The organism is Marmoricola sp. URHA0025 HA25 (assembly GCF_054059435.1).
Genome location: NZ_JBSSCD010000001.1, coordinates 1183446 through 1405566, shown reverse-complemented (window position 1 = coordinate 1405566; position 222121 = coordinate 1183446). Strand labels below are relative to the sequence as shown.

226 protein-coding genes, 6 tRNA genes, 1 other RNA gene and 3 pseudogenes (2 of these 236 only partly in view) are annotated in these 222121 nt (G+C 71.0%); 84 read left to right on the top strand and 152 right to left on the bottom strand.

Annotated features, from left to right (window positions below):
* Positions 1-1289: the 5' portion of a trigger factor gene (gene tig, locus ACVW00_RS06910; protein WP_457110163.1), read on the bottom strand. It extends 121 nt beyond the left edge of the window; only the first 1289 of its 1410 coding nucleotides appear in the window; it begins with the start codon at positions 1287-1289; the stop codon falls past the left edge of the window.
* A gap of 67 nt (positions 1290-1356) precedes the next feature.
* Positions 1357-1429 (bottom strand) — tRNA-Pro (locus ACVW00_RS06905).
* 136 nt (positions 1430-1565) lie between these two features.
* Here ACVW00_RS06905 and ACVW00_RS06900 point away from each other — a divergent pair.
* Positions 1566-1639: transfer RNA gene (locus ACVW00_RS06900), tRNA-Gly, on the top strand.
* Between the two features lie 3 nt (positions 1640-1642).
* Here ACVW00_RS06900 and ACVW00_RS06895 read toward each other — a convergent pair.
* From ACVW00_RS06895 to ACVW00_RS06875, 5 genes are read right to left on the bottom strand one after another with little or no spacing between them, the layout of a single operon-like run.
* On the bottom strand, positions 1643-2764 hold the full coding sequence (locus ACVW00_RS06895; RefSeq protein WP_457110162.1) for a PP2C family protein-serine/threonine phosphatase: 1122 nt from the start codon (positions 2762-2764) through the stop codon (positions 1643-1645).
* Between the two features lie 43 nt (positions 2765-2807).
* Positions 2808-3668 carry an Fpg/Nei family DNA glycosylase gene (locus ACVW00_RS06890; protein ID WP_457110161.1) on the bottom strand — a complete coding sequence of 287 codons (861 nt, stop codon included), beginning with the start codon at positions 3666-3668 and terminating at the stop codon, positions 2808-2810.
* Positions 3661-4158 carry a ribose-5-phosphate isomerase gene (locus ACVW00_RS06885; protein WP_457110160.1) on the bottom strand — a complete coding sequence of 166 codons (498 nt, stop codon included), beginning with the start codon at positions 4156-4158 and terminating at the stop codon, positions 3661-3663. Before ACVW00_RS06885 ends, ACVW00_RS06890 begins: the two co-directional genes overlap by 8 nt.
* 34 nt (positions 4159-4192) lie before the next feature.
* Positions 4193-5077, bottom strand: a complete 885-nt coding sequence (locus ACVW00_RS06880) for an alpha/beta hydrolase (protein WP_457110159.1) — start codon at positions 5075-5077, stop codon at positions 4193-4195.
* Between the two features lie 7 nt (positions 5078-5084).
* On the bottom strand, positions 5085-5651 hold the full coding sequence (locus ACVW00_RS06875) for a hypothetical protein (protein WP_457110158.1): 567 nt from the start codon (positions 5649-5651) through the stop codon (positions 5085-5087).
* A 37-nt stretch (positions 5652-5688) separates the two neighbouring features.
* On the opposite strand from ACVW00_RS06875, the gene ACVW00_RS06870 reads away from it, so the two are divergent.
* Positions 5689-6027, top strand: coding sequence for a DUF2568 domain-containing protein (locus tag ACVW00_RS06870; protein ID WP_457110157.1), 339 nt, complete (start codon positions 5689-5691; stop codon positions 6025-6027).
* A gap of 108 nt (positions 6028-6135) precedes the next feature.
* Here the strand turns inward: ACVW00_RS06870 and ACVW00_RS06865 are convergent, their stop codons facing one another.
* Positions 6136-7101 (bottom strand): hypothetical protein, encoded by a 966-nt coding sequence (locus ACVW00_RS06865; protein ID WP_457110156.1) that lies wholly within the window; start codon positions 7099-7101, stop codon positions 6136-6138.
* 222 nt (positions 7102-7323) lie between these two features.
* Entirely contained in the window at positions 7324-9117 is a 1794-nt protein-coding gene (gene metG / locus ACVW00_RS06860) for a methionine--tRNA ligase (protein ID WP_457110155.1), read from the bottom strand.
* Between the two features lie 87 nt (positions 9118-9204).
* Between metG and ACVW00_RS06855 the strand changes: the two genes are divergently transcribed.
* Entirely contained in the window at positions 9205-10602 is a 1398-nt protein-coding gene (locus tag ACVW00_RS06855) for an endonuclease/exonuclease/phosphatase family protein (RefSeq protein WP_457110154.1), read from the top strand.
* Between the two features lie 21 nt (positions 10603-10623).
* On the opposite strand, the gene ACVW00_RS06850 is transcribed toward ACVW00_RS06855, so the two are convergent.
* Together ACVW00_RS06850 and ACVW00_RS06845 are read right to left on the bottom strand one after the other, a co-directional pair.
* Complete coding sequence (locus ACVW00_RS06850; protein ID WP_457110153.1) at positions 10624-11250, bottom strand: mycothiol-dependent nitroreductase Rv2466c family protein; 627 nt, start codon at positions 11248-11250, stop codon at positions 10624-10626.
* Positions 11251-11327: 77 nt separating this feature from the next.
* Positions 11328-12881 carry a CHAP domain-containing protein gene (locus ACVW00_RS06845; RefSeq protein WP_457110152.1) on the bottom strand — a complete coding sequence of 518 codons (1554 nt, stop codon included), beginning with the start codon at positions 12879-12881 and terminating at the stop codon, positions 11328-11330.
* A gap of 189 nt (positions 12882-13070) precedes the next feature.
* Between ACVW00_RS06845 and pepN the strand changes: the two genes are divergently transcribed.
* Entirely contained in the window at positions 13071-15632 is a 2562-nt protein-coding gene (gene pepN, locus ACVW00_RS06840; RefSeq protein ID WP_457110151.1) for an aminopeptidase N, read from the top strand.
* A 23-nt stretch (positions 15633-15655) separates the two neighbouring features.
* On the opposite strand, the gene ACVW00_RS06835 is transcribed toward pepN, so the two are convergent.
* Together ACVW00_RS06835 and ACVW00_RS06830 are read right to left on the bottom strand one after the other, a co-directional pair.
* A complete protein-coding gene (locus ACVW00_RS06835) occupies positions 15656-16042 on the bottom strand; it encodes a DUF5130 family protein (RefSeq protein WP_457110150.1) in 387 nt (128 codons plus the stop codon).
* Positions 16029-16418 (bottom strand): hypothetical protein, encoded by a 390-nt coding sequence (locus tag ACVW00_RS06830; RefSeq protein WP_457110149.1) that lies wholly within the window; start codon positions 16416-16418, stop codon positions 16029-16031. The genes ACVW00_RS06835 and ACVW00_RS06830 overlap by 14 nt, the downstream gene beginning before the upstream one ends.
* A 60-nt stretch (positions 16419-16478) precedes the next feature.
* Between ACVW00_RS06830 and ACVW00_RS06825 the strand changes: the two genes are divergently transcribed.
* The 3 genes from ACVW00_RS06825 to ACVW00_RS06815 all read left to right on the top strand — a co-directional run bounded on the left by ACVW00_RS06825 (position 16479) and on the right by ACVW00_RS06815 (position 20442).
* Complete coding sequence (locus tag ACVW00_RS06825) at positions 16479-17465, top strand: mechanosensitive ion channel family protein (RefSeq protein WP_457110148.1); 987 nt, start codon at positions 16479-16481, stop codon at positions 17463-17465.
* Between the two features lie 74 nt (positions 17466-17539).
* A complete protein-coding gene (locus ACVW00_RS06820; RefSeq protein ID WP_457110147.1) occupies positions 17540-20041 on the top strand; it encodes an SCO7613 C-terminal domain-containing membrane protein in 2502 nt (833 codons plus the stop codon).
* A 23-nt stretch (positions 20042-20064) separates the two neighbouring features.
* Positions 20065-20442: a globin gene (locus ACVW00_RS06815; RefSeq protein ID WP_457110146.1), complete on the top strand. Its 378-nt coding sequence runs from the start codon at positions 20065-20067 to the stop codon at positions 20440-20442.
* A gap of 1 nt (position 20443) precedes the next feature.
* Here ACVW00_RS06815 and ACVW00_RS06810 read toward each other — a convergent pair whose 3' ends face one another.
* Positions 20444-21301 (bottom strand): acyl-CoA thioesterase, encoded by an 858-nt coding sequence (locus ACVW00_RS06810; protein ID WP_457110145.1) that lies wholly within the window; start codon positions 21299-21301, stop codon positions 20444-20446.
* 77 nt (positions 21302-21378) lie between these two features.
* On the opposite strand from ACVW00_RS06810, the gene ACVW00_RS06805 reads away from it, so the two are divergent.
* A complete protein-coding gene (locus tag ACVW00_RS06805) occupies positions 21379-22593 on the top strand; it encodes an acetyl-CoA C-acetyltransferase (RefSeq protein WP_457110144.1) in 1215 nt (404 codons plus the stop codon).
* Positions 22594-22755: 162 nt separating this feature from the next.
* On the opposite strand, the gene ACVW00_RS06800 is transcribed toward ACVW00_RS06805, so the two are convergent.
* Positions 22756-23301, bottom strand: a complete 546-nt coding sequence (locus ACVW00_RS06800) for a YceI family protein (protein ID WP_457110143.1) — start codon at positions 23299-23301, stop codon at positions 22756-22758.
* Positions 23302-23456: 155 nt separating this feature from the next.
* On the opposite strand from ACVW00_RS06800, the gene ACVW00_RS06795 reads away from it, so the two are divergent.
* A complete protein-coding gene (locus tag ACVW00_RS06795) occupies positions 23457-23957 on the top strand; it encodes a MarR family winged helix-turn-helix transcriptional regulator (protein ID WP_457110142.1) in 501 nt (166 codons plus the stop codon).
* 35 nt (positions 23958-23992) lie between these two features.
* On the opposite strand, the gene ettA is transcribed toward ACVW00_RS06795, so the two are convergent.
* The 5 genes from ettA to ACVW00_RS06770 all read right to left on the bottom strand — a co-directional run bounded on the left by ettA (position 23993) and on the right by ACVW00_RS06770 (position 31021).
* A complete protein-coding gene (gene ettA, locus ACVW00_RS06790; protein WP_457110141.1) occupies positions 23993-25675 on the bottom strand; it encodes an energy-dependent translational throttle protein EttA in 1683 nt (560 codons plus the stop codon).
* 32 nt (positions 25676-25707) lie between these two features.
* Positions 25708-26175: a single-stranded DNA-binding protein gene (locus ACVW00_RS06785; protein WP_457110140.1), complete on the bottom strand. Its 468-nt coding sequence runs from the start codon at positions 26173-26175 to the stop codon at positions 25708-25710.
* A gap of 125 nt (positions 26176-26300) precedes the next feature.
* Complete coding sequence (locus ACVW00_RS06780) at positions 26301-27956, bottom strand: GTPase (RefSeq protein ID WP_457110139.1); 1656 nt, start codon at positions 27954-27956, stop codon at positions 26301-26303.
* Between the two features lie 117 nt (positions 27957-28073).
* Entirely contained in the window at positions 28074-29900 is a 1827-nt protein-coding gene (locus tag ACVW00_RS06775) for a dynamin family protein (protein WP_457110138.1), read from the bottom strand.
* Positions 29897-31021, bottom strand: a complete 1125-nt coding sequence (locus ACVW00_RS06770; protein ID WP_457110137.1) for a PrsW family intramembrane metalloprotease — start codon at positions 31019-31021, stop codon at positions 29897-29899. Before ACVW00_RS06770 ends, ACVW00_RS06775 begins: the two co-directional genes overlap by 4 nt.
* Before the next feature lie 50 nt (positions 31022-31071).
* Between ACVW00_RS06770 and ACVW00_RS06765 the strand changes: the two genes are divergently transcribed.
* Positions 31072-32502 (top strand): aminopeptidase P family protein, encoded by a 1431-nt coding sequence (locus ACVW00_RS06765; RefSeq protein WP_457110136.1) that lies wholly within the window; start codon positions 31072-31074, stop codon positions 32500-32502.
* 3 nt (positions 32503-32505) lie between these two features.
* Here ACVW00_RS06765 and ACVW00_RS06760 read toward each other — a convergent pair whose 3' ends face one another.
* The 5 genes from ACVW00_RS06760 to ACVW00_RS06740 form a co-directional block, all read right to left on the bottom strand.
* A complete protein-coding gene (locus ACVW00_RS06760; protein WP_457110135.1) occupies positions 32506-33564 on the bottom strand; it encodes a hypothetical protein in 1059 nt (352 codons plus the stop codon).
* 94 nt (positions 33565-33658) lie between these two features.
* A complete protein-coding gene (locus tag ACVW00_RS06755; protein ID WP_457110134.1) occupies positions 33659-34066 on the bottom strand; it encodes a sigma factor-like helix-turn-helix DNA-binding protein in 408 nt (135 codons plus the stop codon).
* Positions 34067-34282: 216 nt separating this feature from the next.
* A complete protein-coding gene (locus ACVW00_RS06750) occupies positions 34283-35557 on the bottom strand; it encodes an MCE family protein (RefSeq protein ID WP_457110133.1) in 1275 nt (424 codons plus the stop codon).
* 445 nt (positions 35558-36002) lie between these two features.
* On the bottom strand, positions 36003-36206 hold the full coding sequence (locus tag ACVW00_RS06745) for a hypothetical protein (RefSeq protein ID WP_457110132.1): 204 nt from the start codon (positions 36204-36206) through the stop codon (positions 36003-36005).
* A gap of 57 nt (positions 36207-36263) precedes the next feature.
* The gene (locus ACVW00_RS06740; protein ID WP_457110131.1) at positions 36264-36521 is read right to left on the bottom strand and encodes a hypothetical protein; all 258 of its coding nucleotides are present in this window, start codon (positions 36519-36521) and stop codon (positions 36264-36266) included.
* A 116-nt stretch (positions 36522-36637) separates the two neighbouring features.
* Here ACVW00_RS06740 and ACVW00_RS06735 point away from each other — a divergent pair, with 116 nt between their 5' ends.
* The 3 genes from ACVW00_RS06735 to ACVW00_RS06725 all read left to right on the top strand — a co-directional run bounded on the left by ACVW00_RS06735 (position 36638) and on the right by ACVW00_RS06725 (position 37528).
* Positions 36638-36922 carry a hypothetical protein gene (locus tag ACVW00_RS06735; protein ID WP_457110130.1) on the top strand — a complete coding sequence of 95 codons (285 nt, stop codon included), beginning with the start codon at positions 36638-36640 and terminating at the stop codon, positions 36920-36922.
* 77 nt (positions 36923-36999) lie between these two features.
* Positions 37000-37073 (top strand) — tRNA-Arg (locus ACVW00_RS06730).
* A 128-nt stretch (positions 37074-37201) separates the two neighbouring features.
* A complete protein-coding gene (locus ACVW00_RS06725) occupies positions 37202-37528 on the top strand; it encodes a hypothetical protein (protein ID WP_457110129.1) in 327 nt (108 codons plus the stop codon).
* A 10-nt stretch (positions 37529-37538) separates the two neighbouring features.
* Here the strand turns inward: ACVW00_RS06725 and ACVW00_RS06720 are convergent, their stop codons facing one another.
* Complete coding sequence (locus ACVW00_RS06720) at positions 37539-37793, bottom strand: WhiB family transcriptional regulator (RefSeq protein WP_457110128.1); 255 nt, start codon at positions 37791-37793, stop codon at positions 37539-37541.
* Positions 37794-37925: 132 nt separating this feature from the next.
* On the opposite strand from ACVW00_RS06720, the gene ACVW00_RS06715 reads away from it, so the two are divergent.
* On the top strand, positions 37926-38174 hold the full coding sequence (locus ACVW00_RS06715; RefSeq protein WP_457110127.1) for a DUF3263 domain-containing protein: 249 nt from the start codon (positions 37926-37928) through the stop codon (positions 38172-38174).
* A 21-nt stretch (positions 38175-38195) separates the two neighbouring features.
* Here ACVW00_RS06715 and ACVW00_RS06710 read toward each other — a convergent pair whose 3' ends face one another.
* From ACVW00_RS06710 to ACVW00_RS06690, 5 genes are all read right to left on the bottom strand, one after another.
* A complete protein-coding gene (locus tag ACVW00_RS06710; protein ID WP_457110126.1) occupies positions 38196-38447 on the bottom strand; it encodes a DUF6458 family protein in 252 nt (83 codons plus the stop codon).
* A gap of 386 nt (positions 38448-38833) precedes the next feature.
* Positions 38834-39901, bottom strand: a complete 1068-nt coding sequence (locus ACVW00_RS06705; protein WP_457110125.1) for an adenosine deaminase — start codon at positions 39899-39901, stop codon at positions 38834-38836.
* Between the two features lies 1 nt (position 39902).
* Complete coding sequence (locus tag ACVW00_RS06700) at positions 39903-40166, bottom strand: hypothetical protein (protein ID WP_457110124.1); 264 nt, start codon at positions 40164-40166, stop codon at positions 39903-39905.
* Between the two features lie 44 nt (positions 40167-40210).
* Complete coding sequence (locus ACVW00_RS06695) at positions 40211-40951, bottom strand: DsbA family protein (protein WP_457110123.1); 741 nt, start codon at positions 40949-40951, stop codon at positions 40211-40213.
* Positions 40932-41450, bottom strand: a complete 519-nt coding sequence (locus tag ACVW00_RS06690; protein WP_457110122.1) for a MauE/DoxX family redox-associated membrane protein — start codon at positions 41448-41450, stop codon at positions 40932-40934. Before ACVW00_RS06690 ends, ACVW00_RS06695 begins: the two co-directional genes overlap by 20 nt.
* 128 nt (positions 41451-41578) lie before the next feature.
* On the opposite strand from ACVW00_RS06690, the gene orn reads away from it, so the two are divergent.
* Complete coding sequence (orn, locus tag ACVW00_RS06685; RefSeq protein WP_457110121.1) at positions 41579-42232, top strand: oligoribonuclease; 654 nt, start codon at positions 41579-41581, stop codon at positions 42230-42232.
* Positions 42233-42260: 28 nt separating this feature from the next.
* Positions 42261-42336: transfer RNA gene (locus tag ACVW00_RS06680), tRNA-His, on the top strand.
* 60 nt (positions 42337-42396) lie between these two features.
* Here the strand turns inward: ACVW00_RS06680 and ACVW00_RS06675 are convergent.
* Complete coding sequence (locus tag ACVW00_RS06675) at positions 42397-43377, bottom strand: pirin family protein (RefSeq protein ID WP_457110120.1); 981 nt, start codon at positions 43375-43377, stop codon at positions 42397-42399.
* Between the two features lie 72 nt (positions 43378-43449).
* A complete protein-coding gene (locus ACVW00_RS06670) occupies positions 43450-43824 on the bottom strand; it encodes a hypothetical protein (protein ID WP_457110119.1) in 375 nt (124 codons plus the stop codon).
* Positions 43825-43934: 110 nt separating this feature from the next.
* On the opposite strand from ACVW00_RS06670, the gene ACVW00_RS06665 reads away from it, so the two are divergent.
* Together ACVW00_RS06665 and ACVW00_RS06660 are read left to right on the top strand one after the other, a co-directional pair.
* Positions 43935-45509 carry a phytoene desaturase family protein gene (locus ACVW00_RS06665; protein ID WP_457110118.1) on the top strand — a complete coding sequence of 525 codons (1575 nt, stop codon included), beginning with the start codon at positions 43935-43937 and terminating at the stop codon, positions 45507-45509.
* Between the two features lie 49 nt (positions 45510-45558).
* Positions 45559-45634: transfer RNA gene (locus ACVW00_RS06660), tRNA-Lys, on the top strand.
* A 72-nt stretch (positions 45635-45706) separates the two neighbouring features.
* Here the strand turns inward: ACVW00_RS06660 and ACVW00_RS06655 are convergent.
* The 6 genes from ACVW00_RS06655 to ACVW00_RS06630 form a co-directional block, all read right to left on the bottom strand.
* Positions 45707-49228: an adenylate/guanylate cyclase domain-containing protein gene (locus tag ACVW00_RS06655; RefSeq protein WP_457110117.1), complete on the bottom strand. Its 3522-nt coding sequence runs from the start codon at positions 49226-49228 to the stop codon at positions 45707-45709.
* A gap of 180 nt (positions 49229-49408) precedes the next feature.
* Complete coding sequence (locus ACVW00_RS06650; RefSeq protein ID WP_457110116.1) at positions 49409-50188, bottom strand: hypothetical protein; 780 nt, start codon at positions 50186-50188, stop codon at positions 49409-49411.
* A gap of 2 nt (positions 50189-50190) precedes the next feature.
* Positions 50191-51072 (bottom strand): ABC transporter permease, encoded by an 882-nt coding sequence (locus ACVW00_RS06645; protein WP_457110115.1) that lies wholly within the window; start codon positions 51070-51072, stop codon positions 50191-50193.
* Positions 51069-52034: an ABC transporter ATP-binding protein gene (locus tag ACVW00_RS06640; RefSeq protein ID WP_457110114.1), complete on the bottom strand. Its 966-nt coding sequence runs from the start codon at positions 52032-52034 to the stop codon at positions 51069-51071. The genes ACVW00_RS06645 and ACVW00_RS06640 overlap by 4 nt, the downstream gene beginning before the upstream one ends.
* A gap of 71 nt (positions 52035-52105) precedes the next feature.
* Positions 52106-52621 carry an AAA family ATPase gene (locus ACVW00_RS06635; protein WP_457110113.1) on the bottom strand — a complete coding sequence of 172 codons (516 nt, stop codon included), beginning with the start codon at positions 52619-52621 and terminating at the stop codon, positions 52106-52108.
* A 56-nt stretch (positions 52622-52677) separates the two neighbouring features.
* Positions 52678-53199: a hypothetical protein gene (locus ACVW00_RS06630; protein ID WP_457110112.1), complete on the bottom strand. Its 522-nt coding sequence runs from the start codon at positions 53197-53199 to the stop codon at positions 52678-52680.
* Between the two features lie 280 nt (positions 53200-53479).
* Here ACVW00_RS06630 and ACVW00_RS06625 point away from each other — a divergent pair, with 280 nt between their 5' ends.
* Together ACVW00_RS06625 and ACVW00_RS06620 are read left to right on the top strand one after the other, a co-directional pair.
* A complete protein-coding gene (locus ACVW00_RS06625) occupies positions 53480-53734 on the top strand; it encodes a hypothetical protein (protein WP_457110111.1) in 255 nt (84 codons plus the stop codon).
* A 675-nt stretch (positions 53735-54409) separates the two neighbouring features.
* On the top strand, positions 54410-55675 hold the full coding sequence (locus ACVW00_RS06620; RefSeq protein WP_457110110.1) for a hypothetical protein: 1266 nt from the start codon (positions 54410-54412) through the stop codon (positions 55673-55675).
* On the opposite strand, the gene ACVW00_RS06615 is transcribed toward ACVW00_RS06620, so the two are convergent.
* Positions 55589-56446, bottom strand: a complete 858-nt coding sequence (locus ACVW00_RS06615; RefSeq protein ID WP_457110109.1) for a YwaF family protein — start codon at positions 56444-56446, stop codon at positions 55589-55591. The genes ACVW00_RS06620 and ACVW00_RS06615 overlap by 87 nt on opposite strands.
* A 35-nt stretch (positions 56447-56481) precedes the next feature.
* Between ACVW00_RS06615 and ACVW00_RS06610 the strand changes: the two genes are divergently transcribed.
* Positions 56482-58587, top strand: coding sequence for an ATP-binding protein (locus tag ACVW00_RS06610; protein ID WP_457110108.1), 2106 nt, complete (start codon positions 56482-56484; stop codon positions 58585-58587).
* On the opposite strand, the gene ACVW00_RS06605 is transcribed toward ACVW00_RS06610, so the two are convergent.
* On the bottom strand, positions 58578-58877 hold the full coding sequence (locus ACVW00_RS06605; protein ID WP_457113080.1) for a GroES family chaperonin: 300 nt from the start codon (positions 58875-58877) through the stop codon (positions 58578-58580). The two genes, ACVW00_RS06610 and ACVW00_RS06605, sit on opposite strands and share 10 nt — an antisense overlap.
* 65 nt (positions 58878-58942) lie before the next feature.
* Positions 58943-59191 carry a DUF3618 domain-containing protein gene (locus tag ACVW00_RS06600; protein WP_457110107.1) on the bottom strand — a complete coding sequence of 83 codons (249 nt, stop codon included), beginning with the start codon at positions 59189-59191 and terminating at the stop codon, positions 58943-58945.
* A gap of 48 nt (positions 59192-59239) precedes the next feature.
* Between ACVW00_RS06600 and bcp the strand changes: the two genes are divergently transcribed.
* The gene (bcp, locus tag ACVW00_RS06595; protein WP_457110106.1) at positions 59240-59713 is read left to right on the top strand and encodes a thioredoxin-dependent thiol peroxidase; all 474 of its coding nucleotides are present in this window, start codon (positions 59240-59242) and stop codon (positions 59711-59713) included.
* Between the two features lie 11 nt (positions 59714-59724).
* Positions 59725-59798 (top strand) — tRNA-Leu (locus ACVW00_RS06590).
* 15 nt (positions 59799-59813) lie between these two features.
* On the opposite strand, the gene ACVW00_RS06585 is transcribed toward ACVW00_RS06590, so the two are convergent.
* A complete protein-coding gene (locus ACVW00_RS06585) occupies positions 59814-60497 on the bottom strand; it encodes a non-canonical purine NTP pyrophosphatase (protein ID WP_457110105.1) in 684 nt (227 codons plus the stop codon).
* The gene (rph, locus tag ACVW00_RS06580; protein ID WP_457110104.1) at positions 60490-61215 is read right to left on the bottom strand and encodes a ribonuclease PH; all 726 of its coding nucleotides are present in this window, start codon (positions 61213-61215) and stop codon (positions 60490-60492) included. Before rph ends, ACVW00_RS06585 begins: the two co-directional genes overlap by 8 nt.
* Positions 61216-61341: 126 nt before the next feature.
* On the opposite strand from rph, the gene ACVW00_RS06575 reads away from it, so the two are divergent.
* Positions 61342-62346: a DUF5995 family protein gene (locus ACVW00_RS06575; protein ID WP_457110103.1), complete on the top strand. Its 1005-nt coding sequence runs from the start codon at positions 61342-61344 to the stop codon at positions 62344-62346.
* Between the two features lie 160 nt (positions 62347-62506).
* Here the strand turns inward: ACVW00_RS06575 and ACVW00_RS06570 are convergent, their stop codons facing one another.
* Together ACVW00_RS06570 and ACVW00_RS06565 are read right to left on the bottom strand one after the other, a co-directional pair.
* Complete coding sequence (locus tag ACVW00_RS06570) at positions 62507-63286, bottom strand: ABC transporter permease (protein ID WP_457110102.1); 780 nt, start codon at positions 63284-63286, stop codon at positions 62507-62509.
* Positions 63283-64197: an ABC transporter ATP-binding protein gene (locus ACVW00_RS06565; RefSeq protein ID WP_457110101.1), complete on the bottom strand. Its 915-nt coding sequence runs from the start codon at positions 64195-64197 to the stop codon at positions 63283-63285. The genes ACVW00_RS06570 and ACVW00_RS06565 overlap by 4 nt, the downstream gene beginning before the upstream one ends.
* A 129-nt stretch (positions 64198-64326) precedes the next feature.
* On the opposite strand from ACVW00_RS06565, the gene ACVW00_RS06560 reads away from it, so the two are divergent.
* Positions 64327-65484, top strand: coding sequence for a sensor histidine kinase (locus tag ACVW00_RS06560; protein WP_457110100.1), 1158 nt, complete (start codon positions 64327-64329; stop codon positions 65482-65484).
* Positions 65481-66131, top strand: a complete 651-nt coding sequence (locus ACVW00_RS06555) for a response regulator (RefSeq protein ID WP_457113079.1) — start codon at positions 65481-65483, stop codon at positions 66129-66131. The genes ACVW00_RS06560 and ACVW00_RS06555 overlap by 4 nt, the downstream gene beginning before the upstream one ends.
* A 22-nt stretch (positions 66132-66153) precedes the next feature.
* Here the strand turns inward: ACVW00_RS06555 and ACVW00_RS06550 are convergent, their stop codons facing one another.
* The 3 genes from ACVW00_RS06550 to ACVW00_RS06540 are packed head-to-tail and all read right to left on the bottom strand — an operon-like array spanning position 66154 to position 69034.
* Complete coding sequence (locus ACVW00_RS06550; protein ID WP_457110099.1) at positions 66154-66909, bottom strand: MBL fold metallo-hydrolase; 756 nt, start codon at positions 66907-66909, stop codon at positions 66154-66156.
* Complete coding sequence (gene murI, locus ACVW00_RS06545; protein ID WP_457110098.1) at positions 66906-67745, bottom strand: glutamate racemase; 840 nt, start codon at positions 67743-67745, stop codon at positions 66906-66908. Before murI ends, ACVW00_RS06550 begins: the two co-directional genes overlap by 4 nt.
* 50 nt (positions 67746-67795) lie before the next feature.
* Positions 67796-69034 (bottom strand): MFS transporter, encoded by a 1239-nt coding sequence (locus tag ACVW00_RS06540; protein ID WP_457110097.1) that lies wholly within the window; start codon positions 69032-69034, stop codon positions 67796-67798.
* Between the two features lie 142 nt (positions 69035-69176).
* On the opposite strand from ACVW00_RS06540, the gene ACVW00_RS06535 reads away from it, so the two are divergent.
* Entirely contained in the window at positions 69177-71480 is a 2304-nt protein-coding gene (locus ACVW00_RS06535) for a peptidase M6 (protein ID WP_457110096.1), read from the top strand.
* Between the two features lie 70 nt (positions 71481-71550).
* Here the strand turns inward: ACVW00_RS06535 and ACVW00_RS06530 are convergent, their stop codons facing one another.
* The 7 genes from ACVW00_RS06530 to clpS all read right to left on the bottom strand — a co-directional run bounded on the left by ACVW00_RS06530 (position 71551) and on the right by clpS (position 74993).
* Complete coding sequence (locus ACVW00_RS06530) at positions 71551-71949, bottom strand: hypothetical protein (RefSeq protein WP_457110095.1); 399 nt, start codon at positions 71947-71949, stop codon at positions 71551-71553.
* Positions 71942-72301, bottom strand: a complete 360-nt coding sequence (locus ACVW00_RS06525) for a hypothetical protein (RefSeq protein WP_457110094.1) — start codon at positions 72299-72301, stop codon at positions 71942-71944. Before ACVW00_RS06525 ends, ACVW00_RS06530 begins: the two co-directional genes overlap by 8 nt.
* 10 nt (positions 72302-72311) lie before the next feature.
* Positions 72312-73259, bottom strand: coding sequence for a PLP-dependent cysteine synthase family protein (locus tag ACVW00_RS06520; protein ID WP_457110093.1), 948 nt, complete (start codon positions 73257-73259; stop codon positions 72312-72314).
* Positions 73259-73567 carry a MoaD family protein gene (locus ACVW00_RS06515; RefSeq protein ID WP_457110092.1) on the bottom strand — a complete coding sequence of 103 codons (309 nt, stop codon included), beginning with the start codon at positions 73565-73567 and terminating at the stop codon, positions 73259-73261. The genes ACVW00_RS06520 and ACVW00_RS06515 overlap by 1 nt, the downstream gene beginning before the upstream one ends.
* A 7-nt stretch (positions 73568-73574) precedes the next feature.
* Complete coding sequence (locus ACVW00_RS06510) at positions 73575-74027, bottom strand: Mov34/MPN/PAD-1 family protein (protein WP_457110091.1); 453 nt, start codon at positions 74025-74027, stop codon at positions 73575-73577.
* An 88-nt stretch (positions 74028-74115) separates the two neighbouring features.
* Complete coding sequence (locus ACVW00_RS06505) at positions 74116-74697, bottom strand: DUF2017 domain-containing protein (protein WP_457110090.1); 582 nt, start codon at positions 74695-74697, stop codon at positions 74116-74118.
* Entirely contained in the window at positions 74694-74993 is a 300-nt protein-coding gene (clpS, locus tag ACVW00_RS06500; protein WP_457110089.1) for an ATP-dependent Clp protease adapter ClpS, read from the bottom strand. Before clpS ends, ACVW00_RS06505 begins: the two co-directional genes overlap by 4 nt.
* 75 nt (positions 74994-75068) lie before the next feature.
* Between clpS and ACVW00_RS06495 the strand changes: the two genes are divergently transcribed.
* Positions 75069-76313, top strand: a complete 1245-nt coding sequence (locus ACVW00_RS06495) for a nicotinate phosphoribosyltransferase (RefSeq protein WP_457113078.1) — start codon at positions 75069-75071, stop codon at positions 76311-76313.
* A gap of 9 nt (positions 76314-76322) precedes the next feature.
* Here ACVW00_RS06495 and ACVW00_RS06490 read toward each other — a convergent pair whose 3' ends face one another.
* Positions 76323-76676, bottom strand: a complete 354-nt coding sequence (locus ACVW00_RS06490; RefSeq protein ID WP_457110088.1) for a nuclear transport factor 2 family protein — start codon at positions 76674-76676, stop codon at positions 76323-76325.
* A gap of 45 nt (positions 76677-76721) precedes the next feature.
* Here ACVW00_RS06490 and ACVW00_RS06485 point away from each other — a divergent pair, with 45 nt between their 5' ends.
* Positions 76722-77297 carry an isochorismatase family protein gene (locus ACVW00_RS06485; RefSeq protein ID WP_457110087.1) on the top strand — a complete coding sequence of 192 codons (576 nt, stop codon included), beginning with the start codon at positions 76722-76724 and terminating at the stop codon, positions 77295-77297.
* A gap of 61 nt (positions 77298-77358) precedes the next feature.
* On the opposite strand, the gene ACVW00_RS06480 is transcribed toward ACVW00_RS06485, so the two are convergent.
* A complete protein-coding gene (locus tag ACVW00_RS06480; protein WP_457110086.1) occupies positions 77359-78144 on the bottom strand; it encodes an enoyl-CoA hydratase-related protein in 786 nt (261 codons plus the stop codon).
* Positions 78145-78182: 38 nt separating this feature from the next.
* On the opposite strand from ACVW00_RS06480, the gene ACVW00_RS06475 reads away from it, so the two are divergent.
* The gene (locus tag ACVW00_RS06475; RefSeq protein WP_457110085.1) at positions 78183-78713 is read left to right on the top strand and encodes a DUF1697 domain-containing protein; all 531 of its coding nucleotides are present in this window, start codon (positions 78183-78185) and stop codon (positions 78711-78713) included.
* Here the strand turns inward: ACVW00_RS06475 and ACVW00_RS06470 are convergent.
* Positions 78710-79948 (bottom strand): homogentisate 1,2-dioxygenase domain-containing protein, encoded by a 1239-nt coding sequence (locus ACVW00_RS06470; protein ID WP_457110084.1) that lies wholly within the window; start codon positions 79946-79948, stop codon positions 78710-78712. The two genes, ACVW00_RS06475 and ACVW00_RS06470, sit on opposite strands and share 4 nt — an antisense overlap.
* 23 nt (positions 79949-79971) lie before the next feature.
* Here ACVW00_RS06470 and ACVW00_RS06465 point away from each other — a divergent pair, with 23 nt between their 5' ends.
* The 5 genes from ACVW00_RS06465 (at position 79972) to ACVW00_RS06445 (ending at position 84544) form a co-directional block, all read left to right on the top strand.
* A complete protein-coding gene (locus ACVW00_RS06465; protein WP_457110083.1) occupies positions 79972-80850 on the top strand; it encodes a hypothetical protein in 879 nt (292 codons plus the stop codon).
* A complete protein-coding gene (fahA, locus tag ACVW00_RS06460) occupies positions 80847-82076 on the top strand; it encodes a fumarylacetoacetase (protein ID WP_457110082.1) in 1230 nt (409 codons plus the stop codon). Before ACVW00_RS06465 ends, fahA begins: the two co-directional genes overlap by 4 nt.
* 74 nt (positions 82077-82150) lie before the next feature.
* Positions 82151-82966 (top strand): ABC transporter substrate-binding protein, encoded by an 816-nt coding sequence (locus ACVW00_RS06455; protein ID WP_457110081.1) that lies wholly within the window; start codon positions 82151-82153, stop codon positions 82964-82966.
* Between the two features lie 31 nt (positions 82967-82997).
* The gene (locus ACVW00_RS06450) at positions 82998-83789 is read left to right on the top strand and encodes an amino acid ABC transporter permease (protein ID WP_457110080.1); all 792 of its coding nucleotides are present in this window, start codon (positions 82998-83000) and stop codon (positions 83787-83789) included.
* A 5-nt stretch (positions 83790-83794) separates the two neighbouring features.
* Positions 83795-84544 (top strand): amino acid ABC transporter ATP-binding protein, encoded by a 750-nt coding sequence (locus tag ACVW00_RS06445; protein WP_457110079.1) that lies wholly within the window; start codon positions 83795-83797, stop codon positions 84542-84544.
* A gap of 1 nt (position 84545) precedes the next feature.
* Here the strand turns inward: ACVW00_RS06445 and ACVW00_RS06440 are convergent, their stop codons facing one another.
* Together ACVW00_RS06440 and ACVW00_RS06435 are read right to left on the bottom strand one after the other, a co-directional pair.
* Positions 84546-85931: an HNH endonuclease gene (locus ACVW00_RS06440; protein WP_457110078.1), complete on the bottom strand. Its 1386-nt coding sequence runs from the start codon at positions 85929-85931 to the stop codon at positions 84546-84548.
* Positions 85932-86100: 169 nt separating this feature from the next.
* Positions 86101-87015 carry an AurF N-oxygenase family protein gene (locus tag ACVW00_RS06435; protein WP_457110077.1) on the bottom strand — a complete coding sequence of 305 codons (915 nt, stop codon included), beginning with the start codon at positions 87013-87015 and terminating at the stop codon, positions 86101-86103.
* Between the two features lie 59 nt (positions 87016-87074).
* Between ACVW00_RS06435 and ACVW00_RS06430 the strand changes: the two genes are divergently transcribed.
* The 4 genes from ACVW00_RS06430 (at position 87075) to ACVW00_RS06415 (ending at position 89096) form a co-directional block, all read left to right on the top strand.
* Positions 87075-87797: a TetR/AcrR family transcriptional regulator gene (locus ACVW00_RS06430; RefSeq protein ID WP_457110076.1), complete on the top strand. Its 723-nt coding sequence runs from the start codon at positions 87075-87077 to the stop codon at positions 87795-87797.
* A complete protein-coding gene (locus tag ACVW00_RS06425; RefSeq protein WP_457110075.1) occupies positions 87797-88090 on the top strand; it encodes a DUF4873 domain-containing protein in 294 nt (97 codons plus the stop codon). The genes ACVW00_RS06430 and ACVW00_RS06425 overlap by 1 nt, the downstream gene beginning before the upstream one ends.
* Positions 88091-88176: 86 nt before the next feature.
* Entirely contained in the window at positions 88177-88314 is a 138-nt protein-coding gene (locus tag ACVW00_RS06420; protein WP_457110074.1) for a hypothetical protein, read from the top strand.
* A 173-nt stretch (positions 88315-88487) separates the two neighbouring features.
* Positions 88488-89096 carry a hypothetical protein gene (locus ACVW00_RS06415; protein ID WP_457110073.1) on the top strand — a complete coding sequence of 203 codons (609 nt, stop codon included), beginning with the start codon at positions 88488-88490 and terminating at the stop codon, positions 89094-89096.
* 74 nt (positions 89097-89170) lie between these two features.
* Here ACVW00_RS06415 and ACVW00_RS06410 read toward each other — a convergent pair whose 3' ends face one another.
* The gene (locus ACVW00_RS06410) at positions 89171-89998 is read right to left on the bottom strand and encodes an ABC transporter permease (RefSeq protein ID WP_457110072.1); all 828 of its coding nucleotides are present in this window, start codon (positions 89996-89998) and stop codon (positions 89171-89173) included.
* A complete protein-coding gene (locus ACVW00_RS06405) occupies positions 89995-91017 on the bottom strand; it encodes an ATP-binding cassette domain-containing protein (RefSeq protein ID WP_457110071.1) in 1023 nt (340 codons plus the stop codon). The genes ACVW00_RS06410 and ACVW00_RS06405 overlap by 4 nt, the downstream gene beginning before the upstream one ends.
* Positions 91018-91079: 62 nt before the next feature.
* Here ACVW00_RS06405 and ACVW00_RS06400 point away from each other — a divergent pair, with 62 nt between their 5' ends.
* The gene (locus ACVW00_RS06400; RefSeq protein ID WP_457110070.1) at positions 91080-92060 is read left to right on the top strand and encodes a helix-turn-helix transcriptional regulator; all 981 of its coding nucleotides are present in this window, start codon (positions 91080-91082) and stop codon (positions 92058-92060) included.
* On the opposite strand, the gene hppD is transcribed toward ACVW00_RS06400, so the two are convergent.
* Positions 92005-93246: a 4-hydroxyphenylpyruvate dioxygenase gene (gene hppD, locus ACVW00_RS06395; RefSeq protein ID WP_457110069.1), complete on the bottom strand. Its 1242-nt coding sequence runs from the start codon at positions 93244-93246 to the stop codon at positions 92005-92007. The two genes, ACVW00_RS06400 and hppD, sit on opposite strands and share 56 nt — an antisense overlap.
* An 81-nt stretch (positions 93247-93327) precedes the next feature.
* Between hppD and ACVW00_RS06390 the strand changes: the two genes are divergently transcribed.
* A complete protein-coding gene (locus ACVW00_RS06390; RefSeq protein WP_457110068.1) occupies positions 93328-93789 on the top strand; it encodes an Lrp/AsnC family transcriptional regulator in 462 nt (153 codons plus the stop codon).
* Between the two features lie 137 nt (positions 93790-93926).
* Here the strand turns inward: ACVW00_RS06390 and ACVW00_RS06385 are convergent, their stop codons facing one another.
* From ACVW00_RS06385 to ACVW00_RS06365, 5 genes are all read right to left on the bottom strand, one after another.
* Positions 93927-95726 carry a DEAD/DEAH box helicase gene (locus ACVW00_RS06385; RefSeq protein WP_457110067.1) on the bottom strand — a complete coding sequence of 600 codons (1800 nt, stop codon included), beginning with the start codon at positions 95724-95726 and terminating at the stop codon, positions 93927-93929.
* Positions 95723-96745: a zinc metalloprotease gene (locus tag ACVW00_RS06380; protein ID WP_457110066.1), complete on the bottom strand. Its 1023-nt coding sequence runs from the start codon at positions 96743-96745 to the stop codon at positions 95723-95725. Before ACVW00_RS06380 ends, ACVW00_RS06385 begins: the two co-directional genes overlap by 4 nt.
* Positions 96746-96759: 14 nt before the next feature.
* Positions 96760-97029, bottom strand: a complete 270-nt coding sequence (locus tag ACVW00_RS06375) for a DUF3039 domain-containing protein (RefSeq protein ID WP_457110065.1) — start codon at positions 97027-97029, stop codon at positions 96760-96762.
* Between the two features lie 37 nt (positions 97030-97066).
* Entirely contained in the window at positions 97067-97618 is a 552-nt protein-coding gene (locus ACVW00_RS06370) for a YqgE/AlgH family protein (protein WP_457110064.1), read from the bottom strand.
* 90 nt (positions 97619-97708) lie between these two features.
* Positions 97709-98266 carry a hypothetical protein gene (locus ACVW00_RS06365; RefSeq protein ID WP_457110063.1) on the bottom strand — a complete coding sequence of 186 codons (558 nt, stop codon included), beginning with the start codon at positions 98264-98266 and terminating at the stop codon, positions 97709-97711.
* A 129-nt stretch (positions 98267-98395) separates the two neighbouring features.
* Here ACVW00_RS06365 and ACVW00_RS06360 point away from each other — a divergent pair, with 129 nt between their 5' ends.
* On the top strand, positions 98396-99121 hold the full coding sequence (locus ACVW00_RS06360) for a TetR/AcrR family transcriptional regulator (RefSeq protein WP_457110062.1): 726 nt from the start codon (positions 98396-98398) through the stop codon (positions 99119-99121).
* Between the two features lie 31 nt (positions 99122-99152).
* On the opposite strand, the gene ACVW00_RS06355 is transcribed toward ACVW00_RS06360, so the two are convergent.
* Together ACVW00_RS06355 and ACVW00_RS06350 are read right to left on the bottom strand one after the other, a co-directional pair.
* The gene (locus ACVW00_RS06355) at positions 99153-100214 is read right to left on the bottom strand and encodes a DUF3048 domain-containing protein (protein WP_457110061.1); all 1062 of its coding nucleotides are present in this window, start codon (positions 100212-100214) and stop codon (positions 99153-99155) included.
* A 60-nt stretch (positions 100215-100274) separates the two neighbouring features.
* Positions 100275-101030, bottom strand: coding sequence for an SDR family NAD(P)-dependent oxidoreductase (locus tag ACVW00_RS06350; RefSeq protein WP_457110060.1), 756 nt, complete (start codon positions 101028-101030; stop codon positions 100275-100277).
* 132 nt (positions 101031-101162) lie between these two features.
* Between ACVW00_RS06350 and ACVW00_RS06345 the strand changes: the two genes are divergently transcribed.
* Positions 101163-102233, top strand: a complete 1071-nt coding sequence (locus tag ACVW00_RS06345; RefSeq protein ID WP_457110059.1) for a phosphatase PAP2 family protein — start codon at positions 101163-101165, stop codon at positions 102231-102233.
* Here the strand turns inward: ACVW00_RS06345 and ACVW00_RS06340 are convergent.
* From ACVW00_RS06340 to ACVW00_RS06325, 4 genes are read right to left on the bottom strand one after another with little or no spacing between them, the layout of a single operon-like run.
* Positions 102200-102610: an HIT family protein gene (locus tag ACVW00_RS06340; RefSeq protein ID WP_457110058.1), complete on the bottom strand. Its 411-nt coding sequence runs from the start codon at positions 102608-102610 to the stop codon at positions 102200-102202. The genes ACVW00_RS06345 and ACVW00_RS06340 overlap by 34 nt on opposite strands.
* Positions 102610-102870 carry a hypothetical protein gene (locus tag ACVW00_RS06335; protein WP_457110057.1) on the bottom strand — a complete coding sequence of 87 codons (261 nt, stop codon included), beginning with the start codon at positions 102868-102870 and terminating at the stop codon, positions 102610-102612. The genes ACVW00_RS06340 and ACVW00_RS06335 overlap by 1 nt, the downstream gene beginning before the upstream one ends.
* Before the next feature lie 28 nt (positions 102871-102898).
* Entirely contained in the window at positions 102899-103669 is a 771-nt protein-coding gene (locus tag ACVW00_RS06330; protein ID WP_457110056.1) for a GNAT family N-acetyltransferase, read from the bottom strand.
* A gap of 24 nt (positions 103670-103693) precedes the next feature.
* Entirely contained in the window at positions 103694-103942 is a 249-nt protein-coding gene (locus ACVW00_RS06325) for a hypothetical protein (protein ID WP_457110055.1), read from the bottom strand.
* Positions 103943-104012: 70 nt separating this feature from the next.
* Between ACVW00_RS06325 and ACVW00_RS06320 the strand changes: the two genes are divergently transcribed.
* The 5 genes from ACVW00_RS06320 to ACVW00_RS06300 all read left to right on the top strand — a co-directional run bounded on the left by ACVW00_RS06320 (position 104013) and on the right by ACVW00_RS06300 (position 108100).
* Complete coding sequence (locus tag ACVW00_RS06320; RefSeq protein WP_457110054.1) at positions 104013-104918, top strand: LysR family transcriptional regulator; 906 nt, start codon at positions 104013-104015, stop codon at positions 104916-104918.
* 93 nt (positions 104919-105011) lie between these two features.
* Positions 105012-105434, top strand: a complete 423-nt coding sequence (locus tag ACVW00_RS06315) for a hypothetical protein (RefSeq protein WP_457110053.1) — start codon at positions 105012-105014, stop codon at positions 105432-105434.
* Complete coding sequence (locus tag ACVW00_RS06310; RefSeq protein ID WP_457110052.1) at positions 105431-106831, top strand: ferredoxin reductase family protein; 1401 nt, start codon at positions 105431-105433, stop codon at positions 106829-106831. The genes ACVW00_RS06315 and ACVW00_RS06310 overlap by 4 nt, the downstream gene beginning before the upstream one ends.
* Before the next feature lie 4 nt (positions 106832-106835).
* Entirely contained in the window at positions 106836-107282 is a 447-nt protein-coding gene (locus tag ACVW00_RS06305) for an FMN-binding protein (RefSeq protein ID WP_457110051.1), read from the top strand.
* Positions 107283-107287: 5 nt separating this feature from the next.
* Positions 107288-108100 carry an FAD:protein FMN transferase gene (locus tag ACVW00_RS06300; protein WP_457110050.1) on the top strand — a complete coding sequence of 271 codons (813 nt, stop codon included), beginning with the start codon at positions 107288-107290 and terminating at the stop codon, positions 108098-108100.
* A 109-nt stretch (positions 108101-108209) separates the two neighbouring features.
* Here the strand turns inward: ACVW00_RS06300 and ACVW00_RS06295 are convergent, their stop codons facing one another.
* Entirely contained in the window at positions 108210-109892 is a 1683-nt protein-coding gene (locus ACVW00_RS06295) for an alpha-amylase family protein (RefSeq protein WP_457110049.1), read from the bottom strand.
* A 402-nt stretch (positions 109893-110294) separates the two neighbouring features.
* Here ACVW00_RS06295 and ACVW00_RS06290 point away from each other — a divergent pair, with 402 nt between their 5' ends.
* Positions 110295-110885, top strand: a complete 591-nt coding sequence (locus ACVW00_RS06290) for a C40 family peptidase (protein ID WP_457110048.1) — start codon at positions 110295-110297, stop codon at positions 110883-110885.
* A gap of 63 nt (positions 110886-110948) precedes the next feature.
* Here the strand turns inward: ACVW00_RS06290 and ssrA are convergent.
* From ssrA to ftsE, 7 genes are all read right to left on the bottom strand, one after another.
* Positions 110949-111319, bottom strand: a transfer-messenger RNA (tmRNA) gene (gene ssrA / locus ACVW00_RS06285).
* A gap of 21 nt (positions 111320-111340) precedes the next feature.
* Positions 111341-112390, bottom strand: a complete 1050-nt coding sequence (locus ACVW00_RS06280; protein WP_457110047.1) for a nitroreductase/quinone reductase family protein — start codon at positions 112388-112390, stop codon at positions 111341-111343.
* 40 nt (positions 112391-112430) lie between these two features.
* The gene (locus tag ACVW00_RS06275) at positions 112431-113339 is read right to left on the bottom strand and encodes an amidohydrolase family protein (RefSeq protein ID WP_457110046.1); all 909 of its coding nucleotides are present in this window, start codon (positions 113337-113339) and stop codon (positions 112431-112433) included.
* The gene (gene smpB, locus ACVW00_RS06270) at positions 113336-113812 is read right to left on the bottom strand and encodes an SsrA-binding protein SmpB (RefSeq protein ID WP_457110045.1); all 477 of its coding nucleotides are present in this window, start codon (positions 113810-113812) and stop codon (positions 113336-113338) included. Before smpB ends, ACVW00_RS06275 begins: the two co-directional genes overlap by 4 nt.
* A 73-nt stretch (positions 113813-113885) precedes the next feature.
* Positions 113886-115091, bottom strand: a complete 1206-nt coding sequence (locus ACVW00_RS06265; protein WP_457110044.1) for a M23 family metallopeptidase — start codon at positions 115089-115091, stop codon at positions 113886-113888.
* 120 nt (positions 115092-115211) lie between these two features.
* Positions 115212-116132, bottom strand: coding sequence for a permease-like cell division protein FtsX (gene ftsX, locus ACVW00_RS06260; RefSeq protein WP_457110043.1), 921 nt, complete (start codon positions 116130-116132; stop codon positions 115212-115214).
* A 10-nt stretch (positions 116133-116142) separates the two neighbouring features.
* A complete protein-coding gene (ftsE, locus tag ACVW00_RS06255; RefSeq protein WP_457110042.1) occupies positions 116143-116832 on the bottom strand; it encodes a cell division ATP-binding protein FtsE in 690 nt (229 codons plus the stop codon).
* 148 nt (positions 116833-116980) lie between these two features.
* Here ftsE and ACVW00_RS06250 point away from each other — a divergent pair, with 148 nt between their 5' ends.
* Positions 116981-117583 (top strand): hypothetical protein, encoded by a 603-nt coding sequence (locus tag ACVW00_RS06250; protein ID WP_457110041.1) that lies wholly within the window; start codon positions 116981-116983, stop codon positions 117581-117583.
* Between the two features lie 297 nt (positions 117584-117880).
* Here the strand turns inward: ACVW00_RS06250 and prfB are convergent, their stop codons facing one another.
* A complete protein-coding gene (gene prfB, locus ACVW00_RS06245) occupies positions 117881-118999 on the bottom strand; it encodes a peptide chain release factor 2 (protein WP_457110040.1) in 1119 nt (372 codons plus the stop codon).
* Between the two features lie 55 nt (positions 119000-119054).
* Between prfB and ACVW00_RS06240 the strand changes: the two genes are divergently transcribed.
* Positions 119055-119795, top strand: coding sequence for an ANTAR domain-containing protein (locus ACVW00_RS06240; protein WP_457110039.1), 741 nt, complete (start codon positions 119055-119057; stop codon positions 119793-119795).
* A gap of 55 nt (positions 119796-119850) precedes the next feature.
* Here the strand turns inward: ACVW00_RS06240 and ACVW00_RS06235 are convergent, their stop codons facing one another.
* Positions 119851-120768, bottom strand: a complete 918-nt coding sequence (locus ACVW00_RS06235; protein WP_457110038.1) for an NAD-dependent epimerase/dehydratase family protein — start codon at positions 120766-120768, stop codon at positions 119851-119853.
* Between the two features lie 138 nt (positions 120769-120906).
* Here ACVW00_RS06235 and ACVW00_RS06230 point away from each other — a divergent pair, with 138 nt between their 5' ends.
* The gene (locus ACVW00_RS06230; protein ID WP_457110037.1) at positions 120907-121614 is read left to right on the top strand and encodes a TetR/AcrR family transcriptional regulator; all 708 of its coding nucleotides are present in this window, start codon (positions 120907-120909) and stop codon (positions 121612-121614) included.
* A gap of 97 nt (positions 121615-121711) precedes the next feature.
* Here the strand turns inward: ACVW00_RS06230 and ACVW00_RS06225 are convergent, their stop codons facing one another.
* From ACVW00_RS06225 to ACVW00_RS06190, 8 genes are all read right to left on the bottom strand, one after another.
* A complete protein-coding gene (locus ACVW00_RS06225; protein WP_457110036.1) occupies positions 121712-122143 on the bottom strand; it encodes a pilus assembly protein TadG-related protein in 432 nt (143 codons plus the stop codon).
* A complete protein-coding gene (locus ACVW00_RS06220) occupies positions 122140-122589 on the bottom strand; it encodes a hypothetical protein (RefSeq protein WP_457110035.1) in 450 nt (149 codons plus the stop codon). Before ACVW00_RS06220 ends, ACVW00_RS06225 begins: the two co-directional genes overlap by 4 nt.
* Entirely contained in the window at positions 122586-122981 is a 396-nt protein-coding gene (locus ACVW00_RS06215; RefSeq protein ID WP_457110034.1) for a TadE/TadG family type IV pilus assembly protein, read from the bottom strand. The genes ACVW00_RS06220 and ACVW00_RS06215 overlap by 4 nt, the downstream gene beginning before the upstream one ends.
* Positions 122953-123120 carry a hypothetical protein gene (locus ACVW00_RS06210; protein ID WP_457110033.1) on the bottom strand — a complete coding sequence of 56 codons (168 nt, stop codon included), beginning with the start codon at positions 123118-123120 and terminating at the stop codon, positions 122953-122955. The genes ACVW00_RS06215 and ACVW00_RS06210 overlap by 29 nt, the downstream gene beginning before the upstream one ends.
* Before the next feature lie 22 nt (positions 123121-123142).
* Complete coding sequence (locus ACVW00_RS06205; RefSeq protein ID WP_457110032.1) at positions 123143-124072, bottom strand: type II secretion system F family protein; 930 nt, start codon at positions 124070-124072, stop codon at positions 123143-123145.
* Positions 124069-124917: a type II secretion system F family protein gene (locus tag ACVW00_RS06200; RefSeq protein WP_457110031.1), complete on the bottom strand. Its 849-nt coding sequence runs from the start codon at positions 124915-124917 to the stop codon at positions 124069-124071. The genes ACVW00_RS06205 and ACVW00_RS06200 overlap by 4 nt, the downstream gene beginning before the upstream one ends.
* Positions 124917-126179, bottom strand: coding sequence for a CpaF family protein (locus ACVW00_RS06195; protein ID WP_457110030.1), 1263 nt, complete (start codon positions 126177-126179; stop codon positions 124917-124919). The genes ACVW00_RS06200 and ACVW00_RS06195 overlap by 1 nt, the downstream gene beginning before the upstream one ends.
* A gap of 120 nt (positions 126180-126299) precedes the next feature.
* Positions 126300-127100 carry an HAD-IIA family hydrolase gene (locus tag ACVW00_RS06190; RefSeq protein WP_457110029.1) on the bottom strand — a complete coding sequence of 267 codons (801 nt, stop codon included), beginning with the start codon at positions 127098-127100 and terminating at the stop codon, positions 126300-126302.
* A gap of 171 nt (positions 127101-127271) precedes the next feature.
* Here ACVW00_RS06190 and ACVW00_RS06185 point away from each other — a divergent pair.
* Positions 127272-127457: pseudogene (locus ACVW00_RS06185) on the top strand (response regulator transcription factor); the annotation flags it as partial.
* 77 nt (positions 127458-127534) lie between these two features.
* Here ACVW00_RS06185 and ACVW00_RS06180 read toward each other — a convergent pair.
* Together ACVW00_RS06180 and ACVW00_RS06175 are read right to left on the bottom strand one after the other, a co-directional pair.
* Positions 127535-128110, bottom strand: coding sequence for an anti-sigma factor (locus ACVW00_RS06180; RefSeq protein WP_457110028.1), 576 nt, complete (start codon positions 128108-128110; stop codon positions 127535-127537).
* Positions 128097-128741 carry an RNA polymerase sigma factor gene (locus ACVW00_RS06175; RefSeq protein ID WP_457110027.1) on the bottom strand — a complete coding sequence of 215 codons (645 nt, stop codon included), beginning with the start codon at positions 128739-128741 and terminating at the stop codon, positions 128097-128099. The genes ACVW00_RS06180 and ACVW00_RS06175 overlap by 14 nt, the downstream gene beginning before the upstream one ends.
* A 158-nt stretch (positions 128742-128899) precedes the next feature.
* Between ACVW00_RS06175 and ACVW00_RS06170 the strand changes: the two genes are divergently transcribed.
* Entirely contained in the window at positions 128900-129886 is a 987-nt protein-coding gene (locus tag ACVW00_RS06170) for a hypothetical protein (protein ID WP_457110026.1), read from the top strand.
* 47 nt (positions 129887-129933) lie between these two features.
* On the top strand, positions 129934-130332 hold the full coding sequence (locus ACVW00_RS06165) for a VOC family protein (protein ID WP_457110025.1): 399 nt from the start codon (positions 129934-129936) through the stop codon (positions 130330-130332).
* 78 nt (positions 130333-130410) lie between these two features.
* On the opposite strand, the gene ACVW00_RS06160 is transcribed toward ACVW00_RS06165, so the two are convergent.
* From ACVW00_RS06160 to ACVW00_RS06150, 3 genes are all read right to left on the bottom strand, one after another.
* Entirely contained in the window at positions 130411-131595 is a 1185-nt protein-coding gene (locus tag ACVW00_RS06160) for a S53 family peptidase (protein ID WP_457110024.1), read from the bottom strand.
* Between the two features lie 187 nt (positions 131596-131782).
* Entirely contained in the window at positions 131783-132451 is a 669-nt protein-coding gene (locus ACVW00_RS06155; protein WP_457110023.1) for a hypothetical protein, read from the bottom strand.
* Entirely contained in the window at positions 132451-132804 is a 354-nt protein-coding gene (locus tag ACVW00_RS06150) for a hypothetical protein (RefSeq protein ID WP_457110022.1), read from the bottom strand. The genes ACVW00_RS06155 and ACVW00_RS06150 overlap by 1 nt, the downstream gene beginning before the upstream one ends.
* A 173-nt stretch (positions 132805-132977) precedes the next feature.
* Between ACVW00_RS06150 and ACVW00_RS06145 the strand changes: the two genes are divergently transcribed.
* Positions 132978-134900 carry a sensor histidine kinase gene (locus tag ACVW00_RS06145; RefSeq protein WP_457110021.1) on the top strand — a complete coding sequence of 641 codons (1923 nt, stop codon included), beginning with the start codon at positions 132978-132980 and terminating at the stop codon, positions 134898-134900.
* The gene (locus ACVW00_RS06140; RefSeq protein WP_457110020.1) at positions 134897-135565 is read left to right on the top strand and encodes a response regulator; all 669 of its coding nucleotides are present in this window, start codon (positions 134897-134899) and stop codon (positions 135563-135565) included. The genes ACVW00_RS06145 and ACVW00_RS06140 overlap by 4 nt, the downstream gene beginning before the upstream one ends.
* A gap of 2 nt (positions 135566-135567) precedes the next feature.
* On the opposite strand, the gene ACVW00_RS06135 is transcribed toward ACVW00_RS06140, so the two are convergent.
* The 10 genes from ACVW00_RS06135 to ACVW00_RS06090 form a co-directional block, all read right to left on the bottom strand.
* Entirely contained in the window at positions 135568-136902 is a 1335-nt protein-coding gene (locus ACVW00_RS06135; protein WP_457110019.1) for a cytochrome P450, read from the bottom strand.
* Entirely contained in the window at positions 136899-138698 is a 1800-nt protein-coding gene (locus ACVW00_RS06130) for a peroxidase family protein (protein WP_457110018.1), read from the bottom strand. The genes ACVW00_RS06135 and ACVW00_RS06130 overlap by 4 nt, the downstream gene beginning before the upstream one ends.
* An 86-nt stretch (positions 138699-138784) precedes the next feature.
* Complete coding sequence (ligD, locus tag ACVW00_RS06125) at positions 138785-139672, bottom strand: non-homologous end-joining DNA ligase (protein WP_457110017.1); 888 nt, start codon at positions 139670-139672, stop codon at positions 138785-138787.
* A 7-nt stretch (positions 139673-139679) separates the two neighbouring features.
* The gene (locus ACVW00_RS06120) at positions 139680-140429 is read right to left on the bottom strand and encodes a L,D-transpeptidase family protein (RefSeq protein WP_457110016.1); all 750 of its coding nucleotides are present in this window, start codon (positions 140427-140429) and stop codon (positions 139680-139682) included.
* Positions 140426-141379 (bottom strand): non-homologous end-joining DNA ligase, encoded by a 954-nt coding sequence (ligD, locus tag ACVW00_RS06115; protein WP_457110015.1) that lies wholly within the window; start codon positions 141377-141379, stop codon positions 140426-140428. The genes ACVW00_RS06120 and ligD (ACVW00_RS06115) overlap by 4 nt, the downstream gene beginning before the upstream one ends.
* Positions 141380-141425: 46 nt before the next feature.
* Entirely contained in the window at positions 141426-143072 is a 1647-nt protein-coding gene (locus ACVW00_RS06110) for an HlyD family efflux transporter periplasmic adaptor subunit (RefSeq protein ID WP_457110014.1), read from the bottom strand.
* A gap of 1 nt (position 143073) precedes the next feature.
* On the bottom strand, positions 143074-143928 hold the full coding sequence (locus ACVW00_RS06105) for a hypothetical protein (protein WP_457110013.1): 855 nt from the start codon (positions 143926-143928) through the stop codon (positions 143074-143076).
* Positions 143929-143947: 19 nt separating this feature from the next.
* The gene (locus ACVW00_RS06100) at positions 143948-145174 is read right to left on the bottom strand and encodes an ABC transporter permease (RefSeq protein WP_457110012.1); all 1227 of its coding nucleotides are present in this window, start codon (positions 145172-145174) and stop codon (positions 143948-143950) included.
* The gene (locus ACVW00_RS06095) at positions 145171-145878 is read right to left on the bottom strand and encodes an ABC transporter ATP-binding protein (RefSeq protein ID WP_457110011.1); all 708 of its coding nucleotides are present in this window, start codon (positions 145876-145878) and stop codon (positions 145171-145173) included. The genes ACVW00_RS06100 and ACVW00_RS06095 overlap by 4 nt, the downstream gene beginning before the upstream one ends.
* 1 nt (position 145879) lies before the next feature.
* Complete coding sequence (locus tag ACVW00_RS06090; protein WP_457110010.1) at positions 145880-147028, bottom strand: efflux RND transporter periplasmic adaptor subunit; 1149 nt, start codon at positions 147026-147028, stop codon at positions 145880-145882.
* Positions 147029-147126: 98 nt separating this feature from the next.
* Here ACVW00_RS06090 and ku point away from each other — a divergent pair, with 98 nt between their 5' ends.
* From ku to ACVW00_RS06075, 3 genes are all read left to right on the top strand, one after another.
* A complete protein-coding gene (gene ku, locus ACVW00_RS06085; RefSeq protein ID WP_457110009.1) occupies positions 147127-148053 on the top strand; it encodes a non-homologous end joining protein Ku in 927 nt (308 codons plus the stop codon).
* Between the two features lie 259 nt (positions 148054-148312).
* Entirely contained in the window at positions 148313-149608 is a 1296-nt protein-coding gene (locus ACVW00_RS06080; protein ID WP_457110008.1) for a hypothetical protein, read from the top strand.
* Positions 149609-149621: 13 nt separating this feature from the next.
* Positions 149622-150251, top strand: a complete 630-nt coding sequence (locus tag ACVW00_RS06075) for a class F sortase (protein WP_457110007.1) — start codon at positions 149622-149624, stop codon at positions 150249-150251.
* A 1-nt stretch (position 150252) separates the two neighbouring features.
* Here ACVW00_RS06075 and ACVW00_RS06070 read toward each other — a convergent pair whose 3' ends face one another.
* The 3 genes from ACVW00_RS06070 to ACVW00_RS06060 all read right to left on the bottom strand — a co-directional run bounded on the left by ACVW00_RS06070 (position 150253) and on the right by ACVW00_RS06060 (position 157501).
* A complete protein-coding gene (locus ACVW00_RS06070; protein ID WP_457110006.1) occupies positions 150253-151662 on the bottom strand; it encodes an amidase in 1410 nt (469 codons plus the stop codon).
* Positions 151663-151680: 18 nt separating this feature from the next.
* Positions 151681-156552, bottom strand: coding sequence for an NAD-glutamate dehydrogenase (locus tag ACVW00_RS06065; protein ID WP_457110005.1), 4872 nt, complete (start codon positions 156550-156552; stop codon positions 151681-151683).
* A gap of 121 nt (positions 156553-156673) precedes the next feature.
* Entirely contained in the window at positions 156674-157501 is an 828-nt protein-coding gene (locus ACVW00_RS06060) for a tryptophan 2,3-dioxygenase family protein (RefSeq protein WP_457110004.1), read from the bottom strand.
* Positions 157502-157532: 31 nt separating this feature from the next.
* Here ACVW00_RS06060 and ACVW00_RS06055 point away from each other — a divergent pair, with 31 nt between their 5' ends.
* Together ACVW00_RS06055 and ACVW00_RS06050 are read left to right on the top strand one after the other, a co-directional pair.
* Positions 157533-158015, top strand: a complete 483-nt coding sequence (locus ACVW00_RS06055; RefSeq protein WP_457110003.1) for a DUF2505 domain-containing protein — start codon at positions 157533-157535, stop codon at positions 158013-158015.
* Complete coding sequence (locus ACVW00_RS06050; protein WP_457110002.1) at positions 158012-158500, top strand: DUF2505 domain-containing protein; 489 nt, start codon at positions 158012-158014, stop codon at positions 158498-158500. The genes ACVW00_RS06055 and ACVW00_RS06050 overlap by 4 nt, the downstream gene beginning before the upstream one ends.
* 4 nt (positions 158501-158504) lie before the next feature.
* On the opposite strand, the gene ACVW00_RS06045 is transcribed toward ACVW00_RS06050, so the two are convergent.
* The 4 genes from ACVW00_RS06045 to ACVW00_RS06030 all read right to left on the bottom strand — a co-directional run bounded on the left by ACVW00_RS06045 (position 158505) and on the right by ACVW00_RS06030 (position 162108).
* Positions 158505-158639: a hypothetical protein gene (locus ACVW00_RS06045; RefSeq protein ID WP_457110001.1), complete on the bottom strand. Its 135-nt coding sequence runs from the start codon at positions 158637-158639 to the stop codon at positions 158505-158507.
* 1 nt (position 158640) lies between these two features.
* Positions 158641-160275 (bottom strand): L-glutamate gamma-semialdehyde dehydrogenase, encoded by a 1635-nt coding sequence (pruA, locus tag ACVW00_RS06040; protein ID WP_457110000.1) that lies wholly within the window; start codon positions 160273-160275, stop codon positions 158641-158643.
* Positions 160276-160351: 76 nt separating this feature from the next.
* The gene (locus ACVW00_RS06035; RefSeq protein ID WP_457109999.1) at positions 160352-160687 is read right to left on the bottom strand and encodes a DUF6912 family protein; all 336 of its coding nucleotides are present in this window, start codon (positions 160685-160687) and stop codon (positions 160352-160354) included.
* A complete protein-coding gene (locus ACVW00_RS06030; RefSeq protein WP_457109998.1) occupies positions 160684-162108 on the bottom strand; it encodes a WS/DGAT/MGAT family O-acyltransferase in 1425 nt (474 codons plus the stop codon). The genes ACVW00_RS06035 and ACVW00_RS06030 overlap by 4 nt, the downstream gene beginning before the upstream one ends.
* A 133-nt stretch (positions 162109-162241) precedes the next feature.
* On the opposite strand from ACVW00_RS06030, the gene ACVW00_RS06025 reads away from it, so the two are divergent.
* Positions 162242-162661 carry a hypothetical protein gene (locus ACVW00_RS06025; protein WP_457109997.1) on the top strand — a complete coding sequence of 140 codons (420 nt, stop codon included), beginning with the start codon at positions 162242-162244 and terminating at the stop codon, positions 162659-162661.
* A complete protein-coding gene (locus tag ACVW00_RS06020; protein WP_457109996.1) occupies positions 162662-164014 on the top strand; it encodes a hypothetical protein in 1353 nt (450 codons plus the stop codon). It begins immediately after the preceding gene.
* Here the strand turns inward: ACVW00_RS06020 and ACVW00_RS06015 are convergent.
* Positions 163977-165221 carry an AAA family ATPase gene (locus ACVW00_RS06015; protein WP_457109995.1) on the bottom strand — a complete coding sequence of 415 codons (1245 nt, stop codon included), beginning with the start codon at positions 165219-165221 and terminating at the stop codon, positions 163977-163979. The genes ACVW00_RS06020 and ACVW00_RS06015 overlap by 38 nt on opposite strands.
* Entirely contained in the window at positions 165218-165910 is a 693-nt protein-coding gene (locus ACVW00_RS06010; RefSeq protein ID WP_457109994.1) for a hypothetical protein, read from the bottom strand. Before ACVW00_RS06010 ends, ACVW00_RS06015 begins: the two co-directional genes overlap by 4 nt.
* Positions 165911-166025: 115 nt before the next feature.
* Here ACVW00_RS06010 and ACVW00_RS06005 point away from each other — a divergent pair, with 115 nt between their 5' ends.
* Positions 166026-166247, top strand: a complete 222-nt coding sequence (locus ACVW00_RS06005; RefSeq protein ID WP_457109993.1) for a helix-turn-helix domain-containing protein — start codon at positions 166026-166028, stop codon at positions 166245-166247.
* Between the two features lie 2 nt (positions 166248-166249).
* Here ACVW00_RS06005 and ACVW00_RS06000 read toward each other — a convergent pair whose 3' ends face one another.
* The gene (locus ACVW00_RS06000; RefSeq protein ID WP_457109992.1) at positions 166250-166795 is read right to left on the bottom strand and encodes a hypothetical protein; all 546 of its coding nucleotides are present in this window, start codon (positions 166793-166795) and stop codon (positions 166250-166252) included.
* Between the two features lie 112 nt (positions 166796-166907).
* On the opposite strand from ACVW00_RS06000, the gene ACVW00_RS05995 reads away from it, so the two are divergent.
* Positions 166908-167447, top strand: a complete 540-nt coding sequence (locus ACVW00_RS05995) for a LysM peptidoglycan-binding domain-containing protein (protein ID WP_457109991.1) — start codon at positions 166908-166910, stop codon at positions 167445-167447.
* Positions 167444-167932, top strand: a complete 489-nt coding sequence (locus tag ACVW00_RS05990) for an Rv3235 family protein (RefSeq protein WP_457109990.1) — start codon at positions 167444-167446, stop codon at positions 167930-167932. The genes ACVW00_RS05995 and ACVW00_RS05990 overlap by 4 nt, the downstream gene beginning before the upstream one ends.
* Here ACVW00_RS05990 and secA read toward each other — a convergent pair whose 3' ends face one another.
* Entirely contained in the window at positions 167933-170803 is a 2871-nt protein-coding gene (secA, locus tag ACVW00_RS05985; protein WP_457109989.1) for a preprotein translocase subunit SecA, read from the bottom strand.
* 168 nt (positions 170804-170971) lie between these two features.
* Between secA and ACVW00_RS05980 the strand changes: the two genes are divergently transcribed.
* Together ACVW00_RS05980 and ACVW00_RS05975 are read left to right on the top strand one after the other, a co-directional pair.
* Positions 170972-171574, top strand: a complete 603-nt coding sequence (locus tag ACVW00_RS05980; RefSeq protein ID WP_457109988.1) for a TetR/AcrR family transcriptional regulator — start codon at positions 170972-170974, stop codon at positions 171572-171574.
* Between the two features lies 1 nt (position 171575).
* Positions 171576-172694, top strand: coding sequence for a glycosyltransferase (locus ACVW00_RS05975; protein WP_457109987.1), 1119 nt, complete (start codon positions 171576-171578; stop codon positions 172692-172694).
* Here ACVW00_RS05975 and ACVW00_RS05970 read toward each other — a convergent pair.
* The 15 genes from ACVW00_RS05970 to ACVW00_RS05900 all read right to left on the bottom strand — a co-directional run bounded on the left by ACVW00_RS05970 (position 172691) and on the right by ACVW00_RS05900 (position 187039).
* Positions 172691-173068 carry a PLD nuclease N-terminal domain-containing protein gene (locus tag ACVW00_RS05970; protein WP_457109986.1) on the bottom strand — a complete coding sequence of 126 codons (378 nt, stop codon included), beginning with the start codon at positions 173066-173068 and terminating at the stop codon, positions 172691-172693. The genes ACVW00_RS05975 and ACVW00_RS05970 overlap by 4 nt on opposite strands.
* 15 nt (positions 173069-173083) lie before the next feature.
* On the bottom strand, positions 173084-174280 hold the full coding sequence (locus tag ACVW00_RS05965) for a winged helix-turn-helix domain-containing protein (RefSeq protein ID WP_457109985.1): 1197 nt from the start codon (positions 174278-174280) through the stop codon (positions 173084-173086).
* A gap of 145 nt (positions 174281-174425) precedes the next feature.
* The gene (locus ACVW00_RS05960; RefSeq protein ID WP_457113077.1) at positions 174426-175094 is read right to left on the bottom strand and encodes a response regulator; all 669 of its coding nucleotides are present in this window, start codon (positions 175092-175094) and stop codon (positions 174426-174428) included.
* Between the two features lie 77 nt (positions 175095-175171).
* Positions 175172-175633, bottom strand: a complete 462-nt coding sequence (locus ACVW00_RS05955; RefSeq protein ID WP_457109984.1) for a DUF1360 domain-containing protein — start codon at positions 175631-175633, stop codon at positions 175172-175174.
* 33 nt (positions 175634-175666) lie between these two features.
* The gene (gene hpf, locus ACVW00_RS05950) at positions 175667-176296 is read right to left on the bottom strand and encodes a ribosome hibernation-promoting factor, HPF/YfiA family (protein ID WP_457109983.1); all 630 of its coding nucleotides are present in this window, start codon (positions 176294-176296) and stop codon (positions 175667-175669) included.
* 383 nt (positions 176297-176679) lie between these two features.
* Positions 176680-177375 carry a ComF family protein gene (locus ACVW00_RS05945; RefSeq protein WP_457109982.1) on the bottom strand — a complete coding sequence of 232 codons (696 nt, stop codon included), beginning with the start codon at positions 177373-177375 and terminating at the stop codon, positions 176680-176682.
* Positions 177376-177440: 65 nt separating this feature from the next.
* Positions 177441-179192 carry an LpqB family beta-propeller domain-containing protein gene (locus ACVW00_RS05940; protein ID WP_457109981.1) on the bottom strand — a complete coding sequence of 584 codons (1752 nt, stop codon included), beginning with the start codon at positions 179190-179192 and terminating at the stop codon, positions 177441-177443.
* Positions 179189-180781, bottom strand: coding sequence for an MtrAB system histidine kinase MtrB (gene mtrB, locus ACVW00_RS05935; RefSeq protein ID WP_457109980.1), 1593 nt, complete (start codon positions 180779-180781; stop codon positions 179189-179191). Before mtrB ends, ACVW00_RS05940 begins: the two co-directional genes overlap by 4 nt.
* A 52-nt stretch (positions 180782-180833) precedes the next feature.
* On the bottom strand, positions 180834-181574 hold the full coding sequence (gene mtrA / locus ACVW00_RS05930; RefSeq protein ID WP_457109979.1) for an MtrAB system response regulator MtrA: 741 nt from the start codon (positions 181572-181574) through the stop codon (positions 180834-180836).
* 7 nt (positions 181575-181581) lie between these two features.
* Entirely contained in the window at positions 181582-183033 is a 1452-nt protein-coding gene (ahcY, locus tag ACVW00_RS05925; RefSeq protein ID WP_457109978.1) for an adenosylhomocysteinase, read from the bottom strand.
* Positions 183034-183141: 108 nt separating this feature from the next.
* A complete protein-coding gene (locus ACVW00_RS05920; RefSeq protein WP_457109977.1) occupies positions 183142-184074 on the bottom strand; it encodes a cation diffusion facilitator family transporter in 933 nt (310 codons plus the stop codon).
* Positions 184074-185105 (bottom strand): SIS domain-containing protein, encoded by a 1032-nt coding sequence (locus tag ACVW00_RS05915; RefSeq protein ID WP_457109976.1) that lies wholly within the window; start codon positions 185103-185105, stop codon positions 184074-184076. Before ACVW00_RS05915 ends, ACVW00_RS05920 begins: the two co-directional genes overlap by 1 nt.
* Before the next feature lie 4 nt (positions 185106-185109).
* Positions 185110-185280 (bottom strand): Trm112 family protein, encoded by a 171-nt coding sequence (locus ACVW00_RS05910; RefSeq protein WP_457109975.1) that lies wholly within the window; start codon positions 185278-185280, stop codon positions 185110-185112.
* Positions 185277-186650, bottom strand: a complete 1374-nt coding sequence (locus ACVW00_RS05905; protein ID WP_457109974.1) for a phosphomannomutase/phosphoglucomutase — start codon at positions 186648-186650, stop codon at positions 185277-185279. The genes ACVW00_RS05910 and ACVW00_RS05905 overlap by 4 nt, the downstream gene beginning before the upstream one ends.
* 17 nt (positions 186651-186667) lie before the next feature.
* Positions 186668-187039, bottom strand: coding sequence for a DUF3499 domain-containing protein (locus ACVW00_RS05900; protein ID WP_457109973.1), 372 nt, complete (start codon positions 187037-187039; stop codon positions 186668-186670).
* Positions 187040-187087: 48 nt separating this feature from the next.
* Between ACVW00_RS05900 and ACVW00_RS05895 the strand changes: the two genes are divergently transcribed.
* The gene (locus ACVW00_RS05895; protein ID WP_457109972.1) at positions 187088-187525 is read left to right on the top strand and encodes a metallopeptidase family protein; all 438 of its coding nucleotides are present in this window, start codon (positions 187088-187090) and stop codon (positions 187523-187525) included.
* 12 nt (positions 187526-187537) lie between these two features.
* Here the strand turns inward: ACVW00_RS05895 and ACVW00_RS05890 are convergent, their stop codons facing one another.
* Genes ACVW00_RS05890 through ACVW00_RS05880 form a run of 3 tightly spaced genes read right to left on the bottom strand, consistent with a single transcriptional unit; the run spans position 187538 to position 191890 of the window.
* A complete protein-coding gene (locus ACVW00_RS05890) occupies positions 187538-188821 on the bottom strand; it encodes a DUF5719 family protein (RefSeq protein WP_457109971.1) in 1284 nt (427 codons plus the stop codon).
* Positions 188818-191592 (bottom strand): glycosyltransferase family 2 protein, encoded by a 2775-nt coding sequence (locus ACVW00_RS05885; RefSeq protein ID WP_457109970.1) that lies wholly within the window; start codon positions 191590-191592, stop codon positions 188818-188820. The genes ACVW00_RS05890 and ACVW00_RS05885 overlap by 4 nt, the downstream gene beginning before the upstream one ends.
* A 43-nt stretch (positions 191593-191635) precedes the next feature.
* Entirely contained in the window at positions 191636-191890 is a 255-nt protein-coding gene (locus tag ACVW00_RS05880; RefSeq protein ID WP_457109969.1) for a WhiB family transcriptional regulator, read from the bottom strand.
* Between the two features lie 170 nt (positions 191891-192060).
* On the opposite strand from ACVW00_RS05880, the gene cofD reads away from it, so the two are divergent.
* From cofD to ACVW00_RS05865, 3 genes are read left to right on the top strand one after another with little or no spacing between them, the layout of a single operon-like run.
* Positions 192061-193080: a 2-phospho-L-lactate transferase gene (gene cofD / locus ACVW00_RS05875; protein ID WP_457109968.1), complete on the top strand. Its 1020-nt coding sequence runs from the start codon at positions 192061-192063 to the stop codon at positions 193078-193080.
* A gap of 8 nt (positions 193081-193088) precedes the next feature.
* Positions 193089-194018, top strand: coding sequence for a coenzyme F420-0:L-glutamate ligase (gene cofE / locus ACVW00_RS05870; protein ID WP_457109967.1), 930 nt, complete (start codon positions 193089-193091; stop codon positions 194016-194018).
* Between the two features lie 47 nt (positions 194019-194065).
* A complete protein-coding gene (locus ACVW00_RS05865) occupies positions 194066-194809 on the top strand; it encodes a DUF3105 domain-containing protein (RefSeq protein ID WP_457109966.1) in 744 nt (247 codons plus the stop codon).
* Here ACVW00_RS05865 and ACVW00_RS05860 read toward each other — a convergent pair whose 3' ends face one another.
* The gene (locus ACVW00_RS05860; RefSeq protein WP_457109965.1) at positions 194810-195895 is read right to left on the bottom strand and encodes a mannose-1-phosphate guanylyltransferase; all 1086 of its coding nucleotides are present in this window, start codon (positions 195893-195895) and stop codon (positions 194810-194812) included.
* A 19-nt stretch (positions 195896-195914) separates the two neighbouring features.
* Here ACVW00_RS05860 and ACVW00_RS05855 point away from each other — a divergent pair, with 19 nt between their 5' ends.
* Positions 195915-196571 (top strand): TIGR03089 family protein, encoded by a 657-nt coding sequence (locus tag ACVW00_RS05855; RefSeq protein ID WP_457109964.1) that lies wholly within the window; start codon positions 195915-195917, stop codon positions 196569-196571.
* Here the strand turns inward: ACVW00_RS05855 and ACVW00_RS05850 are convergent.
* The 10 genes and pseudogenes from ACVW00_RS05850 to ACVW00_RS05805 form a co-directional block, all read right to left on the bottom strand.
* Entirely contained in the window at positions 196553-199525 is a 2973-nt protein-coding gene (locus ACVW00_RS05850; RefSeq protein ID WP_457109963.1) for an FG-GAP-like repeat-containing protein, read from the bottom strand. The two genes, ACVW00_RS05855 and ACVW00_RS05850, sit on opposite strands and share 19 nt — an antisense overlap.
* Before the next feature lie 163 nt (positions 199526-199688).
* Positions 199689-200468, bottom strand: a complete 780-nt coding sequence (locus ACVW00_RS05845) for an ABC transporter ATP-binding protein (protein WP_457109962.1) — start codon at positions 200466-200468, stop codon at positions 199689-199691.
* Positions 200468-201499: an ABC transporter permease gene (locus ACVW00_RS05840; RefSeq protein WP_457109961.1), complete on the bottom strand. Its 1032-nt coding sequence runs from the start codon at positions 201497-201499 to the stop codon at positions 200468-200470. The genes ACVW00_RS05845 and ACVW00_RS05840 overlap by 1 nt, the downstream gene beginning before the upstream one ends.
* Entirely contained in the window at positions 201496-203511 is a 2016-nt protein-coding gene (locus tag ACVW00_RS05835; protein ID WP_457109960.1) for a glycosyltransferase, read from the bottom strand. The genes ACVW00_RS05840 and ACVW00_RS05835 overlap by 4 nt, the downstream gene beginning before the upstream one ends.
* On the bottom strand, positions 203504-204682 hold the full coding sequence (gene glf, locus ACVW00_RS05830; RefSeq protein ID WP_457109959.1) for a UDP-galactopyranose mutase: 1179 nt from the start codon (positions 204680-204682) through the stop codon (positions 203504-203506). The genes ACVW00_RS05835 and glf overlap by 8 nt, the downstream gene beginning before the upstream one ends.
* A 35-nt stretch (positions 204683-204717) precedes the next feature.
* Positions 204718-206487, bottom strand: a complete 1770-nt coding sequence (locus ACVW00_RS05825; protein WP_457109958.1) for a glycosyltransferase — start codon at positions 206485-206487, stop codon at positions 204718-204720.
* A gap of 36 nt (positions 206488-206523) precedes the next feature.
* Positions 206524-206820: a hypothetical protein gene (locus tag ACVW00_RS05820; protein ID WP_457109957.1), complete on the bottom strand. Its 297-nt coding sequence runs from the start codon at positions 206818-206820 to the stop codon at positions 206524-206526.
* Between the two features lie 156 nt (positions 206821-206976).
* Positions 206977-207045, bottom strand: a pseudogene (locus ACVW00_RS05815) (hypothetical protein); the annotation flags it as partial.
* 100 nt (positions 207046-207145) lie between these two features.
* Positions 207146-207628: pseudogene (locus ACVW00_RS05810) on the bottom strand (LCP family protein); the annotation flags it as partial.
* Between the two features lie 382 nt (positions 207629-208010).
* On the bottom strand, positions 208011-208505 hold the full coding sequence (locus ACVW00_RS05805; protein WP_457109956.1) for an acyl-CoA thioesterase: 495 nt from the start codon (positions 208503-208505) through the stop codon (positions 208011-208013).
* Between the two features lie 46 nt (positions 208506-208551).
* Here ACVW00_RS05805 and ACVW00_RS05800 point away from each other — a divergent pair, with 46 nt between their 5' ends.
* The gene (locus tag ACVW00_RS05800) at positions 208552-209709 is read left to right on the top strand and encodes an LCP family protein (protein WP_457109955.1); all 1158 of its coding nucleotides are present in this window, start codon (positions 208552-208554) and stop codon (positions 209707-209709) included.
* On the top strand, positions 209706-210578 hold the full coding sequence (locus ACVW00_RS05795) for a crotonase/enoyl-CoA hydratase family protein (protein ID WP_457109954.1): 873 nt from the start codon (positions 209706-209708) through the stop codon (positions 210576-210578). The genes ACVW00_RS05800 and ACVW00_RS05795 overlap by 4 nt, the downstream gene beginning before the upstream one ends.
* Here ACVW00_RS05795 and ACVW00_RS05790 read toward each other — a convergent pair.
* Positions 210541-211302, bottom strand: coding sequence for a dienelactone hydrolase family protein (locus tag ACVW00_RS05790; RefSeq protein WP_457109953.1), 762 nt, complete (start codon positions 211300-211302; stop codon positions 210541-210543). The two genes, ACVW00_RS05795 and ACVW00_RS05790, sit on opposite strands and share 38 nt — an antisense overlap.
* A 7-nt stretch (positions 211303-211309) precedes the next feature.
* Positions 211310-211795: a DUF5709 domain-containing protein gene (locus ACVW00_RS05785; RefSeq protein WP_457109952.1), complete on the bottom strand. Its 486-nt coding sequence runs from the start codon at positions 211793-211795 to the stop codon at positions 211310-211312.
* A gap of 85 nt (positions 211796-211880) precedes the next feature.
* Between ACVW00_RS05785 and ACVW00_RS05780 the strand changes: the two genes are divergently transcribed.
* From ACVW00_RS05780 to ACVW00_RS05760, 5 genes are all read left to right on the top strand, one after another.
* On the top strand, positions 211881-212420 hold the full coding sequence (locus tag ACVW00_RS05780) for a type 1 glutamine amidotransferase domain-containing protein (protein WP_457109951.1): 540 nt from the start codon (positions 211881-211883) through the stop codon (positions 212418-212420).
* 86 nt (positions 212421-212506) lie between these two features.
* Positions 212507-213103, top strand: a complete 597-nt coding sequence (locus ACVW00_RS05775; RefSeq protein ID WP_457109950.1) for an RNA polymerase sigma factor — start codon at positions 212507-212509, stop codon at positions 213101-213103.
* Positions 213103-213615: a hypothetical protein gene (locus ACVW00_RS05770; protein WP_457109949.1), complete on the top strand. Its 513-nt coding sequence runs from the start codon at positions 213103-213105 to the stop codon at positions 213613-213615. Before ACVW00_RS05775 ends, ACVW00_RS05770 begins: the two co-directional genes overlap by 1 nt.
* Before the next feature lie 178 nt (positions 213616-213793).
* Positions 213794-215278, top strand: a complete 1485-nt coding sequence (locus tag ACVW00_RS05765) for a S8 family peptidase (protein WP_457109948.1) — start codon at positions 213794-213796, stop codon at positions 215276-215278.
* Between the two features lie 40 nt (positions 215279-215318).
* Positions 215319-217727 carry a CHAT domain-containing protein gene (locus tag ACVW00_RS05760; RefSeq protein WP_457109947.1) on the top strand — a complete coding sequence of 803 codons (2409 nt, stop codon included), beginning with the start codon at positions 215319-215321 and terminating at the stop codon, positions 217725-217727.
* A gap of 1 nt (position 217728) precedes the next feature.
* Here the strand turns inward: ACVW00_RS05760 and ACVW00_RS05755 are convergent, their stop codons facing one another.
* Complete coding sequence (locus ACVW00_RS05755; RefSeq protein WP_457109946.1) at positions 217729-219021, bottom strand: hypothetical protein; 1293 nt, start codon at positions 219019-219021, stop codon at positions 217729-217731.
* 306 nt (positions 219022-219327) lie between these two features.
* Here ACVW00_RS05755 and ACVW00_RS05750 point away from each other — a divergent pair, with 306 nt between their 5' ends.
* From ACVW00_RS05750 to ACVW00_RS05740, 3 genes are all read left to right on the top strand, one after another.
* Positions 219328-219642: an STAS domain-containing protein gene (locus ACVW00_RS05750; RefSeq protein WP_457109945.1), complete on the top strand. Its 315-nt coding sequence runs from the start codon at positions 219328-219330 to the stop codon at positions 219640-219642.
* Positions 219643-219797: 155 nt separating this feature from the next.
* Positions 219798-221234 (top strand): PP2C family protein-serine/threonine phosphatase, encoded by a 1437-nt coding sequence (locus ACVW00_RS05745; RefSeq protein WP_457109944.1) that lies wholly within the window; start codon positions 219798-219800, stop codon positions 221232-221234.
* Positions 221231-221602, top strand: a complete 372-nt coding sequence (locus ACVW00_RS05740; protein WP_457109943.1) for an ATP-binding protein — start codon at positions 221231-221233, stop codon at positions 221600-221602. The genes ACVW00_RS05745 and ACVW00_RS05740 overlap by 4 nt, the downstream gene beginning before the upstream one ends.
* 5 nt (positions 221603-221607) lie before the next feature.
* Here the strand turns inward: ACVW00_RS05740 and ACVW00_RS05735 are convergent, their stop codons facing one another.
* Positions 221608-222121, bottom strand: partial view of an acyl-CoA dehydrogenase family protein gene (locus ACVW00_RS05735; RefSeq protein ID WP_457109942.1) — the end only. It continues 659 nt past the right edge of the window; the window shows 514 of its 1173 coding nt (coding positions 660-1173); its start codon lies beyond the right edge, outside the window; the stop codon is at positions 221608-221610.

The window sequence follows — 222121 nt, the reverse complement described above, 5'->3', positions numbered from 1 at the left end:
GCGTTGCCCGAGGCGTCCTTGACGTCAGCGGACTCCACGATCAGGGCCAGCGCCTTGCCGCGGACGACCTCGGCGACCATCTCGGGGATGTGGTTGTGCTCGACCATGTGCTTGACGAAGTCGTCGGGGTTCTCCCCCGACTCCTGGGCGCGCCTCATCAGGTGCTGGGAGAGCTCGGCCTGGTCGACGCCGATCTGCTCCTTCTTCGCGACCTCGTCGAGCAGGAACTGCGCGGCCATCGCGTCGCGGACCCTCTTCTCGAGGTCCGCCTCGAACTCGTCGACGGTCTGCTTCTCCTTGTCGAGGTACTCCTCCATGCTGAGGCCCGCGTAGGCGAGCTGCTGCTCGACCTGCTGGCGGCGACCGGTGATCTCCGCCGCGACGCTCGCCTCGGGCAGCGGGATCTCGGCGCTGTCGAGCAGCTTCTCGAGCACGGCGTCGCGCGCGGCGGTCGCCTGCTCGAGGCGGCCCCGGTTCTCCAGGCGGGTGCGCAGGTCGGCGCGCAGCTCCTCGGCCGTGTCGAACTCGGACGCCGTCTGGGCGAACTCGTCGTCGAACTCCGGCAGCTCCTGCTCCTTGACGGCCGCCACCCGGACCAGCACGTCGACGTCCTCGCCGGCGGCGTCACCACCGAGCAGCTGGCTCTGGAAGGTGCTCTCCTCGCCTGCCTTGAGCCCGGTCAGGGCGTCGTCGACTCCCTCGATCAGCTCGCCGGACCCGACCTTGTAGGAGAAGCCGCTGACCTCGCCGCCGTCGACGGTCTCGCCGTCCTTGCTCGCGACCAGGTCGATGGTGACCACGTCACCCTCCTGCACCGCGCGGTCCACGTCGTTGAGCGTGGCGAACCGCTCGCGCAGGCCCTGCGCCTGCTCCTCGACGTCGTCGTCGGAGACCGCGACGTCGTCGACCTGCACCGCGATGCCGGCGTACTCGGGCACCTCGATCGTGGGGCGGATGTCGACCTCGGCGGTGAACTCCAGGGACTGGTTGTCCTCGAACCGGGTGATGTCGATCTCGGGCTGGGCGAGCGGCTGGAGGTCGTTGTCCTCCAGGGCCTGCACGTACAGCTTGGGGAGGGCGTCGTTGATGGCCTCGTCGAGCACGGCACCACGGCCGACCTGGCGGTCGATCACCGGGGGCGGCACCTTGCCCTTGCGGAAGCCGGGGATGTTGACCTGCTTCGCGATGCGCTGGTACGCCGCGTCCAGGCTCGGCTTGAGCTCCTCGAACTCCACCTCGATGGTCAGCTTGGCGCGGGTGGGGTTCAGCGTCTCGACGGCGCTCTTCACAGGTGTTCTCCTCAGTGCGGCATTCTCTGTCGCGGGGCGTGCCCGCTCGTGCGATGACCTCGTGCTGTCGGGGCGACAGGACTCGAACCTGCGATCTCCTGCTCCCAAAGCAGGCGCGCTAGCCACTACGCTACGCCCCGGCGACGGCCCGTTAGGACCAGCCCGGAGAGTCTAGAGGAACCCCCGGGCGCTGCCCGAATCGTGTCGGTGGCCGGGCCTGTGGCACCATGGTCCGCGGCCTGCGGAGCCCGCCTCCGGGCACGCTTCACGGGCCACGCGGATGTAGCTCAATGGTAGAGCCCCAGTCTTCCAAACTGGCTACGCGGGTTCGATTCCCGTCATCCGCTCCACGGTCAGCGGTGCGCCAGGATCGGCGGGCGCCGGTGCACGAGGAGCAGCGCCGCGTCGTCGTTGCGCGTGGCCAGCTCGCCGAGCAGCTTCTGGGCCGCCCGGTCGTAGCCGGTCGGGAACAACAGCTGGACCTTGCCGGCCAGCTTGTCGATGCCACTGCCGATGTCCCTGCTGACGGTCTCCACCACGCCGTCGGTGTACATCACCAGGGCGTCGTCGGGCAGCAGCCGACCACGGACCACCTCGAAGCTCGTCTCGGGGATCAGCCCGAGCATCGGTCCGTCGGAGTCCAGCACGGACCAGCGTCCGGAGCCGGCGTGCATCCAGATCGCCGGCGGGTGACCGGCCTTGCGCAGCTCGAAGTCCCCGGTGCGCAGGTCGAGGTGCAGGTGGATGGCGGTGGCGAAGCCCTCGTCCCACTCCTGGCGCAGGAGGTACTCGTTCGCGTCCACGAGGAAGCGGTCCGGGCTGACCGCGGAGGCCAGCCCGCCGAACGCACCCGAGAGCAGCAGCGACCGGGTGCCGGCCTCGATCCCCTTCCCCGAGACGTCGACGACGATCAGCTCGACGGTGGAGCCGTCGGTGGCGCGGCTGGCGACCGTGAAGTCCCCGCCGAAGGAGGTGCCCCCCGCCGAGCGCGTCGACGCCTCGACATGCCACTCGTGCGGAAGCTGCGGGATCACTCCCTGGTTCGCGATCCGGTCGCGGAGGTCGACGAACATCGACTCGCCGCGCGGACCGGCCACCCCGAGCCGGGTGCGCCGGAACGAGGTGATGATCGTCAGGAGGGCGATGGTGAACACCACCGCGACCCGGCTCACCGTCAGGCTGGTGATCGAGGACTGTGCCGACAGGAGCACGACCACCCCGCCGAGCACGAACACCACGAACCACGGCAGGGTGCGCGGGCCGAGCCACAGGCTCGCCAGGAAGATCGGCAGCAGCACGGTGGTCTGGGGCACCACGTCGCCGGCGACGATGCCCCCGACGACGATCGCGACGGTCATCGCGACCAGGAAGAGGAGTGCGGGACGGTCCGAATCCACCACCTGGCGCCGGATGCGCATCTGCCAGTCCCGGAACCGGTCCCGAGGACCGGAGACGACCCGGTCGAGGCCGGTCAACTGTGCACGTCGGATCGGCGGGACACAGGAGGAAGCACGTCGCTCACCCTACGGCCCGGGAACGGAACACGGGCTGACACCGCGAACACCAGAACAGGTTGCGGCCGACGAGGACGTCGGTGCGCACCTTCGTGCCGCAGACCAGGCAGGGCTGCCCGTGCCGGCGGTAGACGTACACCTCGCCGCCGTGGTCGTCCTGACGCGGCGGCCGGCCCATCGCCTCGGGCGTGTGCTCGGGGCGCACCGTGTCGATCCGCCCGGTGCGCACGCCGTACTCCATCAGCTCGACGAGGTCGGCCCAGAGGGCGAGGAACTGTCCGCGCCGCAGCGTCTTGCCCGGGCGCAGCGGATGCAGGCGGTGCCGGAAGAGGATCTCGGCGCGGTAGACGTTGCCGACCCCGGCCACCACGGCCTGGTCCATCAGCAGGTCGCCGATCGGGCGGGCGCTGCGGGAGATCCGCGACCAGGCGTGCTCCGGGTCCGCATCGGGTCGGAGCGGGTCGTCGCCGAGCTGCCCGATGATGTGGGCGCGTCGTTCGGCACCGATCAGGTCGCACTGCGTCGCACCTCTCAGGTCCGCGTACGCCGTACCGCCGGCCGTCGAGGCCGCCGAGACCAGCCGCAGCCGGACCTGGCCGACGGGCAGCGGCACCGGCTGCCCGGGCGGCACGACCAGCACGTCGAGCTTGCCGATCAGGCCGAGGTGGATGTGCACGAACCGGTCTCCGGCGAGCTCGACGAACAGGTGCTTTCCCGCGGACTCCGCGCCGAGGCAGAGTGCCCCGTCGATCTGGGCCGCGTCAGCCGCGAACCGCCCCTGCGGGCTGCCCACCCGGACCGGACGACCGGCGAACGCCGAGTCGAGCTCGCGGGCAAGACGCAGGAGGGTGTGCCCCTCAGGCATCCGGGCCGTGACCGCGGGCGGACTCGGGCAGCGGCGGCGGAGTCCCGGTGGACTCGTAGTCGGCGATCATCGAGATCCTGCGGGCGTGCCGCTCGTCACCGCTGAACGGGGTGCGGATGAACACGTCGATGAAGTGGGTCATGTCCTCGACGGAGTGCATCCGGCCGCCGACGGAGATCACGTTGGCGTCGTTGTGCTCGCGCGCCAGCACGGCGATGTCGGCGTTCCACACCAGGGCCGCACGGACGCCCTTCACCTTGTTGGCCGCGATCTGCTCGCCGTTGCCGGACCCGCCGATCACCACACCGAGGCTGCCCGGATCGCGCGCGACTCCCTCGGCCGCCCGGATGCAGAACACCGGGTAGTCGTCGACGGCGTCGTAGACGAACGGACCGTGGTCGACGGGCTCGTGGCCGTTGTCGCGGAGCCAGTTGACCAGGTGCTCCTTCAGCTCGAGGCCGGCGTGGTCGGATCCCAGGTGCACGCGCATGGGGAGCAGGTTATCGGCGTGGAGTGGGACTCCGTCAGCCACCGTGCTGGCGGAAGAAGCCGGCCACCTGGCGGGTGAGCGGTTCGGCGGCCTCGAAGACCGCCGACTGCCGCCAGAAGCCGTGCACCTGACCGAGGTAGCGGGTCCCGACGACGGCCACGCCCTGCTCGGCGAGGCGCCGCGCCAGCTCCTCGCCCTCGTCGCGCAGCGGGTCGTGCTCGGCGGTCACGACCAGGGTCGGGGGCAGCGTGCCCAGCCGGTCGCTGAGCAGCGGCGCGAGATCGGGGTCGGTGCGATCGGCCGGATCGGCGTACTGCTGCCAGTACCAGGCGGCCTCGGCCGCGTCGAAGCCGTCGGCGGCGGTCAGGTAGGAGTCGAAGCCGCCGGTCGGATCCAGGAAGGGGTAGAGCAGGGCGACCGCCGCGAACCGGCCCGGGTTGCGCAGCGCGGCGACCAGGGCGAGGTTGCCGCCGGCGCTGTCGCCGTGCACGTACGCCGGGACGTCGAGCCCGAGCCCGGTGGCCTCACGGGCCAGCCAGCCCAGCACCGTGTCGACGTCGTCGGGCGCCGCGGGGAACCGGTGCTCCGGCGGGACCCGGTAGTCGACGGCGAGCACCGCCATGCCGGTGCGGTTGGCGAGCCGCCGCGCCGCCGCGTCGTGGACGTCGATGTCGTGGAAGACGAACCCGCCGCCGTGCAGGTGCAGGACGAGCCCGTCGGCCCCCGCCGGGCGGTAGAGCCGGCAGCGGACCCCGTCGGCGTCGACGTCGGTGACCTCGTCGACCGGCTCGCGCGGCTCCAGAGCCGCCGCCTCCCGCGCAGCAGCGCGAGAGGCGGCGATGTCGAACGCGGGGTCGGCGACGTGCAGCTCGTCGGCGTACGCGTCGACCGCTGCCCGCGCAGCCGGGTAGAGGGCCATCAGCCCGTCAGCGGGACATCAGCGCGTCGAGGCCGACCGCCATCGCGGCGGCGAGCCGGAAGTCGAGCCGGGGATCGGGCACCGTGACCGTGTAGCGGTCGCGCATGGAGAACTGGCGCTCGACACTCATCACCAGCTGCCCCTGGTCGTCGTGGAAGTCGAAGTGGAACGCGAACGGGAGGTCGACCAGCCGGCGCGCGATCGCGACCAGCTGGTTGCGCTCCTGGCCGGTCGCCTCGAGACCCGGGCCACTGAGGTGGAAGGTCGAGCGCAGCAGGCTCTTGCCGAAGTCCTTGCGGAAGAACCCGAGCGGCGCCCCCGCCTCGTCGGTCACGTCGTAGCCCGACCCGAGGTCGATCGTCTTGCGGGCCTTGAAGGAGAAGACCGCACGCGTGCGCTGCTCGTCGGCGTAGAAGGTGACCTGCTCCTTGAACGCCATCCGCTTCTGCTGGGCCATCGCCATCAGCTGGCCCGGCGTGCCGTCGGGTCCCGAGGCGCGGATCTCGTAGCGGTTCACCATCAGGGTGAGCTTCTGGCCCACGAAGAAGGCCGGCAGGTGCATCGGTGCGTTCACCCGCCCAGCCTAGGGGTGTGGGCCCTAGAGTCCGGCCATGGCGATCTTGGGGTGGACCGTGCTGTTCTTCGTGTTCGTCGACGAGCTGCTCGCGATCGGCGCGGCGGCGGTCTGGGGCAACCACGCCGGCAACGGGTGGCTCGCAATCGTGATGGCGCTGGTCACCGTGCTCGTCTGGTTCCTGTTCGCGTCCCCCAAGGCCCGGTACGGCGGACGGGTGGTCCGGCCGGTCACCAAGGTCCTGGTGTTCTCGCTTGCCACGGTCGGCCTGTGGGCGAGTGGCCACCACGCGCTCGCGGTGGCGTTCTTCGTGTTCTCAGCGGTCGTGAACGCGTCGGCCCAGCTGCCGTCGGTCAAGGTGCTGGTGCGGGACTGACACGTCGACCTTCTCAACGACGGGACGTTCGGTTCTGTCGAAAGCTTCAGTTGGCACATTCTGCGCTTGGCAATGAGCGCCGAATGGCGTCTGTTGTGCCAAGGCCGGTCACAGGGGGCCCGGATCCGCCGCAAGCAGCCAGCGGCGAGGCCGGGCAGTCTCACCGGCGCGGGCCACGGCCGCCCGCATGCGGCGCAGCACCACGTCGGGGCGCGCGAGGTCCCGGCCGGTCACACGAAACAGCTCGAACCCGGCGTCCCGGTAGTCCGACTCCTTGCCCGCATCCGTCGACCGAGCCGAAGCACCGCTGTGGTCGAACCCGTCGAACTCGCCGATGACCGCCAGCTGCTCGCAGAGAAGATCGGGCCGACCGATCCGGCGACCGGTGAGGTCGGCGACCGGCCAATTGCACCGCGGAGCGGGAAAGCGCCCATCAATCTGCCAGATCAGCCGCATCCGGGACTCGTTCGGAGATCGGCTCCGGTTCACCGCAAGGCGCACTGATCGTCGCAGAAGTGCTGCGCCGGGCAGCTGACCGAGCAGGTCCGCGTACGACGCCAACGTGCTCGACGTACTGAGTCCTGCGGCGAGGGCGATGTCGACCACCACCACCGCTTCCCGTATGTCGGGCGCCCAGCGGGCGGCGTCGAGGAGCGCGCGCTCGACGACGGTGCACGGCACGCCGTACCGGATCACGATCTCGGACTCGTCCAACAGCTGGCGGTGGCGCGTGCAGTCGGGTCCCGTGCGGAAATTGGATTCAGGTGGTCCGACGAGCGGGACTGGCAGCAGCGAGATCCCGTCGGACGCCAGGCCGTCGCAGAAGTTCGCGCCGGCGAGTCGGAGCGCTGCCCATCCGGAGACCGCGCCGCCGTCAGGGAGACGTTGGGCGGCCTCGAGGATCCGCTGCTCCACCGTGCGGTCGACAGATGCCGGGACGTAGCGACCGGGTGACGAGCGCCGCCAGCGAGAGCCGCGAGTCTGCGACCGCGTCGGCCCACCCTCCGTGCCGACGGCGACCGGCACGAACAGGCGCGTCGGCGGTGGGCACCTGAGATCCCATCTGTGTGCCATCGGAGCAGGATGACGACCTCCGACCTGTCCGTCGCCTCAGTCTGGAGCCCGGTGGATTTCGTCAGCCAATGGCACTCCGTGCACGTCGCCGGGCTTGCCGAGGGATCGCCACGTGCCAATCGTGCGGGTCACCATTGTCACCCGGCCCGGGCGCGCACGACGTGCACGGCGCGGCACCGTACGCCGTACGACTGGGCTCCCCGGGACGGATATCCGTGCAGGTCAGCCCTCGAGCCGGGCCAGCTCGTCGTCGACCACGGACGGGTCCAGCTTGGTGAAGATCGGTCTCGGCTGGGCGACCGGCGTACCGGCGACGACCGGACGCCGCTCCCAGCGCGCCGCACCGGAGTACTCGCCCGTGATCACCGGGTAGGGCGCTCCCCCGTCGAGGTCCTCGACCTCGTCGATCCGGGGCATCGGCTGGAGCTCACCTGATCCGCCGAGGACGCGGTCGACCGCGTTGGCCGAGAACGGCAGGAAGGGCGACAGCACCAGGTTGAGGTCGGCCACGCACTGCGCCATCACGTGCAGGATCGTGCCCAGCCGCTCCCGCTGGTCGTCGCCTTTCAGCTTCCACGGCTCGGAGTCCGACACGTACTTGTTCACCTCGGCGACCGCGCGCATCGCCTCGCCGATCGCCTGCTTCTGCCGGTGCCGTGCGATCAGGCCGCCGACCGTCTCGAACGCCGCCTCGGCAACCCCGAGCACCCGCTCGTCGTCCGCGCTGAGCGGCCCCGCAGCGGGGATCTCCCCGAAGTTCTTGTGCACCAGGGTGGCCGTGCGGTTGACCAGGTTGCCCCAGCCCGCGACCAGCTCGTCGTTGGTACGGCGCACGAACTCCGCCCAGGTGAAGTCGGAGTCCTGGTTCTCCGGGCCGGCCGCCGCGACGAAGTAGCGGAACGCGTCGGGCTGGTAGCGGCTGAGCAGGTCGCGGACGTAGATCACGACCTTCTTCGAGGACGAGAACTTCTTGCCCTCCATGGTGAGGTACTCCGAGCTCACCACCTCGGTCGGCAGGTTGAGCCGGCTGTAGTCGTGCGGCGCGCCGCCCTTGCTCCCGCGGCCGTCGTAGGCGAGCAGCTCGGCCGGCCAGATCTGGCTGTGGAAGGTGATGTTGTCCTTGCCCATGAAGTAGTAGGACAGGGCGTCGGGGTCGTTCCACCACTGCCGCCAGCGGTCGGGATCGCCCTGACGACGGGCCCACTCGATCGACGCCGACAGGTATCCGATCACCGCGTCGAACCACACGTAGAACTTCTTGGTCGGGTTCTCGCGCCAGCCGTCGAGCGGGATGGCGATGCCCCAGTCGATGTCACGGGTGATCGACCGCGGCCGGATCTCCTCGAGGATGTTCTTGCTGAACCGGATCACGTTCGGCCGCCAGAGCCCGCTCTTCTCCCGCTCGTCGAGCCACTCCCCGAGGGCGTCGGCGAGCGCGGGCAGGTCGAGGAAGAAGTGCTGGGTCTCGATGAACTCCGGCACCTCGCCGTTGATCTTCGAGCGTGGGTTGATCAGGTCCTGCGGGTCGAGCTGGTTGCCGCAGTTGTCGCACTGGTCGCCACGAGCGCCGTCGTACCCGCAGATCGGGCAGGTGCCCTCGATGTAGCGGTCCGGCAGGGTGCGCCCGGTGGACGGCGAGATCGCCCCGTGCGTCTTCTGCTCGACGACGTAGCCGTTCTCGTTGACCCCGCGGAACATCTCCTGCACAACCGCGTGGTGGTTGCGCGTGGTGGTGCGGGTGTAGAGGTCGTAGCTGATGCCGAGTGCGGTGAAGTCCTCGACGATCAGCCGGTGGTTCTGGTCTGCGAGCTCCTGCGGGGTGAGTCCGGCCTCGTCGGCCGCGATCAGGATCGGGGTGCCGTGCTCGTCGGACCCGGACGCCATCACCACGTCGTGCCCCGCCATCCGGGCGTGCCGGCTGAAGATGTCGGCAGGCACGTACACACCGGCCACGTGGCCGATGTGGCGCGGGCCGTTGGCGTACGGCCAGGCGGTGAAGGAGAGCACTCGGGTCATGGGCCCGATCCTATTCAGCCCGATGTCACCCACCCGACCCGTCGTCCGGGGTAGCGTCGGCCGCCCAACTGTCCTCGGGGGATCCAGATGCTGCGTACGCCGGTGCCGCGACCGCGCTCGGTCGTCCTGCTGGGCCTCGTCCTGCTGCTCGGGAGTGCCCTCGTCGCGGTCGCCGGACCGGTCGAGGCCGCCCGGCGACCGACTCCCACCGGGCTCAGGGCCACGGCACACGAGACGTCGTTGTCCGTCCGCTGGCGCGCCGTGCGCAAGGCGCCCGGCTACCGGGTGCGCTGGAGCACGCTCCGCTCGATGGCCGGCTCACACCGCCTCGCGGCCGCCACCCACCGGGTGACGATCGCCAACCTGACGCCGGACACCCGCTACTTCGTGCAGGTCGCCGTCGCCCGGCACAAGGGCCGCGGACACCGGCTGAGCCACTGGAGCACCAAGCTGGTACGGCGTACCGCGCCACCACCGTGCCCGACCGTCGGGAACCTCGGTGATCCCACCCCGGTCGTGCCCACCGGCCGGCCCACCGACGTGCGGGTCGCGACCTTCAACATCCGCACGATCAACCTGGACTCCGCCCTCCACCCCGAGGAGCGGTGGCTCAACCGCGCCGACCGGGTTGCCACCCTCCTGCTCGGCGCCGGAACGACCAGCAACACGGCGACTGCGGCTCCGGACGTGATCGCCGTGCAGGAGGCCAACCAGTCCTACGCGGAGTTCCCGGCAACCCGATGCACCAACCAGCTCATCGACCTGCGCAACCGCCTCAACGCCGGCGGGCTGCACCACTACGAGGCGACCAGCCTGAACCCGACGGTGTCCGTCGGCACCCGGATCCTCTTCGACACGGCGCGGCTCCGCCTGGAGAGTGCGGGATCGACCCTGCTGGCGTCGCCGTCGACCACCCACCCGCACCTGGCGTGGGCGATCTTCCAGTCACGCGACGGCGGCCAGGAGTTCTTCTTCGGCAGCGTGCACCTGGTGCCGAGCGAGGCCGCCGACAGCAACGTGGTCCGCGACGCGGAGTGGGACCGCCTGCTCGCCCTGCTCGCCGACCCGGCCCTGACCCGCGGTCTGCCGGTCGTGCTCGGCGGCGACTTCAACTCGTTCCGCTACAGCTCCAACGCCAACACCACGGCGCGGACACACCTGCCCAGGATGGCCACGGCGGGGATCCCGGACATGCTCCTCGGCGACCTGGACCCGGCCGACCCGAACCTCGAGGTCGCCGATGCCCGGCCCGCGGCGACGCCCGTGAACGCGCACTGCATGAGCTTCAACGGGTTCAAGGCCGAACGTTGCGGGGAGGACCCGACGGTGATCGGACAGCAGATCGACTACCTCTTCGCGAGCACCGACGTGGTCGTCAAGACCTGGGAGATGGTGCTCGACCTCGACCCGCTGGGCAGCGGCAACTGGCTCGGGACGATTCCGTCGGACCACAACGAGCTCCGGGCGACGGTGACCCTGCCGTGACCGGGTGGACGACAACCGGTCTCAGCTGAAGTCGAGCTCGCCGGTCCGGGTGCGCTTGAGCTCGAAGAAGTACGGGTAGGACGCGAGCGCCACCGCACCGTCCCAGATCCGGCCGGCGTCCTCCCCGCGCGGGATGCGGCTGAGCACCGGGCCGAAGAACGCGGCCCCGTTGACCGAGATCGTCGGCGTACCGACGTCGTCACCGACCTGGTCCATGCCCTCGTGGTGGGAGCGGGCGACCGCCTCGTCGTACGACGGGTCGTCCATCGCCTCGACCAGGTCCGGCTCGAGGCCGACCTCCGCGATCGACGCGGCGATCATCGCGCGATCGATCTGCTGCTTCTCGAGGTGGATCCGGTTGCCCATGGCGGTGTACAGCGGGAACAGCACCTCGTCACCGTGGCGCTGCGCGGCCGCGATCAGCACACGGACCGGTCCCCACGCGGGTGCCAGCAGCTCGCGGTAGCTGTCCGGGATGTCCTTGTCCTGGTTGAGATAGGCCAGGCTCATCACGTGCCAGCGCACGTCGACGTCACGCACCTCCTGGACCTCCAGGATCCAGCGTGAGGTGATCCAGGCGAACGGGCAGAGCGGATCGAACCAGAAGTCCGCCGTCCCACCGGAGGCCGGGACGCGCTGGTCGGACACGTCAGCAGCAGGGTTCCCCGAGAGTGTGGTCATACCTGCGGCAGCGCGGTTGAGCCGTCAACTATTCCCGTGCAGGCTCACTTGACCACGAAGGTCCGGGTGACGGTCAGGGAGCTCACCTTGGCGGAGCCCTCGTAGACCACGGTCACGGTGCGCCGGCCCGAGCGCATCCAGTTCGACCCGAAGGTCGCCCGGCCGTGGTCGAGCACGTGGGTCCGGCGCTCGCCCTCGGCGTTGACCACGGTCACCTTCCCACGCACCACGACCGACCTCATGCCGGCAGCGCGGACGAGCACGGTGATCCGCCGGTGGGCGTCGGAGGTCGCCCTGACCCGGGCGGTCGCCCGCACCGGATCCGGCACGCTGAGCGTGCGGACGATCGAGTTGTAGCCCGCCTTCGCGTACCGGACCTTGACGCTGAGCCGGTGGCCCAGGTCGTCGGCGGTCGGCACGTAGCGGGCGTTGTCGGCCTTGGGGATCCGGACACCGTCGCGGAACCAGTGGTAGTAGGTGCCCACACCGGCCGGCCCCACGACCCCCGGCGCCACGGCGAGCGCCTGGCCCAGGCGCGCGTTCCCGGCGCCGAGCGCCGGCTCCTGCGTGACGGTGAGGTTCTCCGGGCCGATCGGCGCGGTCGGGGCGGAACCGGCCGCGGCGTCGGTGTAGCCCGCGCGATGGCCGGTCACGACCGCGGTGACGGCGTGGTTGAGCTGGTCGGGCCCGAGGGTCAGCGTCGGCTGCGTGGCTCCGGGGATCGGGACGCCGTCGGCCAGCCAGGCGATGCTCGTCGACGTGGCGGCCGGCGTGAAGGAGCCGCCCGAGACGGTGAGCACCCCGCTCACCTTGGGCGTGCCGGTCACGGCCGGAGCCGAGGCGACGTTCATCGTGCCCGGCGCGGTCGGGGCGGTAGCTCCAGACGAGCTGTACCCGGTGGCGTAGCCGGCCTGCGAGGCCGCGACCCGCACGGAGAAGGCGACGCCCACCTGGCCGGCGTTCGGCGTGTACGTCGGACCGGTGGCACCCGGGATCGCCGCCCCGTTGCCGAACCACTGGTAGGAGAACGACGCGCCGGCACGGTTCCACGTGCCGTTCGTCGCGGACAACGGCACGTCGACCTTCGCGGTGCCGGCGATGCCCGCCGGCGCGGTCGCGGCCAGTGCCTCGTCGTTGAGGTGGATGAAGCCGGTCGGCCAGCCGCCGCCGCTGCGCACGATCTTGCGCCAGTCGAAGGTGCCGCCGTAGTGGTCCTCGGAGATCACGATGGTGTTCGCGTCGATGATCTGCTCGACGTAGGCGACGTGGTTGCTGCTCCACCAGGCGACCGAGCCCACCATCGGCGTCTGGTTGGTCTTCGAGGCGAAGACGACGCCCCAGTTGCGCGCGTCGCCGCTGCCGCTCCAGGGCCTGGTCGCCGACATGCCCCGGGTGATCATCCGGTAGGCGACGTAGTTGGTGCAGTTGTGGCCGGCGTACATCCGCCACCACATCTTCGTGTAGTTCGCGCTGTAGCCGTAGTTGAAGAAACCGGCCCGCGTGCACGGGGCGAAGTTCTGGCACAGCAGCGTCGAGGTGGCGTCCGCGCGCGGGGTCCCGACGAGCAGGCCGGCGAGCACCGCGAGGAGCACGACCACGGTTGCAGGCAAGGACGAACGGCGGATGGACACACCCGCACGCTAGAGCAACTTCTGTCACTCTGACTACCACTTGCATCAGAAAAGACAAAAACGACACGCCGTTACAACGATGTAGTTTTCAGCGAGTTCGCGGCAGGGCCGCCACCGGAACTCAGGCCCTCCACGGCGGGTGGCATGATGCCCGGCATGCCAGGAACGAACCTCACTCGGGAAGAGGCGCAGACCCGCGCCGGGCTCCTCGACGTCGCCTCGTACACCATCGAGCTCGACCTCACCACGGGCGAGAAGACCTTCGCCTCGACGACCACGCTCGCCTTCCACTGCACCCAGCCCGGGGCGAGCACCTTCGCCGACCTGGTCGGCGCCACCGTGCACGAGATCACCCTGAACGGGGTCTCTCTCGACCCCGGGCAGGTGTACGCCGACAGCCGGATCCAGCTCGACGGCCTCGCCGAGGACAACGTGCTGGTCGTGCGCGCTGACTGCACCTACAGCCACAGCGGCGAGGGCCTGCACCGGTTCGTCGACCCCGCCGACGACCGGGTCTACCTCTACACGCAGTTCGAGGTCCCCGACGCACGCCGCGTCTACACGACGTTCGAGCAGCCCGACCTCAAGAGCGTCTTCACCTTCCGGGTCACCGCGCCGGAGCAGTGGAAGGTCGTCTCGAACGCACCGACGCCCAGTCCGGAGCCCGTCGGCGAGGGCAAGGCGGTCTGGAGCTTCCCGCCGACGAAGAAGATGTCGACCTACGTCACCGCCCTGGTCGCCGGTGAGTACCACGAGGTCCAGGACGTCTACGAGGGCAAGAACGGCCAGATCCCGCTGGGTCACTACTGCCGCCAGTCACTGGTCGAGTTCCTCGACCGCGACGAGGTGGTGAAGCTGACCAAGCAGGGCTTCGAGTTCTTCGAGGAGGCGTTCGACTACCCCTACCCCTTCGAGAAGTACGACCAGCTCTACGTGCCGGAGTACAACATGGGCGCGATGGAGAACGCCGGCTGCATCACGCTGCGCGACGAGTACCTCCCCCGCAGCCGCCAGCCGCGCTCCTTCTACGAGTTCCGCTGCAGCGTGATCCTGCACGAGATGGCGCACATGTGGTTCGGCGACCTGGTCACCATGAAGTGGTGGGACGACCTCTGGCTCAACGAGTCGTTCGCCGAGTGGGCCTGCTACCACGCGGAGGCGGAGGCCACCGAGTTCATCGAGGCGTGGACCGGCTTCACCAACGCGCGCAAGCAGACCGGCTACCGCCAGGACCAGATGCCCAGCACGCACCCGATCGCGGCGGACAACTACGACCTGCAGGCCGTCGAGGTCAACTTCGACATGATCACCTACGCCAAGGGCGCCGCGGTGCTCAAGCAGCTGGTGGCCTGGGTCGGTCTCGATCCGTTCCTGGCCGGCCTGCGCCAGTACTTCAAGGACTTCGCCTACGGCAACTCCGAGTTCACCGACCTCCTGCTGGCCCTGGAGAAGTCCTCCGGCCGGGAGCTGCAGGGCTGGGCGCAGGAGTGGCTGCAGACGGCCGGGGTCAACACGCTCAGGCCCGAGTTCGAGGTCGATGCCGACGGCCGGTTCAGCTCCTTTGCCGTGGTGCAGACCGCCGACCCTGACTGGCCGACGATCCGTCGCCACCGCATCGGGATCGGCCTGTACGACGAGCTCGCCGACGAGGACATGCGCGCGCACGTCGTCCGTCACACCGCGATCGAGATCGACGTGACCGGGGAGCGCACGGAGGTCCCCGAGCTGGTCGGCACTCCGCAGCCCGAGCTGCTCCTGCTCAACGACGCCGACCTCACCTACGCGAAGATCAGGCTCGACGAGCGGTCGCTCAAGGCGGCGATCACGGACTTGTCCCGCGTCGACGACTCCCTCACCCGTGCGCTGATCTGGGGCGCGGCCTGGGACATGACCCGCGACGCCGAGATGACCGCGACCGACTTCGTCCGCCTCGTCCTGGCCAACATCGGCCAGGAGACCGACGCCTGGGGCATCAGCCGGATCCCCGTGTACGCCGCCCAGTCGGTCAACTCGCTGTCCGCCCCGGCCAACCGGCGTTCCCTGGAGGCCGAGTGGGAGCAGGGCCTGCGAGGCCTCGTGGAGGACGCCGCTCCGGGGAGCGACTCGCAGCTCACCTTCGTGCGGTCCTACGCGAGTGCCGCGCGCAGTGAAGCGGCGATCGCGGACCTGGAGGCGCTCCTCGACGGCCGCCTGACCTTCGAGGGCCTGGCGATCGACCAGGACCTGCGCTGGACGCTGATCGGAGGACTCGCCCGCCTCGGGCGCGCGGGCGACCGCATCGAGATCGAGCTGGCCCGCGACAACACGATCTCGGGCAAGGAGCACGCAGCGGCGGCGCGCGCCAGCCGCCCGACCCCCGAGGCCAAGGCCGAGGCCTGGGAGGCCGCGATCGTGCGCGCGGACACGCCCAACGAGACCCAGCGGTCGATCGTGACGGCGTTCCAGGCCCCCGGTCAGGACGACGTGCTCGCGCCGTACGTGGACAAGTACCTCGAGGCCGCCGAGACGCTCTGGGAGCACCTCGGGACGCACAAGGCCTCCACCGCGCTCACCGCCATGTTCCCGCGGCCGCTCGCGTCACCGGAGCTGCTGAGCCGGGTCGACGCCTGGCTCGAGACGACGACCGCGAACCCCGCGGCCGTGCGCTTCGTCCGGGAGGGCCGGGCGGACGTCGAGCGCTACCTGGCGGCTCAGGCGAAGGACGCACTCGGGCGCTGAGCGCGTCCAGCCCCGGCTCTGGTTCAGCTGGACGCGTGCAGGGTGGCTGGCTGGCGAGCGGCGTCGGCCAGCTGCGCCAGCCCACGCTTGATCCCGCCGACCAGGTCGCCCTCGGCGAACGCAGACTCCATCGCGACCGCGGCGAGGCGGACGGCCTCGTCGGAGAGGTCGCGCCGGACCACGGACCCGGTGACGACCTCGAGCAGGCGCGCCGCCGGGTCGACCATGATCAGCACGCTGCGGGAGGGCGCGATCAGCGACGCGTGCAGCCGCTGGGCGAACGGACCGGCCTCGCCCTCGGCGGCGCCGACGTAGACGGAGAACTCGTAGCGGCAGACGGTCTCGGCCGCCCGGATCGCCCGGTCGATGTCGTAGCGCTGGTCGGAGGAGAAGCCCTCACCACTGGCCACTGGTGCCGCCTCGACCGCTCTCGGCGGCCTCGATCTGCTCGGGGGCGAGGTCCTCGCTGGCCTCCACGCCCTTGCGCGGGCCGCCGAACCACTCGGGCTGCGCACGCCACGACTGGCCGGGCTCGTAGCCGCGGTCGCTGATCATCGACGGGAGCGATGCGAGGAAGGCGATCACCAGGGCAACGCCTCCGGGGATCAGCACGAGCACCAGGAGGTAGTCCAGCCCGGAGACGTGCGGCGCCTTGTCCCAGGCTGCGGGTGTGTCGGCCGAGGCCACCGCGGGCAGCGCCACGATGCTCACCAGCACGGTCGTGGCCGTCAGGACGGCTCGCCGGGCAAGGGTCCGGAGGTGCTGCGGCGCCTTGTGGTTCATCACACGGGAAGGATAGCCAGTCACGGCTTGGTCGGGCACGCCACCACCCGTAGCCTCCGTCACATGCCAGTCCCGATGAGCCTTCTCGAGATGCCGGCCACCTGCAGGGCGACCAGCGGCGACAGCTGGAGCTGCGCGGCGGTCTACCACTGGACCGGCAACGAGGACCTCGCGCACGCAGCCGGCTGGGTGATCGGCAAGCCGCTCTCCATCCTCTGGCTCGTCCTCCTCGCGCTGGCCGGGCGGTGGCTGCTGCACCGGCTCGTCGACCGCCTGGTCAGAGGCGCGCAGATCGGCGTACTCCCCGAGGCGCTGGCGCGCGGACCGTTCGCGGAGCCCGAGGGCGAGACGGCGATGAACCGCCGCGCCCAGCGGGCGCGCACCATCGGCAGCCTGCTCAAGAGCATCGTCTCGGGCGTGATCTTCGGCGTCGTGCTGGTGATGGCGATCGCCGAGCTCGGCTACGACATCGCCCCGCTGATCACCAGCGCCGGCATCCTCGGCGTCGCGCTCGGCTTCGGCGCCCAGAGCCTGGTCAAGGACTTCCTGTCGGGCATCTTCATGATCTTCGAGGACCAGTACGGCGTCGGCGACACGATCAACCTCGGCGAGGTGGCCGGCACCGTCGAGGCGGTCAGCATGAGGGTGACCCGGCTGCGGGACGTCGACGGCACCGTCTGGTACGTCCGCAACGGCGAGATCCTGCGCGTGGGCAACCAGAGCCAGAACTGGGCGCGGTCGGTGGTCGACATCGCGGTCGGCTACAAGGAGGACGTCGCCCGGGTGCGCCGCATCCTCCAGCAGGTCGCCCACGACCTGTGGGAGGACGAGAAGTTCCGCGACCTGGTCATCGAGGAGCCCGAGGTGTGGGGCGTGCAGTCGCTCGGCCCCGATTCGGTGGTCGTCCGGGTGACCCTGAAGACCATGCCGCAGCAGCAGTGGCGGGTCTCGCGCGAGATGCGCGAGCGGGTCAAGGCCAGGTTCGACGCGGAGGGGATCCAGATGCCGCTGCCGTACTGGCGAGACGTCCAGCCGCCTCCACGCACCTAGAGCGCAGCCGATCGGCGGACAACATGGGCCCTCGTACTCATGCGACGGGGGCGTCGGCAGTCGACGATGGACCCATGAGCACCTTGGTCGATCCGCACATCTGTCCTGACTGCCGCGCGCCGCTCGACGCGGCGTCGACCTGCACGGGCTGCGGCCTGCGGCTCGTCGGCCCGGCTGCGAGCGAGCTCTGGCAGCGGATGCAGGAGGCGGACCGGCTGATCGCCCAGCTGCGCGCTGCCCACGCCGTGATCTCGGCGAGCACGCTGCCGACGGCCCCACGGTCGGCACCACCGGCCCGTCCGACCTCCGCGTCCGCAGCCTCGGCAGCGCAGCGACCCGCGAGCACCGGGTCCTCGGTGCCGGTCGTGCTGCTCGCTCTCGGCGGCCTCTGCCTGCTGGTCGCCGCGGTGGTGTTCGTCGCCGTCGCCTGGGGCTCGCTCGGCCTCGCCGCGAAGACCGCGATCCTCCTTGCGGTCACGGGACTCTTCGGCGCCGGCGCGGTTGCGGTCACGCGCCGCGACCTCCGGCTGGCGGCGGAGACGCTCTGGCTGGTGGTCGCCGGGCTGGTCGGGCTCGACCTCGCCGCGGCGTACGGCGCCGACCTGCTCGGTCTGGGCCGTCTGTCCGATCGCGATGCCGTCGGGATGGTCGGAGCAGCGCTCCTCGGCCTCGCCGTCGGCGTCGGGGCCTGGGCCACGACGACGCCGCTGCGCCGGCTGCACGGGCTCGTCGGTGTCGCCGCGGTCGGCACGCTGCTCCTCGCCGGGGCCGAGGCGTGGGCCTCGGACCACAACCCGCTGGCCGTGGCGCTGTCGGTGCCCCTCCTCGCGGGGCTGGCCTGGTGCATCGACCGGGTGACCGAACGCCACCTCCGGCCCACGGCACTGGTCGTCGCCGGAGCCGCTCTCCTCTCCTGGCTCGCGCTGGTCGGGTACGGCGTCGACCGCATGTCCACGACCGCCACGGATCGCGCGTGGTGGACCGACCTCGCCGGCTGGCCGCTGCTCGCCGCGGCGGTCGCGGCCGCCGTACCGGCCCTCGCGCCGCGGGCCGCGGACTGGCTCCGGATGGTCGCCGCGGGAGGGTCGCTGGTGACCCTCGGGCTGTTCGCGGTCGGTCCGAGCGACGGACCCACGGCCGATCTGCTCGCGTGGGCCGGCATCAGCGCAATTGTCGCCGCGGTCTCTGCACTCGCTCCCCCGATCTGGGCCCGGCCCGCAGCTGCGCTGACGGCGCTCGCGCTCGTCATCTGGGCCACGATCACGCTGAGCCGCCCCTATGAGATGATCTCGCGGCTTCCCGCGACGGCGCCCGCGGATCGGCAGCAGCTCGGGGCGCACCTGCCGGCCGCGACCTCCGGACCCGCTCCGTGGACCGCGATCGTCGCGGCGGTCGTCGTCGGGATCGCTGCCGGCGGGCTGATCCGCCACCTGCGCGCCGGCGAGGCTCGGGAGGCATTCGGGCGCGCGGTGATCGCGCTGGGCCCGGCGGCCGTCGCGCTCGGCGTGACGACGGGAATCCTCGAGACCGAACCGACCCTGCTGGTCGCCGTGCTCGCCTGGACGGCAGCGCTCGCGGTGGCCGCTGCGATGGCGGTGACCGTGCGGCACCACTCCGCACCGCTGGCTGCTTCGCTCCTCTTCGTGGGCTACCTCGCCGTCACCGGGCTCCGGATCGCCGTCGACTCGCACCTGTTGGCCGCCGTGCTCGCGACCATGTTGGCGCTCGCGCTCGCGCTGGCCTACTCGCGTGCGTCTCGCGATCTCCTGCACGAGCTGCTGCTGCCGGTCCTGGCCTCGGCGACGGTCCTGACGGCCGGCTTCGCCGCGATCCACTGGCCCTACCTTGCCGGGGGGCGCGGCAACGCCGCCGGGCTCTGCCTGGCTGCCGTGGCCGCAGTGGCGCTGGTCGTCGCCAGGCCCGCCGGACGCGGCCGGCTCGCCCGTCCCGCGATCGAGCTGACCGGGCTCCTCATCGGGCTGGCAACGACCGCCCTTCCTGTCGACGACACCGTCGTCGCGATGGCGCTGACCGTCGTCGGGTCGGCCGTCGCGGTGGTCGCGGTCCTGAACCACGACCGCGACGACGCCGCCTGGGTCGGCATCGCGCTCCTCGGCGCCGCGACGGTCATCCGTCTCGTCGAGGACGTCCGCGCGCCCGAGGTGTACACCTTGCCGGCCGCCGTGCTGCTGCTCGGCGCCGGCTGGTGGCGCCTCGATGCCGACCGCCGGGTGGGAAGCGTTCGCGCCCTCTCCAGCGGCCTGACCCTCGCCCTGCTCCCCAGCCTGCTGCTCGCCCTCGACGAACCAGTCTCCCTGCGGGGCGTGCTCGTGGCGGCCGGCGGCCTGGCCGCGCTGACCGTCGGCCTGGTGCGGCACTGGGCGGCCCCGTTCGTCGCGGGCGCCGGGACGACGGGGGTCCTCGCCGTACGCCATCTGGGACCCGTCGTCGACGCCGTCCCGCGGTGGATCGGACTCGGGTCCGTGGGACTGGTCCTGCTGCTGGTCGGCCTCACGTGGGAGCAGCGTCGGCGGGATGTCGACGCGACCAGCCGCTACCTGGCGGCACTGCGCTGAGGGCGGGTCGGCACAATGGCCGGGTGACGACCTTCTACGACGAGATCGGCGGGCTCGCGACGATCCGGGCGATCGTCACCAGGTTCTACGAAGGGGTCGCCGGCGACGAGGTGCTGCGTCCGCTCTACCCCGAGGAGGATCTCGGCCCTGCGGCGGAGCGGTTCACGCTGTTCCTCGCGCAGTACTGGGGCGGCCCGACCACCTACTCCGACGAGCGCGGCCATCCACGGCTCCGGATGCGGCACGCGCCGTTCGCGGTCACGCCGCTGGCCAGGGACCACTGGCTCACGCACTTCCGGGCCGGGCTGGACAGCGTCGGCCTCACCCCGGAGCAGGACGCGGAGTTCTGGGACTACGTGACCCACGCGGCGCAGTTCATGGTGAACACGCTCACCGAGTGACTCAGGCTCCGTCCAGCTCGCGCAGCAGCCGTGCCCGCTGGTCGGTCGTCAGCTCGGCTGCGCGCTGGGTGGAGCTGTCGAAGCCGACGAGGACCACCTGGCTGCTCGCGAGCAGCTCGTCGCCGTCGCGGATCTCCCCTGCGACGGTGAACGACGTGCGACCCACGTGGCTGACCCACGAGTGCACGTCGTACGGCGTCATCCGGAAGAAGATCGGGCGCCGGTAGTCGACATCGGCTCGGGCCACGGCGATCGGCCCGAACTGGTCACCGTCCTCGCGCAGCTGCATGAGGTAGCGGATCCGGGCCTCCTGGAAGTACTCGATGTACTTCACGTTGTTGACGTGGCGGTAGGCGTCCACGTCGGACCAGCGCACCCGCAGCGGAAAGACGTGCCGCGACGCCCCCTCGACGGCGAGGTCGGGCCGGGGATCGGCGGGATCGAGGTAGCGGCCGAGGACCTCGCGCTCCACGTCACTGAGCCGGCGCGGCCGCTCCGTGGCGAACACGAACGGTGCCAGCACCGAGGAGGCCCGCAGGTAGACCCTCCGCTCCCCCGAACCCGGCTCCGGTTCGTCGTACACCTCGTAGTCCATCGTGAACGACGCGGCCCGGATCCTGCTGATCCACGAGTCGATCAGGACAGGGCGGCTGCGAAAGGTCAGCGGCGCCCGGAACTCCAGCTCGTGGCGTACGACGACCACGCCCTCGCCCAGGTCCTCGCCGCCCCGGAACTCCGGGTGCGAGGTGAACATGTCGATCCGGGCTTCCTGCAGGTAGTCGACGTAGGTCACGTTGTTGACGTGCCGGAGCATGTCCATGTCGCCCCAGCGGATCGGACATTCCGTCGTGTGACGCACGCCCTGATCCAACCAGAACCATCGGGACTAGGCTGACCGCGGTTCACCCCTTGTCCATGCAGAGATCGGAGACACCCATGCCCGAGGCAGTGATCGTTTCGGCGGCCAGGACGCCCATCGGCCGCGCGAACAAGGGCTCGCTCAAGGAGTTCCGGCCCGACGACCTCACCGCCTTCATCGTCAAGGCGGCGCTCGACAAGGTGCCCGACCTGGACCCCAACGACGTCAACGACCTGATGCTCGGCTGCGGCCTCCCCGGTGGCGAGGCCGGCAACAACATGGCGCGCGTGGTGACGACGCTCCTCGGCTACGAGATCCCCGGCACGACGCTGACCCGGTACTGCGCGTCCTCGATCCAGACCTCCCGGATGGCGTTCCACGCGATCAAGGCCGGTGAGGGCGACGTCTACGTCTCGGCCGGTGTGGAGACCGTGTCCCGCTACCAGTTCGGCACCTCCGACCACATCCCGAACACCCGGAACGAGAAGTTCGACGAGGCCGCTGCCCGGACCGAGCAGCTCGCCAAGGGCGGCCAGGACTGGCACGACCCCCGCGAGGACGGCGACCTCCCCGACGTCTACATCGCGATGGGCCAGACGGCCGAGAACGTCGCCCGCCTGCGCGGCCTGGACCGCAAGGAGCTCGACGAGTTCGGGGTCCGCAGCCAGAACCTGGCCGAGAAGGCGATCAACGAGGGCTTCTGGGAGCGCGAGATCACGCCGGTGACCCTGGCCGACGGCACGGTCGTCTCCAAGGACGACGGCCCGCGCGCAGGCGTGACCTACGAGGCCGTCTCGCAGCTCGACCCGGTGTTCCGGCCCGACGGCGTGGTCACTGCCGGCAACTGCTGCCCGCTGAACGACGGCGCGGCGGCGGTCGTGGTCATGTCCGACACCAAGGCGGCCGAGCTGGGTGTCACGCCGCTGGCGCGGATCGTCGCCACCGGCGTCAGCGGCCTCTCGCCCGAGATCATGGGTCTTGGGCCGGTCGAGGCGACCAGGCAGGCGCTCAAGCACGCCAACATGACCATCGACGACATCGACCTGGTCGAGATCAACGAGGCCTTCGCGGCCCAGGTGGTCCCGTCGTACCAGGACCTCGGGATCGACCTGGACAAGCTCAACGTCAACGGCGGAGCGATCGCGATCGGCCACCCCTTCGGCATGACCGGCGCGCGGCTGCAGAACACGATGCTCAACTCGCTGCAGTGGCACGACAAGACCACCGGCCTGATCACCCTGTGCGTCGGCGGCGGCCAGGGCATGGCACTGATCCTCGAGCGCCTCTCCTGACCCCACGAACGCCGAAGCGGCGCAGATGAAAGCCCCATGTACGCCGAGGCGGCGCAGATGAAAGAGCGACCTCTTTCATCCGCGCCGCCTCGACACGTTTCAGGCTTTCAGTTGCGCCGCCTCGGCACGTTTCAGGCTTTCAGTTGCGCCGTCTCGACGTGGTCAGGCCTGGCTGTCGAGAACCGCCTGCACGGAGAGCTCGATGTTGACCTTGTGGCCGACCAGGAGCTTGCCGCCGTCCAGCGGGATGTCGAAGTCCACACCGAAGTCCTTGCGGTTGATCTCGGTGCTCGCCTCGAAGCCGACCCGGGTGTTGCCGTAGGCGTCCTTGTCGACGCCCAGGAAGGTGACGTCGAGCTCGACCGGGTTGGTCACGCCCTTGATGGTCAGCTCGCCCTTGGCGGTCGAACCGTCGAACGACGTGGACACGAAGGTCATCGGGCCGCTGTTCTCGACGTCGAAGAAGTCGGCGGAGCGCAGGTGGCCGTCGCGCTGGGCGTCGCGGGTGTTCACCGAGTTCAGGTCGATGGTCGCCTCGGCCCTGGTGTCGGCCAGTGCCCCACCGGTGGTCACGGTGCCCTCGAACTTCTCGAACTGGCCGCGCACCTTGGTCATCAGGTGGCGCACCGTGAAGCCGACCTCGGAGTGGCTCGGGTCGATGGTCCAGGTGCCGGCGATCAGGTTGGTGTCGGCTGCGGTGATGGTCATGGGGTTTCCCGTCCTTGTAGTTGAATGTTCAACTTGATTGAAGACTAGCTCAAGTTCGTTGACATTTCAACTACCTGACGGCTCGATCCATTCCCGGACACGCAGGAGGGCCCTCGAGGCCTCCCCGTCGCGCTGCGTTGCCTAGACTCCGGCGCATGAGTGCATCGGAGACCCGCTGGCTGTCGAGTGAGCAACAGCGGGCCTGGCGTGCCTTCATCATCGGCAGCACGTTGCTGACCGACACCCTCGACCGGGAGCTGCGGCAGGAGCACGGCCTGTCCCTGGGCGAGTACGAGATCCTGGTCCGGCTCTCGGAGAGCCCGGACCGGTCGCTCAGGATGGCCCAGATCGCCGAGTCGATGCAGCACTCCCGGAGTCGCGTCACCCACACGGTGTCCCGGATGGAGAAGGCGGGGCTGATCTCGCGGTGCGCCGCGGAGGGAGACCGCCGCGGAGTCGAGGCGCGGATGACGGACAAGGGCTGGGACCTGTTGGTCCAGGCGGCGCCGACGCACGTGAAGGGCGTCCGCGAGCACTTCGTCGATCTCGCCGCCGACGAGGAGTTCGCCACCATGGGCAAGCTGATGAACGCCGTTGCCGACCACCTGCTGGCGGTGAACCCGGCGTTCGAGGACATCAGGACCAACGCGACCTGATCCGACCGGCCCCGATCGCGCTGGTCAGTCGATGGTCAGTCGCGGGTGAGCCGCCGGTGCGTCACGCGGTGGGGACGCGCGGCCTCGACACCGAGCCGCTCGACCTTGTTGTCCTCGTACGACGCGTAGTTGCCCTCGAACCAGAACCACTTGGCGTCGTCGTCGTCGTCGCCCTCCCAGGCGAGGATGTGCGTGACCACGCGGTCGAGGAACCAGCGGTCGTGCGAGGTGACCACCGCGCAGCCGGGGTAGTCGAGCAGGGCGTCCTCGAGCGAGGAGAGCGTCTCCACGTCGAGGTCGTTGGTCGGCTCGTCGAGCAGCAGCAGGTTGCCGCCCATCTTCAGCGTGAGCGCGAGGTTGAGGCGGTTGCGCTCGCCACCCGACAGCACGCCGGCCTTCTTCTGCTGGTCGGGGCCCTTGAAGCCGAAGGACGCCACGTAGGCACGCGAGTTCATCTCGAAGTTCGCGACCTTGATGAAGTCCAGGCCGTCGGAGACGACCTCCCAGACGTTCTTGTTCGGGTCGATGCCGCCGCGGCTCTGGTCGACGTAGGAGATCTTCACCGTCGTCCCGACCTTGAGCTCGCCCTCGTCGGGCTTCTCCTGCCCGGTGATCATCCGGAACAGCGTGGTCTTGCCGACGCCGTTGGGGCCGATCACCCCGACGATGCCGGCGCGCGGCAGGGTGAAGGACAGGTCGTGCATCAGCGTGCGGCCCTCGAAGCCCTTCGCCAGGTCGTGGGCCTCCAGGACGATGTCGCCCAGCCTCGGCCCGGCGGGGATGTTGATCTCCGAGGTGTCGATCTTGCGCATCCGGTCGGCCTCGGCGGCCAGCTCCTCGTAGCGCGCCAGCCGGGACCGGCTCTTGGTCTGCCGTGCCTTCGCGTTCGAGCGGACCCACTCGAGCTCGCGCTCGAGCATCTTGGCGCGCTTGGCGTCCTTCTGGCCCTCGATCTTGAGCCGGTCCTTCTTGGTCTCCAGGTAGGTGGAGTAGTTGCCCTCGTAGGGGTGGGTCTTGCCGCGGTCGAGCTCGAGGATCCACTCGGCGACGTTGTCGAGGAAGTACCGGTCGTGGGTCACCGCGAGCACGGCGCCCGGGTAGGAGGCGAGGTGGCCCTCCAGCCACTGGACCGACTCGGCGTCGAGGTGGTTGGTGGGCTCGTCGAGGAGCAGCAACGTAGGCTGCTGGAGCAGCAGCTTGCACAGCGCGACGCGGCGGCGCTCTCCACCGGACAGGTTGTCGACCAGCGCGTCCGGAGGCGGGCAGCGAAGAGCATCCATGGCCTGGTCGAGGCGGCTGTCGAGGTCCCAGGCGCTGGCGTGGTCGAGATCGGTCTGCAGGTCACCCATCTCGGCGAGCAGCGTGTCGTAGTCCGCCTCCGGGTCGGCGAGCAGCTCGGAGATCTCGTTGTAGCGGTCGAGCTTGCCCTTGATCTCGGCGACGGCCTCCTCGACGTTCTCGAGCACCGTCCGTCCCTCGGTGAGGGGCGGCTCCTGCTGGAGCATGCCGACGGTGGCACCCGGGTCGAGGATCGCGTCGCCGTTGTTCGCCCGCTCCAGGCCGGCCATGATCTTGAGCAGCGTCGACTTGCCGGTGCCGTTGGGGCCGACCACGCCGATCTTCGCGCCGTGCAGGAAGGACAAGGTGACGTTGTCGAGGACCACCTTGTCGCCGTGGGCCTTGCGGACGTTGCGCAGCGTGTAGACGTACTCAGCCATGGCTCGCAAGCCTACGGCGCACGCAAGCCCGCTCAGGCGGCGGGTTCGACCTCGTCGCCCTCGGAGTTCAGCCGCGGCCCGTCCGGGGCGTAGCCGTGCAGCACCTCCTTGACCGACTCGTCCTGGATCGGGTCGGCGACGCCTCCGCGCGGCGTCTTCGCGAACGTCGCGGTGCCGCGGTTGAGGTCGTGACCGACGAAGGTCGCGTCGACGATCCAGGTGACCGACGGCGGGTGGCCCTCACGCTCCCAGACGTCGACCCGGACCCGGCCGTGGACGACCACGGCGTCGCCTCGCTTCACCGACTCCGCGACGTTGCGCCCCAGCGAGCGCCAGCAATTCACGGTGAACCACGACGTGTGCCCGTCGACCCAGTTGTCGCCCTTGCGCCACCGCGGCGTGCAGCCCAGCCGGAACGACGCACACGTGGTCTCGCCGACGTCGCGGGTGTCGACGTCGTTGCCGACCCAGCCCTGCAGTGTCACGTACGACTCGTTCATCTCTCCTCCTGAGGATCGCGTTGGAGAGAGGCTGGACCGAGCCACCGATCACTGCCACCGGGACGCTCAGGTGCCGTGGAGAACCCGTGCGCACCGACGGCTGTGGAGACGAACGGGCGCGCCGGTCACCTCGCTGCAGCAGCGAGCCCGTCGGTCGTCACCTGGTACGCCGCGATCTCGGCGACCAGCGGCGCGACCACCAGGTCGTCGGTGACCTCGTCGACGGCAGCACGCAGCCGGTGCTCCGCCTTCCTGGCGCGCCTGCGCGCGCTGCGCCCGACCAGCACCCGGCAGAGGACGGCGAGGAGCAGCCCGAGGCCGATCCCGCCGAGCAGCAGCGCCGTGGGTACGGGCACCCCGCCCACGTCAGGCGTGGCCGGCTCGTCCAGCTTGAGGTACGACGTCACGGCGAGCGCAGCGAGCCACAGGCCACCGGCGAGCGCGGCGAGGAGGAGCAACCACTGCACCGCGCGCACCAACCGCGTCCACAGGGGCGTCTTCGCGACGCCCAGGTCGACGCCGCCCACGGCTCTGTCGAGGCGGTCGTGCAGCTCGGGCAGACCGGACGTCGAGGCGCGCCGCAGCGCGTTGGCCCACGGCCGGCTGAGACCGTCGGACACCTTGTCCGACAGCACGCGCACGGCCGACTCGATCCGGGCGTTCTGAATCTGGTTCGCGTCGGGGATCGATGAGCGAGCGCTCCTGACCAGGTCGCGGCCGCTCGCGCCGAGGTCGAGGTGCAGCCGTTTCAGCGGGTCGGGGCGGAGCCTGGAGAGCCACGCGGTCACCGGCCAGCCGGTCGCTCGTCGTGCGCGGATCCTCGCTGCCTTCTCGACGGCGTCCACCACGATCGGCACGCCGGCGGCGTCCGCGACCGCAGCGCGGAGCTCCTGCTGATCGCGGTCGCTCACCTTCGGCGCCCGTGCGTGGCCGCTGACCGCGGCGACCTCTGCCGCCGCGTGCGCCACGTCGGTCGCGATCCGGGCGCGGGTCGAGGCCTTGTCCTTCACGCGCGCCACGATGGCGCTGCGCAGCTCGTCGATGCCGGTGCCGTCCTTCGCCGACGTCGCGACCAGGGTGACGCCGTGCAGGCCGTCGGCGTCGAGGAGGCGGCGCAGGTCGGCGATCATGCTCGGCCGGCGCTCCTCCGCGACCTCGTCGATGTGGTTCAGCACGATCAGCATCACGTCCTTGTGCGCCGCCATCGGGCGCAGGAACCGGTCGTGGATCGCCGCATCGGCGTACTTCTGCGGGTCGACGACCCACACCAGGAGGTCTGCGAGCCGGACCAGGCGCTCGACCTCGAGGTGGTGGGACACCTCGGTCGAGTCGTGGTCGGGCAGGTCGAGCAGCACCAGGCCCTCGAGGTCCTTGACCTCACGCCCGGTGTCGAGCATGGAGTCGCGCACGACCTGGTGGCGGGGCGGGATGCCGAGCCACTCGAGCAGCTCCTCGGCACCGCTGGCGCCCCAGGTGCACGCGGTCGCCCAGGACGTCGTCGGGCGGCGTACGCCGGTCGACGCCAGCTCGAGACCGACCAGCGCGTTGAACGTCGAGGATTTGCCGGACCCGGTCGCACCACCGAGGGCGACGACCGTGTGGTCGGCGGAGAGCCGCAGCCTCTCGGTGGCGCGGTCGACCACCTCTTCGGCCCGGTCCAGCAGCGCGTCGTCGAGCCGCCCACGGGCAGCAACAACCGCCTCGTCGAGCGACTTGACGCGGGCTCCGATGTCCGACCCCCGAGTGACCAGCCTCTTCGCACCCTCGAGCACGGACGTCATGAGCCCCCTCGTCTGGTCACCGGCAGGCTGCGACCGTACAAGGGCGAGGACGTCATGGGCTCTCTCAGGAAGTGTGGGCAGGGCGGGCCGGACTGGCGGAGCCCAGCCTATCGACCATCAGCGCGCGCCGGACGCGAACCTCAGGTCGTCCACCTTGCGGGCTCCCGCGCGCAATGACTCCTCGCTCGCCGTGCTGATCTCCAGCTGGTCCAGGAGCGCGGAGTAGCGCCGCTGCTCGGCGTCCAGGAGCGCCTGCATCCGACGGTTGAGGTCGTTGCGGGCGTTGGCCGCGAGGCGCCGGACCGCCTGGTCGCCGAACACCGCCTCGAGGATCTTCTGGCCGAGTACGGCGGACCCGCCGGCGATCCCGACCTCGGCGCCGGTCACGCCGCCGGTGGAGGCGAACACCACCACCATGAGTGCCACCGACAGCCCGTTGACCCCGTAGGCGAGGAACCGGGCGGTCGAGCGCTTGTCGGCGCCCTCGGTGCGGACCATGTCCAGCACTCCCTGCTGCCAGTCGCGCACCATCCGCTCGGCGCGCTGGCGCAGGTCGCGCGAGGCCCGGGAGAGGTCGTCATCGGCGCCGTCGAGCAGGATCCGGCCCGCCTCGGTCGACCGCCACGCGGCATCGGTGCGCTCGGCTGCTGCCTCGGCGTGCTCGAGGATCAGGGTCTGGAGCCCGGACTCGACCGCCACCGTCACGCGGGTGGCCTGCTGCGGCTGGCCCTTGACCGCGTTGCTGACCCGGTCGCGCAGCCAGCTGACCTTCGACTCGAGCGTCTTCAGCAGCTCGCCGGTGCCGACGAACTCCTGCCAGCGGGCGAGCACCTCGCCGCGCAGGAGGGTGCCGTCGGCTGATGCCTCGTCGACCGCGGCGAGCGCGGCGTCGTAGGCCGTGGTGACCTCACCGCGGAGCCGGACCTGCATCGCGGCCTGGTCGCGGCTCGCGTCGGCGACGAGGTAGGCGCGCTTGGAGACGCTGCGGATGGCGCCTTCGAGCGTCTGCCGCACGATGCCGGTGCGCGCCTCCGAGTCGGCCGCGAGCGAGCCGAGCCACGCTCGGATCTCCCGCACCGTGCTCGACGGCAGCAGACCGTGCTCGTCGACGTCGCCCTCGGGCACGATGAACAGCGGCGAGTCGCGCAGCCCGCGTGCGGTCAGCATCCGGGCGAGGTGCGCGCTGACCTCGGCGATGGCCCCGGGCGCCGTGCGGTCGAGCACGATCGCGACGGCGGCACTCCGGTCGGCTGCCTGCTTCAGGAAGTCCCAGGGCACCTGGTCGGCGTACCGGGCCGCCGAGGTGACGAACAGCCACAGGTCCGCTGCGCCGAGCAGCTGGGCGGCAAGCGTCCGGTTCTGCTCCTCGACCGAGTCGATGTCGGGGGCGTCGAGGACGGCCAGGCCGGGCGGGATGGCCTCCGACGCCACCAGCTGGAGCGCACCGGGATCCGCGGTCGCGCGGGTCGTGCGCTCGAGGTCCGGCAGGATCCGGGCCTTGTCGAACCAGTCGGAGTCGCTGGGGTTGTGCACCAGGACCGGTGAGCGGGTCGTCGGTCGCAGTACGCCGGTCTCGGTGACCCGCTCCCCGACGAGCGAGTTGACCAGGGTCGACTTGCCGGCTCCGGTCGATCCGCCGACCACGGTCAGGAGCGGCGCGTCGATCTGGATGAGCCGCGGCAGCACGTAGTCCTCGAGCTGGTCGATGGTCTCGGCGCGTGCCTTGCGCGCCGCCTCGACGTCGGGCACCTGCAGCGGCAGGCGGGCACCCTCGAGCGCTTCTCGCAGCTGCACGAGCGTGGTGACCATCTGCGCGCCGCCGGGCGACCCGGGCAGCGGGCTGTGCAGGCCGCCCTGGACGGGGCCGTGCGAGGCACCCGGAGAGGCACCCGGAGAGGCATCCGCAGCTCCGCCCGGAGCTGCGCCCGGGGAGACCTCGGTCATCGGTCCGCCCCGACCGGGACCGCGGAGTGCGGCCATACCAGGCGCGGCCGCAGCAGGAACATCCGCTGCACGTGCAGCTCGCCGAGCTCGCGGTAGTCCGGCGGCGCGGTGCCCCGCAGGAACCGGTGGTGCAGGAAGCCGAGCTCGATCGCCTCGGTCTGGTAGAGCTTCATCGCGGTGCGCGCGGCGTCCCCTCCGACGGCCTCCGCGTAGCGCCGGCACTCGCGCCGGGCGGGGATGCGGGCGAGCCACGGCACCTCGTTCGGGTGCAGGAACCCGCGGCGCGCGCAGTCGGTCAGCGACGCGGCGAGCAGCGCGCCCTCCCGCCTCCGGGCCCAGACCGCGAACCCGACGAGGATCAGGAAGCCGGGCACCATCAGCATGAAGTACGTCGTGACCGCGCCGGACCCGCCGTGGAGGAGCAGCGCGGCGTTCCAGAGCGAGTGTGCGCCGACGGCCAGGACATAGCCCGCGGCCGGCGCCGCCACCTGCACGAACCGGTGCCTGCTCGACACGGCGATGCCGACCCCGATGCCGATGAAGGCGGTGAAGAAGGGGTGCGCGAAGGGGCTGAAGACCCCGCGGATGACGAAGAGGAACACCGCGTTCTCGATGCCGCCGACGTGCTGGTCGTCACCGATGTAGGCCTGGCTCAGGTAGAGGATGTTCTCCATGAAGGCGAAGCCGATGCCGACCATGCCGGCGTACACGATGCCGTCGAGCACGCCGTCGAGCTCTGCGCGCCGGTAGAGGAGCAGGAGCAGGATGAACAGTCCCTTGGCGGCCTCCTCGGTGAGGGGTGCGACCACGACGGACTGGGTGGCCTCTCCCGAGCCGAGCGCGAACGCGTCGAAGGCCTGCAGGAACAGGGCGGCGCTCGTGGCCACGAAAGCGCCCCAGCCCAGGCCGAGCAGCAGCAGCGAGCGCGGCTCCGGCTCGTAGCGGTCGAGCCACAGATAGCTGCCGATGAGGGGCGCCACCGGGATCGCCGCCAGCACGACGCCGATCGCGATCCCGTCGGGCGCGCCGGCCGCCAGCAGGACGAGCGCCATGATGCCGGCGCCGACGAACATCACCGTGCCCACCAGGGCGGTGAAGACGACGTTGTCCCGGCTCCGCATGCCCCGAAGCCTAGCGAGCCGCACACCTCCTCCGTCGTAGAGTGGCGAGCGTGACCGAATCATCAGAAACCGCCCCCGAAGGGGGCGCAGAGCTGCACACCGAGAGCCACGACCCCGCAGTTCCGGCGAAGTACGCCGCGTTCATGCGCACCGGCTGGGGCGACCGCGAGCTGGACGTGCCGCCGCACGCGATCACCCCCTGGGCCGCAGCGCGCCGCACCCGCCTGGCGGAGGCGTTCCCGGGCGAACGGCTGGTCATCCCGGCCGGCACCTTCAAGGTGCGCTCGAACGACACCGACTACCGGTTCCGCCCCGACACCGCGCACACCTACCTGTGCGGCAACCAGACCAGCGACGCGGTCCTGGTGATCGAGGGCGGCGAGACCACCCTCTACGCCCGGCCCCGCACCGGTCGCGAGACCGACGAGTTCTTCCGCGACCGCCAGTACGGCGAGCTCTGGGTCGGTCGCCGTCCCTCTCTCGGGGAGATCTCCGCCTCGCTCGGAGTGCCCACCCGGCACATCGACGACCTCCCCGACCTGCTCACCACCTCCGCGAAGACCCGGGTGCTGCGCGGGGTGGACGCGACCGTCGACGCAGCCGTGGCACCGGACGACGGCCGCGACGGCGAGCTCGCCCGGGTGCTGTCCGAGCTCCGCCTGGTCAAGGACGAGTGGGAGCTCGGCGAGCTGGCGCAGGCCTGCGACATCACCACGCTCGGCTTCGAGGACAGCGTCCGCGAGTGGGACCGGGTCGTCGAATTCGGCGAGCGCTGGATCGAGGGCACCTTCTTCCGCCGGGCGCGCGCCCACGGCAACGACATCGGCTACGACTCGATCGTGGCCGGCGGCAGGCACGCCACGACCCTGCACTGGATCGACAACACCGGTCCGATCACGCCCGGCGAGCTGGTCCTGCTCGACATGGGCGTGGAGGCGACCTCCCTCTACACCGCCGACGTCACCCGGACGCTGCCGGTCGACGGCCGGTTCACGCCCCTCCAGCGCGACCTCTACACAGCGGTGCTCGAGGCCCAGCAGGCGGGCATCGACGCCGTCCGCCCCGGCGCCGCCTTCCGCGACCCGCACCACGCGGCCATGGCGGTGCTCGCACACAAGCTGGAGGATCTCGGCGTGCTCCCCTGCTCCGCGGAGGAGGCGCTCGCCCCGGACAGCCGGGTGTACTCGCGGTGGACGCTGCACGGCACCAGCCACATGCTCGGCATGGACGTGCACGACTGTGCCGCCGCCGCGCACGAGATCTACCCCGAGGGTGACCTCGAGGAGGGCATGGTGCTGACCGTCGAGCCGGGGCTGTACTTCCAGGAGGACGACCTGCTCGTGCCCGAGGAGCTGCGCGGCATCGGGATCCGGATCGAGGACGACGTCGTCGTCACCGCCGACGGGGCCCGCAACCTCTCCGCGTCACTCCCCCGCGACCCCGATGCGATCGAGGAGTGGATGGGCGCGCTGCGCGGCTGAGCGTCACCACTTGTGGAAGTAGCGCTCCAGGGTCGCCGCGCGCGACGGTCCAGGGCAGATCCGGTCGAGGTCGCGGTGCGTCGTCCACCACTGCGCGATGACGGCCGGTCCTCCCTGGAAGCCGCCGTCACTGCAGCGGCGCAGGGCGCCGGCGGGTGAGACCGGTCCGGCCGTGCGCCACTCCGGGAGGCCGAACCTCAGCCGTCCGGCGATGTGGCTCCACAGGCTCGTCGTGGAGTAGAACCCGACGCCGTAGCCGGCCTCGCGGTAGGCCCGCACCCATCCCCTGACGACGGCTCCGTTCCAGGAGTGCCGTCCCGACCACGGGCGCGAGGAGGACGGCTCCAGGTCGAGCCACACGTGCGGGGTGGTGAACCCGTGCCGCTGCATCACCCGGATGTTGTACCGGGCCGCCGAGTGGCCGGCGTTGCCGAGGGCACCCAGCCGGGTGCCGCCGTCGTACGGGCCGCTGTGCCGGTAGTGGCGCAGCTGCGTGCGGGTCGGGTACGTGGCGAAGGCGTACGCCGCGGCGTACACGTGGTGGCTGCGCACCCAGGCGAGGTGCCGGTCCAGGCAGGGGTTCGGCGTGAAGGCGCGACCGTTGGTGAGGCCGACGATCACGAACCGCACGCCCTCGTCCGGCATCGGCTGCCCGAGCCCGTTGCGCCCCCGGAACCCGACGTCGCGCGGGCACTGCGGCCAGCCGATGTCACGACCGGCCCCACGGATCCGGTGCGGGTGGTGGGCCTTGTGGTGGACCCGCGCACGCCGGGCGCTCCGGTGCTTGCGGTGGTGCCGGTGCGGCCGGGCATGCCGGCCGTGCGCGTGGTGGCGGTGCCGCGGGTGTGTGGCCGTGGGGGCGGGCGCGGGCAGCGGCACCGCCGCCGGCACGAGGGTCGTGCCCGCCTCGAGCGGCTGCACGACCGGAGCCACGTCGGCCTCCGAGGTCGGCGACGGCGAGGCCTCCTGCGAGTCGAGCCGGCTCAAGGAGAGCGCGGCCGCGACGACGACGAGCACGACGATGAGACGGACGGCGTTGCCGCCGCTGATGAACCTGGACAAGAGCTTCCCCCCGGAACGCGATCCGCGCGAACCTAACCCGGCGTCCGGGAGCCGCGTGGCGAAACGGACCAATCGGCCCGCCGTCCGAGGTCAGTCAGTGATCGGCGTCCGCGAGCCGCCGGGTCGAGCGGCGCACCTTCCGGTTCGCCTCGGAGAGCAGCGTGCGGGCCGCCTCCTCGCTGACGCCGAAGCGCTCGGCGAGCTCGCGGTTGGAGAAGCCGGCCCGCTGGCCGACCACGAGTCGTCGCTCCGTCGGGTCCAGCTCCTCGAGCACGTCGTCGGTCCGGATCCGCTGACGGGCGTGCGTCTCGACGGTGAGCCGGGTCGCGGTGCGGCGTACCCAGGCCTTGGGATTGTTGACCAGCCCGTCCTGCATCAGCAGCCGCGCCAGCGCCTCTTCGGCGATGTCCTCCACCTCGGAACCGACGGCACCGGCGATGCTGGCCGCGAGCCGGGCAGCACGGCGCAGGCCGTCGTACTCATTGTGTTGGCCGGTGTCCACGTTCCCCACTTCACTGTGCGACGACTCGGGCCCCGAGATGGCCCAACGGTACGCATCGGGGTCGAATTCCGTCGCCCCCGTTTTGCGAACGTGACCGTTCGGCGGATGGGGGGCGCGCCGACCAGCCATGACGAGCCGGGGCGCACCGGGACAAACCCTCCGCAAGCGTCGGGGCCGGTGGTCCAGTCCAGTCGTCAGTGGCCTACCGACGGCCGGTCACTGCACCGGCGCCCACAGCAGGCTCTTCCACGAGTCGCTGCCGTACAGCGCGGCGGCGCCGCCGTCGTAGGCGACCTTGTTGCCGGTGTCGCTCCAGGTGAGCTGTCGCGACCCCAGGTCGTAGCTGGCGATGTCCGAGCCGGTGCCCGCGCGGTACGCCGCACCGGTGCGCGGGGCGTTCTGGGACCCGCGGGCGTTGGTCTTGCTCGCCGGCTCCGCACAGTGGGCGTTCTCGTCCATCGCCTTGTTGGACCCGTCGGTCGGCGAACGCCACTCGGTCGGGTCGTACCCCTTCTCGCAGACCGCCGGGTCAGGGTTGAGGATGAACCCGAAGCGGGCGTTGTAGGCGTTGCCGCTCTTGGCGGTCACCGTGTAGCCGTTCGCGACCTCGTAGGGGTAGAGGACCAGGATCTGCCGGATGCCGTCGAGGTGCTTGACCACGACCTCACCGGTGGTGACCAGGTTGTTGATCAACCCACCCAGATCGACCTGGTTCTCCTCCAGGAACGTCCGCAGCTCATTGGCCGTGGCCGACCCGTTGTCGATCAACGCCCGCAACGACGCATCATTGTCAGCCACCACCCCGGAGAACAACGCCAGATCCTGGGCAAAGCTCCTGATCGCCGAACCCTTGTCCGACTGCGTGCGCAACACCGTGTTCGAATCCCGGATCAACGCCGTGGTCACATCGAAGTTCTTGTTCGCCGCCTCGATGAACGAGTCCGAGGTGTCGATCAACCGGCCCAGATCATCAGCACTGCCCTTGAACCCCGCCCCCAGCTCCGAGACCACCGTGCGCAGATCATCCTGCGGCACCGAGTTCACGAACCCATCGACACTGGTCAATATCTGCGTCGTCGACTTCGGCACCGCCGTGTCCCCCACCGCGATCCGCGAACCATCCCTCAGATACGGACCCTTGTCCGTGCGCGGCTCCAGATCCACATACTGCTCACCGACCGCCGACTTGTTGCCCACCAACGCCAACGTGTCCACCGGAATCCGCTTCTGCGACTTGTCGATGCTCAACACCACATCGACACCATCACGGGTCAACCGCATGTCCGAGACCTGACCCACCCGGAAACCCCGATACGTCACCTCAGCACCGGTGAAGATCCCCCCCGACTGCGCGAACTCCGCACTCACCGCATACGAGGAGTCATAGACCAACCGATCCAACCGCGCATACCGCGCCCCCACATAGGAGACCCCCACCAACGTCAAGAACACGAAGACCAACAACTGCTTCTTGGTGCGAGACGTGATCACCGGTCGGCCACCGTTCGCGCCGGTGCCACAGGCGTACGCATCCGCATCAGCTGTCTCCGATCTCGTCGACGGTCAGGAAGTCGGGAGGGGCCGACCGGTCGCGCAGACATTGTCGCAGGTGGGCGCACGGGAGATCTGCGACTTCTCACGTGCAGTAAATCGGGTATTTCATACTTTTCCGGGCTATTCGGGCGGACGATGGACCTGTGACAGCCCCCTCCGCTCCGCCTCGCTCCCGCGTGCCCGCCACCGGCGTCGTCACCCGGGTGGCCGCCGCGCTCCTCGCCCTCGTCCTGGCCGGGTCGCTCGGGCCGGCAACGCCGGGCGCGGACGCCCTCGGCGACTCGCCGCTCGTCGACGCACCGTCACCCTACGAGGGACAGACGACCTGCACCCGCGCTCCGCGACCCGGCACGGTGGCGCTCGCCAGCTGGCTGATGAGCACCTACAAGGCCACCGGATCCATGGGGATGATGCGCGCGTGCAGCAGCGGTGGCCGCAGCGAGCACAAGGACGGTCGCGCGTTCGACTGGAAGGCCGACGTGGCCCGGAAGGCGACCCGGCGAGCGGCGTACGACTTCATCAGCAAGGCGCTCGCCCCGGACTCCGAGGGCAACCCGCACGCCCTGGCCCGCCGGATGGGGATCATGTACATCATCTACGACGACAAGATCTGGTCGTCGTACTACGACTTCCAGCCGCGCGCCTACCTCAACTCCGGCTGCAAGAAGCGGAAGAAGTGCTCGCGGACGCTCCGGCACCTGAACCACGTGCACATCTCCCTGGGGTACGCCGGCGCTGCGGCCCAGACGTCCTGGTACCGCTCCCGCGGCGTGCCGTCGGAACCGGTGCTGCACCCGGGCACCCCGGACCTCGATGCGGACGAGACCGCCGTCACCGGGCTCACCGTGCCGGCCAACGGCACGTCGGTCTCCTCGTCCTTCTTCCTGCAGCCGGGCGTCACCTACCGGATCGTCGCCACCGGCACGACCGGCTACGTACGACACCACGTCGACCGGGGACGCGAACTGCTCTGCGGCGGCCGACGGCACCGCGGCCCCGACGCCGCGGGGCGACCTGGTGGCCCCGATCCTGGGCTTCGCCTCGCGCTGGATCGAGGGCAGCCGGCACCAGGCGAGCCCCTACGGCATCGCGACCCCGGACAGCCACGGACTGCTCGTCAACGGGGCCCTGCGGTGGGAGGGCGGCTGCCAGGCGGACCACACCTACGAGGGGTGGTTCCGACCCGACACCCGGCAACAGCTCCAGCTCCAGTACGCCGACGCCGTGCCGGGCGACAACACCGGCTCCTTCAGGGTCTACGTCGCCCGCGACGACATCACCCGGGCCTCGCTCGTCGGCTGACGTCGGCCAGCACCGGGCCGGCGGCAGCTCGTCGGCCTAGAATCGGCGCTTGGGAACGCCGCACCCGGCCGCCCCTCGCCCCCGTAGCTCAGCTGGACAGAGCGGCGGCCTTCTAATCCGCGGGTCACAGGTTCGAATCCTGTCGGGGGCGCCCACGTGAGGTCCAGGTTGGAATCGTGACTTGTGTCGATCCTGTCAAATTTTGGCAGAATCATGCTGTACTTGGCTTGCCTGTGGGAGCGGGGCATGAGGTCGGAATCGTTCCCCGGGAGGTGCGATGTGGACGCTGCGACATCGAGCGACCCGCACTGGGACCTCGTCATCGAGATTGCCACGAAACTGTGGATCGACGGTCGATACGTCGCCGATCTCTACCCTTCCCCGGCTCAGCGCTTCGTCGACCTGCAATGGGCCGGACGCGAGGCCGGGCGCATCCTTGGCGGCCGCTCCGAGTTGAGGACGACGTACCGGCGCGAGTCTGAGCTCCGGGTGGTCACCGTGACTGTCACCTACGTGGACGTGGACGGGATCGGGCTCGAGAAGGTTGAGAAACGACTTGAGGCAGTGATGCGCATGGTGCTCGAGGAGCAAGGCGCCCGCCCCTGAGGTGCAGAGCTCAGCCGACCCGGCGCTGGCTCCAGCCTCGGCGGTTGCCCCGGCTCGGCACGAAGCCGCGGACGACGCCGCCCCAGATGCCGAACTGCTCGTCGTTGGCTTCGGCGTACTCCGCACAGGGGTCCCGCACCTCGCACCGCGCGCAGATCGCCAGCGCATGGTCGGCCCGCCTGGGGTCGAAGAACGACTCCGGATCGGATCCGCACGCGGCGCGGTCCTGCCAGCCGGTGCCGAGGTGGTCGTCGTGGACGCTCATGGGCACAGCATGCGAGGCCGCGTCGACAGTCCGGTTTCGACGGCGTTGCCGAGGGGTTGCGAAGCGGTGGACCCTCCGGCCGCGTGACCCTCGTCGCAGACAGCCTTGGTCCGACGAGGGAGGATCGGACCCATGTCCGACCTGAGCGAGGAGCAGCGCGCGATGCTCGACTTCGAGCGCGAGCACTGGCGCTACCCGGCCGGCAAGGAGGTGGAGGTCCGGCAGCGCTTCGGCCTCACCCTCACCGCCTACCAGCAGCGGCTCAACGCCCTGCTCGACGAGCCCGGTGCCGTGGCGCACGCGCCGGCGACGGTACGACGCCTCCGGCGACTGCGGCAGAAGCGGCTCGCCGCGCGCCGGCAGAGCAGGACCTCCGCCTGACCTGCAGGGCCTGAGATCGACTCAGAGCGGCGGGTCGACGCGCCGCTCCTCGACCACGGTCCGCCGGGCGGCCGGGCGCTCGTCGACGACGACCCCGCGACGCCGGGTGCGCTGCTGCTCGATGACCAGGGGAAGCACGATCGCCAGCACCCCGCCGAGGACCAGGATCCAGCCGAGGGCCTGGCCGTCGACCGCCGAGGTGTCGGCGTTGATGACGTCGAACGCGAAGATCAGTCCTACGACGATGAGCAGGATGCCCAGTCCGATGGTCATGGCGTCTCCTCCTGGCTGCGTGGCGGCGGCGGTCCGCGCTTGCCGCTTCGTCGCCACTGGTGCCCGATTACGAGGCGTGCAAACCCGGAGCGCGGTCACCGAGCCGAGCGCGAGGGACGCCGCGAGACCACCCGCGTGGAAGAGGTGAGGGCCCGGCAAGTATGAGTTGCCGGGCCCTCGATGCTCTTCAGGACCGAAGCCCTTCCGAACAATTCCGTTGTACGCCTCGAGTGCGCCGCTGGCAAGAGGACGACCGAGTTCGCCGCGAATTCACCCCCCGATCGCGTGAGCCGCACCACGTCGTACGCGTGTCGCGGACAGGGTTCGGGTATCACGTGCCGTAGAAAAGTGAGTGGCCCTGCAGAGTATGAGGCTGCAGGGCCCTGTTACGCCCCGGAGCTCGACGACGGATCCCGGTCCGCCGCGACCTCCGGGGCGTAATCGTCCATCTGGGCCCGCAGCGCCGCCTTCTCGGCGTCGCCGAGGAACGCCGCGTCGACGGCAGCCTTCGCGAGGTCGCGGACGCCCTGCTCGTCGAGACCGAGCAGCTCGGCGGCGATCTCGTACTCCCGGTTCAGCGTGGTGTTGAACATCGGCGGGTCGTCGCTGTTCACCGTGACGACGACGCCGGCGTCGCGGAACGCGCGGATCGGGTGGTCGGCCAGGGTGGCGACCGCCCGGGTGGCGATGTTGGACGACGGGCACACCTCCAGCGGGATGCCGGTCGCCGAGAGGTGTGCGAGCAGCGCCGGGTCCTGGACCGCGGAGGTGCCGTGGCCGATGCGCTCCGCGCCGAGGTGCTCGAGCGCGTCCCACACCGTCTGCGGACCGGTGGTCTCCCCCGCGTGCGGCACGCTGTGCAGCCCGGCGGCGCGGGCGGCGTCGAAGTGCGGCCGGAACTGCGCCCGCGGTACGCCGAACTCGGGACCGCCGAGCCCGAACGCCACCAGCCCATCGGTCGGGTGGTGCAGGGCCCAGTCGAGGGTCGCGTCGGCGGCAGGAAGACCGGCCTCGCCGGGGATGTCGTAGATCCACTGCAGCCGGATGCCGAAGTCGCGCTCGGCCGAGGCACGGGCGTCCTCGATCGCCTCCCCGTAGGCCTCGATCGCCATCCCCTTGCCCCCGAGGTGCGGCAGCACCGAGGTGTACGGCGTGCAGGTGAGCTCGGCGTACCGGATCTGCTGGCCGACGGCCATCTCGCGGGCGACCTCGTAGGTGAGCAGCCGGACGTCGTCGGGCGTGCGGATCAGGTCGACCACCGCGAGGTAGACCTCGATGAAGTGCGCGAAGTCGCGGAACTCGAAGAACTTCGCCAGCTCGTCGGGGTCGCTCGGCACGACTCCGGGATGCCGTTCCGCGAGCTCCGCGACCGTGCGTGGCGACGCGGAGCCGACGTGGTGCACGTGCAGCTCCGCCTTCGGCAGGCCGGCGATGAAGGCGGCGAGGTCGGTCATGTCATCTCCCCAGGACGAAGTAGCCGACGATCGCGGCCGGGAGCACGCCGAGGAGCAGCAACGGTGTGAGCACGGACTTCTGGTGGATCACCCGGGCGGCGGCGACCGCCAGGACGCCGACGACCGCGGCGATCGTCAGCAGGCCGGGTTCGGCTCCGGCACGATCGGCCTGCGCGGCGAGCAGCGAGAGGCCGGTGGCGAAGATCACCGCTGTCGTCATCATCAGCGCGGTCATCACCCACCGCTGGACGCGCTCGATCTCCATGACCCGATTGTGCCGGTCGCCGGCGTTGCGCGGGCGGGCGGGCGTCAGCCCTTGTCGACCGCGTCCTCGATCTGGCTGACGTACTGCGGCACCGAGACGGCCGGCAGCTCCTTGCCGTCGATGAACACGGTCGGTGTCCCCTGGAGGTGAAGGCTGCTCATGATGTTCCCGACCGAGGAGAAGAACTGCTCGTCCCTGGTCGCCATCGCGGTGCGCACGGCTGCGCTGTCGCCGCCGGCCTCCTTGACCCAGCCGGCGATCTGGCTGTCGGTGACCTGCCCGGAGCTCTGCTCGTATGGCTGGTGGTCGTACAGCAGGTCGTGCAGCTTCAGGGCCGCCTTCGGCGATGCGTGCTGGAGCACCGCGGCCCAGGCGTTCAGCGCCTTGCCCGAGTACGGCTCGTCCTGCAGCAGGTAGATCGGCTGGTACTCGACGTACACCTTTCCCTTGGCAGCGTTCTCGCGGAGGAAGTCCCTGGTCGAGCTCTCGAGCTCCCGGCAGTACGGGCACTGGAAGTCCTCGTAGATGACCACCTTGACCGGCGCCGAGCTGTCGCCGACCTGCAGCGACGTCGTGCCGGCGACGAGGTGCGCGGTCGCCGATCCGGTGGTCGCCTTGTCGCCGGTGCCGCTGCCGTACCAGGTGCCCGCGGCGATGACGGCGCACAGGAGCACGACGATGCCGGCGATGAGCATGACCCGCCGGTTGCGCTCCTTGCGCGCCTGCTCGGCCCTGATCGTCGCCGCCCGCTCGGTGCGGGCCAGCTCACGAGCTTGCTTCGACATCGTCCATCCCTCGCGCTTCCTGGGGCTCGCCGGCTCGTTCCGCGCCGATCGGCGGGAAGAGGTGGTTGTCCACCGCGACCGGGGTGCGCGGTCGCCAGATGAGCAGCAGGGAGAGGGCCAGGAGCCCGGTGTCACGGGCGATCTCCCACGGGTACTTGCTGAACGCGTCCGTCGCCGGCCCGCCGTCGCCGAAGCAGCCGCAGTTGATCTGGATCCCCCGCGCCCAGACCGAGACGATTCCGATGACGAACGCGAGCTGCAGCAGCGCCGAGACGACACCGGAGAGCCGCGTCAGCAGGCCGAGCACGAGGCATCCGCCCACGACGATCTCGAGCATCGGCAGCACGTGGCCGACGGTCTCGGCCAGGCCGGTCGGCAGCAGCTGGTAGCTGCGCACCGCGCTGACGCTGGTGTCCGGGTGCGGCAGCTTCAGCATCCCGGCGTACACCCAGACGCCGCCGACGACCAGGCGGGCCGCGACACCCACCCAGCGCACCATGTCCTCAATCTAGGGGCGCTCTCTGAGCGCCACCTGACAGCCGGCCGAACAGATGACCAAAGTCCACCGGATCGTGCCCGATCGTCCTGAGCGCACGGCGGCTCCGAGCGTGGGTAGGCTCACCACTCGTGAACGACCGACTCGTGTGGATCGACTGTGAGATGACCGGCCTCGACTTCGTCAACGACGCGCTCGTCGAGGTCGCGGCGCTGGTGACCGACTTCGACCTCAACGTGCTCGGTGAAGGCATCGACCTGGTCATCAAGCCGCCCGCGGAGGCGCTGGACCAGATGATCCCGTTCGTCCGCGACATGCACACGTCGTCCGGGCTGATCGACGAGCTCGCCAACGGTACGACGCTCGCCGACGCGGAGGCCCAGGTGCTGGCCTACCTCCGCGAGCACTGTGCCGAGGGCAGCCGGCCTCCCCTGGCCGGCAACAGCGTCGGCACCGATCGCATCTTCCTGGCCCGCGACATGCCGGGGCTCGAGACCTTCCTGCACTACCGCAACGTCGACGTGTCCTCGATCAAGGAGCTCTCCCGGCACTGGTACCCGCGGGCGTACTTCAACGCCCCGCAGAAGACCGGCGGCCACCGCGCGCTGGCCGACATCCAGGAGAGCATCGAGGAGCTGCGCTTCTACCGCGAGGCCGTGTTCGTCGCCCCGCCCGGGCCCGACACCGACGAGGTCCGGCGGGTCGCAGCGCGCCACCAGGGCGCCCTCACCGGAGCCACGCCGGAGGAGTCCACGGCACCGGAGGCCGATTCGGAGCAGGCCTGAGTCACCGGTACACTCCTGCTCGCACATGGTGGGCGTAGCTCAGCTGGTAGAGCATCGCGTTGTGGTCGCGAGGGTCGCGGGTTCAAGCCCCGTCGCTCACCCCAGATGCCAGAGAGCCGCAGGTCCTCGGACCTGCGGCTCTCTGCTGTTGCGGACGGATCCGGTCAGCCCTCCTGGAGCGTCGTCGGTGCGCCGTGCACGCTCGGGATCGTGCCCAGGCGGCCCTTCTGGAAGTCCTCGTAGGCCTGCAGCACCTCGGCCTTGGTGTTCATCACGAACGGCCCGGCCCAGGCGACGGGCTCCCGGATCGGCCGGCCGCCGAGGACCAGCACGTCGAAGTCCGGCGTACGGCTGTCGTGCTTCGTCGCGCCCTCGACGGTGACGAAGTCGCCGGCGCCGAGCACGGCGAGGTTGCCCATCCGCAGCGGCTTGCCCTCGGTCCCCACGGTGCCGTGGCCCGAGAGCACGTAGACCAGCGCGTTGTACGCCGGGTCCCAGGGCAGGTCGAGGCGGGCGCCGGCGGCGACGCTGGCGTGCACCATCGTCATCGGCGTGTACGTCGAGCCGGGGCCCTGCGTGTCGCCGACGCTGCCCGCGATGACGCGGACCAGGGCGCCGGCGTCACCGGAGGTGGCGAGGCCGACCTGGCCGGAGCGGATGTCCTGGTAGTGCGGGGCGTTCCACTTCGCGTCGCTGGGCAGGTTCACCCAGAGCTGGATGCCGTGGAAGAGGCCGCCCTTCTGGACCAGCCACTCCGGCGGCGCCTCGATGTGCAGCAGCCCGGAGCCCGCCGTCATCCACTGGGTGTCGCCGTTGGTGATGGTGCCGCCGCCCCCGTGGCTGTCGTGGTGGTCGAAGACGCCGTCGATGATGTAGGTGACCGTCTCGAAGCCGCGGTGCGGGTGCCACGGGGTGCCCTTGGGCTCTCCCGGGGCGTAGTCGACCTCACCCATCTGGTCCATGTGGATGAACGGGTCGAGGTCGCTGAGGTCGACGCCCGCGAACGCGCGGCGCACGGGGAAGCCCTCGCCCTCGTAGCCGGCCGGTGCGTCGATCACCTGCTTCACCGGGCGCACGGTGTCGCCCAGTCCTGGAGCACGCAGGCGGTGCAGGACGGTCAGGTCGTCAACGGTCACGGCTGGCATGGGGGCCACCTCTTTCGTCAGGGTGACTGCCAGAACGGTAGTTGAAAGTTGAATATTCCACCAGGGCTCGGGTCAGGGACAGACGCCGAGGACCCAGACGTCGTCGGCGGGCGTCGCGTCGTGGTTGAGCTCCCACGCGGCACCGAAGTCGATCTTGCGGTGCCCGGGCCCGGTCACGCCCTGCACGACGACGGCCGGCGCCGCCGTCCCGGCCAGCCACCTGCTCGAGGGCACGCAGCCGGGGAACGAGGCCGCGTCGTCCATGGTCCAGCTCGGCTGCCGGGTGACCTGCTCGGTGATGGCCATCTGCACGTGCCCGGCCCGGCCGTGCGCGACCACGTGACCGATCACGAGGACCGACGCGCACGCCGCGAACACCACCGCCCGCACCACGAGGGCGCGCAGCATGAAGGACCTGAACGTCCTGGTCGTGTGCTGCGGGAACATCCGGCACCCCCATGCCTCGGTTGCCGGGACAACGACTGACCAGACCGTTCCGTTATGTCCGGGTGCGCCGGTGCAGCCGTCAGCGCCCGGATCCGACTACGGTTCCTCGCATGAGGCCGGCCAAGGACAGCTACGACGTGGTGGTCGTCGGCGGCGGGCACAACGGCCTGACTGCGGCCGCGTACCTCGCTCGGGCGGGCATGTCGGTCCTGGTCCTCGAGCGCCTGGACCACCTCGGCGGCGCCGCGGTCAGCGCGGAGGCGTTCCCCGGGACCGGCGCCAGGCTGTCCCGCTACTCCTACCTGGTCTCGCTGCTGCCGGAGTCGATCGCCCGCGAGCTCGACCTGGACGTGGACCTGCGGTCCCGGGCCACCGCGTCGTACTCCCCCACGATCCGGGCCGGGCGCCACCTCGGTCTGCTGGTCGAGCACGACGAGGGCCGGGCCACCCGGGACTCCTTCCGGGCACTCACCGGCGACGACCGCGAGTACGACGCATGGCGGTCGTTCTACGCCGACGTCGCCAAGGTCGCCACCCGGGTCGCACCGACGCTGACCCAGCCGCTGGTCACCGCCCGCGAGATGGCCGCGGGCGTCGATCCTGCGGTCTGGGCGGGGCTCGTGGAGCGCCCGATCGGCGAGCTGGTCGAGAGCCGCTTCACCGACGACCTCGTGCGCGGCGTGGTCGCCACCGATGCGCTGATCGGCACCTTCGCGAGCACCCGGGACGCTTCGCTGGTGCAGAACCGGTGCTTCCTCTACCACCTGATCGGCAACGGCACGGGAGAGTGGCGGGTCCCGGTCGGAGGCATGGGGGCGGTCACCGATGCGCTCGTCCGGGCCGCGCAGGCGGCCGGCGCGGAGCTGCTCACCTCTGCCGGAGTCAGTGCGATCGCCGCAGGGGATGACGGCGCCGAGGTCACCTGGCACGACGGCACCCGCGAGCACGGCGTCCGGGCGCGCACCGTCCTGGGCAACGTCGCGCCGTGGGTCCTGCGGATCCTGATGGGTGGGGAGCCGGATCCGGAGACCAAGCCCGCGGGGTCGCAGCTCAAGATCAACTTCCTGCTCTCCCGGCTGCCCGGGCTGAAGTCGGGCCACGATCCCGCGCAGGCGTTCGCCGGCACGTTCCACGTCGCCGAGGAGTACGCCGCCCTGGAGTCGGCGTACGAGGAAGCGGCGGGCGGTCGGCTGCCCGCGGTGCCACCCGGTGAGCTCTACTGCCACTCGCTCACCGACCCGTCGATCCTCGGTGACCTCGCGGCCACCGGAGCGCACACGCTGACGTACTTCGGGCTGCACCTGCCCGAGTCGGTGTTCGCCGACGACCCCGTGGCGAGCAAGGAGGAGGCCGTCCGGCGTGCCATCGCGGCGATCGACCGCCACCTCGAGGAGCCGTTGATGAGCTGCGTGATGTCGGCCCCCGACGGCTCACCGTGCGTCGAGGCGAAGATCCCCCAGGACGTCGAGGCCGACCTCGCCATGCCCGGCGGCCACATCTTCCACGGGGACCTCTCCTGGCCGTGGGCGAGCAACCGGGAGGCGCTGGTGACACCGGCCCAGCAGTGGGGCGTGGCGACCGACACCGACTCGGTGATGCTGTGCGGATCGGGTGCCCGACGGGGTGGCGCGGTCAGCGGGCTGGGCGGCCACAATGCCGCCCAGGCAGTGCTCGCCTCGCGGTGATCCCTCGATTTCAGATCGGCCCGACGTGGCTGGTAATGTTCCGCGTCGCGCGCCATTAGCTCAATTGGCAGAGCAGCTGACTCTTAATCAGCGGGTTCGGGGTTCGAGTCCCTGATGGCGCACCAGACGATCTCTCGGGAAGATTCGCCGACTCGTCCACGTCGAAGGCCGGCTGACCCGCCGTCCGCGGTCTCCGACTAGCGCGCGACCTCGCTCTGAGCGGCGAGCGCCTGGAGCCGGCCACTCGCCCCCAGCTCCTCGTACGTCCTGCGCGCGTCCGCAAGCAGCTCGTCCGCCTCATCGGACCTGCCTTCAGCCGTGAGCAAGAGGGCGAGCTCGCACTGGGTGCGTGCGCGTTCCGGTGGCGATCCCCACTGCTCGAACAGGTCGATGGCCTCCCGCAGTGCGGTCTCGGCCTGACCGGCCGGGCTGCCGTCGGTGGCGGCGAGCAGTCCGCGCAGCCGGACGGCGTAGGCCTGGACCGCAACCGGTGACGCGACCCCATCGACCAGCTCGATCAGCTCGGAGTACCGCTCGGGATCGCGCAGATCCGCAGCGAGGTTCACGGCCAGACCGAAGGCGTGGAAGAAGTCGTCGTACGCCCCGCCCAGGTCACGCATGATCCGCGTGGCCTCGACGGCGCGGGCCAATGCGGTCACCTTGTCGTCCATGACGAGCGCGTCCGCGGCATCACCGACGAGGTACCACGACCGGTCTGCGAGCGCCTCGCTGCTCCTGTCCCCACGGGTGTCGCTCGGTGGCGGCGTCAGCGACCGATCCAGGGCTGCGAGGGTTTGGGGCACGTAGGCGGTGTCGGAGAACGTGGAGCGCCGGAGCGCGTTGGCGTCGGCCAGTGCAGCGTCGAGCTCTGTCCACCGACCGGCACCAGAGAGCACCAGCACCAGGTTGGCCTCGGCGGAGGCCAGCATCATGGTGTTCCCAGCCCTCTGGGCCACCGCCACGGCCTCCTGGGCGAATCCAGCCGCCTCGACGAGGTTCGTGGACTGCGTGAACGCCGCCAGGTTGACCAGTGCCCGGGCCAGTGCGCCCGGGAGCTGGTGCTCGCGAGCATGACGGGCAGATGCCTCGAGGAAGATTCGACCCACGCCGAAGGCCCCCGTGGTCGAGTAGTGGATGCCCAACACCGCGAGCGCTTCCGCCAGGTGACCTGGTTCGTCGAGCCGGTCGGCCGAGCGCATCCGGAAGTCAACTCCCTCCCGGAAGTCGAGTCCCAACCCCATCTGTGCGCTGGTGACCGCCAGACTGAGCTCCAGGGCCGCACGGTCGGCGTCGTCGCGCTCCCGCAGCACGTCGAATCGCGGTTGGGCCAGGTCGAGACCGGACGCCGGGTCACCGGCCACGATGAGCGCCCGAGCCCATGCTGCCGCCGCCCGCCCGGCGGAAACGTCGTTGCCGAGGGCGTCGAACGCCTCCGTCGCCTCCTGCGCCGAGACGATGGCGTCGGAGTACCGACCGGCGTCGATCAGGACGGTGGCGAGCCGGCGCTGGAGGTCCGCCCTGGTCTGCGTGTCGGACGCGTGGCCCAGAGCCGTGCCCAGGTGAGCGGCGGCGTCCTCGGGAACTCCGAGGGACGCCGCCCGATCCGCGGCGTGGCACAGCAGGTCGATCGCCGCGCACTCCAGCTCCGGGACGTCAGAGTCGTTGGGAAGCGCATCCTTCGCATCGAGGTAGTGCTGGGCAATGACGGCGTCCATCTCGGTGCCGGCCTCCAGGTGCTCCTGGAGGTAGCGGGCAGCGGCGAGGTGACCGGCCTTGCGGTCGTGGCGGGAGAGCATTCCGTACGCCACCTGGCGGACCACCGACTGCACGAACTTGAGCTGTCCGTAGTCGGCGCTGAGCCGGTTGTTGTCACGGGTGAGGATCTGCAGCCGCACGAGCTCGGCGACGGCCGTGTCCAGCTCGACGCCGGGACAGAGCTCCCGCAGCCCGGAAGTCTCGAAGCTCGTGCCCAGGATGCTGCCCTGGTTCACCACCTGGCGCTCCGCGGGCCCCAGGGTGTCCAGCCGTGCCGCCACCAGGGTCTGCAGGGACGCCGGCGCACCGATCGTGGCGAGATCCAGGTCGGGGTCGACCAGGACGTACTGTCCGCCCCGAGGGACGAGGAGGTCCCGGTCGATCAGCGAGCGCACGGTCTCCACGGCGTACAGCGGCACACCCTCGGCGCGGTCGACCAACGCCGCGGACACCTCCGCGGGCAGACCCGCGACCAGGCCGTTGACGAGGGTCGCCATGTCCCTCTGCTCGAGAGGAGCCAGGTGGAGCACGGCGGCACGCCGGTTGGTGGCCAGCCCGGGGCGGCTCTCGAGCAGCCCCGGACGTGTCAGCAGCACGACCAGGCACGGGAACGTGGCCGCCTCGAGCAGGTACTCGACGAAGGCGAGCATGCCCTCGTCGGCGTGCTGCGCGTCGTCGACGAGGAAGGCCACCTGGTCGCCGGCACTGACCCGCTCGAAGAAGGTCACCCAGGCAGCGAAGAGCTCCTCGCGCGTGAAGCTGCCGATGGCTCCGCCGGCGAGGAGGGCGCCGACGCGGGCGGCCAGCCACGCCCGCTCGTCAGGATCAGGTACGACGGCCGCCAGCCCCTCGGCCACCAGGTCCGCAGAGCTGGTCGCCGCTGTGTCCGATGTCTGATCGTCCTCCCCGGCGCGGCCGGCGAGCTGCAGCAGGCGCAGCCGGACTGCCTCGGCGAGCGCCCAGTAGGCGATGCCGTCCCCGTAGGCCAGACACCTCCCCTGGTGCCAGTAGGTCTCCTCGACCAGCCCGTCGATGTACTTGAAGAACTCCCAGCCGATCCGGGTCTTGCCGACGCCGGCTTCGCCGTCGACCACCACCAGGGCCGCTCGGCCGTTCTCCCCGGTTGCGTGGAACTGGTCCTTGACCAGCCGCAGCTCCCGGTCCCGGCCGACGAAGGGAGCCTCGAGCCCGTCGGCGCGGGCGGCACCGCCCGTCGAGGCGATCACCGCGCGTGCCGCCCAGAGCGCGACCGGATCGGCCTTGCCCTTGAGCGTGTGAGTGCCGACGTCGGCGTACGAGATCGCCGCGGAGCTGAGCAGCTTGGTGGTCTCGTCGACCCACACCTCGCCAGGGGCAGCGATCGACTGCACCCTCGAGGCGGTGTTGACCGGGTCTCCGGCGACCATTCCCTGCTGCTCGGCACCGATCGTCACGGCCACCTCGCCGGTGACGACGCCGACTCGCATGGCCAGTTCGTCCGCACCGACGTCCCCACCGAGCTCGGTGACCATCCGGACCAGCTCCAGGCCGGCGCGGACCGCCCGTTCGGCGTCGTCCTCGTGGGTGGTGGGCACTCCCCAGACCGCCATCACGGCGTCGCCGATGAACTTCTCGATCGTCCCGCCGTAGCGGCCCACGACCTGTCGGCAGCCGTCGAAGAAGCGCGACAACAGCTCCCGCGACTCCTCCTGGTCACGCGTCTCGGAGGCGGTGGTGAAGCCGACGAGGTCGCCGAAGAGAACGCTGGTCACCCGGCGCTCCGCGACCGGGCGGGACTCCGGCACGGGGGGCACCACGGTCGCGCCAGCAGCCGACGGGGCACCGCAGCTGCTGCAGAACCGTGCGCCGGCCAGCAGGGCCTCGCCGCAGGTGCCGCACTGCTGCGCGGTCGGAGCGCCGCACTCGTGGCAGAAGCGGGCGCCCTCGAGCAACCCCGTGGCGCCGCAGGCCCCGCACGTGATCATCGGCCGACCCTCCCGGCGACCCGTGGGCCCGGATGGGCCGGACGCACCTGTCTGGCATCCTGCCCGGTGTCCGCGCTTCGTGTCAGAGGCTTCGGCAAAGTCGCTCGAGCTGACCTCAGCTGGTTGGCGGTCCGACCGGGGTCGGCACGAGCTCGCCCTGTTGCCCGCGGCCGTCCTCCGTCAGCGCTGGACCGGGATCGTCGCGGCGCTCGGGGGTGCCATCCCGGTGGCAGGCGTGAAGGTGAAGGTGACGTCCTTCGCGTCGGCGGGGACCGCGGTGGGCACCGCGAGCGTCGCGGTGGCCTCCTCCTTGAGCTTGTAGGTGATCGTGCCCAGGGGTGTGGACCCGCTCGCCGTGGAGATGGTGCCCGCGCAGCCCTGAGCACCGGTGCCACAGGTGACCTGGAGGCCGACCTTGCCGGCCGGGCTCACCGGGAGGATCGTGCTGGCGACGTTGAGGACCGAGGGGAACGTGTTCCCGGTGGGCGTGCTGTCGCTGTTCGGGTCGAAGCAGCCGTCGAACTCGAAGACGGGATTGTTGACGTCGTTGCCCTGCTTGTCGGTCATCGTCTGGAAGCCGACGAGCTTGCTCGGGCCGCCTGCGGTGAAGCAGTCGTTGCTGTGAACGTTGAGCTCGAACTTCCCGTAGCCCTCCGGCGGCATCGGCACGTTCGGGTCGGTCCAGCCCATCAGGCAGATCCAGTCAGCGCCTGGTCCCACGTCGGCGACGTCGGGACCGTGCTTGTCGCACATGGCGACCGGCTGCAGCGATGCCGCGGTGATGCCGGGGTGGCCGAGGAGTCTCGCCTGCTCGGCGTACTGGTTCGCGAAGACGACCGGCAGGGCCCGCTCGAGACGCGCCCTGGTGACGGTGCTGCCGTCGCCGGTCGCCACGGCGACCGCGCCGATGCCGGCGAGGGCCGCGAGGGCGATCGCGATCGTGATGATGACGCGGCGCACGGTCAGCCTCCTGTGATGTCGCGGCGGCGGAGCATGACGAAGCCGGCGAGGAGCGAGACGAGGCTCCAGACGCCGGAGACGACGAGCCCCTGGGTGAGTGGTCCGGTGAACTGCGGTGACGCGAGCAGCCCGTGCCAGGACTCGTACGGCGTGGTGAGCAGCAGCGGCCGGATCGCCTCGATCCCACCGAGCGCTCCGACGAGCTGCATCACCATGGCGAGTACGACGGGCGTCGCGATGCCGGCTGCAGGGTTGCGCGTCGCGATGGAGAGCAGGATCGCCAAGCACGTGAAGCCGAGGGTCGGTGCCAGCGTGGTGGCCCAGCTCGCCGAGACGAGCCTGAGCGCCTCGTGGGCGCCGATGAGCTGGCCGGACGCACCCACCAGCGGCTGGTGACCGCCGATGAGCACGCTGGATGCGATCGTCGAGGCAGCCAGGAGCACGACCATCACGACCGCGAAGCCGGCCGCGGTGAGCGCCTTTGCCCAGAAGAGCTTCGCCCGGCTGGTCGAGCGGGTCAGGACGGTCTTCCAGGTCCCGTGCTGGTCCTCACTGGCGAAGATGTCGCCGGCCACGATCGCGGTGAGCAGGGGAAGGACCCACTGGCAGGCGAAGCCGAGGATGAGCAGGGCGAGCGAGAACCCGTTGGTGGTCGCGTACCGCCCGAAGAGGGTGTCCTTGGGGGGCCGTGACTGCGCGTGGATGATGGCCACCACCGGGACCGGTCCGAGGAGCGCTCCGAGGAGCACGGCGCGGGCGCGGTACTGCGCGACGAGCTTGCGCACCTCCCAGCCGAGCGCGGCGGGCAGCCCCGGAGTCGGGCGCGCGTCGGGCACTGCGGTCGCGGTCTCGCTCGAGGTGTCGAGGGTCGTCGAGCTGGTCATCGGGCCACCACTCCGTCGAGTCCGTGGCGGTGACCGCCGTCTGCGTGCTCGGTGTCGTCGGTGAGCATGAAGAAGAGCGCCTCGAGCGGTGTCTCGGTCGGGCTGAACGCGCGCAGGTCGATGCCCGCCCTGACGAGGGCCGCCACGTAGCGCGACACCTCGTGCTCCTGGCCCACGACGCGGAGGCGCTCGTCGGCATCGCGAGTCACGGTGACGTCGGGGTGCTCGGCCGCGAGAGCGACTGCTGCCTGATCGGCGGTCGTGACGAGCCGGTGGCCGGGATCGGGCGCCATTGCCCGGAGGTCGGCGATGCTGCCGTGGAAGGACACCCGGCCGCGACTCATGATGGTGACGTTGTCGCAGATCTCCTCGACCTCCTCCATGTGGTGGGAGGACAGCAGCACCGTGAGGCCACTGCTCGCGAGGCGGCGTACCAGCGCACGCATGTCGCGGATGCCTGCCGGGTCGAGCCCGTTGGCGGGCTCGTCGAGCACGAGGAGCTGCGGCTGCCGGAGCAGGCTCGCGGCGACGCCCAGCCGCTGCCGCATGCCGTAGGAGTACTCGCCGACCTTCCGGTCCGCGCGGTCGGTCATGTCGACGACGTCGAGGACCTCCTCGATCCGACTGGCGGTGTCCCCACCGTCGAGGGCCGCGAGCCCGGAGAGGTTCTTCCGCCCGGTCAGGTACGGGTAGAACTTCGGGCTCTCGATGAACCCGGCCACGCCGTCCAGGGTGTGCACTCCCGCCTCGTCCCAGGTCCTGCCGAAGATCCGCATGGTGCCGGCGTCGGGGCGGATCAGGCCGAAGAGCATCCGCAGCAGCGTGGTCTTGCCCGCACCGTTGGGGCCGAGCACCCCGTAGACCTCCCCGGGTGCCACCTCCAGCGACACGTCCACGACCGCACGAACCGGTCCGAAGGACCGGGAGATGCCCTGAGCGTCGACTGCAAGCACGTGATCCACCCGCGGGACCGTACGCGTCGCTACCTGAACGGGGCATGAACGGACGCCGGTACGCCGCAGAGACGACCTGCCTACCCGCGCGGCGTGACCAGCAGCTGCTCGATCTGCCGGGCCAGTCCGTCGACGTCGACCGCTCCTGTCGTGTCCACCTCCAGCAGCGGACCGACGCCCAGCGGCGGCACGTCCGAGCCCCAGAGCTCCTCGTCGGAGCGGAGCTCGTCGAGATTGCGGCCGTCCCGCTCCCGGCCCTGGAAGCGTTCCCGGGCGAGCAGCTCGTCCACCCGGCAGCGCACCTCGACGACCGGCCCGGGGAGCCGGCGGACCAGCGGGAGCGCGTAGGGGTACCAGGTGCTGTCGACCACCGCTCCCGGGCAGGCCCCGGCCAGCCGCAGCACGGCATGCACGGCTGCGACACCCAGCCGCCGCGACTCCTCGACGGATCGAGGTGCCCCGAGGGCGTCCATCAGGGACTCCTTCACCTCGTCCTTCGACAGGGAGGGCAGGCCGAGCCGGGCCGCCAGGGCATGGGCGAGCGTCGTCTTCCCCGACGCCGGCCAGCCCCCGACGAGCACGAAGCCGTTCAGCAAGGCACCTCCCGAGGCGATCCGGGGACGGGAGGACGACGCTACTGCGCCGCGTCGGGCTACGGCGCGAACGGCACCGTCACGTCGGCGTACACGAGGTTGTGGTCCGACGGGATCGACCCGCCGTACGTCCAGTTCGCGACGTTGACGTACGCGTTGCTGCTGCGGAAGCCCTTGAGCATGATGTAGTCCGCCCGTGGCGAGACACCCGTCTGCGCGACGTCCTCGTGCTGACCGCCGTTGAAGGTCGGGTAGTCGATGTTCGCCTTGCTGACCGCGGCCATCGCGTCGTAGTAGCCGCCGCGGACGAACGTGGGCGGAGCCTCGACCTGGCCGGCCACGTCCCCGAACGGCTCGCGCAGGTAGTGCAGGTCGCCTGCTGCGATGACCGGCCTGCCGAGCGTGTTCAGCGCGTTGACGTTGTTCATCACGTCCTGGGCGATCAGGCCGGCGTCCCCCTTGCGGGCCCCGACCGGCTTGGCGTCGTCCTCGGTGACGTGCACGGAGACCACGTAGAACGCCTGGCTCGTGGCCGAGCCGTTGACCGGCTGCAGCAGCGCCCAGGGTGTGTTGATCGGCACCGACGGCTGCTTCGGGTTGCGCACGGGGAACGCGCCGTTCCCCAGCATCCGGTACGACGTCTTGCGGAACACGATGCCCTGGGGCGAGCTGACGCCCTTGGGGGCGTAGTCCCACTCGGCGCCGAGCGCACCTGCGATCGCCTGCACGGACGCCGTGTTCGACTCCTGCAGCGCGGCCACCCCGATGCCGTGGCTGCGGATGTTCTCGGCGATCGCCTGCGCCCTCGAGCCGGTCGGGTCGAGCTTCACGTTGTAGCTGCCGACCCGCAGCAGGTCGCCGGTGCCCGGGTCCGGAACCGAAGGGAAGACCGGCACCCAGCCGTCGGAGTGGCGCACCGAGCCCCTGGCGTTGCGCGCCTGGAGCTGGCCCCACACGGGGTTGGCGTACGCGACGCCGAGCATGTGGTCTCCCGGCTGCGGCGTCGCCGAGACCGGGAAGGCCGAGCTGCGGGTCGCGCCGGAGAGCCAGCCAGTGACGAAGCTGGGGGTCTCGGGCCAGACGCCGTGCGGAGCTGCTGCCCACTGGACCCGGTAGCCGACGGCACCCGAGCTCGCGGCCCAGGTGAACTGGACGCCGCCCGGCACACCGGTGCCGGAGAGCGCGCAGGGCTGCGCGAACCGGGAGGAGCTGAACCGCCCCTTCCCTGTCTTCGACCACGCACCCGCCTTGCCGTGGCGCACGGCGCGGACCTGGATGTAGGTCGTGCCGGCCACCGAGACGGGCCCGATCGAGGCAGCGTGGCGGCGCACGCCGAGCGGGCTTGCAGAGCCCAGCCCGTGCTTCGACGCCGCCCAGCGCACCTGGTACGACGCACCCCTGACGGCGTGCCACTTCACGTGGAGCCTCCCGGCGCACCGGTCCTGGGCACCCACGTGCAGGCCGGAGACGCGTGCCGTGCTGGCACTCGCGGCAACCTGCAGCCCGCCACACAGCAGCAGCGTGCAGGTGCCGGCGATCAGCAGACGGCGGAGCCAACGCAACATCGATCGTCCCTCGCGAGTCGGTGGTGGTGCCTTCAGCCTACGCCGCAATTGTCCGTTTTAGTACCAATTTGGCGAGCCGTTGTCCTCGCCGCTCGAGCCGACCAGGGGCGATTTCAGTCTATTTGATCTAGACCACCGGGGTTCATGGTGATTTGTCGCATAACTTCCGTTCTGCGGCCGCGTTGATCCGGGCATCGAGTCTCGGAGGACCAGAGAGCAGGACCAGATGCGCCGCAACACCCGCTTCCTCGCCGGGAGCCTCGCCTCCGCCGCCGTGGCATCAGCGCTCACCTTCGCGACGCCGGCCGCCTTCGGCGCCGAGGGTGTCGACCGCCCGTGCGGGCAGCCAGAGGTGCCGGCGACCTACGGCACGCTCGTCCGCGAGCCGGTGCTGCAGGTCGTCCCTGCCCTGACCCACGAGGAGTGGCGCTGGCAGCGAGCGCTGACCAGGTTCGAGCACGAGTACTCCCGCGAGGTCGCGGCTGCCCACACGGAGACCGACTGGGTCCGGCCCGGCGGGCTCGAGTTCTCGTGGTCGCTCGAGGTCGTGGACCAGGAGGCGGTCGATGCAGTCGCGGGCACCGACGAGCGCGGCCACCTCGAGACCGTGGTGGTCACCCCGGCCGTCACCGTCACGCAGTTCGAGTACGTCCAGCAGCAGACCGGGAGGACCCGGTGGGAGGACGCCGGCTGGAACGGTGAGCACGACGGCGACGACAAGGGACAGGGCTGGACCCGGACAGGCGCCACCCGCGAGGACGTGGTGACCGAGGCTGTGACCCGGCAGGTCTGGGTGGTCGACGAGCCGGCGACTCCCGCCGTCCCCGCCGTCCCCGAGATCTCCCATGTCGAGCTCCGCTGGTCGGACTCCTCGCCGGGCGCCGGCTGGACCGGTCCGCTCGACTCCCGCGTCGTCGGACCCGCCGAGACGACCACGACGACCGGGGACGACGTACCCGCGGGCACCGGCTGGACGAAGGCCTCGACCAGGGAGGTCCCCGCAGTCGTCGAGACCGTCTGGGCGGAAGAGGCTCCCGATGGCTTCACGGCGACCGGCGCCTCACGGGTCGAGGACGTCGTGAACGAGGAGACCAGTGGGACCTCGGCGACGGCGCCGGCCGGGGACGGCTGGACGCAGGTCGACGGTTCCCGGGTCGTCGTCGTCGACCGGCCGGAGAGCACCGAGATCGAGAGCCCGGGCTCGGTGGAGCAGGTGGAGCTGAGCCCTGCACAGCCGGCGACCGAGGCGTGCGCCGCACCGGCGCCGGCAGGCAGCCAGCTCGTCGCCGCCACACCCACGGGCGAGTCGACTGCCGTCGCCGGGTCGCATGTCGGTGCCCACAAGACTCACGGCGCTCTGGCACCCGGAGCCGCACAGGTGCTTCCCGAGGCGGGCAGCCCGGTCTCACCGCTCCTGCTGACCGCGGGCCTCGGCAGCCTCCTCGCCGGCGGTGTGCTCGTCGGCGTGGGGCGGAGGCGCCGGACGAGCTGAGAGACCTGGGGGGATCGAGCGCCGGAGCCACTGCCCGGGGGGGCGGTCTCCGGCGCTCGGTCGTACCGGCGCGGTCCGGCCTGCGGCGACCCACGGCCACGTCATCAGCGCCCAGCCGACGGCGAGGATCACGACCTCCACGCCGAGGTACGCCGGCCAGGGCCCCAGGACGTCGAGCAGGGAGGAGGTGTCCGGCTTGCGGGAGAGGTAACCGTAGTTGGTGCCCGTTGCCGCGTTGAAGGCGAGCACCACGGCCGCCCAGAGTCCGGTGACCCAGAGCGCGAGGCGGTATCCGCGCCAGCCCGGTCCCCCGGCGAGGCAGACGAGGTAGACGGCGGCCCAGATGGTCAGGAAGTGCATGCCCCAGAACATGAAGTAACGGGGATCGGGGAAGGTCTGCTCGAGCGACGGAGTGATCGCGGCCTGGACCGTCAGCGTGAGTCCCCAGAAGTAGAGCAGCGCCACCGCCCGCGGGTCGCGCGTCCAGAGCCCCCAGACCGCGACCATCCACGAGAGGTCGCAGACCTGGAGCGGCAGCGACGTCCCGAGCGTGAAGTCGCCGGGCAGCAGCTGGAGCACCTGGAACGGCACCGTGAAGACCGGGATCAGGAGCGCGAAGCGACGCCGGAACCGCTCCTCCGTCGGCGATCCACGATGACCGGCACCGACCCGGCCGAGGGCGACCGCGCCGGCGACGAGCAGCGCCAGGAGCGCCCAGTGCTCGGGCGTGAAGGCCTCGAACCCGTCGGCGACGAGCGGCCGGGCTGCCATGTGTCTACCCTAGGTCCGACCGGTTGGGGGTTGGCATGGACAGCAAGGCCGCGATGCGCCTCGGCGCCGTGCTCGGCCTGATGTTCGTGTTCGGGGTCACCTCGGTCGACTCCGCTCCATCGACGGCCCACATCGGGGCGATGTGGCCGGTCGGCTTCGCCTCCGGGGCGTTCCTGATCAGCGCCCGCCGGCTCGCGCCGTACGTCACGGCAGCGATCGCGCTGCTGGGCGCGCTGAGCTTCGCGGTCGGCGGCTACCCCGTCGGGGTCGCCTGCGGCTACGGCCTCGGAGTGACGATCGAGGCGCTCCTGGTCCAGCAGGTCGTGACCGCCGGATGGACGCGGCGGCTGGCGCTCCGGGACAACAGCGACTTCGCGAGGATGGTGCTCGGGTGCGTCGCGGGTGCCGTCGTCGGCGCGCTCGCGTTCACCGGCGTCTCCGCACTCGCGTCCTTCGGCACTCCCTGGAAGGTGGGGCTGGCCGCGCTGGTCACCCACACGGCGGTCCAGCTGGTCGTCGTCGGACTGTTCCGCGAGCCCACGCACCACATCGGCGAGTGGGGGCGCACCGAGCAGGTCGCAGCCTGGGTGAACACCCTGGTGGTGACCGCTGTGGCCTTCCTCCCCACGGAGATGCCGAGCCTGGCCTTCCTGGTCATCCCCGGGCTGGGGTGGATGGCGCTACGTGCTCCGATGCGGGAGGCGATGGTGCAGCTCGTCGCCGTCGGCGTCATCGCGAGCACGCTCACGAACTCCGGGTACGGCCCGTTCGCCGACACCGACGTGATCGGCATCCTGGACCCTGAGTTCGCCACGCTCCCCCTCGAGGCGTTCCTGATCGCGTGCGCGATGGTCACGATCCCGTTCTCGATGGCGGTCGGCGCGCAGCGCCGGAGCGCCGCGGAGGTGCTGCGCGAGCGTGCGCGCAGCGAGCGGCTCGTGCAGAGCGCGCGCGGCATCGCGATCATCGGGACCGACCGCAACGGCCGGATCAACCTGTTCAGCCCGGGCGCACAGCTGATCCTCGGCTACAGCCCGGAGGACGTGTTCGGGCGGTCCACCGAGATGTTCCACACGATTGCCGAGGTGCTGCGGCACGCCGGGCAGCTCGGTTGCGAGCCGACGTACGTGGCCGTCGTCGAGGCGACCGCGGCACTGCCACCGGGGACGGCGCGCGAGGTCGAGTTCATCCGCAAGGACGGCGTCGCGCGGATGCTGTCGATGATCATCAGCCCGGTGACCGACGAGCACGGCGTCCTGACCGGGTACGTCGTGACCGCGGACGACGTGACCGACAGGCTGGACACCCAGAATGCGCTCGAGGGCGCGCTGGAGACCGAGCGCGAGGCGGTGCGCCGGCTCACCGAGATCGACCAGGTCAAGGACCGCCTCGTGTCGTCGGTCAGCCACGAGCTGCGGACCCCGATCACGAACATCGTGGGCTACCTGGAGATGTTCATGGACGGGGTGTACGGCGCACCGAGCGAGGAGCAGTCGCTGGCTCTGTCGCGCGTCGAGATGAACAGCCGCCGGCTGCTGGCGCTGATCGACGACCTGCTGACGCTGTCGAGCATCGAGAACCTCGACCGGCCGCGCGTGGTCGGACGCGTCGACCTGGTCACCGTCATGCGCCGGGCCGACGAGATCGTCCGGCCGGCGCTGCTGCGACGCGACCTCCAGATGGAGCTCGTGGTCCCCGACGAGCCGGTGGTGATCGCCGGCGACGCCGGCCAGCTCGAGCGCCTGGTGATCAACCTGGCCACGAACGCGGTCAAGTTCACCCTCGACGGCGGCCGGGTGACGCTGCGACTGGTGCCTCCCGTCAACGACACCGGACCGGTCATCGAGGTCGAGGACAACGGCATCGGGATCCCGGAGGCCGACCAGGAGATGCTCTTCAGCCGGTTCTTCCGGGCAGCGCAGGCCCGCGAAGCCGCTGTGCCGGGCAGCGGCCTGGGGCTGTCCATCGCGAAGTCGATCGCCGAGCTCCACGGCGGCCGGATCAGTGCCTCGTCGGTCTACGGCGCGGGCTCCACGTTCCGGGTCGAGTTCGCCGCCGACGCAGAGCCGGGGAGTGCCCCGAGCGCGCCTTCGGGCAAGGATGCTCCGCGGGCGCCGACCCCGGCGCAGCCTCAGAGATAGAGGCCCGTGGGGCTGTCGCCGAGCCGGTCGGCCGCGACGGCGTGGATGTCCCGCTCCCGGATGACGACGTACATCTCACCGCTGACCTCGACCTCGGCCTTGTCCTCGGGATCGAAGAGCACCCGGTCGTCGACCTGGACCGACCGCACCAGCGAGCCGACGCCGACCACCCGGCACCAGGCGAGGCGCCTGCCACCCATCGCCGCGGTCGCCGGGATCAGGATCCCGCCGGAGGACTTGCGCTCGCCCGGCTCGCGGTCCAGGGCCACGAGCACCCGGTCGTGCAGCATCCGGATCGGGGTCTTCTCCGTCGGGGCGGCCGACGGGGTGCTGCGCTTGGTCACGGCCGCCGCGGTCACTTCACCATCTTGCGGATGAGCCCGAACACCACCACGACCCCGACCACCCCGCCGACGACCTTGATGATGTTGTCGGTGCGGGGGGCCCCGGAGCGGTCCACGAAGTAACCCTTGATCTGGTTGACCTCGCGCTTGGCGATCGTCTTCGGGCTGGTCCGGTAGACGAGCTGGTCGATCGTCGAGGCCAGCCGTTCACGGGTGATCTCGATGTCGCTCTCGATCGCGCTGAGGTTCCTGTCGCCCACGCCCACTCCTCGTCCGGTCTGCTTCGAGGGAACGTTACCGTGTGCCCCATGGCTGACAGACTGGTGCCCGGTGACGCCGCTCCCGACTTCAACCTCCCCACCGACGACGGTGGCACCGTGTCGCTGAAGGACCTCCGTGGCCGCAAGGTGATCGTGTACTTCTACCCGAACGCGATGACCCCCGGGTGCACCACCCAGGCCTGTGACTTCTCCGACTCGCTGTCCTCGCTGGAGGGCGCCGGCTACACGGTCGTCGGCATCGCCCCCAACGACCCGGCGAAGCTGGCCAAGTTCAGGGCCCGCGACGGGCTCACGATCACGCTGGCCGCCGACGAGGACCGATCCGTGATGACGGCGTACGGCGCCTACGGCGAGAAGAAGCTGTACGGCAAGACCGTCGAGGGCGTGATCCGCTCGACCTTCGTGGTCGACGAGACGGGCAAGATCGAGCTCGCGCAGTACAACGTCAAGGCCACCGGGCACGTCGCGAAGCTGCGCCGGGACCTCGGGCTCGCCTCCTAGACTCGACCAGCGCGCCCGTAGCCCAATTGGTAGAGGCGACGGTTTTAGGGGCCGTTCAGTGAGAGTTCGAGTCTCTCCGGGCGCACGGGTTTCGACAGGCTCAACCACCGGGGCGCGGTGACAAGGCCGCGACCACGATCGGTGCGACCTTCCGCAGTGACTTCCCGCGGTGCGAGATCAGGTCCTTCTCCTCGGCGGTCATCTCCGCCGACGTGAGCTCGCCGTCCTGGTCGTCCGGGACGAAGAGCACGTCGTAGCCGAACCCACCCTCGCCCCTGAGCTCGCGGATCACCCGGCCGCGCATGACCCCGTCGATGACCTGCTCGACCACCGTGCCGTCCGGTCCCGTGTGCACGAAGGCGACGGCGCAACGGAACTCCGCCCCCCGGCGCTCCTCCGGTACGTCGGCGAGCTGGTCGAGCAGCAGCCCGTTGTTGCGCTCATCGGCCAGCTCCCTGGAAGCCCGCGGCTGTCCTGACCAGCGAGCCGACAGCACGCCCGGCATCCCGTTGAGGGCGTCGACACACAGGCCGCTGTCGTCGGCGAGCGTCGGCAAGCCGGTGGCCCGGTGGCCCGCACGAGCCTTGACCAGTGCGTTGCCGGCGAAGTCCGGCTGGTCCTCGACCGGCTCGGCGTACTCCACGACGTCGTCGAGCCCGAGCACCTCCAGGTCGGGCAGCGCGGCGCCCAGGATGCGCTGCATCTCGCCGAGCTTCTTGGCGTTGCGCGACGCCAGGAAGACCTGCACGGGTGCGTCGACGCTGGTTTCGACGGGCTCAACCATCGGTGGAGAGTGCCTCCTGCTGGAGGCGGGTGAGGTCGGCGCAACCCTTCTCGGCGAGCCCGAGCAGCGCGTCCAGCTCGGCCCGGTCGAAGGCCACACCCTCTGCGGTTCCCTGCACCTCGATGAACTTGCCGTCGCCGGTCATCACGACGTTCATGTCCGTCTCCGCCCGGACGTCCTCCTCGTAGGGGAGGTCGAGCCGTGGGGCGCCGTCGATGATGCCCACCGACACGGCAGCCACCGAGCTGACCAGCGGGTCGCCGGCGAGTGCGCCCTTGTCGCGAAGGTGCGCCACGGCATCGGCGAGCGCGACGTAGGCGCCGGTGATCGCCGCGGTGCGGGTGCCGCCGTCGGCCTGCAGGACGTCGCAGTCCAGCACGATGGTGTTCTCCCCCAGCGCCTTGTAGTCGATCGCGGCGCGCAGCGAGCGGCCGATGAGACGTGAGATCTCGTGCGTGCGGCCGCCGATGCGGCCCTTCACCGACTCGCGGTCGGAGCGGGTGTTCGTCGCGGAGGGCAGCATCGCGTACTCGGCGGTGACCCAGCCGAGTCCGGAGTCCTTGCGCCAGCGCGGCACGCCGACCGACGCCGAGGCCGCGCAGAGCACCCTCGTGCGACCGAACTCGACGAGCACCGAACCGGCCGGATGGTCCTGCCATCCGCGGGTGAACCTGATGGGACGCAGCTCGTCGTCGGCCCGTCCGTCTGCACGTGTCATGGGGCTGAGCCTAGACAGTGCAGGGCCGGACCAGACCAGTAGGGACCTTGAACTAGACCACTGGAGACAGGCGGGCCACCTGCGATCAAGAATGAGCGCCGAACGCTGCTTTTGGGAGGGAGCCAGATGTTCAGATCTTCTCGTTTGCGCCGCGCGCGGGCCGTCGTCGGAGTAGTCTCCGCGGCCTTCGTCACCTCGCTGCTGGCCACCGGTGCGGTCGCCGGTCCAGCCCACGCGGACAGCCTGCTGCCCTACGTGCCGTGGTCGTCGTACCTGGCCGGGTGGACCGACCAGTACGTGCCGACCAGCGACAACGACTGCGTCGCCGGTCGCCCCAGCTGCCTGAAGGGCACGCTGAAGGAGCAGAGCCGGATCGCCGACGACACCGCGAGCAGCTGCAGCCACAACGCGGTGTTCGCCCGGGCCTACGTCCGGATGACCCAGCTCTACGGCTACACGCGCGACATCCCCGGCTACTACCAGGACGTGCCGTACTTCAACCACGTGGACGCGGTCTTCGCGAGGTACTACACGGACGCCTACTACAACTGGAGCGGCGGCAACCGTGCGAGCGTGCCGCAGGCGTGGCTCACCGCCTTCGACGCCGCGAAGAGCAAGAAGGTCAGCGGCTCGGGCGACCTGCTGCTCGGCATGAACGCGCACATCAACCGGGACCTGCCCTACGTGATGGCCGCCGTCGGCCTGGTCGCCCCGGACGGGTCGTCGCGCAAGCCCGACTACGACGCCGTCGAGGCCTGGCTGTACGACGCCACCGCCCCGCTCATCGCCGAGTTCGCGGCCCGGTTCGACTCGACCATGGACGACTCGCAGGACGCCTACGGGCTGGCCAACTGGACGCTGTTCCAGATGGTCTCGGACTGGCGCGAGAACGCCTGGCGCAACGCAGAGGCGCTGGTCTCCGCGCCGACGCCCGAGGCGCGTGCGCTCGTGTCGGCGAAGATCGAGTCCGACGCGAACGCGATCGCCCAGAGCCTGGTGACGACCGAGGCCTACGTGCCGCTGCTGTCCTCCACGACGCCGCGTGACACGTTCTGCGCGGCGCACAAGGGCGACGCCCCGCCGGTGCCGTACGCCTTCGGCAACGCAACGGCGTGGGGCTACAGCTACTGAAGGACTGACCGGGGAGAAACGTCCGTTCGGCCGACTGTTCTGGTCCGTTCGGATCATTCCCAGGCAGTGGGTCCCCTGACGAGAATGAGCGAGCTGAGCACACCGTGGCGGGTGGCGCCGAAATCTGCCCGACACCACCCGCCCGGAGCTCAGCCGCCGCTCACTTCACCTCGGCGCGCAGCATCCGCCAGAGGCCGGCGATGAACGGGATGATCACCCAGATCGTCGCGGTGACCCCGAGCTGCGCCCACTCCTTGCCGGTCAGGTTGCCGACGTCGCCGAGCGGTCCCTGGGCGGTACCGAAGTCGATCCACGGGCCGGAGCTCTCGAGTGCCGGGACGGTGTTGAACAGGATCGAGAAGGCCGTCGGCAGCACGAAGTAGACGACGACCGCGGCCGCGCTGTTGAGGAGCAGCAGGCCGAACGCAAGGCCCTGCAGGATGCCGCTGAACTGCAGGATGGCGAACTTGAAGATGTCGATGGCCCCGACCTCGCGCCACGGGTCGGTGCCGCCGAAGAGCACCGTGGACAGGGCACCCACACCGACCGCGACGACAAGGGCAGCCGCGCCGAGCAGCAGAGCGGCGTACACCTTGGCCGCGAGCGTGCGACTGCGGTGCGGCTCCAGGGTGAACGTCACCATCGCCGTGCGCTGGCTCCACTCCTGGGTGACCAGCAGGATGCCGAGAACCGGGAGCAGGATGCCCTGGGGCGCGCCGGCGAACTGCATGAAGTTGGAGAAGGTCCGGTCCTCGTCGTGGCCGGCGAGCCCGAAGATCGTCGACGCCACGACCGTGATCGCCGCCATCGCGATCAGCAGCCACATCCCGGCCCGGGTGTCGACCATCTTGCGCAGCTCGACCTTCACGAGCCGTGACATCGGCGGCCGGGTGGTGGTGGAGAGATCCAGTCCGACAGCGGGGGTTGCGGTGGCGCTCACAGCTGTACTCCTTCGGTGGTGACGATCTCGCGGGCGTCGTCCGCGGTCAGCTGCAGGAAGAGCTCCTCGAGGCCCTCGCCCTCGGCGTGCCTCAGCTCGGCGAGGACCACTCCTGCCGCCGCGGCGACCCGGCCGACGTCGATGGGCTCGGTCTCGGCTCGCAGGCCGCCGTCACCGGAAGGCACGGCCTTGATGCCGGCCTCCTCGAGGGCGGCGGCGAGCTTCTGCGGATGCTCGGCGCGCGCGAAGGTGCCGCTGGTCTGGAGCAGCTCGGCCTTCGTGCCCTGGGCCACGATCCTGCCCCGGCCGATCAGGACCATCTCGTCCGCGATCATCTCGACCTCGTGGAGGAGGTGCGAGGAGAGCAGCACGGTGCCGCCGCGCTCGGCGTAGCCGCGCAGCAGGCTTCGCATCCAGTGGATGCCCGCGGGGTCGAGGCCGTTCGCCGGCTCGTCGAGGATCAGCACGGACGGGTCGGCCATCAGCGCGTTCGCGATGCCGAGCCGTTGCCGCATCCCGAGGGAGTAGTTGCGGACCCTGCGCCGGGACTCGGTCTCGGTGAGCCCGACGAGCTCCAGCATGTCGTCGACCCGTGACTCCGGCAGCCCCATCGTCATGGCGCTGAGCGCGAGCACCTCGCGGCCGGTCCGGCCGGCGTGCTGGGCCGACGCGTCGAGGAGCACGCCGACGTGGCGGCCCGGGTTCGGGATGTCGGCGTACTTGTGGCCGCCGATCGTCGCGATCCCGTGGTCGGCGTGGGTGAGCCCGACCATGATCCGCATGCTCGTGGACTTGCCGGCGCCGTTCGGGCCGAGGAACCCGGTGACCCGCCCCGGCAATGCCGTGAAGGAGACGTCGTCCACGGCCGTGAAGCCGCCGTACGTCTTGGAGACTCGCTCGAGAGTGATCATGACGCCGATCCTCGCGGGTGCGCACTGTCGGGCGCATCCGCTTTGCGGCTGTGCCTGCCCCGACCAAAGTAGGCACCCTTGCTGCCAGGGTCTCTGGCTGCCTGCGCCCGTGGTCCCTAGCCTTGGGACGTGCTCGAGCCCGGACCGGAGGACTACAACCCTCCCGTGACCCCGTGGGGTCACGTGTGGCGCACCGCGCTCGCCCTGGTGATCTCGGGTCTCGCCTGGGGCGAGATCGCCTCCCACGAGTGGCCGAACGGGTGGTTCTGGCTGGACCTCGCGGGAGGCGTCGTCTCCGTCGGGCTGGCGTTCTACCGCCGCCGCTGGCCGGTGTCGGTCGCGCTCGTCCTCACGCTGTTCGGCCTGTTCTCGATGTCGGCAGCAGGGCCGGCGGTCCTCGCCGTGGTCTCGCTGTGCACCCGCCGCAACCTCCGGCAGGTCGTCCCGATCGCGCTGCTCAACATTGCCATCGGCCAGATCTACCTGGAGTACCAGCCCGCGGCCGACAACGGCGACCCGGCCTGGGTCTCGTTCACGTTCAACGTCGTGGTGACCGTCGCGATCGTCGCGCTCGGCATGTACGTCGGCTCCCGGCGCGAGCTGGTCTGGACGCTGCGCCAACGTGCGCAGCAGGCCGAGGCCGAGCAGGAGCTGCGCGTCGAGAACGCCCAGTCCGCGGAGCGCGAGCGGATCGCGCGCGAGATGCACGACGTGCTCGCGCACCGGATCTCGCTGGTGACGATGCACGCCGGCGCGCTGGCCTATCGCACCGATCTCCCGCCCGAGCAGGTGCGCGAGACCGCCCGGCTGATCCAGACCAAGGCCCACGAGGCACTCACCGACCTGCGCCAGGTGCTGGGGATGCTGCGCGGGGAGGACGGCGTCCCCGACCGGCCGCAGCCGACGCTGCTGGACCTGGACACGCTGATGGACGAGGCGAGGAGCAGCGGGATGGTCGTCGACTACACCAACGGCCTCAACGGCTCCCGCCCCAGCGAGCAGGTCGGGCGCACCGTCTACCGGATCATCCAGGAGGCGCTCACGAACGCCCGCAAGCACGCGGCCGGCACGCACGTGTCGGTGAACCTCGACGGTGAGCCCGACCGGGGCCTCACCGTGATCGTCGGCAACGCCAAGCCGGTCGGCCCGGACCGGCCCGCGACGCCGGGCTCACGGCTCGGACTGGTCGGCCTTCGCGAGCGGGCCGCGCTCACCGGCGGCACGCTGAGCGTGGACGAGACCGACCGCTCCTTCACCCTGCGAGGCTGGTTGCCGTGGACGACCTGACGACGATCCTCATCGTCGACGACGACCCGCTGGTGCGCAGCGGCCTGGCCCTGATCCTCGGCGGCGCCAGCACGCTCGACGTCGTCGCGCAGGCGGCAAACGGCCGCGAGGGCCTCGCGGCGGTCGACGCGCACCAGCCCGACGTCGTCCTGATGGACATCCGGATGCCGGTCATGGACGGCATCGAGGCCACCACCGAGCTGGCGGCACGGAGGGACCCGCCGAAGGTCATCGTGCTCACGACCTTCGACGCCGACGACTACGTGCTGCGCGCACTGGCCGCGGGAGCCAGTGGGTTCCTGCTCAAGGACACCGCGCCCGAAGACATCGTCGACGCGGTGCACAAGGTCGCGGCCGGGGAGCCGATGCTCTCCCCGAGCGTCACGGCGACCCTCATCGAGCAGGTCACCGCCCGCGCGCCCGGGCGCAGCCGGGAGGCGCGCGAGCGGCTGGAGGGGCTCACCGAGCGCGAGCACGAGGTCGCGCTCGCCGTCGGGCGGGGCCTGAGCAACGCCGAGATCGCCGGCGAGCTCTACCTGAGCATCCCCACGGTCAAGGCGCACATCGGCCGGCTGTTCATGAAGCTGCAGGTGGAGAACCGGGTCCAGATCGCCCTGTGCGTGCACGATGCGGGGCTGGCGGGTTGATCGGGTCTCGACCCGCCGTCGGTCAGACCTCGTAGGTCTTGCCGGGCACCGCGAGCTCGAGCGGTCCGTCGTAGGTCTCGGCCGCCTCGCGCAGCATCACCTGGCCGTCGAACCAGGGCGGCACGTGGGTCAGCAGCAGCCGGCGGGTGTTGGCCAGGGTCGCCATCCGGCCCGCCTCGGCACCGGTGAGGTGCAGATCGGGCGGGTTCGAGTGGCCCTCGACGAAGGACGCCTCGCAGAGGAACAGGTCGGCCTCGGAAGCGGTCTCCACGAGCGCCGGGCAGGTGCCCGTGTCGCCGGAGTACGCCAGGGTGCGGCCGTCGGCCTCGACCCGCAGCCCGTACGCCGCAACGGGGTGGGCCACCTTGGCGGGCGTGATCGTGAACGGCCCGAGCAGGATCGGACCGGCGTACGGCAGGAACTCGAACTCCTCGTTCATGCCCGGGTCCTCGTCCAGGTCGTAGGCCTTGGCCATCCGCACGGCGGTGCCCAGCGGTCCCCACACCGGGACCCGCGGCTGCGGACCGGTGGGGTGGTACTTGCGCAGGACGTAGAAGCCGCACAGGTCCAGGCAGTGGTCGGCGTGCAGGTGCGAGAGCAGCACACCGTCGACGGTCACCGGGTCGATGTGTCGCTGCAAGGCGCCCAGCGCGCCGTTGCCCAGGTCGAGCAGCAGCCGCCAGGTGCGCCCCGCGTGCTCGGCCTCGAGCAGGTAGCAGCTCGCGGGCGAGTCCGGCCCGGGATAGGAGCCCGAGCACCCGATCACGGTCAGCCTCACGGCGCGGTCTCCCCCGCCAGCTCGGGTGCCATCACCCAGCCACCCCCCGTGAACTGGGCGACGCTCTGCAGCTCAGGGCCGAGGAAGCGCTGTCCGATCCGGCCGAACTCCTCGGGCTGGCCGGTGGTGAGGAAGCGGTGGACGGGCGCGAGGTCGGTGTCGTGCTCCAGTCCGCGCTCGGTCAGCACGCGGTAGACGTCCTTCGCGCACTCCTCGGCGCTGCTGACCAGCGTGACGTCGTCACCCATCACGTAGGAGATGACACCGGTGAGGAGCGGGTAGTGGGTGCACCCGAGCACCAGGGTGTCGACGCCTGCCGCGACCAGCGGGTCGAGATACTCGTGCGCGACGGCGAGGAGCTCCTCCCCGCCCGTCACGCCCTGCTCGACGAACTCGACGAAGCGCGGGCAGGCCCGCGTGGTCAGCGTGACCTGGGGAGCCGCCGCGAACGCGTCCTCGTAGGCCAGCGACTCGGCGGTCGCGCGCGTGCAGATCACGCCGATCCGGCCGCTGCGGGTCGCGGCAACCGCGCGACGGGTCGCGGGCAGGATCACCTCGACGACCGGTACGTCGTACCGCTCGCGCGCGTCGCGCAGCATCGCGGCACTGGCCGAGTTGCACGCGATCACCAGCATCTTCACGCCCTGGTCGACGAGGTGGTCGAGGCACTCGAGCGCATATTCGCGCACCTCACCGATCGGCTTGGGCCCATAGGGCTGGCGCGCGGTGTCGCCCAGGTACAGCACCGACTCGTGCGGCAGCTGGTCGATGACGGCCCGGGCCACGGTGAGGCCACCGAAGCCGGAGTCGAAGATGCCGATCGGAGCGTCCGCCACGGGCCAAGGCTAGTTGGCGAGCGCCCGGAGAGGTGGAATGGCGACCCAGATCACGCCGAGCGGCCCACCTCGGCGAGAGCTGCACCTGCCCGCTCGGTGCGCTGTGCCCGGAGGCCGACCAGGAGGACGACCAGACCGGCCCCGGCGAGGCCGGCACCCACGAGGCTGGGCGCACGGTAGCCGTGACCTGCCTGGATCACCGCAGCGCCGACCCAGGCCCCCAGCCCGTTGGCCAGGTTCAGCGCCGAGTGGTTCAACGCGGCACCCAGCATCTGCGCGTCGCCGGCGACGTGCATGAGCCGCAGCTGCAGGTTGATCGCGACCACCGAGCCGAGGAGTCCGACCAGCAGCACCAACACCCACAGCGCAGCCGGCACGCCGGCCAGCAACCAGATCAGCACGAGGACGCCCGACACGGCGACGAAGCCGCCGAGGAGCGCGCGCTCGACGTCCCAGTCGGCAAGCCGGCCGGCCAGCCAGGAGCCCGCCACCGAGCCGATCCCGAAGGCCAGCAGGAACCACGGGATGGCGGACCGGGCCAGGCCGGCCTCGCCGGTGACCAGCGGCGCGACGTAGCTGTACATGGCGAAGACGCCGCCGAAGCCGATCATCCCGGCCGTCACGGCGTACAGGACCTGCGGCCTTCGGAGCGCCTGGAGCTCGGCCATCACCGACGCCTCGCGGTTGCCCGGGGTGTGCGGCACCACGACGAGCAGGAGGGCTCCCGTGGCGACGGTGATCGCGACCACCGCCCAGTAGGCGCTGCGCCAGCCGAGGTCCTGGCCGAGCCAGGTGCTCGCCGGGACACCCACCACGGTGGCGACCGACAACCCGAGCATCACACCGCTGACGGCGCGGCCCTTGCGCTCGGGCGCGACCAGCGACGCCGCGATCAGCGAGGCGACACCGAAGTAGGCGCCGTGCGGCAGGCCGGCGAGGAACCGGGCCGCCATCACCGGCCAGTACCCGTGTGCCAGCGCGGTGGCGGCGTTGCCGATGCCGAGCGCGAGCACCAGCGCCACCGCCAGCTCGCGGCGCGGCAGGCGCGCGCCGAGCGAGACGATCACCGGCGCTCCGACCACCACGCCGAACGCGTACGCCGTGATGACGTGGCCGGTCCGCGGGATGGACTCGCCGATGCCGCCGGCGATCTCCGGGAGCAGGCCCATCGTCACGAACTCCGTCGTGCCGATCGCGAACCCGCCGAGCGCCAGTGCGGTGATCGCGAGCACGACGTGCCGCGGTCGCGGGTGGGACGCAGCTCGAACGGGCACCTGAGGGGAAGTCATCCGGGCCGCTCTCCATTCCTTCGAAGCATTTCCGGTCCCAACCATTGCGGAACGCCAGCGTCCCTGTTTGGATCATCCGCGTCAGCGGGTGGGGCGGCTCGATCAGCCGGCACCACCTTGTTTCGGGTGAAAGAGATGACACATGCCACGTATCAGACCATCAGCGGCCTGCGCCCTCGCGGCGACGGCCGCCCTGGCGCTCAGCACCGCGGTCGCCGGCACCACGGCGTCCTACGCCGATCCCGGCGACCCGGGCAACCCGGGCGCTCCTGGAGCCGCGAAGGCGCGGCACGGGGACGTCCGCAACGTCGGGCCCGACTACAACGAGGGCAAGTCCCTCCACCTCAGCACCTCGAAGGCCCGCCAGCCGCAGTCCATGCTCGCGACCAGCGGCGCTGACCCGGCGGTCGGCACGACGAAGACCTGGCTGGCCCTGAACGACGCCAACAACGCCATCTACCTGAAGAGCTACACGCTTCGCGGGCTCGGCGACCACATCCAGGTGTGGGTGGCCAACGACACCACGTTCCCGGCGGGCGACTGCCGCAACGACCTCGGGCTCAGCGACATCACCGACGACCAGGTGAGCAGCTTCGTCCACGAGTTCGACACGAACATCTACCCGAAGGAGTCCGCGACCTTCTCGACCCCGCCGAGCCGCGACGGCTCGGGCGCCGACCTGCCCGGGAAGGTGGGCCTCCCGGCGGACTACTACCAGGTCTCCAGCGACCAGGCCGACGACATCACCGTGCTCGTCGACAACGTCAGGGACGCGAACTACTACGACCCCTCCACGCCGGACGGCCAGACCTACATCGCCGGGTTCTTCTACTCGGTGTTCAACGAGTACGTCGATCGCAACGTGATGACGATCGACGCCTACGACTGGCTGCACCGCACCGGCGCCAACCCGCCGGACGACAGCGCCGACCAGGCCTACATCGACTGTGCGCAGCAGCAGGGCTCGACCCGGCCCTACGGCACGGCTCGTCCGCACCTGTACGAGGGCACGTTCGCGCACGAGTACCAGCACCTCCTGGAGTACTACGAGGACCCCGACGAGGTGTCCTGGGTCAACGAGGGCCTCTCGGACTGGGCCCAGACGCTGGTCGGGTACGTCGACCCGTCGATCGCACCCGACGCTCCCGGGGCCGACGGCCACCTCTCCTGCTTCCAGGGCTACCAGCCGCCGAACTTCGGCGGCCCGGAGAACTCCCTGACGGTGTGGAGCGACCAGGGCGGCCCGGAGATCCTCTGCGACTACGGCGCGGCGTACAGCTTCATGGAGTACCTCGAGAGCCACTACGGCGAGGCCTTCATGACCGCGCTGCACCGCAACGACGACAGCGGGCTCGACGGCCTCGACGCCGTGCTCTCGCAGTTCCATGCGCACCGGACTGCGCAGGAGACCCTGCACGACTGGGCAGCCGCGATGGCGCTCGACTCCGTGGCGGGCCAGCGCAAGCTCACCGGCGGGGACAGCCGCGCGCTGTCGATCGCCTCGATGAACGCAAAGATCAACTGGGACAACGCGCAGGCCTACGAGAGCCCGGGCGCTCCGCCCAACGGCTCGGACTACGTGCGATTGCGTGGCCAGGACGGTCGGTATCTCTCCGCCGCGCAGCTGCGCAGCCTGACCTTCGCCGGCTCGCGAATCCTCGAGCCGACCCCGGTCGAGTGGGAGGTCGCGGCGACGCCACCCGACGGCACCACCGCGGCGACCACCTGCGGGGACATCGGCACCGGCACGGGCGCTCCGGCGCTGTACTCCGGCTGCGGGGAGAACCTCGACCGCTCGATCGTCCGATCGGTCTCCGTGCCGGCGAGCGGCGGAACGCTCGACTTCGACGCGCTCTGGGACACCGAGCCCGGCTGGGACTTCGGCTTCGTGCAGGTCTCCGAGGACGGCGGCAGGACGTGGACCAGCCTGCCCACCGCCGACACCACGGCCGACCACGACCCCGGGGCCGTCTCGGCGGTGACCTCGCAGCTGCCCGGCTTCACCGGCGACAGCTCGACCTGGAAGAGCGAGTCGGCCGACCTGTCGGCGTACGCCGGCAAGGACGTGCTCGTCGGCTTCCGGTACGTCACCGACTCGGGCGTCAACGAGGCCGGGTTCTGGGTGCGCAACATCTCGGTCGCGGGCACAGCCGTCCCCAGCACCCTGGACGGCTGGGAGTCGATCTCGCAGGCGAACCCGACCCCGGTCGCAGGGTGGACCGTGCAGCTCGTCGCGTACGACGAGAAGGGGCGCGCCTGGTACCACGACCTGCACCTCGGCGGTGACTTCGAGGGCCGCCTGATCGGGCCGGACCTGATCAGGAGGCTCGGCCGACAGGCGACCGTCGTGGGCGCGATCGTCACCCAGGACGACCCGAGCGAGACGGTCACGCAGTACGCGCGGTACACCCTGAAGGCCAACGGGGTGACCCAACCCGGCGGCTGAGCGGGAGCGGCTTGGTTTCGACAGGCTCAACCACCGGTGGTTGAGCCTGTCGAAACCTCCGCCGTGGGACTCAGCGGCGGCTTCCGCGGAGGATCCACCAGAGGCCGACCATCGGCAGCACCAGCGGAACCCACCCGTAGCCGACCCCGAAGTCGGACCACACGCTCGCCTCGGGGAACGTGCTGGTCCACAGCAGACTCGCGAGGCCGACGGCCAGCACGCCGGTCAGCTCGAAGGAGACCGCGACCAGGGCGATCGCGCGCCGGTCGGTCGCCAGCGCCCAGGTGGCGACGACGTAGACGACGGCCGCGAGCACCGACAGCGCGTAGGGCAGCGGCGCCTCGGAGAACTTGCTGAACAGCTCGAAGGACGCGCGGCCGCTCGCCGCGAAGGCCAGGATCCCGTAGACGAAGACGATCACCCGGCCGAGGCCGGCACTGGTCGGCCGGGGCTCGCCGGCGTCAGACATGGGTGGACCAGATGTCGTGGAGCCGGACGAACAGGACCGGCACGACCAGGACGCCGACCAGCAGTACTGCGGTGCCGTTGCGGGTCCGTTCCGCCCAGGACCAGCCCGCGGCGAGCGGCAGGATCACCAGTGACCCGGCGAGGTAGGCCACGTAGGTGAACACCGAGACCCCGCGATGGTCGTCGAGGACCATCGAGACCCCGACGACGAGCTGGGCGAGCAGCCCGAGCTCGAGGAGCACGAGCATCGCGTAGGTGGCCCGGCCCGGCAGCCGGTCGCGGACGATCAGCACGACGAGCTGCACCAGGGCGAGCGCGCTGAGGATCGAGAGGGCGATCTGGAGCTGTTCCATCCGCGCTGCCCTAGGCCCAGAGCTGGCCCTCGAGCCGCTCCTCGGCCTCGTCGATGGTGCCCTCGTAGGCGCCCGTGGACAGGTACTTCCAGCCGCCGTCGGCGACGACGAACGCGATGTCGGCCCGCTCCCCCGCCTGGACGCACTTGGCCGCCTGCCCGAGCGCGGCGTGCAGGATCGCGCCGGTCGAGATGCCGGCGAAGATGCCCTCGGACTCGATCAGCTCCCGGACCCGGCGTACGGCGTCACGCGGGCCGACCGAGAAGCGGGCGTCGATCAGCGTCTCGTCGTACAGCTCCGGGACGAAGCCCTCGTCGAGGTTGCGCAGCCCGTAGACCAGCTCGCCGTAGCGGGGCTCGGCGGCCACGATCCGGACGTGCGGCGCGTGCTCGCGGAAGTAGCGGCCCGCTCCCATGAGGGTGCCGGTCGTCCCGAGGCCGGCGACGAAGTGCGTCACCTCGGGCAGGTCGGCGTGGATCTCTGGCGCGGTGCCCTCGTAGTGGGCCAGCGCGTTCGCCGGGTTGCCGTACTGGTAGAGCATCACCCAGTCCGGGTGCTCGGCGGCGACCTGCTTGGCGACCCGGACGGCCTCGTTGGAACCACCGGCGGCGGGGCTCGAGAGCACCTCGGCGCCCCACATGCGCAGCAGCTGGCGGCGCTCCTCCGAGGTGTTCTCGGGCATCACGCAGACGAGCCGGTACCCGCGGAGCTTCGCGGCCATCGCCAGCGAGATGCCGGTGTTGCCCGACGTCGGCTCCAGGATCGTGCAGCCCGGCCGGAGGGTGCCGTCCTTCTCGGCCGCCGCGATCATCCGCAGCGCCGCCCGGTCCTTGATCGAACCGGTCGGGTTCTGGTCCTCCAGCTTGGCCCACAGCCGGACGTCCGGCGAGGGCGAGAGCCGCGGCAGCCCGACGAGCGGGGTGCCGCCGACGGTGTCGAGCAGGCTGTCGAAGCGCATCAGGTCGTCGAGCTCGGTCGGGAACCGCCCGCGACCGCAGGCAGCACGACGACCTGGTCGCCGTCGCTGAGTGCGGTCTCCAGGCCGCCGGTGAACCGGACGTCCTCGTCGTTGACGTAGACGTTGACGAACCGGCGCAGGTCGCCCTGCCCGTCCGCCTTGGCCTCGATGAGCCGGTCCTTGAGGCCTGGGTGGTTGGCCTCGAGGTCTTCGATGAGCGCCGCGAGGGTGTCGCCGCTGGCGTCGACGGCCTTCTCGCCGCCGGTGTACGTACGCAGGATCGTGGGGATCCGGACCTCGATGGCCATGTCGCTCCTAAGCGCTCTGGGTCTGGCTCTGATGCTGGGACGCGTCGAGGATCTCGACCGGTTCCTCGGTGACCTCGCCGTCGATGATCCTGTAGGACCTGAACTCCACCGGGCCCTCGCTATTCCCGTGCTCGCGTGTCGAGACGAGCACGTAGTGCGCCCCCGGCTCGTTGGCCAGCCCGATGTCGGTGCGGCTCGGGTAGGCCTCGGTCGCCGTGTGGGAGTGGTAGATGACCACCGGCTCCTCGTCGTTGGCCCACATCTCCTTGTACAGCGCGAGCAGCTCGGTGGAGTCGAACTCGTAGAACGTCGGCGACCCGGCCGCGTTGACCATCGGCACGTGCCGGCTCGGTACGTCGGAGCCCTCGGCCCCCGCGACGATCCCGCACGCCTCGTCGGGATGGTCCCGCCGGGCGTGGGCGACGATCGCGTCGTACAGCCTGCGGTCGAGTCTCAGCACGTGGACAAGGTTAGGGGAGATCGGCCGTCGGCCGGGCCGGGGCCCAGTCGCCGGACGGGTGCGGAGGTCGCGTCAGGCTCAACCACCGTCAGCGGGACACGGCCTGGACGAGCGTCTCTTGCAGGTAGCCGACCCAGTCGTAGATGTCGTGGACCTGTGCGCGCGGGTCGTCGTCGGGCAGGGAGTACCAGACCTCCTCGTCACCCTCCTCGATCCCGAGCCGGGTCGCGATCGCCAGGCGCATGTCGGTGAACGACCGCATCCAGGTGATCGCCGTCGCCGGGTCCAGCTCGATGTCGATGAAGAGCCCGTCCTCCGGCTCGACGGGCAGACCGGCCTCCTCCAGGGTGTCGATCACCGCTGCGGCGCTGGCCGCCTTGCCGTTGCGCAGGTCGCTCTCGGTGTAGCGGCGGAACTCCGCCGACGCCTCGTCGTCCTCGGGGTACGCCGTGGGGAAGAGCCGGGCGAGCACCGGGTCCTCGGGCTCGAGGGTCGGGCCGCTGAAGTCGAGCAGGTCCTCCAGGGAGTCCGAGGCGATGTCCTCGGTCGCCGACTCGTTGCGCAGCAGCTCGATCAGCTGTGCCGCCAGGGACCGGAGCAGGTCGGCCTCGAACGCCGTGAACGTGGTGACCGCCGCTCCGGACTTCCGGTGCCGGGTGAAGCCACTCACGGCGTGTCTGCCTTCTGCATCGTCGCCCAGAGGCCGAACTCGTGCATCGCCTGCACGTCGCGCTCCATCTCCTCCCGCGAGCCCGTCGAGACCACCGACCTGCCGTCGTGGTGCACCTCGAGCATGAGCTTCTCGGCCTTGTCCCGTGCGTAGCCGAAGTACTGCTGGAAGACGAAGGTGACGTAGGACATCAGGTTCACCGGGTCGTTCCAGACGATCGTCACCCAGGGAGTGGACAGGTGGGTGATGTCGTCGGTCACCGGCTCGTCGAGCTCGACAGGGCTGGGAGCGGACATGCCGTCAACACTAGGCCGTCCTAGGCTGCCAGCGTGACGTCGACCGCCCTGCTGACCGACCACTACGAGCTCACCATGGTGCAGGCCGCGCTGGCCGGTGGCACCGCGCACCGCCGGTCGGTCTTCGAGCTCTTCCCGCGCCGCCTCCCCGAGGGCCGCCGGTACGGCGTCGTGGCCGGCGTCGGACGGATGCTGGAGGCGCTCGCCGAGTTCCGGTTCGGCGACGGGCAGGTCGAGTTCCTGCGCCGAGAAGGCATCGTCGACGGCCCGACGCTGGACTGGCTCGCCAGCTACCGGTTCACCGGCGACGTCTGGGGATACCCGGAGGGAGAGCTCTACTTCCCGTACTCGCCGCTGCTGATCGTGGAGGCCGGCTTCGCCGAAGCGGTCGTCCTCGAGACGCTGCTGCTCTCGATCTACAACCACGACTCCGCGATCGCCTCCGCGGCGTCCCGGATGACCTGGGCTGCGGGCGGCCGCCCGTGCATCGAGATGGGCTCGCGCCGGACCCACGAGCAGGCGGCCGTGGCGAGCGCCCGGGCGGCGTACGTCGCCGGCTTCGCGAGCAGCTCGAACCTGGAGGCCCGGCGCCGGTACGGCGTACCGACGGCCGGGACCAGCGCCCACTCGTTCACCCTGCTCCACGACACCGAGACCGATGCGTTCCGGGCGCAGGTCAGCGCGCTCGGGTCCGGGACGACCCTGCTCGTCGACACCTACGACGTCGCGACCGCTGTCGGGATCGCCGTGGAGGTCGCGGGCACGGGGCTGGGAGCGGTGCGGCTCGACTCCGGAGACCTCGGGGAGCTCGCCCGGTCGGTCCGGGAGCAGCTCGACGGGCTCGGCGCCACCGGGACCCGGATCCTGGTCACCTCGGACCTCGACGAGTTCGCGATCGCGGCCCTCGCTGCAGCCCCGGTCGACGGCTACGGCGTCGGGACCCAGGTCGTCGTCGGCAGCGGGCACCCCACCTGTGGGTTCGTGTACAAGCTGGTCGCGCGCGCGGACGACGCCGGCACCATGGTCGACGTCGCGAAGAAGAGCAAGGACAAGATCTCCGTCGGTGGGCGGAAGTACGCCTTGCGCCGGCTCGACGACTCCGGCGTGGCCGAGGCGGAGCTGCTCGGGATCGGCGCCCTGCCGACCGGCGACAGCAACGACCGCGAGCTGCTCGTCCCGCTGGTCAGCAGGGGCGAGATCGTCGGAACGGAGCCGTTGGAGCGTGCCCGCGACCGGCACGCGCGGTCACGTCGCGAGCTGCCGATGACCGCCCGGCAGCTGCAGAAGGGCGAGCCGGCGGTGCCGACCCGGTTCCTGTGACCGCCTGCCTCAGTCGACGACTGCCCGCAGGTCGGCGATCAGGCCGTCGTCGTCGAACCTGATCAGGTCCATGACCCGCACGACCAGCGGATCGCCACCGGTGGGCACGCTGATCACGAAGTGCACCGCCGCGTGGTCGCCGGTCACCAGGAGCGGACCCGCCAATGTGGTGCTGAAGCCGCCGCGGTAGGCCCGCTCGAAGAAGCTGCGGATCGCGTCCCGGCCGACGTTCGGCGGTGAGCCGACCGGGTCCTCCTGGCGGGCGTCCTCGGCGAACAGGGCGAGGGTGGCCTCGAGGTCCTGGCGGCCGACCGCCTCGACGTACTGGCGGACGGCCTTCTCGATGTGGTCTCGGGTGGGCATGGGCCCACCCTGACAGAACCAGCGCCGGTCGCTAGCCTCGGATTCATGGCGCGGGCTCTGATCGTGGTCGATGTGCAGAACGACTTCTGCGAGGGCGGGTCGCTGCCGGTGCAGGGCGGCGCCCGGGTGGCCAGCGAGATCGGCGTCCTGCTCCACCACTGGTCGCGCAAGGACCCCAAGGCGCCGCCGTACGACGTGGTCGTGGCCACCAAGGACCACCACGTCGACCCCGGAGCGCACTGGTCCCGCGATCCCGACTACGTCGACTCGTGGCCGGTGCACTGCCGGGCGGGAACCGACGGGGAGGCGTTCCACCCGAACCTCGACCCGCAGCCGTTCGACGCGATCTTCCTCAAGGGACAGCACGAGGCGGCCTACTCCGGGTTCGAGGGCCGCACCTCCGACGGGGTGGAGCTCGCGGACTGGTTGCGCAGCCACGAGGTCGACAGCGTCGACGTGTGCGGGATCGCGACCGACCACTGCGTGCGGGCGACCGCCCTGGACGCGAGCAGCAACGGGTTCGCCACCCGGGTGCTCACCGACCTCTGCGCCGGCGTCGCTCCGGAGACCACCGAGGCCGCCATCACCCAGCTCGGCGAGGCCGGCATCACGGTGATGTGAGGGGTGTGGGGGTCTCGACTGATCGTCCGCTGGCGCTCGCTGCTCGACCAGCCGGAGAGCGTCAGCGCCCGCGAAAGTCCGGGCGGCGCTTCTCGTTGAACGCCCGCATCCCCTCGGCGGCGTCGTCCGAGCGCAGCAGCACCGACTGACCGGCGCGCTCGCGCTGGAAGGCATCGGCCAGCCGGTCGAGGGTCGCGGCGTTGACCGCCTTCTTCGTCGCCGACTGGGCCAGCGGCGGCCCGGAGGCGAGCCGGCGGACGACCTTGCCGAGCCCCTCCTCGTAGTCGTCGTCGGGGAAGACATGGGAGACCAGGCCGGCGTCGTAGGCCTCCTGGGCCGACAACAGGTCGGAGAGCAGCGCGAGCCGCATCGCCCGGACCCGGCCGACCGCCGCCGCCACGGTCGCCGTGGCGCCGCCGTCGGGCATCAGGCCGATCCTGGTGAACCCGAGCGTGAGCGCCGCGGACGCCTTGGCCACCACCAGGTCACAGGCGAGCACGGCGCTCATGCCGACGCCGGCAGCGACCCCGTTGAGTCCGCAGACCACCGGCTTGTCGCAGTCGGTGATCGACCGGATCAGCGCGTTGGCGGCGTCGACCGCGGATGCGTCGTACTTCTCCTCCGGAGCGTCGCCGCTGAGGTCGGCGCCGGCGGAGAACGCGGCGCCGGTGCCGGTCACCACCACGACGCGGACGTCGTCGCGCGAGACCGCGGCGCGCAGCTCCGCGACGAGCCCCAGCACCATCTCGCCGGTCAGTGCGTTGAAGGTCTCCGGCTGGTCGAGGGTCAACCAGAGGGCGCCGCCCTCGAGGTCGACCCGCAGGCCGTCGTACTCGCTCACGGGCATGCGGCAATCTAGCGCCCCGGCGCCACTAGCCTGAGCCCATGCCTTCGCACATCGGCTTCCTGCGCGCGGTGAACATCGGCAAGCGGCAGTACCGGACGGCCGATCTCAGGGCGGCGCTGGAGGGCGCCGGCTACACCGACGTCGAGACCCACATCCAGACCGGCAACATCAAGATCAGCGCGCCGCTGCGCTCGAGCGCCAAGGTCGAGGCGGCCCTCGAGGAGCTGTTCCTCGCCGACCGCGGCTTCGACGTGGTCACGATGGTGTTCACGCCGCAGCAGGTCACCCAGATGGCGGCGGACGCCGACGAGCTCGCCGCCGCGCACGGGTTCGAGTACGGCCAGTACGTCAGCGTCCTCAAGCACGAGCCCGCTGCGGCGACGCGGAAGGAGATCGAGGCGCTGGGCGAGGAGGGCGAGCGGCTGGTCGTCCGCGGACGCGCGGTGCACATGCTCTACGACGTCCCGTACGGCACCTCGAAGACCGCCACCCGCCTCGAGAAGGTCGCCGGGCCCGCGACCAACCGCAACGCCAAGGTGATCCGCGCCCTCGCCGAGAAGTGGGGCTAGGAGTTCGAGAAGACTGCGGGGCCGCCGTCGGCCTCCGGTCCGCGTCCCGCCCAGGTCCATGCATACGCCGGGTCCTCGACCGCGAGCCCGGCCTCTCCGAGCTCGAGCGGGCGGAAGGTGTCGACCATCACCGCCGACTCGTCGAAGAACTCCACCCCGATCGACGCCTCCACCGCCGACGGCTGCGGCCCGTGGGCGTAGCCACCGGGGTGCAACGAGATCGAGCCGATGTCGATGCCGCTGCCCTTCCGGGCCTCGTAGTCGCCGCCGACGTAGAACATCACCTCGTCGGAGTCGACGTTCGAGTGGTAGTAGGGCACCGGGATGGACTGCGGGTGGTAGTCGACCTTGCGCGGCAGGAAGTTGCAGACCACGAAGTTGTGGCCCTCGAAGACCTGGTGCACCGGCGGCGGCTGGTGGACCTTGCCGGTGATCGGCATGAAGTCCTCGATGTTGAACGTGTAGGGGTACAGGCAGCCGTCCCAGCCGACGACGTCGAACGGGTGCGTCGCGTAGGTCATCCGCGACCCGACGATGCCGCCCGGGCCGTTGCCACGGTGCTTGACGAGCACCTCGACGTCCTCGTCGCCGGTGGTTGAGCCTGTCGAGACCAACGGCTCTGCCGGCCCGTGCAGGTCGCGCTCGCAGTACGGCGCGTGCTCGAGGAACTGCCCGAAGCGCGACAGGTAGCGCTTCGGCGGCGTGATGTGCGACGACGCCTCGATCGCGTAGAGCCGGGACTCTTCTGCGGGCAACCAGCGGTGCGTCGTGGCCCGCGGGACCAGCACGTAGTCGCCCTGTCGGTAGGACAGCACGCCGAAGACGGTCTCCACGGTGCCGCTGCCCGACTCGACGTACACGCACTCGTCGCCGATCGCGTTGCGGTAGAGCGGAGAGGCGGCCGTCGCCACCACGTAGGAGATCCGGACGTCCGCGTTGCCGAGGACCAGGCGACGATGGTCGACGGCGTTGGGGGTCGCTCCCCCGGTGGTCAGCTCGTGGAGCTTGAGGTGCCGCGGCTTGAGCGGGTGGTTCGGGGTGGTCGAGAGATCCGGAAGGTCCCAGACCTGGCTGTCGACGATCGCCGAGGGCACGCCCACGTGGTAGAGCAGGGAGGCGTCGGAGGAGAAGCCCTCCTCCCCCATCAGCTCTTCGTAGCGCAGCCGGCCACCGTCGTCGCGGAAGGCGGTGTGACGGGTGCGGGGCACATCTCCGACCGATCTGTAATACGCCACGCAGCCACGTTAGCGTGGCGACCGTGATCCCACACTGGCTGACGAACCTCGTCGACGACGCGGCGATCTTCCCTCCGGGCAACCTGCCACTGGACCAGGCCGTAGCCTCCCACCGGGAGCACAGGTCCAGCGAGTACGCCGCGATGGTGGGCAACTTCGTCGTCAGCGACGTCAAGCTGCCCGACCTCATCGACGCGCTCGGCGACGACTCCGCGGGACTTGAGCCGGTCGAGGTCCCGCTCACGATCAACGTGGTCGTCACCGGCGGCGCCGGTGCCATCGAGCCGGCGGTGCGCTGGGCCAGCCGAGCGCCGACCGTCCGGCTCGCCGGGCTCGACTGCGCGCTGCGCGACGAGGACGACCTGGGCCACAACGCGCGCCGGGTGTGCTCGATGCTCGACTCGCTCGAGGAGGAGCTGGCCGACGTGGACGTGTTCGTCGAGCCCCCGCAGGTGACCGACTGGCCGAGCCACGGGTGGCTGCTCGCGGTCGACGAGCTGGCCATGCGAGAGCTGCCGCTGAAGTTCCGCACCGGTGGCGCCACACCGGAGGCGTTCCCGAGCCCGGTCGAGCTGGCTGCGTCGATCGCGGCGGCGCTGGACCGCGAGCTGTCCTTCAAGTGCACGGCCGGCCTGCACCGCGCGGTGCGGCACACCGACCCGGAGACGGGCTTCGCCCATCACGGCTTCCTCAACGTGCTCGCCGCGACGCGAGCGTGCCTCGACGGCGGCAGCACCGAGGACGTGCTCGCCCTGACCGAGCCGGATGCGCTGCTCGACGGGCTCGACGCCGAGACGCTCGAGCGCACCCGGCGGTGGTTCACGGGCTTCGGCAGCTGCAGCATCCTCGAGCCCCACGACGACCTGGTCGAGCTCGGCCTGATCGAGGTCGCCGCCCCATGACCAGCTGGGTGGACGGGGCGTCGGGCTCGGCGTACGACGTGGACAACCTGCCGTACGGCGTGTTCTCGACCGCCGATACTCCTGCCCGGGTGGGGGTCCGCATCGGTGACCAGGTCATGGACGTCGCGGCGGTGGCGGCGTACGGACGCGAGGCGATGGAGCCAGGGGACGGCCCGGACCTGATGCCGTTGTGGCAGCAGCCGTCGCTGAACGCGTTCCTCGCCGCGGGCCGCGAGGTCTGGGACGTCGCTCGCGACTGGCTGGTCGAGGTGCTCACCAACGCCGTCCACGCCGAGAGGGCGGCGCCGCACCTGGTGCCCCTCGGCGAGGTCACCCTGCACCTGCCGTTCGAGGTCGCGGACTACGTCGACTTCTACTGCTCCTTGCAGCACGCCACCAACGTCGGCCGGATCTTCCGTCCCGATGGTGAGGCGCTGCTGCCGAACTGGCGACACCTCCCGGTCGGCTACCACGGCCGGGCGGGCACCGTGGTCGTCTCCGGTACGCCGATCAAGAGGCCGTCCGGCCAGATGGTCTCGACAGGCTCGACCGCCGGGTCGGCGAAACCGTCGTTCGGGCCCAGCCGCCGGCTGGACATCGAGGCCGAGCTCGGGTTCGTCGTCGGCACTGCCACGGAGCTCGGCACATCGGTCCCGACCGCCGGGTTCGCCGACCACGTCTTCGGCGTGACGCCGCTCAACGACTGGTCCGCCCGTGACATCCAGGCCTGGGAGTACGTCCCGCTCGGCCCCTTCCTCGGCAAGTCGTTCGCGACGTCGGTCTCCGCCTGGGTGACGCCGCTCGCGGCGCTCGAGGCCGCGCGGGTGCCGCTGCCCGGACAGGACCCCGAGCCGCTCGAGTACCTCCGGGTGGACCAACCCGCCGGCTACGACATCGCCTTCGAAGTGCTCCTCAACGGCGATGTCGTGAGCCGACCGCCGTACTCCGCGATGTACTGGTCACCGGCCCAGATGCTCGCCCACCTGACCGTCAACGGGGCCACGCTGCGCACCGGCGACCTGTACGCCAGCGGCACCGTGAGCGGCGACGAGCGCGACCAGCGCGGCTCCTTCCTCGAGCTGTCCTGGGGCGGCGCCGAGCCGTTCGGGGTGGGCCGGACGTTCCTCGAGGACGGTGACGAGGTGACGCTGCGGGCGACCGCTCCGGGCACCCTCGGCGGGCGGATCGCGCTGGGCGAGGTGACCGGTCGCATTACGCCGACGTAACGTCTCGGATACGGGACCAAATCGTGACGACGTGACCTGTCTCTCGCCTCCACCGGCGGTCTAGGGTGCTGCGCATGACGACCCCAAGCCTCCTCAAGGCCCTTGCCCTCACGTCCGTGCTCGCGCTGTCCCTGACCGCCTGCGGCAGCTCCGGCAACGGCGACAAGACGGGCTCGAGCGCCTCGGGCCTGAAGCTGATCAAGTCGGGCACCCTCACTGTCTGCTCGGACGTGCCGTACCCGCCGTTCGAGGACTTCGACAAGAGCACGGCCACCGGCTTCAAGGGTTTCGACGTCGACGTCATCTCGAAGGTCGCCGAGGGACTGAAGGTCAAGCTCAAGATCAAGGACTCCTCGTTCGACGCTCTCCAGAGCGGCCAGGCCCTGAACGCGAATCAGTGCGATCTCGTCGCCAGCGCGATGACGATCACCGACGACCGCAAGAAGGCACTCGACTTCAGCGACGGCTACTACGACTCCGAGCAGTCACTTCTCGTCCCCACCGGCTCATCGATCAAGGCGATCGGGGACCTGGACGGGAAGAAGGTCGGGGTGCAGCAGGGCACCACCGGCAAGACGTACGCCCAGGACAACGCCAAGGGCGCGAAGATCGTCACCTTCCCCAGCGACGCCGAGATGTACGCCGCGATCAAGGCCGGTCAGGTCGAGGCACTGCTGCAGGACCTGCCGGTGAACCTCGACCACCAGAAGGATCCGCAGCAGCCGGGCAAGTTCACGGTCGTCGAGACCTACAAGACCGACGAGCAGTACGGCTTCGCCATGAAGAAGGGCAACACGACGCTCGTCGACGCCGTCAACAAGCAGCTGACCGCGATGCACGGCGACGGCAGCTACGACACGATCTACAACAAGTACTTCAAGACCAGCTGATGCCGAGCGACAACCGCGACGGGGTGGGCTCGTGAAGCGCTCCACGAAACGCCGGCTCACCCGTCTCGGGTTGTACGCGCTGCTGGTCGCCGTGCTGGTCGTTCTCGGTCTCGCAGTCGACTGGTCAGCGGTTCGCGCCAACTTCTGGGGCCACGGCCTCTCCGACAACTGGCACGACCTCATCCTCACCGGGGTCGTGAAGACCCTCGAGTACACCGCGATCACGTTCGCGGTCGGACTTGCGTTCGCGATCGTGCTAGCCCTGATGAAGCTGTCTCCCGTCGCGCCGTACCGGTGGCTTGCGACGATCTATGTCGAGCTCTTCCGTGGCCTCCCCGCGATCCTGGTGATCTTCGCCGTCGCGTTCGGGGTACCGATCGCGTTCAGCTGGTCACCGCCCGGCGGCACTGTCGGCGCCGGCCTCCTCGGGCTGATCCTGGTTGCGTCGGCCTACATGGCTGAGACCCTTCGCGCCGGGATCCAGGCCGTGCCGAAGGGCCAGACCGAGGCGGCGAGGTCGCTCGGGATGGGCGGGGGTCACACTCTGTTCTCGATCGTGCTCCCGCAAGCGTTCCGCATCGTCATCCCCCCGATGACCAACGAGTTCGTGCTCCTGCTCAAGGACACGTCTCTTCTGTTCATCCTGGGCGTCGAGGTCGGTCAACGCGAGCTCGCCAGCGTCGCGCGCGACTTCACGAGCAGCGGCCCGACCGCCGGGACGTCCTCGGCACTGACACAAGCAGCCTTGCTCTACCTCATCATCACGCTTCCCCTGACCCGCCTCGTGGCGTGGCTGGAGAAGCGCCAGCAGAGAGCCCGGTGACGACCATGACCGCAGGCAACGCGAGCGTGCGCGCGATCGAGGTGCGGGAGCTGCACAAGTACTTCGGCGACAACGAGGTGCTCAAGGGCATCGACTTCCACGTCGACGCCGGCCAGGTCGTCTGCGTCATCGGGCCCTCCGGGTCGGGCAAGTCGACCCTGCTGCGCTGCGTCAACCGCCTCGAGGAGCCGACGTCGGGCACGATCCTGGTCGAAGGGGTCGACATCTGCGACGAGGAGGCCGACCTCGACAAGGTGAGGTCACGGATCGGGATGGTCTTCCAGTCCTTCAACCTCTTCCCGCACATGACGGTGATGCGCAACCTCTGCATCGCCCAGCAGCGGGTCAAGGGACGCTCGAAGGCGGAGGCGATCGAGATCGCCCGCAAGAACCTCGACAAGGTCGGACTCGCCGAGAAGGAGGACGCCTACCCGGCGCACCTCTCCGGGGGCCAGCAGCAGCGGGTGGCCATCGCCCGGGCGCTCTCGATGGACCCGGACATGATGCTGTTCGACGAGCCGACCAGCGCACTCGACCCGGAGCTCGTCGGCGACGTGCTCGACGTGATGCGCAAGCTCGCCGACGAGGGCATGACGATGATGGTCGTGACCCACGAGATGGGCTTCGCCCGCGAGGTCGGCGACAAGCTGGTGTTCATGGACGGCGGTGTGATCGTCGAGGAGGGCGACCCGCGGACTGTGCTGGGGAACCCGCAGCACGAGCGGACCCAGCAGTTCCTGTCGAAGGTGCTCTAGGTCAGCGGCGGAGCGAGGTTACCCGCTTCGCAAGCAGCCCCTCGATCCGGATCTCGACAGGACTCTTGGCGAACGTCATCGAGGCGGCCACCTTGGACACCCGGGGTCGGAGCGAGCCGGGCGGGTCCGGTGCGTGACCGGAGTAGCTGTGCCCCGTCGGTGTGGTCGTCTGCACCGTGTGTCGGGTGGTCGGGATCCGCGTGGTGCGCCAGCCGGTGGTCTCTTTGGTGTGGTTGCAGGCTTCGCAGAGGCCTTGGCCGTTGATGACGCTGGTCGCGCCACCGTCGGCTGCCCGGGTGACGTGGTCGGCGTGGCGAATGGGCGCGTCGCACCAGGGGGTGCGGCAGGTCTGGTCGCGAGCGACCAGGAGCCGGCGCCGAGGGCGGTCGAAGAGTCGCCGCCGGGAGTCGATGGCCACCAGCTCGCTGCCACTGGGATTGGTGAAGAGTCGGCGGATCCAGGCCCTGTCGGCCGCCCGAGCCAGCGCGCGGGCCAAGCTGGCGGGAAGGGGCCCGTAGCCGTCGAGGTGTGCCGGGGCGTGGTCGCCGGCAAAGAGGGCCTGGTCGGTCATCACCAGGTTGATCTCGACAGAGAGTGCGGTGGCGTGGGATTGACCGGTGATCCGTTCGACGAGCGTGTCGGCCATGATCTGCCCCCGGGATCTCGGGTCACCGGCTGCCTTCTTCCTGTCGGCCTCTTGGGTGAGTGCGGCCTGGCATGCCACGCCTTGCGCGACGGGCAGGAACCCGGTCAGGTAGGTCATCGTGTCCGGGGCGGGGCGCAGCCCGACCCGCCGGTCACCGGTCGCGCCGCGGACCCGGCGCAGGGCCGAGCCGGGGTCGAGGCGGTAGCCGATCGACCGGGCCAGGTTCGCAACCCTCCGGTCCCCCGCGACCGCCAGTTGCCCGCCGAGCTCGCGATCGACCTTGATCCGGTCCACCTTGGACAGCACTGCGGTCTCGCGGGCGACCAGGATGGCTCGCCACTCGCTGATCTCGCCGCGGGTCAGCGCTGCCAACGTGTACGGCAGTTCGTGGACCAGGGCCTTGGCCAGGCCGAGGTGCTGGGTCCCGCGGACCGGGGACTCCCGGCGGGCCAGCGCGATCTCGGCACCGAGCCCGCGACCACGTTGCTCGGCTGGAACGCCGACGCCGGCCTCGGCTGCTGCACGCTTCTCGACCAGGGCCACGGTCAGTCGGGCCTGGGCGGCGGCGAACCCCGACTTGAGCTGCTCCATCAACCCGAGGTGGTCGATGATCTCGGGCTCCGTCAGCTCAGCGCCGTGCTGCGTGGCGAGCCGGTCGAGCAAGTCCCGCAGGTCATCAGAGCTCGGCGCCGCCGGCAGCGGCGCGCCTGTGGTCGCTGCGTCGCCGGTGCCCGAGATCATGGCGACAGTCTATCGAACACATGTTCGAAGGGCAAGCGCTGACGTACGAAGTTGGGTCGCCCGCCGTGGTCCGGCTCCGCCACAGTCACCGGGTCTCGTCTGATCGCTCGCTGACGCTCGCTGCTCGACCACCCCGGTGGTTGAGCCTGTCGAAGCCTCCGGCAGCCGGCTAGGGCAGCAGCATCGAGGCGCGCCAGACCTTGCGGTTGTAGCCGCCGCCGACCATGCCCTGCTCCTCGAGGTAGGGCATCACCTTCTCGCCCATCCAGGCGATCGTCGCCCGGTAGCTCTCGTTGCCGAGCGCCGCGCGCCGGCCCTCTGCGGGATCGATGCCGACGGCGGCGTACACCTGCGGGTGCACGAGCGAGCGCATCATCACGAACGCGGCCTGGGCGGTGACCGTCTGCTGGACGAGCCGCTCGGTGCGGCCCATCCTGGCCACCGACCTCTCCAGCTCCTCGCGCGCGAACGTCACGTGCCGCGCCTCCTCGAGCACGTGGATCCGCGAGACCATCCGGATCAGCGGCTGGATCCGCTCGTCGTTCATCTGCTCGCGCTGCCAGCGGTCGACCGGCTCCTCGCCGATCAGGATCGACGCGTACGCACCGGCGCCGCGCGCGATCAGCGGGAAGAGCTTCGCGAGCCGCCTGATCTGCGGGCGCGGGCCGTACGCCGGCACGCCGTGGTGCCCGATCGCCCGGCCGAACATGGTCGAGTGTCGGCACTCGTCAGCGATCTCGGTGAGCAGGAAGTGCGTGCGCGGATCGGTCGGGTCGCTGCGGTAGACGTCCTTGAGCAGCACCTGCATGAGCACGATCTCGAACCACAGCCCGACGCTCGCCACCGACGCCACCTCGTGCTTGCTCAGCTCGAGCCGCTCCTCCTCGGAGAGCCGGTCCCACAGTCGGGTCCCGTACAACGACATCCGCTCGGGCTGCATGGCCCACAGGCCCGGGACCTCGGGCGCGTCCCAGTCCAGGTCCACGTCCGGGTCGTAGGACTGGCGCGCGGCAGACTTGAGCAGGCGACCCACGGAGCTCCCCGCACTCGCTGCGGGGTGGCGGTCGGGCATGGTGGCAGTCATCGGAGCACCTCCGGCTTTGTGTTACCTCTAGTAACAGTTATTCCGCTAGTCTTGCTCCCATGACACCGCGAGTCAAGGACCTGGCACCCGGCGGCGACGGCCGCAGCACCCGGTGGAGCGAGCACCGCGAGACCCGTCGTACCGAGCTCGTCGCGGCTGCGGTCGCCGCCATCGACGAGCACGGCCCGGCCGCTTCGATCTCCCAGATCGCCGCCTCCGCGGGCGTGAGCAAGCCCGTCCTCTACCGGTACTTCTCCGACAAGGAGGACCTCTACCGCGCGGTGGGCCACTGGGGAGCAGACGAGGTCACCCGGGCACTGCTGCCGGCCCTCGTGCAGCCGGGTCCGATGCGGGACCGGGTCTATGGCGCGTGCGCGGCGTACTTCACGCTGATCGCCGAGCACCCGCAGGTCTTCCTGCTGCTGATCGAGCACCGCAGCACCGACGACCCGCTGGCCGACGGCAAGGAGCAGATCGCGACGAGCCTGGCGAAGCTGATCGGTGACACCCTGCGCCACCTCGGAGTCGATGCCGCGGGAGCCGAGCCGTGGGCGCACGGCGTCGTCGGGATGGGGCTCTCCGTCGGAGAGTGGTGGCTGCGTCGCGACATCATGAGCCGCGAAGCCGCCTCGGACTACCTCGCGGCGTTCATCTGGAACGCCTTCAGCGGCTTCGTCGCCGACCACGGTGTCGGGCTGGACGGAGCCGGCCAGCTGCGGCTCGTGGAGGTCGAGGCTGTCGCACCCCGGCCGGCTCGACGCGCCGGACGGAAGGACGCCTGATGGGCGAGCTCGAGCTGCCGGCCGAGGAGTACGCCGGGACGGCACAGGTTTCGACAGGCTCAACCACCGGGGAAGTACAGGTCGAGGTCGACCTGCGCGGCCACTTCGAGCCGCTGGACGGCCGGTTCCACTGGTACGGCCGCATCGCCGCCAACGAGGAGCTCGCCGAGACGGCGCAATCCGGCGAGACCGTCGTGCTGACCACCCCGCACGGGAGCGCCGAGGGCCGGCTCTCCGACGTTGATCCATGGGGTCGCTTCCGGATCACCGGGACCGGGCGGCCACCGTTCTGACATCTTCGGACGTGTGGGTACTGACCTTCGCCTTCGCGCGGCGTGCCGCTCCGTGACGAACAGCGCCAGGCCGTAGCGTCGGACGCATGCCGTGCGACTACTGCGGGAAGCCGTTCGACCCGATCTCGACGCGCTGGCTCTGCCCGCACTGCCACATGAAGGCGAACTGCTGCGACGGCGCGCCGCTGGCCGAGCGGGTGTGCGAGGCGCCGACCTCCGCCTGAGCCGGGCGCCGCATCGGCTCCCTCGACTCAGTGCGCTTCTCTGCCCGTTCCGACCCTGCGGGTCGGTGTTTCCTCCCAGGTCGCAGGGGTAAGGGCAGACGACCTGGGGAATCCCCCCAGGAGGGGAGGAAATCGAGATGCCACACAATGGTGCAAGGAACAGGCTCGGGATCATGGGGCTCATCGCCGTGGTCCTCGCCCTCAGCATGACGATGTTCGGCGCAGCGGTGACCACCGCGTCCGCCACCCACATCAACCACCACAGGTTGCACGCCTCGGCGGACCACGTCCGGGTGATGTCCTACGTCTTCGGCCACACGGCGTCGGGCAAGAAGGTGCGCGGAGTCTTCATCCCGCGCTCCTTCAGGATGTCCGGCGACAGGGTGATCGCGAGGGGCGTGCTCAAGGGAAAGATCGTGCGTCCCGGCACGGACCGCCACTTCACCAAGAGGCACGTCCGGATCCCGGTCTCATCGGTGGATGGCACGCCGATCACGCCCGAGATGGCGCGCGCGGCCTTCCGGTCGACGGTCGATCCCACCTGCAACGTGCTCAACCTGGTGCTCGGTCCGCTGGACCTGAACATCCTGGGGTTGCGGGTGCACCTGAACCAGGTCGTCCTCGACATCACCGCTCAGTCGGGCTCCGGGCAGCTGCTCGGCAACCTGCTGTGCGCGGTCGCTCACCTGCTCGACCCGGGCAGCACGTTGTCGGGCATCCTGGGCCAGCTGACCACGCTGCTGAACCGGATCCTGGGAGCTCTGGGGACGCTGCGCGCGTGACCCGCTGACGGCACCGTCGGGGCGGCGGGACCCGTGTCCCGTCGCTCCCGACGGCGTCATCAGCGCGGAGCTGCTCAGGACCTCTGCATCGCCCGGATGCCGACCCAGAGCCCGAACGCCGCGACCACCGCGCCGCCGGCGAAGCCCTGGGCGATCACGCCTGCGTGCCACACGCCGGAGAAGAGCTCCCGCTCGGCACCGACGACGTACTTGAGCGGGTTCAGGTGCGAGAGGACGTCCAGCCACCGCGGCGCACCGTCGAGCGGCAGCAGGATCCCCGCCAGCAGCAGCAACGGGAAGATCACCGTCTGCTGGACCGTCCAGAACAGCCACTCGTTCCCGGCGGAGACCAGCGCGAGGGCGAACGACAGGGACGCCACCCCGATGCTGAAGAGGGCGAGGACGGCGACGCCGACCAGGACGCCCAGCGGGTGCAGGTCGAAGCTGAACGGCGTCACCACGGCAAGGATGATCGCCGCCTGCAGCAGCATCGGGACGATCTCCTTCAGCGCTCGCCCCAGGAGGAGCGAGGTCCGGCTCAGCGGCGAGACGAGCAGCCGCTCGTGGGAGCCGGTGGTCATCTCGTCGCCGAGGGCGGCGCCGGTGAACGAGGCACCGAAGAGACAGGTCATCGCGACGATGCCCGGCACGAACCACTGCAGCGCACCGCCGTCGGTCTCCGGCAGGAGCGGCGCGAAGAGACCGAGGAACACCAGCGGTTGGACCATCGCAAACAGCACGGACACCGGCTCGCGCAGCACCGGCCTGAGCTCGCGGGTCATCACGTTCAGCGTGTCCGCCACGATGCCGGCCCTGGTGGACGAGCCTGTCGAGAGCCGCCTGGTGGCAACCTCGGCCGAAACCCGCCCGGTGGTTGAGCCTGTCGAAACCGTCGTGCTCATGCCGCAACCTCTTCCTTGTCGTCACTGTCGCTGATCTGGCTGGACTCGTTCGCCTCGCGGAGGCTCCGCCCGGTGAGCTCGAGGAACACGTCGTCGAGGGTCGGGCGTGCCACCTCGACGCTCGCCGGCGCGTGCCCCGCCACGTATAGCTCGTGGATGATCCGTGACATCGCCTCGTTGCCGTGCGCGATCCGCGCCACGACCTGGGTCCCGTCCCGCTGGACCTCGGCGCCCGGGACGCGCGCGGCTCGCTGCGCGCCTGCGACCGCACCGGCCTCGTCGTCGAAGCCCAGCACGACCCGGTCGCCGAGCCCCGACTTCAGCCGGTACGCCGAGTCGTCCGCGACGACCTCGCCGTGGTCGATCACGATGACCCGCTCGGCCAGGGCGTCGGCCTCCTCGAGGTAGTGCGTGGTCAGCACGATGGTGTTCCCGGTCTCCGCGTGCAGCCGCTGGACCTGGGACTGCAGGTTCGCGCGGTTCTGCGGGTCGAGCCCGGTCGAGGGCTCGTCGAGGAAGAGGACCTCCGGCTGATGCATCAGGCCAAGGGCGATGTCGAGCCGACGACGCTGACCTCCGGAGAGGGTGGACACCTTGCGGTCCACCGCGCCCTCGAGCTGGAGGTCGCTGATCAGCTCCTCGGCGCGGGCCCGTGCCTCCGCCCGCCCCAGGCCGTAGGCACGTCCCTGGCTGACCAGCTCGTCGCGCCCGCGTTGCTGGTGACCGGCCCCGTTGCCCTGCCCGACGTACCCGATCGAGAGGCGGACGTCGGCCTGCTGGCTGACCACGTCGAAGCCCGCGACCCGGGCGGTGCCCGAGGTCGGGGCGAGCAACGTGGTCAGCATCCGCAGCGTGGTCGACTTGCCCGCGCCGTTCGGGCCGAGGAAGGCGACCAGCTCGCCGCGATCGATCTCCAGGTCGAGGCCGCGGACGGCCTCGACCGTGTCCTTGCGCGTCGTGAACGTCCGAGTCAGCGCCTCGGTGACGATCACGGGTCCTGTTGTCCGTTGAGAAGTCATGACGGCAGTCCATCAGCGATTCCGGTCAGTTTATGTCCGCAATGGCGACTAATCTTCAGACCGTGACCACCGGATCGCGGATGCTGGAGCTGCTCTCGCTGCTCCAGACGCATCGCTACTGGGCGGGCGCGGAGCTGGCCGGGCGGCTCGAGGTCTCCGAACGCACCCTCCGCCGCGACATCGAGCGGATCCGCGACCTCGGCTACCCGGTCGACGCGGTCCGCGGGGTCGCCGGCGGCTACCAGCTGCGTGCCGGTGGCACCCTTCCGCCGCTGCTCCTCACCGACGAGGAGGCGGTCGCGATCGCGGTCGGCCTGCGCTCGGCGGCATCCGGCGCCGTCCAGGGTCTCGAGGAGACCGCGGTCCAGTCGCTCACGAAGGTGCTCTCGCTGATGCCGCCCCGGCTGCGCCAGCGGATGGACGCGCTCGCGGCAGAGACGATCCCGGCGCCGATGCGCGGCCCCTCGATCGACGCGACCACGCTGACCACCCTCGCGCAGGGTTGTCGCGACGACGAGGTCCTGGAGTTCGACTACACCGCGCGCGAGGCGGAGACGACGCACCGGCGGGTGGAGCCGCACCGTCTGGTCTCACTCGGACAGCGGTGGTACCTCGTCGCCTTCGACCGCGACCGCGACGACTGGCGCAGCTTCCGGGTCGACCGGATCTCGGATGCCGCGCTCGCCGGCCGTCGCTTCTCGGGCCACGAGCTGCCCGCGGCCGATGCGCTGGAGTTCGTCCGTTCGGGGTTCCAGCAGATCCCGCGCCGGTACGACGTACGCGTGCTGATCCGCGCCTCCAAGGACACCGTCTCGGCCGTGACCGGCCGCTGGGCCGAGCTGACCGAGGTCGACCGCGGCACCCTCATGGAGATGCCGACCGACGACCTCTTCTGGCCGCTGGCCGTGCTGGCGGCGATCGACGCCGAGTTCGAGGTCGAGAGCCCTGCCGAGCTGCGCGAGCAGGTCTCGAAGGTGGGCGCCCGGTTCAGAGGTTCCCGCGCCGCTCCTGCTCGCGCTCGATCGCCTCGAACAGCGCCTTGAAGTTGCCCTTGCCGAAGCCCAGCGAGCCGTGCCGCTCGATCAGCTCGAAGAAGACGGTCGGCCGGTCCCCGAGCGGCTTGGTGAAGATCTGCAGGAGGTAGCCGTCCTCGTCGCGATCGACCAGGATGCCGCGCTTCTGCAGCTCCTCGATCGGCACCCGGACCTGGCCGATGCGGCCACGCAGCTCAGGGTCCTCGTAGTAGGAGTCCGGGGTGTCGAGGAACTCGACGCCGTTGTCGCGCAGCGCATCCACGGTCGCGAGGATGTCGTTGGTCGCCAGCGCCAGGTGCTGCGCGCCGGGGCCGCGGTAGAACTCCAGGTACTCGTCGATCTGCGACCTCTTCTTCGCGATCGCGGGCTCGTTGAGCGGGAACTTCACCCGGTGGTTGCCGTTCGCGACGACCTTGCTCATCAGGGCGGAGTAGTCGGTGGCGATGTCGTCACCGATGAACTCGGCCATGTTGGTGAAGCCCATCACCTGGTTGTAGAACGCCACCCACTGGTCCATCTTGCCGAGCTCGACGTTGCCGACCACGTGGTCCAGGGCCTGGAACAAGCGCTTCGGCTGGCCGGGCTTGCGGGTCATCGCCGAGGACCGCGCGACGAACCCCGGCAGGTGCGGGCCGGCGTACGTCGTACCGGCGATCTCGCGCTGCACGAGCGTGTGCCGGGTCTCGCCGTACGTCGCGATCGCGGCGACACGCACGGTGCCGTGCTCGTCGGCGAGGTCGTGTGGCTCCTCGAGGACGGTCGCCCCGATCTCGCGTGCCCGCGCGATGCACTTGTCGACGTCCGGGACCTCCAGGGCTATGTCGACGACCCCGTCGCCGTGGCGCCGGTGGTGGTCGGCAAGGGGGCTCTCGGGGTCGACGGCGCCCTTGAGCACGAACCTGATCGAGCCGGACCTCAGCACGAACGCCTTGTGGTCGCGGTTGCCGTGCTCGGGACCGGAGTAGGCGACCAGCTCCATGCCCCACGCGGACTGGAAGTAGTGCGCGGCCTGGGTGGCGTTGCCGACGACGAAGACGATCGCGTCCCACCCGGTCACCGGGAAGACGTCGTTGTGCTCGTCGTACTCGACCAGCCCGACGAGCTGCTGGAGCTGCTCGAGGGTCAGGTCGGCCTTGAGCTCTTCGGCGGTCAGCGCGCGGTGGTGAACACCGGTGGTTGAGCTTGTCGAAACCATGGGCCCACCCTGCCCACCACTGACATCTTGTGCAACACTTCAGCGACTCGTTGCGCAGTTTGTACAGTGAGGAGTGCTCTCATGGACGATCTGGATGTCAGATTGATCGAGCTGTTCACCAACGAGCCGCGGATCGCAGCCCTCGAGGCCTCACGGCGGCTGGGCATCGCCCGGGCCACCGTCACCGCGCGGCTCGACCGACTCGAGCGCGGCGGGGTCATCTCCCGCTGGGGTCCGTCCCTCGACCCGGCCGCGCTCGGGTACCCCGTGACGGCGTTCCTCACCCTCGAGATCCGGCAGGGGGCCGGCCACGAGACCGTCGCCGACACGCTGGCCACCATCCCGGAGGTCCTCGAGGCACACACGATCACCGGCGCCGGCGACATGTGGGTCCGCGTGGTCGCCCGCTCCAACGCCGACCTGCAGCGGGTCATTGACACGGTGCTGAAGGACCCGCACATCACCCGGTCGACCACCGTGATCGCGCTGGCGACCCAGGTGCCCTACCGGGTGACCCCGCTCGTGTCGGCCGCCGGTGGTTGAGCCGGTCGCTCCTCACCAGGTCTCGTCTGATCGCTCGCTGGCGCTCGCTGCTCGACCACCTGTGGCCCGGTCCGTCGGTGGTTGAGCCGGTCGAAACCTCCCGGTGGTTGAGCCTGTCGAAACCCGGGCCCTCCGACCTAGGAGCTCTTCCGCGTCGCCCAGTCGCGCAGCTTGTCGATCCGTGCCTGGAGCTGCTGCGCGGTGGCGACCGCGGCCGCCGGACCGCCGCAGTCCTTGCGCAGGGCTGCGTGGGTCACCCCGTGCGGTTGCCCGGTCCGGTGGTGCCAGGCGGCGACCAGCCCGTTGAGCTCCCGGCGCAGGACGGCCAGGCGCTCGTGCGTCGCCGTGCTGTCCCGCAGCTCGTCCGCGTCCCTGTCGCCCTGCTCGGCGTCACGGTCACGCCGCTGCCGCTGCCGGTGCTGGAGCAGGCTGCGCACCTGGTCCGGCTCGAGCAGGCCGGGGATGCCGAGGAAGTCCATCTCCTCCTCGGACCCCACGTGCACCTCGCCGGCGTGGCCGAACTCTGCTCCGTCGTAGAGCACGTGCGCGAACGTCGCCTGCGAGCCGAGCGCCTCGAACCGCATCTCCCCCTCGTCGGCCCCGTCGGCGTCGCCGGCCTGGGCGCGAGCCAGCAACGCGTTCTCGGCAGCGAAGATGTCGCCCTCGTCGCTGACCTTCCTCCCCAGCACGTGGTCGCGCTCGAGCTCGAGCTCGGAGGCGAACCCCAGCAGCGCCGGGTGCGAGGGCAGGAAGATCGACGCCGTCTCGCCGCGCGCGCGAGCCCGGACGAACCGGCCCACCGCCTGGGCGAAGAAGAGCGGCGTCGAGGTGGTGGTCGCGTAGACGCCGACCGCGAGCCTGGGCACGTCGACACCCTCGGAGACCATCCGCACCGCCACCATCCAGCGGCCCTCGCCCTCGGAGAACCGGGCGATCCGCTTCGAGGCCGCCTTCTCGTCGGAGAGCACCACCGTCGGCTTCTCCCCCGCGATCCGGGCGAGGACGGTGGCGTACGCACGGGCCGAGTCCTGGTCGCTGGCGATCACGAGCCCGCCGGCGTCGGGGACGTTCTTGCGGACCTCGGAGAGCCGCCGGTCCGCGGCCTCCATCACCGCACCGATCCAGGAGCCACTCGGATCGAGCGCCGTGCGCAGCGCCTGTGCGGCAAGGTCCTTGGTGAGCGGCTCACCTAGCCGCGCGGACACCTCGTCGCCTGCCCGGGTGCGCCACTGCAGGTCACCGCCGTACGCCCAGAACAGCACCGGCCGGACCACGTGGTCGCCCAGGGCGTGGCCGTAGCCGTAGGTGAAGTCCGGGACGCACCGCAGCACGCCCGGGCCCGCATCCGGGTCGGGGGCGTAGGTGACGAACGGGATCGGGTTGATGTCGGAGCGGAACGGCGTACCGGTCAGCGCGAGGCGTCGCCGGGCAGGCTCGAAGGCCTCGCGGACCGCGTCGCCCCAGGACAGCGCATCGCCCGCGTGGTGGATCTCGTCGAGGATCACCAGCGTGTTGAACCGCTCGGTCCGGACCCGGTGCGCCAGCGGGTTGCTCGCGACACCGGCGTAGGTGAGCGCGATGCCGACGAAGTCCTTGCTGGTGCGCCCCCGGCCACCGGAGTACGCCGGGTCGAGCGGGATGCCGACCCGCGCGGCGGCGTCGGCCCACTGCGTCTTGAGGTGCTCCGTCGGCGCCACGACGGTGATCCGGTCGACGACGCGGCGGGAGAGCAGCTCGGCGGCGATCGTCAGAGCGAACGTCGTCTTGCCGGCGCCCGGCGTCGCGACCGCGAGGTAGTCGCGTGGATCCTTCTCGAAGTACCGCCCGATCGCGTCGGCCTGCCACGCACGCAGGCTCGGAGCCGTCCCCCAGGCCGCACGCGCGGGATAGGCCGGTGGAAGCTCGATCTGGGGCGGCTCGTGACCGCCCGAGGTCAACGCCCGTACCTGAACGCCATGAACAGCGCGATCATCCGCTCCCGTTGACCCGGCGTGAAGTGGTTCATGCAGAAGTCGTAGGAGTAGTCCATGAAGTTGTGGATCGGGTCCACGTTGGTCGGTCCGTCATCGACCGGAACGAGGGTGTTCGTCACCGGATCCAGCACCACCGGACACGTGTTGCGACCTTCGACGCACTGGTAGCTCGGGGTCGCCTCCGCAGGAGTGTCCCCGACGCCGTCGCCGTCGTTGCAGCCACCCTCGAACGTGTGCAGCAGGCCCATCCAGTGGCCGGTCTCGTGGATCACGGTGTCGCCGAGGTTGTACCCCGCAGCCTTGCCGCCGGGCAGGCTGACCTCACTGATCGTCACGCCGTCGAGCGGCTTGTGCGCCCGTCGCTGCCAGGGGAAGAGGGAGAAGCCCAGCAGCAGCTGGCCACCGGACTTCGGCCGGTTCACGTAGATGTTCAGGGTGTGCGCGGTGCCGCGGTGGAGCCGCTTCTTCATCTGCCGGTCGGCGCGGCTGAACGGCGCGGCGTGGAACCACTTCTCGTTGCGGGTGATCGTGATCTTCTTCAGCTTGAAGTTGACGCCGGTGGGCGCCATCGCGGAGTTCTGGACGCCCGCGAAGCCCGCCTTCAGCGTGTAGAACATCCGGCGCGCCCGGTGCTTGTTGATCCGGCGCTCGCCGTGGCGGCTGCCGTGGATCACGTGGATGAGCACCGGCACCCGGACGTGCGCAGGCAGCGCACTGGTGCGGGCCGACGACCCGTGGGTCACGGACGCGACCACGCGGTCGACCCTGGCCCGGGTCGCACGACTGACCTGCGTCGTGTCGGCACCCTCGCGCCACGACGTGGCCCGTTGGGCCGGCAGGCGGCACGCGGCGGACCTGGCTGCGGCCGCCTGCGTCGTCGCCTGTGCCGGAGCCGCAGCGAGAGCGCCGGAACCGGCGAGCGCGGCGATGGTCAGGGCAGCCGACAACCTCCGGAGGGTGCTCGCCGGCAGGAGCCGGGGCACCGGAAGATCATGCTTCACTCGTCGTCGCCTTTGCGCATGCTCTCCCAGATCTCCTTGCACTCGGGGCAGACCGGGTACTTCTCCGGATCCCTGCTGGGGACCCATACCTTGCCACACAACGCGATGACCGGAGTGCCGTTGACCATGGCCTCCATGAGCTTGTCCTTGGGGACGTAGTGCGAGAGCCGCTCGTGGTCTCCGTCATCGGTGGTGCGGAGGTCCTGCTCGACGCGCTCGTCCTCCAGGACGCCAGTCCCGAAACCCGGTGTCCGCTGAGAAGACATCTCGGCATCCTAACGCGTCGGCGGTCGGCGCCCGGCCTCAGTTCAGGCCCGGTTCGGCGGGCATCGTGGCCAGCATCGCGAGCTGCCCGCCCTGCCGTCGCAGCACCGTCGCCCAGAGCCGGTCGGGGTTGCCGAGGAACGGATCCAGGGGCTCCGCCGGTACGACGTACCAGGCGCCCTCCTCGATCTCTGCCTCCAGCTGGCCCGACCCCCAGCCGGCGTACCCGGCGAAGATCCGCACCGCCGACAGCGCGCTGGACAGGATCTCGACCGGTGCGTCCAGGTCGAGGAGGCCGGTGGATCCGTACACGCGCCGCCAGCCCACCGGGTCGTCGTCGGCGGCGATCGTGGCGACGGCCAGCGCGGCATCGGTCTCGACCGGCCCGCCCTGGAAGAGCACGCTCGGGCGGGCGACCAGGTCGGCCCACGGCTCCAGCACGTCGGCGACGTCGAGCTCGGTCGGCCGGTTGAGCACCACCCCGAGGGCGCCCGACTCACCGGTGTCCAGCAGCAGCACGATCGTCCGGGCGAAGTTCGGGTCGGCCATCGTGGGCGCGGCGATCAGCAGACTCCCGGTCGCCGGCTCCATCTCCCCATGGTGTCACGCACCTGCGCGTGCGGACATGACGATCCCCGGGCCGAGGGTGGCAGGGCCCGGGGATCGTCTGTGGGAGGGGGATCAGGCGGCGAGAACCGCCTTGATCCGTTCGACCAGGGAGGGAGTGTCCCCGTCGAGGCTCGTGTCCGTCGTCGCGGTCGCCATCAGGGCGTCGGCCGACTGCTCGGCAGCGGCCGTGCGTGCCCTGAGCTCGACCTGCCGGCCGGCGCGCGCGGCCGCAGGGCCCTCGTCGTTGGCCAGGCCCGCGGCGGCAGCCAGCCGGCACCACTCCTTCTCGGTGGCCCGGTTGAGGGCCGCGGCCATCTCGGGGTCGGTGGGCGACTCGACGTACCGGTCCAGGATCGCGCGCAGCCCCGGGAGCTGCTCGCTCGTCTGTCGCCAGGCGGAGGCCACCGCGGCCTCGAGGTCCATCGGCTGCGTCGTCAACGCGCGCTCGATGTTGCCCGAGAGCCGGGCGTTCCACTTCAGCCAGAGGGCTGCGACCAGGTCGAGCTCGTCGCGGAAGGTCTCGTGCACGCCCGGGAGCTCCATCGGGAGCACCCCGTCGCGCCGGTCATCTGCGGTCTCGACCACGGCGCGGAGGATCTCTCCACGGTGATGGAAGGTGTTCCAGGTCATGGTCCACGTCCTTTCGGGTTTCACATACCGCGAGTACGTACCCAAGGTACGGAGCCGGACTCGCGGTATGCAAACGATTACCGGGTGACGCTGCGCACACATACCGCCGGTCGGTCATAGACTGCCCGAATGTCGAGTCGCTCCCACGCCGAGAAGATCCGCGGAGCGATCCCCAAGGTCCCGGGAGTCTCCCGGCGCCAGCAGTACTCCGAGTCCACGAAGCGGGCCCTGGTCGACGTCGCGCAGCGGCTCTTCACCGAGCAGGGGTACGCCGCGACCAGCCTGGACCAGATCGTCGCCGGCGCCCGGGTCACCAAGGGCGCGCTCTACCACCACTTCAGCGGCAAGCAGGCCGTCTTCGAGGCGGTCTTCGAGAAGGTGGAGACCGACGCGTCCGCCCGGATCCGCAAGTCGCTGAAGGGCTCGAAGGACCCGTGGGAGAAGGCGCTGATCGGCCTGCGTGCCTTCCTCGAGATCGTCCAGGGCCCGGCGTACCAGCGCGTCGTCATCCAGGAGGGCCCCGCGATCCTCGGCTACGAGCGCTTCCGCCAGCAGGAGGAGCGGTCCAGCTACGGCCTGGTGCAGGACATCGTCCGCAACGTCCTGGCCGACTCCCCCTACGACCTGAGCGACGAGATGCTCGAGACGTTCAGCCGGATCTTCTTCGGCGCGATGTCGGCGGCCGGCGAGACCGTGAGCTCGTCGGCCGATCCGAAGATCGCGGTCGCGCAGGTGGAGACGGCGATCGCCTTCATCCTCAGCGGGCTGCGCGCGCTGGCCGACAACGGCGTCGAGCTGCCTGATCCACGCGACCTACTCTCGGCCGAGCCCGAGGACGACGCCCCCGTCGGCTGAGCCTGCCGAGGCCTGAGCCAGTCGGCGCCCGTCAGTGCGTGATCCGCACCGATCCGCCGGCCTTGTTGTTCGGCAGCAGCTCCAGCCACACGTGGCCGGCCGGAATCTTCAGCGACCCTGCCGCCGTGGTCAGCACCAAGGGGCTGTCGCGCTTCTCCTTCGACCACGAGCCGCGGGTCACCTGACCGTTGTGGAAGAGCATCAGCTGGCCCTTGCCGAAGAAGAGCGCCTCCGGGACGGGGTTGCCGGCGGGGTCGCGGTAGCCCGCGTCACCCTCGCGCACCCGCAGCACGAGCACCGAGTCGGGCTTGAACTGGTCGTTCTGGCCCGCATGGGAGTTGGTGTTGACGTACTTCTTCGACGCGGCGTCGAAGCGCCACGTCGTGGTGCTCGACCGGCTGAACTGCACGCTCATCCCGCTGGCCGCCTGGCCACCGGCGAAGTCGGTCTCCTGGCCCCAGGGCAGGTAGTTCGCGGGCACGACGGGCTTGGTCTTCAGGCTCTTCGCGAGCTTGGGCAGGTCGACGAAGACGCTGTGCAGGTAGTCGTGCTGGCCGTCGGGGGCGCGCACGACGCCCGGAGCGCCCATCGTGTAGTAGCGGACGTGCGCGGCGTTGAGGCGCGCCACCGTCGGCGGCGCCATCCCGCTCGCGATCAGGGCGGCGTGCGTCGGGGTGACCACGCCGATGTCCGATGCCCGCGCCGACCGGACCGGACCGGCCTTGGTCGGCAGCTGGGAGTAGAACATCGCAGCGAGCCGCGTGATGCCGCCCTCGACCAGCTCCTCGACGACCATGTCGGCCTTGCTGAGCCCGATCTGGGGCTCGCTGGCCTCGCTGTTGTCGATCTTGACGACCATCACCGGGTTGTCCGGCGTCTGCTCAGGCGCCGGCAGGCCGGTCAGCGGCCACACCGCGGCGAGCTGGGTGCCTCCCGCAGTCGGCTGCGACGTGGGCCGGTCGGCGCTTGCCTTCTTCTGCTCGCTCTTGCCACCGCAGCCGGCGAGCACGAGGCTCGCGATCACGGCGAGCACGACGAACGCCTGGAGGCGTACGCCGCGGCGGGTGAACGGGACGGCGGGACGAGCATTCATGCCGCACAGCATGCCTGAGGGGTCCTGGCATTCCTGACAGGACCCCCCGTGTCCGACAGGTCAGATCTTGCCGCCACCGTCGACGTACAGCGTCTGGCCGGTGATGTACGACGCCTCGTCGCTGCACAGGAACGCGGCGGCGGCCGCGATGTCCTCGGGATAGCCGACCCGCTTCACCGGGTTCGCGTCGGCGTTGAGCTTGCGGAACTCGTCGACGTCCATCTTGAGCCGGCGCGCGGTCTCGTCGGTCATCTCGGTGGCGATGAACCCCGGAGCGATCGCATTGACGTTCACGCCGAACGGGCCGAGCTCGAGGGCGAGCGTGCGGGTGAAGCCCTGGACACCGGCCTTGGCGGCCGAGTAGTTGGCCTGCCCGCGGTTGCCGAGCGCGGAGATGCTCGAGAGGTTGAGGATCTTGCCGTACTTCTGCTCCACGAAGGTCCTCTGCGCGGCCTTGCTCATCAGGAAGGCGCCCTTGAGGTGCACGTTCATCACCGAGTCCCAGTCCTCCTCGGTGAGCTTGAACAGCAGGTTGTCGCGGGTGATGCCGGCGTTGTTGACCAGGACGTGCAGGCCGCCGAGCTCCTCGACGACCCGGGTCACCGCTGCGTCGACCGAAGCGCCGTCCGCGACGTTGCAGCCGACGCCGATGGCCTTGTCGGCGCCGAGGCCGGCCGCGGTCTCCTGGGCCTGCTCCTCGTTGATGTCGAGCACGGCGACGGCAGCGCCCTCTTCGGCGAACCTCTTGGCGGTGCCCGCGCCGATGCCGCGCGCCGCCCCGGTGATGATCGCGACCCGTCCGTCGAATCGACCCATGACTGCTCCTCTTCCGCTTGCCTCGAAACCTCTGTCCGGCAGACAGCAGGGGCCACTCTAGGGCGCGCGGGGAGCGCCTCGACGAGCCGCCTGCGCTGTGAGCGGTCCGCTCGCGCGGTTAGGCTGCACGGCGTGGGTAGAGCCAACTTCAAGTTCGCGGGACTGTGTGCTCTCGCACTCACGTTGGCCATGGTGCTGGTGGCCTGGATGGAGGACCTGCCCATCCGCGACCCCGACGGCGTGGTGGTGCCGACCTACGTCCGGCTGCCGATCATCCTGCTGATCGCCTGGCTCCTCGACGTGCTGCCGCGAGCGGTGGCACGTGCGGGCCGGCGGGTCACCTCGCTGCCCCTCCAGTTCCGGGCCGTGGTCCGTGAGCGCTGGGACCGGACCCACGTCGTCTTCGCCGTCTCCGGGCTGGGCGCGTGGTACGTCTGCTACGCGGCGTTCCGCAACCTGAAGAGCTACGTCCCGTTCGTCCACGAGCACACCTTCGACAAGGGGTTCCACCGCCTCGACCGCGCACTGTGGCTCGGTCACGACCCGGCCAACGTGCTGCACTCGCTGTTCGGTACGACGTGGGCGGCGGAGTTCTTCTCGGCCGTGTACGTGATCTGGATCGTGCTGATCCCCGTGACCCTGGCGATCGCGCTGGTCTGGACGCGTCATCCGGCCGCCGGGTCCTGGTTCGTCACGGCCGTCGCGGTGGACTGGGTGCTCGGCGTGGCGACCTACTTCGCACTGCCCACGCTCGGACCGATCTACTCCTCGGCGCACGACTTCACCGGCCTGCGGCACACCTACGCGACCACGCTGGAGGAGAACCTCCTCCGCGACCGGCACCAGGTGCTCGCCGACCCGCGCGCCACCGATGCGGTGCAGACGATCGCCGCCTTCCCCTCCCTCCACGTCGGCCTGATGGTCACGGTCTGCCTCTTCGTGACGCTGGCCGGCATGGCCCGCTGGATCCGGGCCACCGCATGGGTCTTCCTGGTCCTGACGGTGCTCTCCACGATCTACCTGGGCTGGCACTTCTCGCTCGACGCGGTGGGTGGCGCGGTCCTGGGAGCCGTGGCCGTGTGGGTCGCTGCGATCGGCACGGGCAACCACGTCGGCGGCAGGCCACGGCTGGTCGACCGCGACAGCGACGAAGCTCCTGCGGCGACCGATCAGTCCAGCGCGCCGGCCAGCCGCTCGGCGTAGGCCGCCGCCTCGGCGTCGTCGGCGTACCTGGTCCGCGGCCAGAAGAAGCCGCGCAGCCCGTCGCCCTTCGTCCGCGGCACCACGTGGCAGTGCAGGTGGGGCACCGACTGGGACACCGTGTTGTTCATCGCCACGAACGAGCCCTGCGCCCCCAGCCCCTCGACCATCGCCGTCGCGAGCCGCTGCGCGCGCTCGAGGAACCCGTCGCGGAGCCGCGCGGGGAGGTCGGGAAGGGTGACGACGTGCTCACGCGGGACCAGCAGCGTGTGGCCCTTGAACACGGGCCGGCTGTCGAGGAATGCCGCGAAGTCGTCGTCGACCAGCACGCGCTGGGCCGGCACCTTGCCCGACGCGATGTCGCAGAACAGGCAGGACATCAGTCCTCGCCGCGACGGACCTGCACGTCCACGCCGACGAGCAGCACGAGCGCGACGAGCACGGCGGCCGTGAACCCGCCGCCGTCCAGGTGGTCGATCGACTGGCCCTTCACGATGTTCCAGCCCAGCCCGCCGATCGCCCCGCCGACGAGCCCGAAGACGAGCAGGGTGGGCAGCCTGGGGCGGCCCGGGCCGTGCCGGACGAACCAGACCAGCCCGGCGACGATCACGCCGGCGAGGAGGTACGCGAACAGGCCCACGCGGACAGATTAGTGGAACAGGTTCTCGTCAGTCCTCCCGGACGAACAGCGTGGCGGGACTGACCGGCACGAAGCCGAGCCGCAGGTAGATCGAGAGGCCCAGCGCGCTCGAGTCGAGACACGCCTGTCGTGCACCTGCCTGCGCGGCGACGCGCAGCGCGGCCGCCGTCATCGCGGTCCCGACGCCGCGCCCACGCCAGTCGGGGTCGGTGTTGACGAAGTACACCGACGCCGTGCCGTCGAAGATCCCGGCGGCGGCGGTGGCGCGCACGACACCGTCCGGGTCGACGGCCGCCAGGTAGCGGGCGTTCGGTGCCGCCCGGAGGTAGGCGACGAACCCGTCGAGGTGGTCGAGCGGGCCAGCCGTGGGATCGGAGCGAAGGGCTGCAAGGGCCGCGTCCTCGATGGGGACACCGGCAGACCCGGGCGAGAGCGCGACGGGCTGCACCCGGAGCCCGTCGGCGAGCTCCGTCTCGGGGATCTCGGCGAGGTCGGCGTGGACCATCGCGGTGCACGACGACGACCGGTAGAGCCCCGTCGCGGACAGCAGACCGTGGGCCGTCCCGGCCGCGGCGAACACGTTCACGACGCGGGCAGACAGGTCCGGGAGGCGGTCCCGCAGCACCGGGAACGCGCGGTCATCGGTGACGAGCACGCGGCCGTCGAGCGCCTGGGCACTGGTCCCGAGCAGCGCGACGATGCCCGGCCGGTCGACCAGCTCCTGACCGGGCTTCCTCATCGCGGCCACCCGGGCACGGAACCCGCGCACGAAGTCGTCGATCGCGCCGGCGTCCGCCATGGCGGCAGCCTAGGTGGGGGTCGGTCAGGAAGCGCGGTGCAGGCCGTGGCGCAGCTGGTTGCGCAGGACGACCTCGCGGATCTGCTGGATGGCCGCGTCGTCCTGGCCGCGGAGCGAGCCGAGCAGGTCGTTGACGTCGGAGGCGGTCGTGTAGGTGGCCAGCTCCCGCTCGAGGGTGCGCCGGGTTGCGCGCACCTGACGGCGATCGCGGAGCTCGTCACGGACCGTGGCCACCAGCTGGGTGGAGGGCCGAAGGAGGGAGATCTTGTTCATGTCTCCAGTGTCCCGATCGAGAACCGATGCGTCCAATGGTTCAAGTGACACTGATCCATGCACTACCGTCATGGATATGGAGACCGAGGCGTTGCGCTGGTTCCAGCTCGTGGTCGACGGGATGACCGTCACCGAGGTGGCCGACGTGCACCGGGTCAGCCAGCCGGGCGTCTCGCGCGCACTGGCCCGGCTCGAGGCCGAGGTGGGCAGTCCGCTCCTCCAGCGCACGGGCCGGCTGCTCCGCCCGACGTACGCCGGCACGGTGTTCAAGCAGCACGTAGACGCGATGCTGCACCGCCTCGACGACGGACTCGCCGCGGTCAGCGAGCTGGTCGACCCGCGGACCGGCACGGTCGCGGTCGCCTTCCAGCTCTCCCTGGGGACCTGGCTGGTGCCGGGGATGATCGAGCGGTTCCGCACGGACTACCCGCGGGTCGAGTTCCGGCTCGAGCAGTCCCACGACGCTCTCGGCTCCTCACTCGTCGCCGGTGGCCGGATCGACCTGGAGTTCACCTCCCGTCGACCGCGCAACCCCGCCGTGCGCTGGGAGCGCCTGTTCGCCCAGCCGCTCTTCCTCGCCGTGCCCCGACGCCACCGGCTCGCGCGTCTCCCCCAGGTCTCGCTCGCCGAGGCGGCCGGCGAGGACTTCGTGATGCTGCGTCCGTCGTGGGAGCTGCGCACGCTGTCCGACGAGCTCTGCGCCCACGCCGGGTTCGAGCCGCGGGTGGCCTTCGAGGTCGACGACCTGCCGGTGGTGCACGGCTTCGTCTCCGCCGGCCTCGGTGTCGGGATCGTGCCGGCCACCCGGGGCGAGCCGCAGCCCGGTGGCTCGACGGCGGCCAAGCTGGTGCGGCTCACCGATCCGCACGCCTCGCGCGACGTCGGCATCGCCTGGTCGCGCGACCGACGGCTGCTCCCCTCGGCCGATCTCTTCCGACGCCACGTGCTCGCCGCCCGGACCGGACTGGAGGACTAGCGGGCACCCACAGGGACCGCACAGGCTGCTGCTCGGGTTCGCCCAGCGTGGGGCTCCAGGATCGAGTCGACCACCCTGGAAGGGAGCAACACCATGGCTGACCAGCCCCCCACCTCGAGCGGCTCGCGCTGGGAACCGGACCCGGACGATGCCGCCACCGCGGAGACCCCCGACGTCCGGACCGCCGAGGCAAGGATCACCGAGGTCCAGGCCCCCGACCTGGAACCCGACGTCCAGACCCCGGCGCCCGATGCCGACCGGCGGGCGCAGCTGCGCGGCCGGGCGATCCTGGCCGGTGCGGCGACCGCGCTCACGCTCGGCGGCGGACTGACCGGCTTCGTGATCGGGCACAGCACCGCCGGCGGCGACGACAACGGCTTCACGCCCGCGAACTTCTCCCGGCAGGGCCCGGGCGACGGGCGCCAGTTCGGGGACGGTCAGCAACCACCCCCGGGCTTCGACCGCGACGGCGACGGGACCGGCACCGGCTCCAGCACCTCCGGCAACCCGACGTGACCGCGGTGGCGAGCGGCTCGACGCACCGGACGGTGGTCGATCCGCTGTCGCGAGCGCGCGTCGACCACGTCGTCCGGCAGGGCGCACTCGCCACCCTGTGGCTCGGCCTGCTGCTGGTGACCTACTGGTGGACCACGGGAGGCGGCGTCCAGGACCTCGGCTCCTGGAGCGAGGGGCTCACGTCGACGGGCCGCCTGACCGGCCTGTGGGCGGCCGATCTGCTGCTCGTGCAGGTCGTGCTGATGGCGCGGGTGCCGGTGCTCGAGCACGCCTTCGGACAGGACCGGCTCGCGCTCATCCACCGGCTCGTCGGGCTGACCTCGTTCAACCTGATGCTCGGCCACGTCGTCCTCATCACCTGGGGGTACGCCGCGGGCCGGATCACCGCCACGCCGGGCACCCTGTGGGACCTCACCTGGCACTATCCCGGCATGCTGCTGGCCGTCGCCGGCACCGCCTTCCTCCTCCTCGTCGTCGGGACCAGCATCCGCGCCGCGCGACGCCGGATCCGCTACGAGTCCTGGCACCTGCTGCACCTCTACGCCTACCTCGGTGCCGGGCTGGCGCTGCCGCACCAGCTCTGGACCGGCCAGGAGCTCCTGGCCTCCACCGGGGCGACGCTCTACTGGTGGACGCTCTGGGGAGCCGCAGCCGCGGCGGTCCTCGCGTGGCGGGTCGCTCTCCCGCTGTGGCGCAGCGCCCGGCACGACCTGCGGGTCACCTCGATCGTCGACGAGTCCCCCGGCGTCGTCAGCGTCTACCTGACCGGCCGCCGGCTGGACCTGCTGCCCGCGGAGGCCGGCCAGTTCTTCTGCTGGCGGTTCCTCGGCCGGTCGGGGTGGACGCGCGCCAACCCGTACTCGCTGTCCGCCGCCCCGGACGGTCGCAGCCTGCGGATCACGGTGAAGGACCTCGGCGACAACAGTCGTGGCCTGCGGGCACTGCGCCCGGGCACCCGCGCCCTGGTCGAGGGCCCCTACGGGCGGCTGAGCCCCCGGGCTCGCAGTCGGCGAAAGGTGGCGCTGTTCGGTGCCGGCGTGGGCATCACCCCGATCCGGGCCCTGGCCGAAGGGCTCGCCTACTCCCCCGGCGACGCAGTGCTGCTCCACCGGTTCGGCGGCGAGCCGCTCTTCGCCCGCGAGCTCGAGCTGCTCGGCCGCGAGCGCGGGCTCCGCATCGTGCCGCTTCCCGGGCGACGCCGCGCCGAGGGCTCGTGGGTCGGCCAGGGACTCGACGGCGTCGACGACCTCAGCGCCCTGAGGCACTGGGTCCCGGACCTGGCCGAACGCGACGTGTACGTCTGCGGGCCGGAGGCCTGGGTCGCGAACGTACGCCGTACCGCCACCGCTGCCGGCCTGCCGGGCGAGCAGCTCCACGTCGAGAACTTCGGATGGTGACCTCATGAGACGGATCGTGATGTGGGTGATGAGCACGGTGACCGTGGTCGTCCTGCTCTTCGGCTACCACACCTCGACCTCGGGACCGACCTCTGCGGCCCCCACGGTGATCAGCTCCGGGACGTCCGGGACACCGCAGACCGCTGGCACCTCCGGGACGTCCTCGACGTCGGCCGCGAGCACCGTCTCCGGAGGATCCGTGGAGACGCGCTGGGGGCCGGTCGAGGTCCAGATCACCGTGGCGAGCGGGAAGATCACCCAGGTCGACGTCCCGGTCTACCCGGACAACAACGGCAAGGACCAGGAGATCAACGCCTACGCCCTGCCGCGCCTGGTCCAGGAGACGCTCGACGCGCAGAGTGCGAGCATCGACATGGTCAGCGGCGCGACGGTCACCAGCGACGGCTACCTCCAGTCGCTGCAGGCCGCCCTCGACAAGGCCGGGCTGTGAGCGCGATGACCACGACCCCCGTCGTGGGGGCTCGCCCCGACGCGACCCGGTACGTCGACCACGTGATGGGCATGCCGATCAGCCTCGCGCTGCGCGGCCGCCACACCCACGACCACCAGGCCCTCGAGGCCTGGTCGGAGGTGATGGCCGACCTTCGCGAGGTCGACCGGGTGTTCAGCACCTACCGGCCCGACTCGCACGTCTCCCGCCTGGGTCGCGGTGAGATCACCGTCGCGGACTGCCCGTCCGAGGTGGTCGAGGTGCTCGCGCTCGGCCACCGGGCGCGGCTGGAGAGCGGCGGCGCGTTCGACGTGCGGCGGCGCGCTGCAGACGGCCGCGTCGTCCTCGACCCGAGCGGTGTGGTCAAGGGCTGGGCGGTCGAGCGCGCGGCGGCATGGCTGCACGCCCTCGGCGACACCGACTTCTGCCTGTCCGCGGGCGGCGACATGGTCTGCCACGTCGAGGATCCCGACAGCCCCGCGTGGCGGATCGGCATCGAGCACCCCGGCGACACGACGCGGCTCGTCGACGTCGTGGAGCTGCGGCAGGGCGCCCTGGCCACCTCGGGAGCCGCCCATCGCGGTGACCACATCGTCGACGCCCGCAGCGGCCGCGTCCCGGCCCGGGTGGCTTCGGTGACCGTGATTGCCGAGTCCCTGACCTGGGCCGACATCGACGCGACCGCGGCGTACGCCCTCGACGGCCACGCCGCGACCTGGTTGCGCACGCGCGCCGGCCGGACAGGCCTCGTGGTGTGGGCGGACGGCACCGTCGAGCGGATCCCGGGGCAGCGCGACGGGTCGAGCACCGGCTCCTGAGCAGCGCGCCGTCGTACGATCACGCAACGTCGACTACCGGCTCGACACCACCTCGGCGCGCGACTTCCTCGACGACTACCTCACGCTGCCCTGATCCGGGTCGGGTCCCTCAGGCGAGACGCCGGCTGTCGCGCGACATGAGCCGCAGCCAGCGGTAGCCGTACCCCTCGAGCGCGACCTCGACCCGGCCGTGGTCGTCGATGCTCACCTCCGACTCCCCGTCGAGCAGGTCGACGAGGTGGTGGCTGCTGTCGCAACCGTCGAGCACCAGCGGCACCGTGCAACCCCCGGGCGCGAGGTTGTGCAGCGCGACCAGCCGGCGGTCGTCGTGGGCGCACTCGTGCGCCAGGACGTTGCGGTGCGGCTGGTCGAGCACCCGGAAGTCGGCCCAGCCGAGCTCCGGCGACTCGCGGTAGCGCCTGATCAGCAGCGTGAGGAAGGCGAGCAGCGAGCCGTCGTCGTCGCGCTGGGCGGCGACGCTGACGTGCTCGGGCGCGAACGCTCCCTCGGTGACGGGCCGGCGCAGCCGCGACGGACGCACGCGGGAGAACCCGCCGTTGCGCTGGTCGGTCCACTGCATCGGCGTACGGACCGCGAGACGGCCGGGGATGTCGAGGTTCTCGCCCATGCCGATCTCCTCGCCGTAGAACAGCACCGGCGTGCCGGGCAGCGAGAACAGCAGGCTGTAGACCATCCGGACCCGTCGCGGGTCGCCGTCGAGCATCGAGGGCAGCCGGCGTCGCAGCCCCCGGCCGTAGAGCTGCATCTCCGGTTCCGGGCCGAAGGCCGCGAAGACCTCGTCGCGCTCCGCCGGCTTGAGCTTGTCGAGGGTGAGCTCGTCGTGGTTGCGCACGAAGGTCGCCCACTGGGACTCCTCGGCCACCTTCGGCCGCTGCTTCAGCGCTCGGGTCAGGGGACGGGCATCCTGCCTGGCCAGCGAGAGGTAGAGGTTCTGCATCCCGATGAAGTCGAACTGCATGGTCAGCTCGTCGCCGTCGCTGCCGCCGAAGAACGTCTTCTGGTCCTTGTGCGGCAGGTTGCACTCGCCGAGCAGGATGCCGTCACCGGTACGCCGGCCGACGAACTCGCGCAGCTGCCGCAGGTAGGCGTGCGGGTCGTGGAAGCGCGCCAGCTCCTGGGCGTCCACGCCGGTCGTCTCGATGACGAACGGCACCGCGTCGACCCGGAAGCCGGAGACGCCCAGCTCCAGCCAGTAGCCCATTGCCTTCACGATCTCGTCGCGGACCAGCTCGTTGGTGATGTTGAGGTCGGGCTGCGAGCGGTAGAACCGGTGGAAGTACCACGCACCCGCCTTGTCGTCGTACTGCCAGAGGCTGTCCTCCTTGTCGGGGAAGACCACCTGGGCAGACGTGTCCGGCGGCTCGTCGTCACGCCAGATGTAGAAGTCGCGGTACGGCGAGCTCGGCGAGGAGCGGGCCGAGCGGAACCAGGGGTGCCGGTCGGAGGTGTGGTTCACGACCAGGTCCACGATCACCCGCATGCCCCGGTCGCGCGCGGTGCGGATGAACTCGACGAAGTCACCGGCGCAGCCCAGTCGCGGGTCGACGCCGTAGTAGTCGGTGACGTCGTAGCCGTCGTCCCGGTCGGCGGTGGGGTAGAACGGCATCAGCCACAGGCAGGTCACACCGAGGTCGTGGAGGTAGTCGATGCGCTCGTTGAGGCCGACGAAGTCGCCCATGCCGTCGTCGTCCCAGTCCATGAACGTCTGGACGTCCAGGCAGTAGACGACGGCCGTCTTCCACCACAGGTCGCTCGTGTCAGTGATCCGCATCGAGGGCTGGTACCCCCGGCCGGCGGGCGCACTCCGGGGCTCCTGAGGCCCACGTGGTGCGAGGGAATGCGGTCAACTCAGCAGCTGTGAGGCCCCTCACGACGGGGTATGCGCTCGGTCACAGCCTTCGCGGGGACCGTGCAGCGGGTCCGTGGACCATGCCGAGACTCGTGAGCAAGCCCCTGCGGCAGACAGAGCCGCAGGGCCGTCTGGACCACGCCGAACCTCGCCGCGGGTCCCGATGGGGAACGAGAGAGTGACGTTGTAGCGGCGAGGGCGGAGAAGCCGAGCAGGACGCCGAGGCACGTGCCGAGGCTTGGGGTGAACCACCGAACGGTGGGGGCCAACCAAGGGGCCCAATCCGACAGGTCGAACTTCGCAGGCGTGCCGAGGAGAACTGTCATGTCCCCACGCATCAGTGGATTGCTCCGTCCTGCCCTGAGGACCACGCTGAACACCACCGTCGCGGCCGGCCTCGCCGGCGCGGTCGTGCTCGCCGGCACCACCTCGGGCGACCCGTCGGCCTCCGGGCCGCGTCACGAGACCAGGCCCACCACTGCCGCGATCGCGGCAGCTGCCGCGGTGACGACCACCGTCACCCCGCGGCACCACCGGCACCGGCACCACGGATTCACCGGTGACTGGCGTGCGCGCGTGCTGCGCGTCGCGAGCGCCCAGGCCGGCGACCGGTACGCCTACGGCGCAGCGGGCCCCAACGCCTTCGACTGCTCCGGCTTCACGTCCTACGCGTACCGCCTCGCGACCGGCAAGCGCCTCCCCCACAGCTCGTCGGCGCAGCAGGGCTCGACCCGTCGGGTCTCCGCGGCGGCGGCCAGGCCCGGAGACCTGGTCTTCTTCCACAGCGGTGGGCACGTCTACCACGTGGCGATCTACGTGGGCCACCACACGATCATCCACGCGCCGTACCCGGGCCAGCGCGTCAAGCGCGAGCGGATCTGGACCTCGGCCGTGACCTACGGCCGCGTCGTCTGAGGCTCCGCAGACGTCAACAGGCCCTGGACCGGGAGACCGGCCAGGGCCTGTTGCACGGGTGATCGGTGGAGCTGGCGGGAATCGAACCCGCGTCCTCGAGCGCCGAACCAGGTCTTCTCCGGGTGCAGTCCGTGAGTTCGCTTTTCTCGGCCCCGGCGCTGGCACGGACACGTACGCCGACGGGCTCAGTCAGGATTGAGTCCCGATCAACCCTCCCGACGGAAGTTGATCAGCGAGCCTCCTAGATGAGGCCAGGATCCGGGACGGAGGCAGATGCCCGGTCTGACCCTTCGATCACTGCTCAGGCAGCGAGAGCGAAGTCGTTGCGATTTGAGTTGGCAACTGTGTTTTCCAACGGACGTTTACGAGATGACGTTGGCTTCTCGACCCGCTTCTCCTGGGACTAGCGACCCCAGTCGAAACCAATCAGCCCCTCTTGAGTTGTTGCGCTGCTCTCAGCGTACTGATTCCAACGGTTCGGACCTAGCCGCTATTCCGGACGGCACCGGGCGAAGCACGATGACGGGCTGGCGGGGCGAAGTCCGCACGCGCGGCCAGCGGAGCCGGTAGGCCGCGAGGGCAGCGGCGTGCGCGGCGCAGCCGGGCACGAGCAGCCGGGCCGTGGCCGGGTGCCACCCGGAGCCGTCGAGCACACCCACGGCAGTCGAGCCGCCGCCGAGATTGCGCCACCAGGACTTCCGCCAGGGCCTGCCCGGGACGACGGCGAGCGCGTCGTCGTACAGTGCGTACTGCACCGGGAACCTCATCACCCGGCCGGTACGCCGGCCGCAGACCGCAAGGCCGACCAGCGACCGGTCGATGCCGAACCCGTTTCGGGCGACCAGGCCCAGCACCAGCCGGTTGACGAGCGGCTGACCGTCGAGCGACTCGATCCAGAGGCCGGACACGGCTCCCAGGACGGTGCCGGCGACCGCGCCGGTGAGCGCGCCGTACGCGGCGACCACGGGGATCGGCCAGCCGGCGCCGGCTGTCGACGCGCCGACGAAGATCACCGCCATCGCCGGCGGCCAAGCAGCGGCGCTCGCCCCGATCCAGCGCCATGGGTGCGTGACCGCCCCGCGCAGTGCGAAGGCCTGTGCCCCTCCCAGGACCGGGCCCATGACCAGGCCGATGCCGAGCGCGCCGAGCACGATCAGGCCCAGCGGCGGGCTGACCGGAGAGCCGTCGTCGCCCGCGAGGACACCGGGCGCCGAAGCCGCGGCCCAGCCCAGGCCGGCAACAGCGACCGTGAGGAGGACGAAACGCCTGCGGTCCAGCGCCGGCCGGCGCGAGGCGAGCACCTGGCTTTGCAGCAGGCCGAGGGCGCTCCCCTCGGCGAGCCCGCCCGCCACCACGAGCGCCAGCGCGAGCCAGGCCCGCAGCCCGCCGTTCGGTGCCAGGTCGTTGCCGAGACGGGCGGCGACGGCTGCCGCGGTCATCCCGATCGTCTCCGCGAGCGCGCAGGCCAGCACCCAGGGGGCGTCGATGGCACCGCGCGTCCTCATGCCTCCAGTCCAGCCGGGTGGCCGCCCCGGCAGCAGAGCCCTAGGTCCCGATCGGAGCGCCGAAGAGCCCGGCCGCGTTGTGCCAGCACACCTTGCGCAGCCAGTCCTCGTCGAGGCCGGGGTGGCGGTCGAGCAGCCGCTCGAGCCCCTCGAGCTGGTGGGCGTAGGGATAGGGGATGTTCGGGAAGTCGCTGCCGAGCAGCACCTTGTCCCCGAGCTCGACCAGCCGTGGCAGCAGCTGGGCCGGGAAGGGCCCGTCGCGGTCGAAGAAGTCGGTGAACACCATCGTGGTGTCCAGCCGCGTCTCGTCGTACTCCTCGGCGAGGTCGAGGAACTCGGCGTACTCGGGTGCGCCGAGGTGCGCCACGATCACCCGCAGACCGGGGTGCCGGCCGAGCAGCCGGCGGAGGTGGTCGGGCCCGGTGAACTCGTTGCCCACCGGCCCGGAGCCGATGTGCAGGACGACCGGTGTCCGGGCGCTCTCCAGCACGTCCCACGCCGGCTCGAGGAGCGGGTCGTCGAGCCGGAACTCCCCGACCTGCGCATGCAGCTTGAAGACCTCGACGCCCTCGCCCACCAGCCGCTGGACCTCCTCGCCCACGCCCGGCTCCGGGTAGAAGGTCGCCGAGCGCAGGCAGTCCGGCACCGCTGCGGCGAAGCCGGCCGCCCAGGCGTTGAGGTACGCCGCGACCCCGGGGCGGTGCGCATAGGGCAGTGCCGAGAACCGGCGTACGCCGAGTGCGCGCAGCTGCTCCACCCGATCCTGGTCACTGCCGCGGTAGCGGACCGGCCAGGGTCGGCCGATCTTCGGGCCGGCGGTGTCGAACTCGCGCCAGACCGCCGCCTGGATGTTGGCCGGCAGGAAGTGCACGTGCACGTCGAAGAGCCCGGGGAGACCGAGCGCCTGCCACCAGGCGGGGACGTCCACGTCGGCGGCCGGTGGTGTCACTCCTGGCCCTTGAGCCGCCGCCCGATCGCCTGCTGCTTCTCTCGGTCGTCCTGCCGCTCCCGCAGCGTCTGGCGCTTGTCCCACGACTTCTTGCCCTTGGCCAGGCCGATCTCCACCTTCGCGCGGCCGTCCTTGAAGTACAGCGACAGCGGGACGACGGTGTAGCCCTTCTCGGAGGTCTTGCGCTCGATCTTGTCGATCTCGATCCGGTTGAGCAGCAGCTTGCGCTTGCGCCGGGCCGCGTGGTTGGTCCAGGTGCCCTGCGCGTACTCCGGGATGTGCACGCCGTGCAGCCAGGCCTCGCCGTTCTCGATGTCGACGAACCCGTCGACCAGGGACGCCCGGCCGGCGCGCAGCGACTTCACCTCGGTGCCGACGAGGACCAGTCCGGCCTCGTAGGTGTCCTCGACGTGGTAGTCGTGTCGCGCCTTGCGGTTCTGCGCGACCAGCTTGCGACCCTGCTCCTTGGGCATGGGCGCATCCTCTCAGGCACCGCAACCACGAATGGTTGCGCCTGTCCTTCTCGGTGGTCGAGCCTGCCGAAACCTAGAAGAACTGCACCGGGTCGACGGCGACCCCGTTGAGCATCACCGTGAAGTGCAGGTGGCAGCCCGTCGACCAGCCGGTGGTGCCCGCGAGGGCGACCACGTCACCGCGGCCGACCTGCGCTCCCGTGCGGACGCGGTAGGAGCTGATGTGGTTGTAGATCAGCGTCATCGACTTGCCGTTCACGTTGCCGACGTCGAGCAGCAGCCGGTTGCCCCAGACGCTCGAGTAGTACTCGGAGATCACGGTGCCGCCCGCGCTCGCGCGCTCCGGCGTGCCGCAGGGCGCGGAGAAGTCGTCGCCGTCGTGCAGGCCCCAGTAGCCGTAGATCGGGTGGATCCGCCAGCCGAACGGCGAGGTGATCTCCCCGGGGACGGGCCGCATCAGGAAGCCACCGTTGTCCCCGGAGTAGCCGGCCCCGTGGTGCTTCTTGGCGCGGGCGAGGATCAGCTTCTTGATCCGCGCCTCCTCCTTCTTCAGCTGCTGCAGCTTCCGGGCGTCGTGCTTGCGCACCTTCCGCGCCTGGACGGCCGCCTGGCTGCGCTGCGTGACGAGCGCGGCGACCTGGGCGCGGTTCGCCGCGGCGGTCTGCTCGAGTGCCTGCCGGCGTACCAGGTTGGCCGCGGCGGCCGCGCGCTGCTGGGCGACCTCCTTCTTGGCCGCGGCGACCTTGCTCTCCTGCGTCCGCAGCATCGCCTCGGTGGCCTTGAGGTGGTCGTACATCCCGCTCTCGCGGTCCATCAGGCTGTCCACGGTGCCGAGCTGGCTGGCCAGCTCGTCGGGGCTCTTGGCGGTGAGCACCATCGAGAGCCCGAGGAGCCGAGGGTCGCCGTACTGGTAGTCGCCGGCGACCAGCCGCCCGATGTCCGCGCGCTGCGAGGTCACCGCCGCCTGGCCCTTCGCCACCTCTGCCTGCGCCTGCGCCAGCTCCTGCTCAGCCGCGGCGAGCTTCGCCTGCATCTGCGCGTCGAGGACCTGCGCGGCGGTCAGCTGGCCCTCGGTGGCCGCGAGCGTGCGCTCGGCATCGGTGAGCTTCGCCTTCGCAGCGGTGAGCTGCGCGGTGGCCGCGGTGAGCGCCTTGCTCGAGTCGTCCAGGTCACCGAGCGCGCTCTTGATGCCCTGCTGGACCTTGTGCTTCTTGTCGTGCAGGTCGTCAGCGTGCGCGAGCGGGATGGCCGGGCCGGCGACGGCGAGCGTGCAGAGCACAGCCAGGGTCCGGGAGACCCGTCGGGAGCGAGACGGGAGCGTGCGAGGGGAAGGACGTTCCACCGGTCAGCCTGTTCAAATTGGGGAAGAAGTGAACAGAGTGACCGTAACGGACGGTTCTCACACTTTGAGGTATTTGCGGGTCATCACGAGTGTCGGGATCAGCGTGATCAGGATGCCCACCACCGCGACCCCGCCCACGGCCACCGCCGCGTCGTGCCAGTCGACCCACTCCACGATCTGCGACTGACTTCGCAGCTTGCCGTAGACGATCAGGTACATCACCAGCCCGAGCGTGAGCGTCGCCGCCGCGACGCCGACAAGGGCCGCGACCAGCGTCTCCATCAGGAAGGGCAGCGAGATGTAGAGGTTGGAGGCGCCGACCAGCCGCATGATCCCGATCTCCTTGCGCCGCGCGAACGCCGCCAGCCGGATCGTGTTGCCGACCTGCATGATCGCCGCCACCAGCAGGAAGGCGGCGATGCCGATCGCCCCCCACTTCATCCGGTTGATCACGAAGTAGATCGGGTCGAGCACGTCACGCAGGTCGCGGACCGAGTCGACACCGTCCATCCCGACCAGCGCGGACTCGACGCCGCGGTACTTGTTCGGGTCCTTCAGCGTGATCCGGTAGGACTCGCGCATGTCCTCGGGCGTGACCGTGGAGAAGATCTCCTGCTCGGTCTTGTCCTTGGAGATGTAGACCCGCTTCCAGGTCTCGAACGCCTGCTGCTTGGTCTCGAGCTTGTACGACGCCACCTCAGGGTGGGTGTCGAGGACCTGGGTGATCGCCGACTTCTGCGGCTCGTTGGCCTCGCCGGAGGTGCAGTGCGGCGACCGGGAGTTCTGGTTGCACAGGTACGCCGTGATCTCGAGCTTGCTCCCCCAGTACTTCTCCGCCTTCTGCGCCTGCGCGTTGAGCAGCAGGCCCATCCCGACGAGGGTGAGCGAGACGAAGATGGTCACCACGAGGGCGATCGTCATGGACACGTTGCGCCGCAGACCGGTGCCGGTCTCGGAGAAGATGTACCTCAGCTGCATCTCGTCCCCCTCAGTGCTGGAAGCCGTAGACGCCGCGGGACTGGTCGCGCACGACGTGGCCGTCGTCGAGCTCGATCACGCGCTTGCGCATCTGGTCGACGATGCCGGCGTCGTGGGTGGCCATCACGACCGTCGTGCCGGTGCGGTTGATCCGGTCGAGCAGCTTCATGATCCCCACGCTGGTGTTCGGGTCGAGGTTGCCGGTCGGCTCGTCGGCGATGAGGATCTGCGGACGGTTCACGAACGCGCGAGCGATCGCCACGCGCTGCTGCTCGCCGCCCGAGAGCTCGTCGGGCATCCGCTCGCCCTTGCCCTCCAGGCCGACCAGCTCCAGCGTCTCGGGGACCACCTTGTTGATGTGCGCCTTCGGCTTCCCGATCACCTGGAGCGCGAAGGCGACGTTCTCCGAGACGGTCTTGTTGGGGAGCAGCCGGAAGTCCTGGAAGACCGTGCCGATCTTGCGGCGCAGGGCCGGGACCTTCCAGCTGGCGAGCCGGTTGATCTCCTTGCCCGCGACGTACACGCGGCCGGTGCTGGGCCGAGCCTCCCGGAGCACCAGGCGCAGGAACGTGGACTTGCCGGAGCCGGAGGCGCCGACGAGGAAGACGAACTCGCCCTTCTCGACGTCGACGCTCACGTCGGACAGGGCGGCCCGGCTCTGGCCGGGGTACGTCGTGGAGACGCTCTCGAATCTGATCACAGGTTGTCGGCGGCCGGTGTCGGGGACAGGGCGCACGTTCCGGGGGGAACGCCTGGGCTTCGGCCGCCCACCGAGTCTAGGCGAGCAACCTGAAGGCCACGGGGACGCCGTCCGGGACGGTGTTTCGCCCTTCGTCTACGGTTCGGGCATGGTGGGTCGACCGCTCCTCCTCGCCGCCGCGCTGGCGCTCCCGCTGCTCGCCGGCTGCAGCGGGTCGGGCGGTTCGGAGGCGAAGCCGAGCGCAGCGCCGACCCCCATCGGGAAGCTCGACGTGGCACACGTCCGGCTCTCCCGGACGCCGTTCTGCTCCCGGCTGCCGGGGGCTGCCGTCCGGGCGACGCTCGGTGCCACCGCGACCGATCACGCGAGCTGGGGCAACGGCGATCCGGTGCCCGGTCTGGCGGGCGGCGACGGGGAGGTCGGGCACGAGCTGGGCTGTGCCTGGACCGGACCGGCGGGTGCCGGTGCACGCGCGTGGGTCTTCGCCCGCCCGGTCAGCCCAGCGTTCGCGACGACGCTGGTCGGCGTGGACGCGGGTCAGCCGGGGTGCACCCAGGCCCCGGCGCCCACCTTCGGGAGCCCGGCCACGCTGCAGAGCTGCACCCTGCCGAGCGACGTCCGCCGGATCCGCCGCGCCGGCCTCTTCGGCGACACGTGGCTGACCTGCGAGGTCAGCGGTGCTGCGGCGGGCCTGGAGAAGCGCACCGACCAGTGGTGCGCGGCGGTCGTCGCCGCCCTGCGCCTCCCCTGACGCCGAGCGGGCAGAAGCGCAGCGCGAAGGCGCGCCGAGCGGGCAGGAACGCGGCGCGGAGGCGCGCCGAGCGGGCAAAGATGCAGCGCCGAGGGGCGCCGAGCGGGCGAAAACGCAGCCTGTCGGCGGGCGCACTCTCGCCCCTGGGCCGAGGGCGTCCGCATGGGCACTCCGGCGGAGGTGTCGACGCGAGAGGTGCCCATGGATCGGCGTTTGTGCCCGCTCGGCGTACGTGCGAGCAGCGTTTGTGCCCGCTCGGCGTACGTGCGACGAGCGTTTGTGCCCGCTCGGCGCAGCTCAGGCCTTGGCCCGGGCCTCGGCGCCCATCCGCCAGCGAATGCCGGCCTCGAGGAACCCGTCGATCTCGCCGTCGAAGACCGCCTGGGGGTTGCCGACCTCGTAGTCGGTCCGCAGGTCCTTGACCATCTGGTACGGGTTGAGCACGTAGTTGCGCATCTGGTCGCCCCAGGACGCCTGGACGTCTCCGCGGAGCTCGTCGAGGTGGGCCTTCTCCTCGGCCTTCTTCAGCGCGAGCAGCTTGGCCTTGAGGATCACCATCGCGGAGGCCTTGTTCTGCAGCTGCGACTTCTCGTTCTGACACGAGACGACCACGCCGGTCGGGATGTGCGTGAGGCGTACGGCGGAGTCGGTGGTGTTGACCGACTGGCCGCCCGGACCACTGGAGCGGTAGACGTCGACCCGGATGTCCTCGTCGGGGATGTCGATCTCGTCGGTCTGCTCGAGCACGGGCACGACCTCGACGGCGGCGAAGCTGGTCTGGCGGCGACCCTGGTTGTCGAACGGGCTGATCCGCACGAGCCGGTGGGTGCCGGCCTCGACCGAGAGCGTGCCGTAGGCGTACGGCGCGTGCACCGCGAACGTCGCCGACTTCAGGCCGGCCTCCTCGGCGTACGAGGTGTCGAAGACCTCGACGGGGTACTTGTTGCGCTCGGCCCAGCGGGTGTACATCCGCATCAGCATCTCGGCGAAGTCGGCGGCGTCGACCCCGCCGGCGCCGGCCCGGACGCTGATGATCGCCTCGCGGGCGTCGTACTCGCCCGAGAGCAGCGTGCGGACCTCGAGCTGCTCGACCAGCTTGTGGACCCGGTCGAGCTCCGCCTCGGACTCGGCGAGCGAGCCCTCGTCGCCCTCCTCGCGAGCCATCTCGATCATCAGCTCGAGGTCGTCGAGCCGCGACTGCAGCGAGCTGAACCGGTCGAGCTCCCCCTGGAGCGCCGACAGCCGACCGGTCACGCGCTGGGCGTTGGCCTGGTCGTCCCACAGATCCGGCGCCGCCACCTCCTGCCCGAGGTCAGCGATCTCGGCGCGCATGCCGGGGACATCGAGGACCTTCTCGATGGTCTGCATGGTCGCCTGGAGCTGTTTGATCTCGGAGTCGAAGTCGCGTGCTGCCACAAGGGGTTACGTTACCCGGCCGCCGACTGGGGTACGTCGTCCCGATGGGGTACGCATGAGCGGTCGCATCGATCACGCGCTCGTCACCGAGACAGCCGCGCGGTTCGCTCGGGTGCTGACCGAGCGACCCGACACCAGCGACGTGCTCTACATGCTGGCAGAACACGTCAACGAGGTCCTCGGCCTGGCCGGGACCGGCGTCTCCCTGGCCGACTCCGACGACCGACTCCACCCCGTCACCGGGATCAACCAGCTCACCACCCACCTCGAGGAGACCGAGGAGCGGCTCCAGGAGGGGCCGTGCATCAACGCCTTCCGCGACAGTGCCGTGGTGACGGCGCGCACGAGCGCCGAGCTGAGCGAGGTCTGGCCGAGCTGGAGCCGCGCCGCCGAGCGCGAAGGCGTCCAGGCGGTGGCCGGTGTGCCGCTGCGGGCAGGGGATCTCCCCCTGGGAAGCGTCAACCTCTACCGACGATCCGACGAGTCCTGGGACGCAAGCGAGCTCGGAGTCGCCGAGCTCTTCGCCGACATGGCGTCGGGCTACATCGCGAACCGGGCAGAGCTGGAGCGGAGCCAGCAGCGCTCCGCCCAGCTCCAGCACGCCCTCGACGCCCGGGTCGTCATCGAGCAGGCCAAGGGTGTGCTCGCCACCAACCTCAACTGCAGCGTCGACCACGCCTTCACGGTGCTGCGCGACCACGCCCGCCGCACCAGCAGCAGCCTGCGTGTGGTGGCACACGCCGTGGTGCATCAGGGTTTCAGGCCACCGCACCCGCCGTCGGCTCCGCAGCAATGAGCCGGGTCGGGACGGTTTCGACAAGCTCAACCACCGGGTCGGGCCAAGCGCCGGCTCAGCCAGCCGTGCGTCGGCAGACCTCGTCCCACGGCGTCGGGGCAAGGCCGAGCTCGGCGGTGATCGCCGAGGAGTCCATCACGTAGGGGCGCGTGAACTGGTACTCCGTCTCCCGCAGCTCGCGCATCTGGCCGTCGAACAGGCCGGCCGCCCAGATCACCGGCTTCGGGTAGGCCTTGACCGTCACCGGCGGCTTCCCGACCGAGGCGAGCACGTCGTTGACGGCCTCGGACTGGGTGCGCGGCGCGTTGCTCGGCGCGTGCCAGACGCGGCCCCAGGCTGACTCGGTGTCGGCCACCGCGACCAGCGCCCGGCCCATGTCGTGCACGTCGGTCCACGTGTGCGGCAGGTGGGCGTTGCCGATCACCCGCACGGTCTTGCCCTCCAGGGCGGCCGGTACGACGCGCGGCACGTGGGCGTTGTCGCCGAGCGGACCGCCGACGTAGTCGGCGCCGCGGACCTCGACGGCCCGGATCCGGCCGGCGCGGTGCAGCTCGAACGCCTCCGCGGTCATCCGCGCCCGCAGCTGCGCCTTGTGGCCGGGCGCCGCGTCGGGCATTCCCTCCACCATCGGCACATCCACCGGCCCGTAGGGGTAGAGGTTGCCGGTGACCGCGAGCACGGCACCGGTGCACTCGGCGGCGGTGAGGAGAGCAGCGGCGATCGGCGGCCACACCGTCGGCCAGACGTCGTACCGGGGCGGGTTGACGCAGTTGTAGAGCACCTGCGCGCCGTCGGCGAGCCGGCTCAGCGCCTCGCCGTCCGCGGCGTCGACGGCCACCCGGCGCGCACCGGAGACCTCCGGCCCCTCGCCCGACCGACTGGCCAGGACCACGTCTGCACCTCGCTCGGCGAGCACGTCGGCGACGGCCCTGCCGACCGGCCCGGCCCCGATGATCACGTGTCGATCGGACATTCTCTGCACCTTCTCTGGTCGACTGACTGAAAACGAGAGCGCCGCTCTCGGTTGGAACCTTGACACAGCTATGTGTGGAAAGCAAGAGCATTGCTCTCGTTTGTTTACATCGCTCTCGGTTTCGGCGATCATGGACGCATGAGCAGCATCCCGTCGGCTCCGCGCACGGCCCGCGACTTCGCCCGCATCGAGCTCACCCGGCGCATCCTCAGCAGCGCCCGGGCGCAGCTCGCCGAGGTCGGTCCGGGCGAGCTGTCGGTGCGCCAGATCGCCCGCGAGCTCGGGATGGCGTCCTCCGCGGTCTACCGGTACTTCCCGAGCCGCGACCACCTGATCACCGCCCTGCTCATCGAGTGCTACGACGAGAGCGGCGCGGTCGTCGAGGCGGCCGAAGACGGCGTACGCCGCTCCGACCTGCACAAGCGCTGGGTCACCACGGCCCACGCCCTGCGCGACTGGGCGCTCGCGAACCGGCACGAGTACGCCCTGCTCTACGGCTCCCCCGTCCCCGGGTACGCCGCGCCGCAGGACACGATCGGCCCGGCCGCCCGGGTGCCGGCCGTCTTCCTAAGCCTCATCGCCGACGCCGAGGAGCGCTGCCTTCCCCTCGGAGCTCCGTCCGCGCCCGTGCCGCGCAAGGAGCGGGCCTCACTGGCACCCATCCCGGAGATGGTCGGCCGCCCGATCGGCGACGAGCGCCTGGTGCGCGCCATGATGGCGTGGGCGACGCTCATCGGACAGATCTCCCTGGAGCTGTTCGGCCACCTCTACCGCGGCGTCCTCGACTACGACGCCCACTTCGCCGAGCTGGTCGACCGGATGTCGGTCGACCTCGGACTGCGCTGACGCTGGGCCCAGGTGCGATCGTCGCGCGCGTTGCTACCAGAGGGTCGTGGCAGCGCCCGTTCTGGAGCCCTGGTGTAGCAACCGGCGCGGACGGGACTCAGTCCGACACCACCACGACCGCGGCGGCATCGCCGGTGACCGTGGCGCTCTCCCCCACGCCCGGCACGCGTAGCGGCAGGTCGAGCGGTGCGGCGACGCGGACGACGACCGTCGTCGTCGAGGTCGAGACCGTCCAGGTCAGGCCGGGGTAGCGCGCGGCGGCACCGCTGTCGCGCAGGTACTCCGCGACGTAGCGGCTCGCTGCCGCCGCGTCGATCTCCGCACGGTCGTCGAGGCCCTGGGTGTACACGCGATCGCCCTGCAGGCCGTCGGTCGCGGCCAACACCGCTGCGTCAGCGAGCGAGTTCAGGCCCTGCCTGCGGAGGTACGCCGCGGACGCGTCGACGACCACTGCCACGAGCAGCCCGACGACCAGCGCGAAGCCGATGATCAGCGGGGTGATCGAGCCACCCTCGGGGCGCTTGCTCATGGCCGCGCCTCACGAAACGTGCCGTAGGGCGAGCGATGGATCGCCTCGACCGTGATCCGCGGGGTGTTGCTCCCCAGGGCCGCGGGCATCAGCGGCAGGTCGGCCGCGGACCGTACCTCCGCGTCGACGACCGATCCCGGCGAGAGGCACCGGTCCGGATCCGGCCGGCACGTGATCACGAGCGTGAAGTCGGCGGCCTCGATGCCCTGGTCGCCGAAGGCCAGTCGCGCCGCGGCCTCGGCCCGGGCATAGGCGGTCGCCTGGTCGGGCGAGGTGACGAACGCCCGGCTCGCCGACCGCGCAGCTGCGGACGCGGCGTACGACGCACGCTGGGTGTCGAAGACGGCGAGCACGATGTAGAGCAGCGGGACCAGCAGGAGGATCGCGAGCCAGACGAACTCGACGATCGCCGTGCCCGCATCGTCGCGCGGTGGTCGACGTGTCACGGCAGCTCCTCGCGCACGGCATGCCCGGTGACGTCGAGCTGGATCCCCGGACCCCACAGACCGAGCGCCGGCACTGTGGCGTGCACGTGGATCTCGACTGTGGGAACCCCGTCGAGAGTGACGTCGGTGCCGTCCACGTCGCGCGCGAACCGGGCCGCGATCGCCTCCGAGATCTGGGCTCGCGTCCGGGCGACGCCGTCCTGCGGCTCACGGTCGACCGCAGCGCCGTACCGGGCGCCCTCGGTCGCCGCCGCGGTCAGCGTGTTGCGGACGTGGAGGACGAGGGCGACCTGCACCAGGCCGAGGACGAGCGGTACCAGGACCAGGCTGACCAGGACGAAGTCGACGACCGCGGCTCCGTGCTCAGCCCGTGACCGACGACAGGGCGTCACGGAGCATCGTGCTCAGCTGCGACCCGGCGATCGCCCACAGCCCGGCGACCAGGCCGGCGCTCATCACCGTGATCAGGACCCACCCCGGTACGTCGCCACGCTCGTCGCGACGCCGGGGTGCCCGAGACCTCTTCCACATGGTTGTTCTCCTTCCTCGTGCCTCACGGCACCACGAGGCGCAGGCCGACCAGGCCCGGCCAGAACGCGAAGACCACGACGGTGGGCAGCACCAGGAACACGACCGGCACCATCATCAGCACCTCTCGGCGCGCTCCCGACTCGATCAGGGCTCGCCGGCCGGCCTCGCGGACGTCGCCCGCCTGGGCGTGCAGCACTTCGGCGAGTGGAGTTCCGCGCTCGATCGCGATCGCTACCCCTTCGGCGAACCGCGAGACCGCCGGGAGGCCCGACCGGCCGGCCAGGTCGTCGAAGGCGCGCGCGATCGGCATACCGGTGCGGACCTCGGCGAGGACGTCGCGCAGGTCGGCCGAGAGCTCGCCGTGCGAGCGGCTGACCACCCGGTCGAGCGCCGCGACCGGGCTCTCGCCGGCTGCCACGGCCAGGGCGAGCAGCTCGGCGATCGTCGGGAACTCCTCCAGGATCCGGCGTTCGCGACGCGTCACCTGCGCGGTCAGCCGGTTCTCCCTGAGCAGCACGCCCAGCGCGAATGCACATCCGCACATGACCAGCAGCGGGACCGATCGGCCCGGAGACCGCAGCGCCAGCGCCGAGGCGGGCACCGCGGTGACCGCGAACGCGACCATGCCCCAGACGGCCTGGCTGATCCGGAACTCGTGGACCGTCATCGGCAGCCTCGCGCGCCCGAGGCGTCGGGCGATGGATGACGCGCCGCCGAGGACTCGCTCGACCAGCTCCGCCGCACGCCGGAGCAGTGGGCCGAACACGGCGACGAACGCGGACGCCGGCTCCACCGGCGCGGGCCGGACCGACGTGCTCGCCAGGTCACGCAGGTAGGGAGTCACCCGGACGGCGAGCGACGTGTGCCGCGCGGACCACAGCCGGTCGACGACCAGCCAGATGCCCAGGCCGCTGAACGCCCCCAGCACGACGCCCCATGCCGACGGTGTCATCGGAGGATCCGTCGCTCGGCGGGCAGTCGCCCGATCCGCATCATCAGCCAGTACGCCGACCCGCACATCGCCGCGCCGAGCAGGAGCACGACCACGCCGGCCCCGGTGGCGTACCGCCGGATCACGTCGTGCTGGAACGACAGCATCAGGAGCACCAGCCAGGGCGCGGAGACGGCCAGCCGCGCGCCGTTGACCGTCCACGCCTGCCGGGACTCCAGCTCCGAACGGGTGCGGGCGTCCTCGCGCAGGAAGGCGGACAGGCTCCGAAGGAGGCGGCCCAGATCACCCCCGCCCACCTCACGCGCCACCCGCAACGCCTCCACGACACGATCGCCGACCGGATCGGCGAGCCGGTCCTTGAGCCGGTCGAGCGAGTCGGCGAACCGGCCCGACGCCTGGTAGTCGAGCGCGAAGGCTGCGAACGCGACTCTCAGTGGCTTCGGCCCGCGCACGGCGAGCCCGGCCAGCGACTCGGGGAGAGCGAGGCCTGCCCGGATCCCGGAGGCCAGGTTGTCCACTGCCTCGGGCCAGACCTCGGCGAACTCGCGCTGCCGCCGACGAGCGCGACCACGCAGCACCGCGAACGGGAGGTAGCAGCCGATGCCGGCGAACGCGAGCGCCACGGGCACCGTGCGCGACAGCAGCTCGACCGTCACGAATGCGACCAGCCCGCACACCGACGAGACCGTGAGAAGCCCGGCCGGGCTCACCTCGGAGAGCCCGGCACGTGCGAGCAGCAGTCGCAGCCGCGGCGACCGCTCGCGCGGAGCGCCGCGCGGCACGAAGAAGGCCGATGCGATCAGCAGCAGGCCGGCGCCGAAGCCGAGGCCGAGGACCGCGCCCATCAGCCCGTCGCTCCGAGGAGGCCGAGGACGTCGACACCGGCACGCGTGTAGGCGTCCATCCGGCTGGGCATCCCGCGGGTGCGCACGAGGCGCTCGGCGTCGCGGACGAACAGCGGCTCGGTCTCGATGACGTCGTGCTCGACACGACCGGGGACGGCGACGATCTCGTTGACCCGGCGTACCCCGTCCGCTGCCATGCCGAGGTGCACGATCAGGTCCACCGATGCGGCGACCGTGGGGACGACGAACCGGGCCGAGATGTTCTCTCCGGCCAGCATCGGGAGCGTGCAGAGCTTCACCAGCGCCTCGCGTGCGCTGTTGGCGTGCAGAGTCGCCATCCCCGGGAGGCCGGAGTTCAGGGCCAGCAGCAGGTCGAGCGCCTCCGCCGAGCGGACCTCGCCGACGATGATCCGCGTCGGCCGCATCCGCAGCGACTCGCGCACCAGGTCGCGCAGGGTGATCTCGCCGGTGCCCTCCAGCCCCGCTTGCCGCGTCTCGAGCGCCACCCAGTCGGGGTGCGGGACCCGGAGCTCACGGACCTCCTCGGCGCTGACGATCCGGTCGCCGCCGGGGATCGCCGCCGCCAGGCAGTTCAGCATCGTCGTCTTGCCGGCCTGGGTGCCGCCCGCGACGACGACGTTGAGCCCGGCGAGCACCGAGGCCTCGAGGAACCGTGCCGCCTGGTCGGTCAGCGCGCCGAGCTCGACGAGCTCGGAGAGCCGCGACGCCCGGACGATGAACTTGCGGATGTTGACGGCCGAGAACTCAGAGCTGATCCCCTCGAGCACCACGTGCAGCCGGTGTCCGCCCGGGAGCCGCGCGTCGACGAAGGGCGAGGACAGGTCGAGCCGGCGGCCGCTCTGCTTCAGCATCCGCTCGACGAGCTCGAGCACCTCGTCGCGGGAGAGGATCGTGTTGGTCAGCTCGTGCCGGCCACCTCGCGCGACGAACACCCGGCTCGGGTCGTTGATCCAGATCTCCTCGACGTCCGGATCGTCGAGATAGGGCTGCAGCGCTCCGAAGCCCGAGACGCGCGCGACCAGCTCACCGATCACGCCGTTGGCGTCGGGCACCGGCGCGACCGCCCCGGTCAGGCTCCGGTCGTCGTGCGCACGGACGACCTGCTCGGCGATCGACCGCACGAGGTGGACGTCGCGCTGCGGGTCGACGCCGTCGCGGCGTACGGCGGCACGCACCTGGGCGTCCAGGAGGTCGACGAGGGCGCTGTCCACGAAGGCAGGGGTGGCCGAGGTGATCGACATGTGGTGCTCCGCAGTCCCGAGATGTCTGCGCAGCTGGCGGGCTGCGCAGAGCGATAGGTCTTCCTACCCCACACGGTCACCGGGCGGGAAGACCCCGGCGCGAAATTGTGGATCCAGGCCCTAGGTGCGGACCGCGCGCTCGGCCACGACGTCGACCAGGTCGGCGATCGAGTCGACGATCCTGGTCGGCCGGTAGGGGAAGTTCTCGACCTGATGCGCCTGCGTCGACCCGGTCAGCACGAGGATCGTGCGCAGGCCGGCCTCGAGGCCGGAGATCACGTCGGTGTCCATCCGGTCGCCGACCATCACGGTCGTCTCGGAGTGCGCCTCGAGCCGGTTGAGCGCGCTGCGCATCATCAGCGGGTTGGGCTTGCCGACGAAGTACGGCTGCCTGCCGGTCGCCGTGCTGATCAACGCAGCAACCGACCCCGTCGCCGGCATCGTGCCGAGGACGCTCGGGCCGGACGGGTCCGGGTTGGTCGCGATGAACCGCGCACCGCCCTCGATCAGCCGCACGGCGCGGGTGATCGCCTCGAAGGAGTACGTGCGGGTCTCCCCCAGCACCACGTAGTCCGGGTCGCGATCGGTCATCACGTAGCCGATGTCGTGCAGCGCGGTGGTCAGGCCCGACTCGCCCAGCACGTACGCCGAGCCGCCCGGCCGCTGGTCGTCGAGGAACTGCGCCGTCGCCAGGGCCGAGGTCCAGATCGACTCCTCGGGCACGTCGAGGCCGCTGGCCAGCAGCCGCGCCCGCAGGTCGCGCGGGGTGAAGATCGAGTTGTTCGTGAGCACCAGGAAGGAGACCCCGGACCGCTTGAGGGCGTCGAGGAACTCGCTCGCTCCGGGGATCGGCTCCTCCTCGTGGACGAGCACGCCGTCCATGTCGGTGAGCCAGGTCTCGATGGGCCGGTGTTCGGTCATGGCCCCATCGTGTCAGGAGCGTCGTGCCACAGGCTCGTCGTCGCGCGTCCTCCTCGTGGATGACGAGGCCCCGAGAATCGGCCGCTGGGCGGACGAGGACGACTGCTCGCGCGCCCTAGCGTGCTGAGACATGTGGGGATCGACTCCCGAGGAAGCCGAGAGGACGAGACGATGGACGGAATCCTGAAGGACGTGCGCCGGGTCGACGCCATGCCCGCACTCGCGCTGTCGGGTCGCGAGCGCGACGTCCTCGCGCTGATGGCCCAGGGACGTTCGAACGCGGCCGTCGCCGAGACGCTCGTGGTGTCCGCCAGGACGGTCGAGAGCCACATCACGAGGATCTACTGCAAGCTCGGGATCCACGACGCGCCCGATGACCACCGACGCGTGCTGGCCGTCCTCGCAGCGCTGCGGGACGACCATGCCTTCCGGGCTCACTGCCTCGAGGTGCCGAGCAGCACGACCTCCCCGGAGGAGGCCTGGTTGCCGTCGGCGACCTCACGGGTGACGGTCAGCAGCGGGAAGTCCTGTGGTCCGACGCCGGCCCACAGCACCACCTTGCGGCCGTCGTTGAACGTGCCGATCGGGACCAGCGAGCCGGCGGCGTCCTTCAGCCAGGCCTCGTAGAACTCGCCGTTCGCGCGGCGCGGCAGACCGGTGGCGTGCAGCTCGATCTTCCAGCCGCTCGGCGTCTTCGCCAACGTGGCATCGCCGGACGCGCCCGGCGCCAGGGCGGTGCCCTTCAGGGACGCGGCGAACTGGAGGGTGTCGTCGTGCTGGTTCAGCTGGGCGCCGACGGCGACCCCAGCCGCGACGAGCACCGCCGCGGCGACTCCCCCGACGGCGTACTGGAGCCAGCGGCGGCGGCCGCCACCCGCCTCGGCGATGGCGGCGACGACCCGCTCCTGCAGGTCCGCGGGCGGCTCGGCCCACATCGCCGGGTCGGCCAGCAGTGCCTGCACGCGCTCGATCTCGGCGAGCTCGTCGGCGGTGAGCTCAGCGTCGTCCATCGGAGCCTCCTCGAGCGGTCTCGGGCGCCTCGGGTTCGGTGCGCAGGTGGGCCAGGATGCCGGCCAGTCTGCGGTGTGCACGGAACGTGCGCGACTTGACCGTGCCCAGCGGGATCTCCAGCTCGTCGGCGATCTCGGCATGGGTGAGCTCGTCGAAGTGCTGCATCCGGATCAGCTCGCGCTCGGACTCGGGCAGCTGGTCCAGCGCGCGGCGTACCTCTGCGACGTCGTGGATGCGCTCCGCCGACGGAGGCAGCGTGATCAGCGACGGGCTGTCGGAGGTGTCGACGTTGTCGAGGTTGCGGTGCCGCTTCTCCCGCCGGTGGACGTCGATGGCGACCCGCTTCGCGATGGTCGTCAGCCAGGCGCCCAGCGGACGGCTCGGGTCGTAGTTGCCGGCGGCACGCCAGGCCTGGACGAAGGTCTGCTGGGTGGCGTCCTCGGCCAGCCCGGTGTCGCCGAGCACCTTGTAGGCGATCGCGAACACCATCCGGCCGTGGGCCTGGTAGACGACCCGGACCGTGTCCGCGTCGCCGGAGGCGAACCGCAACGCCAGGTCGGCGTCGTCGAGGGCGACGGTCGTCACGGCAGCCCAGCGCTCACGGGCGGTCTCCCTCGATCCCCGGGACACCGGTGCCACGGCGGCAGTCGTCGACGTTCGTCCCATTCCCTCCCTACGCAGCCTAGAGCCTCCCGGTTCACCGGCAACCAGCCGGGAACCGGTACGCCGCCCGCCTCCGTAAGAGCCTCCGAGACCGGATCACCGGCACCCCGACGAGAAGAGCTGACATGAACCCCTCGACGAACCTCGCCAGACCGCTGGGCCTGGCCGCCGCGGCGACCCTGGCAATGGGACTGGTCGGAGCGGCACCCGCTCACGCCACGCCGGCAGCGCCGGAAGCGATCGTCAGCAACGGCGTGCTCGAGATCACCGGCGGCAACGGCCCGGACGCCGTCACGGTCGACTTCGGCAACCCCGACTCGGTCGGCGTCGACCTCGACGGCGTCAGGGAGAGCTTCGCCAGGCGCACGTTCACGACGATCTCGGTGTCCTTGGGCACCGGCGACGACCACTTCCGGGTCGCGTCCGGCGGCAGTGCGCTCACCGACCTGCCGCTCACCGTGCGCGGCGGCAACGGCGACGACGACCTCCGCGGGGGCGCCGGTGCGGACGTGCTCTTCGGCGACCGCGGTGACGACACCGTGGACGGCGGCGTCGGCACGGACACCGAGCTCCTCGGCTCGGGCGACGACGTCGCGGGCTGGACGCCGGGCGAGGGCAGCGACGCGGTCTTCGGCCAGTCCGGTGACGACACGCTCCTGTTCGACGGTTCCGACGGCAACGAGGTGATGTCACTGTCCGCGAACGGTGACCGCGCGGTGTTCCTGCGCAGCCCCGGCTCGGTCCGGATGGACCTCGACGAGGTGGAGCGCGTTCACGTCAACGCACGGGACGGAGCGGACGCCCTCACCGTCAACGACGTCAGCGGCACCGACGTACGCGAGACCAGCCTCGACCTGTCGGCGCACGGTGGCAGCGACCAGAAGGCCGACACCGTCGTCGTCAACGGCACCGACGGTGCCGACGCCCTGACCGTCGACGGCCAGGGCGGCACGGTCGACGTCGCCGGGCTGCGTCCGGAGACGACCATCACCGGCACCGACGGCTTCGACCGGCTGGAGCTGCACACGCTCGGCGGCCACGACGAGGCCGAGGTGACCGACGCGGCGAAGGCGCTGATCGGCATCGTCGTCGACCTCGGCGCCGGCCAGTGATCCGCGACCCACACCCACGATTCCAACCACAACAAGAGGAGCACCCAGTGCCCGAGTTCCCAGGCTTCACCCACGTCGCTGTCACCGTCAGCGACCTGACCCGCAGCACCCCATGGTACGCCGCCCTGTTCGACGCCGCTCCGGTGCTCGACGAGGACGTCGACGCCGGCGGGTTCCACCACACGGTGTTCGCGCTCGGCGGCGGCCAGCTGTTCGGGCTCCACCAGCACGTCACCCCGAAGGACGGAGCGTTCGACGAGCGCGCCGTGGGGCTGGACCACGTGTCGTTCGGCTGTGCCGACCGCACCGAGCTGGAGAAGTGGGCCAGCCGTCTCGACGAGCTCGGCTACCCGCACGGAGACATCGTCGACGCGCACTACGGCTCCGGGCTGTCGTTCCGCGACCCCGACGGCATCGCCCTGGAGCTCTTCGCCCCGCCGGCCTGATCGTCGCCCCGGCGGGGGTGGGACGACGACAGCCGCAGACCGGGAACCTATCCCGGCCTGCGGCTGTCGTCGTGTCGGCTAGAAGGCGCCGGTGCCGTTCGGCGTACCGAGGCCGGTCGGGCCGTCCCAGCCGGTGCGTGCCTTGCACCACTGCGACACGGGGCAGTGGCGCGAGTTGAAGCCGGAGGTGATGTCGTGCAGGTTGCCCGACGTCCCTTGGGTGTACGGCGTCGTGTTGCTGTAGCCGCCACCCGCCAAGGCGTAGACCGAGGCGATGATCGGCGCCGACTCGCTGGTCCCGCCGAACTGCCCCCACGTCGAGGTCGTCGCCGTGCTCGGGTAGTAGACGGCAAGGCCGCCCGTGCTCGGGTTCGCGGCCGCGGACACGTCGGCCATCGCGCGCTTCGCGCACCCGGTGCCGAACGAAGTCGGAGCCACTGCCGTGTTGGAGCTCGAGCAGCCGGAACCGCTGCCGCTCCACACCGTCTCGCTCACCCGCAAAGTGCCGTTCATGGTCAGCGACGTGCCGCCGACGGCGGTGACGTACGCCGACGAGGCCGGGAAGCTCGCGCCCTTGTAGCCGTTGTCACCGGTCGAGGCCGTGATCGCGATGCCGGGGTGGCGGTAGGCGGCGCCGTACGTCGCGTCGGGCAGGTCGCTGCCGCCGTAGCTGTTCGAGATCGCCACGACCCCGGGGATGCCGGCTGCGGTGTTGACCGCCGCGCCGAGGTCCGCGATCGAGGCGCTGTTGGCCTGGACGACGAGGATCTTGCAACCGGGACAGGTTGCGGAGACCGCGTCCACGTCGAGCGCCTGCTCCTGGGCCCAGCCGACGTCCATCGCCGGGAGCGAGGTGCCGCCGTTCTGGTTCATGATTCGGAGACAGCCATTCACCGTGGTGGTGCAGGCCGGCAGGCCGTAGTAGCTGCGGTAGGTCGCGAGGTCACTCTCGAGGTTGGTGTAGCCGTACGCGTCGACGATGGCGACCGTGGCCGTCGAGTTCGTCGTCAGCCCGTACGCCGACCGCACCTGTGCCGGCGACAGCGCGGCAGTGGCCGGGGTCGACGACGCGGGCGAGACACCCTTGTCGTTGACCAGCTTCAGCGCGTGGCAGGTGGCCTCGCCCTTGGCGAGCACGGCGTGGCAGACGTGCGCCGGGTGCAGCGCGGGTGCAGACGCCGACGCGGCCGGCGAACCGGCCGCAAACGCCGTGGCGACGAGGGAGGCAACTCCGACCGCCGCCACGATCCAGGACTTCTTCACGGATTCTCCTTGAAATGGGCCGGGCTCCAGAGTGCCCCGGACCGACCGGCAAAGTGCACCAAACGTGAAACTCGGGACCCCGAATGTAAAGAGAACGTGAGTGTCGAAAACATGCGGCGCACGAGTGTGCAGATAGGGAGCACGTCCGCACGGCGGCTGATACAGCCGCCGTGCGGACACCCCCGGTCTAGCGGGCGGCCGGATCCCTGAGCACCGCGGCGGCAACCGCCGCCATGCCGATCGCCGTGAGGCACCAGCCGACGAAGTCGACCTGCGGACTGCCCAGGACCACGGTGGCGACGAAGTGCAGCGGCTGGGAGACCGTGATCGCCCAGGCGGCCCACGCGGGGATCCGGCCCGACCTCAGCAGCGCGAGGCCGAGCAGCACGGTGCCGACCACGTGCCCGACGACGAAGACGGCAAGCGAGACATCCACGGCCGGGTGCGCCGCGGAGACCACCGCAGCGCTGTCGGCTGCCGACAGGCCTGCGTCGTGAGTGCTCCACAGCAGGTCGTCGGCGCCGAGCATCATCCCGAGCGAGAGGTAGCCGGGGACGCTGAGGGCCAGCGCCCACGCGGTCAGCCGCGGTGCCACGTCACGACACACGCGGGCGGCGACGAAGAGCCCCGGGACAAGGGTGAGGATGCCGACGTACGCGAGCCAGATCACCGCGGTCTGACGACCCGGGTGGGCGGCCACGGCCGCGACCATCCCTGCCGAGGAGCTCTCCGTGTAGTACGGGAGCAGCAGCCGCAGCACGGCGATCGAGAGCGGGCCCACCGGGAGCAGGACCGCGACCGCCCACAGCGCCGGTGAGACCGTCCGCGTGCGCGCCGCAGTGAGCGTCGTGGTCATCACGCCACCGCCTCGGTGCGCGTCCGTGCGGTGAGCAGCACGGCCACCGCGGTGAGCAGGACGATCGTTCCCGCGGCCGCCTGGGCGCCGGCAGGCACGTCGGAGACGAAGAACGCCGGGATGGCGGTGACCGCCGACAGCACCCGAAGGCCGATGAGCAGCCGGAGCGAACGGGAAGGGTCGCGGAACGCCTGGACGACCAGCACGAGCGACGCGAGGCCGAGCAGCGTCCCCAGTGCGGCGACGGCGTACGGCGGGTGGTCGCCGTCGGTGAGGAGGATCCCGGCGGTGTCGGCGACCGACAGCAGGCCGAAGAGGACGAGGCCGATGCGACGGCCGGTGGGGTTGTTCATGGTGGTTGCCCTTCGAGAGGTGGCTGATGCACTCACGCTGGCGTCCGGCGACACCCTTCAGGCAGAGGAATGCTCCCGTCCTGCCGAGCAATCGCCCGGGTCGGCCGGGAAGGATTCCCGGTCCCCCGACCCACGCGCGGCGGTATCTTCGGGCGACCCGCAGGAGGTGTCGGATGCGCAGCAGGTGGCTCGCAGGTGCGCTCGGCGTCGGCGCGGTGCTCGCGTCCGTCGGCGCCGCGGTCTGCGCCCAGGCCGCCGGCTGGACCTTTCACGACGCGCTCGAGAACTTCGTGGTCAGCAACATCGTGATCGGGCTGGGCTTCGCCCTCTGCGGCGCGCTCATCGCGTGGCACCGGCCGCAGCTGTCGCTGGGCTGGATGTACGCCGTCGGCGGAGTGTGCCAGGCGCTCTCCGCACTCGCGGCACCGCTGGGCGAGCTGCTGGCCGACCACGACGTCGCCGGCTGGGTCGTCCGGCTGGACATGACGGTCTTCCAGTGGGCGTGGCCGGTGAACATCGCCCTGATCCCGATCTCCTTGCTGCTGCTCCCGGACGGCAGGCTCGCGTCTCCGCGCTGGCGGCCGGTGATGATCGCGCTCGCGGCAACGGCTCCGCTCTTCGTCCTCGAGGTGGGCCTCGACCCGACGCCGCCGAACACCGACCTGCCCAGGGCCTTCCTGACCCTCCGGCACCACACGTACGACGGCCTCGGCTGGCTGTGGACGCTCAGCGAGCTGCGCTGGGCGCTGTCGGTGCTGATCGGCGTGGTGTGCCTGGTGGCCCGCTACCGGCGCGGGAGCGAGATGGTGCGTCGGCAGCTGCTGTGGCTGGTCGCCGCGGGGGCCGTCATCGTGGTGGCGGTCACGCCGTGGGCGCTGGTCGCCGGCACACCGCTGGTGGTGCTGTTCACGATCCCGCTGCTGCCGGCCGCGGTCGCAGCTGCGGTGCTGCGCCACCAGCTCCTCGACATCCGGCTCGTGGTCGCCCGCGGGCTCAGCTACGCCCTGCTCTCCGGCCTCGTCCTCGCGGCGTACGCCGGGCTGGTCGTCGTGCTCTCCGGCGTCGCGTCCGCCCTGCTCGTCGCTCTGATCGCGCTCCCGCTGCGCTCACGGCTGCAGGTCGCCGTCGACCAGCTGCTCTACGGCGAGCGTGGCAACCCGCTGAAGGTGGCCTCGCGCGTCGGCCGCTCGCTGGGCGCCGGCCTGCAGGGCACGCTGGAGGAGATCAGGACCGCGCTGCGGCTGCCCTACGTCGGCGTCGTCGTCGACGGCCAGCCGCTCGCGTCCGGAGGTGCTCTCACGGGGAAATCCGCGGAGCTGCCGCTGGAGAGGGGGACTCTCGTGGTCGGCCTGCGCGCCGGCGAGACCAGGCTCTCCCCCGCCGACGAGCGGGTGCTCACGCTCCTGTCCGGGCCGCTCTCGACGGCGGCGCAGGCGACCACCCTCCTCGAGCAGCTCCAGGTCTCCCGGGAGCGACTCGTCGCCGCTCGCGAGGAGGAGCGCCGCCGACTCCGCCGGGAGCTCCACGACGGGCTCGGCCCGCTGCTGACCGGGGTGGCCCTCTCCGCGGACACCGCGGCCAACCTCGCCGGCGGCGACCACGACTCCGACCTGCAACGACGGCTGAGCTCGGTACGGTCCGACACCCGGTCCGCGATCGGCGAGGTCCGCAGGATCGTCGACAACCTCGGGTCGCCGGCGCTGGACGACCTCGGCCTGGTCGAGGCGCTCCGGATCCGCGCCGACCAGGTGCGCGAGCGCTCCGACGGTGGCCCGCTGCGGGCCCTCGTCGAGGCGCCCGACCTGCCGCCGTTGCCGCCGGCGGTCGAGCAGGCGGTCTACCGGATCGCGACCGAGGCACTCACCAACGTCGTGCGGCACTCGCGGGCCAAGGCGGTCGTGGTCAGGCTGGGCGCCGACGCTTCCAGCCTGCACTGCGAGGTCGCCGACGACGGCGGGCGCACGGCGGCCTGGCGGCCGGGTGTCGGGATCGCCGCGATGCGGGAGCGGGTCGCCGAGCTCGGCGGCACCTGCGAAGCCGGCCCCGGACCGCGAGGTGGCCTCGTGCGGATCTGCCTCCCGACGGTGCCGGCATGACCACCGCACCGATCCGCGTCCTGGTCGCCGACGACCATCCGGTTGTCCGGTCGGGACTGGTGGGCGTGCTCTCCTCGCTCGACGGATTCGAGGTCGTAGCCGTCGCGGCCGACGGCCAGGAAGCGGTCCGGGAGGCAGTCCTGCAGAGACCCGACGTCGCGCTGATGGACCTCCGGATGCCCGGCACCGACGGGTTCACGGCGATCCGGGAGCTGGCCCGGGTCGCGCCCTCCGTGCGCGTCTGCGTGCTGACCATGTACGACGACGACGACTCGCTCTTCGCCGCGATGCGGGCCGGAGCGCAGGGCTACCTGCTCAAGGGGGCCGAGCAGGACGAGATCGCCCGGGCCGTGCGGGCGATCGCTGCCGGCGAGGTGATCTTCGGCCCGGGCATCGCCGTACGGGTGCTGCACCAGCTGAACGCGCCGCCCGCGCAGGCGACGGCCTCCGCCTTCCCCGACCTGACGGCGCGCGAGCTCGAGGTCCTCGACCTGCTGGCCGCCGCGACCCCGACCGCCGCGATCGCACGCCGCCTCGAGGTCAGCACCAAGACGGTCAGCAACCACGTGTCGAACATCCTGGCCAAGCTCCAGGTCGCCGATCGCACCCAGGCGGCGATGAAGGCGCGCGAGGCAGGGCTCGGGCAGCTGCCGCCCCGGGCCTGACCTCAACGAGCCTGGAGCTCGATCTCCAGGGAGTTGAGGTCCAGGGAGTAGGGCATCGGCTTGCCGGGGCGTGGTTGCGGGCCGGCGGTCACCACCGGGTCGGCCTTCGTCAGCAGCCGGCCGAGGAACGCCTGGCCGAGGAAGACCGAGAGCCCGGCGCCCGGGCAGCCCTGGGGGCCGTTGCTGAAGAAGTTGAACGACCAGTCCGTGGAGGCGTCGCCGGCGACCCACTCCTCGGGCGCGAACCGGTCGGCGTACGGGACCCGGTCGCGGTTGCGGTGGTTGAACAAGTTGTGGATCAGCACCTGGGTGCCGGCGGGCAACGGCTCGCCCTGCGGGAACCGGACGGCCTCGGTCGTCACCCGGCCGAACAGCGGGGTGGTCGGCCAGAGCCGCATCGTGTCCTGGATGCAGCCGGCCAGGTACGTCGCTCCGGCGACCGTCTTGGCGTCGGTGAGGCGCTTGCCGGCGAGCTCCGCGCGCACCTCGTCGAGCTGGAGCGGGTGGGAGGCCAGCACCGCCAGGGTGCGCATCAGGTTCGCCGGGAGGGTGTCCCCCATCGCGAACAGCCAGTGGATCAGCTGTCCGGGGGCGTCCACCTCGTCGTCGGCCGTCTGCGGCGCCTTGGCCACCAGTCCGGTCAGGGCCGTGTCGTCCGGGGCGTCGACGTACTTCCGCAGCCGGGCGTGGAACCCGTCGTACCCGGCGGCCGGCTTGCCGGGCATCTTGTTGCCCGCGTCCATCAGCTCGCCGAGCTGGCCCGTGAGCTGCTCGTCGTGGGTCGCGTCCACGCCGAGCACGACCCGGCGGGTGAGGCGCTGGAACGCGTCGTTGACGTCACCCCACGTGACCGGGCGGCCCAGCGCGAGCAGCCCGTCGGCCGCCGACACCGCGGCGCCCGCGAACCCGCGGCCCAGCCGGTGGACCGGCCGCCGCGTGTCGAGGACCGCCTCGGCGAAGGCACGTCGCGACGACCAGAGGTCGCCGCGCGACAGCGTGAGCGCCGTGGGCTGGAAGGCGGCCATGCCCTTCCGCTTCGTCTCGGGGTCGGACGCGAACGGCGACGGCGATCCCTCGAGCACGCGCCGGATGTCGTCGGGGTGGTGCACGAGCAGCACCTCGTCGGTGACCAGGCGCACCCAGAACGGGTCCGGGCCGTACTTCTTCACCAGCGACGCCGTGCACCCGTAGGCCTGCTGGTCGGCCTGGACCAGCCCGGCGACGGCGACGACCTTGTCGCGCTTGCGGAACAGCCCCTGGACCACGTTGGGCACCCCGACCTGGGCGGTGAAGCGAACTCCCTCGGGGATGCTGGCGTGCTTGAAGTCCAGCGTCACGCGCCGGCCTTCTTCCAGGGGGCGAAGGCGTTCTGGTTGCCCTCGAGCGCGGGCGCCAGCTCGGGGAAGTGCCGGACGACCACGTCGGCCATGGTGTGCCGGTCGATCCAGTCCAGGCCCTGGGGCGTGTAGACCTCGGGGGTGTAGTCGCGGGTGAAGAACCGGTCGCTCTTGAGCCGTCGCGACGCCATCAGGATGAAGATCCGGAACGCCGTGTCGCTGAACCCGAACCCCGACGGCGGCTTCTCGCCGAGCAGGCCGACCTGCAGGTCGACGTCGTCGATCCGGTCGTCGTACAAGTCGCGGATCTGGTCGTTCCAGACCGGGTCGGGGGTCAGCTTGTCGAACGAGCGGATCCGCGGCATCCGCAGCTGCTCGCGGAAGTCGTTGTAGCGGCGCACCCCGCGCTCCCGGTCGCGCAGCACGTCGATCGTGCCCAGGTCGACGTGCTGCCCGGTGACCCGGGTGTGGTCCATCAGCGCCCGCGGGTGGTTGTGCAGCGTGATCTTGCCGGGGTGCTCGGTGCCGAAGTGGTACATCAGGTCGGACCAGCCGTACTTGTCGACCGCCGCACGCGTGTCGTTGCCCATCAGCGAGTTGAACTCGACCTCCTCGATCAGCGCCCCGGAGCGGTGGTCGTGGATCGCGTAGTCGTCGGGGATCAGAGGGTGCAGCCGGTAGACCGAGATGAACTCCTCGGTGATCGCGAACGACGCACCGTGGTGCTTCAGCTCGCTGCCGATGATCCCGGCGCCGGCCTCGAGGTCGAGCGTCTTGGTGAGCAGGCGACTGGCCCGGGCCCACTGCGGCAGGGCGCCGTACCAGTTCGCGTGCATGCCGGTCTGCAGCACCGGCGTGTTGAGGATGCCGGGCGTCCACTCGACGGTGTGGATCTTCGCCATCAGCGCGGCGTTGACCAGACGGGCGGTGAGGAAGAGCCGCTCGTCGTCCCACGACGGGTAGGCCTTCCGGAGCATGTCGCAGATCGCGTTGTGCTCCTTGACGAACATCGTGTGCAGCAACGACAGCCCGACCCAGTAGTTGTCGTTGAAGCCGGTGCGGTCTATGCCGGCGAGCACCGGGTCCTCCTCGAGGGGCAGCTTCCCGTCGAGGAGCTGCATCTTGCCGTCCTCGCCGGCGCGCATCACCCGGTTCTGGTCCTCGCTCGAGCCGTAGATGGACGAGCCGTCCCACCAGTGGGTCACCTTGTTGAGGTACGTCGCCGGACGGCCGTCCTCGGGGTCGTGGGTGCGGTCGGCCGTCGTGCGCTCGACGACCATCGGGTCCTCCGACCAGTCGTCGCCGGCAGCCAGGTCGACGTCGATCCGTCGCTCGGGATCGTTCGCGCCGTGGCCGAACCACCCGTGGTTCTGGAACTGGATCCAGGCAGCGGCCAGCACGTTCAGCCCGGTGGCCGGCTGGAACTCGTCGCGCCAGAAGAGCCGGCGGCTGACCTCGCGAGGCGACGGCGTGAGCAACCGGGGAGGCTCCTCGGCCTGGGTCTGGTCGAGCGCGAAGTTGCGCCCGAACCGCGTGCCGGCCGAGCCCATCAGCGCGTCGTAGGGGTCCTGGAAGGTGCCGTCGTAGGTGCGGTACGGCGGCAGGTCGGGGACCTCCTCCTCGACCCTGTCGTCCCGGGTGTCGTGGAGGTTGTCGTGGCGCAGGTCCTCGCGCAGCGCGGCGAGGTTCAGGGCTCCGGCGGCCCCGGGGAGCTTGTGCCACGGGACGCCCGCCTTGTTGACCGTGCGCCACACCGCGGCGTTCGTCCCGGTGATCAGTCCGCGGATCGACGGCATGACGCATCCCTTCGTCAGCCTCCCTGAGCGGAAGTTACCACCGCCGCGGCGGCGCCGGGAGTCCCCGGAAGTCCTGCGTCCGACGCTCAGAGGTCGCGCGCGAGCACCTCGTCGAAGCGCAGGTGCTCGATGCCGAACGGGTCGTCCGCCCCCGCCTCGATCTCGTCCCAGCTGCGCGGCGCCGCGACCGTCGGCACGTCGCGCCCGCGCAGGGAGTACGGCGCGATGGTGGTCTTCGAGCCGCTGTTCTGCGACCAGTCGAGGAACACCTTGCCGCCGCGGCGTGCCTTGGTCATCTGCGACACCACCAGCTTGGGGTGCGACCTCTCCAGCTCCTCGGCGATGCCCTTGGCGTAGTCCCGCACCTGGTCGGTGTCGCGACGGCCGTCGACCTCGGCGTACAGGTGGATGCCCTTGGAGCCACTGGTGACGGGAAGGCAGTCGAGGCCATCTCCGGCCAGCCGTTCACGGACGAGGAGGGCGACCTGCGAGCACTCCATCAGCCCGGCGGGGTCGCCGGGATCGAGGTCGATCACCATCTTGTCCGGGTGACGCGGCCGGCCCTTGGCGTCGACCGTCCACTGGTGCACGTGCAGCTCGAGCGCGGCGAGGTTGACCAGCCAGGTCAGCGTCGCCAGGGAGTCGACGACCGGGAACTCGAGCGTGCCCGCCTCCTTCGAGGCCGTCCTCGACCCGGTCGTCGGGACCTTCACCGTGCGGACCCAGCTCGGGGTGCCGCCGGGCACGTTCTTCTCGAAGAACGACTTGTCGCCGGTGCCGTGCGGCCAGCGGATCCGCGTGACCGCCCGGTCGGCGAGCACCGGCAGCATCCGCGGCGCGACCTGCGCGTAGTAGTTGAGCACCTCGCCCTTGGTGGTGCCGGTGCGCGGGTACATCACCTTCTCGAGGTTGACCAACGTCAGCGTGCGGCCCTCGACCTCGACCCGGACCTCGGTGCGCTCGTGCTCGGGCATGTGCCGACTATCTCCCGATCGCGATGACCGGGTGAAGGGCCGGATCGAGGGTCGCCAGCGTGGTCCGCAGGAACCACCGGGGGGCCGAAGCACACCCGGCGGTGGCACCGCGCCCGTTCACGTGCAGGAAGATCCCGGCACCACGGTGGCGAACCTGCTCGTCGTAGTTGAAGCTGGTGACGATCGCGTACTCGTACTGCCGGGGGAAGTCGGTGAGGAGCTCCGAGGAGTTCAGCCGGCTCTCCGGGAGCGACCAGCGGAAACCGCCCTCGGCCTTGTTGCGGTAGCGGTTGTAGTACGCCGACCGGTTGTCCTCGACCCAGTAGTCACCGGGCGCGATCCGGCGATGGGTCAGGCGCCACGCCGGGTCGGCGGGATGGGTGCCGAAGGACCACATCAGGTCGTAGGTCCCCAGCGGTGTCGTGCCGGTGGCCTGCTTGCGGAGGAGTGGCCGCACCAGGCCGCCGTACCCGGTGTGCCCGGACCTCGACCGCGCCACCAGCTGCCAGCCCGAGGCGGAGAGCTGCCACAGGGAGACCCGAGCACGGCTGCCCGACGTGTGGTTCACGGTGACGACCTGGCCGCCACCGGCGGGGAGGGCGACCCGCACGCCGTCCAGGACGACGTGGGTGCCGGTGGCCCCGGTGACGGCGACCCGGGCGCCGTCCGTCCCGGCGGCGGGGGTGTTCGCGGGCGCCGACGTGCCGCCGAGCGCCAGCAGCACGGCGGCCACGAGCGGGCCGAACCAGCCGATCACGCGTCCTCCCCCCTCCCGATCAGGTCCGTGACCTCCAGATCGGTGCGCACCCCACGGTACGCCGGCTGCCGGAGCCGTCCATCGGTCGTGATCGCCAGGTACTGCACGTCCACGATGACCTCCGGGTCCACCCAGACGGTCCCGGCCGTGTCGACCCGCGGCAGCGCCGTCGCGAACGGAGAGGTGTCGCGCGCCATCGGCCGGAGCAGCTCTCCGAGGCGCTGACCGGCCTTGCCGGCGATGCCGGCGCCGACCCGCCCGCGGAAGACCAGGCCGTCGTCGGTCGGCTCGCCCACCAGCACCGCGCCGAGGCGGTGGTCGCTGTCGGTCTCGAACCGGAACCCCCCGACCACGAACGACCCCGTGGGCCGGATCGGGAACTTCAGCCAGTCGCGGCTGCGCCGTCCCGGGTGGTACGCCGAGGACCAGCGCTTGCTGACGATGCCCTCGAGCCGTTGAGCCTGGGCGGCCTCGAGGAGCGAGGGTCCGTCCTCGTAGGTGGCCGGCACCTGGACCGACGCGGCGATCGCCGGTGCCTCGAGGCCCAGCGACTCCAGCCGTGCCCGGCGCTCCCGCAGCGGCTGCCGGGAGAGGTCCTCGTCGTCGATGCGCAGGACGTCGAAGGCCAGCAGCGTGACCGGGTTCGTCTCCGCGAGCCTGGCGACCTTCTTCACGTCGCGCAGGTGCATCCGGTCGGCCAGCGCCCCGAAGGTCGGCACCCCGTTGCCCAGCGCCACGATCTCGCCGTCGAGCACGACGTCATGGCCCAGCGACGCGAGCGCCTGCAGCTCGGGCCAGGCCACGGAGATGTCGTTCTCGTTGCGCGACCAGACCCGCACCCGGTCGGCGGTGACCTCCACGAGCGCGCGGATGCCGTCCCACTTCACCTCGTGGGTCCACTCCGGACCCTCGGGCACGTGGTCGCCCCGGGTCGCCAGCATCGGCTGCATGCCGCTCATGCTGCCAGTGGGGACCCGGGGCGCGTCTGCGGAACCCCTAACCTCCGGCCTTGAAGGTGCCGCTCGGCCCACCACCGGTCCCGCCGGGCCCACCGCCGATCCGGATCGTGGGCGCCTTCCCGAACCCGCTGCGGTCGTTGATGCTGTCCGAGGCTCCGGTGATGTCCTGGTCGATGTCGGCGAGCACGACCCGGTCGCCGGCGGCGAGACCGCCGGTCACCTCCACCTCGCGAGCCCCGACGGTCCCGATCGTGACCGGCTTGCTCGAGAGCTTGGCGCCGTCCCAGGTCCGCACCACGCTCTGCTCGCCGCGTCGCGAGATCGCCGACAGCGGCACCGTGACGACGTCCCTGGAAGTGGCGACCACGATCGCGAGCAGGGCCTGGGCGCCCGTCGGGAGGGCGATGGCCGGGTCCTCGACCGTGACCGTCACCGGGTACGTCGCCGTACCGGACGAGCTGTCGGCGACGAGGCCGATCGCGGTCACCGACCCCTGCGCACTCTCCGACTCCCCCGGCATGGAGACCCGCACGACCTGGCCGACCCTGATCCGGGCGATCTTCGACTCCGGGACCGACGTCTCCACGGTCACGGCCCTGCCGCCGACGACGACAACGGCCGCTTCCCCGGCGGTGACCGCATCTCCCTTGTGGACCGTGAGCGAGCGCACCGTTCCGGACCGGGTCGAGCGCAGCACCGCCAGGCCGAGCTGCTGACGTGCCTCGACGAGGTCGGCACGCGCCTTCTCGATGTCGGCCTGGTCCGCGGCCAGCTTGGCGGCGGACACGGTGCCGGACTGGGCATCCGACTGGGCGTCGGACGGCGTCTGCGATCCGTCGGACGACGAGCTGGCCGGGCTGGACGGCGTGCTCGGGGCGGTGGGGCTGGCCGACGGGGAGGTCTCCGAAGACGCCTCGAGCGCCGCCAGTGCCTGCGCGAGGGTGCCGGCGAGGTCGGAGAGCGCGGCGGCGAGTGCGCCCTGGGCGTCGCTCACGTCGTCCTGGCGGTCCTGCACCTCGGCGAGCGCGTCCGAGCAATTGTCGCCGGACTCATCGGCCGACTCGGCCTGGTAGGCGTTCTTGCACGCCTGCTGCTGGGCCGCGAGGGCGTCCTTGGCCGCTGCGATCGCGGCGGTCGCCCTGGTTTGGCCGTCCAGGACGGCGCGCTGCTGCTCCTGGAGCTTCGCCAGGGCCTGATCGGTCGCGGGATCGCTGGCACTCGGCTGCGGGGTGTCGCTCGGCTGCGGTGTCGCCGACGGCTTGCTCGCCTTCGGCTGGTCCGACGCCGCGTTCGCGGCGGCCACTGCGGCGGCCTGCGCGTCCTCGTCGGACTCCAGCTGCGCACGCGCCCTGGCCACGCTCGCGCTGGCCCTGGTGACCGCAGCCTGCAGCGTGTTCCGATCGAGCGTGGCGATCACCTGTCCGGCCCTCACCGTGTCGCCGAGGGCCACCTTCACCTTCGCGACGGTGCCCGAGGTGCCGAAGGCGAGATCCGTGCGGCGCGCGGCGTCGATCGTGCCGCTGCTCGACAGCACCTGCTCCACGTCACCCCTCGCGGCCCTGGTCGTGCGGTAGCTCCCGGTCGACCCGTCGCTGGTCACGGCGTACGCCGTGCCGCTGCCCGCCACCAGCACGCCCAGCGCCACCAGGGCCGGCCAGCGGATCCGCCTCGTCCGATGCCTCATGTCACGACCCCTGGGTGGTCGGCGCGCCGTCGCCGGAGCTGAACCGGACCATCCCACCGCACTGCCCGCCGACCGGCTGCGTCACCGCCATCGACGTCGCCGTGACGGCACCGGTGTCGTCGGTCGTCCCGTCCGCCGCGACACAGGCGCCGACCTTCACGTCGGCGGCGGCACCCGCGACGGTCGTCGAGTACGACGTACCGGATCCGACCGTCACCGCGACCGCCGTCTTGTCGCTGCTTCCCGGCAGCGCAGAGTCGACGGTGAACCCGCCGGCGGAGACCGCGGTGACCTCACCGACCGCACCGCCCAGCGCGCGCACCTGCGGCCGCTGCCCGCCGGCCGGCGCCCCCGAAGGAGGTGTGCCGTTCAGCTGGGGTCCGTTCGCCTGGCCACCCGGACCGCCGGGACCTCGGAGGCCGAGGTCGCACGAGCCGTTCGTCCTCGCCGCGATCCTGACGCTGGCCGCGGTCACCGAGGTCGCCGGTGTGCTGCCGGACGCCGGCCCACCGGCAGGCGCGACCAGCACGCACGACCCGACCTTCACGTCGGTCAGGGCGGCGGCGACCTCCTTGGTGAACGTCGTGCTGCCGGTCCAGGACACCGCGACCTGCCCGTCGGCGCCCTGCACCTGTGCGGTGCTCCCGGTGACGGCGGCGACCTTGCCGTTGGCGCCGGGCATCCTGCCGCCGGAGCCCGGCCCGCCCTGCGAGTTCTGCGGGCCGACGCCCTCGTTGGCACGGGGCGCGCCGTGGTTGTCGCTGCTGCCGCAGGCACTCGCTGCCAGGAGGAGCACGGCGACGCCGGCGAGGGCGGCACCCGTCCGGAGCGGGCGGGCTTGTGCGATGGGGCTCATGGTTCTCCTCGATCTCGTGTCATTCGCTGCGCAGGGCGTCGATGGGGGTGAGGCGCGCCGCCCGGCTGGCGGGGTAGACGCCGAAGCCGACGCCGAGCCCGAGGGCGACCAGCAGCGCCAGCGCGATGGCGGGCGGCGAGATCGTGACGGCCTGGTCGATCATCGAGGGCAGCACGAGTGCGCCGACCACGCCGATCAGCGACCCGACGACCCCGCCGGCGACCCCGAGCAGCGATGCCTCGATGAGGAACTGCCGCCGGATCGCCGACGGCGTGGCGCCGAGCGCCTTGCGCAGCCCGATCTCGCGCACCCGCTCGGTGACCGAGACGAGCATGATGTTCATGACCCCGATGCCGCCGACGAGCAGCGAGATCGCGGCGATCCCGGCGAGCAGGATGGTCATGGTCTTGTTGGTCGAGTTCGCCGTCTCGAGCAGGGCGTCCTGGGTGGCGATGCTGAAGTCCGCGGCACTGCTGGTCACGTCGTGGCTGGTGAGCAGCGCGGCGTCGACCTCCTGGTACGCCGCACTCAGCACGTCGGCGGAGCGCGCCTCCACGTAGACCGCCGACAGCGACGTGCTCGTCGAGCCGCTGATCCGCTGGCCGGTGGTGAGCGGCACGACCGCCAGGTCGTCCTCGTTCGTGTCCGACGACGTCGCGCCGGACTGGTCGAGCACACCGATCACCGTGAGAGCAGTGCCGTTGACCGACACCGTCTGCCCGACGGGGTCACCCACGGAGAACAGCTCGGAGGCGGTCTCGGTGCCCAGCACGACCACGTTCGCCCCGGACGTCGCCTCGTCCCGGGTGAACCAACGGCCGGAGGCGAGCGTGCGCGAGCGGACGTCCTTCCAGCTGGTGGTCGTCCCGATGACCCGCGTGGTCCAGTTCGTCGTACCGGCCGTCAGGGCGGTCAGGTTGCTCGTTGTCGGCGCCACCCGGGCGACGTCCGGCGCCACCCTGCGGTCCGCAATCGCCTCGGAGTCGGACAGGGTGAGCGTCTCGGCCGACCCGAAGCCACCGCGTACGCCGCCACTGCCGGTGTCACTGCCCGGAGACACGATCAGCAGGTTCGAGCCGAGCGAGTCGATCTGCTTCCGCACGGTGTCCTGGGCGCCGAGGCCGAGGCCGACGGTGAGCACGACCGACGAGATCCCGATGACGATGCCGAGCATGGTGAGCATGGACCGCAGCCGATGGGTGCGCACGGCGTCGACGGCCGTGCGCAGCGTCTCGAGCCAGTTCATCTGGTGATCCCCCGGTCCGTCGAGGCCTGCCCGGTCTCGTCGTCGCGGATCTCCCCGTCGTAGATGCCCAGCACCCGGTCCGCCCGGTCGGCGACCTCTCGCTCGTGGGTGATCAGCACGATCGTCCGACCGGAGTCGTGCAGCTCGCGGAAGAGCCGGAGCACGTCGGCCGAGGACACCGAGTCGAGGTTTCCCGTCGGCTCGTCGGCCAGGATCATCGACGGCTCGGTGACGAGGGCCCGCGCGACCGCGACCCGCTGCTGCTGGCCGCCCGACAGCTCCCCCGGCCGGTGCCCGGCGCGGTCGGCGAGCCCCACGCGCTCGAGCGCGAGCCGGGCCCGGTGCTCGCGCTCGTCGGCGCCCAGCCCGGCGTAGACGAGCGGCAGCGCGACGTTGCGCAGCGCGTTCAGGCTCGGCAGCAGGTTGAACTGCTGGAACACGAAGCCGATCTCCTCGTTCCGGATCTGTGCCAGCGCGTCCTCGTCCAGGTGGCTGACGTCGCGGCCGGCCAGCTGGTAGCGCCCCTCGGTGGGCACGTCGAGGCACCCGAGGATGTGCATCAGCGTGGACTTCCCGGACCCGGACGGCCCGATGATCGCGACGTACTCTCCCTCGCCGATGCGCACGTCGATGCCACGCAGAGCCTCGACCGAGATCACGCCGGTCGCGTAGGTCTTGCGGACGCCCTCCAGCTCGATGACCACGTCAGCCTCCCTGCTGGATCAGGACAGGCCCCTGGCCGCCGCCGGGTGCCTTCCCGCCCCCGGGGAGCTGGAAGTCGTTGGTCCCTCCGTTGCGGTTCTTCGAGGTCGGCGCCGTGAAGCTGACCAGCTCGACGACGTCGCCCTCCTTCAGCCCCGAGAGCACCTCGGTCTGGGCGCCGTAGGTCTCGCCGACGGTGACGACCTGCTTGGTGCGCCTCGTCCCGTCGATCACGTAGACGAAGGTCTGGTCGCCGTCGCTGTGCAGCGCCGCGGTGCTCACGGCCAGTACGTCGCTGGCCTGCTTCACCGTGATCGCCAGCGAGGCGCTCGACCCGGCGTACAGGCCCTTGGGTCTGCCGGTGACCTCGACGGTGACCGGGAACTGCGCTGCTCCGCTGTCGCTCGCGGTGGCGATCACGCCCACCTCCGTGACGGTGCCGAAGGCCGGCTCGCCGTCGCCGATGGGGGTGATCTCCACCTGCAGGCCCGTCCTGAGCTGGCTGACGTCGGCCGCCGAGACGTTCGCGTCCACCTGCAGCGCCCGCGGGGAGATCACGGTGATCGCCGCCGTGCTGCCCGACCCGTCGGCGTTCCCGTTGCCCGACGAGCCGGCCTGGTCGCCGACCTCGTACCCGACGGCGCTCACGGTGCCGCTGAAGGGCGCGCGCAGGGTCGCCGCGTCGAGCGCGTCCTGTGCCTGCTCGAGGTCGGACCTGGCAGAGGCGAGCGATGCTCGGTCTGCCGTCAGCTGCGTGGACGACGCGCCGCTGTCCTCGGAGAGCTGCGTCGTCGCCGCGGTGACCTGCGCCCGCGCCGCGTCCAGCTGCGCCTGCAGGGAAGCGGTGCCGATCGCGGCCAGCACGTCGCCCTTCTCCACCTTGTCCCCCACCGCGACCGGGACCCGGGTCACGGTGCCGGCCGAGGAGAAGCTGAGGTCCTCCTCCCGCCTGGGCGTGATCGTGCCGGTCGCCGACACGGTGGTCTTGTAGGTGCCGCGCGCGACGGTCGCGGTGATCCGCTGGGTGTCCGAGTCGTCCCCGCGGCTCAGCCACGTCCAGCCGCCCGCAAGCAGGGCGACGAGGACGACCAGGAACATGACCGACCAGCGCCGGGGTACTGCGCGCAGACGGGAGGGAACGGGCAATCGCATGCCGGGAGCGTCGCGAGAGCCCCTGTGGACCTGGTCAGCGGACCATGTGAGGACGCTATGAGGTGGCGCAGTTCGGCGCGGCGGGACATCCTTTAGCCATGCGTGCCATCTGGAAGGGTGCCGTCTCGTTCGGCCTCGTGAGCGTCCCGGTCAAGCTGTACTCCGCGACGGAGAGCAAGGACATCTCGTTCCGCCAGGTGCATGCCAAGGACGGCGGCCGGATCAAGTACCAGCGCGTCTGCAGCATCGACGGCGAGGAGGTCGCGTACGCCGACATCGCCAAGGGCTACGAGACCGAGGACGGCGAGATGGTCATCCTCACCGACGACGACATGGCCGAGCTGCCCGCGAGCAGCAGCCGCGAGATCAGCGTGGAGAAGTTCGTCCCGAGCGAGCAGATCGACCCGATGCTGTTCGAGAAGTCCTACTACCTCGAGCCGGAGAAGACCGGCGCCAAGCCCTACGCGCTGCTCCGCCAGGCGCTCGAGGAGGCCGACCGGATGGCGCTGGTGACGGTCTCGCTGCGCAACCGGATGTCGCTGGCCGTGCTCCGCGTGCGTGACGACGTGATCGTGCTGCAGACGATGATGTGGCCCGACGAGATCCGCAACGCCGACTTCGGCTCGATCGACACCACCGACGCCAAGCCGGCCGAGGTCAAGATGGCCAAGATGCTCGTCGAGACGCTCGCCGGCGACTTCGAGCCCGACGAGTACGAGGACGACTACCGCCAGGCCGTCGAGTCCCTGGTCAAGACCAAGATCGAGGGCGGCGAGGTGAAGGCCGCTCCGCGCGAGCGCAAGACCGGCGGCGAGGTCGTCGACCTGCTGGCAGCGCTGCAGCGCAGCGTCGAGGCCGCCAAGAGTGCCCGTGGCGAGGAGAGCGGCGACGACGCCGAGGAGAAGGCGACGGCGAAGAAGACCGCCAGGAAGACGCCCGCGCGCAAGGGCGCGAAGAAGGCCTCGACGGCCAAGAAGACCGCCAAGAAGACCACCGCCAAGAAGGCGGCGCGCAAGGCCAGCTGAGGCTCCGCTTCAGCGGAACGCGGCATTCTCGAAAACGGGCCATTCCGCCCGATAGAGCCGCGAACACGACATTCCCGTACGACACACTCGTAACGTTCTTCCCTTTTGCACGTTGACTCTTCGTACTCGTAGGATCGAGCGGATTTCAGGGGTACGGAATCGCGACGTCTTCCCAACGTCGATGTCGCTGACCCCTGAGCGCTGTCCGTACGTGTGTTGTCGGCGCCCCAGATGCGGCGCCCTTCCGGGAGGAAACGTTTTGAAACGAAGTGCGCTCAAGCTCGCCGCCGTCATCGGGGCGGCCGCGGTCTCCACGCTGGCGGTCGCGCCGGTGTTCGCCGCGGCCCCTGTCTCGCAGGCCACCGCCAAGGCGCTCGAGCTGAACATCGCCGGGAACAACATCACCGACGGCCTCGGCCAGGTGAAGGCGACCAACGACGGCGCCACCGAGTCGAAGACCGGTCCGACCAACCCGCCGATCAGCGTCCTGAAGAACCAGGGCCTGCTCAACGTCGGTGCGCTCGTCCAGGAGGCACAGGCCAAGGTCACCAACGGTGACGGCACATCGGCCGCGTGCTCGGGCGTCGCGGGCAACGGCGGCACCGGATCGCTCGCCGAGGTGGGTGACTCGAGCTGCATCACCCCCGGCTCCCCGGTGGGCATCTCGCTGGCCAACCTCGACCTCAGCAACGTCATCACGATCAACCCCGCATCCGCCCTCGGGCCGCTGGCGGCCCTGAACAACCCGCTGCAGCTGATCCTCGGCTCGATCACCGCACCGCTGTCGAGCGCGCTCCAGAGTGCGCTCGGAAATCTGAGCCTCGGCGGCAGCCTCGGCGCGATCGAAGCGCACTGCACGGCCAACCCGACCTCGGCGACCGGCGACGCGAACCTCGCGAGCACGACCGGGAACAGCAACACCGTGCCGATCACGCTGTCCGCAGCCGGTCAGGACGTCGTCATCGCGAGCCTGCCGGTCAACCCGCCGCCGAACACCCACGTGCTCACGAACCTCTCGACGGTGACCCAGGCGATCGTGGACGGCGTCAACCAGGAGCTCCACCAGGCCCTCGTGTCCGGTGGCAACAACGGACCGCTCGCTCCTCTGGCCGGGCTGACCCAGAGCCTGCAGGACACCGTCATTAAGACGCTGGCGGACTCCCTGAAGCCGCTGTTGCAGCCGCTTGAGGACAACGTCCTCAACATCACGCTGAACAAGCAGTCCAAGGGCGACAACGGCAGGTCCGTCGACGTCACGGCGATCGACCTGCAGCTGCTGCCGGCGGCCGCAGGCGCGCTCGGCTTCTCGGCCGTGTCCGCCGACATCGCGCACGTGACCTGCGGTCCCAACACGCGGGTGGCGACGCCGAGCACGCCGAACTCGCCCAACACCCCGAAGAGCCCGCACACCCCGAAGGTCCCGACCGTGGTCGACTCCGGCCTCGCGGGGCACCAGGACCACACCGCACGCAACGTGCTCGGCGCCACCGCCGCGCTGATGCTGCTTGCGGGCACCGCGGGCCTGGTGGGCTACCGCCGCATGCTCCACAAGTGACCGACGACAGGTCATGAACGACAGAGCCGGCGATCACCTCACGGGGCTGAGCACGAGACTTCTCGTGCTCTTCCTCGCGATGGTGATCGTCGGCTTCGTCATTCCCTCACCGGGGATCGCCGGCGGTCCGCACGGCGGCACCGGCGACTCGCAGTACCGCGCGCTCGGGCACCCCGCTGACCCGGTGCTCCTGATCGTCCCGGAGATCGAGCTGCGGGCACCCGTCGTGCCCATCGAGATCGACCCCGACGGAGTCCTCGACCCGCCGTCCGACGTGCACGAGGTCGGCTGGTGGAAGCGGAGCGCGATGCCGGGCGCCAACTCCGGTCAGACCCTGATCACCGGTCACACCGTCCACACGGGTGGTGGCGTGATGAACCGGCTCGGCGACCTGCGCCCCGGCGCCCTCGTGCAGGTGAGGACGCCGGCCGGCACCGTCGACTACAGGACGACGAAGGTCTTCGTGTACACCAAGGCCGAGGTGGCCGAGCACAAGCTCGAGCTCTTCAGCCAGAAGCGCGCCAGCAACCGGTTGGTGCTCGTCACCTGCACCGGCTGGACGGGCCACGACTACACCAGCAACATCATCGTGTTCGCCGACCCGCTGGGCGTCCGCACCGGCGCGAGCGGCAAGGCGGCCTGAGCTACTCCTCGCCCGCGTCGGTGAGCAGCGGCCACGGCCGGGTGCGCTCGAGCTGGGCAGCCAGGCTCAGCAGCGTCGGCTCGTCCCCGATCCGCCCGACCAGCTGGAAGGCCAGCGGGAGGCCGTCGTCGCCCAGGCCCGCGGGCACCGACGCCGCCGGGTTGCCGGTGAGGTTCCACAGCGCCGTCCAGGCGATCATCGTGCGCGACTTCAGTGCCGCGCTGACCGCGCCGCCGCGGTCCAGGGCACCGACCTTGCGCGGGCGCGGCCCGATCGTCGGGGTCATCAGCACGTCGACGTCCGCGAAGACCCTGTTCGCCTTCTCGGCGAGCCGGTCCCCCGCGGCCATCGCCCGGTCAATCACCCGCTGGCTCACCCAGCTGCCCAGCCGGTAGACCTGTCGGGTCCGCGCCTCGAGCCGCTCGAAGTGCTCGACCGCGTCGGCCTCGGAGCGCACACCCCCGAAGAACTGCGGGACGAACGCCGCCGTCTGGTCGGGGTAGTGCGGGACGACCTGACGGACGTCGTGGCCCAGGCCAGCCAGCAGCCGGGCAGTGTCCTCCACCGCGCCGACGCTCGCCGGGGCGGGCCGCACACCCGGCACCGGGGACTTCGTCGACCAGCCGATCCGCAGGCGACCGGGATCTGCACCCGCGGCAGCGATGAACGAGGTGGTCGGCTCGGGCGCGGTGAACCTGTCCCCGGCGGTGTTGCCGCGGATCACGTCGTACACGAGCGCCGAGTCCAGCACCGTGCGGGTGAGCGGACCTGCGGTCCCGAGCGCCCACCAGAGGTGCGCCATCGGGTGGCTGGTGACCCTGCCCCGTGTCGGCTTGAGCCCGAAGATGCCGCAGCAGGCCGCCGGGATCCTGATCGACCCGCCGCCGTCCCCGCCGATCGCGACCGGGACCATGCCGAGCGCGACCGCCACCGCCGTGCCGCCGCTCGAGCCGCCCGGCGTGCGGGTGGGGTCCCAGGGGTTGCGGGTGATGCCGCCGTCGACCGACTCGGTGAAGGTCCACTGCCCGAACTCCGGCATTCGGGTCTTGCCGACGATGATCGCGCCGGCACGCCGGAGCCGGTGGACGAGCTCGCCGTCCTCGGCGGCGGGCGTCGAGTTGCCGCAGCCGCCGAACGTGGTGACGCACCCGGCGACGTCGATCTCCTCCTTGATCGCAACCGGTACGCCGTGCAGCGGACCGACCGCTCCCGATTCGGCGAACCGCGCATCGAGCTCCGCGGCGTCGGCTCGCGCCTGCCCGGCGAGGACGACCGAGAACGCGTTGACCCGCGGGTTGCGACGCTCGATGCGCTCCAGCGAGGCGTCGACCACCGCGAGGGCGGTCACCTCGCCGGTCGACGTGCGGCGTACCAGCTCCGCGGCCGACAGGTCGGCCAGGTTCTGTGCCATGGGCCGGAACCTACCGGGTCAGGAGGCGGCCAGCAGAGACCTGACCACCCGCAACGCCACGGACATCCGGGCCAGGTCGGCGTTGTCGTCGGCGCAGATCTCCTCGAAGGTGGCCGCGGCCCGCTTGATCGCGTCGCGGTCCCCGATCTCCCACGCCGCCACCCGGGTGTCGGCGTCGGCGCCGGCCTTGGTCGACTCGAGGACCTGGCCGGTGAGCTGGGCGTGCACCGTGTGCAGGTCGTCGCGCAGAGCCGCGCGTGCCATCGTCTGCCAGCGGTCCTCGCGCGGGAGCGCCAGGATCCGCGAGACGAGCAGCGGGAGACCGAGTCGCTCGCCCACGGCGAAGTGCACCCGCGCCACGTCGAGCGGATCGGTCTCCAGACGCGCCGCTGTCTGGACGATGCCCAGCACCATGTACGCCGGCGGGCAGGCAGCCACCTTGGTCGCCAGGGCCTCGGGCACGCCGCGACCGACGAGCGCGTCGCGACGGTCGGTGAAGGCCGCCAGCTCGCGGCCGCGCATCAGCGACGGCAGCTCGGCCATCACCTTCTCGACGGTGACCTCGAACTCCGCGACGATCGCCTCGCTGTCCAGCGGGGCGCGCCGGTTGTTGACCAGCCAGCGGCTGGCACGCTCGACGAGCGTGCGCACCTCGATCCGCATCCGGGTCTGCACGCCCGCGTCGACGACGTTGTCGAACGACGCGATCTCGCGCCCGATGGCCCTCGCGCCGAAGATCTCGCGGCCCACGAAGTTGGCCAGCGTGAGCTCGGCCACAGAGGCCGAGGTCTCCCCGGACAGCCGGTGGTAGTAGGTCATCCCGGCGTTGTTCACCAGCTGGTTCACGAGCTGGGTGACCACCAGCTCGCGGCGCAGGGGGTGCTCCTCCATCTGGGTGCGGTAGTCCTGCCGCATCTTCGTCGGGAAGTAGGAGTAGAGGTCGCCGCGCAGGAACGGGTCGTCCGGGAGGTCGCTGGCCAGCAGCGCGTCGGCGAGCACGATCTTGGTGTACGCGAGCAGCACCGAGAGCTCGGGGCCGGTCAGGCCCTCGCCACGCTCGATCCGGCCGGCGACCTCGCGGCGCGGCGGGAGCGCCTCGAGGGCCCGGTTGAGCAGGCCGCGGCGCTCCAGCGTGCGGATCCAGTCCTCGTGGACGTGCAGCAGCGCGGGTGCCTGCGCGACCGCGTTGGCCAGGGCGAGGTTCTGGTCGTAGTTGTCGCCGAGCACCAGCTCGGCGACCTCGTCGGTCATCGACGCGAGCAGCTCGTTGCGCTGCTTGGCCGTGAGGTCGCCGTCGCGGACCACCCGGTCGAGCAGGATCTTGATGTTCACCTCGTGGTCGGAGGTGTCCACACCGGCGCTGTTGTCGATGAAGTCGGTGTTGATCCGGCCGCCGGCGCCGCCACAGCCCTGCACGGCGTACTCGATCCGGCCGCGCTGGGTGAAGCCGAGGTTGCCGCCCTCGCCGACGCACTTCGCGCGCAGCTCGGCCCCGTCGACGCGGATCGCGTCGTTGGACTTGTCCGAGGCCTCCGCGTCGCTCTCGGTCGAGGCCTTCACGTAGGTGCCGATGCCGCCGTTCCAGAGCAGGTCGACCGGGGCGAGCAGGATCGCCCGCATCAGCTCGGCCGGTGTCATCGCGGCTGCGTCGACGCCGAGCACCTTGCGGACCTCGGCGCTCAGCGGGATCGACTTCGCGCTGCGCGGGAAGACGCCGCCGCCCTCAGAGATCAGGGAGGCGTCGTAGTCCTTCCACGACGACCGCGGCAGGTCGAAGAGCCGCTTGCGCTCGGCGTACGACGTGGCCGGGTCGGGGTTCGGGTCGAGGAAGATGTCGCGGTGGTCGAACGCCGCGACCAGCAGCGTGTGCTCGGAGCAGAGCAGGCCGTTGCCGAACACGTCCCCGGACATGTCGCCGATGCCCACGCAGGTGAAGTCCTCCTTCTGGCAGTCGACGCCCAGTTCACGGAAGTGGCGTCGCACCGAGACCCAGGCACCTCGTGCGGTGATGCCCATGGCCTTGTGGTCGTAGCCCACCGAGCCTCCGGACGCGAAGGCGTCACCGAGCCAGAAGCCGTACTGGGCGGACACCTCGTTGGCGATGTCACTGAACGTCGCGGTGCCCTTGTCGGCCGCGACGACCAGGTAGGTGTCGTCACCGTCGTGGCGCACCACCTGGAGCGGCGGCACCACCTCGCCGTCGATCAGGTTGTCGGTGACGTCGAGGAGCGCGGAGATGAAGGTCCGGTAGCAGGCGATGCCCTCGGCCATCCAGGCCTCGCGGTCGCCGGGGTCGGGCAGCATCTTCGCGAAGAACCCGCCCTTCGCGCCCACGGGCACGATCACGGTGTTCTTCACCATCTGGGCCTTGACCAGGCCGAGGACCTCGGCCCGGAAGTCGTCGCGGCGGTCCGACCAGCGCAGGCCGCCGCGGGCGACGGGGCCGAACCGCAGGTGGACGCCCTCGACGCGCGGCGAGTAGACGAAGATCTCGAACTTGGGCCGCGGCTCGGGCAGGTCGGGGATCGCCGACGGGTCCAGCTTCAGCGACACGTAGGGGTGCGCTCCGCCGTGCCGGTCCTCCTGGAAGAAGTTCGTCCGCAGGGTCGCCTTGATCGCGGTCAGGTACGACCGCAGGATCCGGTCGTGGTCGAGGCTGGAGACGTCGTCGAGCGCGCGCAGGATGCGCTCCTCCAGCTCGGCGCACTTCGCGATCCGCGACTCGCTGCCGGCCTCCAGGTCGCCGTTGCGACCGGGGTCGAAGCGCGCCTCGAAGAGCCGCACCAGCAGCCGGGTGATGTCGACGTTGATCCGCAGCGCGTCCTCGATGTAGTCCTGCGCGAACGGCGTGCCGCCCTGGCGCATGTGCTTCGCGTACGCGCGCAGGAGCAGCGCCTGCCGCCAGCTGAGCCCGACCGCGAGCACCAGCGCGTTGAACCCGTCGCTCTCGCTGCGACCGTCCCAGACGGCCAGCACGGTGTCCTGGAACAGGTCGCGGGCGTTGGCCGGCAGCCCTCCGGCGTACCGGAGGCCGAAGTCGTAGATGTAGGACTGCCGCGGCAGCCCCTCGAGCTCGTAGGGCCGTTCGTCGACGACCTCGACGCCCATGGCGGACAGCGTCGGGAGCACCTGGGACAGCGAAAGGGGCGCACCCACGCGGTAGATCTTCAGCCGGGCCTCGCCCGACGTGGCCTCCAGCGACTCGTAGAGCGAGAGCGCGATCGCCTCCTGGTCCTGGAGCTCCTCGAGCCGGCCGAGGTCTGCGGCCCCGGTGCGGGGCGTGTAGTCCTCCTTGTAGGCCTCCGGGAAGCAGCCGGAGTAGCGCCGGGCCAGCCGGCTGCCCTTCTCCTCGCCGTACTCGGCGACCACGGCCTGGGCGAAGTCGTCGCGCCACGACCGGGCGGCCTCGGCGCAGCGACGCTCGAGGTCGGCGGGGTCGGCGGTGCCGATGTGCTCGCCGGGAGCGGGCCGGACCACGAAGTGGAGCCGGGCCGCGAAGGAGTCGCCGACGTGGGCGGTGTACTCGAGCGAGTCGCCGTCGAGCTGCTCCTTGAGGATCGCCGCGATGCGCTCGCGGACCGCGGTGTTGTAGCGGTCGCGCGGCAGGTAGATCAGCACCGACCAGAACCGCTCGTAGGTGTCGCGGCGCAGGAACAGCTTGAGCTGGCGGCGCTCCCGGGTCTGCATCACGGTGGCGGCGATGGGCGCGAGGTCCTCGACCGAGGTCTGGAAGATCTCGTCGCGCGGATAGGTCTCCAGCACGTCCATCATCGCCTTGCCGGCGTGGCTCATCGGCTCGTAGCCGGCCAGGTCGAGCACCTTGCGGGCCTTCTCCCTCGCCAGCGGGATCCGGGTCACCGACTCGGTGTAGGCGGCCGAGGAGAACAGCCCGAGGAAGCGCCGCTCGCCGACGACCTCGCCGGTCTCGTCGAACGTCTTGACGCCGACGTAGTCCAGGTGCACCGGCCGGTGCACGGTGGCGCGGGAGTTCGCCTTCGCGAGCACCAACAGTGTCTTCTCCCGGGCCTTCCGGGCAGCGGGTCCGGGCAGCGGCGCCGCGGGACCCGGGTCGGCCCGCAGGATGCCGAAGCCGGTGCCGGGCACCGCGACCAGCACCTCGTCGTCGCCCTGGTGCTCCAGCCGGTACTCGCGGTAGCCGAGGAACGTGAAGTGGTTGTCCGCCAGCCAGCGCAGGAACGCCATGCCCTCGTCCAGCTCGCCGTCCGGCAGCGGCGGTGGGTGCTCCTCGAGGTCGTCGAGGATCACCTGGACCCGGTCGTGCATCCGCGGCCAGTCCTCGACCGCCTCGCGGACGTCGCTGAGCACCTTCTCCAGCTGTTGCTGGACCGCGGCGCTCTCCTCGGCGGGGATCCGGTCGATCTCGATGTGCATCCAGGACTCGCGCGCGACGTCGTGCTCGCTCACGTCGGCGTGGTCGTCGAGGACCTCCTGGAGGTGGCCGGCGACGTCACGGCGCACGACGAGCTGCGGGTGGATCACCAGGTGCACGTCGTGGTCGACCTGGTCGAGCGCCATCGTCACCGAGTCGACCAGGAAGGGCATGTCGTCGGTGATCACCTCGACCACCGTGTGCCCGTCGGCCGACCAGCCCTCGACGTCGACGCTCGGCGTGAGGATGCGGACGGTGGCGGTGCCCTGCGGTCGCTCGATGCCCGACTTGAGCTGGTGCATCGCGGCGCCGTACAGGTCGACCTCGTTGCGGTCGAGCAGGTCCTCGGGGGCGGCGTGGCGGTAGTAGGCACGCAGCAGGGTGGGGACCGACACGCCGTCAGGACCGGCGGCGCCGTGCTTGCCGGCCGCGCGCTCCTCGGCGTGCGCGCACATCCTGCTGAGCAGCTCGGACTTGCTCTCCTCCAGTGTCGTCGACACCCGGGCCCCACCTTCGTCGCCTCGGTCGCACGCCGTTGTGCCACCCCGTTCGAGACTAGGACCGCCGACAGGTCGCTCACAACAAGACGCGCTCGGGGTTTGATCTCGGATGCGAGACGGGCTAGAGGGCCGAACGCAGCCCCCAGAGCAACGGGTAGTACTTGAGGTCGAGCCGGCTGCGCAGGTACGCCGCACCGGTGGATCCTCCGGTGCCGGTCTTCCCGCCGATCATCCGCTCGACCATGACCACGTGCCGGGCCCGCCACGCGGAGGCGAGCTCGTCGTGCTGGAGGAGCGCCTCGGCGAGCCCCCACAGGTCGGCGTACGCGGAGCGGTTGTGCGCCACCGTCCGCAGCGACGCGGTGATCGCCTCGTCGGACGACGCGTCCAGCCCGGCCTCGCCGAGCACGTGCACGAAGCCGTCCCACAGCGTCGGCTCCGCCAGCCGGCGGGCCAGCCGGCCCTTCTCGGGCTCGGTCAGGCCCTTGAACCGGTGGACGTAGCCCGGGTCCTTCGCACCCGACAGGAACTCCAGCTCCCGGAACTGCACGGACTGGAAGCCGCTCGCCGGCGCCAGCCGCTGCCGGAACTGGAGGAAGTCCTGGGGGGTCATCGTCTCGAGCACGTCGACCTGCTGGACCAGCACCCGCTCGATGACGTGCATCCGGGTGAGCAGGTGCCGGGCGAGCCACAGGTCGCGGCCCCCGCTCGACGCCTCCGTGGTGACCAGAGCGTCCCGGACCGTCTCGGCCTCGTGCAGCAGCTGCTGGAACCAGAGCTCGTAGACCTGGTGGATGGTGATGAAGAGCAGCTCGTCGTGGGCGGGCGGATCGGACTCCAGGTGCTGGGCGTCGAGCAGCTGCTCGATGCGCAGGTAGCTGCCGTAGGTCAGGAGCGCTCCCTGCTCACCGAAACGGACATCGTCGCTCGAGCCGGACTCCTCATTCATGCTGCCCAAACTAGTGGGCATGATGTCTGCCATGAGACTCCACCATGAACTCGCCTACGACGCCCCGCCGGCCGACGTCCTCGCGATGCTGGCCGACCCGCTGTTCTGGGACCGGGTCGCCGAGGCCACCGGTGCGCTGTCGAGCACCGCGACGGTCGGCCTCGAGGGAACTGCTACCCGGATCGTGGTCGACCAGCAGCAGGTGGTCGCCGGCGTGCCGTCGTTCGCGAAGAAGTTCGTCGGCGACTCGACCCGGGCGATCACCACGCAGGTCTGGCAGGGCAACGCGGCCAGCGTGCAGGTGGACACGCCGGGCAAGCCGACCAGCATGAGCGGGACCGCGACGCTGGCCGAGAACGGCACCGGCAGCACGCTGACCTACGACCTCGAGGTCAAGGCGAGCGTCCCGCTGATCGGCGGCAAGCTGGAGAAGCTGGTCGTCGAGCTCACCACCGACGGCTACGACAAGGAGCAGGCGGTCGGTGCGGCCTGGCTGGCGGGTGACCGGGCATGAAGCGGGTGCAGGAGGAGCTCCGGTACGACGGCGCGACGGTCGACCAGGTCTACGCGATGCTCGGCACCCAGGAGTTCCGCGAGGCGGTCTCCGACTACCAGCGGGTCCTGCGGCGCACCGTGACGGTCGACCGCGTGGGACAGACCATGTCGATCACCATCGACCAGGGCCACGGCACCGACCGGCTGCCCGGCTTCGCCAAGAAGATCGTCGGCGAGCACATCAACATCGTCCAGTCGGAGGTGTGGACCGGGGGCTCCCACGGCAACATCACGGTGACCGTCCCCGGCAAGCCGGGCGAGATGACCGGCACCGCCACCCTCGTCGCCCAGGACGGCGGCGTGACCGAGCAGGTCGACATGAGCGTGAAGGTGAGCATCCCGCTGATCGGCGGCAAGGTCGAGGGCCTCATCGCCGACATGCTGCGCAAGGCGCTGCGCGCGGAGCACCACGTCGGCCGCGAGTGGCTCGCCGAGAGGGCCTGAGAGCTCAGCGGTCGTCGTGCCCGATGCGCCGTCGCGCGATCCAGATCGTCACGCCGAGCAGCAGCACGGGCCCGAAGGCGAGCCCGATCACCAGCGCGTGCTCGTAGCCGTGCAGCTTCCCGAGGTGCTCGAGGACCACCTCAGTCCAGACCCATGTGCGGGTAGCGGTGGTCCTTCGGAGGCACGAACGTCTCCTTGATCGACCGTGGCGAGGTCCAGCGCATCAGGTTCGCCGCCGCGCCGGCCTTGTCGTTGGTGCCGGACGCACGCGCACCGCCGAAGGGCTGCTGGCCGACGACCGCGCCGGTCGGCTTGTCGTTGACGTAGAAGTTGCCGGCCGCGAACCGCAGCCGCTCCGACGCCCAGTCGATGGCGCGGCGGTCCTGGGCGATGACCGCGCCCGTCAGCGCGTACGGCGCGAAGGACTCCATCTGGTCGACCACCCTCTCGTACCGGTCGTCGTCGTACACGTGGACCGCGAGGATCGGCCCGAAGTACTCGTCGGAGAACATCGCGTCCGTGGGATCGGTCGACTGCACGATCGTCGGCCGGACGAACCAGCCGACCGAGTCGTCGACCTGGCCGCCCGCGACGATGCTGAGCCTGGGCGAGCGCTTCGCGCGCGCGATCGCCGCCTTGTGCTTGGCGAACGCACGGTCGTCGATCACGGCCCCCATGAAGTTCGACAGGTCGGTGACGTTGCCCATCGAGAGTCCCTCGGTGTCGGCGACCAGCCGGTCGCGCAGCTTGGCCCAGAGCGACTTCGGCACGTAGGCACGCGAGGCGGCCGAGCACTTCTGTCCCTGGTACTCGAAGGCGCCGCGGATCATCGCCACCCGCAGCACGTCCACGTCGGCCGACGGGTGCGCCACGATGAAGTCCTTGCCGCCGGTCTCCCCCACGATGCGCGGGTAGGACCGGTACGACGTGAGGTTGGCGCCGACCTCACGCCACAGGTGCTGGAAGGTCGGGGTCGAGCCGGTGAAGTGGATCCCGGCGAGGTCCGGGTGGTTGAGCAGCACCTTCGACACCTCGATGCCGTCGCCGGGCAGCATGTTGATCACGCCCGGCGGCATCCCGGCCTCCTCGAGCAGCTGCATCGTGAGGTGCGCGGCGAACTGCTGGGTCGGCGACGGCTTCCAGATGACCGTGTTGCCCATGAGCGCCGGGGCGGTCGGCAGGTTGCCCGCGATCGCGGTGAAGTTGAAGGGCGTGATCGCGTAGACGAAGCCCTCGAGCGGTCGGTGGTCGGTGCGGTTCCACACGCCGGGGCTGTTCGCGATCGGCTGCTCGGCGAGGAGCTGTCGCGCGTAGTGCACGTTGAACCGCCAGAAGTCGATCAGCTCGCAGGCGGCGTCGATCTCGGCCTGCCAGACGGTCTTGGACTGGCCGAGCATGGTCGCGGCGCAGAGCCGCGCACGCCACGGACCCGCGAGCAGGTCGGCCGCCTTGAGCAGGATCGCCGCCCGCTCGTCGAAGGGCAGCGCGCGCCACCCGGGCGCCGCCTTCGCGGCGGCCCGCACCGCCGCCTCGGCGTCCGCGGCGGTCGCGTGCCGGGCGACGCCGAGCACGGATGCGTGGTCGTGCGGCTGCACGACCTGGAACTCCGCACCGCCGCCCATGCGTCGGCGCCCGCCGATCGTGGCGGTCAGGTTGACGGTGCGGGTCTGCAGTCGCTTGAGCTCAGCCTCCACGGCATCCCGTTCGGGGCTGCCGGGCGCGTAGTTCAGGTTCGGCTCGTTCGTGGGAGCCGGGGGCTGGGTGATCGCGTCCATGCCTGCGATGTTGTCACCCGGCTTCCCGTGCGACCAAGTTCAGGGGTGCGCGAACCTCGCGGCAAGCCGGGCACACTCAGGCGAGCAGGTCGCCGATCTCCTGGACGGCGTACCAGCCGAGGTCGGGGAGGTCCGCGCCGACGGGATCGACGTCCGCCGTGTCGGCGTGGACCGCGGCCACCAGGGCCATCGGGAAGCCGGCGTCCGCATCCGGGACGTCGGCGACGAGCACCACCCGGCGACCGGGTCCGTCGAGCAGCTCGGCGGCGGCGTCCGCGGCCTCGGCCAGGGCGTCGTACTCGGCCTCCTCGCTCTCTTCGGCCGCGAGGTACCGGTCGCCGCCGGCCGGCACCTGACCGCTCGCCACGAACGCGGCCAGGCCCGGCAGCGTCGTGGGCAGGTAGATCCTCACTTCTTGCGACCCCGCGGCGCGCGCGGCCGGCTGTCGCTGGCGCTGTCGACGAGCTCGTCGAGCGCATCGCGCACGCACTGGCCGAAGACGTCGATGTCGGGCAGCGCGTCCCGGTCGGCGGTGATGCCGTAGTACACCCCGCCGTCGTACGACGTGACGCCGATCGCTGCGCCGAAGCCCGGCTGGAGCGGCGGGATCGGGTAGGTCTCGACCATCTCGGCCCCGGCGAGGAACATCGGGAACTGCGGACCCGGGACGTTCGTGATCACCAGGTTGACGCCCTGCGACTCCAGCGCCGCGACGCGGGAGCCGAGCGCGTGGAAGGTCGTGGGAGCGAAGCCGGCCACGCCGGCGATCCGGTTCGCCGCCACCGCGCGACCGGTCTCGCTGTGCGCCTTGAGCGCGTAGGACACCTGGTGGAGCCGCACGACCGGCGACGACTCCCCCACCGGCAGGCTCAGCCGGTGGCCGACGACCTGCGACCCCAGCGAGGTCGGCTCGAGCTCCTCGTCCATGACGCTCATCGGCACCAGCGCCTTGATCTTGCGGCCGGTGCCGACCGGTTCGCCACGGGTCATCAGCCAGGCCCGGATCGCACCGGTCAGCGTGGTGAGGATGACGTCGTTGACGGTGCCGCCGTGGACGCGGCGCACGCGTCGGTAGTCCTTGAGCGCCGTGCGCACGAGCACGACGCGGCGCTGCTCGGTGGGCTCGACGTTGAACGGGCTGTCCGGGGCCGCCCGGCGGTTCGACAGGGCTCCCGCGAAGGTCCCGACCCGGCCGGTGAGGCCGCCGACGGCGCGCAGCGCCGCTTCCGCGGTGCCCACACCGGTGCTCAGGAGCGTCCGCGGGCTGCGGGCACCCTCGACGAGCGCCTCGACCACGAGCGCGGTCGGCGACGGCTCGACGGCCGGGCGCCAGTCGTCGGGGACCACCTGGCGCGGGCCGGGGTCGACGTCGAGCAGCACCTGGCCCAGATCGACGGTGGAGATCCCGTCGACGAGCACCTGGTGCGACTTGGCCAGCAGCGCGAACCGGCCGCCCTCCACGCCCTCGACGAAGTACACCTCCCACAGCGGCCGCTCCGGGTCGAGCGGCCGCGACATGATCCTGGCGGCCAGCTCGCGAAGCTGGTCGGGACTGCCCGGACGCGGCAGGGCGGAGCGGCGTACGTGGTAGCTGAGGTCGAAGCTCGTGTCGTCGACCCACACCGGGTTGCCGAGCCGGCCGGGGACGCTGCGCAGGTGCTGGCGGTAGCGCGGAACGAACGCGATCCGGTCCTCGATGTGGGCGATCAGGGCGTCGTAGTCGAAGCCCGAGTCGCCCGGGTCGAAGATCTCCAGGGTCGCGTTGTGCTTGGGGGTGCGGGAGGTCTCCTGGGCGAGGAGGGCCAGGTCGCTGGGCCGCAACCGCTCAGTCATCGTCCCGGACCTCTCGTGCTCGCAGTTCGTCTCGCCGACCCTACGGGGCCCGGCTGCGGGGCGCCTCGTCCCGCATGGGATTGTGGCAGAGCACCCGCGGCGACGGCCGCACGTCTTGAGCGCTGGAGGATGCATGAGTTCCCGACCCCGTCGACTGCTGCTCGTCGCGGGCGCCCTCGTGCTCACGCTCACCGGCTGTGGCGGCGGCTCCGGGGACTCGCCGGCCAAGGGCGCCGACGTCGAGCTGACCGCGACGCCGACGGCCCAGGTCACCGGCACACCGCCGTCCGGCGCCAAGGTCATCAAGGTGACCGTGGGCAAGGACAGTGTCTCGCCCTCCGGCGCCCAGGTCTCGGTGAAGCGCAACCAGCCGATCGTCTTCGAGATCGACGCCACAGAGCCCGGCGAGCTGCACGTGCACAGCTCTCCGGCCAAGGCGATCGACTTCCCCGCCGGCCAGTCCCAGGTGCAGATCAGCATCGACAAGCCCGGACTGATCGAGGCGGAGATCGAGAACCTGGGCAAGCTGGTCGTGCAGCTCGAGGTCAAGTAGGTGCGGCCCGGGCTGTTCATCGGCCCGCTCGCGCCGCTGCACGGGCTCGGCGGCGCGAAGGACCTGCCCGTCCCTGCTCCGCTCGCGATCGCGGGCGGCACCGCCGCACTGATCGTCTCGTTCTGCGTGCTCGTCCTCGCCTGGCGCAGTCCCCGGTTCAGCCGCGCCGAGCACACCGGCCGCCCGCTCCCGGCGGGTCTGGCCCGGGTCGTCGACAGCGAGGGCTGGGCGTGGGTGCTGCGACTGCTCGGCCTGGTCCTGGCCGGGTGGTTCGTGTGGGCGCTCGTCGCCGGCCCCGACCGGGTCACCAACCCCGTGTTCGGCAGCTTCTACGTGCTGCTCTGGGTCGGGATCGTGCCGGCCTCCCTGCTCTTCGGCCGGATCTTCCGGGCGATGAGCCCGATCCGGACGGTCAACGCCCTCTTCGCGCGGGCCACCGGTGGGCAGCCGTCGAGCGGGCTCGCGGAGTACCCCGAGTGGCTGGGTTGCTGGCCGGCGGCCGCCGGGCTGTTCGCCTTCGTCTGGCTCGAGCTGGTCAACCCGCACTCGGCGTACATCGGGCCGGTGCGGTTGTGGCTCGCGGCGTACGTCGCGGTCATGCTGATCGGCTCGGCCGTGTTCGGCGACACGTGGCTGTCCCGTGCCGATCCCTTCGAGGCCTACTCCGACCTGCTCGCGAAGCTGTCGCCCTGGGCCCGGCGGGACGACGGCGCGCTGGTGTGGCGCAGCCCGCTGGCCAACCTCGCTACGACCCCCGTGCGCCCCGGCCTGGTCGCCATGGTGGCGGTGCTGTTCGGCTCGACCGCGTTCGACTCCTACAAGGACACCCCGCGGTGGGTGAACTTCGTGACCGACCTCGGCCCGGACGTCGAGCTGCTGAACACGCTCGCGCTGCTCGCATTCTGCCTCGTCGTCGGACTCTCGTTCACGATCGCGACCAGGACCACGACCGTCGACCCCGAGACCGGTCCCGAGCACCGGGCACTCCCGAACCTGCTGGCCCACTCGGTGGTGCCGATCATCGTCGGCTACATGACCGCGCACTACCTGAGCTTCTTCGTCGAGCAGGGACAGACCACGCTCATCCAGCTCAGCGACCCCCTGGTCAAGGGGCAGAACCTCCTGGGGACCGCCGACTGGACCGTGAACTACTGGCTCTCGTACCACCCGACGTTCCTGGCCTCGGTCAAGGTGCTCGCCGTCGTGGCCGGCCACATCGTCGGCGTGGTCGCGGCGCACGACCGCGCCCTCGAGGTGCTCCCGAAGCGACACCAGGTCGTCGGCCAGCTCGGCCTGCTGGTCGTGATGGTCTTCTTCACGGCGTCCGGGCTCTACCTCCTCTTCGGCGCCTAGAGCCGGCCCTGACGTGCGCGTGCGCTGTCGCAGCTGATCCGCCCAGCGCCGCGACGACCTCCGACAACGCCGTCCGCAACCGGGACTCCCCGACCTCGCCCAGGGCACGGCCGGCAACCAGCGCCCGGTCGGCGGTGACCCGGTCCTCGGGGAGGAAGTGCATGCCGACGGGCCGCACGTAGCCCTCGACCATCCCGACGATGTCCCGCTCGCTCCAGCCGAGCGTCGGGCGCATCCGGTTCACCACCACCCGGACCGGTGTGCCGCCCGCGACGTCGCGCAGCTCCACGAGTCCGCGGGCGAGCCGCGCCAGTCCACTCGGCTCTGCCGACCCGACGACGACGACCTCGTCCGCCGTCTCGAGCACCTCGATCGTCATCCGGTCGCGGCTGAGCGGCACCTCGGCGTCCTCGAGGCAGAAGCCGCAGTCGACCACCACGTCGCCGAGACCGGCGGCGACGTCGAGCACCGTGCCGAGCACCCCGGGGCGGACCTCGACCCGGCGGTCGGCGCGCGGCAGCCCGGTCAGGACGTCGAGGCGCGCGCCCACGCCGCGACAGCACCGGACCAGCGCGGCGCGGTCGAGCGTGCCGAGGTTCGCCATCCGGGCGACCGCGAGCAGGCCGGACATCTCGTCGAGCACCCCCAGGTGCTGGGCGACCGTGCCGCCGTAGGGGTCGGCGTCGACGAGGACGATCCGGTGACCCGCGGACGCGAGACCGTCGGCGAGACCGACCGCGACGGTGGTGCGGCCGGGCGCTCCGGCCGGACCCCAGACCGCGAGCACCCGACCCCGCCCGGCCGCCGTCTCGCCGGACGGCGCGAGCTCGGCGGTCTCGGGATCCGCGACGACCTCCCGCACGGACACCCGCCGGACAGCCTCGACGACCTGCGGTGCATCCGGCCGGCACGTCTCGACGACGCCGAGGCGGGCCAGGCGGCCGGCCAGCGCCGGTTCGGTGGTCACCCCGAGCGTGCGTACGTCGTACCGGAGGAGGTGCATGACCGCCTCGGCGTCGAGCTGGGGCACCTCTGCCGCCACGACGGCGACGGCAGCTCCGCCGGACGAGGCCGCGACCATCAGGTCCGGCACGTCCACGCACCGCTTGGTCACGACGATGCCGGCCTCGCCGAGTGCCTGCAGCACCCCGGCCTCCCAGCCGGCGCCGCCGGCCAGGAGCAGCGCGCAGACCCGCTGCTCGCTCACGACCCGGCCTGGCGGGTGAGCACGACGCGACCGTCTGCCAGCTCCCCGAGGGCGTCGGCGAGGTCGGCGGCGGTCGCTCGGTCTGCGCCGACGATCACCTGCTGGGTGGTGCGGGGCGCGAGCGAGTCGCGTGCAGCGGGCACCGCCACCACGACCACGTCGTCGAGGGCCAGCCTTGCGCGCACGCGGTCGGCGCCGGGGTCGGCCACCTTGGGCGTGACCCAGACGTCGACGAGCGCACCTTCCCGCACGCTCGCCGGGAGGTCGTCGGGCGCGACGCTGAGCGGCACCTCGACCAGGTCCGCGCGGTCGTCGCTGCTGACCGCGGAGCGAGCCAGCAGCTCACCCGCGGCGAGGTCGTGGGTCGCCGTGCCGAGTGCTCCCTGCGCCGTGGATGCGAGGAGGTACTGCTCTGCACCACCGCCCGAGAAGTGCACGCGCGTGACGGCCAGGTCACCACGGTCGACGGTCGAGCCGGCGGGCACGTCGTGGCGCAGGCTCCAGACCGCGATCGTGTCGTCGGCGCTCGCCAGGACCCGCGCGCCGAGCAGCACGCAGGCCGCCACGATGACCACACCGGCGACCAGCCGCGGATCGCGCCATCCGGGCGGCTGGACACGACGTGCCGGCGGAGCGTGGGGACCCGTCGCCGGCACGATGGGGCCGGGCGGAGTTCGGAGAGTGGTCATGGGCGCGCGCCTTCCCGAGACGATGCAGCACGAGCGATGGTGCCGATGGTGCGATCCACAGGCCACCGGAGTCAACCGTTCGCATCCTCCCTGTGCGGCTGGCAGAGTGTGGGCCATGGCGACCCCGCGGTTCCTGACGCTCGCCGACGTGGCGGAGATCCTCAGCACCACCAGCGCCCAGGTGTACGCGCTGGTGCGCCGGGGCGACCTCCCCGCGATCAAGATCGGCGGCCGCGGCCAGTGGCGGATCGAGACCAGCGAGCTCGAGGCCTACATCGCCCGCGCGTACGACGACACCAGGGCGTTCGTGAAGGACCACCCGTTCGTCGAGGGCTGAGGTCAGGGCCGGCCTGAGCAGCGCACGACCGCGACCGCGCTGAGCGGCACCACCACCGCCTCCGGGGCGTCGTCCGCACGCAGCTCGACGAAGTCGGCCCCGACCCGCTGGAGCGCGCCGTGCACGGCCCTGCCGCCGCGCAGCTGCACGGCGCACGCCTGTCGCTCCTCGGCCAGCCGGCGCAGGACCGAGCGCAGGGACAGTCGCGCCGAGAGCGGTCTCGCCGACTCGGGTACCGAGCGCGGGTCGAGGCCGGTGAGGACGACCACCGCCGACAGGTGGACGAACCACGCGGTGCGCGCCTGCTCGACCAGGAACCAGTCCGAGCCGACGCGCGCCAGCCGACCGCGCACCTCCCGGTCATCGGCGAGACGTGCGTGGATCTCGAGACCGGTCGACGCGTGCAGGCGCGCCGCAAGTGGGACCTCGGCGTACTCGGCGACGCTCAGCGCGTCGACCTCGGCAGCGCGCTCGGCGAGGTGCAGCCCCTCGGCCTGCAGCTCGAGGTCGTCGAGCAGGTCGAGCACGGCGTCCCAGTCCGACGGCATGGGGATCGATGCCCGCTGCCGGCCGCGGCCAAACCTGTGCGCAACCAGTTGACGTCGGCCTTCTCCTGGGTCTAGAACAAGCAAACACAAGCAAACGCAAAGGTTGTTCGCCGTGGACTCTCTCGGGACCGGCTTCGACGCGCTGCTCACCCGCGGTGCCGTCGGCGCCCTCGTGCTCGCCGCCTGCTGGGCGCTGGTCGTCGTCGCAGCGGTCGCCCTCGAGGCGCGCACCGAGGGCCGCCTCCGGCTCGCCGAGCGCACGGGCTGCCCACCGCGACTCCGGCTGTGGCTCCTCGGCGCCTTCGTCGCCCTGTCCGCCGGCGTCGCACCGGCGGAGGCCAGCGACGCCGGGTCGGGTCCGGCCCGCAGCGCAGGCCTCGCCGCGGCGCTCGACGGACTGCCACTCCCCGACCGCACCGCAGGCACACCCGGTCGCGCGGCCGTCCTGGTCGTGCAGGTCGAGCCCGGCGACTCACTCTGGCGGATCGCCCGGGCCCTCCTCCCGGCCGGGGCGTCCGACCCGGCCGTGACCGCCGAGGTCGCCGACCTGTACGCCGACAACCGACCGGCCATCGGCCCCGACCCGGACCTGCTCATGCCCGGCCAGCGCCTGCTGGTCCGGGACCACCACACCACCGAGGAGGCACCATGAACGGCATCACCCGGCTGCACACGATCACCGCGCCGACGGTTCGCGGACCGGCGGTGCCGGTCGCCCAGGCGCAGGGAGCACTCGCGCTCGACCTCGACGACGCGCCGGGCCTACCGGCGCGGCCCACGCTGCGGGTGGTCACCGGCGAGGAGCGCGAGCTCGACGCCTTCTCCGCCCGGTTCGCCCAGGCGGTCGTCGAGGTGATCGGCGGCGACCGCGGCGTCCACCAGCTGATGCGGTGGACGACCGAGCACGTCTACGCCGACCTCATGCACCGCAGCCATGCGCTGCACCGGACGACCCCCGGCGACCAGCGACTGCGCCGAGTCCGGGCCACCGTCCGCAGCGTGCACCTGTTCCGCCCGCACGACGACGTCGCCGAGCTGAGCATCCACGTGCGCCACGGACAGCGCTCGCGCGCCATCGCCGCCCGCATCGAGCGGATCGAGGGCCGCTGGCGCTGCTCGGTGCTCGACTTCGGGTGATCAGCCGCCGGCGCGGGTCGTCTGGCCGGTGGGCCCGCCGGCCCGGCCGTGGCACATCTTGTACTTCTTGCCGGAGCCGCACGGGCACTTCTCGTTGCGCCCGACGGTCGCGTACGGGTCGTCGGCGTTGCTGATGGTCTGACCGCGCATCTCCACCTCGCCCTGCTCGGTCGGACCGGCGTAGGTGAGGTTCTGCGGCGTCCTGGGCGCGTCCAGGCCCTTGGCCCTGATGTGGAAGGCGCGGGCCGCCTCGGCGTCCGCCTCGGCCGCACCGGTGCCGATCGGCCGGAACTTCGGCGGGTGGTCGTGGCCCTCGTGGCCGGGCTCGATCTCCATGCCGGGCGGGACGACGATCTCGCCTGCCTCCTGCTCGTCGTCCTCGAGCTGCACCTCGAGATTGAACAGGAAGCCGACGGTCTCCTCGCGGATCCCTTCCTTCATGGCGTTGAACATGTCGAAGCCCTCGCGCTGGTACTCCACGAGCGGGTCGCGCTGGGAGTAGGCACGCAGGCCGATGCCCTCGCGGAGGTAGTCCATCTCGTAGAGGTGCTCGCGCCACTTGCGGTCGAGCACCGAGAGCATCACGCGACGCTCGAGCTCGCGCATGACCTCGTCGCCCACCTCCGCCTCGCGGGTGTCGTAGGCCTGCTGCGCGTCGGCCTGCAGCACGGTGAGGAGCTCCTCGCGGTCGAGACCGTCGCGGCCGCCGGCCTGCGCCTCGAGGTCCTGGTAGCGCAGGGAGATCGGGTAGAGCGTGCCGAGCGCGGTCCACAGCGCCTCGAGGTCCCACTCCTCGGGGAAGCCCTCGGTCGCCGCGACGACGTACGTCGCGACCGCCTCGTCGATCATCGCGCGGATCTGCTCGTGCAGGTCGGCGCCCTCGAGCACCTCGCGCCGCTCGGCGTAGATGACCTCGCGCTGCCGGCTCATCACGTCGTCGTACTTGAGGACGTTCTTGCGGGACTCGAAGTTCTGGCTCTCGACCTGGGCCTGCGCCGACTGGATCGAGCGGGTCACCGACTTGTTCTCGATCGGTACGTCGTCGGGCACGCGGAGCGCGATCAGCACCCGCTCGACGAACGCGGCGTTGAACAGCCGCAGCAGGTCGTCCTCCAGCGAGAGGTAGAACCGGGACTCGCCCGGGTCACCCTGACGGCCGGAGCGACCACGCAGCTGGTTGTCGATGCGCCGCGACTCGTGCCGCTCGGTGCCGAGGACGTAGAGGCCGCCGAGCGCCTTGACCTCCTCGTGCTCGGCCGCGACCTGGGCGGTGATCTTCTCGACCATCGCGGGCCACGCGGCGTCGTAGTCCTCGGCGTTCTCGACCGGGTCGAGGCCCTGCTTGCGCAGCTCCTGGTCGGCGAGGAACTCCACCGAGCCACCGAGCATGATGTCGGTGCCTCGGCCGGCCATGTTGGTCGCCACCGTGACCTGGCCCTTGTGGCCGGCCAGCGCGACGACCTTCGCCTCCTCGGCGTGCTGCTTGGCGTTCAGCACCGAGTGCGGGACGTTGCGCTTCTTGAGCATCGCGGAGAGCCGCTCGGACTTCTCCACCGACGTGGTGCCCACCAGCACCGGCTGCCCGGCGGCGTGCCGCTCGACGAGGTCCTCGACCACTGCGTTGAACTTGGCCTCCTCGGTCCGGTAGACGAGGTCGGGCTGGTCGGCACGCTGCATCGGCTTGTTCGTCGGGATCGGGACGACGCCGAGCTTGTAGATCTTGTCGAACTCCGAGGCCTCCGTCATCGCCGTGCCGGTCATGCCGGAGAGCTTGGAGTAGAGCCGGAAGTAGTTCTGCAGGGTGATCGTCGCGAGGGTCTGGTACTCCTCGCGGACGGTCACGCCCTCCTTGGCCTCGATCGCCTGGTGCAGGCCGTCGTTGTAGCGACGACCCGACAGGATCCGGCCGGTGTGCTCGTCGACGATGAGCACCTCGCCCTCGAGGACGACGTACTCCTTGTCGTTGTGGAACAGCTCCTTGGCCTTGATCGAGTTGTTCAGGAACGAGATCAGCGGGGTGTTGGCCGACTCGTAGAGGTTCTCGATCCCGAGGTGGTCCTCGACCTTGGTGATCCCGGGCTCGAGGATGGAGATCGTGCGCTTCTTCTCGTCGACCTCGTAGTCGGTGTCGCGCCTCAGCGTCGCGGCCACCTTGGCGAACTCGGCGTACCACTTCACCTCGTCCTGGGTCGGGCCCGAGATGATCAGCGGCGTCCGCGCCTCGTCGATCAGGATCGAGTCGACCTCGTCGACGATCGCGAAGTGGTGGCCACGCTGCACGCACTCCTCGATGGAGTTGGCCATGTTGTCGCGCAGGTAGTCGAAGCCGAGCTCGTTGTTGGTGCCGTAGGTGATGTCGCACGCGTAGGCGACCCGGCGATCGGCCGGCGTCATGTCCGGGAGGATGACCCCCACCGTGAGGCCGAGGAAGTGGTGGACACGACCCATCCACTCCGCGTGGTACTTGGCCAGGTAGTCGTTGACGGTGACGACGTGGACGCCGTGACCCTCGAGCGCGTTCAGGTACGACGGCAGGGTGGAGACCAGCGTCTTGCCCTCACCGGTCTTCATCTCGGCGATGTTGCCGAGGTGGAGCGCCGCGCCACCCATGATCTGCACGTCGAAGTGCCGCTGGCCCAGCACCCGCTTCGCCGCCTCACGGACGGTCGCGAACGCCTCGGGCATGATGTCGTCGAGGGTCTCCCCCTCGGACAGGCGCTTGCGGAACTCGTCGGTCATGCCCTGCAGCTCGGCGTCGCTCATCGCGACGAAGTCGTCCTCGATCGAGTTGACCGCCTTGGCGATGGTGTCCAGCTGGCGGAGGATCTTCCCCTCGCCGATGCGGAGGATCTTGTCAACGATGGCTGGCACGGTGTGGGGCTCCCAAAGAAGAATGGCGACGCGTCGGTGATGCGGCTGCCAACTCTACCCAGCAGCCGCACACGGGCGCGGCCCGTCGGCGGTATTCGCCGAGGCACCCCAGATTTCGTGTCACTGACCATTGACATGAATGGTTATTTCATGTGAACTTCCATTGACATGAAAACGAAGCGCACGTACACCATGACGGCCCGCGCGAAGTCCGCGGAGGAGACCCGCGTGCGGATCATTCGGGCCGCCTTCGAGCTCCAGACCGAACGGCTCACCGCCGAGATCTCGCTGGAGGACATCGCCGCGCGCGCGGGCGTCACAGTCCAGACCGTGCTGCGCCGGTTCGGCAGCAAGGCCGAGCTGTTCCAGGCGAGCCTGGACCTGATCAACTCCGACATCGCCGAGGAGCGCCGCACACCGGCCGGCGACGTGCCGACCGCGATCCGGGTGCTGGTCGACCACTACGAGAAGCACGGCGACTTCGCCCTGCTCATGCTCGCCCAGGAGAACGCCTACGCCCACGTCCGACAGATGAGCGATGCGGGCAAGCAGATGCACCGGAACTGGGTGAGCGAGGTGTTCGGTCCACTCCTCGCGTCCGGCACCACCGACCACGACGAAGCCGTCGACCTGCTGGTCGTCGCGACCGACGTCTACACCTGGAAGCTGATGCGCCGCGACCGCGGCCTGTCGCGCACCCAGACCGAGCAGCGCATCAACACCCTGGTGTCCGCCGTCCTCGCGGCCACCACCTTGTCGAAGGGCCACTGAGATGACCGAGATCCTGATCGCCACCTGGGACGGCGGCGGCAACGTTCCGCCCGCCCTGCTGATCGGCCGCGAGCTCACCGGCCGCGGGCACGGCGTCCGCGTCATCGGGCACGAGACCCAGCGCGCGGAGGTGGCGGCGGCCGGCCTCCCGTTCGCTGTCTACCCCACCGCGGAGCCGTTCGTGGGCGCGGACCACAACACGGCGCCGCGGATGATGGGCCTGTTCTCGGACCTGAAGATCGGCGCCGACGTGGTCGCCGAGGCGGCCCGTCAGCGGACCGACGTCGTGGTGGTCGACTGCATGCTGACCGGCGCCGTGCGGTCCTGTGACGCCGCCGGACTCCCCTACGTCACGGTGGAGCACCTCTACGACGGCTATCTGCGTGGCTCGTGGCTCAAGGGCCCGATGGGCATGGCGTCGCGGATCAAGGGGCGGCGTCCGGTGCGGTCGTGGGGCCGCGCCCGGCGCGCGCTGGTGGTCAGCCTGGCCGATCTCGACCCCGGCGCCGACCGGCGCAAGCAGCCGGACAACCTGATCTGGACGGGCCCGGTGCTCGACCTGCCTGCGCCCCACGACCTGACCGCCCATCCGGCGGCGATGCTGATCAGCCTGAGCACCTTCAACTTCCCGGGCATGGCCGAGGCGATGCAGAACCTGCTGGACGCAACCGCCGATCTGGACGCGCGGGTCATCGTCACCACCGGCCCGGTCGTCGACCCCGGGTCGTTGCGGACCGCCGCCAACCACGAGGTGCACCGCTTCGTCCCGCACGACGAGCTGATGCCACAGGTCTCGCTGGTCGTCGGGCACGGCGGGCACGCCACCACCATGCGGGCGCTCGCCCACGACCTGCCTCTGGTGGTGATGCCGATGCACCCGATGCTGGACCAGCCCCTGGTCGGCAGGACGATCGAGCGAGCGGGTGCGGGCGTCGTCGTGGCCAAGAAGGCGAAGCCAGAGGAGCTCAGGCCCGTGATCACCAGGTTCCTGGCCGACGGTCCGCACCGCGCGGCGGCGGCTCGGCTCGGTGCGGCCATCCGGACCGCGAACGGCACCGTGACCGCGGCGGACCACGTGCTGGCAGCCGTCGGCGCGGGCAACGGGGTGCCGCAGGCCTAGGGAGTGCCGTCCTCCTCGCGCCGCTTCTTCTCCTCGGCGGCCTTGCGGCGCTGCTCCTCGGCGCGCTCGCGGACCCGGCGGAGGAACTCCTCGTCGGACTCAGGGTTGGCCGCTGCCGCCCGACCGGGCCGGTCGTACTCGGGGAACTGCGGCACCGAGCGCTCGTGGGCCGAGGCCGGCCGCGGACCCGACTGCGGGCGCCCGGCCGCGAGCCACGCGATCGAGCCGATCGGCGGGAACAGCAGGATCAGCAGCAGCCAGGCGATCTTGGGCAGGTTGCGGACCTGGTGCTCGGGCGTCTGGATCAGGTCGATCACGCAGAAGACGTCCAGCGCCAGGAGAAGCAGGAAGAACCCGCCTTCGACGCGGATCATGAGGCCCTCCTCGAGTCAGGGTGCACCGGATCCTAGGGCGGAACCCAGCGGGCCGCAGAGATCTCCGCGTTTTGCCACCGCGACCTCCTCGAGGCCGAGCCAGCGGGCCAGCGACCGCAGCTCCGCCGCCAGCTCCTCGGCGGTCTCTGCGGGCGCACCTGGCTCGGCGAACGCAGCATTGACTCGCAGCACGCCGCCGGGCCGGTCGGCCTTCAGGTCCACGCGAGCGACGATGCGGTCGCCGAGCAGGAAGGGCAGCACGTAGTAGCCGTGCACCCGTTTGTGCTCGGGCACGTAGATCTCGATGCGGTAGAAGAAGTCGAAGAGCGACTCGGTGCGGGCGCGCTCCCAGATGAGCGGGTCGAACGGGCTCAGCAGGGCGCGGGCCCCGACCCGCCGGGGGATGCGCGCGTCCCGGTGCAGGAAGTAGCCGGACTGTCCCTCGACACTGACCGGCACGAGCTCGCCGTCCTCCACGAGCGAGGCGATCGCCGGGCGGACGTGCGCGACGGGCATCCGGTAGTAGTCGCGCAGATCCCGCGCGGTCGCCACGCCGTGGGAGATCGCGGCCCGCCGGACCAGCTCGCGGTGGGCGTCCTCGTCGCTCGGCACAGGAAGCGCGAGAACCGCGCGCGGGATGACGCGCTCGGGGAGGTCGTAGACGCGCTCGAACTGCGCGTTGCGCCCGGCCACGGCCACCTCCCCGCCGAGGAAGAGGCACTCCAGCTCCTTCTTGGCCTCCGACCAGTTCCAGCCCCAGTTCTGCTTGGCGCGGGGCAGCCCGTCGTCGAGGTCGCGCGCGGTCCTGCGGCCGCGCTCCCGGAGCTCGGCCAGCAGGGAGTCACCGAGAGCCCGGTTGCGGCCCTCCATCCACGGGTGCCCGTCGTCGCGGTAGTGCCGCATCCGGTGCTGCATGTGCGGCCACAGGTCGACGGGCATGAACGCCGCCACGTGGGCCCAGTACTCCACCAGCCTGCGGGGCGCCCGGCCCGAGGCCCGGTCGAGGAGAGCGGTGTCGTAGGGCCCCATCCGGCTGAACAGCGGCATGTAGTGGGCGCGCTGGAGCACGTTGACCGAGTCGATCTGCAGCACCCCGGTCCGGCGCACGGTGCGGCCGAGCGTGCGCAGGTCGGGGGTCGCGTGCCGCGGGTCGAGGAAGCCCTGCGCGGCGATCGCGATCCGGCGCGCCTGGGGACGGCTCAGCGACTGCATGGGTAGGAGGTTAGTCAGGCGTGCGGACACATTTCCGTGACCGGGTGCGCACTGTGCCCGGTTCGCCGAGCGGCAGAAGCCGCCCTCCCCCGCTTCGCTCCTCCGGTGCGTTTCAGCCCGCTCGGCTCCATCCCCTTCGCTTCGCTCAGGGGATGTCGAGGAGCTTCTCTCGTACGGCGTACATGACCGCCTCCATGCGGGAGTGCAGCTGCAGCTTGTCGAGGATGTTGCGCACGTGGTTCTTCACGGTGTTCTCGCTGATGAACAGCTGCTTGGCGACCTCGCGGTTGTTCAGGCCCTTGGCCACGAGCCGGAGGACCTCGAGCTCGCGGTCGGTGAGCCGCGGGGCGCCGGTCTCGCGGTCGGACCGCGAGATCTGCTTGAACTCGTCGATCAGCTTGGCCGCCATCGACGGGCTGATCAGCGACTGCCCCTCGGCGACGACCCGGACCGCCTGGGCGACCTCGTCGATCGAGGAGTCCTTGAGCAGGTAGCCCGAGGCGCCGTTCTTGACCGCTTCGTAGAGGTCGCCCTCCTCGTCGCTGACCGTGAGCATGATGATCCGGGCCGACGGGACCTGCTCCTTGATCCGCATGCAGGCCTCGAGGCCGCTGCGCTTGGGCATCCGCACGTCGAGCAGCACCACGTCGGGAACGGTCTCCAGGACCAGCTCGATCGCGCTGTTGCCGTCGCCCGCCTCGCCGACGACCTCGATGTCGGGCTCGACCCCCAGGAGCATGGTGAGGCCCCGCCGGAAGAGCTCCTGGTCGTCCACCACGACGACCCGGACGGCTTCCGCGGCAGCGGGCTTCATCTCTGGCACCCGTGAATCATGACAGAAACGTCGTTCTCGTAATGCGCTTCGCCAAGGCTGGCCACGGAGTGGCCCGCTCAGTCGGTCCGCAGGCGGGCGTAGAGGTGCTGGAGCGCGTCGGATCCGCCGACCACGGCGAAGACCGCCGCCCAGGCGCGGGCCGCGCGGGGTGCCAGGGAGAGCCCGGCGACGTACGCGGTCGCGGTCCAGGGAGCCAGGCAGAAGGGACAGGTGAGCAGCTCCCCGACCGAGTGCAGCGGGTGGTCGGACCGGACACGGTCCTGGACCTCCCCCGAGCCGAGCGGCTTCTCGAACTCGGTGAACGGCGCCCGGATGGGCGTGGTGATGGCGTCCTTCGCCAGGATCCGGGTGAACTTGTGGGTCGCGACCGCGCCGATCACCAGGTCACGGGTGGTGAACCGCTCGGGCAGCTCCTTGTCGGCGGCCCGACCGGCGAGCACGGCCGCCAGGACGCTGGTGCCGAAGACGGTCAGCGCACCGAGGTACCCGGGAATCCGGTCATGGGTGCCCTCGGCCATGCCCGTCGTTACCCGCGACGGCGGGCCGCCATGTCAGGAGCCGTCGAGGTCGAGCGAGATCACGCCGTAGTCGTAGCCCCGGCGCCGGTAGACCACCGAAGGCCGCTCGGACTCCTTGTCGAGGAAGAGGTAGAAGTCGTGACCCACGAGCTCCATCTCGTAGAGCGCCTGCTCGAGGGTGATCGGGGAGGCAGGGTGGGTCTTCTCGCGTACGACGAGAGGCCCCTCGCCGTCGATGGCGACCGGACCGACCTGGTGCTCGGCGATCTCGCCGTCGTCGGCCGCCTGGGTGCCGCTGGAGCCGTTCCCGTTGGTCCGGGCCATCGCCTTCGCGACCGACTCGGGAGCGTGCTGGCCGCGATGGACCTTGCGGCGGTCGGCGGCGCGGCGCATCTGCGCGGACATCTTGTCCAGCGCGAGGTCGAGGGCCGCCATCTTGTCCTCGGCAGCAGCCTCGGCGCGCAGGACCGGTCCCTTCGACTTCGCGGTGAGCTCGACGCGCACCTGGCGGTCGGGTTGGCGGGCGTTGCGTTCGCGCTCGAGCAGGACCTCCACGCGGATGATCCGGTGATCGTGCTTCTCGAGGCGGGAGAGCTTGTCCTCCACGTGCTCACGGAACCGTTCCGAGACCTCGCACTGCCGACTGCTGACCACAACGTCCATGCAGACCTCCCACTGTCCGGGCGGCGACCGCCCTAGGGTTGAACCGGGATGAAGGATGGAGTCCGCCCGGCCGACCTGGTCTTCGACCCCACACCCGCCTGCTGAGACGTTCGCAGCTTGTCTGCCACTACTGGCCTTCTCCGTCGGGACCCCGCATCTGGCAGGGAGCGACGGGCAGGACTTACGACTAAGCCGCACCGTGATCGGCGCTGCAGGCCGAGGGCCTGCGACGCCTTACGTGGACCGTTTCGCCTGCGACTGGCATCGGCTTGCCGGGCGGTTCCGCGCCGGTGTCCAACACTGGGACATGTCCGGCCCGGGACCTGCTCGACGCAACCACGGACCCAGGCGGACTCCATACACAGACGTTAGCGGCACCCCCCTCATTTCGGTAGGAGATGGCGTCGGCGGGTGGCCGCCACGCAGCAGATCGCGGCGACCGGCAGCCCGATGTCCTCGAGCGCCCGCTGCGCCTCCCGGGCGGTCGAGCCCCTCGTCAGCACGTCGTCGCAGACCACGGTGGTGACGGGAGTGCCCGACCGGGCCAGCGCGCGCACCTGACCGGGCCTGACCGCCATCCGGTCGGCGAGGTTCGCAGCCCTCTCCACGGCCGTCAGGCCGGCCTGGTCGGCCACGACGTCCCGCTGCCGGAGCACGGAGCAGACCACGACGTCGGCGCCGGCGGCGCGCAAGGTCCGTGCGGCCGCCCGGGTGATCCGGAGCATCGGGTCATGCCCCCGGGCGCGTACGACGGCCGGCCGTGACGGGACCGGCACCAGCACCGTGCGCCCGCGGGACGCCATGCCGGCCCGCACCGGAAGGACCAGCGCCTCGCCGAGCGGCCGGGCCAGCGCGAACGCACGGCGCTCCTTGTGCAGCAGGATCATCCGGCGCACCGGATCGGCGTACTCCGCCGCGGCGAAGGCGGGGGCCAGGCCGTCAGGGCACGGATGCGGCCGGACCGGCCGGGCCTGCAGCGGGAGCGCCTCGCGGCACCCCGGGCAGAGCAGGCGGCCGGGAAGGGCACAGCACACGCAGGCGCCGCCGAGGGCCAGGTCGAGCCAGTCGTCGAGCCACACCGGCCCATCGTCGCGCCGGGGAGCGTCGCGCCGCGCGGCAGACCGCGGGCCCTGTGGACACGCACCTACTCCGCGTAGCTCGCCGCCACCACGTTGGTCAGCGGGTCCCGCAGCCACTGGCTGCCCTCGGCGAGCGCGAACACCCGTCGGTCGGCGGTGACCACGCGCAGTGCCAGCGCAGGATCGGGCCGGGCGACGAGCCCGGCGAGCGCACCGGGGACCGCCTTCGGCGGACCGCTGCCGGGCACCCCCTCCGGAGCCGGCGAGCCGTCGAGCTCGACGTACACGACCTGGTCGGCCGCACCCGCCGGCCGGGTGAGCACGGCCACGGTCGTCGCGTCGATCTGGGCCACGTCGCGCGCCGGTCCCAGGTCGGCGCCGCTGACCTGGAGGGTGCGTGCGCCGAGCGCCTCGCGCAGCCTGCCGGAGGCGCCTCGGACCAGGCTGCTCACCTCGACGGTGGGGTTGGCGCCGTTGGCGAGGACGGCGACCAGGGCGCTGCCGTCGCGGGTCACGGTGAACGCGCTGACCGGACGGCCGCTCACACCGCCCACGTGCACGATCCGGTCACGGTTGCGGGCAAACAGGTGCACGACGGCACCCTCGGCGGAGTCGTCGACGAACCAGAGCCCCCCGAACCGGTCGTACGCGGGCCGGAGCACGTCACGACCGCCGTCGAGCACGGCACGCACCCGGGCCGCCGAGTGGCCGCCCTCGTCGGGCGCGACGAACACACGCCGGCCACTGGCACTGACGGCGGCGATGGCGTGCTCCCGGGTGCTCCAGGCCAGCGAGCGCAGCGCGAAGCCCGGCTGGCCGAACGGCCCGGCAACGGGCACGGCTGTCTCCCCGTCGTCCCGGAGGACCCGGCCACCGCTGATCGCGAGCAGCTCCCGTTGCGGAGAGGTGACCGGGTCGTACTCCGGCCCGATGCTGACGCTGACGTCGGTGCGGCCCCCGGACAGCGGCACCGGAGACCCGTCGACGGACAGCCGCAGCCGGGTGATGCCGGGCACCTGGCGCAGCGTCCACGCCAGCTGCACGACCATCCGGTTGAGCTCGGCGGGCGGGAGGGAGAGCACGGCCCGGCCGAGCGGGACGTCCGCGATGCCGACGTCGTTGACGACCACCGCCAGCCCGTCGAGGTCGAGCTTGGGCGGCAGGGCGGAGACCGCGACGTCTCGCTGCGCCCGGGGCGGGCCGGCGAGCAGCCCGCGGACCAGGTTGGTGGCGGTCTGCTCGCCCCTGGGCAGATAGACCCGCGTCGGCACCAGTACGGTCCCGGTCCTGTCGAAGTAGTAGAGGTTGTAGCCGACGAACAGGCTGTCGAAGTAAGACGTCGGCACCGCCAGCGCGTTCGGCGGGTTGTCGATCCGCCACTGACCCCCCTCCTGGACCAGGGTCAGCGGCAGCGTCCTCGTGGTGCCGTCGGTGCCGTCGAGCCACGCACCGGACGGCGAGAGCCGGAAGGCACCGCGCAGCTGCGCGGTCACCACGTCGACCGCGCTCGTCAGCGTCGGCGCGTCGTACACGATCGTGCCCTTGGTGGGGGTCCACGTGTCCTTGGCCCGGCTCGACAGGAAGCTGCGGGCCACCGCAGTGCTCGGCGGGTTGGCCTGCATGGCGAGCAGGAAGCCACGGACGATGCCCGCCGGGCTGTCGTCCTTGGTGGGCCCGGACGGCGTGAAGTAGGGCAGCTGGCTGGTGTCCTTCGCGCGGCGGGTGTGCACGACCCCCGAGTCCGGCAGCGTGGAGCACCCGCAGACCAGGGCGACGAGCAGGCTCGCGCACGCGAGCCGGAGCGGTCGTGGGCTCATCGCGCGCCCTCCATCTGCGGCGCCGCGTCCTCGGGGACCAGCGGCAGCGGGCTGTGCGCCAAGGGGTCGCCCGCCCGGCGGGGCACCGTGAGGCGGAACTGGGCTCCCGCGTCCGGAGAGCCCCAGACCTGCAGCCAGCCGCCGTGCAGCTGGGCGTCCTCGAGGGCGATCGCCAGGCCGAGGCCGGTGCCGCCGGTCGAACGGGCCCGTGCCGGGTCCGCGCGCCAGAAGCGGTTGAACACCATCGCGGACTGGCCGGGCCGCAGGCCGACGCCGTAGTCGCGAACGGTCACCGCGACCGCGTGCGGGTCGGCACCCACCCGCACCACCACCCGCGAGTCACCGCGGACGTTGGCGTGGTCGATCGCGTTGCTGACCAGGTTGCGCAGCACGCGCTCGATCCGCCGCTCGTCGACCTCGGCCACGCACGGTGTCGGTGCCTCGAGGACGAGGGACACGCCGCGCTGCTGGGCGAGCGCCGCCGACTGGTCCACGACCCGGTGGGCGACGTCGACGAGGTTCACCTCTGCCAGCTCCAGGGACGCGGCGCCTGCATCGAACCTGCTGATCTCGAGCAGGTCTGCCAGGAGGTTCTCGAACCGGTCCAGCTCCTTCTGCAGCAGCTCGGCCGCACGGGCGGCGACCGGGTCGAAGGACTCGCGGGAGTCGTGCAGCACGTCGCCGGCCATCCTGACCGTGGTCAGCGGTGTGCGGAGCTCGTGGGAGACGTCGGAGACGAACTGGCGCTGGACGCGGGAGAGCTCGACCAGCTGACGGATCTGCTGCTGGAGCGCGTCGGTCATCTGGTTGAACGAGGTCGCCAGCCGGGCGACGTCGTCCTCCCCGTGGACGTGCATCCGCTCCTCGAGCCGGCCGGACGCGATCCTCTCCGCGACCCGACGCGCCAGCCGGACCGGGGTGATCACCTGCCGGGTCACCAGGAAGACGATCGCGGCGGTCAGCAGCACCAGGAGCACCCCGGAGGTGACCAGGGAGCGACGGACCAGGTTGATGGTGCGCTGCTCGTCCTCCATCGGGAAGACGTAGTACACGCCGTAGGTGCCCCCGTCGGAGGGCAGCACGACGCGCGACCCGACCACGACGGACGGCGGACCGTCGCCGGAGGAGCGCTGCAGGCGCGTGTAGGTCCACGACGTCCCCGGCGACTTCGCGACCGCCCGCTGGAGCGGGCGCGGGACGGTCGCCGCGGAGATTCCCGGGGTCTTGCGGACGCCGGTCGGCGAGCCGACGCCTCCGTCGGACCCGGTCGGACCGAGCACCACGACGTAGTACCCGCGGAGGTCGCCCCGCGAGACCAGCGTGGCCGCGAGCTGCGTCAGCTGGGTCGCCGGGTCGAAGTCGGAGCTGCCGGCGGACTCGAGGCGCTCGCGTGCCGAGGTGGTCTCGCTCTCGGCCTCGGCGACCGAGGCGACCACGCGCGTGTGCACCAGCCCGTCGGAGATCTGCCGGATCAGCAGCCAGCCGACCGAGCCGGCGACGACGGCTCCGAGCACCACGATGGTGGCCACCACGCGGGTGCGGATGGACCTGCGCCAGAAGGTGAGGCCGCCGGCCAGCGCCCGGGGCACACGCTGCCAGCCTGAGGTCGCGCCGGGCTCCGACGGGCCGGCCGCGGAGGGGTCAGGCCTGGGCGGGCTCGCCACCGGGGCCGCCGTCCGCCGGCTCGGACACGCCGGCCTTGTAGCCCACTCCACGCACGGTCACCACGATCGCCGGGTGCTCGGGATCGTGCTCGACCTTCGCGCGCAGCCGCTGGACGTGCACGTTGACCAGGCGGGTGTCCGCCGCGTGGCGGTAGCCCCAGACCTGTTCGAGCAGCATCTCGCGAGTGAACACCTGCCACGGGCGCCGGGCAAGGCACACCAGCAGGTCGAACTCGAGCGGGGTGAGCTGGATCGGCTTGCCCCCGCGCGTGACGCTGTGGCCCGCGACGTCGATGCGCAGGTCCGCGACGGTGATCATCTCCGGCGTCGGCGGCTCGAAGTGCCGCATCCGCGCGCGGATCCGCGCGACCAGCTCCTTGGGCTTGAACGGCTTGGCGATGTAGTCGTCGGCCCCGGACTCGAGACCGACGACCACGTCGATGGTGTCGCTCTTGGCGGTCAGCATGACGATCGGTACGCCGGACTCGGCGCGGATCTGCCGGCACACCTCGATGCCGTCCGTGCCGGGCAGCATCAGGTCGAGCAGGACCAGGTCGGGCTTGTAGTCGCGGAACGCCGAGAGCGCCTCGTCCCCGCGCGGAACGATGCGGCTCTGGAAGCCCTCGTTCTGCAGGACGAGCGTCAGCATCTCCGCAAGAGCCGCATCGTCGTCGACGACGAGGATGCGCGCCCGCCCGACCTGGTCCGGTTGTGTCAAGAGGTGCTCAGTACCGGTAGTGGTCGGACTTGAACGGGCCCTCGACGGGCACGCCCAGGTAGTCGGCCTGCTCCTGGGTCAGGGTGGTCAGCTCGACGCCGAGGGCGTCCAGGTGCAGCCGGGCGACCTCCTCGTCGAGGTGCTTGGGCAGCACGTAGACGCCGACCGGGTAGTCCTCGACCTTGGTGAAGAGCTCGATCTGCGCCAGCACCTGGTTGGTGAACGAGTTCGACATCACGAACGAGGGGTGCCCGGTCGCGTTGCCGAGGTTCAGCAGCCGGCCCTCGGACAGGACGATGATCAGCTTGCCGTCAGGGAAGATCCACTGGTGGACCTGGGGCTTGATCTCGTCCTTGACGATGCCCGGGATCCTGGCCAGGCCGGCCATGTTGATCTCGTTGTCGAAGTGGCCGATGTTGCCCACGATCGCCTGGTGCTTCATCTTCTCGAAGTGCTCGACCCTGATGATGTCGAAGTTGCCGGTCGTGGTGATGAAGATGTCGGCGTACTCGACGACGCTCTCGAGGCGCTTGACCTCGTAGCCGTCCATCGCGGCCTGCAGCGCGCAGATCGGGTCGATCTCGGTGACGATGACGCGCGCACCCTGGCCGCGCAGCGACTCGGCGGAGCCCTTGCCGACGTCGCCGTAGCCACAGACGACGGCGACCTTGCCGCCGATCATCACGTCGGTGCCGCGGTTGATGCCGTCGATCAGGGAGTGCCGGCAGCCGTACTTGTTGTCGAACTTCGACTTGGTGACCGAGTCGTTGACGTTGATCGCCGGGAAGAGCAGCGAGCCCTCCTTGAAGCGGTCGTAGAGGCGCAGCACGCCGGTGGTGGTCTCCTCCGAGACGCCCTTGATGCCGTTGGCGATGGTGGTCCAGCGCGTCGGGTTGTTCTCCAGCGAACGGGCCAGGACGCGCAGCACCTCCTTGTACTCCTCGTTGTCGGTCGAGTCCTGGCCGGGCACCGCGCCGGCCTTCTCGAACTCGACGCCCTTGTGCACGAGCAGGGTGATGTCGCCGCCGTCGTCGAGCAGCATGTTCGGGCCGATCACGTTGCCGGCCTCGTCGGTGAAGTCGAAGACCTTCTCGGCCTCGTCCCAGTACTCCGCCAGGCTCTCGCCCTTCCACGCGAAGACCGGCGTGCCCTTCGGGTTGTCGACGGTGCCGCCACTGCTGGGCGGCCCGACGACGACCGCAGCCGCCGCGTGGTCCTGGGTGGAGAAGATGTTGCAGGTGGCCCAGCGGACCTCGGCGCCGAGGGCGACGAGGGTCTCGATGAGCACGCCGGTCTGGATGGTCATGTGCAGGGAGCCGGCGATGCGGGCGCCCTTGAGCGGCTGGGCGTCGCCGTACGTCGTGCGCAGCGAGACCAGGCCGGGCATCTCGTGCTCGGCGAGGGTGAGCTCCTTGCGGCCGAAGTCGGCAAGGGTCAGGTCAGCGACCTTGAAGTCCATGATGTTCCTAGCTGGTGTGTCGAGGGATTCGGGCGAGGCTGAAGGCAGGCTCGAGGGCCTGTTCAGGGCGTCTGGCCACGGTCTCGTGCGAAAGGCGCGGAGCCAATACTAACCACGGAAGAGGTCCGGCTCGACGTAGATCGAGGTCGCGACCGGCACGGCCGCGCGCACGGCGACCTCCGCACGGTCGATCGCCGACGCGACGTCGGCGGCGGAATCGGTCGCCTCCACCCCGATCTTCACCGCGACCAGCAGCTCGTCTGGGCCGAGGTGCATGGTCTTGAGGTGGATGACCCGCTCCACGCCCGCGGTCCCGGTGAGCGCCGCGAGGATCGACTGCTGGACGTCCTCGGAGGCGGACTCGCCGAGCAGCAGGCTCTTGGTCTCCACCGCGAGCGCCACCGCGACCAGGACGAGCAGCAACCCGATCAGCGCGGTGCCGCCGGCGTCGAAGTACTGGTTGCCGGTGACCAGCATCAGCGTGACGCCGAGGAAGGCGAGGACGAGCCCGAGCAGCGCCGCGAAGTCCTCCAGCAGGATGACCGGCAGCTCGGGCTCCTTCGCGCGCCGGATGAACTGCGCGTAAGACGCGCTGCCCCGGATCTTGTCGGTCTCGCGGATCGCGGTGCGGAAGGACATCCCCTCCAGCACGATGGCGACGGCGAGCACGACGACCGGCACGAACCGCTTCCAGTCGTCGCCGATGTCGGAGTGACCGGCGTGGACCTCGTGGAACTTGTGGTACGCCTCGTAGAGGGCGAACAACCCGCCCACGCTGAACAGCACGATCGCCACGATGAACGAGTACACGTAGCGCTCGCGTCCGTAGCCGAACGGGTGCTCCTCGGTCGCCTCGCGGCGCGACCGCTTCCCGCCGAGCAGGAGCAGTCCCTGGTTGCCCGAGTCGGCGACGGAGTGGATCGCCTCGGCCAGCATCGAGGAGTAGCCGGTCAGGAAGAACGCCACGAACTTGGTGACCGCGATGCCCAGGTTCGCCAGGAGGGCAGCGACGACCGCCTTGGTGCCACCTTCGGTCGACATCAGTCGGCCTCGAGGAGGCCGACCCGCAGGTAGCGGGCGGCGAAGGTGCCGGTCGCGAGCAGGGCGGCGTACCGGGCGACGTCGCCGTCGGCCTCCGTCGTGACGGTCTCGACGCGGACACCGCGCTCGTCCGCCTGCTGCGAGAGCCGGTGCCGTGCTTCGGCGACGACCGGGTCCGGGGAGCCGTCGTCGAGGATCAGCAGCGACGGACGCAGGTCGGGGACCTCGTCGGCAAACGGATCGGCGAAGACGTCGGACGGAGCGGCGGCGTCGAGCACCGGCAGCAGGTGCTCGGCATCTGCGGCAAGGGCGGCCCGGCCGCTCGCGCGGCGGAGCTGCTCGGCGATGCGTCGCGCGGCCCGCGCGGCGAGCACGGTGCCGCCCCACAGCAGGGGGCTCGTCTCGGCGATGCCACTGGCGAGCAGCTTCGCCGGGTTGACGGCGAGGTCGCGGTAGGGCCCGCAGCTGAGCGCGACGTCGTCGAGCGCCGACGCGACCACCTCGGGGTCGGTGTCGGGCCCGAGGCCGAGCCGGTCGAGGAGGTCGAGCATCACCACGGCGGTGGCGAGCTGGTCGCCGGTCACCGTCGGCAGCAACGTGGAGTAGCGCCCGGGCGTGTGCCGGCCGACGAGGGACTCGTCCGGGGTGGCCACGACCAGCTGGCAGCCGCGGCGTACCGCCTCGGCGACGCCCGCGGCCGTGCCGGGGTCCGAGCCGTCCGGGGCCAGCACGACGACGAGGTCGAGCGTGCCGGCCCATCCCGGCAGCCCGGCTCCGGGCCAGGCGACGAAGGGCACCGGGCAGACCGGCTCGAGGACCGCGCGCAGCAGCCGCGAGTCCGGGCCGGCCGCGACGATCGCACGCGGGGGCGACTCGGCCAGCCGCGACACCGCCGCGGCCACCGCCTCCGCAGCGGTCACCGACTCCAGCCGGACGCGGGCACCTGCCTCGGCGATCCGGCGCAGGTCGGGCTCGGCGCGGCTCAGTGCGGCCCCGTCGTCGAGGAGGCCGTCGTCGAACGCGGGCGACATCACCTCAGGCCGGCCGGCGAGCCTCGTCGACGAGCAGCACGGGGATGTCGTCGCGCACCGGGTAGGCGAGGCCGCAGCCGGTGCAGACGAGCTCCTCGGCCGCTTCGTCCACGGACAGGGACGCGTGGCACGCCGGGCAGACGATCAGGTCGAGAAGTCCCTGGTCGAGGTTCATCGAGTCGCTCCTTCGCCGTCGGACCGGATCATCGCGAGCACCTCGTCGCGGATCTGCTCCATGGTCTCCTCGTCCTTGCCCTCCGCGTTGAGCCGGAGCAGCGGCTCGGTGTTGGACGCGCGGACATTGAACCACCAGTCGTCGTGGAGCACGCTGAGCCCGTCGAGGTGGTCGAGCGTCACGCCCGGACGCGAGCCCCACTCCTGCTCGATGCGGGCGAGCATCGCCGCCTGGTCGGCGACCTCGGTGTTGATCTCGCCGCTGGCCACGTGCCTCGAGTACGGCGCAAGCACCTCGGACAGCGGCGCATCCTGCTCGGCGAGCGCCGCGAGCGCGTGCAGCGCGGCGAGCATGCCGGAGTCCGCGCGCCAGAAGTCCCGGAAGTAGAAGTGCCCGGAGTGCTCACCGCCGAAGATCGCGTCGGTCTCGGCCATGGTCGCCTTGATGAACGAGTGCCCGACGCGGGTGCGCACCGGCTTCCCGCCGAGCTCCTCGACGATCTCCGGCACCGCACGCGAGGTGATCAGGTTGTGGATGATCGTGCTGCCCGGCTCCTTGGCCAGCTCGCGCGAGGCGATCAGCGCGGTGAGCACGCTGGGGCTGACCAGCTCGCCGCGCTCGTCGACCAGGAAGCACCGGTCGGCGTCGCCGTCGAACGCGAGCCCGATGTCGGCGCCGACCTCGCGGACCTTCGCCTGCAGGTCGGCGAGGTTGGCCGGGTCGATCGGGTTCGCCTCGTGGTTCGGGAAGGTGCCGTCCAGCTCGAAGTACAGCGGCACGACGTCGACGTCGACCTGGCCGAGGACGGCGGGAGCGGTCAGGCCGGCCATCCCGTTCCCGGCGTCGACGACGACCTCGAGGCGCCGGCCGCGCACGGGCGCGAGCGACAGCAGGTAGGTCGCGTACTCGGCGAGGAGGTCCTGCTCGCCGATCTCGCCGGTGCGCTCCCCCGTCACGGTCTCGCCCGACGCCACCCGATCGCGGATCTCGGCGAGGCCGGTCTCCATACCGACGGGGGTGGCGTGGGACCGGCACAGCTTGATCCCGTTGTACTGCGCGGGGTTGTGGCTGGCGGTGAACATCGCGCCGGGCCGAGCCAGGTGGCCGGAGGCGAAGTAGAGCTCGTCGGTCGACGCCAACCCGATCAGGGTGACGTCGGCCCCGGCTGTGGCAGCGCCGTCGGCGAAGGCCCGCGAGAGCTCCGGCGACGAAGGCCTCATGTCGTGGCCGACCACCACCTGGTCGGCCCCCGTCACCACGACGAACGCATTGCCCACCCGGCGCGCGAGGTCGGCATCGATCTGGTCCGGGACGGTGCCGCGCACGTCGTACGCCTTGAAGATGGCCTGCAGGTCGGGGTGGGTCGCCATGACCCGAACCCTAGTAGTCAGTCGGAGTGCTCCGAGCGCAGCACCCTCAGGTGGCCCTTGCGGCCGACCTCGCGCATCTCGAACGGTGCCCGGTCGTGGCCCGGCTCCTCGACCGCGCGGGGCTGCGCCGCCTCGCGCACGGCATCGGCCAGGGCGAGCAGGTCGTCGGCGGAGTGCGCGTGCGGGTCGTCCTGCACCAGGCGCAGCACGTCCCAGCCCCGCGGAGCGCTGAGCCGGTCGCTGTGCACCTCGCACAGGTCGTAGGCGTGCGGTTCGGCGTACGTCGCCAGCGGACCGAGCACCGCTGTCTGGTCGGCGTAGACGTAGGTGAGCGTGGTCGTGGCGGGGCGGCCGCAGGCAGTGCGCGAACAGCGACGGAGCAGGCTCACGCGCCGAGGGTACCCGTCGGCACGGCCGTGCCCGGCTAGGCTCGCGGCGTGGCTCCTCCCACTCGCGCCCGGGATCGGCACGGCCGCGGCATGCGCGGTCCGGCCTTCGCCGAGAGCCCGCTGGCGCCGGCGGGCGTGCCGGCACGCCGGACCCCCGCGGACCACTTCGACCACGTCGCGCTGCGGATCATGCGCGCGGTCGTCGCTCCGTGGATCGACCGGCTCGGCGACGTCGAGCTCGCCGTCGAGGAGGTGCCGGTCCTGCCTCCGGGCTGGTCGGCCCCGACGGTCCCGCTGGCGTCGTACGTCGAGGCGAGCGGAGCCGCCCGGCCGCGCCTGGTGCTCTTCCGGCGTCCGATCGAGCACCGCACCGAGACCCTCGCCGACCTCGAGACCCTCCTGCTCACGGTGATCGTCGAGCAGCTCTCCGAGGTGCTCGGGATCCCGGTCGAGGAGGTCCTCCCGGGCTACGAGGAAGAGGAGTAGCTCGCCGATCGGTCACCAGGCGGGTCGCACGACGGGCAGCAGCACCGAGCCGATCGCCGGGGTGACGCCGCCGGTGGCGATGCCGGCCGGATCGCTGACCGTGAAGCCGGCGACCGCGTCCAGTCCCTTCGCGACCAGCCGCACGTAGCGGGTGCCCGCGGGCAGCCGGGTCGCGACGCTCGACGCCTTCGGCACCGTGACGGTGGTGTCGGCGAGCTGCTTGCCGGATGCGGCGAAGGCGGTGAGCGCGACCGACGACGCGGGACCGACTGACGAGAGCACCACGTCGCCGGTGCCGCTCGGGACCGCGAACGTGGTGCTGCCGCTGACCGGCCCGACCCCCGTCGCGAACGCGACGTCGCCCCCGGTGACCGTGCGCACCGCGGCAGTGACCGGCTGGTCGGAGCTGACCCGGACGGCGAGCGGGTCACCGTTGAAGGCTCCCGCCAGAGACACCGACGCCACCGAGTCCGGCGGGACCGTCACCGTCGGGTTGTCCTTCGGGGCGAACGTGCCGGATGCGCCGATCAGCTGCACCGAGACCACGGCCTCCAGCTGCCGCGGGTTGGCCACCACCAGGGTCGCCCGGTCGGGCTTGGCGGGCAGGCCGGTCATCGTCACGGTCGTGGCCGGCGCCGACTGGCCGGGCAGCCACTCCTGCACCGGCTTGCCGACCACGCCGGGCGCGAACCGGTCGGCCGCCGAGACCGACACCAGACCTCTCTTCGCCACGATGTTGACGGCGAGGTCGCCGATGGCAGGCGCCGCCTGCGCCAGGTCGATGACCTGGGTGCCCCCGGAGGGGATCGTGATGCCGTGCAGGCCAGGGCCCTGGACCGGGCCCTCGGACCCCAGGACGTCCAGGTCGAGGACGGCCTGCCCGGCCCGGGGGTTGGTGATGGTGAGGACCGTGTCGTGGCTGACCGTCGCCGCGCCGGCGCCGACGAACCACCAGCGCGCCCGGGGCTCCGGGCAGGGCAGCCACGCGAGCCAGTCCTTGGCGCGCGACTCCTGCCCGGCGAACGACCCGAGCGCGACAGACTTGTCGTCGTCGAAGACCTGTGCCGAGTCACCGATGGCAACGGGCGCCGCGAGCGCGTCGTCCACGTGCCCGTGGGTCGCGGTGGCCCCGGGGATCCCACCGCCGCACGCGAACGTGCGCTGGTCCAGCTCGACACGGTCGAAGGTCCGCACCGGAGCGCCGATGCCGCGCGGCGTCGTACCGGCGAGCGTGAGCACGGCGGCCGTGAGCGCCACCACCATCACGCCGAGCACGGCGGTCCTCCCCGACCTCATCGCCGCCGCCGCCGTTCGGGCGCGGCCAGGACGAGGCCGGTCGCCACGGCCAGCAGGTCGGCGAGGACCCAGACCCTCCGGAGCGGGTCACCGTGGCCGTCGAGGGACCGCAGCGTGGTCGGCTCCTGGACCACCCATGCCCGCGACCCGCGGCGAGGGGCGCTCGAGCCGCCGAACCCGTTGGCCGAGTCGAGCCCGCCGCTGACGGTGCCCGCGACCGGCGGCGGTGCGTACACGTACTTCACGCCGTACGACGCGAGCGCAGCCGCATCATCGGTGCGCGCCGACGACAGCAGCCGCGCGACGAGGTCGGCGAACCGCGAGCTCGGCGGGGTCAGTCCGAGCACCGCTTCGTCGCCGAGCCGGTGCACACCCGACCGGAGCACGTCGTACTGGATCCCGCGCCGCAGACCGCCCTGGATCACCAGCACACCGGCAGTGTCCTTGCCCGAGGCGAGCTCCTGCATGTAGGTCGGCACCTCTCGCGGATCGGCGCGCGCGAGCGGACCGTTGTCGCCGTGCGACACCCACCAGACCGTGCCGAGCGCCGGCGCTGCGAGGGCGGCGACGGACGCCACGGCCGCGATCGGCTGCCTCCAGCTGAAGCTGCTCCCGGAGGCGACCTTGATCGCGCCGTCGGCGGCGATCACCGCCGCGAGCACGTAGCCGGCCTGCATCAGCAGCACCAGGAAACCGGGCCACGGCCGGAACTCGACCGGTACGCCGGGCAGCGACACCGGCACCCGCGACTCCGCCGCCAGCACGATCGCGGCAGCCAGGATCACGACCCAGACCTGGAGCACCCGCGCGCGCGTGTCCGGGCGGACGAACGCTGCCAGGCCGGCGAGCGGCAGGCCTGCGGTCAGCCAACCGGGCGCCTCGCCCGGCCCGCCGGCGCGGCCCAGGAGGAGGTCGACCAGGTGGACGTCGATCGGCAGCGCACCGGTCCGGCCCGCCTCGACCAGCCAGGCACCCGGAGTGCCGATCGTCGCGACCGCCCACGGCAGGACGAGGAGCAGCGGCAGCACCAGCACCACCGCGATCTCGCGACCACGCCCCCGCGTCGCGCCCGAGACGCCGGCGAAGAGCACCACCACCACCATCACCAGCCAGGCGGGCGGCACGAAGGACACGAGAAGCCCCGCGAGCAGCGCCGTGCGCCAGGCCGCCCGCCACCGGCGCACCGAGGCGTCCGCACCGACCTTGCCGAGGCCGAGCGCGGCGGTGGCGAGCCACGGGAGGATCACCGCGCCGGCGACGGTGCCGAGCCGCCCCTGCGCGACCGAGCCGGAGACGACTGGCAGCAAGCCGTAGGCCGCGGCGCCCCACAGCGGCGCCCACGGACGCCCGGTGACGCGGCGCAGGAAGCGGAGAGCGCCGACGAAGGCCAGCGGCACGGGGAGCACGAAGAGCAGCACCAGCACGAGTCCGGCATGACCGAGCAGCACGGTCGCGGAGACGGCGAGTGGCAGGAGGTACGCCGGCCCCGGAGCGTCCGTGCCGGTGCCGAGCCGCAGGTTGCTCGATCCCCAGACGTGCCACCAGTGGCCGGCGCTCTCGGGCGCCGGCAGGAGCGCCCCACCCTGCAGCGGACCACCCTGGAGCAGGTCGTGACCGGCCACGAACGCCAGCACGAAGCTGGCCGCGACGGCCCAGAACGTCGTCGACCGGAGCAGCCTCAGGCCGAGACCGAGCTCCGCGCTGCCGGGCGGTCGGCGGCGCTCCGCCTCGTCCCGGATGCTGTCGGCGATCGCGACGCCGACATCGGTCACGTAGTCGAGGCCGTGGCGGTAGGGCAGCCAGAACGGCGCCAGCAGGGGCCTCACCTCGGAGTGCGGGACGACGGCCGCACCGGCGCGGGCCCGGCGTGCCCGGAACGCCCGGAAGGGATGGATGAAGACGCGGAGCAGCGCCACGACCTCGTCCGCAGCCTCGCCCGGTGCCCGCACCAGCAGCAGGCCGATGGCACGCAGCAGGGCGCCGGTCACCATCCGCACCGACCGGAACGGGATCGTCCACGCCGGGCTGTTCACGAGCAGGGTGTACTGGGCGGCCTCGCGGTCCTGGCGCCCCGGATGGTGGACCAGGTCGGAGTCACGGCGGCCACGTCGCGACGCCTCGACGTGGAACACGATCGCGTCCGGCACCACCACTGTGGTGTGCCCGGCACGCGCGACCCGCCACCCGAAGTCCAGGTCGGTGCCCAGGACGGGGAGCAGGTCGTCGAACCCCACGGACTCCAGCACGTCGCGGCGCACCAGCATGCCGGCGGTGTTGACGGCGAGCACCCGGTGGGACTCGTCGTGCTGGCCCTGGTCGTACTCACCACGCTCGAGGCCCGTCTCGCGCCTCCCGGTCCCGGTGAGCGTGACCCCGACCTCGAGCAGGCGCTTCAGCGAGGGCCACTCGCGGATCTTGGGGCCGAGGACGGCGACCTCCGGCGCCGCGTGCTCGGCCACCTCGGCGAGGGCGGCCAGGGCGCCGGGTGCCGGCGCGAGGTCGTCGTGGAGCAGCCAGACCCATTCGTCCGGCTCGGCCGCCGGGGCCCGTTCGAGGCCCGCCCGCACGGCCGCGCCGTACGCCGTCCGCGTGTCCAGGTGCACGACGCCGGCGCCGAACGCGCTCTCCAGCAGGCTCACCGAATCGTCCGTCGAGCCGGTGTCGACGGCGATGATCTCGTCAGGCAGCCGGGCCGAGCCGTCGAGCCCGGCGAGCACCGCGGGGAGCCAGCGGCCGCCGTTGTGGCTGACCAGGAGCGCGGTGACCTTCACGGGGGGCCACCCTAGGCCACCCCTCCCAAGCGCTCCGGGGTCGCTAGACCGCCCGCTTCTTGAGCTTCCGACGCTCCCGCTCGGACAGGCCGCCCCAGATGCCGAAGCGCTCGTCGTTGTGCAGTGCGTACTCCAGGCAGTCGCCGCGGACGTCGCAGGTCAGGCAGACCCGCTTGGCCTCGCGGGTGGAGCCACCCTTTTCCGGGAAGAAGGCCTCCGGGTCGGTCTGGGCGCACAACGCGCGCTCCTGCCAGCCGCTCTCGTCCGTGTCCCCCTCGAGCAGATACAGCTCACGCATGATCTTCCCCTTCGACCCTTGCGACCCTGACGGGCCGCGATTTGTGTGAGCGTGATGTTCGTCACCGGCGGACCGGAGTGAAAACCACACTGTTGTGATTACATGCCTGTCGTACACCGTAAGTCAAGCCCGGATCTGATAGTGGAGAACGGCGAAGTCAGACTGCTCCCATGACGCAACTCCCCCCTGGACTCCCCCCGAAGGTGACCGTGCTGTCCGGCGGCGTCGGCGGCGCCCGCTTCCTGCAGGGCGTGCTGCGGCTGCGCGAGCGGACCGGCGCGAGCACCGAGGTCACCGTGATCGCCAACACCGGCGACGACATCTGGCTGCACGGGCTGAAGGTCTGCCCCGACCTGGACACGGTGATGTACACCCTGGGTGAGGGCATCGACCAGGAGCGCGGGTGGGGCCGCACCGGCGAGACCTGGCACGCCAAGGAGGAGCTCGCGGCGTACGGCGTCGAGCCGACCTGGTTCGGCCTGGGCGACCGTGACCTCGCCACCCACCTCGTCCGCACGCAGATGCTCGACGCCGGCTACCCGCTGTCCGCGGTGACCGAGGCGCTCTGCCGGCGCTGGCTCACGCCGTTGTTCGGGGCCGCGGTCCGACTGCTGCCGATGAGCGACGACCGGGTCGAGACCCACGTGGTGATCGACGACCCCGACAGCGGCGAGCGGCGCGCGGTCCACTTCCAGGAGTACTGGATCCGTCACCAGGCCGCGGTCCCGGCGCACTCCGTGGTGCCGATCGGGGCGGACAAGGCGACCCCGGCGCCCGGCGTCCTCGACGCCATCGGCGAGACCGACCTGGTGCTGCTGCCGCCGTCGAACCCGGTCGTCTCGGTCGGCACGATCCTGGCCGTGCCCGGGGTGCGCGACGCCCTGGTCAAGACCGCGGCGCCGGTTATCGGCGTCTCGGGGATCGTCGGCGACGACCACGTCCGCGGAATGGCGCGGCAGCTGCTCGGCATCATCGGGGTGGAGGTCTCGGCGGCCGGGGTCGCCGAGCACTACGGAGCGCGTGCGACCGGCGGGGTGGTCGACGGCTGGCTGGTCGACACCGTCGACGCGGCGCTCGTCGGGAGGATCGAGGCCGCGGGCATCCGCAGCCGTGCCGTGCCGCTGATGATGACCGACCACGACGCGACCGCTGCGATGGTCGAGGCCGCACTCGAGCTGGCCGGGCTGTAGTGACGCGCGTGCTCGAGATCTCCGCGCCGGAGGGCATCGGCGAGATCACGGCCGGCACCGACCTGGCCGCACTGGCGGCGCCGTTCGTGGCCGACGGGGACGTGCTCGTGGTGACCAGCAAGGTGGTCAGCAAGGCCGAGGGCCGGGTGGTCGCCCGCGACCGCGAGGAGGCGATCCTCGACGAGACCGTGCGCGTGGTCGCCCGTCGTGGGCCGACCAGCATCGTGGAGACGCGACTCGGCGTCGTGATGGCGGCCGCGGGGGTCGACGCCTCCAACGTCGCGCCCGGCTCCGTCGTGCTCCTCCCTCTCGACCCGGACGCCAGCGCGCGCCGGCTGCGCGAGCAGCTCGCATCCACCGGGTCGGTCAACGTGGCGGTCGTGGTCAGCGACACCGCCGGGCGCGCGTGGCGGCACGGCCAGACCGACCTCGCCCTCGGCGTCGCCGGGATCCTGCCGCTGGAGTCGTTCGAGGGCACCGTCGACGGCTACGGCAACGCACTGTCGGTCACCGCGCCCGCCGTGGCCGACGAGATCGCCGGGATCGCCGAGGTGGCCACCGGCAAGCTCGGCGGCCGGCCGTTCACCGTCGTCCGCGGCCTGGCCGACCGGGTCCTGCCGCCCGGCGAGCACGGGCCCGGCGCACGAGCGCTGGTTCGCGAGACGGGCACCGACATGTTCGGGCTGGGCAGCCGGGAGGCGGTGGTCGCCGCGCTCAGCGGTCGCGACCGGCCGGCGTTCGGGGCGGCGTCCTCGACGGCCGACCTGCTCCGCGCCCTCGACGACTGCGGCCTGGACTCGTCGCTCGCCGGGGAGACCGTCCGGGTCGAGAAGGGCCAGGGCGACGTACGGGTGGCCGCGCTGGCGTTCGCCCACGGATGGGACGTCGACGCCGAGCTGTCCTCGGACTCGGCCACCGTTCTTGCCCGGCTTTCGTAGACTGCCCCAGACCCGATCCAGCCCCCGACCCTGACTGAGAGCAGACCGTGGCCAAGAAGAACCCGAAGAACGTCGAACGACGCGCCATGGTCGAGCAGATGCGCAAGGAGCAGGCACGCAAGGAGCGGATGCGCAGCCTCGCGATCCTCGGCGTCTGCATCGCGGTCGTCGTGGCGCTGCTGGGCGTGGCGGTCTGGAAGTACGTCGACTCCTCCAGGGCCGACTCCAAGCTGGCGAACACCGCGGTCTCGAAGATCGGCGTCTCCGAGTCGGCCGCGGCCTGCAACCCGATCGAGACCAAGCCGACGGACAAGAACCAGAACCACATCCCAGAGGGCACCCCGATCACCTACACCGACGCCCCGCCGGCCTTCGGCCCTCACCGTCCGAGCCCTGCGGCGTTCGGGCGGCCGTTCTACACCGCGGACGACCGGCCCGAGGTTGCGCAGCTCGTGCACAACATGGAGCACGGCTACACGATCGCCTGGTACGACGAGACGGCGGCGAAGGACAAGACCGAGATGAAGGACCTGGAGGCGATCGCCAAGAACTACCAGGACGACCAGGTCCCGTTCATCGCCGTGCCGTGGACCACCGACGACGGCAAGGCCTTCCCCGACGGCAAGCACATCGCGCTGACCCGCTGGAGCGCCGACGCGAGCGCACCCTCCGACGAGTCGAAGCAGCGCGGCAACTGGCAGTACTGCGGCTCCACGAGCGGCAAGGTGATCTCCGACTTCGTGAAGAAGTGGCCGCACTCGGAGTCGCCCGAGCCGAACGCCGGGATGTGATCAGGTCAGGTCGGACCGCCCGGAGGCCTTGAGCGCCTCCACGACCGCCTTCACGTCCTGCGCGCGCGCCCGGGTCGTGACCAGGAGCGCGTCGCCGGTGTCGACGACGACCACGTCGTCGAGACCGAGGACGGCGACCTTCCGGCCGCCGTGCGCCACCACGAGGCCGGTGCTGTCCAGGGCCAGCACGTCGCCGGCGTCGCCGAGCACCTTCAGACCTGGTCCGGCCTCCGGCAGCAGGTCGGCCAGGGCCGCGTAGTCGCCGACGTCCTCCCAGCCGAACGAGCCGGGCACGACCGCGACCTTGCCGGCTGCCGCGGCGGGCTCGGCCACGGCGTGGTCGATGGCGATCTTCGTCAGCCCCGGCCACACCTCTGCCAGCCGGCCGGGTTCGGCGGCGATCGCCCGCACGCCTGACGCGAGTTCGGGGTGCTCGGCGGCGAGGAGGTCCAGCAGCACACCCGCGCGGGCGACGAACATCCCCGCGTTCCAGCGGTACTCCCCCGACGCGACGTACGCCGCCGCGCGCACGGCATCGGGCTTCTCGACGAACTCCTCGACCGCACGAGCAGTCGCGAACCCGTCGAGCCGGTCGCCGAGGTGGATGTAGCCGAACCCCGTCGAGGGCCGGTCCGGCGCGATCCCGATCGTCACCAGCAGGCCGGTGCGCGCGACGTCCGCCGCCTCGGTCACGCAGTCCCGGAACGCGTCGGCGTCGGCGATCACGTGGTCTGCTGCGAACGACCCGATCAGTGCATCGGGGTCCTTCTGCTCGACGATCGCCGCGGCCAGGCCGATCGCCGCCATCGAGTCGCGAGGGCTCGGCTCGGCGACCACCTGGCCGGCCGGCACCGCACCGAGCTGGTGGCGCACGGCGTCCTGGTGCGCGACCCCGGTGACCACCAGCACCCGGTCCGCGACCAGCGGTGCGAGCCGGTCGTGAGTGGCCTGCAGGAGCGTGCGGCCGGTGCCGGTGAGGTCGTGCAGGAACTTCGGCGACCCGGCGCGCGACAGCGGCCAGAGCCGGGTCCCCGCACCTCCCGCCGGCACCACGGCCCAGAGGTCCCCAGAGTCCGACGCAGTCATGGGCGGCATCATGGCACCTGTGACCCCGACAACCTTCCCCGACCTGCTCGCCCGGCGACTCACCGCCGATCCGGGGCAACCACTGGTGACCTTCTACGACGACGCGAGCGGCGAGCGCACCGAGCTGTCGGTCAAGACGTTCGCGAACTGGGTGAGCAAGACCGCCAACCTGTACGCCGACGAGCTGATGCTCGACCCGGGCGACGCGATCCGGATCGACCTTCCGGTGCACTGGCTGGGACCGGTCTTCCTGGGCGCCGCGTGGTCGTGCGGACTCGAGCTCGCCGGCGACGCCGAGGTCGCGATCGTCGGTCCCGACGGCGTCGAGAGCGGCGCGCAGACGACGATCGCCTGCTCGCTGACCCCCTTTGCGACGCGCTTCACCGATCCGCTGCCGCCGGGCGTGCTCGACCACGGCGTGCTGTGGCCCGGCCAGAGCGACGTGTTCTCACCGACCGCGCCGACCCGGCTCGACGTACCGGAGCCGGACAACCGGCGGGTCCTCACCGACCTCGACCCCCTCCTGCCCGACGGGCGCGCGCTCTTCCTCGGGCTGTTGGCCGGCACCGGCTCACTGGTGCTCGTCGCGCATCCAGACGTTCGACAGTGGCCCGCTCACTCCCAGAGTGAGCGGGCCACTGGTTCACTGCGGACGGGTCAGCCGACCAGCTGGTAACCGGCGTATCCGCTTGCCACCCACATCCGCGGCGCGAAGCCGCCCGATGTCTTCCCCGGGAGCAACCAGATGGTGCCGGTCCCGCTCTCCCTGGCCAGGAGGTCCGCCACTCCGTCACCGTTGGCGTCACCGACGCCGAGATAGGTGTCGTAGGTCGCGGGGACCGCGCCGTTCGCCATCCGCAGGGCCGTTGCCGGATCCGTGCCGGACAGGGGCACGAAGCCACCGTCCGCCGAAGCGAACACACTCCCACCGGGCGACCACGGGGCCGATCCGATCTGGTTGTAGGTCCGCAGGGATGCCGGCGCGAGGACAGGCGCGCTGAACGCGTTGTTCCCTGCACCTCGGAAGATCGTCATGGGTCCGGACGCGGTCGCGCCCAGAAGGTCGGGGAAGCCGTCGCCGGTCACGTCGCCGACGGCCGCAAGCCGGGTGATCGTCTTCCACCCGGTGCCCAGGGAGTGCGGGCGGCCGAACTTGCCGTTGCCGAGCCCCGGGTAGAGCACCAGCTGGTCCCCACCGGAGGTGCGCACGACGACGTCCGAGGTGCCGTCGCGGTCCCAGTCCCCGACGTCGAGCACCTGGCTGGCACCCGCGACGGTCAGGTTCGTGGGCAGAGGCGCCGACGTGTTGCGAGCGCCGTTGTTGAGCACCACGACCAGGTGGCCGGCTGCGTCGCGGCCGACGGCGTCGGCCTCCTTGCTGCCGCCCATGTTGGTCAGGGTCACCCGGGACAACCCTCCGAGCGAGGAGAAGGGACCGACCGTCTGCCCGAGCGACGCCTGGCCGGTGCCGCTGTAGAGCGTGGTCGTGCTGCCGACCCGGGCCATCACGTCGGTCCGTCCGTCGCCGGTCAGGTCACCCCAGCCGAGCAGCGCGTTCGCGGCCGCGGGCAGGGTGGTCAGTCGCACCGGCTTGCCGAGCTTCGTGCCGCGGGACGCTCCCGGGAACAGCAGCAGCGTGCGTCCGTCCTTGGTGGCGACCAGGTCGGACCAGCGGTCCCCGTTGAAATCTCCGACTCCGACGGTCTCGGCGTAGGGCCACTTCTTGCGCAGCACGGTCGGTGCCTTGAACCGGCCCTTCCCGGTGCCGCGGTAGACCAGGAGCGCACCGGTCTTGCGGTCGCGGCCGACGACGTCGACCAACTTGTCCTGGTCGAGGTCCCGCGCCCCGACGAACATGTTCACCCGCGCGAACGCGTTCGTGGGCCGGATCCCGTGGCCGACGTGACCGCTGCCGTCACCGGGGTAGATCTTGGTGATGCCGGTCCTCCTGCTCTTCGCCAGTACGTCGGCCTTGCCGTCGCCGGTCACGTCGCCGACCGCGGCGATCAGGCTCATCTTGTCCCAGCCCGGGCCGCTGACGACCCGCGTCGTGTAGTCGGTCACGCCCTCGGTGGGCATGACGGCGATCCTGCCGCCTCCGTCCATCGCGAGCAGGTCGGGCCAGCCGCTGCCGGCGACGCTGGAGCGCTGCGGGAAGCCGATCCCCGGCTGTGCAGCGGCCGCCGCAGGTGCCTGGGTCGGCGCCGGCATCCCGGCGGGTGTCGGGACCATCGGCAGCGTCACCGGGTCCACGGGTGTCTGCGCGTTGTTCTCGATCGCCTGCGTGGCAACCCTGATCGCGGGGATCTTCGCGTAGAGGTACTTGCCCGGGCACGCCGTCTGGCCTACGTCGCGGTGGCCGTTGATGGCCTGGAGGTAGCGGTCCTTGACCCACAGGTGGTTCGCGTCCGCGCGGATGTCGCTGAGCGAGAGCTTCCAGGCGAACAGCGAGGCGTAGGCGTCGAGCATCACCTGTGGTGGCTGGACGACGTCGAAGTTGCCGATGGCCGACATCGCGAACGAGTACTCGTTGTAGCCGAGCGTGTGCGCGCCGACGACCGGGCGGTCGACCCCGCCGTACCGGCCCTCCCAGATCCGGCCGAAGCGGTCGACCAGGAAGTTGTACCCGATGTCGCTCCAGCCCCTGGTCTGCGTGTGGTACGCGTAGATGCCCCTCAGCAGTGCCGGGACCTGGTCGGCCGTGTAGTTGTTCGCGTTGACGGTGTGGTGGATGAAGCCCGTCTTGATGGTGCCGTAGCGCAGCGAGCTCTTGTCGCGCATCGCCTCGTTGGCGCCCCACTGCGCCCGCGAGTAGATCACCGGTCGGGGCGTCACCGTCATGGCGCTCAGCGCCGCGGTGTCACCGGACGCCGAGGCGCTCGCGGCTGTCGTGCCGGGGGTCTTCTCCACCGGCGGTGTCCCGGTGGCGGTCTGGTCGCCGGCCGGCAGCTTCGAGGTGTCGATGGCCGGGGCCTGCTTGGCGAGCGTGTCGGCCCCCGGGTCGATCACCGCGAGCTCGAGGCCGGCGGGAGCCTCGCCCGTGATCGTCTCGGCCTTCATCTGCACCTGGTCGACGTCGCCGATGACGAGAGGATCGGTCCCCGGCCGGACGTCGCCGCCCTCGGACCCGTCGTCGGCCGGACCCTCGTCGGCGTCGAACTTCACGTTCGTCCAGTCCGACCAGGCGCCGTCGCGCTCGGTCCGCACCTGGACGCTGATCTGGCCGTCGGTGAGCCGTGCGCCCCGGTCCCAGGTCACGCCGACGGTCGCGTAGCCGTTCACGTGGGTCGGCGGCGAGAGCGCGACGAGCTTGTTCGCGGGCACTGCGGCGCTCCGCCCGAGGCGGGCGAGCTTCTCCGGCTTGGTGACGACGCCGGGAAGGTCGCCGGCCGCCTGCGGGTCGACGCTCTTGACGCTGACCTCGCGGACCTTCGGCTGGACGACCTTGGTCGACACGTAGGCGTCGGAGACCTTGATCGCGGGCGCCATCCCGGTGGCCTGCGGGGCGCGCTCGGGCGCCACGATCTGCAGGGTCATCACGCCCGCGGCCGTCAGCGCGACGACCAGCACCACCGCCGTGACCAGGAATTGCTGGCAGATGGTGACGTAACGAGCTCGGGAAATGCGCATTCTTTGGTCTCCATGTGAGGGGAAGGATTCACACGAGCACCAAGTTTCACACCAGTAACAGGGGGTAGCGCAACCGTTTTGCCCTAATTACAGAACTGTAATTAGGGAATTACATGGATGTAATTCGCGGCATTAGCGGCCGCATTCTCCGGCGATTTCTCGCTCAGATGTCGGCGCCGAGCTCGGCGTCCTCGAGCGCCTCCAGGCTCTCCTCGTCATCGTCGTACTGGAGGTAGTGGATTCCCTCCTCGACGTCGCCGTCGAAGTTCAGGTGGCCGGACTCCAGGACCAGCACCCGGTCGCACATCGACCGCACCGACGCGGTGGCGTGGCTGACGTAGAAGATCGTCGTGCCCTGCCGGCGGACCTCCTGCATCTTGGCCATGCACTTCTTCTTGAACGGCCGGTCGCCCACCGCGAGCACCTCGTCGGCGAGGAAGATGTCGGCGTCGACGTGGATCGCGATCGAGAACCCCAGGCGGGCGTACATGCCCGACGAGTAGTGCGACACCGGGGTGTCGAGGAACTTGCCGATGTCGGCGAAGTCGACGATCTCGTCGAACTTGCGGTTGATCTCCGCCTCGGTCATGCCCAGGATCGCGCCGTTGAGGTAGAGGTTGTCGCGTCCGCTCAGCTGCGGGTGGAAGCCCGCTCCGGTCGCGATCAGGCCGGCGATCCGCCCGCGCGTGCGGATGGTGCCGGCATCGGGTCGCATGACGCCGTTGATCAGCTTGAGCAGGGTGCTCTTGCCACTGCCGTTGAGTCCCATCAGGCCGATCGACTCGCCCTGCTCGACGGTGAACGAGACGTCGTTGACCGCCCGGAAGCTCTCCTTGAGCGGCAGCCGGCGCAGGGTGGCCACGGCCATCTGCTTCAGCGTCCGGTGGTACTGCATGGTGAAGTCCTTGGAGACGTTCTCCACCACGATCGAGTCGCGGCTCATCAGAGCCGCTCCGGGAACTTGCCCTCGAGTCGCGCGAAGAACTTCTGCGCGATCACGAGGAGCACCAGGCACACGGCCAGCATGATGAACCCTCTTTCCCAGAGGTCCGGCGGGAACTCCTTGGCGTACTGCTCGGGCTCGAGCGTCGGGGCCCAGAAGAGGCGCTGGAGGAGCATGACGGCCTCGGCGATGGGGTTGGCGAAGTAGAGCTCGTAGGCCCACTTGTGGTGCTCGCCGAGCTTCGCGAGCATCGAGTAGGCGTACATCATCGGGACCAGGAAGTGCAGGAACTGGGTGAAGGTCTGCACGATGTTCTGGAAGTCCTTGAAGAACACGTTCAGCGCGGAGAAGATCAGCGCCAGCGCCATCGAGAACGACACCAGGATCGCGAGCCCGAGCAGTCCGGCGGCGATGCCGGCCAGCGAGAAGTGCCAGCCGATGACCGCGCACGAGATCGCCAGGATCAGCACCTGCGGACCGGTGTGGTACGCCGCGACCATCATCGAGGTCACCGGGAAGATCTCCCGCGGCACCCGCATCTTGAGCACCAGCGCGCGGTTGGTCCAGATCGACCGCGTGCCGCCGCTCCAGGTCTCGGTGAAGTAGTGCACGAACACCATGCCGGTGAACAGGTGGAGCGCGAAGTTGGGCAGTCCGCCGTGGGCGTTCTTCAGCACCACCCCGAAGACGAAGAAGTACACGGCGAACCGCAGGGCGGGCTGGATGTAGGACCACAGCAGCCCGAGCAGTGACGCGGCGTACATCTGCGCCAGCTGGCGGCTGACGATCAGCCGGAGCAGGTAGCGCTGCCGGAAGACCTCACGGATGCCTCCCGAGGGTGCCGGGTCGACCAGCTCGGCGTCGACCACGCGCTCCATGCGCGGGCCCTCGAGCTCGACGACCGGCATCGAGTCGGCCTTCTTCTCCAGCAGCTTGCGCGCCTTGCGCTTGGAGTTGCGGCGCCGGCCGAACTCGTCGGTCTGGTGACGCTTCGGCTTCTTGGCCTCGGCTGCCTTGTTCGCTGCCCTCATCGGCGGCCCTCCAGCGACGCCGCGAAGGTCGACTCCCAGGTCTCGGGCGCGGTCACCTCGGCGAGCGCCTCGCGGTAGCGCTGCGAGAGCGCCGGCCACTCGCGGTAGAGCCGCTCGTGGAGCTCGACCGTACGACGCAACAGGTCGCGGAACTCGTCGGGATCACGCTGGTAGAAGGCCGCCGCGGTGCCGTCGGGCATGCTCACGATCGCCGAGTCGAGGGTGGCGAGGCGGTACCACCGGGCGTCCATGGTCGGCAGGTTGCTCTCCGGGAACTCCCGCGACAACGAGCGGACGGCACGGAACTGGCGGAGGCCGCCGAGGACCGCCGACACCAGCTGCGAGGGCCGGCTCGGGATCTCCGAGGTGTCGCCCCGGCGAGGCGGCTTGGAGTGCCGCACCGGCGGGAACGCGTCGGGGTCGGCGGACAGCTGGGCGTCGGGGAACTGCTTGCGGAACTCGCGCACCTCACCGAGCTTGGTGCCCAGCTGTGCGTGCAGCCCCTCGGGACCGGCCAGCACGTCGGCGAGGGCGAGGCAGCGCAGCTCGACGACGGAGTACTGCATCGCGAGCAGGTGCTTGATCTGGTGGTTCAGGCTCTCCCAGATCAGTCGCCCTCCGTGCGGGAACGGCGAGTGCAGCAGCGCGGCGACGAACCGGTTGCGGTGGTGGAAGTAGGCCTGCCAGTCCAGCGCGTCGTTCTTGTCGGTCCACGGGATGTGCCAGACCGCAGCGCCCGGGAGCGTGACCGTCGGGAAGCCCGCGGCCTGCGCACGCAGGCCGTACTCCGAGTCGTCCCACTTGATGAAGAGCGGCAGGCTCAGGCCGATCTCGCGGACCACCTCGGTCGGGATCAGGCACATGAACCACGGGTTGAAGTCCACGTCGAGGCGACGGTGCAGCCAGCGCGTGCTGCGCAGGTTGCGCGCACCGAAGTCCCACTGCTCCTCGGCCGACTTCGGCGTCATCCACCAGAAGCGGTTCAGGTTGATGATCTCGCCGAAGCTGTGCAGCTGGGCCTTGGCGAACATGGAGAACATGTGGCCGCCGACGATCGACGGCCGGCGCGCCAGGTCGGCGAACGTGACCGCGCGCAGGATGCTCTCGGGCTCGGCGACGATGTCGTCGTCGAGGAAGAGGACGTACCTGGAGCGACCGGCCTTCAGCGTCTCGAACTGCGCCCGGGCGAACCCGCCGGAGCCCCCGATGTTGCCCTGCTCGATGATCCGCAGCTTTCCCTCGAGCTGGCTCTCGGCCTTGGCGAAGCCGGGGTCGTCGGCGACCTTGTCGGTGCCCTGCTCCATGACCAGGACCTCGTCGAGGAGCGAGCGGACGTCGTCGTCGGCGCCGACCTGGCCGATCAGCGCGGAGCAGAAGGCGGGACGGTTCATCGTGGTGATGCCGACGGTCACGGTGCCGGGGTCGGCGCGGTCGGCCGGCACCTCGGCGCTCCAGGTGGCCTCCTCGATCACCGCCGGCTCGTCGCCGGCAACCACGTCGAACCAGTACCAGCCCCCGTCGACGAACGGCACCAGGGTGAGGTCGAAGGAGACCGAGCTGGGACCCGCGGTCTCGCAGGTCCATCCGTCGACGCGCTGGGAGCGGCCGTTGGCCATCGAGCGGTAGACGATCACGCTGGCACCGGCACCGCTCAGGGTCAGGTCGAGGCGGACCTCCCCGACGACCGTCCAGCGGCGCCAGTAACCGGCGGGGAAGCCGTTGAAGTACGTGCCGAGGGAGACCCGCTGCGACGACTCGACCCGCAGCCGTCGCCGGTCGAGGATCGAGTCGGGGTGCAGCGCCGTACCGGAGGAGATCGCCTGGCGAGCAGCCGCCTTGTTGACCTTCTGGGCACTCTTGTTGGTGCCGATCATCTCCTTGTCGGCGTCGAGCTGGACACCTTCGGTGTCGACGTACAGGGGCACCACGTCGAGATCGCGGTCCGCCGGCAGCACGAACCGCTGCAGCACCCGCCGCGCGGTGGTCGAGCGGGTCGCGGCCCTCTTACTCATCAACGCCTCCGGACTTGAGCTCGACGCCGTCCTGGAAGTGCGGCCTGAGCTTGTTCTCGAACATGGAGAGGGCGGACCCGATCGCCATGTGCATGTCGAGGTACTTGTAGGTGCCGAGCCGGCCGCCGAAGAGCACCGCCGGCTCCTGCTTGGCGAGCTCGCGGTACCTCAGCAGCTTCTCGCGGTCCTCCGCGGTGTTGACCGGGTAGTAGGGCTCGTCACCCTCCTGCGCGAACCGGGAGTACTCGTGGACGATCACGGTCTTGCCCGGGAGGTGGGTCTTCACACGCTCGGGGTGGAAGTGCTTGAACTCGATGATCCGGGTGAAGGGCACTTCCTGGTCGTTGTAGTTCACCACGCCGGTGCCCTGGAAGTCGTCGACGTCCTCGACAGAGGCCTCGAGGTCGACCGTGCGCCAGGAGAGGCGACCCTCGGAGCTGCCGAAGTACTCGTCGACCGGACCGGTGTAGACGATGGGAACCCGGCCCTTGAACTGGTCGGCGACGTCGAAGAAGTCGGTCTCGAGGCGGATCTCGATGTTCGGGTGGTCTGCCATCCGGGTCAGCCACGCGGTGTAGCCGTCGGTCGGCAGGCCCTCGTGGGTGTCGCTGAACCAGCCGTCCTCGAAGGTGTAGCGGACCGGGAGGCGGGTGATGATGTCCGCGCTCAGCTCGGTGGGATCGGTCTGCCACTGCTTCGCGGTGTAGCCCTTGATGAAGGCCTCGTAGAGCGGGCGGCCGATCAGGCTGATCGCCTTCTCCTCGAGGTTGCCGGCGTCCTCGGTCGCGATCTCGGCAGCCTGGCTCGCGATCAGCTCACGAGCCTCCTGCGGGGTGTGGCTCTTGCCGAAGAACTGGTTGATCAGGCCCAGGTTCATCGGCAGGGAGTACACCTGCCCCTGGTACTTGCCGAAGACACGGTGCTTGTAGTCGGTGAAGGTGGTGAACCGGTTGACGTACTCCCAGACCTTCTCGTTGGAGGTGTGGAAGAGGTGCGCACCGTACTTGTGCACCTCCACGCCGGTCTCCGGGTCCTTCTCGGAGTAGGCGTTGCCGCCCAGGTGGTGGCGTCGCTCGAGCACGAGCACGCGCAGGCCGAGCTCGGCCGCGCAGCGCTCGGCGATGGTCAGACCGAAGAATCCGGATCCGACGACGACGAGATCGGGGTCCACACACACTCCTCATAGACAGATGAGCCCAAGGCAGTCTACCGGCGGGCCGCACCGGTCCTGTTCGCCAGCAGGCGGCGGTACGCGACCTTTCTCACACCCTCGGGGACCAGACGGTAGCCGCCGCGCACCGCCACGTTGCGCAGGTACTCCCTGCGCGAGGTGATGCCCAGCTCGCGGAACCGGCGCTGCAGCCTCAGCTCGCTGCGCAGCAGGGCCCGCCCGCCGCGGCGGGCGTAGGCTCCGGCCCCCACCCGGTAGTAGACCAGCGGGTCGGCCAGGTTCGCCGGAGCCGCGCCGCCCTCGACCATCCGGGTGAAGAGAAGGTAGTCCTCGAGCAGCGCCATGTCGGTGTAGCCGCCCGCAGCCAGGACCGCGCTGCGGCGGTAGACGACCGTCGGGTGGTTGAAGGGGTCACGGAAGCGGATCACGCGGCGGATCTCGTCGGGGTCCGTGGGCGGCGTACGACGCCCGACGACGTCCTCGACGGAGGAGCCGAACTCGAGGAGGCCGGAGCCGACGATGTCCGCACCGGCCTCGATCACCGCGATCTGCCGCTCGAACCGCTCCGGCAGGCTGACGTCGTCGGCGTCCATCCGGGCGACGATCTCGTGGCTGCCCGCGGCCAGACCGGCGTCGAGCGCTGGGCCGAGACCGAGGTTGGCCGGCAGAGCGAGGTGGACGACGGGCATCGGCAAGGCCTCGGCGAGGTGCTTGATCTCGCCGGCGAGGGCTTCGGGGACCGGACCGTCCTGGACCAGCACCACCTCGTCGGGCGGCCGGGTCTGGCCGGTCGTCGACGACAGCACCGCCTCGCGCAGGAAGGCAGGGTCGTCGTTGGCGTAGGTGCTGACCAGCAGCGTGAACGGCTGGTTGCGCCCCGTGGGTGCAGGAGGGCGGGCGTCGCCGAGGACCTGTGCGTTCGGGCGTGGCCGCCGCAGACCGGCTCCCAGGCCTCGCCCCAGGGCGCGACGCAGCACCCGGCGGTCGGAGGACTTGGCGAAGGTACGCGCCCAGCGTCGAGCGGTCGACGCGCCGTACAGCGCCTTCTCCGGAACGCTCAGGCTGCGCGAACGCGAGAACATCCAGATCTTGTTGCGGACCTCGTAGAAGAAGCGCTCCCCCGGGTCGGCATCGGTCGAGCCGAAGACCCGGGTCTTGTGCACCACCACGCTCGACGGGCAGTAGAGACCGGTGCCGCCCCGGATCAGCCGGGTGGAGTACTCGAAGTCGTCGTTCCACAGGAAGTAGTCGGCCACCGGCAGGCCGCGCTCGCGGATGCGGTCCGCGTCGCACATGAGCGAGACGAAGGACGCGGAGCGGACCGGGACGGCACCGACCCGCTCGGCGGCGGCAGTCTCCGCTGCGGAGGCGCCCGGCTTGGGCCGCGGCGTGTTCATCGGGTGGTCGCGCCCGTCGGTCCACACGACCTTGCTGGCCAGCACGGCCGGCCGCTCGCCGTCGTACGCCTGCCACGTGCGGACCAGCTCCTCCGCGGCGGTCGGCGTGGGCACGGTGTCGTCGTCGAGCAGCCAGACGAGGTCGGGGTGGTGCACGAGCGCCCGCTCGATGCCCATGGCGAACCCGCCGGCGCCACCCGTGTTCTCCCGCAGCCGCACCACGTCGAGGCCCAGCTCCGTCGCGTACGCCGAGTCGAGCAGCTCGGCGGTGCCGTCGGTCGAGGCGTTGTCGACCACCACGATCGCCGCCGGCGAGTGGGTCTGCCCGTGCACCGTCGCGAGCGACTCCTGGAGGAGGTCGCGCCGGTTCCACGTCACCACGACGGCGACGACACTCGGGGAGGACACGCCCAGAACCCTAGAGGGTGTCGAGCCGGCCGAGACCTAGCAGGCCGAGCCGAGGTCCTCGGCCTGGTTGGCGGCGTACCCGGAGTGCAGGCTGCCGATCGCCCCGCCGGTGGTGCCCTGCGACGCGGGCTGCTTGGGCGTGGTGGTCACCGTGCCCTTCTGGCCCGTCGTGCTCTTCTGGGCCGACTTCTGGGTCGACTTCGCCTTGGGGTGGAGGGCGGACTGCACGGCGTCCTGGATGAGGCCGATGTCGGGATGGCTGGTGTTCACCATCGGAGGCACGAACGAGACCGTGCGGACCGGCTCACTGCGTGCCTTGAGCGCCAGGCTCACGAACCGATCGACCTCGGACAGCGGCACGTCGGTGGAGATCAGTGCCTCGCTGGCCTTCGCGATCTTCTCGAACTTCAGCACCACCTTCTGCGGGCTGAGCTGGTGGAGCATCGCGTTCATCACGCACTTCTGCCGGGCCATCCGCGAGTAGTCGTCCGCGGACTCGCGGGAGCGGGCGAACCAGAGCGTCTGGAAGCCGTTGAGCTTGCGCTTGCCGGGCTGGATGTAGCCCGTGACCCGGCCCGCCGACGCCGCCGATCGGGATCCGGTCGCGGACGTCGAGGGTGACCCCGCCGACGGCGTCGACCATCTTCTGGAAGCCGCGGAGGTTGACCATCGCGTAGTAGTTCACCTTCAGGCCGGTGATGCCCTCGACGGCCTCCTTGGTGGCCTCGACCCCGGGGTTGGCGACTCCCTTGAACAGCGCCTTGTGGTCCGCAGCCCACGTAGCGAGGGAGTTCAGCTCGCACTGGGTGCCGCAGTTGTAGCCGCGCGGGAACTGCTGGGCCATGATCGAGCCCTTGGCGAACGGGAAGTTCAGCATGTTGCGCGGCAGCCCGAAGAGCACCGTCTTGCCGGTCTCCTCGTCGATGCTCGCGACCGTGATGCTGTCGGGGCGCAGGCCCCAACGGTCGGCGCCGGAGTCACCGCCGAGCAGCAGGATGTTGAAGCGCCCCTCGTGGGCACCGGTGACCTTGCTGCTGCCGAACACGGCGGCGAGGACGTCCTTGTTCACGTTGACGACGTGCGAGGCGTAGAGCAGCGAGCCCGCCACCGCGAAGCAGAGCACGCCGTTGATGCCGACCATCGCGAGCCGCTGCTTCTGCCGCAGGGCCAGTGGCTCCCCGAGCCGCCACGCGTCCACGAGCAGCAGCGCCCAGCCCACGGCCAGCGCCATCAGCGCGAACCGGATCAGCCCCAGGTTGAACGTGCTGGTGAAGAACCAGATCGCGAACGTGTGGGAGAAGACGCTCACCAGCAGGAACAGGAAGCCGAAGGCGACGAGCCCGAACCAGATCCGCATCGCGACCCGGCCGACCTCGCGGCGGCCCGCGACGAGCTGGGCCGACCCGGGCAGCACCAGGGTCATCACCATCAGCGCCACGGCGCGGCGGAACCTGATCCGCCCGACCTGCACCCGGGCATCCTGCTGCTGCATGGCGCCAAGTATCACCAGTCACATGCGTCACTCAGGTGCGGCGCGCCGCGAGGATCTCCTCCTTCCGGGCGAGCCGGTGGGCACGCCGGATCCCGGCCTCGCGCATCCGGCGTACCTCGTCGGGCGACTCCGGGGCCAGCGGCGGCACCTCGCGCGGCTCGCCGTCGGGGCCGACCGCCACGAACACCAGGTACGCCGACGCGACGTGCACCGGGTCGGTCCCGGCCTGGTTCCACGGCTCGGTCTCGACCCGCACGCCAACCTCCATGGACGTGCGTCCTGCCCAGTTGACCTGGGCCTCCGCGCGGAGGATGTCACCGACGTGCACCGGCGCGAGGAAGGCCATCTCGTCCATCGCGGCGGTGACCGCCGGCCCGCCGCTGTGCCGGCCGGCTGCGGCGCCGGCGGCCGAGTCGACCAGGCGCATCACCTCGCCGCCGTGGATGTTGCCGAGCAGGTTCACGTGGGTCTGGCCCGCCAGCAGGCTCAGCGAGACCCTGCCGTAGGAGGGCGGCCGCGGCTTCATGGGCACACACGCTAGCCGCGCGGCGCAGCCCTGTACCGTCACGGCCATGCCGGACCGTTCAGACCCGCCGGAGTACGACTGGCTCTACGGCAAGAAGCGAACCCCGGAGCCTGCCCGCGAGCCTGCCGAGGAGCCTGAGGCGACCAGGGTCATGCCGCGGGCCCGGCAGGCCGACGCGCCCCGCCCACCCAGGCCGGCCGCGCCGCCCCCGTCTCCCGCGTCTCCCGCGTCTCCGCGACGCAACCGCCGGTTCCCCTACGGCAAGCTCGTGCTGCTGCTCCTGGTCGCCTGGATCGCCTACCTGGTCCTGGTGCCGGTCTTCGCGTGGAAGCGGATCGACCAGGTCGACGCGAGCCCGGCCGGTGCGCGGCCCGCCTCGCAGCCCGGTACGACGTACCTGCTGGTCGGGTCCGACAGCCGCAAGGGCCTGACGAAGAAGGAGAACCGCCGGCTCGGGACCGGGGGCGTCGGAGACGTCGGCCAGCGCACGGACACGATCATGCTGCTGCACACGGGGGCAGGACCGAGCCTGCTGCTCTCGATCCCGCGTGACTCGATCGTGCCGATCCCGGGCCACGGCACCACCAAGATCAACGCGGCGTTCGCCTACGGCGGGGCGCCGCTGCTCGTGCAGACGATCGAGCAGAACACCGGCGTCCGGATCGACCACTACGTGGAGATCGGCTTCGGCGGCTTCGTCAACTCCGTCGACGCGGTGGGCGGCGTCACCGTCTGCCCGACGAAGAAGATGGTCGACCGGCGGGCGAACCTGAACATCAAGAAGGGCTGCCAGCACGTCAACGGCATCACCGCCCTGGGCTACGCCCGCTCGCGGCACACCTCCGGCATCGGCGACATCGACCGGGCGCGTCACCAGCGCGAGGTGGTCAGTGCGATCGGTGCCAAGGTGAAGTCGCCGTGGACCGCGCTGAACCCGTTCCGCTACTGGCGGATCAACATGGCAGCGACGTCCTCCCTGAAGGTCGACAAGGACAGCAGCGTCGTCGACCTGGCCCGGTTCGGCTGGGCGATGACCCGCGTGAACGGCAAGGACGGGCTCACCTGCTCGATGCCGATCCGCGACCTCGCCGTGCACTGGGACACGCAGCGGGCGATCGCCCTGCTGCGCTTCCTCAAGACCGACCACACGGGCGACATCCCCAAGAGCCTGTGCCAAGCGACAGGAATCCCGAACGTCCCATGAGCTACTCCTTCGAGACCCTCAGCGTCGGCGTGGACGCCGACGGCATCGCCACCCTGACCCTCGACCGGCCCGACGCCCTCAACGCCTTCACGGTGACGATGGCCACCGAGCTCGAGCGGTTCTTCCGCGACGCCGCGGTCGACGACAGCATCCGCGCGATCGTGGTGACCGGTGCCGGACGAGCGTTCTGCGCCGGCATGGACCTCTCCGCCGAGGGCAACGTCTTCGGCCTCGACGAGCACGCGGCGCCGACGCCGGCCGACCTGCGCGAACGACTGACCGAGGAGCCGTTCCAGAGCGGGGTGCGCGACACCGGCGGCAAGGTGACCCTCGCCATCCATGCCTGTCCCAAGCCGGTGATCGCCGCGATCAACGGCCCTGCGGTCGGCATCGGTGCGACGATGACGCTCGCGATGGACATCCGGCTCGCCTCCACGAAGGCCCGCATCGGCTTCGTCTTCGGCAAGCTCGGCATCGTGCCCGAGGCCGCGTCGAGCTGGTTCCTGCCCCGCATCGTCGGGATCCAGCAGGCGCTGGAGTGGGTGTACTCGGCGGAGATCTTGACCGCCGAGCAGGCGCTCTCGGGCCGGCTGGTCCGGTCGGTGCACGAGCCGGAGGAGCTCCTCGAGACGGCGTACACGCTTGCGCGGTCGTTCGTGGTCGGGCGCTCGCCGGTCGCGGTCGCGCTGGCCAAGCAGCTGCTCTACCGCAACTCGTCGGTGTCGCACCCTCTCGAGGCGCATCGCGCCGACAGCCTGGCGATGTGGCACACGTCGGTCGGCGACGGCAAGGAGGGCGTTGCGGCGTTCCTCGAGAAGCGCGACCCGCGGTTCACCGGGAAGGCGAGCGAGGTCCCAGAGATCTTCTGAGCAGGTCCTCGAGCGCCGTGTAGTGACGCTCGGCGGCCGCCTCGTCGTACGACGAGGTGTCGGCCATCGTGTAGCCGTGCGGCGCCCCGGCATACACCTCGGTCACGTGATCGAGCTGGGCGTCGTCGAGCGCCTGATCGAGCCGGGCGATCGCGTCGGGGGGCATCGAGCGGTCACCGTCGGCATGGCCGAAGCAGAAGGCGGCCCGCGCCCGGCCGAGGCCGAGGTGCGGACTGTCGCCGGCGTCCGTGGCCAGGCCACCGCCGTGGAAGCCGCCGCACGCGGCGACGACGTCGGGCTGCAGGCACGCTGCCCGTACGGCGAGCCGGGCACCCATGCAGTAGCCGGTCACTCCGATCGGACCGTCGGCGACGCCCGGCAGCCGACGCAGCGCATCGACGTACGCCGCGATGTCGGGCCCGGCGACCTCCGGGGTGAGCCGGCGGATGCGCGGCGCGGCCACGGCGAAGTACGCCTCGCGCACGTCGGGCTTCCTCAGGTCGTCGTTCGGCGCGAGCTCGGCAATCGTCCCCTCACGGTGGAACACGTTGGGGGCCAGCACGACGTAGCCCCAGCCGGCGATGCGGTCTGCCATCCGGCCGATCGCCGGCCGGATGCCGAACGCGTCCATGAACAGCAGCACGCCCGGGTGATCTGCTCCGTCGTCAGGACGGCTCAGCCAGGCCTCGGCACTGCCGCCGGGCACTGCGACGTCGATGAGCACCGCGCGGTCAGGGGCGCAGGTCGGGATCGGCGTCCTCGTCCTGGTCGAGCAGGTACTCGGGCTCGGTCTCGGGCCCGTCCTCGGAGTCGATGACGTGGACGGCAGCCTCCTCCGCACTCGCGGCCCCGCCGTCGATGCCGACGTCCTCGGCCAGCTCGTCCTTCTCGTCGTCCTCGCCAAAGCCCTCGTCCGGCGCGACCAGTCGGCCGGCGCGCGGGTCGGCGGTGCCGTAGTCGTTGGTGTCGGCGTACGGGTCGATGTCCGGCTCCTCCTCGGCGAGCCGCTCCTCGAGGGTCTCCCCCGTGCGCATCTCCTCTCGGGTCACGCCGTGGCGCAGGTGGGCCGGTTCGCGCTCGGGCGGCGAGAACCCCTCGTCGAGCGGGTCCTCGAGGCCGCGGTCGAGCATCCAGTCCTCCGCACCGGGCTGGTCCTCGTCGTCCACGCTCTGCTGGCCGTAGAGCTCGCGATCGCCCTCACCCGGCATCTCTGACATCGATCCTCCTGCTGGTCGGCGCATCCGTCCCTCAGCCGAGGGTACGACCCACGCCATACCCGGAAGCGGACAGGAGGAACACCAGATGGCCGACCTGAGCGGCAAGACGATCGCGTTCCTGGTGGCACCGGAGGGCGTCGAGGAGATCGAGCTCACCGAGCCCTGGCAGGCGGTCGAGGAGGCCGACGGGACGCCCCGCCTCCTGTCGACGAAGCCCGGTCGGATCCAGGCCATGCGGCACCTCGACAAGGACGGCACCTACGAGGTCGACGACCTCGTCGCGGACGCCGACCCCGCGTCGTACGACGGCCTGGTGCTGCCCGGCGGGGTGGCGAACCCCGATGCACTGCGGATGGACAAGCAGGCGATCGACTTCGTGCGCGCGTTCGTCGCGAGCGGCCGGCCGGTCGCCGCGATCTGCCACGCGCCGTGGACGCTCGTCGAGGCGGACGTGGTGCGCGGGCGGACGCTGACCTCCTGGCCGAGCCTCCAGACCGACCTGCGCAACGCAGGCGCGAACTGGGTCGACGAGGAGGTCGTGGTCGACGGGAACCTGGTCACCAGCCGCAAGCCCGACGACCTGCCCGCCTTCAACGAGGAGATGCTGGCCGCCTTCGCGCGGTGATCCTTCCCGCGAGTGCCTCCCGGCACTAGATTTCACACCGTTGGTATCAGACGGCACGGGGGCGTCTCTGAAGGGGTGTGATCAGAGTGTCTGACGTACCCCGGACGTCCCCCGGCACCGAACCCGAGACGCCTTGGGCGCTCGCGGCCGCAGCGTTCACGCGCTGGCGCGACGGTGACGCCGAGGGGCTCAACGACCTCGTCCGCGTGCTGAGCCCGGTGCTGTGGCAGGTCGTCCGTGCGACGGGTCTCGACCGGGAGAGCGCCGAGGACGTCGTCCAGACCACCTGGATCGCGCTGGTCGACCACGCGGACTCGATCACCAGCGCGCAGGCCATCGCCGCCTGGCTGTGCACCTCGGCTCGCCGCGAGGCGTGGCGCGCGGGCCGCCTGGCGAGCCGCGAACGGCCGGTCGACGACGAGATCCTCGCCCACCGCCTGCCCGACCAGGAGTCACCCGAGCGGCAGGTCCTGCTCGACGACGAGGCTGCGCTGGTGCGCGAGTGCCTCGACCGGCTGCCGGAGCGCTGCCAGAAGCTGTTGCGGATCGTCGCGGCCGGACCGCGACCCAACTACACCGACGTCGCCAACACCCTGGGGATGCCGGTCGGAAGCATCGGGCCCACCCGTGGCCGGTGCCTGGACAAGCTGCGCCAGGAGCTGACGCTGGCAGGGGGACTGTGATGGCTGAGAACAAGAGTGGGGGAACGACTGGTGCACCCCGGTCGGACGACGAGCTGCTCGACACGGTGGCCCGCCTCTGGGAGCAGCTCGACCCTCCCCCGGCGGACCTCGCGGACGGCGTGCTGGCCCGGCTTGCTGCGCAGGACCTCGAGTACGAGCTGCTGACGCTCGTCGAGAACGACGAGGCGCTCGCCGGCGTACGCAGCACCGCGACGCTGCGCGCACCCGACGAGACCGGCACCTGGTCGCTGGAGTACCTCGGGCCCGGCTTCCGGGTGCAGCTGCGTATCTCCCGGCGCGGCCGCCAGGCGCGCCTGGACGGCTGGGTCTCGCCTCCGCAGCCGATGACCGTCATGCTGTCCTCGGTGCTCCGCAAGGGCGGGGTGCTGGAAGCCCAGGTGAGCGACTCGGGTCGCTTCGAGTTCCCGGTGGCGCCCGCGGGCGCCTGCCGGATGACCTTCGTGACCGAGTCCGGTGGCCGACCGCAGGCCACGCCGCCCTTCTGGATCTGAGGAACACATGGCGCAGAGCACCCCTCGCCCCTCCCAGCGCAAACCATCTCCCGGCTCTCCCCGTTCGACCCACCGCGAACCAGCGGTTCCGCCTAGGCAGGTCCTCGCCCAGGTCAGCGGTCGCGTCCTTGACCCGGGGACTGCCCTCCAGGTCAAGGGGGTCACACCGCGCTCGACGGTGTACGTCGGCCCTCGGCTGACCATTGCCCGCAACACCGACTTCAAGCGCCAGATCGAACGGCTCCAGGAGATCGCGGACGAACTCGGCTGGGAGCTGGAGACGACCGACTCCGAGCGTCGGATCCCCAAGCACCGAAGCCGGCTCGGCGTCGTGCGCGTCGAGATCCAGGTCAAGGACCAGCGCGCCGCTCTCGCCCCCGATGGCTGGGTCCTGCTGCAGCAGGCGCGCGCACGATTCGGCGTGAAGGCCATGCAGGGAGTCGGTCTCGACCACCTCGTGACGTTGCGAGGGATCGACCCCAACCCCACGCACGACCCGAACCCGACGCACGACCCCAACCCGACGCACGACCCGAACCCGACGCACGACCCCAACCCGACGCACGACCCCAACCCGACGCACGACCCGAACCCGTCGGGAGCCGCGATGTCTGCGGGTGTGGCTTCCTATGCACGGCAGGGCAGCGGCGGGCGCCAGCCCATCGCGTTCGTCGGACCCGCTCCCGTGCGGCGGCCGAACGTCCAATTCAAGAGGAGACGTCGGCCCGTGGTCGCGGTGCTCGACACCGGCTGCGGCGATCACCCGTGGCTCAATCCAGTCGTGAACCACAAGGTCAAGCTCGACGGGAAGCCCATCGGCTACGTCGACGGGCAGTCCGACCCCGAGAAGTACCCCGACCAGGTCGGACCCCTGGACGGCGGCATCGACGAGTACGCCGGTCACGGCACCTTCATCTGCGGCCTCGTCCATCAGGGCTGCCCGGACGCGGACATCATCGCGTGGCGGATCGTCGGATCCGACGGCCCGATCGTCGAGAGTGACCTGGTCAACGCGCTGTCCGACATCGCCGAGCTCGCCCGGCGCCATCGCGACGGCGAGAAGGGCGGCCGTGCGATCGATGTGCTGAGCCTGTCGATGGGCTACTACCACGAGACCCCGGAAGACGTGCTCTTCGATCCGACGATGTACGACATCCTCAAGCTGATGGGCGAGTGCGGCGTGACGGTGGTCTGCTCAGCCGGCAACGACGCCACGGCCCGGCCGATGTTCCCGGCAGCGTTCGCTCCCTGGGTCGACGGAAAGGGCACGGTGAAGCCGTCGAAGTCGAGGGTCCCGATCGTCTCGGTGGGAGCGCTCAACCCGAACGGGACCGACGCCTTGTTCACCAACACGGGTCCTTGGGTGCGCACCTATGCGACCGGCGCCTCCGTGGTGAGCACGATTCCGCCGTTCCAGGGCGGCTTCGAGCCGATGGTGCGCACGAGGGCCTACCAGCGAATCCGCGAGACCGAGGACCCAGACGACTACACCGGCCGATTTGCGATCTGGAGCGGCACGTCGTTCGCTGCGCCGCTGTTCGCCGGCAGGGTCGCAGCCGCGGTGGCTTCGAAGCTGCCGGCGCCAGGGAAGCCGGAGAAGGTCGCGACGGCCATCGCCCGCTCCTGGAACGCCGTTTCCACCTTGGCAGGCATCAAGCCATGATGACCATGTGCCGAGTGGAGAGGAGTTGCGGGAACGGGCGATGACCGCCGTCCGCTCGGGCAACTTCTCCGGCGCCCGTGCCATGCTCGATCGCGCCAGATCACTTGCCGGTGACGATCCCGATGCGCTCGCTCGGATCGCGGTCTCGGACGCGTACGTCGAAGCAGAGTTGCACGGGTTCGAGGCCGGGATCAGCATCTGCGCGGCCGTGACCCGGACAAGTGGTCTCAGCGCCATGACGCAGGGAATGGCGTGGTCCCAGATGGGGCTGCTGTACATGCGCCGAGGCGACCGCGAAGAGGCGCTCTCTGCCTTCTCGACGGCGATCCCGCTCCTCGAGGGAGACGATGCGCTCCTCGGACGTGCTCTGCTCAACCGCGGCACCGTCCACCTGTACCGGAGCCATCCTCATGCCGCCGCACCCGACCTGGTGAAGGCCCGCGAGCACCTGGCTCGAGCGGGACTCGACGAGACCATGGGAAAGGCAGAGCACAACCTCGGATACATCCAACTGCTCCTCGGGGACCTCATCTCGGCGCTCCATCACATGGATCTGGCCATGGACGCGATGATGCCGCTCACCGACGTCCTTCGCTCCGTCCTGTTCCAGGATCGGGCGGAAGTCCTTCTCGCGGCGGGGCGGATTCGGGAGGCCGCCGAAGCGCTGGACAGCGCCGCAGCAGCCTACGGCTCGCAGCGCCTGCGTCGATTCCAGGCGGAGTGCGAATTCGTCCTTGCTCGAACCCTCATGCACAGCGAACCTCATCGCGCCCGTTCCGTGGCTCGCAGAGCGGCACGTCGGTTCTCCGATCACGACAGTCCAGTCTGGGCCGCACGCGCCGAGGCTCTTGCACTGATTGCCGGGGTCACGCTCGGCGCTCGCGACCGCCGCCTCCGTGAGCAGGCGGACGGCCTTCATGCCCAGCTGATCCGCGACGGCCACCATCGTGATGCCGAACAGCTCGCGCTCCACGTCGTACGCCTCGTCATCCGACGCGGTGACTTCGACGACGCAGCCGCGCGGCTCAGGAAGACCAGGATCACCGACGACACCCCGATCGGCACCCGGCTGCTGGCGCGTGAGGTGAAGGCAGAGCTGGCGCGCGCTCGCGGTCAGGCGAGGATCGCGCGCGAGCACGTGCGGCAGGGGCTCGCCGACCTGCACGCCTGGCAGGCGTCCTTCGGCAGCCTCGACCTGCAGAGCACGATGGTAGGCCACGGCAACGCCCTCGCTCGGCTCGGTCTCGAGCTGGCGCTCGAGGACGGCCGGCCGGACGTCGTCTTCGAGTGGTCCGAGCGCGCCCGGGCTCTCGCATCCAAAGTCACCTCGCTGCGACCGCCTCCGGACCCCCAGCTCGCGGCCGACCTCACCGAGCTGCGCCTGCTCGACCCGAAGGAGACGACCAAGGCGCGGGAGCTGCGGGAGCGGATCCGCTCGAAGACCTGGTACGCCGCCGAGGGCTCGGTGGGCGAGCCGGCGACTCTGGACGCGCTCAAGCTCCGTCTCGCCGATCACGGGGCCGCCCTGGTCGCGCACATCGTGCTCGACGACCAGCTCACGGCGCTGGTGGTGACCGCGGAGGACACGCACGTCGTGCCGCTCGACGGCGCGGCCCGGGTGCGCGACCAGCTCGACCGGATCGCCGCCGACCTCGACTTCGCCGCCCACAACCCGGGGGGCTCGTTCGGCGAGACCGTGCGTGCCTCGCTCGAGGAGGACCTTGCTGCCGTCGCCGACGAGCTCGTGACTCCGCTGCTCGACCTCGTCGGTGATCGCCGCGTCGTCCTGACCCCGTCGGCCCTGCTCGCCGGCACGCCGTGGACGCTGCTGCCCGGGCTGCGGGGCCGCCCGCTGACCGTGCCGACGTCCGCGACGCGGTGGCTCGAGCTCATGGAGACGCGGCCCGGGAAGCCGAAGCGGATCGGCCTGGTCGCCGGCCCGCGGGTCGACCGCGCCGCCGAGGAGGTCGACCTTGCCGCCGCCGAGTGGAAGTCCGCGGACGTGCTCCACGGCGACGACGCCAACGCGGCGAAGGTCGCGGAGGTCGCCGGGCGGGTCGACGTGCTCCACCTCGCCGGCCACGGCGTGCACGCCGGTGACCACCCGTTGTTCTCGGCGGTCGAGCTGGCCGACGGACCGTGGTTCGGCCACGACATCGACCTGCTGCCGCAGACCCCGTCGGTCGTGGTGCTGTCCGCCTGCGAGCTGGGCCAGGTCTCCGTGCTCCGCGGCGAGGAGACGGTCGGCATGACCGCCGCCTGGCTGCACGCCGGCGCGCGGACCGTGCTCTCCTCCCCCGCGCTCGTCGCGGACGCGGTCGCCTGCGACGCACTCGCCCACTGGCATCGCCTGGTCGCGGCCGGCGCCGCGCCCGCCGACGCGCTTGCCGAGGTGGTCGCCTCGGCGGACGGCGTGGTGCCGTTCCAGTGCTTCGGCGCGGGCTGGTAGCTCACGCGGCGAGGACGACGTTGCCGCTGAACACCTGCACGACGTGAGTCCCGGAGGGGTCGGTGATCCGGTAGCGGCCGTGCGGGGTGACCCAGAGGAACCTGCCGCCGGGCAGCTGGGCGACCGTCCATCCGGTGGCGTGCGTCTTCACCCGGTGATGTCGGCGGGTCAGCTTGCCGAGGTTGTCCAGCCGGGTCTGGCCGGGCGGACCGTCGGGCTCGTAGGGGACGGTGTGGTCCTTGTCGAGCGTCCGGGAGAGAGAGGAGGCATAGGGGAAGACGTCGGCCGGCTTGGTGAGGTGGAGGGCCTCGGCGAGCCTGCCGGGGACCTCGTAGGCGTCGACGGGTGCCTGGCCGGCGAGGGCGAGGACCGGGCGGATGCTGACGTGCTCGTGGCCGAGGAGCTCGACCAGCCGGCTCCTGGTGAAGGCACCGATGTCCTCGACCCGACTGAGGCCGAGGGCGGCGTACTTCGGCGACGCGAGCTGCTCCAGGGTCGTGTGCACGTAGAGCATCGTTCGGCCGCGAGCAGGATCGCCGCCGGCGAGGAAGTCTGCAGCGCCCTGGGGGTCGGCGAGGATGCCGACCGCCCGCGCGCGGAGCTCGTCCAGCGTCTCCTCGCCGTCGCCGTGCTCGGCAACGAGGTGGGCGATGTGGTCCGCCATGGCGTAGAACCGCTTCACGTCCGCGGCATCGCCGCGGACGAAGAGGCCTCCGGTGCCGGCTTCGGGCTTCGTCTGCCACACACCACGGCGGGTGCGCTCCTTGGCGGCCCTGGCATCGGCGGCGGCCGGGTCCGCCTCGACCACCCGGGCGTCGACCACCGCGAAGAGCCGGCCGGCCGGCAGCACGCCGAGCAGCTCCTCGATCGCCGCGTCGACGAGGACAGCCAGGTGATCGGGCAGGTCACGGGTGCGGGTGGCGATCCGGCGGGCGACCCAGTCGTCGACCCGGAGCTCCTGCACGGCCCGCCACGTCCGCGGGAGCCGCCGCTGGAGATCGACGGCGTCGCCCATCAGGCAGTGCGCCGCCAACGGATGGACCTCGAGCGAGACGGCGAGCTCGGCTGCGGCGAACTCGTAGATGCGCAGCCCGGTGGCACCGATCTCAGTCCAGTGGTCGAGCGGATGCGCCGTGGGGCCCGGATGCAGGTGGAGATCGGCCCAGGCGGCGGCGACCTCGAGCCGCTCGACCCCTGCCTGCCGGGCAGCTCGGACACTGCGCTCCGCGCGGGCCAGCAGGCGCTCGGCAGCGTCGTCCGGGGTGTCGCACCGTGGGGAGCCCGAGACGGCCATGTGGCCATGGTATCCGAAGATACGTACGATTACAAGGGCCATTCGCCAAGGATTCGCGGTTCGAGCAACCCCTTGCCTCGTCACTGCGTCTGAAGAAGTGACGCGCGGCCTGTATCAGGCGGGCACGTCGGCGCTCTTGGGCCCCGAAGGACCGGTTCTGGGGGACCAAGAGCCCGGTTGGCCCGTCTCGGGGGGCGGGCCAACCCGGTTCCTCCACTCGCCGCGCTCGGCAGGCTCACGTAACCGCGAGCCCGTCCGGGAGTTGATCGAGTCGTCAGGCTGAAGTCGACGCGCGCGGAGGGTTCCATGGCTGAGTTCGTGACAGCGTCGGTCGGCGAGCGACGCACCCTCGTCGTCGCCGGAGAGGTCGACCTGGCCACGGTCACCCAGCTCGAGACCGAGGCGACCGCCTGCCTCGACGACACCCCGGACGTGTGCGAGATCGACCTCGGCGAGGTGACCTTCATCGACTCCAGCGGCCTGGGTGCCCTGGTCCGGATCCGCAACCTCGGGCACGAGCGAGGCAAGAGGATCGTGCTCACCAACGTCCCGCCCTCCGTGGACCGACTGCTCGCCGTCACCGGCCTGGCAGAGGTCTTCGACATCCGGCCGACGGGCTGACGGTGCCCGGCGCCCGGTCCACCCCGGACGGGCGGTCGAGGCGGCGGCTGCTCGCTGTGACCGCCTCGGTCGCCGTGGCATGTCTCGTGCTGACCGTGGGGTCGACCTGGGCAGCAGCCCGAGCGGATCGCAGCACCGAGCATCGCCTCCTGCAGGTGCAGACCAACCAGGCAGCGACCGTGCTATCGACGGCGATCCTGCTGGTCCAGGCTCCGCTGAGCACCGCTCTCAGCGTGGAGAAGGTGGCGGGCCCGATGGGCGACACCTCCGCCTTCAGCAACCTGATGTCGACCTACGTGGGCACGGGCAAGGTCTTCACCTCTGCCTCCCTGTGGCAACGGCACGGCGGCCGGCTGGTGCGGCTCGCGACGGTGGGCCACGGCCCCGCCGCAGCGCCCAAGCCGGCCACGACCCTGGTCAGGCAGGCCTTCGGCGCCAAGACCTTCAAGGTGCGCGCGGTCAAGGCCGGCACGGCGAGGAGCATCGCCTACGCACAGGCCGACCCGGCCAGCGACTTCGCGGTGTACGCCGAACGAGCGATCCCGGCCGACCGGCGCGCACCCATCGACCGCGACTCGGCGTTCCACCAGCTCCACTACGCGATCTACCTCGGCCCGAAGACCGACCTCACCGCGCTCTCGACCACCGACGTCACGCTCTCGACGCTGCCGCTGGACGGCACGACCGCCCGCGCGACCGTGCCCTTCGGCGACACGGTGCTCACCCTGGTGACCTCACCCCGCGAGCACCTCGGAGCACCGCTGAGCCGGCGACTTCCGCTGGTCCTGCTCCTCGGCGGACTCCTGCTCACGGTCGGCGCGACGGCCGCGGGCCACCAGCTCTCCCGGAGGCGCCGGACCGTCGAGGCGCTGTACGGGCAGCAGCGGGAGCTCTCCGAACGGCTCCAACGGGCCCTGCTCCCCCAGGCCCACCCGGCCATCCCGAACCTCGAGGTCGCCGCGGAGTACGTCGCCGGCGGGCACGGGGTCGACATCGGCGGCGACTGGTACAGCATCATCGGTCTCGACGGCGACAGGTACGCCTTCGTCGTCGGCGACGTCTCCGGCCGCGGGATCGACGCGGTCGCGGTGATGGCACGCGCGCGCTTCACGATCCGCGCGTACCTGCTCGACGGACACAGCCCGGCCGCCACGCTCGAGAAGTGCTCCCACCAGTTCGACATCACCAGCGACGGCCACATGACGACGGCCCTGGTCGGGATCGGCGACTGGCGCACCGGCGAGGTGACGATCGCCAACGCCGGGCACCCGACCCCGCTGCTGCTCACGACCGACGGCGCCTCCTTCGTCGCCACGAGACCCGGCCGACCACTCGGCACCGGCCCGACGACGTACGAGTCGACGACGTTCACGATGGCCCCGGGCACGACGCTGCTGTGCTTCACCGACGGCCTGGTCGAGCGCCGTACGGAGGACATCGACACCGGCATGGACCGCCTGGCCGCGACCGCGGCGCGTGCGGCGCACGCATCGGCCGACGCGCTGGTGCACCACACCGTCCGCACGCTGCGCAACGACGACGCGCCCGACGACGTGGCCGTGCTGGCGATGCGCTGGGTGGGTGCGCGATGAGGACCCGGCTGCCGAGCGACCTGCACGCGCCCGCCGCGGCCCGGCGGTTCGTCAGCACCGGACTGCGTGACGTCCTCGCGGCGGATCAGCAGGCGGTCTGCGACGACGTCGCCCTGATCGTCAGCGAGCTGGTCACGAACTCGGTGCGTGCCGAGGCGCGCACCATCGACCTCGAGCTCGACGTCGACGACGAGCGCGTGGAGGTCTCGGTGACCGACGACGCGTCGGGCTGGCCGGTCGTCCGCGTGGCCGGAGCGGACAGCGTCCGGGGGCGCGGCCTCGAGATCGTCGGCCACCTCGCGGACTCGTGGCACGCGGTCGCGCGCCATCCCGGCAAGAGCGTGATCGCCACGCGGCGCCGCCCCTGAGCCGGTCAGATCTCCGACTGCACCCCGGCCAGCAGCTGGCGGGCCATCACGATCCGCTGGACCTGGTTGGTGCCCTCGTAGATCTGGGTGATCTTCGCGTCGCGCAGCATCCGCTCGACCGGGTAGTCGCGCGTGTAGCCGTAGCCGCCGAGCACCTGGACCGCGTTGGTGGTGACCTCCATCGCGACGTCGGAGGCGAAGCACTTGGCGGCGGCGCCGAAGAACGTCAGGTCGGTGTCACCGCGCTCGGAGCGACCGGCGGCGGCGTACGTCAGCTGCCGGGCGGCCTCCACCTTCATCCCCATGTCCGCGAGCATGAACTGCAGGCCCTGGAACTCGGCGATCGCCTTGCCGAACTGCTTGCGCTCCAGGGCGTACTCCAGCGCGTAGTCCAGGGCACCCTGCGCGACGCCGACGGCCTGCGCCGCGATCGTCACACGGGTGTGGTCCAGGGTGCGCATCGCTGTCTCGAAGCCGGTGCCCTCGTCGCCGATCATCCGGTCGGCCGGGATCCGCACG

What these genes read in the sequence shown, in the direction of transcription:
- ACVW00_RS06300 (WP_457110050.1), top strand. Translation starts at nt 107,288, where the DNA reads ATGACCACGACCCCCGTCGTGGGGGCTCGCCCCGACGCGACCCGGTAC.
- ACVW00_RS06105 (WP_457110013.1), bottom strand. Translation starts at nt 143,928, where the DNA reads ATGAGCCCCATCGCACAAGCCCGCCCGCTCCGGACGGGTGCCGCCCTC.
- ACVW00_RS06490 (WP_457110088.1), bottom strand. Translation starts at nt 76,676, where the DNA reads ATGCCCACCCGAGACCACATCGAGAAGGCCGTCCGCCAGTACGTCGAG.
- ACVW00_RS05890 (WP_457109971.1), bottom strand. Translation starts at nt 188,821, where the DNA reads ATGAGGTCGGGGAGGACCGCCGTGCTCGGCGTGATGGTGGTGGCGCTC.
- ACVW00_RS06585 (WP_457110105.1), bottom strand. Translation starts at nt 60,497, where the DNA reads ATGGTTGAGCCCGTCGAAACCAGCGTCGACGCACCCGTGCAGGTCTTC.
- ACVW00_RS06370 (WP_457110064.1), bottom strand. Translation starts at nt 97,618, where the DNA reads ATGGAGCCGGCGACCGGGAGTCTGCTGATCGCCGCGCCCACGATGGCC.
- ACVW00_RS06515 (WP_457110092.1), bottom strand. Translation starts at nt 73,567, where the DNA reads ATGGCCATCGAGGTCCGGATCCCCACGATCCTGCGTACGTACACCGGC.
- ACVW00_RS06365 (WP_457110063.1), bottom strand. Translation starts at nt 98,266, where the DNA reads ATGACCTGGAACACCTTCCATCACCGTGGAGAGATCCTCCGCGCCGTG.
- ftsX (WP_457110043.1), bottom strand. Translation starts at nt 116,132, where the DNA reads ATGCAGCTGAGGTACATCTTCTCCGAGACCGGCACCGGTCTGCGGCGC.
- ACVW00_RS06280 (WP_457110047.1), bottom strand. Translation starts at nt 112,390, where the DNA reads ATGAGGACGCGCGGTGCCATCGACGCCCCCTGGGTGCTGGCCTGCGCG.
- ACVW00_RS06880 (WP_457110159.1), bottom strand. Translation starts at nt 5,077, where the DNA reads ATGGCCCTCTACCCGGCTGCGCGGGCAGCGGTCGACGCGTACGCCGAC.
- rph (WP_457110104.1), bottom strand. Translation starts at nt 61,215, where the DNA reads ATGACACGTGCAGACGGACGGGCCGACGACGAGCTGCGTCCCATCAGG.
- ACVW00_RS05965 (WP_457109985.1), bottom strand. Translation starts at nt 174,280, where the DNA reads ATGCAGTCGCTGAGCCGTCCCCAGGCGCGCCGGATCGCGATCGCCGCG.
- ACVW00_RS06435 (WP_457110077.1), bottom strand. Translation starts at nt 87,015, where the DNA reads ATGACTGCCACCATGCCCGACCGCCACCCCGCAGCGAGTGCGGGGAGC.
- ACVW00_RS06785 (WP_457110140.1), bottom strand. Translation starts at nt 26,175, where the DNA reads ATGAACGAGTCGTACGTGACACTGCAGGGCTGGGTCGGCAACGACGTC.
- ACVW00_RS06525 (WP_457110094.1), bottom strand. Translation starts at nt 72,301, where the DNA reads ATGGAACAGCTCCAGATCGCCCTCTCGATCCTCAGCGCGCTCGCCCTG.
- ACVW00_RS06445 (WP_457110079.1), top strand. Translation starts at nt 83,795, where the DNA reads ATGACCGCAGGCAACGCGAGCGTGCGCGCGATCGAGGTGCGGGAGCTG.
- ACVW00_RS06710 (WP_457110126.1), bottom strand. Translation starts at nt 38,447, where the DNA reads ATGACCATCGGACTGGGCATCCTGCTCATCGTCGTAGGACTGATCTTC.
- ACVW00_RS06615 (WP_457110109.1), bottom strand. Translation starts at nt 56,446, where the DNA reads ATGGCAGCCCGGCCGCTCGTCGCCGACGGGTTCGAGGCCTTCACGCCC.
- ACVW00_RS06565 (WP_457110101.1), bottom strand. Translation starts at nt 64,197, where the DNA reads ATGATCACTCTCGAGCGAGTCTCCAAGACGTACGGCGGCTTCACGGCC.
- ACVW00_RS05970 (WP_457109986.1), bottom strand. Translation starts at nt 173,068, where the DNA reads ATGATCCGCGTCGAAGGCGGGTTCTTCCTGCTTCTCCTGGCGCTGGAC.
- ACVW00_RS06540 (WP_457110097.1), bottom strand. Translation starts at nt 69,034, where the DNA reads ATGACTTCCCCTCAGGTGCCCGTTCGAGCTGCGTCCCACCCGCGACCG.
- ACVW00_RS06520 (WP_457110093.1), bottom strand. Translation starts at nt 73,259, where the DNA reads ATGCGCTTCGACAGCCTGCTCGACACCGTCGGCGGCACCCCGCTCGTC.
- ACVW00_RS06030 (WP_457109998.1), bottom strand. Translation starts at nt 162,108, where the DNA reads ATGACTGAGCGGTTGCGGCCCAGCGACCTGGCCCTCCTCGCCCAGGAG.
- ACVW00_RS06410 (WP_457110072.1), bottom strand. Translation starts at nt 89,998, where the DNA reads ATGAGCACGACGGTTTCGACAGGCTCAACCACCGGGCGGGTTTCGGCC.
- ACVW00_RS05960 (WP_457113077.1), bottom strand. Translation starts at nt 175,094, where the DNA reads ATGAAGCCCGCTGCCGCGGAAGCCGTCCGGGTCGTCGTGGTGGACGAC.
- ACVW00_RS06695 (WP_457110123.1), bottom strand. Translation starts at nt 40,951, where the DNA reads ATGTCGAAGCAAGCTCGTGAGCTGGCCCGCACCGAGCGGGCGGCGACG.
- ACVW00_RS06225 (WP_457110036.1), bottom strand. Translation starts at nt 122,143, where the DNA reads ATGAGCAAGCGCCCCGAGGGTGGCTCGATCACCCCGCTGATCATCGGC.
- bcp (WP_457110106.1), top strand. Translation starts at nt 59,240, where the DNA reads ATGGCTGACAGACTGGTGCCCGGTGACGCCGCTCCCGACTTCAACCTC.
- ACVW00_RS06060 (WP_457110004.1), bottom strand. Translation starts at nt 157,501, where the DNA reads ATGAATGAGGAGTCCGGCTCGAGCGACGATGTCCGTTTCGGTGAGCAG.
- hpf (WP_457109983.1), bottom strand. Translation starts at nt 176,296, where the DNA reads ATGGACGTTGTGGTCAGCAGTCGGCAGTGCGAGGTCTCGGAACGGTTC.
- ACVW00_RS05805 (WP_457109956.1), bottom strand. Translation starts at nt 208,505, where the DNA reads ATGAAGCCGCGGCCGCCCTCCTACGGCAGGGTCTCGCTGAGCCTGCTG.
- ACVW00_RS06690 (WP_457110122.1), bottom strand. Translation starts at nt 41,450, where the DNA reads ATGGTGCGCTGGGTGGGTGTCGCGGCCCGCCTGGTCGTCGGCGGCGTC.
- ACVW00_RS06295 (WP_457110049.1), bottom strand. Translation starts at nt 109,892, where the DNA reads ATGCGGATCACTGACACGAGCGACCTGTGGTGGAAGACGGCCGTCGTC.
- metG (WP_457110155.1), bottom strand. Translation starts at nt 9,117, where the DNA reads ATGACCCGAGTGCTCTCCTTCACCGCCTGGCCGTACGCCAACGGCCCG.
- ACVW00_RS06865 (WP_457110156.1), bottom strand. Translation starts at nt 7,101, where the DNA reads ATGGCACACAGATGGGATCTCAGGTGCCCACCGCCGACGCGCCTGTTC.
- ACVW00_RS06050 (WP_457110002.1), top strand. Translation starts at nt 158,012, where the DNA reads ATGAAGCGGGTGCAGGAGGAGCTCCGGTACGACGGCGCGACGGTCGAC.
- ACVW00_RS05840 (WP_457109961.1), bottom strand. Translation starts at nt 201,499, where the DNA reads ATGAGGGCAGCGAACAAGGCAGCCGAGGCCAAGAAGCCGAAGCGTCAC.
- ACVW00_RS05785 (WP_457109952.1), bottom strand. Translation starts at nt 211,795, where the DNA reads ATGTCAGAGATGCCGGGTGAGGGCGATCGCGAGCTCTACGGCCAGCAG.
- ACVW00_RS06010 (WP_457109994.1), bottom strand. Translation starts at nt 165,910, where the DNA reads ATGACCACTCTCCGAACTCCGCCCGGCCCCATCGTGCCGGCGACGGGT.
- pruA (WP_457110000.1), bottom strand. Translation starts at nt 160,275, where the DNA reads ATGGACGCGATCACCCAGCCCCCGGCTCCCACGAACGAGCCGAACCTG.
- pepN (WP_457110151.1), top strand. Translation starts at nt 13,071, where the DNA reads ATGCCAGGAACGAACCTCACTCGGGAAGAGGCGCAGACCCGCGCCGGG.
- ACVW00_RS05770 (WP_457109949.1), top strand. Translation starts at nt 213,103, where the DNA reads ATGGCTGAGAACAAGAGTGGGGGAACGACTGGTGCACCCCGGTCGGAC.
- ACVW00_RS06405 (WP_457110071.1), bottom strand. Translation starts at nt 91,017, where the DNA reads ATGACTTCTCAACGGACAACAGGACCCGTGATCGTCACCGAGGCGCTG.
- ACVW00_RS06140 (WP_457110020.1), top strand. Translation starts at nt 134,897, where the DNA reads ATGACCACCGCACCGATCCGCGTCCTGGTCGCCGACGACCATCCGGTT.
- ACVW00_RS05740 (WP_457109943.1), top strand. Translation starts at nt 221,231, where the DNA reads ATGAGGACCCGGCTGCCGAGCGACCTGCACGCGCCCGCCGCGGCCCGG.
- ACVW00_RS06820 (WP_457110147.1), top strand. Translation starts at nt 17,540, where the DNA reads ATGAGCACCTTGGTCGATCCGCACATCTGTCCTGACTGCCGCGCGCCG.
- ACVW00_RS06800 (WP_457110143.1), bottom strand. Translation starts at nt 23,301, where the DNA reads ATGACCATCACCGCAGCCGACACCAACCTGATCGCCGGCACCTGGACC.
- ACVW00_RS06720 (WP_457110128.1), bottom strand. Translation starts at nt 37,793, where the DNA reads ATGAGCGTCCACGACGACCACCTCGGCACCGGCTGGCAGGACCGCGCC.
- ACVW00_RS06645 (WP_457110115.1), bottom strand. Translation starts at nt 51,072, where the DNA reads ATGACCAGCTCGACGACCCTCGACACCTCGAGCGAGACCGCGACCGCA.
- ACVW00_RS06190 (WP_457110029.1), bottom strand. Translation starts at nt 127,100, where the DNA reads ATGACCGAACACCGGCCCATCGAGACCTGGCTCACCGACATGGACGGC.
- ACVW00_RS06240 (WP_457110039.1), top strand. Translation starts at nt 119,055, where the DNA reads ATGAGCGGTCGCATCGATCACGCGCTCGTCACCGAGACAGCCGCGCGG.
- ACVW00_RS06420 (WP_457110074.1), top strand. Translation starts at nt 88,177, where the DNA reads ATGCCGTGCGACTACTGCGGGAAGCCGTTCGACCCGATCTCGACGCGC.
- ACVW00_RS06025 (WP_457109997.1), top strand. Translation starts at nt 162,242, where the DNA reads ATGAGTTCCCGACCCCGTCGACTGCTGCTCGTCGCGGGCGCCCTCGTG.
- ACVW00_RS05860 (WP_457109965.1), bottom strand. Translation starts at nt 195,895, where the DNA reads ATGACTGCGTCGGACTCTGGGGACCTCTGGGCCGTGGTGCCGGCGGGA.
- ACVW00_RS06795 (WP_457110142.1), top strand. Translation starts at nt 23,457, where the DNA reads ATGAGTGCATCGGAGACCCGCTGGCTGTCGAGTGAGCAACAGCGGGCC.
- ACVW00_RS06290 (WP_457110048.1), top strand. Translation starts at nt 110,295, where the DNA reads ATGTCCCCACGCATCAGTGGATTGCTCCGTCCTGCCCTGAGGACCACG.
- ACVW00_RS06885 (WP_457110160.1), bottom strand. Translation starts at nt 4,158, where the DNA reads ATGCGCGTGCACCTGGGATCCGACCACGCCGGCCTCGAGCTGAAGGAG.
- ACVW00_RS05795 (WP_457109954.1), top strand. Translation starts at nt 209,706, where the DNA reads ATGAGCTACTCCTTCGAGACCCTCAGCGTCGGCGTGGACGCCGACGGC.
- ACVW00_RS05850 (WP_457109963.1), bottom strand. Translation starts at nt 199,525, where the DNA reads ATGCGCATTTCCCGAGCTCGTTACGTCACCATCTGCCAGCAATTCCTG.
- ACVW00_RS06055 (WP_457110003.1), top strand. Translation starts at nt 157,533, where the DNA reads ATGAGACTCCACCATGAACTCGCCTACGACGCCCCGCCGGCCGACGTC.
- ettA (WP_457110141.1), bottom strand. Translation starts at nt 25,675, where the DNA reads ATGGCTGAGTACGTCTACACGCTGCGCAACGTCCGCAAGGCCCACGGC.
- ACVW00_RS06605 (WP_457113080.1), bottom strand. Translation starts at nt 58,877, where the DNA reads ATGCTGCACGACCGGGTGCTCGTGGCCCTGGACCGCGAGCCGGGCGAG.
- ACVW00_RS06440 (WP_457110078.1), bottom strand. Translation starts at nt 85,931, where the DNA reads ATGATCTCGGGCACCGGCGACGCAGCGACCACAGGCGCGCCGCTGCCG.
- ACVW00_RS06130 (WP_457110018.1), bottom strand. Translation starts at nt 138,698, where the DNA reads ATGCCGTCGATCCGCGGACTGATCACCGGGACGAACGCCGCGGTGTGG.
- ACVW00_RS06805 (WP_457110144.1), top strand. Translation starts at nt 21,379, where the DNA reads ATGCCCGAGGCAGTGATCGTTTCGGCGGCCAGGACGCCCATCGGCCGC.
- ACVW00_RS05800 (WP_457109955.1), top strand. Translation starts at nt 208,552, where the DNA reads ATGCCGGACCGTTCAGACCCGCCGGAGTACGACTGGCTCTACGGCAAG.
- ACVW00_RS06320 (WP_457110054.1), top strand. Translation starts at nt 104,013, where the DNA reads ATGGATATGGAGACCGAGGCGTTGCGCTGGTTCCAGCTCGTGGTCGAC.
- ACVW00_RS06330 (WP_457110056.1), bottom strand. Translation starts at nt 103,669, where the DNA reads ATGGCGGACGCCGGCGCGATCGACGACTTCGTGCGCGGGTTCCGTGCC.
- ACVW00_RS06170 (WP_457110026.1), top strand. Translation starts at nt 128,900, where the DNA reads ATGAACCCCTCGACGAACCTCGCCAGACCGCTGGGCCTGGCCGCCGCG.
- ACVW00_RS06075 (WP_457110007.1), top strand. Translation starts at nt 149,622, where the DNA reads ATGAACGACAGAGCCGGCGATCACCTCACGGGGCTGAGCACGAGACTT.
- ACVW00_RS06110 (WP_457110014.1), bottom strand. Translation starts at nt 143,072, where the DNA reads ATGAGGCATCGGACGAGGCGGATCCGCTGGCCGGCCCTGGTGGCGCTG.
- ligD (WP_457110017.1), bottom strand. Translation starts at nt 139,672, where the DNA reads ATGCCCGAGCACGAGCGCACCGAGGTCCGGGTCGAGGTCGAGGGCCGC.
- ACVW00_RS06455 (WP_457110081.1), top strand. Translation starts at nt 82,151, where the DNA reads ATGACGACCCCAAGCCTCCTCAAGGCCCTTGCCCTCACGTCCGTGCTC.
- smpB (WP_457110045.1), bottom strand. Translation starts at nt 113,812, where the DNA reads ATGCCCAAGGAGCAGGGTCGCAAGCTGGTCGCGCAGAACCGCAAGGCG.
- ACVW00_RS06485 (WP_457110087.1), top strand. Translation starts at nt 76,722, where the DNA reads ATGGCGCGGGCTCTGATCGTGGTCGATGTGCAGAACGACTTCTGCGAG.
- ACVW00_RS05905 (WP_457109974.1), bottom strand. Translation starts at nt 186,650, where the DNA reads ATGGCGACCCACCCCGACCTGCAGGCCATCTTCAAGGCGTACGACGTG.
- cofD (WP_457109968.1), top strand. Translation starts at nt 192,061, where the DNA reads ATGACGCAACTCCCCCCTGGACTCCCCCCGAAGGTGACCGTGCTGTCC.
- ACVW00_RS06210 (WP_457110033.1), bottom strand. Translation starts at nt 123,120, where the DNA reads ATGTGGAAGAGGTCTCGGGCACCCCGGCGTCGCGACGAGCGTGGCGAC.
- ACVW00_RS06855 (WP_457110154.1), top strand. Translation starts at nt 9,205, where the DNA reads ATGCTGCGTACGCCGGTGCCGCGACCGCGCTCGGTCGTCCTGCTGGGC.
- ACVW00_RS05780 (WP_457109951.1), top strand. Translation starts at nt 211,881, where the DNA reads ATGGCCGACCTGAGCGGCAAGACGATCGCGTTCCTGGTGGCACCGGAG.
- ligD (WP_457110015.1), bottom strand. Translation starts at nt 141,379, where the DNA reads ATGCAGCCGATGCTGGCGACCCGGGGCGACCACGTGCCCGAGGGTCCG.
- ACVW00_RS05760 (WP_457109947.1), top strand. Translation starts at nt 215,319, where the DNA reads ATGACCGCCGTCCGCTCGGGCAACTTCTCCGGCGCCCGTGCCATGCTC.
- ACVW00_RS06825 (WP_457110148.1), top strand. Translation starts at nt 16,479, where the DNA reads ATGCCAGTCCCGATGAGCCTTCTCGAGATGCCGGCCACCTGCAGGGCG.
- ACVW00_RS06005 (WP_457109993.1), top strand. Translation starts at nt 166,026, where the DNA reads ATGGCGACCCCGCGGTTCCTGACGCTCGCCGACGTGGCGGAGATCCTC.
- ACVW00_RS05915 (WP_457109976.1), bottom strand. Translation starts at nt 185,105, where the DNA reads ATGTCGCCCGCGTTCGACGACGGCCTCCTCGACGACGGGGCCGCACTG.
- ACVW00_RS06070 (WP_457110006.1), bottom strand. Translation starts at nt 151,662, where the DNA reads ATGGCACAGAACCTGGCCGACCTGTCGGCCGCGGAGCTGGTACGCCGC.
- ACVW00_RS06575 (WP_457110103.1), top strand. Translation starts at nt 61,342, where the DNA reads ATGTTCAGATCTTCTCGTTTGCGCCGCGCGCGGGCCGTCGTCGGAGTA.
- ACVW00_RS06705 (WP_457110125.1), bottom strand. Translation starts at nt 39,901, where the DNA reads ATGACCGACCTCGCCGCCTTCATCGCCGGCCTGCCGAAGGCGGAGCTG.
- ACVW00_RS06425 (WP_457110075.1), top strand. Translation starts at nt 87,797, where the DNA reads ATGGGCGAGCTCGAGCTGCCGGCCGAGGAGTACGCCGGGACGGCACAG.
- ACVW00_RS06495 (WP_457113078.1), top strand. Translation starts at nt 75,069, where the DNA reads ATGGTGCAGGCCGCGCTGGCCGGTGGCACCGCGCACCGCCGGTCGGTC.
- ACVW00_RS05750 (WP_457109945.1), top strand. Translation starts at nt 219,328, where the DNA reads ATGGCTGAGTTCGTGACAGCGTCGGTCGGCGAGCGACGCACCCTCGTC.
- ACVW00_RS06475 (WP_457110085.1), top strand. Translation starts at nt 78,183, where the DNA reads ATGCCTTCGCACATCGGCTTCCTGCGCGCGGTGAACATCGGCAAGCGG.
- ACVW00_RS06610 (WP_457110108.1), top strand. Translation starts at nt 56,482, where the DNA reads ATGGACAGCAAGGCCGCGATGCGCCTCGGCGCCGTGCTCGGCCTGATG.
- ACVW00_RS06535 (WP_457110096.1), top strand. Translation starts at nt 69,177, where the DNA reads ATGCCACGTATCAGACCATCAGCGGCCTGCGCCCTCGCGGCGACGGCC.
- ACVW00_RS06715 (WP_457110127.1), top strand. Translation starts at nt 37,926, where the DNA reads ATGTCCGACCTGAGCGAGGAGCAGCGCGCGATGCTCGACTTCGAGCGC.
- ACVW00_RS06350 (WP_457110060.1), bottom strand. Translation starts at nt 101,030, where the DNA reads ATGGGTCGATTCGACGGACGGGTCGCGATCATCACCGGGGCGGCGCGC.
- ACVW00_RS06665 (WP_457110118.1), top strand. Translation starts at nt 43,935, where the DNA reads ATGAGGCCGGCCAAGGACAGCTACGACGTGGTGGTCGTCGGCGGCGGG.
- ACVW00_RS05975 (WP_457109987.1), top strand. Translation starts at nt 171,576, where the DNA reads ATGACCGAGATCCTGATCGCCACCTGGGACGGCGGCGGCAACGTTCCG.
- ACVW00_RS06355 (WP_457110061.1), bottom strand. Translation starts at nt 100,214, where the DNA reads ATGAATGCTCGTCCCGCCGTCCCGTTCACCCGCCGCGGCGTACGCCTC.
- ACVW00_RS06775 (WP_457110138.1), bottom strand. Translation starts at nt 29,900, where the DNA reads ATGACCGAGGTCTCCCCGGGCGCAGCTCCGGGCGGAGCTGCGGATGCC.
- ACVW00_RS06415 (WP_457110073.1), top strand. Translation starts at nt 88,488, where the DNA reads ATGGGGCTCATCGCCGTGGTCCTCGCCCTCAGCATGACGATGTTCGGC.
- ku (WP_457110009.1), top strand. Translation starts at nt 147,127, where the DNA reads ATGCGTGCCATCTGGAAGGGTGCCGTCTCGTTCGGCCTCGTGAGCGTC.
- ACVW00_RS06675 (WP_457110120.1), bottom strand. Translation starts at nt 43,377, where the DNA reads ATGCCAGCCGTGACCGTTGACGACCTGACCGTCCTGCACCGCCTGCGT.
- ACVW00_RS06745 (WP_457110132.1), bottom strand. Translation starts at nt 36,206, where the DNA reads ATGATCCCCATCCGGCGGGCCAGGGCGTGCGGGTTGCCCTCGGAGTCC.
- ACVW00_RS06375 (WP_457110065.1), bottom strand. Translation starts at nt 97,029, where the DNA reads ATGTCTTCTCAGCGGACACCGGGTTTCGGGACTGGCGTCCTGGAGGAC.
- ACVW00_RS06780 (WP_457110139.1), bottom strand. Translation starts at nt 27,956, where the DNA reads ATGACGTCCGTGCTCGAGGGTGCGAAGAGGCTGGTCACTCGGGGGTCG.
- ACVW00_RS06340 (WP_457110058.1), bottom strand. Translation starts at nt 102,610, where the DNA reads ATGTCCTGCCTGTTCTGCGACATCGCGTCGGGCAAGGTGCCGGCCCAG.
- ACVW00_RS06655 (WP_457110117.1), bottom strand. Translation starts at nt 49,228, where the DNA reads ATGATCACGTGCGGGGCCTGCGGCGCCACGGGGTTGCTCGAGGGCGCC.
- ACVW00_RS05920 (WP_457109977.1), bottom strand. Translation starts at nt 184,074, where the DNA reads ATGTCGACCGAAGGTGGCACCAAGGCGGTCGTCGCTGCCCTCCTGGCG.
- ACVW00_RS06620 (WP_457110110.1), top strand. Translation starts at nt 54,410, where the DNA reads ATGCGCCGCAACACCCGCTTCCTCGCCGGGAGCCTCGCCTCCGCCGCC.
- ACVW00_RS06325 (WP_457110055.1), bottom strand. Translation starts at nt 103,942, where the DNA reads ATGAACAAGATCTCCCTCCTTCGGCCCTCCACCCAGCTGGTGGCCACG.
- ACVW00_RS05940 (WP_457109981.1), bottom strand. Translation starts at nt 179,192, where the DNA reads ATGAGCCCACGACCGCTCCGGCTCGCGTGCGCGAGCCTGCTCGTCGCC.
- ACVW00_RS06090 (WP_457110010.1), bottom strand. Translation starts at nt 147,028, where the DNA reads ATGCGATTGCCCGTTCCCTCCCGTCTGCGCGCAGTACCCCGGCGCTGG.
- ACVW00_RS05990 (WP_457109990.1), top strand. Translation starts at nt 167,444, where the DNA reads ATGAACGGCATCACCCGGCTGCACACGATCACCGCGCCGACGGTTCGC.
- ACVW00_RS06250 (WP_457110041.1), top strand. Translation starts at nt 116,981, where the DNA reads ATGGTGGGTCGACCGCTCCTCCTCGCCGCCGCGCTGGCGCTCCCGCTG.
- ACVW00_RS06315 (WP_457110053.1), top strand. Translation starts at nt 105,012, where the DNA reads ATGGCTGACCAGCCCCCCACCTCGAGCGGCTCGCGCTGGGAACCGGAC.
- ACVW00_RS06390 (WP_457110068.1), top strand. Translation starts at nt 93,328, where the DNA reads ATGGACGATCTGGATGTCAGATTGATCGAGCTGTTCACCAACGAGCCG.
- ACVW00_RS05955 (WP_457109984.1), bottom strand. Translation starts at nt 175,633, where the DNA reads ATGGCCGAGGGCACCCATGACCGGATTCCCGGGTACCTCGGTGCGCTG.
- ACVW00_RS06770 (WP_457110137.1), bottom strand. Translation starts at nt 31,021, where the DNA reads ATGCGGAGCCGGGACAACGTCGTCTTCACCGCCCTGGTGGGCACGGTG.
- ACVW00_RS06155 (WP_457110023.1), bottom strand. Translation starts at nt 132,451, where the DNA reads ATGACCACGACGCTCACTGCGGCGCGCACGCGGACGGTCTCACCGGCG.
- ACVW00_RS05755 (WP_457109946.1), bottom strand. Translation starts at nt 219,021, where the DNA reads ATGGCCGTCTCGGGCTCCCCACGGTGCGACACCCCGGACGACGCTGCC.
- ACVW00_RS06150 (WP_457110022.1), bottom strand. Translation starts at nt 132,804, where the DNA reads ATGAACAACCCCACCGGCCGTCGCATCGGCCTCGTCCTCTTCGGCCTG.
- ACVW00_RS06000 (WP_457109992.1), bottom strand. Translation starts at nt 166,795, where the DNA reads ATGCCGTCGGACTGGGACGCCGTGCTCGACCTGCTCGACGACCTCGAG.
- ACVW00_RS05880 (WP_457109969.1), bottom strand. Translation starts at nt 191,890, where the DNA reads ATGCGTGAGCTGTATCTGCTCGAGGGGGACACGGACGAGAGCGGCTGG.
- clpS (WP_457110089.1), bottom strand. Translation starts at nt 74,993, where the DNA reads ATGTCCGCTCCCAGCCCTGTCGAGCTCGACGAGCCGGTGACCGACGAC.
- ACVW00_RS06530 (WP_457110095.1), bottom strand. Translation starts at nt 71,949, where the DNA reads ATGTCTGACGCCGGCGAGCCCCGGCCGACCAGTGCCGGCCTCGGCCGG.
- ACVW00_RS06235 (WP_457110038.1), bottom strand. Translation starts at nt 120,768, where the DNA reads ATGTCCGATCGACACGTGATCATCGGGGCCGGGCCGGTCGGCAGGGCC.
- ACVW00_RS05980 (WP_457109988.1), top strand. Translation starts at nt 170,972, where the DNA reads ATGAAAACGAAGCGCACGTACACCATGACGGCCCGCGCGAAGTCCGCG.
- ACVW00_RS06100 (WP_457110012.1), bottom strand. Translation starts at nt 145,174, where the DNA reads ATGAACTGGCTCGAGACGCTGCGCACGGCCGTCGACGCCGTGCGCACC.
- ACVW00_RS06305 (WP_457110051.1), top strand. Translation starts at nt 106,836, where the DNA reads ATGAGACGGATCGTGATGTGGGTGATGAGCACGGTGACCGTGGTCGTC.
- ACVW00_RS06200 (WP_457110031.1), bottom strand. Translation starts at nt 124,917, where the DNA reads ATGGGCGCGGTCCTCGGCCTCGGCTTCGGCGCCGGCCTGCTGCTGATC.
- ACVW00_RS06670 (WP_457110119.1), bottom strand. Translation starts at nt 43,824, where the DNA reads ATGTTCCCGCAGCACACGACCAGGACGTTCAGGTCCTTCATGCTGCGC.
- ACVW00_RS06360 (WP_457110062.1), top strand. Translation starts at nt 98,396, where the DNA reads ATGTCGAGTCGCTCCCACGCCGAGAAGATCCGCGGAGCGATCCCCAAG.
- ACVW00_RS06870 (WP_457110157.1), top strand. Translation starts at nt 5,689, where the DNA reads ATGGCGATCTTGGGGTGGACCGTGCTGTTCTTCGTGTTCGTCGACGAG.
- hppD (WP_457110069.1), bottom strand. Translation starts at nt 93,246, where the DNA reads ATGGTTTCGACAAGCTCAACCACCGGTGTTCACCACCGCGCGCTGACC.
- ACVW00_RS06230 (WP_457110037.1), top strand. Translation starts at nt 120,907, where the DNA reads ATGAGCAGCATCCCGTCGGCTCCGCGCACGGCCCGCGACTTCGCCCGC.
- fahA (WP_457110082.1), top strand. Translation starts at nt 80,847, where the DNA reads ATGACCAGCTGGGTGGACGGGGCGTCGGGCTCGGCGTACGACGTGGAC.
- ahcY (WP_457109978.1), bottom strand. Translation starts at nt 183,033, where the DNA reads ATGGACTTCAAGGTCGCTGACCTGACCCTTGCCGACTTCGGCCGCAAG.
- ACVW00_RS06195 (WP_457110030.1), bottom strand. Translation starts at nt 126,179, where the DNA reads ATGTCGATCACCTCGGCCACCCCTGCCTTCGTGGACAGCGCCCTCGTC.
- ACVW00_RS06890 (WP_457110161.1), bottom strand. Translation starts at nt 3,668, where the DNA reads ATGCCTGAGGGGCACACCCTCCTGCGTCTTGCCCGCGAGCTCGACTCG.
- ACVW00_RS05835 (WP_457109960.1), bottom strand. Translation starts at nt 203,511, where the DNA reads ATGAGTAAGAGGGCCGCGACCCGCTCGACCACCGCGCGGCGGGTGCTG.
- ACVW00_RS06480 (WP_457110086.1), bottom strand. Translation starts at nt 78,144, where the DNA reads ATGCCCGTGAGCGAGTACGACGGCCTGCGGGTCGACCTCGAGGGCGGC.
- ACVW00_RS06430 (WP_457110076.1), top strand. Translation starts at nt 87,075, where the DNA reads ATGACACCGCGAGTCAAGGACCTGGCACCCGGCGGCGACGGCCGCAGC.
- ACVW00_RS05910 (WP_457109975.1), bottom strand. Translation starts at nt 185,280, where the DNA reads ATGAACCTCGACCAGGGACTTCTCGACCTGATCGTCTGCCCGGCGTGC.
- ACVW00_RS06145 (WP_457110021.1), top strand. Translation starts at nt 132,978, where the DNA reads ATGCGCAGCAGGTGGCTCGCAGGTGCGCTCGGCGTCGGCGCGGTGCTC.
- ACVW00_RS06700 (WP_457110124.1), bottom strand. Translation starts at nt 40,166, where the DNA reads ATGGAGATCGAGCGCGTCCAGCGGTGGGTGATGACCGCGCTGATGATG.
- ACVW00_RS06180 (WP_457110028.1), bottom strand. Translation starts at nt 128,110, where the DNA reads ATGGACGACGCTGAGCTCACCGCCGACGAGCTCGCCGAGATCGAGCGC.
- ACVW00_RS06205 (WP_457110032.1), bottom strand. Translation starts at nt 124,072, where the DNA reads ATGACACCGTCGGCATGGGGCGTCGTGCTGGGGGCGTTCAGCGGCCTG.
- ACVW00_RS05845 (WP_457109962.1), bottom strand. Translation starts at nt 200,468, where the DNA reads ATGAGCCGCGACTCGATCGTGGTGGAGAACGTCTCCAAGGACTTCACC.